196 protein-coding genes and 2 tRNA genes (2 of these 198 running past the window's edge) are annotated in these 230,686 nt (G+C 52.2%); 104 read left to right on the top strand and 94 right to left on the bottom strand.

Translation table 11 applies throughout. From position 1 onward, the window contains the following. A protein-coding gene (locus AB8516_RS04500; protein WP_108289753.1) for a sulfite exporter TauE/SafE family protein crosses the window boundary here: on the bottom strand, window positions 1-95 show its beginning. 652 nt of this gene lie to the left of the window's left edge; the window shows 95 of its 747 coding nt (coding positions 1-95); its start codon is at window positions 93-95; its stop codon lies off the left edge, out of view. An 83-nt stretch (window positions 96-178) separates the two neighbouring features. Between AB8516_RS04500 and AB8516_RS04505 the strand changes: the two genes are divergently transcribed. Continuing rightward, complete coding sequence (locus AB8516_RS04505) at window positions 179-1,180, top strand: DUF4124 domain-containing protein (protein ID WP_369158486.1); 1,002 nt, start codon at window positions 179-181, stop codon at window positions 1,178-1,180. A gap of 155 nt (window positions 1,181-1,335) precedes the next feature. Here the strand turns inward: AB8516_RS04505 and slmA are convergent, their stop codons facing one another. The 14 genes from slmA to rnr form a co-directional block, all read right to left on the bottom strand. Further along, window positions 1,336-1,941 carry a nucleoid occlusion factor SlmA gene (gene slmA, locus AB8516_RS04510; RefSeq protein WP_369158488.1) on the bottom strand — a complete coding sequence of 202 codons (606 nt, stop codon included), beginning with the start codon at window positions 1,939-1,941 and terminating at the stop codon, window positions 1,336-1,338. Continuing rightward, complete coding sequence (gene argB, locus AB8516_RS04515; protein WP_108289756.1) at window positions 1,941-2,837, bottom strand: acetylglutamate kinase; 897 nt, start codon at window positions 2,835-2,837, stop codon at window positions 1,941-1,943. The genes slmA and argB overlap by 1 nt, the downstream gene beginning before the upstream one ends. Window positions 2,838-2,911: 74 nt before the next feature. Continuing rightward, window positions 2,912-5,425 (bottom strand): phosphomannomutase/phosphoglucomutase, encoded by a 2,514-nt coding sequence (locus AB8516_RS04520; protein ID WP_369158490.1) that lies wholly within the window; start codon window positions 5,423-5,425, stop codon window positions 2,912-2,914. Window positions 5,426-5,706: 281 nt separating this feature from the next. After that, entirely contained in the window at window positions 5,707-6,909 is a 1,203-nt protein-coding gene (gene coaBC / locus AB8516_RS04525) for a bifunctional phosphopantothenoylcysteine decarboxylase/phosphopantothenate--cysteine ligase CoaBC (protein WP_369158492.1), read from the bottom strand. A gap of 56 nt (window positions 6,910-6,965) precedes the next feature. Continuing rightward, complete coding sequence (gene radA / locus AB8516_RS04530) at window positions 6,966-8,342, bottom strand: DNA repair protein RadA (protein ID WP_369158494.1); 1,377 nt, start codon at window positions 8,340-8,342, stop codon at window positions 6,966-6,968. Beyond that, window positions 8,342-9,436 carry an alanine racemase gene (gene alr, locus AB8516_RS04535; protein WP_369158496.1) on the bottom strand — a complete coding sequence of 365 codons (1,095 nt, stop codon included), beginning with the start codon at window positions 9,434-9,436 and terminating at the stop codon, window positions 8,342-8,344. Before alr ends, radA begins: the two co-directional genes overlap by 1 nt. Then, the gene (gene dnaB / locus AB8516_RS04540) at window positions 9,436-10,842 is read right to left on the bottom strand and encodes a replicative DNA helicase (RefSeq protein WP_108289794.1); all 1,407 of its coding nucleotides are present in this window, start codon (window positions 10,840-10,842) and stop codon (window positions 9,436-9,438) included. The genes alr and dnaB overlap by 1 nt, the downstream gene beginning before the upstream one ends. A 310-nt stretch (window positions 10,843-11,152) precedes the next feature. Next, complete coding sequence (rplI, locus tag AB8516_RS04545) at window positions 11,153-11,602, bottom strand: 50S ribosomal protein L9 (RefSeq protein ID WP_108289761.1); 450 nt, start codon at window positions 11,600-11,602, stop codon at window positions 11,153-11,155. A gap of 70 nt (window positions 11,603-11,672) precedes the next feature. After that, a complete protein-coding gene (locus AB8516_RS04550; protein ID WP_369158499.1) occupies window positions 11,673-12,584 on the bottom strand; it encodes a DUF2232 domain-containing protein in 912 nt (303 codons plus the stop codon). Between the two features lie 31 nt (window positions 12,585-12,615). Further along, a complete protein-coding gene (gene rpsR / locus AB8516_RS04555; protein ID WP_069123127.1) occupies window positions 12,616-12,840 on the bottom strand; it encodes a 30S ribosomal protein S18 in 225 nt (74 codons plus the stop codon). A 25-nt stretch (window positions 12,841-12,865) separates the two neighbouring features. After that, complete coding sequence (gene rpsF, locus AB8516_RS04560; protein ID WP_108289763.1) at window positions 12,866-13,303, bottom strand: 30S ribosomal protein S6; 438 nt, start codon at window positions 13,301-13,303, stop codon at window positions 12,866-12,868. A 213-nt stretch (window positions 13,304-13,516) separates the two neighbouring features. Beyond that, the gene (locus AB8516_RS04565) at window positions 13,517-14,266 is read right to left on the bottom strand and encodes a TIGR04219 family outer membrane beta-barrel protein (protein ID WP_108340360.1); all 750 of its coding nucleotides are present in this window, start codon (window positions 14,264-14,266) and stop codon (window positions 13,517-13,519) included. Between the two features lie 81 nt (window positions 14,267-14,347). Next, window positions 14,348-15,094 carry a 23S rRNA (guanosine(2251)-2'-O)-methyltransferase RlmB gene (rlmB, locus tag AB8516_RS04570; protein WP_369158502.1) on the bottom strand — a complete coding sequence of 249 codons (747 nt, stop codon included), beginning with the start codon at window positions 15,092-15,094 and terminating at the stop codon, window positions 14,348-14,350. Beyond that, complete coding sequence (rnr, locus tag AB8516_RS04575; RefSeq protein ID WP_369158504.1) at window positions 15,094-17,457, bottom strand: ribonuclease R; 2,364 nt, start codon at window positions 17,455-17,457, stop codon at window positions 15,094-15,096. The genes rlmB and rnr overlap by 1 nt, the downstream gene beginning before the upstream one ends. A 149-nt stretch (window positions 17,458-17,606) precedes the next feature. On the opposite strand from rnr, the gene AB8516_RS04580 reads away from it, so the two are divergent. Continuing rightward, window positions 17,607-19,589: a monovalent cation:proton antiporter-2 (CPA2) family protein gene (locus AB8516_RS04580; protein ID WP_108289767.1), complete on the top strand. Its 1,983-nt coding sequence runs from the start codon at window positions 17,607-17,609 to the stop codon at window positions 19,587-19,589. 9 nt (window positions 19,590-19,598) lie between these two features. Here the strand turns inward: AB8516_RS04580 and lysS are convergent, their stop codons facing one another. The 3 genes from lysS to AB8516_RS04595 all read right to left on the bottom strand — a co-directional run bounded on the left by lysS (window position 19,599) and on the right by AB8516_RS04595 (window position 23,297). Beyond that, window positions 19,599-21,092 (bottom strand): lysine--tRNA ligase, encoded by a 1,494-nt coding sequence (gene lysS / locus AB8516_RS04585; protein WP_369158506.1) that lies wholly within the window; start codon window positions 21,090-21,092, stop codon window positions 19,599-19,601. An 83-nt stretch (window positions 21,093-21,175) separates the two neighbouring features. After that, window positions 21,176-22,274, bottom strand: a protein-coding gene (gene prfB, locus AB8516_RS04590; protein WP_369158508.1) for a peptide chain release factor 2 whose coding sequence is annotated in 2 segments (ribosomal slippage) — window positions 21,176-22,198 and window positions 22,200-22,274 — 1,098 coding nt in all. Because the reading frame shifts where the segments join, the coding sequence is not laid out codon by codon here. A 156-nt stretch (window positions 22,275-22,430) separates the two neighbouring features. Then, the gene (locus AB8516_RS04595) at window positions 22,431-23,297 is read right to left on the bottom strand and encodes a hypothetical protein (RefSeq protein WP_369158510.1); all 867 of its coding nucleotides are present in this window, start codon (window positions 23,295-23,297) and stop codon (window positions 22,431-22,433) included. Window positions 23,298-23,580: 283 nt separating this feature from the next. Between AB8516_RS04595 and AB8516_RS04600 the strand changes: the two genes are divergently transcribed. The 8 genes from AB8516_RS04600 to AB8516_RS04635 all read left to right on the top strand — a co-directional run bounded on the left by AB8516_RS04600 (window position 23,581) and on the right by AB8516_RS04635 (window position 33,205). Further along, window positions 23,581-24,405 (top strand): glycosyltransferase family 2 protein, encoded by an 825-nt coding sequence (locus AB8516_RS04600; protein WP_369158512.1) that lies wholly within the window; start codon window positions 23,581-23,583, stop codon window positions 24,403-24,405. 5 nt (window positions 24,406-24,410) lie between these two features. Continuing rightward, complete coding sequence (locus tag AB8516_RS04605) at window positions 24,411-25,007, top strand: hypothetical protein (RefSeq protein ID WP_369158514.1); 597 nt, start codon at window positions 24,411-24,413, stop codon at window positions 25,005-25,007. A 143-nt stretch (window positions 25,008-25,150) separates the two neighbouring features. Continuing rightward, window positions 25,151-25,873, top strand: a complete 723-nt coding sequence (locus tag AB8516_RS04610; RefSeq protein WP_369158516.1) for an SDR family oxidoreductase — start codon at window positions 25,151-25,153, stop codon at window positions 25,871-25,873. Between the two features lie 2 nt (window positions 25,874-25,875). Continuing rightward, window positions 25,876-26,598 carry a tRNA (N6-threonylcarbamoyladenosine(37)-N6)-methyltransferase TrmO gene (gene tsaA, locus AB8516_RS04615; RefSeq protein WP_369158518.1) on the top strand — a complete coding sequence of 241 codons (723 nt, stop codon included), beginning with the start codon at window positions 25,876-25,878 and terminating at the stop codon, window positions 26,596-26,598. Window positions 26,599-26,813: 215 nt separating this feature from the next. Next, window positions 26,814-29,276: an EAL domain-containing protein gene (locus tag AB8516_RS04620; RefSeq protein WP_369158520.1), complete on the top strand. Its 2,463-nt coding sequence runs from the start codon at window positions 26,814-26,816 to the stop codon at window positions 29,274-29,276. A gap of 58 nt (window positions 29,277-29,334) precedes the next feature. Further along, window positions 29,335-29,715, top strand: coding sequence for a hypothetical protein (locus AB8516_RS04625; RefSeq protein WP_369158522.1), 381 nt, complete (start codon window positions 29,335-29,337; stop codon window positions 29,713-29,715). Further along, on the top strand, window positions 29,708-31,537 hold the full coding sequence (locus AB8516_RS04630) for an ABC transporter ATP-binding protein (RefSeq protein ID WP_369158524.1): 1,830 nt from the start codon (window positions 29,708-29,710) through the stop codon (window positions 31,535-31,537). Before AB8516_RS04625 ends, AB8516_RS04630 begins: the two co-directional genes overlap by 8 nt. Before the next feature lie 558 nt (window positions 31,538-32,095). Next, window positions 32,096-33,205 carry a lipid A-modifier LpxR family protein gene (locus AB8516_RS04635; RefSeq protein ID WP_369158526.1) on the top strand — a complete coding sequence of 370 codons (1,110 nt, stop codon included), beginning with the start codon at window positions 32,096-32,098 and terminating at the stop codon, window positions 33,203-33,205. 84 nt (window positions 33,206-33,289) lie between these two features. Here AB8516_RS04635 and AB8516_RS04640 read toward each other — a convergent pair whose 3' ends face one another. From AB8516_RS04640 to AB8516_RS04695, 12 genes are all read right to left on the bottom strand, one after another. Next, on the bottom strand, window positions 33,290-34,276 hold the full coding sequence (locus tag AB8516_RS04640; RefSeq protein ID WP_369158528.1) for an IS110 family transposase: 987 nt from the start codon (window positions 34,274-34,276) through the stop codon (window positions 33,290-33,292). A gap of 304 nt (window positions 34,277-34,580) precedes the next feature. After that, window positions 34,581-35,102 (bottom strand): RNA 2',3'-cyclic phosphodiesterase, encoded by a 522-nt coding sequence (gene thpR, locus AB8516_RS04645; RefSeq protein ID WP_369158530.1) that lies wholly within the window; start codon window positions 35,100-35,102, stop codon window positions 34,581-34,583. Window positions 35,103-35,252: 150 nt separating this feature from the next. Further along, on the bottom strand, window positions 35,253-35,768 hold the full coding sequence (gene pncC / locus AB8516_RS04650; protein ID WP_369158532.1) for a nicotinamide-nucleotide amidase: 516 nt from the start codon (window positions 35,766-35,768) through the stop codon (window positions 35,253-35,255). Beyond that, the gene (locus AB8516_RS04655; RefSeq protein WP_369158534.1) at window positions 35,769-36,044 is read right to left on the bottom strand and encodes an amphi-Trp domain-containing protein; all 276 of its coding nucleotides are present in this window, start codon (window positions 36,042-36,044) and stop codon (window positions 35,769-35,771) included. A 50-nt stretch (window positions 36,045-36,094) separates the two neighbouring features. Next, on the bottom strand, window positions 36,095-37,441 hold the full coding sequence (locus AB8516_RS04660; RefSeq protein ID WP_369158536.1) for a metallophosphoesterase: 1,347 nt from the start codon (window positions 37,439-37,441) through the stop codon (window positions 36,095-36,097). Then, entirely contained in the window at window positions 37,431-38,135 is a 705-nt protein-coding gene (locus AB8516_RS04665) for a histidine phosphatase family protein (protein ID WP_369158538.1), read from the bottom strand. Before AB8516_RS04665 ends, AB8516_RS04660 begins: the two co-directional genes overlap by 11 nt. Window positions 38,136-38,193: 58 nt before the next feature. Beyond that, window positions 38,194-39,159 carry a histidine phosphatase family protein gene (locus tag AB8516_RS04670; RefSeq protein WP_369158540.1) on the bottom strand — a complete coding sequence of 322 codons (966 nt, stop codon included), beginning with the start codon at window positions 39,157-39,159 and terminating at the stop codon, window positions 38,194-38,196. A gap of 45 nt (window positions 39,160-39,204) precedes the next feature. Further along, on the bottom strand, window positions 39,205-40,335 hold the full coding sequence (locus tag AB8516_RS04675) for an HprK-related kinase B (RefSeq protein ID WP_369158542.1): 1,131 nt from the start codon (window positions 40,333-40,335) through the stop codon (window positions 39,205-39,207). Further along, entirely contained in the window at window positions 40,332-41,222 is an 891-nt protein-coding gene (locus AB8516_RS04680) for a GAK system ATP-grasp enzyme (RefSeq protein WP_369158544.1), read from the bottom strand. Before AB8516_RS04680 ends, AB8516_RS04675 begins: the two co-directional genes overlap by 4 nt. After that, window positions 41,215-42,852 carry an aminoglycoside phosphotransferase family protein gene (locus tag AB8516_RS04685; protein WP_369158546.1) on the bottom strand — a complete coding sequence of 546 codons (1,638 nt, stop codon included), beginning with the start codon at window positions 42,850-42,852 and terminating at the stop codon, window positions 41,215-41,217. Before AB8516_RS04685 ends, AB8516_RS04680 begins: the two co-directional genes overlap by 8 nt. 1 nt (window position 42,853) lies before the next feature. After that, the gene (locus AB8516_RS04690; protein ID WP_369158548.1) at window positions 42,854-43,342 is read right to left on the bottom strand and encodes an NUDIX domain-containing protein; all 489 of its coding nucleotides are present in this window, start codon (window positions 43,340-43,342) and stop codon (window positions 42,854-42,856) included. Between the two features lie 165 nt (window positions 43,343-43,507). Then, the gene (locus tag AB8516_RS04695; RefSeq protein WP_369158550.1) at window positions 43,508-43,888 is read right to left on the bottom strand and encodes a diacylglycerol kinase; all 381 of its coding nucleotides are present in this window, start codon (window positions 43,886-43,888) and stop codon (window positions 43,508-43,510) included. A gap of 126 nt (window positions 43,889-44,014) precedes the next feature. On the opposite strand from AB8516_RS04695, the gene AB8516_RS04700 reads away from it, so the two are divergent. From AB8516_RS04700 to AB8516_RS04815, 24 genes are all read left to right on the top strand, one after another. Beyond that, entirely contained in the window at window positions 44,015-44,830 is an 816-nt protein-coding gene (locus AB8516_RS04700; protein WP_369158552.1) for a UDP-2,3-diacylglucosamine diphosphatase, read from the top strand. Further along, on the top strand, window positions 44,787-45,827 hold the full coding sequence (locus AB8516_RS04705) for a glycosyltransferase family 4 protein (RefSeq protein WP_369158554.1): 1,041 nt from the start codon (window positions 44,787-44,789) through the stop codon (window positions 45,825-45,827). Before AB8516_RS04700 ends, AB8516_RS04705 begins: the two co-directional genes overlap by 44 nt. 136 nt (window positions 45,828-45,963) lie before the next feature. Beyond that, on the top strand, window positions 45,964-46,662 hold the full coding sequence (locus tag AB8516_RS04710) for a UPF0149 family protein (RefSeq protein ID WP_369158556.1): 699 nt from the start codon (window positions 45,964-45,966) through the stop codon (window positions 46,660-46,662). Window positions 46,663-46,940: 278 nt separating this feature from the next. Then, entirely contained in the window at window positions 46,941-47,861 is a 921-nt protein-coding gene (locus tag AB8516_RS04715; protein ID WP_369158558.1) for a restriction endonuclease, read from the top strand. A 443-nt stretch (window positions 47,862-48,304) separates the two neighbouring features. Beyond that, complete coding sequence (locus AB8516_RS04720; RefSeq protein WP_369158560.1) at window positions 48,305-51,085, top strand: DEAD/DEAH box helicase family protein; 2,781 nt, start codon at window positions 48,305-48,307, stop codon at window positions 51,083-51,085. Beyond that, the gene (locus AB8516_RS04725) at window positions 51,082-52,542 is read left to right on the top strand and encodes a restriction endonuclease subunit S (protein WP_369158562.1); all 1,461 of its coding nucleotides are present in this window, start codon (window positions 51,082-51,084) and stop codon (window positions 52,540-52,542) included. Before AB8516_RS04720 ends, AB8516_RS04725 begins: the two co-directional genes overlap by 4 nt. Window positions 52,543-52,565: 23 nt before the next feature. Next, window positions 52,566-53,126: a hypothetical protein gene (locus AB8516_RS04730; protein ID WP_369158564.1), complete on the top strand. Its 561-nt coding sequence runs from the start codon at window positions 52,566-52,568 to the stop codon at window positions 53,124-53,126. A 53-nt stretch (window positions 53,127-53,179) separates the two neighbouring features. Beyond that, window positions 53,180-54,267, top strand: a protein-coding gene (locus tag AB8516_RS04735; RefSeq protein ID WP_369157530.1) for an IS3 family transposase whose coding sequence is annotated in 2 segments (ribosomal slippage) — window positions 53,180-53,441 and window positions 53,441-54,267 — 1,089 coding nt in all. Because the reading frame shifts where the segments join, the coding sequence is not laid out codon by codon here. 28 nt (window positions 54,268-54,295) lie between these two features. Then, on the top strand, window positions 54,296-54,835 hold the full coding sequence (locus AB8516_RS04740; RefSeq protein ID WP_369158566.1) for a hypothetical protein: 540 nt from the start codon (window positions 54,296-54,298) through the stop codon (window positions 54,833-54,835). Between the two features lie 226 nt (window positions 54,836-55,061). After that, entirely contained in the window at window positions 55,062-55,667 is a 606-nt protein-coding gene (locus tag AB8516_RS04745) for a hypothetical protein (protein ID WP_369158568.1), read from the top strand. A 37-nt stretch (window positions 55,668-55,704) separates the two neighbouring features. Continuing rightward, on the top strand, window positions 55,705-56,001 hold the full coding sequence (locus AB8516_RS04750; RefSeq protein ID WP_369158570.1) for a type I restriction-modification system subunit M N-terminal domain-containing protein: 297 nt from the start codon (window positions 55,705-55,707) through the stop codon (window positions 55,999-56,001). Window positions 56,002-56,349: 348 nt separating this feature from the next. Continuing rightward, window positions 56,350-57,144 carry a type IV toxin-antitoxin system AbiEi family antitoxin domain-containing protein gene (locus tag AB8516_RS04755; protein WP_369158572.1) on the top strand — a complete coding sequence of 265 codons (795 nt, stop codon included), beginning with the start codon at window positions 56,350-56,352 and terminating at the stop codon, window positions 57,142-57,144. Between the two features lie 4 nt (window positions 57,145-57,148). Beyond that, complete coding sequence (locus AB8516_RS04760; RefSeq protein ID WP_369158574.1) at window positions 57,149-58,573, top strand: nucleotidyl transferase AbiEii/AbiGii toxin family protein; 1,425 nt, start codon at window positions 57,149-57,151, stop codon at window positions 58,571-58,573. A gap of 7 nt (window positions 58,574-58,580) precedes the next feature. After that, on the top strand, window positions 58,581-60,056 hold the full coding sequence (locus AB8516_RS04765; protein WP_369158576.1) for an N-6 DNA methylase: 1,476 nt from the start codon (window positions 58,581-58,583) through the stop codon (window positions 60,054-60,056). A gap of 178 nt (window positions 60,057-60,234) precedes the next feature. Next, window positions 60,235-61,230: a restriction endonuclease gene (locus AB8516_RS04770; protein WP_369158578.1), complete on the top strand. Its 996-nt coding sequence runs from the start codon at window positions 60,235-60,237 to the stop codon at window positions 61,228-61,230. Window positions 61,231-61,327: 97 nt separating this feature from the next. After that, window positions 61,328-61,849: a hypothetical protein gene (locus AB8516_RS04775; protein ID WP_369158580.1), complete on the top strand. Its 522-nt coding sequence runs from the start codon at window positions 61,328-61,330 to the stop codon at window positions 61,847-61,849. After that, window positions 61,846-62,535: a hypothetical protein gene (locus AB8516_RS04780; protein ID WP_369158582.1), complete on the top strand. Its 690-nt coding sequence runs from the start codon at window positions 61,846-61,848 to the stop codon at window positions 62,533-62,535. The genes AB8516_RS04775 and AB8516_RS04780 overlap by 4 nt, the downstream gene beginning before the upstream one ends. A gap of 402 nt (window positions 62,536-62,937) precedes the next feature. After that, window positions 62,938-64,260 (top strand): reverse transcriptase family protein, encoded by a 1,323-nt coding sequence (locus AB8516_RS04785; RefSeq protein ID WP_369158584.1) that lies wholly within the window; start codon window positions 62,938-62,940, stop codon window positions 64,258-64,260. A gap of 129 nt (window positions 64,261-64,389) precedes the next feature. After that, window positions 64,390-65,019: a transcriptional regulator gene (locus AB8516_RS04790; RefSeq protein ID WP_369158586.1), complete on the top strand. Its 630-nt coding sequence runs from the start codon at window positions 64,390-64,392 to the stop codon at window positions 65,017-65,019. Continuing rightward, the gene (locus AB8516_RS04795) at window positions 64,964-65,371 is read left to right on the top strand and encodes a hypothetical protein (RefSeq protein ID WP_369158588.1); all 408 of its coding nucleotides are present in this window, start codon (window positions 64,964-64,966) and stop codon (window positions 65,369-65,371) included. Before AB8516_RS04790 ends, AB8516_RS04795 begins: the two co-directional genes overlap by 56 nt. Before the next feature lie 178 nt (window positions 65,372-65,549). Further along, a complete protein-coding gene (locus AB8516_RS04800) occupies window positions 65,550-65,831 on the top strand; it encodes a cupin domain-containing protein (RefSeq protein WP_369158590.1) in 282 nt (93 codons plus the stop codon). 15 nt (window positions 65,832-65,846) lie between these two features. Then, on the top strand, window positions 65,847-68,420 hold the full coding sequence (mutS, locus tag AB8516_RS04805; protein WP_369158592.1) for a DNA mismatch repair protein MutS: 2,574 nt from the start codon (window positions 65,847-65,849) through the stop codon (window positions 68,418-68,420). Window positions 68,421-68,666: 246 nt separating this feature from the next. Continuing rightward, a complete protein-coding gene (locus tag AB8516_RS04810; RefSeq protein ID WP_369158593.1) occupies window positions 68,667-68,876 on the top strand; it encodes a dodecin in 210 nt (69 codons plus the stop codon). Window positions 68,877-68,992: 116 nt separating this feature from the next. Then, window positions 68,993-69,427 (top strand): PilZ domain-containing protein, encoded by a 435-nt coding sequence (locus tag AB8516_RS04815; RefSeq protein WP_369158594.1) that lies wholly within the window; start codon window positions 68,993-68,995, stop codon window positions 69,425-69,427. Window positions 69,428-69,463: 36 nt separating this feature from the next. On the opposite strand, the gene AB8516_RS04820 is transcribed toward AB8516_RS04815, so the two are convergent. The 6 genes from AB8516_RS04820 to AB8516_RS04845 form a co-directional block, all read right to left on the bottom strand. Beyond that, window positions 69,464-70,159 (bottom strand): FHA domain-containing protein, encoded by a 696-nt coding sequence (locus AB8516_RS04820; protein ID WP_369158596.1) that lies wholly within the window; start codon window positions 70,157-70,159, stop codon window positions 69,464-69,466. A gap of 27 nt (window positions 70,160-70,186) precedes the next feature. Continuing rightward, window positions 70,187-70,939 (bottom strand): PP2C family serine/threonine-protein phosphatase, encoded by a 753-nt coding sequence (locus AB8516_RS04825; protein ID WP_369158598.1) that lies wholly within the window; start codon window positions 70,937-70,939, stop codon window positions 70,187-70,189. Between the two features lie 92 nt (window positions 70,940-71,031). After that, window positions 71,032-71,805 carry a DsbC family protein gene (locus AB8516_RS04830; RefSeq protein WP_369158600.1) on the bottom strand — a complete coding sequence of 258 codons (774 nt, stop codon included), beginning with the start codon at window positions 71,803-71,805 and terminating at the stop codon, window positions 71,032-71,034. 6 nt (window positions 71,806-71,811) lie between these two features. After that, window positions 71,812-72,294, bottom strand: a complete 483-nt coding sequence (locus AB8516_RS04835; protein WP_369158602.1) for a YajQ family cyclic di-GMP-binding protein — start codon at window positions 72,292-72,294, stop codon at window positions 71,812-71,814. 87 nt (window positions 72,295-72,381) lie between these two features. Beyond that, complete coding sequence (gene xerD, locus AB8516_RS04840; protein ID WP_369158604.1) at window positions 72,382-73,287, bottom strand: site-specific tyrosine recombinase XerD; 906 nt, start codon at window positions 73,285-73,287, stop codon at window positions 72,382-72,384. After that, window positions 73,284-73,763 (bottom strand): methylated-DNA--[protein]-cysteine S-methyltransferase, encoded by a 480-nt coding sequence (locus AB8516_RS04845; protein ID WP_369158606.1) that lies wholly within the window; start codon window positions 73,761-73,763, stop codon window positions 73,284-73,286. The genes xerD and AB8516_RS04845 overlap by 4 nt, the downstream gene beginning before the upstream one ends. 444 nt (window positions 73,764-74,207) lie before the next feature. On the opposite strand from AB8516_RS04845, the gene AB8516_RS04850 reads away from it, so the two are divergent. Together AB8516_RS04850 and AB8516_RS04855 are read left to right on the top strand one after the other, a co-directional pair. Beyond that, on the top strand, window positions 74,208-74,648 hold the full coding sequence (locus AB8516_RS04850) for a YcgN family cysteine cluster protein (protein ID WP_369158608.1): 441 nt from the start codon (window positions 74,208-74,210) through the stop codon (window positions 74,646-74,648). 226 nt (window positions 74,649-74,874) lie between these two features. Continuing rightward, the gene (locus AB8516_RS04855) at window positions 74,875-75,924 is read left to right on the top strand and encodes a DUF3549 family protein (protein ID WP_369158610.1); all 1,050 of its coding nucleotides are present in this window, start codon (window positions 74,875-74,877) and stop codon (window positions 75,922-75,924) included. A gap of 64 nt (window positions 75,925-75,988) precedes the next feature. On the opposite strand, the gene icd is transcribed toward AB8516_RS04855, so the two are convergent. Next, window positions 75,989-77,245: an NADP-dependent isocitrate dehydrogenase gene (gene icd, locus AB8516_RS04860; protein WP_369158612.1), complete on the bottom strand. Its 1,257-nt coding sequence runs from the start codon at window positions 77,243-77,245 to the stop codon at window positions 75,989-75,991. A 294-nt stretch (window positions 77,246-77,539) separates the two neighbouring features. Here icd and AB8516_RS04865 point away from each other — a divergent pair, with 294 nt between their 5' ends. Genes AB8516_RS04865 through AB8516_RS04875 form a run of 3 tightly spaced genes read left to right on the top strand, consistent with a single transcriptional unit; the run spans window position 77,540 to window position 82,008 of the window. Then, the gene (locus tag AB8516_RS04865) at window positions 77,540-78,535 is read left to right on the top strand and encodes an AAA family ATPase (protein ID WP_369158614.1); all 996 of its coding nucleotides are present in this window, start codon (window positions 77,540-77,542) and stop codon (window positions 78,533-78,535) included. A 6-nt stretch (window positions 78,536-78,541) separates the two neighbouring features. Continuing rightward, the gene (locus AB8516_RS04870; protein WP_369158616.1) at window positions 78,542-79,768 is read left to right on the top strand and encodes a DUF58 domain-containing protein; all 1,227 of its coding nucleotides are present in this window, start codon (window positions 78,542-78,544) and stop codon (window positions 79,766-79,768) included. Beyond that, window positions 79,765-82,008 (top strand): transglutaminaseTgpA domain-containing protein, encoded by a 2,244-nt coding sequence (locus tag AB8516_RS04875; RefSeq protein ID WP_369158618.1) that lies wholly within the window; start codon window positions 79,765-79,767, stop codon window positions 82,006-82,008. Before AB8516_RS04870 ends, AB8516_RS04875 begins: the two co-directional genes overlap by 4 nt. Window positions 82,009-82,061: 53 nt before the next feature. Here AB8516_RS04875 and AB8516_RS04880 read toward each other — a convergent pair whose 3' ends face one another. Beyond that, entirely contained in the window at window positions 82,062-85,037 is a 2,976-nt protein-coding gene (locus AB8516_RS04880) for an EAL domain-containing protein (protein ID WP_369158620.1), read from the bottom strand. A gap of 292 nt (window positions 85,038-85,329) precedes the next feature. Between AB8516_RS04880 and AB8516_RS04885 the strand changes: the two genes are divergently transcribed. Continuing rightward, a complete protein-coding gene (locus AB8516_RS04885) occupies window positions 85,330-86,457 on the top strand; it encodes an efflux RND transporter periplasmic adaptor subunit (RefSeq protein ID WP_369158622.1) in 1,128 nt (375 codons plus the stop codon). Between the two features lie 37 nt (window positions 86,458-86,494). After that, window positions 86,495-89,542, top strand: coding sequence for an efflux RND transporter permease subunit (locus AB8516_RS04890; protein WP_369158624.1), 3,048 nt, complete (start codon window positions 86,495-86,497; stop codon window positions 89,540-89,542). 17 nt (window positions 89,543-89,559) lie between these two features. Here the strand turns inward: AB8516_RS04890 and lepB are convergent, their stop codons facing one another. Further along, window positions 89,560-90,210, bottom strand: a complete 651-nt coding sequence (gene lepB, locus AB8516_RS04895) for a signal peptidase I (protein ID WP_369158626.1) — start codon at window positions 90,208-90,210, stop codon at window positions 89,560-89,562. 248 nt (window positions 90,211-90,458) lie between these two features. Here lepB and AB8516_RS04900 point away from each other — a divergent pair, with 248 nt between their 5' ends. After that, window positions 90,459-91,580 (top strand): toll/interleukin-1 receptor domain-containing protein, encoded by a 1,122-nt coding sequence (locus tag AB8516_RS04900; protein ID WP_369163227.1) that lies wholly within the window; start codon window positions 90,459-90,461, stop codon window positions 91,578-91,580. A gap of 364 nt (window positions 91,581-91,944) precedes the next feature. On the opposite strand, the gene AB8516_RS04905 is transcribed toward AB8516_RS04900, so the two are convergent. Further along, entirely contained in the window at window positions 91,945-92,073 is a 129-nt protein-coding gene (locus tag AB8516_RS04905) for a hypothetical protein (RefSeq protein WP_369158628.1), read from the bottom strand. A 354-nt stretch (window positions 92,074-92,427) separates the two neighbouring features. Here AB8516_RS04905 and AB8516_RS04910 point away from each other — a divergent pair, with 354 nt between their 5' ends. The 6 genes from AB8516_RS04910 to rsgA all read left to right on the top strand — a co-directional run bounded on the left by AB8516_RS04910 (window position 92,428) and on the right by rsgA (window position 98,972). Beyond that, a complete protein-coding gene (locus tag AB8516_RS04910) occupies window positions 92,428-93,102 on the top strand; it encodes a protein-L-isoaspartate(D-aspartate) O-methyltransferase (protein ID WP_369163228.1) in 675 nt (224 codons plus the stop codon). Window positions 93,103-93,197: 95 nt separating this feature from the next. Beyond that, window positions 93,198-95,639, top strand: coding sequence for a spermidine synthase (locus AB8516_RS04915; protein WP_369158630.1), 2,442 nt, complete (start codon window positions 93,198-93,200; stop codon window positions 95,637-95,639). Continuing rightward, window positions 95,636-96,505, top strand: coding sequence for an alpha/beta hydrolase (locus AB8516_RS04920; protein ID WP_369158632.1), 870 nt, complete (start codon window positions 95,636-95,638; stop codon window positions 96,503-96,505). Before AB8516_RS04915 ends, AB8516_RS04920 begins: the two co-directional genes overlap by 4 nt. A 43-nt stretch (window positions 96,506-96,548) precedes the next feature. After that, a complete protein-coding gene (locus tag AB8516_RS04925) occupies window positions 96,549-96,746 on the top strand; it encodes a hypothetical protein (protein WP_369158634.1) in 198 nt (65 codons plus the stop codon). 163 nt (window positions 96,747-96,909) lie between these two features. Then, entirely contained in the window at window positions 96,910-97,629 is a 720-nt protein-coding gene (locus tag AB8516_RS04930; RefSeq protein ID WP_369158636.1) for a hypothetical protein, read from the top strand. Window positions 97,630-97,877: 248 nt separating this feature from the next. Continuing rightward, window positions 97,878-98,972, top strand: a complete 1,095-nt coding sequence (rsgA, locus tag AB8516_RS04935) for a ribosome small subunit-dependent GTPase A (RefSeq protein WP_369158638.1) — start codon at window positions 97,878-97,880, stop codon at window positions 98,970-98,972. A 440-nt stretch (window positions 98,973-99,412) separates the two neighbouring features. Here the strand turns inward: rsgA and AB8516_RS04940 are convergent, their stop codons facing one another. From AB8516_RS04940 to AB8516_RS04955, 4 genes are all read right to left on the bottom strand, one after another. After that, a complete protein-coding gene (locus AB8516_RS04940; RefSeq protein WP_369158640.1) occupies window positions 99,413-99,856 on the bottom strand; it encodes a hypothetical protein in 444 nt (147 codons plus the stop codon). Continuing rightward, the gene (locus tag AB8516_RS04945; RefSeq protein WP_369163230.1) at window positions 99,834-100,205 is read right to left on the bottom strand and encodes an RHS repeat domain-containing protein; all 372 of its coding nucleotides are present in this window, start codon (window positions 100,203-100,205) and stop codon (window positions 99,834-99,836) included. The genes AB8516_RS04940 and AB8516_RS04945 overlap by 23 nt, the downstream gene beginning before the upstream one ends. A 132-nt stretch (window positions 100,206-100,337) precedes the next feature. Further along, window positions 100,338-100,652, bottom strand: a complete 315-nt coding sequence (locus AB8516_RS04950) for a hypothetical protein (RefSeq protein WP_369158642.1) — start codon at window positions 100,650-100,652, stop codon at window positions 100,338-100,340. Next, window positions 100,649-105,352 carry an RHS repeat-associated core domain-containing protein gene (locus AB8516_RS04955; RefSeq protein WP_369158644.1) on the bottom strand — a complete coding sequence of 1,568 codons (4,704 nt, stop codon included), beginning with the start codon at window positions 105,350-105,352 and terminating at the stop codon, window positions 100,649-100,651. The genes AB8516_RS04950 and AB8516_RS04955 overlap by 4 nt, the downstream gene beginning before the upstream one ends. A gap of 964 nt (window positions 105,353-106,316) precedes the next feature. Here AB8516_RS04955 and AB8516_RS04960 point away from each other — a divergent pair. From AB8516_RS04960 to AB8516_RS04970, 3 genes are all read left to right on the top strand, one after another. Beyond that, window positions 106,317-106,823: a cyclic nucleotide-binding/CBS domain-containing protein gene (locus tag AB8516_RS04960; RefSeq protein ID WP_369158646.1), complete on the top strand. Its 507-nt coding sequence runs from the start codon at window positions 106,317-106,319 to the stop codon at window positions 106,821-106,823. A 216-nt stretch (window positions 106,824-107,039) separates the two neighbouring features. After that, window positions 107,040-108,359 carry an efflux RND transporter periplasmic adaptor subunit gene (locus AB8516_RS04965; protein ID WP_369158648.1) on the top strand — a complete coding sequence of 440 codons (1,320 nt, stop codon included), beginning with the start codon at window positions 107,040-107,042 and terminating at the stop codon, window positions 108,357-108,359. After that, window positions 108,356-111,499, top strand: a complete 3,144-nt coding sequence (locus AB8516_RS04970) for an efflux RND transporter permease subunit (RefSeq protein ID WP_369158650.1) — start codon at window positions 108,356-108,358, stop codon at window positions 111,497-111,499. The genes AB8516_RS04965 and AB8516_RS04970 overlap by 4 nt, the downstream gene beginning before the upstream one ends. A 51-nt stretch (window positions 111,500-111,550) precedes the next feature. Here the strand turns inward: AB8516_RS04970 and AB8516_RS04975 are convergent, their stop codons facing one another. Further along, on the bottom strand, window positions 111,551-113,428 hold the full coding sequence (locus tag AB8516_RS04975) for an ATP-binding protein (RefSeq protein ID WP_369158652.1): 1,878 nt from the start codon (window positions 113,426-113,428) through the stop codon (window positions 111,551-111,553). A 319-nt stretch (window positions 113,429-113,747) separates the two neighbouring features. On the opposite strand from AB8516_RS04975, the gene AB8516_RS04980 reads away from it, so the two are divergent. The 7 genes from AB8516_RS04980 to AB8516_RS05010 all read left to right on the top strand — a co-directional run bounded on the left by AB8516_RS04980 (window position 113,748) and on the right by AB8516_RS05010 (window position 125,558). After that, the gene (locus AB8516_RS04980) at window positions 113,748-114,092 is read left to right on the top strand and encodes a hypothetical protein (protein WP_369158655.1); all 345 of its coding nucleotides are present in this window, start codon (window positions 113,748-113,750) and stop codon (window positions 114,090-114,092) included. Between the two features lie 260 nt (window positions 114,093-114,352). Next, the gene (locus AB8516_RS04985; RefSeq protein WP_369158657.1) at window positions 114,353-116,119 is read left to right on the top strand and encodes a SulP family inorganic anion transporter; all 1,767 of its coding nucleotides are present in this window, start codon (window positions 114,353-114,355) and stop codon (window positions 116,117-116,119) included. A gap of 59 nt (window positions 116,120-116,178) precedes the next feature. After that, window positions 116,179-117,639, top strand: a complete 1,461-nt coding sequence (locus tag AB8516_RS04990) for a NuoM family protein (RefSeq protein WP_369158659.1) — start codon at window positions 116,179-116,181, stop codon at window positions 117,637-117,639. 10 nt (window positions 117,640-117,649) lie between these two features. Further along, window positions 117,650-120,970 carry a DUF2309 domain-containing protein gene (locus tag AB8516_RS04995; RefSeq protein WP_369158661.1) on the top strand — a complete coding sequence of 1,107 codons (3,321 nt, stop codon included), beginning with the start codon at window positions 117,650-117,652 and terminating at the stop codon, window positions 120,968-120,970. Then, window positions 120,963-122,519 (top strand): proton-conducting transporter membrane subunit, encoded by a 1,557-nt coding sequence (locus tag AB8516_RS05000; protein WP_369158663.1) that lies wholly within the window; start codon window positions 120,963-120,965, stop codon window positions 122,517-122,519. Before AB8516_RS04995 ends, AB8516_RS05000 begins: the two co-directional genes overlap by 8 nt. Window positions 122,520-122,529: 10 nt before the next feature. Beyond that, a complete protein-coding gene (locus AB8516_RS05005; RefSeq protein WP_369158665.1) occupies window positions 122,530-124,044 on the top strand; it encodes a NuoM family protein in 1,515 nt (504 codons plus the stop codon). An 11-nt stretch (window positions 124,045-124,055) separates the two neighbouring features. Continuing rightward, the gene (locus AB8516_RS05010) at window positions 124,056-125,558 is read left to right on the top strand and encodes a NuoM family protein (protein ID WP_369158667.1); all 1,503 of its coding nucleotides are present in this window, start codon (window positions 124,056-124,058) and stop codon (window positions 125,556-125,558) included. A 129-nt stretch (window positions 125,559-125,687) separates the two neighbouring features. Here AB8516_RS05010 and AB8516_RS05015 read toward each other — a convergent pair whose 3' ends face one another. Both AB8516_RS05015 and AB8516_RS05020 read right to left on the bottom strand, forming a co-directional pair. Then, window positions 125,688-126,674 carry an IS110 family transposase gene (locus AB8516_RS05015; protein WP_369158528.1) on the bottom strand — a complete coding sequence of 329 codons (987 nt, stop codon included), beginning with the start codon at window positions 126,672-126,674 and terminating at the stop codon, window positions 125,688-125,690. A gap of 297 nt (window positions 126,675-126,971) precedes the next feature. After that, window positions 126,972-128,033 (bottom strand): hypothetical protein, encoded by a 1,062-nt coding sequence (locus tag AB8516_RS05020; RefSeq protein ID WP_369158669.1) that lies wholly within the window; start codon window positions 128,031-128,033, stop codon window positions 126,972-126,974. 243 nt (window positions 128,034-128,276) lie between these two features. Between AB8516_RS05020 and AB8516_RS05025 the strand changes: the two genes are divergently transcribed. From AB8516_RS05025 to ppnN, 4 genes are all read left to right on the top strand, one after another. Further along, the gene (locus tag AB8516_RS05025; protein WP_369158671.1) at window positions 128,277-128,507 is read left to right on the top strand and encodes a BolA/IbaG family iron-sulfur metabolism protein; all 231 of its coding nucleotides are present in this window, start codon (window positions 128,277-128,279) and stop codon (window positions 128,505-128,507) included. Window positions 128,508-128,822: 315 nt separating this feature from the next. Continuing rightward, a complete protein-coding gene (locus AB8516_RS05030; RefSeq protein ID WP_369158673.1) occupies window positions 128,823-129,806 on the top strand; it encodes a malate dehydrogenase in 984 nt (327 codons plus the stop codon). A gap of 310 nt (window positions 129,807-130,116) precedes the next feature. Beyond that, a complete protein-coding gene (locus AB8516_RS05035) occupies window positions 130,117-130,482 on the top strand; it encodes a hypothetical protein (protein WP_369158675.1) in 366 nt (121 codons plus the stop codon). Window positions 130,483-130,689: 207 nt separating this feature from the next. Further along, window positions 130,690-132,063, top strand: a complete 1,374-nt coding sequence (gene ppnN, locus AB8516_RS05040) for a nucleotide 5'-monophosphate nucleosidase PpnN (RefSeq protein WP_369158677.1) — start codon at window positions 130,690-130,692, stop codon at window positions 132,061-132,063. A gap of 113 nt (window positions 132,064-132,176) precedes the next feature. Here the strand turns inward: ppnN and AB8516_RS05045 are convergent, their stop codons facing one another. The 4 genes from AB8516_RS05045 to aceB form a co-directional block, all read right to left on the bottom strand. Next, window positions 132,177-133,235 (bottom strand): CNNM domain-containing protein, encoded by a 1,059-nt coding sequence (locus AB8516_RS05045; protein WP_369158679.1) that lies wholly within the window; start codon window positions 133,233-133,235, stop codon window positions 132,177-132,179. A 92-nt stretch (window positions 133,236-133,327) separates the two neighbouring features. Continuing rightward, window positions 133,328-133,822: a ribonuclease E activity regulator RraA gene (rraA, locus tag AB8516_RS05050; protein ID WP_369158681.1), complete on the bottom strand. Its 495-nt coding sequence runs from the start codon at window positions 133,820-133,822 to the stop codon at window positions 133,328-133,330. A gap of 445 nt (window positions 133,823-134,267) precedes the next feature. Then, window positions 134,268-135,590 carry an isocitrate lyase gene (gene aceA, locus AB8516_RS05055; RefSeq protein WP_369158683.1) on the bottom strand — a complete coding sequence of 441 codons (1,323 nt, stop codon included), beginning with the start codon at window positions 135,588-135,590 and terminating at the stop codon, window positions 134,268-134,270. A 52-nt stretch (window positions 135,591-135,642) separates the two neighbouring features. Beyond that, window positions 135,643-137,256 carry a malate synthase A gene (aceB, locus tag AB8516_RS05060; protein ID WP_369158685.1) on the bottom strand — a complete coding sequence of 538 codons (1,614 nt, stop codon included), beginning with the start codon at window positions 137,254-137,256 and terminating at the stop codon, window positions 135,643-135,645. A gap of 259 nt (window positions 137,257-137,515) precedes the next feature. Here aceB and aceK point away from each other — a divergent pair, with 259 nt between their 5' ends. Next, a complete protein-coding gene (gene aceK, locus AB8516_RS05065; RefSeq protein WP_369158687.1) occupies window positions 137,516-139,279 on the top strand; it encodes a bifunctional isocitrate dehydrogenase kinase/phosphatase in 1,764 nt (587 codons plus the stop codon). Window positions 139,280-139,369: 90 nt separating this feature from the next. Here aceK and AB8516_RS05070 read toward each other — a convergent pair whose 3' ends face one another. Both AB8516_RS05070 and AB8516_RS05075 read right to left on the bottom strand, forming a co-directional pair. Next, the gene (locus AB8516_RS05070; protein WP_369163231.1) at window positions 139,370-139,453 is read right to left on the bottom strand and encodes a hypothetical protein; all 84 of its coding nucleotides are present in this window, start codon (window positions 139,451-139,453) and stop codon (window positions 139,370-139,372) included. Then, window positions 139,450-140,769, bottom strand: coding sequence for a TIGR03013 family XrtA/PEP-CTERM system glycosyltransferase (locus tag AB8516_RS05075; RefSeq protein WP_369158689.1), 1,320 nt, complete (start codon window positions 140,767-140,769; stop codon window positions 139,450-139,452). Before AB8516_RS05075 ends, AB8516_RS05070 begins: the two co-directional genes overlap by 4 nt. A gap of 256 nt (window positions 140,770-141,025) precedes the next feature. Here AB8516_RS05075 and AB8516_RS05080 point away from each other — a divergent pair, with 256 nt between their 5' ends. Next, a complete protein-coding gene (locus AB8516_RS05080) occupies window positions 141,026-141,229 on the top strand; it encodes a 2-hydroxymuconate tautomerase family protein (protein WP_108293668.1) in 204 nt (67 codons plus the stop codon). Window positions 141,230-141,467: 238 nt separating this feature from the next. Here the strand turns inward: AB8516_RS05080 and AB8516_RS05085 are convergent, their stop codons facing one another. Continuing rightward, window positions 141,468-142,109 carry an adenylate kinase gene (locus tag AB8516_RS05085; protein WP_369158691.1) on the bottom strand — a complete coding sequence of 214 codons (642 nt, stop codon included), beginning with the start codon at window positions 142,107-142,109 and terminating at the stop codon, window positions 141,468-141,470. 180 nt (window positions 142,110-142,289) lie between these two features. Between AB8516_RS05085 and AB8516_RS05090 the strand changes: the two genes are divergently transcribed. From AB8516_RS05090 to AB8516_RS05155, 14 genes are all read left to right on the top strand, one after another. Continuing rightward, complete coding sequence (locus tag AB8516_RS05090; RefSeq protein WP_369158693.1) at window positions 142,290-142,958, top strand: transglycosylase SLT domain-containing protein; 669 nt, start codon at window positions 142,290-142,292, stop codon at window positions 142,956-142,958. A gap of 425 nt (window positions 142,959-143,383) precedes the next feature. Further along, window positions 143,384-144,262, top strand: a complete 879-nt coding sequence (locus AB8516_RS05095; protein WP_369158695.1) for an RnfABCDGE type electron transport complex subunit B — start codon at window positions 143,384-143,386, stop codon at window positions 144,260-144,262. Between the two features lie 94 nt (window positions 144,263-144,356). Beyond that, on the top strand, window positions 144,357-149,300 hold the full coding sequence (locus AB8516_RS05100; RefSeq protein ID WP_369158697.1) for a 2-oxoacid:acceptor oxidoreductase family protein: 4,944 nt from the start codon (window positions 144,357-144,359) through the stop codon (window positions 149,298-149,300). 92 nt (window positions 149,301-149,392) lie between these two features. Next, entirely contained in the window at window positions 149,393-150,733 is a 1,341-nt protein-coding gene (gene rsxC, locus AB8516_RS05105) for an electron transport complex subunit RsxC (protein ID WP_369158699.1), read from the top strand. Then, on the top strand, window positions 150,730-151,776 hold the full coding sequence (locus tag AB8516_RS05110) for an RnfABCDGE type electron transport complex subunit D (RefSeq protein WP_369158701.1): 1,047 nt from the start codon (window positions 150,730-150,732) through the stop codon (window positions 151,774-151,776). Before rsxC ends, AB8516_RS05110 begins: the two co-directional genes overlap by 4 nt. Continuing rightward, a complete protein-coding gene (locus AB8516_RS05115) occupies window positions 151,773-152,492 on the top strand; it encodes an FMN-binding protein (protein WP_369158703.1) in 720 nt (239 codons plus the stop codon). Before AB8516_RS05110 ends, AB8516_RS05115 begins: the two co-directional genes overlap by 4 nt. Window positions 152,493-152,509: 17 nt before the next feature. After that, entirely contained in the window at window positions 152,510-153,154 is a 645-nt protein-coding gene (rsxE, locus tag AB8516_RS05120) for an electron transport complex subunit RsxE (protein WP_369158705.1), read from the top strand. A 36-nt stretch (window positions 153,155-153,190) separates the two neighbouring features. Next, entirely contained in the window at window positions 153,191-153,772 is a 582-nt protein-coding gene (locus AB8516_RS05125) for an electron transport complex protein RnfA (RefSeq protein ID WP_108293686.1), read from the top strand. A 3-nt stretch (window positions 153,773-153,775) separates the two neighbouring features. Beyond that, a complete protein-coding gene (locus AB8516_RS05130) occupies window positions 153,776-153,985 on the top strand; it encodes a chemotaxis protein (RefSeq protein ID WP_369158707.1) in 210 nt (69 codons plus the stop codon). 34 nt (window positions 153,986-154,019) lie between these two features. Further along, window positions 154,020-156,386 carry a phosphoenolpyruvate synthase gene (gene ppsA, locus AB8516_RS05135; protein WP_369163233.1) on the top strand — a complete coding sequence of 789 codons (2,367 nt, stop codon included), beginning with the start codon at window positions 154,020-154,022 and terminating at the stop codon, window positions 156,384-156,386. An 84-nt stretch (window positions 156,387-156,470) separates the two neighbouring features. Further along, entirely contained in the window at window positions 156,471-157,295 is an 825-nt protein-coding gene (locus tag AB8516_RS05140) for a pyruvate, water dikinase regulatory protein (RefSeq protein WP_369158709.1), read from the top strand. A 160-nt stretch (window positions 157,296-157,455) separates the two neighbouring features. After that, window positions 157,456-158,901 carry an adenylate/guanylate cyclase domain-containing protein gene (locus tag AB8516_RS05145; RefSeq protein WP_369158711.1) on the top strand — a complete coding sequence of 482 codons (1,446 nt, stop codon included), beginning with the start codon at window positions 157,456-157,458 and terminating at the stop codon, window positions 158,899-158,901. Next, window positions 158,898-159,854, top strand: a complete 957-nt coding sequence (locus AB8516_RS05150; RefSeq protein WP_369158713.1) for a tetratricopeptide repeat protein — start codon at window positions 158,898-158,900, stop codon at window positions 159,852-159,854. Before AB8516_RS05145 ends, AB8516_RS05150 begins: the two co-directional genes overlap by 4 nt. 245 nt (window positions 159,855-160,099) lie before the next feature. Next, on the top strand, window positions 160,100-161,044 hold the full coding sequence (locus AB8516_RS05155; protein WP_369158715.1) for a DUF3943 domain-containing protein: 945 nt from the start codon (window positions 160,100-160,102) through the stop codon (window positions 161,042-161,044). A gap of 77 nt (window positions 161,045-161,121) precedes the next feature. Here AB8516_RS05155 and lptG read toward each other — a convergent pair whose 3' ends face one another. Continuing rightward, on the bottom strand, window positions 161,122-162,186 hold the full coding sequence (lptG, locus tag AB8516_RS05160; protein ID WP_369158717.1) for an LPS export ABC transporter permease LptG: 1,065 nt from the start codon (window positions 162,184-162,186) through the stop codon (window positions 161,122-161,124). Beyond that, entirely contained in the window at window positions 162,183-163,289 is a 1,107-nt protein-coding gene (lptF, locus tag AB8516_RS05165) for an LPS export ABC transporter permease LptF (protein WP_369158719.1), read from the bottom strand. The genes lptG and lptF overlap by 4 nt, the downstream gene beginning before the upstream one ends. Before the next feature lie 298 nt (window positions 163,290-163,587). Here lptF and AB8516_RS05170 point away from each other — a divergent pair, with 298 nt between their 5' ends. The 3 genes from AB8516_RS05170 to AB8516_RS05180 all read left to right on the top strand — a co-directional run bounded on the left by AB8516_RS05170 (window position 163,588) and on the right by AB8516_RS05180 (window position 166,003). Next, window positions 163,588-165,081 (top strand): leucyl aminopeptidase, encoded by a 1,494-nt coding sequence (locus AB8516_RS05170; protein WP_369158721.1) that lies wholly within the window; start codon window positions 163,588-163,590, stop codon window positions 165,079-165,081. A 76-nt stretch (window positions 165,082-165,157) separates the two neighbouring features. After that, window positions 165,158-165,586 carry a DNA polymerase III subunit chi gene (locus tag AB8516_RS05175; RefSeq protein ID WP_108293701.1) on the top strand — a complete coding sequence of 143 codons (429 nt, stop codon included), beginning with the start codon at window positions 165,158-165,160 and terminating at the stop codon, window positions 165,584-165,586. After that, on the top strand, window positions 165,587-166,003 hold the full coding sequence (locus AB8516_RS05180) for a hypothetical protein (RefSeq protein WP_369158723.1): 417 nt from the start codon (window positions 165,587-165,589) through the stop codon (window positions 166,001-166,003). It begins immediately after the preceding gene. Window positions 166,004-166,145: 142 nt separating this feature from the next. Here the strand turns inward: AB8516_RS05180 and AB8516_RS05185 are convergent, their stop codons facing one another. The 11 genes from AB8516_RS05185 to AB8516_RS05235 form a co-directional block, all read right to left on the bottom strand. Further along, complete coding sequence (locus AB8516_RS05185) at window positions 166,146-166,637, bottom strand: hypothetical protein (RefSeq protein WP_369158725.1); 492 nt, start codon at window positions 166,635-166,637, stop codon at window positions 166,146-166,148. 254 nt (window positions 166,638-166,891) lie between these two features. Further along, window positions 166,892-169,333, bottom strand: a complete 2,442-nt coding sequence (locus AB8516_RS05190) for an EAL domain-containing protein (RefSeq protein WP_369158727.1) — start codon at window positions 169,331-169,333, stop codon at window positions 166,892-166,894. A gap of 146 nt (window positions 169,334-169,479) precedes the next feature. Beyond that, entirely contained in the window at window positions 169,480-170,358 is an 879-nt protein-coding gene (gene phnD / locus AB8516_RS05195; RefSeq protein ID WP_369158729.1) for a phosphate/phosphite/phosphonate ABC transporter substrate-binding protein, read from the bottom strand. Window positions 170,359-170,493: 135 nt separating this feature from the next. Next, entirely contained in the window at window positions 170,494-170,772 is a 279-nt protein-coding gene (locus AB8516_RS05200) for a hypothetical protein (protein ID WP_369158731.1), read from the bottom strand. 626 nt (window positions 170,773-171,398) lie between these two features. Further along, window positions 171,399-171,491: transfer RNA gene (locus AB8516_RS05205), tRNA-Ser, on the bottom strand. 218 nt (window positions 171,492-171,709) lie between these two features. After that, entirely contained in the window at window positions 171,710-171,892 is a 183-nt protein-coding gene (gene csrA / locus AB8516_RS05210) for a carbon storage regulator CsrA (protein ID WP_069126133.1), read from the bottom strand. A gap of 201 nt (window positions 171,893-172,093) precedes the next feature. Next, window positions 172,094-173,323, bottom strand: a complete 1,230-nt coding sequence (locus AB8516_RS05215; RefSeq protein WP_369158734.1) for an aspartate kinase — start codon at window positions 173,321-173,323, stop codon at window positions 172,094-172,096. Between the two features lie 107 nt (window positions 173,324-173,430). Continuing rightward, window positions 173,431-176,064 carry an alanine--tRNA ligase gene (alaS, locus tag AB8516_RS05220; protein ID WP_369163234.1) on the bottom strand — a complete coding sequence of 878 codons (2,634 nt, stop codon included), beginning with the start codon at window positions 176,062-176,064 and terminating at the stop codon, window positions 173,431-173,433. Window positions 176,065-176,284: 220 nt separating this feature from the next. Beyond that, window positions 176,285-176,686, bottom strand: coding sequence for a regulatory protein RecX (locus tag AB8516_RS05225; RefSeq protein ID WP_369158736.1), 402 nt, complete (start codon window positions 176,684-176,686; stop codon window positions 176,285-176,287). A gap of 41 nt (window positions 176,687-176,727) precedes the next feature. Further along, window positions 176,728-177,756 (bottom strand): recombinase RecA, encoded by a 1,029-nt coding sequence (recA, locus tag AB8516_RS05230; protein WP_369158738.1) that lies wholly within the window; start codon window positions 177,754-177,756, stop codon window positions 176,728-176,730. 244 nt (window positions 177,757-178,000) lie between these two features. Further along, on the bottom strand, window positions 178,001-179,218 hold the full coding sequence (locus tag AB8516_RS05235) for an MFS transporter (RefSeq protein WP_369158740.1): 1,218 nt from the start codon (window positions 179,216-179,218) through the stop codon (window positions 178,001-178,003). 98 nt (window positions 179,219-179,316) lie between these two features. Here AB8516_RS05235 and AB8516_RS05240 point away from each other — a divergent pair, with 98 nt between their 5' ends. The 4 genes from AB8516_RS05240 (at window position 179,317) to AB8516_RS05255 (ending at window position 183,381) form a co-directional block, all read left to right on the top strand. Next, the gene (locus AB8516_RS05240; RefSeq protein ID WP_369158742.1) at window positions 179,317-180,219 is read left to right on the top strand and encodes a LysR family transcriptional regulator; all 903 of its coding nucleotides are present in this window, start codon (window positions 179,317-179,319) and stop codon (window positions 180,217-180,219) included. Window positions 180,220-180,478: 259 nt separating this feature from the next. Further along, a complete protein-coding gene (locus tag AB8516_RS05245) occupies window positions 180,479-181,639 on the top strand; it encodes an IS30 family transposase (protein WP_369158744.1) in 1,161 nt (386 codons plus the stop codon). Between the two features lie 20 nt (window positions 181,640-181,659). Continuing rightward, window positions 181,660-182,292: a riboflavin synthase subunit alpha gene (locus AB8516_RS05250; RefSeq protein ID WP_369158746.1), complete on the top strand. Its 633-nt coding sequence runs from the start codon at window positions 181,660-181,662 to the stop codon at window positions 182,290-182,292. Window positions 182,293-182,475: 183 nt separating this feature from the next. Beyond that, window positions 182,476-183,381, top strand: coding sequence for a hypothetical protein (locus AB8516_RS05255; RefSeq protein ID WP_369158748.1), 906 nt, complete (start codon window positions 182,476-182,478; stop codon window positions 183,379-183,381). Here AB8516_RS05255 and AB8516_RS05260 read toward each other — a convergent pair. From AB8516_RS05260 to AB8516_RS05270, 3 genes are all read right to left on the bottom strand, one after another. Beyond that, the gene (locus tag AB8516_RS05260; RefSeq protein ID WP_369158750.1) at window positions 183,367-184,224 is read right to left on the bottom strand and encodes a metallophosphoesterase; all 858 of its coding nucleotides are present in this window, start codon (window positions 184,222-184,224) and stop codon (window positions 183,367-183,369) included. The genes AB8516_RS05255 and AB8516_RS05260 overlap by 15 nt on opposite strands. A gap of 2 nt (window positions 184,225-184,226) precedes the next feature. Continuing rightward, a complete protein-coding gene (locus tag AB8516_RS05265) occupies window positions 184,227-185,618 on the bottom strand; it encodes a sodium:proline symporter (RefSeq protein ID WP_369158752.1) in 1,392 nt (463 codons plus the stop codon). Between the two features lie 233 nt (window positions 185,619-185,851). After that, a complete protein-coding gene (locus AB8516_RS05270; protein WP_369158754.1) occupies window positions 185,852-186,073 on the bottom strand; it encodes a hypothetical protein in 222 nt (73 codons plus the stop codon). 119 nt (window positions 186,074-186,192) lie between these two features. Between AB8516_RS05270 and AB8516_RS05275 the strand changes: the two genes are divergently transcribed. Beyond that, a complete protein-coding gene (locus AB8516_RS05275) occupies window positions 186,193-186,687 on the top strand; it encodes a SprT-like domain-containing protein (RefSeq protein WP_369158756.1) in 495 nt (164 codons plus the stop codon). 50 nt (window positions 186,688-186,737) lie between these two features. On the opposite strand, the gene AB8516_RS05280 is transcribed toward AB8516_RS05275, so the two are convergent. After that, the gene (locus tag AB8516_RS05280; protein WP_369158758.1) at window positions 186,738-187,010 is read right to left on the bottom strand and encodes a GIY-YIG nuclease family protein; all 273 of its coding nucleotides are present in this window, start codon (window positions 187,008-187,010) and stop codon (window positions 186,738-186,740) included. A 280-nt stretch (window positions 187,011-187,290) separates the two neighbouring features. Between AB8516_RS05280 and soxX the strand changes: the two genes are divergently transcribed. Genes soxX through AB8516_RS05300 form a run of 4 tightly spaced genes read left to right on the top strand, consistent with a single transcriptional unit; the run spans window position 187,291 to window position 189,639 of the window. Further along, window positions 187,291-187,662, top strand: coding sequence for a sulfur oxidation c-type cytochrome SoxX (gene soxX, locus AB8516_RS05285; RefSeq protein WP_069126175.1), 372 nt, complete (start codon window positions 187,291-187,293; stop codon window positions 187,660-187,662). Window positions 187,663-187,715: 53 nt separating this feature from the next. Next, entirely contained in the window at window positions 187,716-188,555 is an 840-nt protein-coding gene (gene soxA, locus AB8516_RS05290; RefSeq protein WP_369158760.1) for a sulfur oxidation c-type cytochrome SoxA, read from the top strand. Window positions 188,556-188,609: 54 nt separating this feature from the next. Next, window positions 188,610-188,942: a SoxXA-binding protein gene (locus AB8516_RS05295; RefSeq protein WP_069126184.1), complete on the top strand. Its 333-nt coding sequence runs from the start codon at window positions 188,610-188,612 to the stop codon at window positions 188,940-188,942. A gap of 25 nt (window positions 188,943-188,967) precedes the next feature. Beyond that, complete coding sequence (locus tag AB8516_RS05300; protein WP_369158762.1) at window positions 188,968-189,639, top strand: rhodanese-like domain-containing protein; 672 nt, start codon at window positions 188,968-188,970, stop codon at window positions 189,637-189,639. 301 nt (window positions 189,640-189,940) lie between these two features. Here the strand turns inward: AB8516_RS05300 and AB8516_RS05305 are convergent. The 9 genes from AB8516_RS05305 to thrS form a co-directional block, all read right to left on the bottom strand. Next, window positions 189,941-190,017 (bottom strand) — tRNA-Pro (locus AB8516_RS05305). A 53-nt stretch (window positions 190,018-190,070) separates the two neighbouring features. Further along, on the bottom strand, window positions 190,071-190,430 hold the full coding sequence (locus AB8516_RS05310) for a MerR family transcriptional regulator (protein WP_069126187.1): 360 nt from the start codon (window positions 190,428-190,430) through the stop codon (window positions 190,071-190,073). After that, window positions 190,408-190,710, bottom strand: a complete 303-nt coding sequence (ihfA, locus tag AB8516_RS05315; RefSeq protein ID WP_069126189.1) for an integration host factor subunit alpha — start codon at window positions 190,708-190,710, stop codon at window positions 190,408-190,410. Before ihfA ends, AB8516_RS05310 begins: the two co-directional genes overlap by 23 nt. An 11-nt stretch (window positions 190,711-190,721) precedes the next feature. Further along, complete coding sequence (gene pheT / locus AB8516_RS05320; protein WP_369158765.1) at window positions 190,722-193,100, bottom strand: phenylalanine--tRNA ligase subunit beta; 2,379 nt, start codon at window positions 193,098-193,100, stop codon at window positions 190,722-190,724. Window positions 193,101-193,115: 15 nt separating this feature from the next. Continuing rightward, window positions 193,116-194,144 carry a phenylalanine--tRNA ligase subunit alpha gene (pheS, locus tag AB8516_RS05325; RefSeq protein ID WP_369158767.1) on the bottom strand — a complete coding sequence of 343 codons (1,029 nt, stop codon included), beginning with the start codon at window positions 194,142-194,144 and terminating at the stop codon, window positions 193,116-193,118. A gap of 249 nt (window positions 194,145-194,393) precedes the next feature. Then, a complete protein-coding gene (gene rplT, locus AB8516_RS05330) occupies window positions 194,394-194,753 on the bottom strand; it encodes a 50S ribosomal protein L20 (RefSeq protein ID WP_069126198.1) in 360 nt (119 codons plus the stop codon). A gap of 22 nt (window positions 194,754-194,775) precedes the next feature. Further along, a complete protein-coding gene (gene rpmI, locus AB8516_RS05335; RefSeq protein ID WP_069126201.1) occupies window positions 194,776-194,973 on the bottom strand; it encodes a 50S ribosomal protein L35 in 198 nt (65 codons plus the stop codon). 45 nt (window positions 194,974-195,018) lie between these two features. Then, window positions 195,019-195,537: a translation initiation factor IF-3 gene (gene infC, locus AB8516_RS05340; RefSeq protein WP_369163236.1), complete on the bottom strand. Its 519-nt coding sequence runs from the start codon at window positions 195,535-195,537 to the stop codon at window positions 195,019-195,021. A 67-nt stretch (window positions 195,538-195,604) separates the two neighbouring features. After that, entirely contained in the window at window positions 195,605-197,521 is a 1,917-nt protein-coding gene (thrS, locus tag AB8516_RS05345) for a threonine--tRNA ligase (RefSeq protein WP_369158770.1), read from the bottom strand. Between the two features lie 846 nt (window positions 197,522-198,367). On the opposite strand from thrS, the gene AB8516_RS05350 reads away from it, so the two are divergent. Beyond that, complete coding sequence (locus tag AB8516_RS05350; protein ID WP_069126207.1) at window positions 198,368-198,991, top strand: class I SAM-dependent methyltransferase; 624 nt, start codon at window positions 198,368-198,370, stop codon at window positions 198,989-198,991. 1 nt (window position 198,992) lies between these two features. After that, window positions 198,993-199,850 (top strand): SDR family oxidoreductase, encoded by an 858-nt coding sequence (locus AB8516_RS05355; protein ID WP_369158772.1) that lies wholly within the window; start codon window positions 198,993-198,995, stop codon window positions 199,848-199,850. Window positions 199,851-199,884: 34 nt separating this feature from the next. Here the strand turns inward: AB8516_RS05355 and AB8516_RS05360 are convergent, their stop codons facing one another. Beyond that, window positions 199,885-200,832 carry an IS110 family transposase gene (locus AB8516_RS05360; protein ID WP_369158774.1) on the bottom strand — a complete coding sequence of 316 codons (948 nt, stop codon included), beginning with the start codon at window positions 200,830-200,832 and terminating at the stop codon, window positions 199,885-199,887. Between the two features lie 558 nt (window positions 200,833-201,390). Here AB8516_RS05360 and AB8516_RS05365 point away from each other — a divergent pair. Both AB8516_RS05365 and AB8516_RS05370 read left to right on the top strand, forming a co-directional pair. Continuing rightward, window positions 201,391-202,568 (top strand): IS3 family transposase gene (locus AB8516_RS05365; protein ID WP_369157505.1). Its coding sequence is split into 2 segments (ribosomal slippage): window positions 201,391-201,646 and window positions 201,646-202,568, totalling 1,179 coding nucleotides; the frame shifts between segments, so codons are not numbered across the junction. Window positions 202,569-202,780: 212 nt separating this feature from the next. Next, entirely contained in the window at window positions 202,781-203,383 is a 603-nt protein-coding gene (locus AB8516_RS05370) for a hypothetical protein (protein ID WP_369158776.1), read from the top strand. A 293-nt stretch (window positions 203,384-203,676) separates the two neighbouring features. Here the strand turns inward: AB8516_RS05370 and AB8516_RS05375 are convergent, their stop codons facing one another. Together AB8516_RS05375 and AB8516_RS05380 are read right to left on the bottom strand one after the other, a co-directional pair. Next, on the bottom strand, window positions 203,677-203,946 hold the full coding sequence (locus AB8516_RS05375; protein WP_069126215.1) for a helix-turn-helix domain-containing protein: 270 nt from the start codon (window positions 203,944-203,946) through the stop codon (window positions 203,677-203,679). Beyond that, window positions 203,939-204,136, bottom strand: coding sequence for a type II toxin-antitoxin system RelE/ParE family toxin (locus tag AB8516_RS05380; protein WP_369158778.1), 198 nt, complete (start codon window positions 204,134-204,136; stop codon window positions 203,939-203,941). The genes AB8516_RS05375 and AB8516_RS05380 overlap by 8 nt, the downstream gene beginning before the upstream one ends. A gap of 341 nt (window positions 204,137-204,477) precedes the next feature. Here AB8516_RS05380 and AB8516_RS05385 point away from each other — a divergent pair, with 341 nt between their 5' ends. Beyond that, window positions 204,478-205,464, top strand: coding sequence for an IS110 family transposase (locus tag AB8516_RS05385; RefSeq protein WP_369158780.1), 987 nt, complete (start codon window positions 204,478-204,480; stop codon window positions 205,462-205,464). Window positions 205,465-205,494: 30 nt separating this feature from the next. On the opposite strand, the gene AB8516_RS05390 is transcribed toward AB8516_RS05385, so the two are convergent. The 4 genes from AB8516_RS05390 to AB8516_RS05405 all read right to left on the bottom strand — a co-directional run bounded on the left by AB8516_RS05390 (window position 205,495) and on the right by AB8516_RS05405 (window position 208,755). Beyond that, window positions 205,495-206,277: a metal ABC transporter permease gene (locus AB8516_RS05390; protein WP_369158782.1), complete on the bottom strand. Its 783-nt coding sequence runs from the start codon at window positions 206,275-206,277 to the stop codon at window positions 205,495-205,497. Next, window positions 206,274-207,182, bottom strand: a complete 909-nt coding sequence (locus AB8516_RS05395) for a metal ABC transporter solute-binding protein, Zn/Mn family (protein WP_369158784.1) — start codon at window positions 207,180-207,182, stop codon at window positions 206,274-206,276. Before AB8516_RS05395 ends, AB8516_RS05390 begins: the two co-directional genes overlap by 4 nt. Window positions 207,183-207,192: 10 nt before the next feature. Beyond that, on the bottom strand, window positions 207,193-208,395 hold the full coding sequence (locus AB8516_RS05400; RefSeq protein ID WP_369158786.1) for a hypothetical protein: 1,203 nt from the start codon (window positions 208,393-208,395) through the stop codon (window positions 207,193-207,195). Between the two features lie 78 nt (window positions 208,396-208,473). Next, window positions 208,474-208,755, bottom strand: a complete 282-nt coding sequence (locus tag AB8516_RS05405) for a hypothetical protein (RefSeq protein ID WP_369158788.1) — start codon at window positions 208,753-208,755, stop codon at window positions 208,474-208,476. A gap of 177 nt (window positions 208,756-208,932) precedes the next feature. Between AB8516_RS05405 and AB8516_RS05410 the strand changes: the two genes are divergently transcribed. The 5 genes from AB8516_RS05410 to AB8516_RS05430 all read left to right on the top strand — a co-directional run bounded on the left by AB8516_RS05410 (window position 208,933) and on the right by AB8516_RS05430 (window position 213,877). Next, complete coding sequence (locus AB8516_RS05410; protein WP_369158790.1) at window positions 208,933-209,853, top strand: zinc ABC transporter substrate-binding protein; 921 nt, start codon at window positions 208,933-208,935, stop codon at window positions 209,851-209,853. Continuing rightward, a complete protein-coding gene (locus tag AB8516_RS05415) occupies window positions 209,850-210,353 on the top strand; it encodes a Fur family transcriptional regulator (RefSeq protein WP_369158792.1) in 504 nt (167 codons plus the stop codon). The genes AB8516_RS05410 and AB8516_RS05415 overlap by 4 nt, the downstream gene beginning before the upstream one ends. Beyond that, window positions 210,346-211,116 (top strand): zinc ABC transporter ATP-binding protein ZnuC, encoded by a 771-nt coding sequence (gene znuC, locus AB8516_RS05420; RefSeq protein ID WP_369158794.1) that lies wholly within the window; start codon window positions 210,346-210,348, stop codon window positions 211,114-211,116. Before AB8516_RS05415 ends, znuC begins: the two co-directional genes overlap by 8 nt. Continuing rightward, a complete protein-coding gene (gene znuB, locus AB8516_RS05425) occupies window positions 211,109-211,894 on the top strand; it encodes a zinc ABC transporter permease subunit ZnuB (RefSeq protein WP_369158796.1) in 786 nt (261 codons plus the stop codon). The genes znuC and znuB overlap by 8 nt, the downstream gene beginning before the upstream one ends. Window positions 211,895-212,086: 192 nt before the next feature. Further along, window positions 212,087-213,877: a diguanylate cyclase gene (locus AB8516_RS05430; RefSeq protein WP_369158798.1), complete on the top strand. Its 1,791-nt coding sequence runs from the start codon at window positions 212,087-212,089 to the stop codon at window positions 213,875-213,877. Window positions 213,878-214,496: 619 nt separating this feature from the next. Here AB8516_RS05430 and AB8516_RS05435 read toward each other — a convergent pair. Further along, window positions 214,497-215,663 (bottom strand): hypothetical protein, encoded by a 1,167-nt coding sequence (locus AB8516_RS05435; RefSeq protein WP_369158800.1) that lies wholly within the window; start codon window positions 215,661-215,663, stop codon window positions 214,497-214,499. 169 nt (window positions 215,664-215,832) lie between these two features. Between AB8516_RS05435 and AB8516_RS05440 the strand changes: the two genes are divergently transcribed. Beyond that, the gene (locus AB8516_RS05440) at window positions 215,833-217,131 is read left to right on the top strand and encodes a gluconokinase, GntK/IdnK-type (protein WP_369158802.1); all 1,299 of its coding nucleotides are present in this window, start codon (window positions 215,833-215,835) and stop codon (window positions 217,129-217,131) included. 9 nt (window positions 217,132-217,140) lie between these two features. Here the strand turns inward: AB8516_RS05440 and AB8516_RS05445 are convergent, their stop codons facing one another. The 3 genes from AB8516_RS05445 to AB8516_RS05455 are packed head-to-tail and all read right to left on the bottom strand — an operon-like array spanning window position 217,141 to window position 222,677. Next, window positions 217,141-219,849, bottom strand: a complete 2,709-nt coding sequence (locus AB8516_RS05445) for an MGH1-like glycoside hydrolase domain-containing protein (protein WP_369158804.1) — start codon at window positions 219,847-219,849, stop codon at window positions 217,141-217,143. Window positions 219,850-219,859: 10 nt separating this feature from the next. Further along, complete coding sequence (locus AB8516_RS05450) at window positions 219,860-221,869, bottom strand: amylo-alpha-1,6-glucosidase (protein WP_369158806.1); 2,010 nt, start codon at window positions 221,867-221,869, stop codon at window positions 219,860-219,862. Beyond that, window positions 221,862-222,677 carry an SDR family oxidoreductase gene (locus AB8516_RS05455; RefSeq protein WP_369158808.1) on the bottom strand — a complete coding sequence of 272 codons (816 nt, stop codon included), beginning with the start codon at window positions 222,675-222,677 and terminating at the stop codon, window positions 221,862-221,864. Before AB8516_RS05455 ends, AB8516_RS05450 begins: the two co-directional genes overlap by 8 nt. A 245-nt stretch (window positions 222,678-222,922) precedes the next feature. Here AB8516_RS05455 and AB8516_RS05460 point away from each other — a divergent pair, with 245 nt between their 5' ends. Together AB8516_RS05460 and AB8516_RS05465 are read left to right on the top strand one after the other, a co-directional pair. Further along, entirely contained in the window at window positions 222,923-223,801 is an 879-nt protein-coding gene (locus AB8516_RS05460) for a phosphate/phosphite/phosphonate ABC transporter substrate-binding protein (RefSeq protein WP_369158810.1), read from the top strand. Next, entirely contained in the window at window positions 223,791-226,295 is a 2,505-nt protein-coding gene (locus tag AB8516_RS05465; RefSeq protein WP_369158812.1) for an EAL domain-containing protein, read from the top strand. Before AB8516_RS05460 ends, AB8516_RS05465 begins: the two co-directional genes overlap by 11 nt. Before the next feature lie 4 nt (window positions 226,296-226,299). Here AB8516_RS05465 and AB8516_RS05470 read toward each other — a convergent pair whose 3' ends face one another. The 3 genes from AB8516_RS05470 to AB8516_RS05480 all read right to left on the bottom strand — a co-directional run bounded on the left by AB8516_RS05470 (window position 226,300) and on the right by AB8516_RS05480 (window position 228,372). Then, window positions 226,300-226,638: a nitrous oxide-stimulated promoter family protein gene (locus tag AB8516_RS05470; RefSeq protein ID WP_369158814.1), complete on the bottom strand. Its 339-nt coding sequence runs from the start codon at window positions 226,636-226,638 to the stop codon at window positions 226,300-226,302. 130 nt (window positions 226,639-226,768) lie between these two features. Then, window positions 226,769-227,776 carry an HD domain-containing phosphohydrolase gene (locus AB8516_RS05475; RefSeq protein ID WP_369158816.1) on the bottom strand — a complete coding sequence of 336 codons (1,008 nt, stop codon included), beginning with the start codon at window positions 227,774-227,776 and terminating at the stop codon, window positions 226,769-226,771. Window positions 227,777-227,787: 11 nt separating this feature from the next. After that, window positions 227,788-228,372: a response regulator gene (locus AB8516_RS05480; protein WP_369158818.1), complete on the bottom strand. Its 585-nt coding sequence runs from the start codon at window positions 228,370-228,372 to the stop codon at window positions 227,788-227,790. 458 nt (window positions 228,373-228,830) lie between these two features. Between AB8516_RS05480 and AB8516_RS05485 the strand changes: the two genes are divergently transcribed. Next, window positions 228,831-230,686, top strand: partial view of a PAS domain S-box protein gene (locus AB8516_RS05485; protein WP_369158820.1) — the 5' portion only. Its footprint extends 2,911 nt past the window's final position; the window shows 1,856 of its 4,767 coding nt (coding positions 1-1,856); it begins with the start codon at window positions 228,831-228,833; its stop codon lies off the right edge, out of view.

The following is a 230,686-nucleotide window of genomic DNA, read 5'->3' on the forward strand; positions in this document are numbered from 1 at the left end:
AGGGCCGGTAATTGAACCAGTCCGGCCCCACCTCCAGAGAAGGCTGAGAAGAGGTTAGCCAGAAGAGAAATCACGAAAAGGGTGAACTGTTCCACAAAGCAGCTATCTTATGATGTAAGCCACGAAGTATAATCTATCTCTGAGCCCTTTTGACTTAGAACCAGAGAATTTAGCCTGTATGCGTCCGAGAATCATAATCCTGATCGTCCTATTCATACTTTTTCTGCCGCTTACCACCATGGCCGGCAAGCTCTACAAGTGGGTCGATGATAAGGGTCAGACCCATTACACTCAGACCCTTCCCCCCACGGATGCCCATCGTGCACGCTCCCACCTGGACGAGCACGGGATTGTTGTCAAAGAGGTGGATGCCGCCAAGACTGAGGAGGAACTACGGCAGGAAGCGGAGCAGGAACGGCTGCGCCAGGAACAGCAGCGCCTGGTTGAGCAACAGCAGGCCCAGGATCGTGTCCTGTTGCGTACCTTCAGAAGCGAGGATGACATTATGATGACCCGCGATGGTCAGCTTCAAGCAGTGGATACATCGGTACGTGTCACCCAGGCGAACATAAGACGCCTCAAAACGACACTTGAGGAGATGCAGCAAGATGCGGCTAATAGAGAGTTACGTGGACGCAGCGTGCCAAAAAGAATGCTTCAGGATATCGAAACCAAACGACAAGCCCTCGAAGCCGCCTACAGTTCCATCATCGAGAGGGAGCATGACAAAAACCGTATTCGTCAATCCTTTGCCCGGGATCTGAAACGTTTCCGGGAGTTGAAAAAGCTGGAACAATCCGATGACCCGATTAAAGAGGCCAGGGATTCCTTCGACCATGCCTTGCAGAATGTCTATCACTGCCAAAGCGGGGATAATTGCGAAGGCCCCTGGCAAAGGGCTAAGGCCTATCTCAAGGCCCACTCCACCACCCCCATTAAAATTGAAGGTGACCATATCGTGATCACGGGTGAACCGATGGAGGACGATGATATCAGTATCTCGGTTTCACGTATCGATGATCGCAAGCGAGGCTACTTAGTGATTTTTATGGATCTTCAGTGCAAGATCATTTCGCTGCAAAAGAGACTCTGTGCAAACGGTGAGGCTATTAATCGTATAAAGCAGGGATTCCGCAGTGAGCTTGCGAAGGCAGGCGATCTATCCCAATCCCTGCCCTGAAATAGGGTAGGTGAGACAAACCAATGCCAATTTACAGGCGCCCTTCAATATGTTCGAATAGGTGATTCAACCGGGTAATGGATCAGTGTAGCGCCCAACACTGGAATCTAAACAACGCAATGTTAGTCTAAGTTACTATTGATCAGGAACAGCGGTCAAATGGATGAGTCAGGTGCGGAGAAGAGCGCAGTCGACAACAGTCGCCACTGCTCATCCCATTGCTGCAGTGGTGATATTCTAAACCGGCTGCGTAGATATTGATGCATCAGCCCTTCTACAAAACCAGTCATCAAGTTTGCCGCTACGGTACTGTTGGCAGATAACACGATCTCTCGACGCATCTCCGCTTCCCTGAGTATCTGCTTTAGCTGGGTCTCAACCCGATCAAAAAACTGCCCGACACGCACCATCAGGCGTTCTGTCTCGCCCACCAGAGCATCACCCAGCAACACCCGTGTAATGCCTGGATTTCGTTCTGAAAAGGCCAGTATCAGATAGAGCAGCTGGGCACAACGGGGTTCAACCTGGGATTGTTCCTTAAGAATCTGATTCACCCGGGCAAAGACACTCTCTTCAGCGAAGTCGATCAAGCCTTCAAACATCTTGGCTTTGCTGGCGAAATGGCGATAGAGCGCAGCTTCGGAGACACCTACCGCCTTGCCCAAGGATGCGGTGGTGATACGACTACCGGGATTCTGTTCCAGCTCACTTGCCAGCGCTTCAAGTATCAACTGACGACGGGATGGCTTATCCGCTGCCATTAGCGCCGCCTGATCAATGTACCTACCCCTTCATCCGTGAAAAGCTCCAGCAACACGGCATGGGGCACCCTGCCATCGATGATATGGGAAGTACCGACACCTGCTTTGACTGCCTCCAAGGCGGTGGAAATCTTCGGCAGCATACCTCCATGAATCGTACCGTCCTCTATCAACTCAGCGACACGTTCCGCCGAGAGACCGGTCAGCAGACCGCCATCTTTATCCAGCAGTCCCTTTGTATTTGTCAGCAGAATGAGTTTTTCAGCCTGCATCACCTCGGCCACCTTACCGGCAACCAGGTCAGCGTTGATATTGTATGAGTGACCGTCCTTTCCTATGCCGATCGGCGCAATCACCGGGATAAAGTCCCCATGCACCAGCATATCCACCACACTGACATCGATACTCTCGACCTCGCCAACGTGTCCGATATCGATAATTTCAGGAACCTCAAGCTCCGGGCCCTTGCGACTGACCACCATTTTTCTGGCGTGGATCAGATCACCGTCTTTTCCGGTGAGTCCAACAGCCGAACCACCGGCGCGATTAATCAAGCTGACGATATCCTTGTTGACCAATCCCCCTAGCACCATTTCAACCACATCCATGGTTTCACTGTCGGTCACCCGCATACCCTGGATGAATTCCGAATCCTTGCCCAGCCTTTGCAACAGATTACCGATTTGAGGACCGCCTCCATGCACCACGACAGGATTTATTCCAACCAGTTTCATCAATACCACATCCATGGCAAAACTGTTCTTCAAACCTTCATCAACCATCGCGTTGCCGCCATATTTAATCACCAGCGTTTTACCCCTAAAACGTTGGATATAGGGCAATGCGGAGGTCAATACATGGGCAACGTTCTGTGCCTGCTCAGGAGATAGACTCATGTTCTTACTATTGGACTGCTAACTATTTAAACTGGTCGGTTAACTCAAGGCCTGTTAACACTAATCCCGGCATCTCAGAACGGCGGTTGCAGATTTGGATCGATTTTCACAAGCATATCACGAAAGATCGACTGGACATGAGCCAAATCCTCTTCGCTGTTCGCTTCAAAGCGAAACAGGAGCGCAGGAACGGTGTTGGATGCTCGCACCAGTCCCCAACCCTGTTCAAATTCTGCCCGAAGACCATCGATCTTGACCATTCTGGCGCCTGGCAGATCCGGTAATTTTTCGATCGCCGCCATCACCTCTTTCGCCTGCCCCTCCTCCATCTCCAAGGCATACTCTGGGGTTGAAAGGCTCTCGGGCAGTTCTGCGAACACTTCCGCACTGGTCCTGTAATCGAGCGAGAGGATCTCAAGTAAGCGTGCACCGGCATAGATGCCGTCATCGAAACCATACCATCGCTCAGCAAACAGAATATGACCGCTGAATTCGCCCGCCAGCAGGGCATGTGTCTCTTTCATCTTCGCCTTCAACATGGAATGCCCGCTCTTCCACATCAGTGGGCGGCCGCCATTGGAGAGCACGATATTTGCGAGATGGCGTGAACATTTAACATCGTAGATGATATCGCCGCCAGGTTCACGGGTCAGTATGTCGATGGCCAAATACATTAACAATCGATCCGGCCAAATCAGTTTGCCGGAAGAGTCAACGATACCGATGCGGTCACCATCCCCATCAAAGGCGATTCCCAAGGCGGCTTGATGTTGCACCACAGCCTTTTGCAGATCCTGCATATTTTTCGGATCGCCAGGATCCGGATGATGATTGGGAAAATCGCCATCGGGAGTGCAGAAGAGCTCTACAACCTCACACCCCAGCTGCCGATAGAGTTCTGGCGCAACCACGGATGCAGCGCCATTGCCGCAATCGACCACGACCTTGAGCGGCTGCCCAAGCCGGGTATCGGAAATCACTCGATCAATATACTCATTGATGATCTCTTGAGAATCGAAGGAGCCATCCCCCTGCAGCAGTTGACCTGCATCGATGAGTCGTCGCAGATCCTGAATCTCATCCTGGGTAGGACTGTCACCACCGACAACCAGTTTAAGCCCGTTATACTGCAACGGATTGTGACTACCGGTTACCATGACACCGCACTCCATATCCAGCTCGTGCACGGCATAATAAAGCAGTGGTGTAGGCACAATACCGATATCGATCACATCGCGGCCGCTTGCCTGTAGGCCCTGTATCAACGCACTTTGCAGGCGTTCGCTGGAATTACGAGTATCGCGAGCCACGATTATTGACTGATAACCTTTCTCGAATATCTCACTGCCGATTCCCTGACCTAACAAAGCGACAATCTCTTCATTCAGGCTTTCACCTACAACGCCGCGAATGTCATAAGCCCTGTAGATCTCGGAGGGAATTTCAACATTGGTGCCGATCTCTATCGCTGTCTCTTCCTGCGGTTGCACCACTACCTTGTCGAGATTGATTCCCAAACCGCCATCACTGGTGGTTATGGCCCGCTTGGATCTACCTTTTTCCGCCTGAGCAGAGCGGTACTCCCTGATCTGATGCTCCATCACCTCCAGGGTCGATTGCAGATCGCCCAATTGCGCCGGTTGGGCTTTAGGCGGGCGACCTACGACCAGTGCCTCCACCAAGGAGAGGACCGACTGTTGGTCCCGCTTGAGGGCATTCATCATCTGTTGGCTGAGACGAAGCAGTAGAAGGGCTGTCACTAAGAACAGCAGCAGACCCGGCACCACCAACAGCAGGTTGTCCATCAAATCAAACTTGAAACCACTACCGCCCCAATAGGCAACCTGCCAGATCGATCCTTTGACAGGAATCACCCCATCCGGCTTAACCCCGTCAGCAGGCTTATCCCCCATTCCGATAATCGGAAGCGGGTCTTTGGCTGAAAGGGCTTGTTGAACCTCGATGCGGCCATGTAGATTATCAACGCCACTCAGCAGTTTTTTAAGCATATCTATTGAATAGGCGACGTGTATCACTCCGCCGGCTTGTCCGCCATTATCAGAAGCAATACTACTGGCAATTGCGATATGCTGATGTGGTGTACCGAACTGATGTAGCTCTGCGGGCAGTACAGCATCACTCTTCTCTGCCTTTCTCAGCAGCAGCAACGATGCGTAACCCATATTCGGCATTTCACTGGTGTCCGGCTCATTGAAACCTGTGGGTAACAGCCTTACCCGCAACGCTTCGGGTACTAGGCGATTAAGTCTGGCTTGCTCACTGGCCAATCCGACCTCATCGAAACCGATGAATAAGTCCGCCATGGCGGGTTGCCGGGCAAGGCCCTGAATCAATGCTGAATATTGTTGCAGGATTGTGGAGATGGAGCCGGCAAACATCTGGGCTACGGACTTGACCTGTTGCTTATGGCTTGCCTGTGTCGTGACCTGATTCTGATAGAAAAGATAGGACCAGGCCGCCACTGTCAGTATCAATAGTCCTAACACCCCCAGTAGCCAATAGCCACGGATGGTGCGACCACCACCCTGTTGTTTATCCGTCTCTCCGCTGCGTTTTAAAAACCCCATATCTATTCCTGGATCATGCTGGGTGCACTGAAAGCCATTCAGCAACAACCATGTTGGCTAAAATTATAAACTGCTTTACATAAGTTCTTCTTGTACCAGGACTGTTGCTCATAGAGTTCGAACCATTCGAAAGATCCCTATACCGACCAACTCGAAATACCATACTGGCGCGAGATCGATATCTATCCAGCATAATCCATAGACCCTAGTCTGCCGACCCCGAAATACCGCAACCAGGTAGTGATTTGTTGTATCCCTGGCGGCGACAGAATACTTACCCTTCAGCTGCGCGCACGATATTGAGCGGCAATCCTCTCGGCCAGCCGGTGAGCCAGTACCGATTTTGTCATCATCGGTAACTCTTCTCGACCATCCTGCCACAACAAAAGCAGTGCGTTCCGGTCGGATTCAAACCCCCCTTCACGGGTACCGACCCTGTTCGCAGCTATGATATCCAGCTGCTTGCGGCGACGTTTTTCATCTGCATACTGCTCGACCTGTTCGGTCTCGGCGGCAAACCCTACTGTGAACGGCGGGCTTTCTGTTGCAGCCACTTCAGCGAGTATATCGGGATTCCTGACAAGTTCCAGTGTTAGTTTCTCTTTGTTTTTCTTGATCTTATCAGCGGCGATTTGTATTGGACGGTAATCGGCGACTGCCGCAACTGCGATAAAAATATCACAATCCGCAACATGCTCCATGACTGAGGAATACATCTCAAGCGCTGTTTCCACATGGATAGTTGTAATTTTCGAAGGTATGGCAAGTGATGTAGGGCCGCTTACCAGTGTCACTTCCGCACCTAAATCCCGCATCGATTGCGCCAGTGCATACCCCATCTTACCCGAACTGCGATTGCCCACGAAGCGTACGGGATCGATAGCTTCCCGGGTCGCACCCGCAGTCATCAGTACTCTGACACCCTCCAGAATACCCGGACTGAAATAGCTCTCGACCATTTGGCACAGGGCCTCGGGTTCCAGCATTCTCCCCGGCCCGGTTTCACCACAGGCCTGCGCCCCATCATCGGGCCCCCAGCAGAGATAACCCCTTTTCATCAGTCTCTGCAGATTTTCCTGGGTTACTGGATTCAGCCACATCTGCCTGTTCATCGCAGGTGCCAGCGCAATTTGTACCTCGGTGGCCAGGCAGAGTGTAGCCAGGAGATCATCCGCCTGGCCCGTTGCAGCGCGGGCAATGAAATCCGCTGTCGCCGGTGCAATCAATACCAGGTCGGCCCAGCGGGCTAGAGAGATATGATCCATTGCCGCTTCCTGGGCTGGATCGAGAAGCTCGGTATAGACCGCATGACCTGAAAGTGCCTGAAAGGTCAACGGTGTGACGAATGCCCGGGCCGCCGGAGTCATGACCACGCGCACTTCAGCCCCGGCAGTTTGTAAGGCCCGCAGCAGCACCGCACTCTTATAACAGGCAATACCAGCGGTCACCCCTAATAGGATCTTTTTGTTTGATAAACCCGACATGGCGTCCCGATCACCTTAGCAAGGAGAGGTAAGAGTACCCCATGCAACTGAAAATGTTAACAAATCTCCAATACATCGGATAATTTATCCACGCCTGTCACCTGCAGTCCCTGTATCGGCTGCTTGGGTAGATTCAGGCGTGGAACGACAGCCCGTTTAAATCCATGCTTGGCTGCTTCTCGCAGACGTTCCTGGCCATTCGGTACCGGCCTGATCTCTCCCGTCAACCCCACTTCACCAAAAACAATCAAGCCCAGATCGATCGGCCGATCGCGAAAACTGGAGAGCGCCGCCATCAAGACGGCCAAGTCTGAAGCCGTCTCCGTTATACGCACCCCACCAACCACATTGACATAGACATCCTGATCAAACATCCCGATGCCGCAATGACGGTGTAGAACCGCAAGTAACATGGAGAGCCTGTTTTGTTCCAGGCCAAGGGTAACCCGGCGTGGATTTGCCAGGGGACTTTCATCCACCAATACCTGGACTTCCACCAGCAACGGGCGTGTTCCCTCGCGGGTGACCAGAATGATGCTTCCCGGCACCGTTTCGGCCTGACGGGAAAGAAAGATCGCGGAAGGATTGCTGACCTCTTTCAGTCCTTTATCCGTCATTGCAAAGACACCCAATTCATTGACGGCACCATAACGGTTTTTAATGGTGCGAATGAGGCGGAACTGGCTGCCGGCTTCACCTTCGAAATAGAGCACACTGTCCACCATATGCTCCAATACCCGGGGGCCGGCCAGGTTACCCTCCTTGGTCACATGCCCGACGAGAAATACCGCCGTGGCACGGCGTTTGGCGAAATGCACCAGTTGTGCTGCGGCCTCTCTCACTTGGGAAACAGAACCGGGGGCGGACTGCAACAGCTCTGTATACATGGTCTGGATTGAATCAACCACCAATACTTGTGGACGTTCCCGATCTGCAACGGCGATGATCCTCTCGACACAGGTTTCGGGTAACAGCTGCAGTTCGCCAGTGGGAAGCCCCAGGCGCTTGGCACGTAATGATAGCTGACGAGGTGACTCCTCACCCGAAACATAGAGAGTACGCAGGGAATCGGAAAGACGTGCCAGGGTTTGAATCAGCAGGGTCGATTTCCCGATACCCGGGTCACCACCGATCAGAACAACCGAACCCTCAACAAGCCCGCCTCCCAAAACACGATCCAGCTCGGGACTTCCGGTTGAGGAGCGTACCTCCCGCTCACTTTCCACATCAGTCAGGTTGATGATCTGTGGGGATGTCTCTCCCGCGTAGCCGCTATAGCGGCTGTTCGTGCCGGAGACCGGAGCAGCAAGACTCTCCTCCAAGGCGTTCCAGGCTTGACACTCAGAACACTGCCCGGCCCACTTGGGAAAGCTGGCGCCACACTCACGGCAGACATAGAGCGATTTCACCTGACGCTTACCACCTTGTGCCATCAACCCTCCTCATCCCTATTGACGTCCAGAAACTCGACACGCTTTTTGACACCACAGAGCAGTTCGTATGCAATGGTCCCTGCCGCTTTCGCAATCTCCTCCACCGGCAATTCCCTGCCCCACAGCACCGCTTTTTCACCCACCTTCACGCCGGGCAGACCCCGTGCGTCGACACTGATCATGTCCATGGATACCCGGCCTATCAGGGGCAGGCGTTTTCCCGACACCAATACGGGGGTACCGCTGGGGGCGTGGCGTGGATAGCCGTCACCGTATCCGATGGCGATTACTGCCACTCGCATCGCCTCGGGGCAAGTGAAGGTGCCGCCATAACCGATTCGCTCGCCTTTGCGGCAATCTTTAACGGCAATCACCCGACTCTGCAGAGTCATGACCGGCAACAGGCCTTCGGCGGCGGCACTGGAATCGATGAACGGGGATACACCATACAACATGATCCCCGGGCGCACCCAATCCGCGAGCGATGCCGGATGTCCCAGAAGACCAGCTGAGTTGGCGATGGAACAGGCATCGAAAGGGGTATGATCGATGGACTTGAACAAGACGCATTGGGCCTTGGTGGCAGAATCACGCCTGTCATCCGCATTAGCCAGATGGGTCATCAGGTTAAGCTCTGCGATCGCCGGATTTGCTCGCAGTGCCGCAACTGACCCGGAGAGTTCTTGATCCTCAAATCCCAACCTGTGCATGCCTGTATCAAACTTGATCCAAAGCTTCAACGATTGCGGCTTAAGGAGCGTCTTTGTCAGTAGATTTAATTGCGTTCCATGATGGAGCACGATCTCAAGTGACGCCTCAGCTGCCTTTTTGAAATCATCCTCGCAATAACAGCCACCCAGTACCAGAACAGGCTGGGTAATCCCCGCATCCCGCAGGCCTATAGCCTCATCAAGTCTTGCGACTGCCAACCCATCAGCCTCAACGAGCGTCTCGGCAATACGCAACATACCGTGACCATAACCATCCGCCTTGATCACAGCCCATATTTTGCGACCTTTTGCGGCCTCCTTTGCACGCTCTAGGTTATGACGAAGCGCCGCATGGTCGATAATGGCCTGCGGGGCATAGCCCATCAATAGCCCTCATCACCGTAAATCTCGTCGGTGTAGTTTTCGAATTTTGTATATTTACCAAGAAAAGTCAGACGGGTCGTACCAATCGGACCATTACGTTGCTTACCGATGATAATCTCCGCAATGCCCTTATCCGGACTGTCTTCGTTGTATACCTCATCGCGATAGATAAAGACGATCAGGTCGGCATCCTGCTCGATGGCGCCCGACTCACGCAGGTCAGACATGATGGGGCGCTTGTTGGTGCGCTGCTCCAGGCTCCGGTTAAGCTGGGAGAGGGCAATCACCGGAACATCCAGTTCTTTGGCCAGGGCCTTCAAGGAACGGGAGATGGCGGAGATCTCAGTAGTACGATTCTCCCCTTCGCCCGGAGCCTGCATCAATTGCAGATAATCAATCACGATCAGGCCCAGGTCTTTATTCTCACGCTTGAGTCGTCGCGCGCGGGCACGCACCTCGGTAGGTGACAGTGCCGGTGTATCATCGATGTAGAGACTGGTCTCAGCCAGCATACTGACTGCGGATGAGAGTCGGGGCCACTCATCATCATCCAGTTTACCGGTACGCACCCGAAGCTGATCGATACGCCCCAGAGAGGACATCATACGCATCGCCAATGCATCACCCGGCATTTCCATACTGAATACCGCCACACCCTTGCCTCCTTGAATGGCCACATTCTCAGCAATATTCATGGCGAAAGTGGTTTTACCCATTGATGGGCGGCCAGCCACAATAATCAGATCCGCATGCTGCAGACCGGAGGTCATCTGGTCGAAGTCGGTAAACCCGGTACTGATGCCCGTGATCGGTTCATCCTGCTGGAAGAGGGTCTCGATCCTGTCCACCGCCTTGGTCAGCAAAGCCTTGATCGGCGCGAATCCCCCCTTCCCCTTCATCGTCTGTTCGGCAATTTCGAAGACCTTACGCTCCGCGTTGTCGAGCAGTTCTTCGGCCTTCCTGCCTTGGGGATGAAAAGCGCTGTCCGAGATATCCGTGCCCACTGATATCAGTTGCCGCATCACCGAGTATTCACGGACTATGCCGGCGTAGGATTTGATGTTGGCTGCACTCGGTGTCTCTTCCGCCAGTCGCACCAGATAGGGCAAACCTCCGCCATCCTCCAGAACCTCCTTGCGTTCCAGGTGTTCTGCCAGGGTTACCACATCGAACGGCTGACTTTCTTCGGCCTGGGCTGCGATGGCGTTAAAGATCAGACGGTGTTCCTTGCGATAGAAATCACCCTCTACCACCAGGTCCGCGATCTTGTCCCAACTGGCATTATCCAGCATCAGACCGCCCAACACCGACTGCTCGGCCTGAATCGAGTGCGGCGGCACCTTGATGGCACGTGTATCGTGATCCGGGTAGGGCGGTATCTCTTCTGGATAGGCGGTTTCTGACATCAATTTTGGTCTGTTGAAGCGGTGGTGCGAAGTTGCCGAATCGACCTGTAAGGATACGGGATTGCGCTGGCCTAGGAAAGCTGGTTGACCATGGGAGGGAACCACGCTTCGGTGGTCAAATTCGAAAAAATGAGTGCATCGCCCGCAAATGGACGCGAATCACCGCAAATGAACGCAAACGAGGAGGTAAGATACGGTTTACCGCACCTCGCCTCCTCTTTTTGAATGCGCATTCGCAGTTCGGTAGATTATCGTATCAGCGGTGCGGCAAGCCGCACCCTTTTCTCTACCGAACCTGAAGCTCAACCGCTTATGCTTCTGGCACGATCGTCAGTTTGATAGTGGCATTCACGTCAGCATGCAGATGCAGGTTGACCTCATACTCACCCGCGACGCGGAATGCACCATTGGGTAGCAACACCTCTTTCTTGGCAAGTTCCACACCGTTGTCAGTGACGGCTTTTGAAATATCAGCGGTACCGACTGAACCAAACAGGCGTCCTTCATCACCTGCCTTGCAGATGATGGAGACTTCCATTCCGTCAATTTTCGCTTTACGCGCCTCGGCTGCCTGCAGCTTTTCCGCAGCCTCCTTCTCGAGTTCCGCACGACGCGCTTCGAAGATCTTCAGGTTCTCTTCTGTCGCCGGTACGGCTTTACCTGAAGGAATCAGAAAATTACGGCCAAAGCCGCTCTTTACATTAACCTTCTCACCCAGATCACCCAGGTTATCCACTTTTTGCAATAGAATTATTTCCATTGTAACCACCTTCATATAGGTCAATTCATAGGTTACCGAGCCCTATTTACAGCCTTCCAGTAACCCGCTCTTACCCGCTTTGACGCTGTCTGAAGCGAGCTCGAAAATCTATCCACACATCCATCAGACCGATGACGGTTAAAGCCATCATCATCTGTGGCATGAACACAATCAGCAACAGGTAGACCAATACCAACCAGAGCTGCGCCGACTTCATTCCCTTGAACACACCGTGGGCAACAGCCAATCCCTGTAAAAACGGCACGCCCAGAAAAACGGCTCCCATGCAGTTGAGGGTAACGGGTACATGCTCACCTGGCATCAACATGAACAGCAAAGCCAATACACCAACCGCTCCCACCATCCGGTGCACCCGCAGTTGATGGAACTCCTTGGCAAATCCACCCGGGTTGTACAACACTGCCTGCCACCAGCGAGCCAGATAGAGGCTGGATACCAACTGCAGCATATACACCACAGCAATCACACCGCACATCACTACTGATATCTGTTCAACCAGTTGCCGGCTTTGCGACTGATCCAACAACCCGGTATCCACAAAGCGCTGTCCCAGCGGTTGCAGATACTCCTGCCAGAATGCCGCAGGATCACTCAGTACGATGTACTGTATCAACACAACCAACAGGCCAAACCCAATAGCCACCTGTGTAGTGAATGCCAGTGACATGGTGTTTCGCAACACCATGCCGAGTACGGCAACCGGCAACCAAAATACCAGCAAAATTCCAACTGCCGGTAGTGGATTACCTATTATTACCCCCATCAACAGGGCTATGGCCAATGTCGACAGAAGTAAGGTTTTAATCCCGGCCGATATCCCCTGACGTAGGAAAACCAACCCTGCGCAGGCACTGCCCAGAATGCCGATAAACGGAAATATCAGAGACAGCATGGTCAGGCCCGTCGTAGCCATTGCAGACTGGGACGTCCCGCGCATCACAAAGGATGCCAATGCTTTCATGCTCCGTTACTCCGGAAGGTAAAAACCTCCTTTAATGCTGATCTGTGTATGGCAGAAGCGCCAAGTAGCGTGCCCGCTTGATAGCTGTGGCAAGCTGACGTTGATACTTTGCCTTGGTACCGGTGATGCGGCTTGGAACGATCTTGCCACTCTCACTGATATACGCCTTGAGCAGATTCAAATCCTTGTAATCGATCTCGTTGATACCCTCCGCAGTAAAGCGGCAGTATTTCTTACGTCGGAAAAAACGTGCCATGTATAGTACCTCTCAATCCACTCGATTAATCTTCGACCGAAGGTTCGGTTTCTTCTTCGGGCTCGTCGGAAGCTTCATCATCATCCGCTGTGACAGCATCATCATCGCGGTTACGTGAAGATGCGCCTTCTCTCTCTTCATCTTCCTGGGACTTGGCCAGTTGAGAGATTTCGCTGACAGCTTCGTCGCGACGAATAACCAGGTTACGAATCACGGCATCATTGAAGCGAAAGGCGCTCTCCAGTTCGGACAATGCCTCGGCATCACACTCGATGTTCATCAGAACATAGTGTGCCTTGTGGATCTTATTGATGGGATAGGCCAGCTGACGGCGGCCCCAATCTTCCAGGCGATGGATCGCACCACCCTTGGTTTCGATACCCGAACGATAACGCTCGATCATAGCGGGTACCTGTTCACTCTGGTCGGGATGGACCAGGAACACGACTTCATAGTGCCTCATTGTCTCTCCTTTCGGGTTAGGCAGCCTCCCGCAAATGCGGTAAGGCAAGGAGTGATGCCCGGTCCAGTCGCCATGCCGTCCTTACGAGACGTCACCAGCGGCAGTCGGGCACCGGGAAGCGGCGGATTCTACCGATTTGCGGGGAAATCTGCAACCTGTGGAGGCGGGACCTGCATCGATCCCCCCTATTCAGCCAATAATGTGGGAAACAGCTCAGAAATCTGCCTGTACCCCGAGGAAGGCACCATCGAAATCCCAATCCGTGTAGATGCCGTCCAGGTCATCAAGCTCCAGGGAGATGCGATGATAACCGCCCCTGAGGCTGATATCGACAGCCAGGCTTTCCACCAGTTTGAAGGCGACCCCTGCGGTATAGTCCTGCAGGGTGTGATCGCCCACACTCAATAGGTTAAGGTCACCGAAAAACGAAAGACGCGTGGCGGGCACACCCACCTGAACAGCACCATGAAACATCGGCACATAACCGTCGAAGGTCTCACTGGCCCGCTGACCATTGCTCTCAACCTCGATATCGCCATCCAGGTATTTGACATTCAATCCCAGGTCGAAAGAGATCGTATCGTTATCGAAAATCTCATAATAGAAGATAAAATCGGTGTTTTGCGCCTCGAAATCCACATTCACATCGAGCCCTGCCGGAAAATCGGTATCCGAAAAGCTGAAGTCGTCCGTCAGACGCTGATCACCCGAAGAGCTGAGGTCATTGGTTCTGATCTTTAAATTCGGCACCAGTGGCAACGGGTGCTCAAATGCGAGTGTCAGGATGGCGTTGCGTTCGCTGTCGAGGTCGAAAGATTGCAGATCACTGCTATCTGCGAAGGAACCTGACGATTCCATGTTCCAAAAATCCACATCGGCAGTCATACCCAGCACGGTGTCGGCATAGACGGGCGTAACCATCAAGCCGGCAAACAAAGACATGCAGGTTAGTTTTCTGATCACAACACTCTCCTCTATTTAGAGCCCGACAACACTGATGATAGGCCCTGGATATAGCCTCTCGGCTGTCAATCCCTCGTAAAACTAAAAGCTACCACGCTGACGAACCGCTTCATAGAGAGCGATACCGCTGGCTACTGAAACATTGAGGCTCTCCACATTTCCCGCCATTGGCAGCTTTACCAGCAGATCGCACTGTTCCCTCGTCAGCCTGCGCAATCCTTTGCCCTCTCCACCCATGACAATCGCCAAGGCGCCACACAGATCGGTTTCATACAGCGTTTGAGTCGCCTCACCCGCAGTGCCGATAAGCCATACGCCCTCCCCTTTCAACCACTTCAGGGTTCGAGCCAGATTGGAAACCTGAATGAAAGGCACCGTCTCCGCCGCCCCGCTCGCTACCTTTCTGACCGTCGGTGTCAATGACACCGATCGATCCCGGGGTGCGACAACCGCATCTACACCCGCGCCATCGGCACTTCTTAGACACGCCCCTAAATTGTGTGGGTCCTGAACACCATCGAGTATGAGCAGAAACGGTGGCTCCTCAAGCCTTTTCAACAGCGCCCTGAGATAGGGCTCATCCTGTGTCTGCCGTTGCCTGACGCGTAGCGCCACACCCTGATGATTTTCCATATGGACCCTCTGGTCCAACACCTTGCCCGGTATTCGGTGGCATGGGATACCCGCTGTTTCGGCAAGCCCTACGATCTCTTTAATACGACCATCCCGCCGCTTGCTGTCGACCAGCAGTTCTTCCGCCCCCTCCGCTTGTTGCAGGGCTGATTTAACCGCATGCAGACCCATTACCCATGCATGGTTATCCGACATCAGGTCTTCTTCGTGCCGGTTTTGGATCGCCTTTTCCGTGCCTTCTTCTTACCTGACTTTTTGTTTTTGCCAGCGGTTTTTTCTTTTTCAGTCCTATTGGGTTTATCAGACTCAGGTCTGCCGGCAGCGCTGTTTCGGCTACGGCGTGATTTTCTTTTTGCCTCCGTTGCCTGTTCCACTCCCTTGGCAGGCACGAAATCGATCTTACGATCGTCCAGGTTGACGCTGGCCACTATTATGCTCAACGGATCACCCAGGCGCAGTACCTTGCCGGTACGCTCCCCGGTCAGGCGATGCCCCACAGGATCGTAGTGATAGTAATCGTTATGGAGTGCTGAAATATGCACCAGGCCATCGACATAGATCTCGTCGAGTTCGACAAATACGCCAAATGAATTGACACTGGTGATAATCCCGTTGAAGGTCTCGCCAACCTTATCCTGCATATATTCACACTTCAGCCAATCAAGGGCATCCCGCGTTGCCTCATCGGCTTTCCTTTCGGTGCTTGAGCAGTGTTCACCCAGGGCTTGAAGCTCGGCCTTGGTATATTCGAAGTCATCTGCACTACCCTGATCTATTGCATGTTTGAGGGCACGATGGACAATCAGGTCGGGATAACGTCGTATCGGTGAGGTGAAGTGGGTATAGGCCTGATAAGAGAGACCGAAATGGCCCACATTGTCCGAACTGTAGAGTGCTTGAGAAAGAGAACGCAATAGAACAGTCTGGATCAGGTGTCTGTCGGCGCGTTCTTTGATCTGTTCCAGCAGTATCGCATAATCGGAGGCCTTGGGTTTCTTACCCCCGGGCAGACTCAGCCCCAGTTCACCCAGGAACTCCCTCAGATCGGTCAGTTTTTCATCCGCTGGTCCCTCGTGGATGCGATAGAGCGCGGGTTGCTTATTTCGCAGCAGGAAGCGTGCTGCCGCCACATTCGCAGCCAACATACACTCTTCGATCAGGCGGTGCGCATCGTTCCGTTCTACCGGTATGATCCGCTCAACTCGTTTCAGCTCATTGAATTCAATCCGGGTCTCGGTGGTATCGAAATCGATGGCGCCCCTTGTCGACCGCTGTTCCAGCAGCACCTGGTAGAGTTGATAGAGATGGTGCAGATGAGGCAACAGCTTGGCATGTTTTTTACACAATTCGGATTCGCCTTCGAGCATTGCCGCCACATCGTCATAGATCAATCTCGCATGGGATCGCATCACGGCGGGAAAGAACTTCGATCGCGTCACCATGCCGCTCTTGTCGATATAGAGTTCACAGGTCATGCAGAGCCGGTCGACCCGTGGGTTGATGGAGCAAAGGCCATTGGAGAGTTTTTCCGGCAGCATGGGTACCACCCGGTCCGGAAAGTAGACCGAGTTACCCCTGTTACGCGCCTCACTGTCCAGCGCGCTGCCCGGTTCGACATAGTGAGAAACATCGGCGATACAGACCAGCAGGCGCCAGCCTTTCGGTTTGGGTTCGCAGTAGACGGCATCATCGAAATCCCTGGCATCTGCACCATCGATGGTCACCAGCGGAAGATGGCGCAAATCGACCCTGCCCTTTTTGTCCGGTTCGACCACTTCAGATTTGACGGCCTTGATCTGATGCTCCACTTCATCCGGCCAGTCGACCGGTATACTGTGGGTGCGAATGGCGATATCGGTCTCCATTCCCGGTCCCAGATGATCCCCCAAAACCTCTGTGATACGGCCGATGGGAGGCGTGCGCTTGGTGGGTTGATCCAGAATCTCTGCAACCACCATCTGTCCCTGTCTGGCGACACCGATCTCGCTGCTCGGGATGATCACATCCTTACTGAGCCGCTTGGAATCGGGTACCACAAAGCCCACTCCAGTCTCCATGTAGAGACGGCCGGCGACATTTCGTGTATTACGCTCCAATACCTCTACCACCGCCCCTTCCAGACGGTTGCGGCGATCCATCCCGGTCACCCTCACCACGGCCCTGTCGTCATGAAATACGGAACGCATCTCTTTGAAGGAGAGGTAGAGATCGTCACCGCCGTCATCGGGCCTGAGAAAACCGAAACCATCCGCATGCCCGATAACCCGCCCGACAATCAAGTCGCGCTTATTGACCAGACAGTAGTTGTCATTACGGTTACAGACCAGCTGTCCGTCACGCTGCATGGCGCGCAGGCGTCGACGCAGTGCTTCGAATTGATCTTCCGAAACGAGTTCAAGACGATCCGCCAGAGAGAGCATGTCCATCGGGACACCCTCTCTTTCCAGGGTCTCCATAATGAACTCCCGGCTTGGGATGGGATTCTGGTATTTGCGTGCCTCGCGTGCATGGTGCGGATCCTTCACGCTGGATCGTCTGCTCTTTTTTCTGTTTGCCACGTTTTGTCTTATTTGTTTGCTGAAAAAAGGGATTTTAACATTTAACCGTTTAATACCCCATGACTTATCCCATCCTATCTCAATTGGGATTGGATTTATTTCATCGATATCATCAAACTTGATGCACTATCGGCCCGGCTTGACCCGAAATGAACATTCACACGTTGCAGATCATCCTCATATTACTCGCTGTTGCCGTTTTGACAGTGACTCTGTTCAAACGATTTCACCTGCCGCCCATACTCGGTTATCTGATCGTCGGCATCCTGGTCGGCCCGTTCGGCACAGGTGTGATCGCATCCAATGAGGAGACCCGCTTCCTGGCCGAATTCGGGGTCGTATTTCTGCTTTTCGCGATTGGGCTGGAATTCTCCCTGCCGCAGATGATCGCCATGAAAGGCGCCGTATTCGGTCTCGGCGGCAGCCAGGTCTTGATCACCGGTATTGTCGCCGGCGGCATTGCCTGGTTGTTGGGACTCGAGCTGGCTGCAGCATTCGTTGTCGGCGCCATTCTGGCGCTCTCCTCGACCGCCATCGTGATTAAACAGTTATCAGAGCAGGTTGAGCTGAATACGGCACATGGCCGTGTCGGGGTCAGTATTCTGCTATTCCAGGACCTGGCGGTAATCCCGTTACTGGTGGTGATTCCCATACTTGTCAGCGATGCGGAGCAGGGGCTGCTGATACCGCTCTCCTGGGCCTTGATCAAGGCCGCAGTGGTGTTTGCGGTTATCATGGCGATCGGTCACTGGGCACTGCGTCCGCTGTTTCATGAGATCGCACGCGCCCGATCGGCGGAGTTGTTCACGCTGACCGTACTGCTGGTATCCCTTGCCGCTGCCTGGTTGACCCATGAAGCGGGGCTCTCCCTGGCCTTGGGCGCCTTTCTGGCCGGTATGATGCTGGGGGAGACCGAGTATCGCCATCAGATCGAGGCCGATATCCGCCCTTTTCAGGATGTTCTGCTCGGGCTGTTCTTCATCACTGTGGGAATGCGTGTCGATCTCTTGTCACTGTTGCCCCATCTGCAGTGGGTATTTCTTATCGCCGCTGCCCTTATCGCGGTTAAAGCGGTGATCATTCTGCTGTTGGTGCGTCAGACCAAGCAATCTTCTGCAACCGCATTTCGTTCAGGACTGTTGTTGGCGCAAGGCGGTGAGTTTGGTTTTGTGTTGCTGGACCTCTCCCTGCAATCCTCCCTGATACCGGGTGAGGCAGGGCAACTGCTGTTTGCCGCGATAATAATCAGCATGGCGATCTCCCCTTTTCTGATTCGCTACAATGGCAAGTTGACAGAAATATTCTGTCAATTGCGTCCTTCGGACCGGGATTATGCAATCCCCCAGGACCTGGAGCATGAGGCAGGGGGAATGGAGCAGCATGTCATCATTTGCGGCTATGGTCGTATTGGCCAAAACCTGGGTCGACTCCTCGATCATGAAGGTTTTCCCTATGTTGCCCTCGATCTCGATCCCTCGGTGGTCAGGGAGGCCCACGAGGCGGGTGAACCGGTCCATTTCGGCGATGCCACTCGCCATGAGATTATGCATGCGGCCGGTATCGAGCGTGCCGGCGTGGTGGTGGTCACTTTCGAAGGCCACACTATTGCATTGCAGATCCTCCACCACATCCGCAAGGTGGCACCGCAAGTGCCCGTCCTGGTACGAACTAAAGACGACACGCATCTGGAGGAGCTGGAAGCGGCAGGCGCAGCGGAGGTCATGCCGGAGGCGGTTGAAGCCAGCCTAATGATGGGTGGACAGCTTCTGTTGCTGTTGAAGGTGCCGGGTTCCCGTATCCTCAAGATAATGCGCGAAATTCGCGAGAATCACTACAAACTGCTGCGCGATTTTTACCATGGTGAGGAGGCCATCGATCTCGATCACGAAGAGGGCTTTCAGGAACGCCTGCATACCGTCACCCTGCCCGATCGTGCATTTGCCGTCGGACATACCATTGAAGACCTGCATCTATGGGATTGGGATGTCAGTATCACCGCGGTGCGTCGGGGCGGCATCAGGGGCGAGGCGCCGACCCCCGAGACCCGCCTGCAAGCGGGAGATGTCCTGGTACTGGCCGGAACCGCACACCATCTGGAACATGCAGAGGGTCTGTTGTTGTATGGTCTTTAAAGGCCCCGCCTACTCCGGCCGCATGTGAGGAAACAGCAGCACGTCGCGAATTGAGGGCGAGTCGGTAAGCAGCATCACCAGACGATCAATCCCTATCCCCTCGCCTGCGGTAGGCGGCATGCCATGCTCCAGTGCACGCACATAGTCGGCATCGTAGTGCATCGCCTCATCATCCCCCGCCTCCTTTTCCTCCACCTGTTTGCGAAAACGTTCCGCCTGGTCTTCGGCGTCATTGAGTTCGGAGAAGCCATTCGCAATCTCACGTCCACCGACGAAAAATTCGAATCGATCGGTCACGAACGGATCATCGTCGTTGCGTCTCGCCAGGGGGGAAACCTCGGTGGGATAGGCAGTGATGAAAGTGGGATTCATCAGGCGATGCTCCACACTCTTCTCGAATATCTCGATCTGAATCTTACCCAGCCCATAGCTCGGCTTGAGGGGTATCTCCATGCGTTCGGCAATGGTCCGGGTCTGTGCATCGTCATCCAGCATCTCCGCGGTGATGTCGGGGTTGAAATGGCAGATGGACTCCTTGACGGTCATGCGCTGGAAGGGGCTGCCGAAATCGTAACGCTCACCCTGATAGGACACCTCCGTGCCGCCCAGGACCTCCTGACATAGACCCCGCAACATTGCCTCGGTGAGATCCATCAGGTCATTGTAGTCCGCATAGGCCTCATAAAATTCCAGCATGGTGAATTCGGGATTGTGGCGGGTGGAGAGTCCTTCGTTACGGAAATTACGGTTGATCTCATAGACCCTTTCAAAGCCACCTACCACAAGCCGCTTCAGATAGAGTTCCGGGGCGATGCGCAGAAACATGTCCATGTCGAGGGCATTATGGCGGGTAGCAAAGGGGCGTGCAGTGGCGCCGCCGGGTATCACCTGCATCATGGGTGTCTCCACTTCCAGGAAACCGCGCTGATCGAGGTAATTGCGAATAAACTGCACAATCCGAGTACGTAGCCGAAAGGTGTTGCGCGATGCCTCGTTCATGATCAGATCGACATAGCGTTGACGATAGCGAATCTCCTGGTCGGAGAGGCCGTGAAACTTCTCGGGAAGGGGCCGTAGCGCCTTGGTCAATAAGCGGAGGCTGTCGACTTTGACGGACAGTTCACCGGTTTTTGTCTTGAACAGCACACCTTCGGCTCCGATGATGTCTCCGATATCCCACTTCTTGAATTGAGTGTTATAGACACCCTCATCAAGTGCGTCCCGTTGCACAAAGAGCTGCATCCGTCCCGACATATCCTGCAGATGTGCAAAGCTCGCCTTGCCCATCACCCGCCGGCTCATCATGCGGCCGGCCAGTCTGACCCTGAGCCACAAAGACTCCAGCTCTTCACCAGACTTCTCCCCATATTCGGCATGCAACTCGCCGGCCATGCTGTTGCGGCGGAAATCGTTAGGGAATGCGTTCCCGTGATCGCGCATCTGTTGCAGCTTCTCGCGCCGCTGGGCGATGAGTTTGTTTTCGTCCTGGGTCTCGTCATTCATGGTCTGTTCAACTCAAAATATTCAATAATTTCAATCATTGCTTGAATCTGTCCTGTACCATCCGCATGGTATTGGCAAGCGGTTCAAACACCGCTTTTAAGACTCGCCTCGATAAACATGTCGATTCCGCCGTCGAGCACGGCCTGGGTGTTTCCGGTCTCAACTCCGGTTCGCAGATCCTTGATCCGTGAGGCATCGAGCACATAACTGCGAATCTGACTGCCCCAGCCTATGTCGGATTTGCTCTCCTCCAGCTCCTGTTGAGAGGCATTTCGCTTCTGCACCTCGTATTCGTACAACTTGGCCTTGAGTTGCTTCATGGCCGTTGCCTTGTTCTTGTGCTGCGAGCGATCGTTCTGGCACTGAACCACAATCCCGGTCGGATTGTGGGTGATTCTCACCGCCGATTCAGTGCGGTTGACGTGCTGTCCCCCCGCACCGCTGGCGCGGTAGACATCGATTCTCAGATCGGCGGGATTGATATCGACCTCGATGGAATCATCGATCTCCGGAGAGACGAAGACAGCGGCAAACGAGGTATGACGCCGGTTGCCGGAATCGAACGGCGATTTTCGCACCAGACGATGCACACCGATTTCAGTGCGTAACCAGCCGAAGGCATACTCTCCCTCATACCTCACCGTGGCGCTCTTGATACCGGCCACCTCGCCCGCGGACACCTCGATGAGCTCTGTCTTGAAACCACGATGTTCACCCCATCGCAGATACATACGCAGCAACATCTCTGCCCAGTCCTGCGCCTCGGTACCGCCTGAGCCGGCCTGGATATCGAGGAATGCGTTACAGTGGTCGGTCTCGCCGGAGAACATGCGCCTGAACTCCAGATCAGAGACCTTTTTGCCAAAATCCGCAAGCTCTTCCTGGATGGCGTCGACTGCAGCCTCGTCCTCCTCCTCGACCGCCATCTCCAACAACTCTCCTGCATCAGCCAGGCCATTGGTGAGCGCATCAAGCGTGAGTACCACCGTCTCAAGGGTGGCGCGTTCACGGCCCAGGGCCTGGGCCCTTTCCTGATCATTCCATACCGTGGGATCTTCCAGTTCGCGAAGGACTTCGGTCAGACGTTCCTGCTTGCCTTCATAGTCAAAGATACCCCCTCAGGGAGGTGGCCCGTCCCTTCAAATCAGCAATGGTTTGGCTAATCGGATTAATATCTTGCATGGCAATACCGGCTTGGGAAAAAGCGGGGATTCTACACTACCTACCTGTGCGCAGGAACCACCAGCCCAGTAATCGCCATCAAAAAGTAGGTTTAAAATGGCTCTATGAAGCCGATTGGATTAGTCTTAACAGGCCCTAGTGAATCGTGTCCTAACACTAGGAGAGCTTGCGCACCCGGGGTCCTTTCTGGTGATCTCGTTTGCCTAGATTCGAAATTCTGGATCTGACCTGGTCTTTGAAATGGCCCAGCTTTCCAGCGATACCCGTGGAAACGTCCGATTTTACTGGGGCCTTCTCAGGCTGATTCGGTTGCTCCGTCTGTCTGAGCCACATATTGAATGAATCAATAATCTCCTGATCCCACGAAGCCGGTGGCTTCACTACCCTGCTCTCACGATAGAGTCTCTCCAATGAGCGTTTCTTTGGACAGCCTGAATCTTCCATTGCCTCGCGGAGTTCCGACTCGGCTTCCCGCAATCCTTTCTCGACGTCCTTCCTGCTGACATCCAATGTCCTGGAAATGGCCGTTTCACTGATACCGATCTCATGTTTGAAGAGAAAGTAGCGCTTCTTCTCAACAGACAGCTGTTTGAAGTGCTCAATAAGGACCAGGCTCCAATTACCGTCTTCCTCGATATCGCGGGGTAGATAGTTACTCGGCATATCAGTGCTCTGAGAAATGCCTGGATTTTGCACCGACTTGCCGAGGTATGAATAGAAAGAACGCTTGAGATCTTTTGGGGTTTTGATGGTTAGCCCGGAAACCACCAGGTGGCGCCATGCCGAATAGTAGGCTGCCTTGCCATACTCGCCGGTGCCATATTGCCTGACTATAAAGCGATAGACACGTCCTCGGTATCGCTCATAGAACGAGGTAAAACCCTCCTTATCGTGCTGTAATATCTTCTCAAGCACAGCATCGGTATCAAATCTTCTCGATCTCACTTCAGCATAGGCTCCGAGGAGAAACCCTCCTCTCAGATAGGTTGCTGGAATGTGCAAAATCCCTTGCCAGGCACTCATTTTCAAGAATCCATCCATTAGGTTACAGTGCACAGTTTCGTCGGTAATTATAAAGCATACGGGTTTTTTTGCCTGTTTTTTGTCAAGCAGCTCAAACAATTTCACAAAAAAACACTTAAATTCCAGGTTATTAAGATAATTTCAAACCACAACCCCATATTTCGGTTATTGCTAATGTGCTATAAACATCCCTCTTGTCACCCGCAACAACCGTTACGATAGACCGGATACTGAATTTACCGCCTCAAACCCGTTTTCACATTACCAAGTCCAGCCTTGATATATGTCGGTCTCAGTTATCATTCCAACCTACAATCGCGCCCATACGCTGTCGAGGGCGATTGACTCGGTATTGTCGCAGACCCATCCGCCGCTGGAGATCATTGTCGTCGACGACGGCTCTAATGACGATACAGCGCGACTGATGACAGATCGATATGACCAGTGCGACTATCTCCACCAATCCAACCAGGGTGTCAGCAGTGCGCGAAATCTGGGAATAAAGAAGGCCCGTGGCGAGTGGATCGCCTTGCTCGACTCAGACGATCGCTGGTTACCGGATAAACTCCAACTACAGCTCGAGGCATTGACCGATTCACCGCACTACCGTCTTTGCCACAGCAACGAATTGTGGATACGCAAAGGCGTCAGGGTCAATCAAATGCATAAACACGCAAAAAGCGGGGGCATGATCTTCCAGCGCTGCCTGCCGCTGTGTGTCATCTCTCCCTCATCGGCCATATTGCACCGTACACTGTTTGACGAGTTCGGTCTGTTCGATACCGAACTGCCGGCCTGTGAGGATTATGATCTGTGGCTGAGGATCTGCGCCACAGAAGAGGTCCTGTTTATCGACAAACCCCTGATAGAGAAGTATGGCGGTCATGCCGACCAGTTGTCACAACGCCATTGGGGCATGGACAGATTTCGTGTCCATGCCTTAATCAAGTTGCTTGAAAATAATCGGCTTGAAAGGAATGACCGGATTGCCGCCGTGAATACATTGGTGCAAAAAAGCGGCATCCTGGCCCAGGGCGCAGAGAAGCGTGATCAACACGAACGTGCGGAATATTATCGGGCAATTCAGCGGCGATATACGATGGAATGAGGCAGATGCGAAAACGGGACAGCGAGTTTATCAACCTCGTCATAGCGCTTCCCGCCGAGGCGAGGCCATTAATTAACTTACTCAATTTACGACGTGATCAGGTAAACATGGAAATCCCTGTTTACCATGGTAACGGGATCCAGTTAGCCATAACCGGGCCGGGAGCGGCGGCATCCGCCCGGGGTGTGCGCTATATAGACTCGATCAAACCCTGTTCTACTGCAAAATGGATCAATTTGGGTATCTGCGGTCACGGATCTCTTGCTGTCGGCACACCGCTCTTGATCAACCGCGTTATCGATCAGCAAAGCGGTAAGGAGTGGCCATTAACAATTCGACACTTGATTACCAGGACGACCGGGGCATTGACATGCGTACCCGAGCCTAAATCCGAATATACGGATGATATGGCCTTCGACATGGAGTCATCCGGATTCATTCAGGCCGTGAATGATATCGGTATGATCGAATACGCCAAGATTTTCAAGATCGTTTCGGATAATCCCGCCAATGACTCACGAGGAATCAGTGCTAAATTCGTGCACACACTGGTACAACAACAGCTCGGTTTGATTCGCTCAATGATCGAATTGACTCAGTAACCTGTTTGTCGATCTCTTGCTGATGACGATTAGGAAGGTGTTTCCGGCTGCCATTTTTAAAAAATTGATTACCGTTTGCAACAGGCAATTGTTACCCTATCCGCTCCACACCAGATGACAAACAGTGACAAGTTGAAATGCCGATGGATAAAGAGTCTCATACGTCACCACGTAAATTACTGGTAACCGGTGCCAGTCACGGTATCGGCGCCGCGATAACACGGCGATTGTTGAATCGGGGCCATCAAGTGGTGGCCGTTGGACGTGACTTTGCAAACTGGTCCGACGAAGATGGACTCGAAAAGCGTATTGTGGACCTTGCTTCCCTCGATACCTTGCCAAAACACTTGGAGGAGATAACAGCTGACCACCCGGACATGAACGGTGCGATCTTGAATGCAGGATCCGGACGCTTCGGTAATATAGAGGAGTTCTCTTTTCAGCAGATCAGCGATCTGGTTGCAGTCAATTTGCTACAGCATCTTTATGCCGCCCGTGCCCTGGTACCCCTGCTTAAACAATCGGGTTACGGTGATCTGGTAGTCATCGGTTCGGAGGCGGCATTGACCGGCGGGCGCAAGGGTGCTGTCTACTCGGCCTGTAAATTTGCCCTTAGGGGGTTTACCCAGTCACTACGCAGCGAATGTAGCAGCAGGGGCGTCAGAGTCTGCCTTATCAATCCCGGTATGGTGGACACGGATTTTTACGATAAGCTCAATTTCAAGCCGGGTGAACTGGCGGAAAACGCTTTGCGCGCGGAAGATATAGCAGACACCGTGATGTTGGTATTGGGGTCCCATCCCGGCACGGTATTTGATGAAATCAACCTCAATCCACTGAAAAAGGTAATTCAGTTCAAAAACTAACTATGCATTTCGAGTTCCAGCCAATCGGCATCATCCACTCCTGTTTCAAAGAGAAATTCGGTATCCCCAGGCAGTCGCGTCTGATACCCGAAGCTGAGGCTCGGCTGGAGATCCTCCCTCCCTACAACCGGCCGGAGGCCTTTCGCGAATTGGCCGACTACTCTCATCTCTGGATTGTGTTCGTATTTCATGCATCGGCAACCGGCGAGTGGAAACCTACCGTTCGCCCTCCCCGGTTGGGCGGAAACCAACGGGTGGGGGTATTCGCCTCGCGCAGTCCCATACGCCCCAATCCCATCGGTCTCTCTGTGGTCGATCTGCTCGACCTCGAATTGTCACACAACTGTGTCAATCTGCTTTTGGGGGGTATCGACCTGTTGGACGGCACACCGGTGCTTGATATCAAACCCTATCTACCCTATGTAGATGCCATTCCGGACGCAAACAGCGGGTACGCCGCCGATGCCCCGGGAAAGGCGATCGAATTGAGCTACTCATCAGCGGCGGAAAGGGTTCTCAAGCATATGCCGCCTGCAGAGGCCCATAAACTGCGGCAGCTGATACTGCGTGTCCTGCAAAATGACCCGCGCCCCGCTTACCTGGATGAAAGCAGAAGGAGCCGTTTCGGTATGCGCCTGCACGATTTCAATATTCGTTGGGAAGTTAAGGGGGGGACTTTTCATGTCATCGAGCTGCAATCGATCGAGGAGATCTCCGCCGACTGACGAGCAGCCAGCAGGACCTCATTTCTCCCCGTACGCGGATCTTTGTTGTATCTGCCCTTTTCTTCAAAGAGTGCTTCCTGTCGGCCTAACAAACCGCTATCATTCCCTGATCGGACAAGTAGTTAGAAGCTGAAGCAAATGTCGTGCATTGACACGCTGTCCCAGCGTCTCGTGCAGATACGCCGAATTGGTAGAAAAATAAACCCAAATCCCTGATGAGTAACGACAAACCCGTCAAACATATCGCGAAACCCGACCTGGTACAGACGTTTCTGAATCAAGTCCCCGGTAGGGTCTCTGCGATTTTGGAGAATTGGCACCAGTTGGTCCATAGCGACTGGAAAGGCAACCATCTGGATACCCTTATCGAACGAATCACAACGCTGAACGAATCAGGAACAAAATTCGGCGTACCACAAATTGCACAGAGCGGGAGATCTTTGATTTCTCATCTTGGCGACTATCACGGCACCGGCCTGAAGCCCCAACACGACGATGTCGTTGCCCTGGACGGCCTGGTTCACGCCTTCAAGGACGCTGCTATTCAGGCCTGTAACCAGCAGGCGGAACTGCTCGCCAGTAAACCTGCGGAAACCGACAAGGATGAATCGGAATTCTCCACTGAACAGAAGGTATTTATTCTCGGTATCGATGAAGCACTGGCGGCGAATCTGACCCGACACCTGCAAGCCAACCAATTCGACGTCGAGTATCTCACCGGCACGGAAGAGATCGTACACTACTATGAGATCAATCCGGATGATACCAGCTTACTGATCAGCCATGTGGATTTGCTGGGCAAACTCTTCCCCGAATCGAAAAATGGTGGGCTGTGGAACAAGAATAATGCGCTCCCCGGCATGCCCGTAGCCTTCATCGCGGACAACCCGGACCTTAAGACCCGACTCTCCGCCATGCGCGTGGATGCCAGTGCCTATTGGGTGAAACCGGTCGATCCCTACCTGGCGGCAAAACGCATCCGCGAACTCTCTTCCACCCATTCGCACACCGCCTATCGTGTGCTGATCGTCGAGGATGACCCGGCACAGGCCGATTTTGCCGATGCCATTTTAAGCAAGGCCAATTTCGATTGCCGGTGCGTCACAGATCCGCTGCAGGTCATGGATGTCCTGCAGGATTTCAAACCGGACTTGATCCTGATGGATCTCTATATGCCGGAAGCCAGCGGCACTGAACTGACAACGGTAATCCGGGAAGACAATGAGTTCCTCGACGTACCGATCGTGTTTCTCTCAGGTGAGCAGGATCTTGACAAACAGCTGAGTGCACTCAGTTTCGGCGGCGAGGACTTTCTCTCCAAACCGATCGCGCCCAAACATCTCATTTCCACCGTCACCAACCGCATCCGACGCGCACGCCAACTCAGTCACCGTCTGCACGGCCATACCCGCGGTGAAAAAGAGACCGGCCTTCACTCACGCAACTATCTGCTTGAACGTCTTGACGCCCTATTGCAATCAGAGTCACCAATCGATGAAATCACGGGGATCTTCTTTCTGCAGATAGACAATCCGGAAGAACTCATCAAGTCGGTGGGTATCGGCGGCCTCGATGCGGTACTTGCGATGGTTGCCGATCATCTGAAACAGCACCTGCAGAGCCAGGATATACTGACCCGCTTTGGCGACAACAGCCTGAGCCTGCTTGCCTTGCGTCCATCACGGGATGATCTGCAGTCTCTGGGTGAAACGCTATGTCAGTCGATATCCAAGCAGATCATCGAGGTCGAGAATACCACTGTCGGTGTCACTCTCAGCATCGGCATCTACCCGGTCGAGAGGAATAATCATGATTCTCGCTCAATTATCGCCCATGCTCAGATCGCCAGTCGCCAGGCCCTTGAAGCAGGCGGCAATCAAATCAAATTCGTTGAAGCGGAGAAATCTCCCCAGGCACAGGCAGGTGAAAGTGCAGCGGTAGACATGGGTACATTGATCGAAAGCGCCATCGAGAAGGACTATTTCGATATCTATTTCCAGCCTATTGTGGCCTTGCAGGGCAGCACCCAGGCCCACTACCAGACCCTGCTTCGACTTCAGGAACCCGATGGCAAACTGCATCGTGCCGCAGAGTTCATCCCCGCGGCCGAGGAGCTGGGATTGATCAGCAAGGTGGATCAATGGACTGCGAGACGGGCAGTCCATGTCATCAATGAGCATAAGTTACAAGGGAATGAAATCCATCTGTTCGTCTCCCAATCCACCGATCTGCTGGAAAACATGGAACGTCTTACCTGGCTGCGCGAAAAATACCGCCAGGGTCAGATACAGAAAGGATCGCTGACCTTCGAGTTCAATATCAACGAAGTGGCCAAAAACCTCAAATCCGCGAAGATCTGTTTCGACATCCTGGGCAAGATCGGCATCTCTTCCCTGCTGACCCGCGCCACACTTACACCGGAAACCGAGCGAGTCATCGAACACCTGCCCATTCAATTTATAAAGCTCGATTTCAACCTGTTGCAGGAACCCGAACAGGGACTCAAGCAGCTCATCGAACTTGCCCATGAAAAAGGTATCAAAGTCATAGCTCCGCAAGTGGAGGATCCACGCAGCATCGCCATTTTGTGGAGCAGCGGTACCGATTACGTACAGGGGAATTTCGTACAGCGGCCGGAAAGCAACCTGATCTACGATTTTAACGAGTCTGTACTCTGAAGCATTCCTCCATCCGGGTTACTGTCATTGACTCGCCGGGGAATTAGGGAGCCGTATTATGATGCAACTGCAACGATACACCCTGCCACTGATACTGATGCTGGTTTCAACACCTGCCATATCGACTGATGAGGCCAGAGCTTATCCGAGACCTGTCGAACCCCTCTATGAGGAAGGGGACGAGCAACTCAGCTGCAGGCAGCTGGAACAGCGATTGTCACACCTGGAAAGTCGATCCTACAGTGCCAAACCGGGATTCTATGAGGACCCCTATACCGGGGCGTCCATCTGGATCGGTTCCCTTTGGGTGCCAGGCGCCCTGAGCTATCTGGGTTATTCCGCTATTGCTGAATATCAAGAGAACGATCGTCTTCATCACACACAGAGCCGAATCGAGGGTCTTCGGCGGATGAAGGCCAACCTTCGATGTCATGAATAGCGATGCCGCATACCCGTTGTCCAAATCCGGCTTGCGCGAGGGGGAGTATCGCTGGAACGAACTGATCCAGATGGTGCTGCATCACCGGCGTGAGCTGGTTGCCGCCAATGTGATTGCCGTTCTGGGTGCCATAGCTGCCGTACCCGTGCCCCTGTTGATTCCGTTGTTGGTGGACGAAGTGTTGCTCGACCAACCCGGAAAGGCGATTGCCGCCATGAATGCCCTGTTTCCACAGGCCTGGCATGGACCGGTGCTGTACATTCTCGCGATTCTGGTTCTCACCCTCATCCTGCGCCTTCTCGCGCTTATCTTCGGTGTGTGGCAGACCTGGCAGTTCACGAGGATCGCCAAGGATGTCATTTTTCATATCCGGCGGGATTTGCTGCTCAGACTTGAATGCATCTCCATGTCCGCCTACGAGACCATGGGCAGCGGCACCGTCGCATCCCATCTGGTTACCGATCTGGAAGCCGTGGACAGCTTCGTCAGTGTCACCACCAGCAAGTTCCTGGTGGCTGCGTTGAGTATCATCGGGACCGCGATCGTGTTGCTCTGGATCAACTGGGCCCTGGCCTTTTTCATTCTTTTTCTCAATCCCTTGGTGATCTATTTCACCACTATTTTCGGGCGCAAGGTCAAGCAGCTCAAAAAGAGGGAGAACTCAGCCTTCCAGCTGTTTCAGGAGTCTCTCGAGGAGACCCTGGATGCCATTCAGCAGATTCGCGCCAGCAACCGGGAGCGGCACTATATAAGACGCATCATCGACAAAGCCGACAATATCCGCCATCACTCCGCGGCGTTCACCTGGAAGAGCGATGCGGCCAATCGCCTCTCCTTCATGATCTTCCTCTTCGGTTTTGATATCTTCCGCACTGTCAGCATGTTCATGGTGCTCTGGTCCGATCTGACGATTGGGGAAATGTTAGGCGTCTACGCCTATCTCTGGTTCATGATGGGGCCGGTGCAGGAAGTGCTGAATATCCAGTATGCCTACAATGGCGCACAGGCAGCGCTCGGCCGCATTAACGAGATGTTTAGAGTCGACCTTGAGCCGACCTATCCGCACAACCACAATCCCTTTCTCGGCAAACCCACTGTCGGTCTCCGTCTTGAGGATATCCACTTTGCCTATGGCGATGGCTCGTCTGTATTGAACGGTGTCAACCTGGAAGTCAAAGCCGGTGAAAAGGTTGCTTTCGTCGGAGCCAGCGGTGGTGGAAAGACCACCCTGGTTCAAATCATACTGGGCCTCTATCCCGTTAAGGCCGGACGGGTTCTGTTTGACGAGATTTCCGTAGAGGAGGTCGGTATGGACGTAGTACGGGACCATGTCGCCACCGTTCTACAACACCCGGCCCTGCTCAATGACAGTGTCAGGATCAATCTCACCCTGGGGCGCGAGATTGCAGATGATAAATTGTGGCAGGCCCTGGAGATCGCACAGTTGCAGGATACCGTGCATGCCATGGAAAATGGTCTGGAGACACTGATCGGCCGTTTCGGTGTCCGCCTGTCCGGCGGTCAGCGGCAACGGCTTGCTATTGCACGCATGGTGTTGACCGACCCCAAGGTGGTGATTCTCGATGAAGCCACCTCCGCCCTCGATACCACAACGGAAGGCGACCTCCATGCTGCCCTGCAGAGCTTTCTCAAGGGACGAACGACGATAATCATTGCGCATAGACTGAGTGCTGTAAAACAGGCTGACCGGGTGCTTGTATTTGAAGATGGGCAGGTCGTTGAAGAGGGTCGTCATGAGGAATTGTTGGAAAACAACGGCCTCTATACCAGCCTGTACGGACGGCAGGAACAGCAGCGCTAGGTATATTTGAGCACTCGCCAATCAAGATTTACTGCCTAAGCCGCGCCGAACCAGGAATGCGGTGGATGAAACCCTTTGATTATCTTATACGTATCTTTGAATAACAGGTTTCTGTCGGTTTCACATGCTCATCCATCCCTGATGTAAATACAGAGTGCAGAGCGCAACAGGGAGACACATGCCAGAGATCACCCGTATGATACTGGCTGACAGATCTGTTCTCGTTCCCACGCTCTAGCATGAGAATACATACAGGAGGCAGATTAACAGAACACTGCATGGATTCCCACGTGGGATCGTGGGAACCAAAAAAACAGATGTAGGGTGCGGCTTGCCGCACCCTACTTGTCACATCATATTTTACTCGTTCCCATGCTCCAGCGTGGGAACATATACAGTAGGTAGGTTAGTAATATGCAATATGGTTCCCATGCCTGACCATTGAAAAAAAACCATCCACTCAAATAAACTCAACACTGAAACTTTTTTAACATCATTTTTTTGTAGTGGCTGAGTAAAGTGGATTACCAGGTAGTGGTAAGGAAAGATATAATCTCTATGTCATACAACCATCGACGCAACTCTTATTTTGGATTCATCCCGATTGGTTTACTCCGAGCATTAATCTTGTCATTGGTTCAGATAGGACACGCAGAGAGCGACTGGGATATGCGTACCAAAGATGAACCGTATGACACAGGCTGGCAGATCTATTTCGATAATGACATCTCCTTCAACGACGAAAAGGACCGAAACTATACGGGTGGCCTTGCACTCACTTTAACAGGTAAGCGTGCCGCCGATTACTGGTTCTCTCTCGACCCATGGCTGAATAGTCTGGATCGACTGAGCGGCTTCGGCAAACTCCAGGCAGGGGACAATGGCATCCACAGGCATGCCATCGAATACGGCCTAACCATTTTTACCCCGGATGATATTGCTGAATCAGATCCCATTGAGAACGATCACCCCTATGCCAACATGCTGTTCCTGTCCAACAGCCAGAGTCGTGTCTACCCCTCACGTGGTTTGCTTTTTCAGTCGACTCTGCTGCTGGGAGTCCTGGGCACGGATGTAGGTGAGGAAGTACAAAAAGCGATGCACAACCTGACCGACTCCGACCAACCTCGGGGATGGAGCAATCAGATCTCAGACGGCGGTGAGTTGACGGCCAAATACTCACTCTCCGTTCAGAAAATGCTGTTGAGTCGTCAGGGAAGCCTTTCATATGATGTCAGAGCCGGGCTTGAAGCCGGTATCGGTTATACGACGGACGTCAACGGCGCAATCAGTTTTCGGCTGGGAAAACTCAATACGCCCTGGTGGCGATTTACCCCTCATCAATCCGAATACATCAGCTTTGGACAAACATTCGGACAAACTACCGATCATGGGCACACTCGACCGGAATTCTTTCTCTGGGGTGGATTGAACCTGAAATACCGTTTTTATAACGCCATACTACAAGGCCAGTTTCGCGACAGTGTAGTGACATTCAACCGGGATGAATTGGAATCTGTGATTCTGAATGGATGGCTGGGTATCACCAAAACATTCAGCAACGGAATGGGTATCAGCTTTGTTATACGCAAGCAGAACAATGAGATCGAGAACAGCGGCAAGGATGACCCTTTCTGGAGCGGACTGATTATCAGCAAGACCTATTGATCTCTTCTATTCCCATTTTTCTCATTTCCACGGGGGACTTAAAAACAGATGTAGATACCATCTCTCCCTTACTCCCACAAGTAGCTATAAAGCGGCTTGTGGGGAGTAAACTTGCTGGTGCTTGAGTACCCCAAAGCACAGATGTACTAATTTGCGCATAACGGCTCCTAATGCGGACATTTTGCATTTTCCTCTCGCGAGCAACCGCTCGTATAAGGCCTTGGCCGTCGGGTTGTGTAGACTGGCCACGATAGCAGGCATGTAGAGTTTGGCCCTGATCCTCGCGCTGCCTGCTTTCGACAGTCGTGGTCGCTTGTTGATGCTGGATCCGGATTGATGCTCGATGGGCACCACTCCCAGATAGGCGGCCATTTGACTAGCATGCTCAAAATCCCGGGCACGGTAGACACTCATCATGATTCGACTGAGGGTCCGGCCAATGCCTGGGATACTTTCTAGCAGCTGCTGGTCGTTTTTCAGCTGGGGGTGGGTGTCGATATGCTCATCGATCATCGCTTCCAGACGCTTTTGTTCTTGCTCCAGGCCTTTGAGCACGGTCGAGATGGAGTGCCCAACCTCTGGATGACTGATCCCTGACAAAGCCTTCTCCAGGCGGTTGCGTTCACGCTGGATATCGCCTTGCAATGCCTCCAGCCGTGACAGTAACTCTTTGAGTTTACGTATCTCTGCCGGTTCCGGTCTCCACAGATGCAGGGGTTCTTTGGCGCCATACAAGGCTAACACCAGCGAGTCCTTTCTGTCGGTCTTGGTGTGCACCGCGATACCCTTGGCGTAATCTCTCACCTGGGCCGGGTTAAGCACCGCGACTTCACCACCTTGCTCATGCAGACCGTAGGCTAGACGCTCGTGGTAGATGCCAGTCGCCTCCATGACAAAGCGTAACCCACTCAGTGGCTGACCAGTCTGTTTTTGTGACCAATCGAGTAGGTGGTCATGGCCGGCTGGTGTATTAGGAAAGACCTTCGACTTGACCTTGCGTGGTTCGATACTGCGTAACCACAGACAATCCAGCTTATTTTTACTCACATCAATGCCAATTATCGCTTTCATTCTCTTCACTCACCTTGTTCATGCAGCCTCTCTCCGTAATGCCGGAGGGACTCCGATACCATTCAGTTTATAGAGAATCGGTGATAGCCTGTATCTACAAAACAGACTCGTGGTCTCAGGGTGCGGTGCAGGTCTTATCACCGTGTGATGAATTGCTAGCTAAACAATTCATCAGAAGAGATACAAGGGTGCGGCTTGCCGCACCATCTACCGGTTACCACGCTTGGGATGGTTCTGTTAATGGTTCGGTGCGGCAAGCCGCACCCTACTTGTACATCATATTGTTTACGTGGCATGCCCAGGCCTATTCCAGTGCCCAGCGCCGCAACACCTGATAACGTGTCCCGGATGAACCCGGGTTCGCCGAAGACGCCAAGACAAACTCGCTCACCTGCCAGACAATAGGCTCTGACAGCTGTTGCGGGGCAACCCGGCGCGCTTTCCTGTAAAGGGTGACATGGGGTTTATAACTGCGCTCCTCCGGTTCGTGTCCACAACCGGTCAGGCCATTGTTCAAATCCACAACCAGTTGGCTGAGCGCTGAGGGCGTCTCTCCCGGTGAGGCCCAGAATATCCTGGGTCTCGACCAATAGCCGGTATGATCAATCGACAACTCGATCGGCGCCCCCCTGATACCATCGGCGACATTTTCGATACAGCGCTTTTGGGATGGCACTATCTGACCGAGAAAGACCAGGGTCATATGCAGATCCTCTGCAATATGACGGCGCCCTTCTCCCGGCTCGGATGTATGCGCCAAGGCACTCAGGCGATACCGCACCTCCTCGTCCGGCCATAGGGCAAAGAAATAACGCTCCTCACTCATCAATCAGTCTGATTACCTCTCTCACTCCGCTATTGAATCCATGCTCCATTCAGTCTTGAAACGATAGCGATGCCGCTAGCTTTATTCTCGAGCTTTAAAGTGACGCTCCTATATAGCCGTGATTGATGGAACAGAGCCCCACCACATTGATCAATTGGAGGTGCGAGGCGCGCTCAGTATACCCTCAAGTTGTTGCAAAGCGCAGACCACCGCCTGCCAACGCACCTGGTTGCGATCACCATTGAAAAAGTGCCGCTGGGCCATTCCCTCGTTATCCTTGACCTGCCAGGCGAAGCAGACGGTTCCCACCGGCTTTTCCTTGCTGCCGCCACCGGGCCCGGCAATCCCGCTGATCGCCACTGCAACGTCGGCACCGCTTTCAGTCAATGCTCCTTGCGTCATCTCCAGGACGCAGGCTTCACTTACCGCACCGGATTGTTGCAGGGTTGTTGACGAGACGCCCAGCATTGTCTGTTTCGACTGATTGCTGTAGGTCACAAATCCGCGGTCGAACCAATCGCTGCTCCCAGGCAGATCGGTCAAAATCTTGGCAAGCCATCCACCGGTGCAGGACTCGGCAACAACCAGACGATAACCCTGTTGGCGCAGCCGGCCGGCACATACTCCTGTTAGCTCTTCAACGGCTTGAGCCGAGGTAATATCCATCTATTTCACTTTAACCTTTAAATTCTTGCTCTTTTTCGGCCTATCCGCTTCGACCTGCCAGGTAATGCGTAGATTGATGCGATGCCGTTCCTCATCCTGAGTGGCGGCGACTTTCAACTGCAGCAATCCATTTGGCTGCATAACCATCTCGCCATCCTCATCGCTGAGGGTCAGTTTACCTTTTGCGATCCCTTGAGAGATCGCCTTTAGAAGCGCCTGAATCGACTCTTTATCCTGCAACGATTCATGACGGAAGTTTTTTTTACCCTGTCTCATGATTGTTTTCCAACTCTACATCGATTAAGCATAGGCTGGTCAGAGATTGCCTATGTAAATGACTTATAGTCGAACACCTTGATATGCGGATAGTCGGTACTGATACCCATCACAAGCTGTTTCGGATGAAAGATGGTCACTGCGGCACCCTTTCCTTTGAGCCCTTCCTTAATGCGAGTATAGCGGTCGATAGTGGCGTCGCATTCAAAGTGGATCATCCCCTTACGCAGCATGATCCTTTGTCCGTAATGACGGTTGGCATGGCCATGCACTATGGTGTGGATGCCCGCATCGTGCATCAAGTCGCTCCCTTTGCGTGTCAACGGCATATCCACGTCCCGGTATTTTGTGCGAATCAGATTGGCCATCGGTCCATAGTAAAATTCAAAAATCTCATCTTCGACACTGTCCCTGAACTCCTTGTTGATGTACTTGATGCCTTTACGCTCAATCAGTTTCGCCATCCTGTCGTCTATACCTGCGTGGACAAAGAGAAAAGAGCCCTGGCGGTAGACCAGTTGCATCTGCTTGTAGAACCAAATGAATTCTCCCTTTGGCTTGAGAAACAGCTGTTGCCATTTCATCACAGCAGCATAGACATGGCGCAATGAGAGACCTACCGCCTCGCAGTCCGATTCAAAGTCGTCTATCTTCTCCTTGAGACGTTTCAGCTCCCTGGCCATACGTTTATCAGGCATGACCCAGCTCGCCATTTTCGGAAACTCCTTAAACCAGCGCTTCGGCGGGTAGAGTATGCGTCGGCAGGTGCGTGTAGGCGGCACACCCTTCAATGCATCCTTATCCTGAAGATACTCATCGACGATTTCACGCAACATGGGTATGACCTTGCTGCCCATGCGTATAAAGAAGTGGTCGTGGCGAGGATCGGGATCCATGCCCACCGACGCAATACCCAACTTGACGCGCAGATCGTGATTACCCGCCAGCAGCACTACCCTGGCTCCCAGCTGTTTCAGCTGTTGTATCGACCGCAACAGTTTTAGGTTGCTTGGCCCCTTGTCGAAACAGTCCCCGCCGATGACGAAAATGGCATCTTTGCCATGTGAGGTCAGCTTCAACGCATGCTGTTTACTCCCTGTCTTTTTCACCCCACCCGATGCCACCAGAGAGGCGATCAAGGCATCCGCGTCGGCATGCAGGTCGGAGAAGAAGTAGAGCTTGCGTTTTGGCCACTGCCATTTACCTCGTTTCACCACTTCTCTCAACAGCCCCGCCGCTGAACTGCGCTGCCCCCTCTCTTTGACAACCGAACGCTGTCTGCCCAAGAGCCACGGCTGACTGTTTGTAGGCAGTTCCACATCAAGCCATTTCCGACCCTTGTATACCGGCAGATACCGGGTGTGACGTTCGATACTGTTTTTGTTCTTAGTCGTCAAATGATTCTCCTTTCGAGCGGATCTTCCACTCTCCAGTCAGATGCTGCCATGATCCATCCGGCAGACGTTCGAGAAAAACCGGTCGGCAATGATACATACTCAGTGCCGCAATCTGATCAAATGACAATACACCGAGATGGTGGGCGGCATGACGAAAGGCAGCACCATGACCGACAAACAACTTCACGCTATCCGACTTCACTTGCGATTGCAGTTCTAAAAGCCGGCGCTCCATGTGCTCCGCCACCCGTTGGCCGGCATCCATGAGTGACTCCGCCCCCTGAAGCGGCAGTCGATAGTGGCTGTCGGACTTCCAACCAGCTGGCGGTTGCGAAAACCGGGGATCGTCCCGCAACACCGACTCAATCTGTTGCAACGACAGGTTGGCCGCTGAACCCAGGGAACGCTCGGCCAGTGCATCGTATGATTCGATCTGCAATCTATCCGGACTCGCAATCTGTAATCCCTTGCGAATCATTTCAGCGGTCTGCCAACCACGCAACAAGCGCGAACTGTCGATTACCGGATACAAGCGCCATTTGAACATTTCGAGGACACCCTGAATCAGGGTTACCGAGCGCTCTGCCTGCTCTGCCCCAACCCCGGTCAGGGGATAGGGTTGCAGTGCACTCGGGGTATCAGGCAGTTGGTGATACTCGCCATGACGCAATATGGCGGCTATCAATCTAGCCACGACTCAGCGCCATATAAGACAGAGGGTGTTCGTTGATCAAGACCATGCGTTTGACGACCTACCCATTCAATTGCTTGGCCAGGGCTTGTATCATCGGTTTCAATTCAGCCTGCTTGACCCTTTTCATCGCCTGTTTAGGCGCCAGCCACTCGCGTCCGCGATGATGCTCCTCCCACTCGTCTTCCGGCAATTCGCGGGTAACCTGCATCGGGTAGACACTCACCGTGCATTCTGCACCCCATTTTTCATAGGAATAGGCGCCTATGGGCTCTTCAGCAACCTCCCCCTCGACACCCGCCTCCTCCAAGGCCTCTTTTGCTGCCGAATCCTGCAGGCTCAATGCAGGCTCGCTAATCCCTTTCGGCAATACCCAATGCTTCCGCTTACTCGACATGACCACCAGGATTTCAACCTCACCCTCCTCTATCCGATAAGGAATCACCGAGGATTGTTTGTAGTAATAGGCCGGTCGATCCCGCATCTCAGTGCCATGTTCATCGGGAAAGGGAAACTTCTTGTCCATACTGCTCGGGCGAACGATGGACAGCAGTTCACCGTCCCCTGCCTTCAGATCAATCCAGTCATCCGGCATTTCAAGATGCGCCAAAGTTGCGGTGGGAATCAGTTTGCCGTCACTGGGCAAAGGGATGCGTTCACCGTGCAGATACTCTGTCAGCATCTCCAATCCCGGGTTGTGTCCCACCAACATGACCCGCTTGCTGTCAGGTGGCACATCCGAGAGTACCCGCAACAATTCACCCACATTGGCGGCATAGATGCGCCGATCCTGTACGATGGCATAGGCATCGCCACCCATCGCCTTCACCGTCTTCTGAGCAGTCACGATGGCACGCTCTGCGGGTGAACTGATGACATAATCGGGCTGTAACTGCTGCTGCAGCAACCACACCCCCATGCGTTGGGCGCCACGTTTGCCGCGATCCTTTAGCGGGCGCTTGAAATCTTCTAACTGTTGACTCCAATCGGATTTCCCGTGTCTGAGCAACATCAATTCTCTAGTCATTGTCTGTCTGCCTCATACAGTTCTTAGTTGCTGGGTGTCTGCTTGCTAGGGCCTGTCATCGCTCATCCATAACTTCAAACACAACTCTTTCAACCCGGCAAAATCTATTTTACCTGTCACCTCATAGATTGGGACACGCTTCAGCAGATCCAGATAAGGAGCGGGCTGAAGCGGTTCATCATCCCTTATAAACTCACCAAGGCTATCCTGAAAGAATGGCCCTGGAGACTTCATCACCGCATTCAGTAATTCACTGCGTTGCGCAATATCGACCTTTGTCATCTTAACCGGTGCACGCTCACCCCTGCTCCAGTTCAGGATCACCATCGCGTCAAAGGATACGGGTGTCGAGGTATCGATACGATCGCTGCCATACAGCCGTTCAACATCCACATCGAACTTCTCTTCAAGCTCCCATAGCTCCTGTTGCGGCAACTTCAGCAGCTGCTCCCTTCTCTGTTCATCGATCAGCGGTGAAAGCCGCGAACTGTTCACCACGGTGCCTGGATTGATACGGGGAAGCTTGGGGATACCCACCGCCTCCACCCCGACGCCCCGACGTCGCAGGAAGAGCCGGTCGTTGGTCAGATAGCGACTCTTCGGGTGTTCCATCAGATGCAACATCAGGGTCGACTTGCCACCCCCGGAAAATCCGGCCATGGCGATCGCATGATTGTTCAGGATCAAGCCGGCGGCGTGACAGATCAGCCACTCCCGCTGCTGCAACCAGTTCATTACCTGTGAATTGATGAAATTGATCAGCTGGTTGTCATTTTCCTCACAAGGTCCGACCGCGATGCGCCACTGCTCGCTCTGCAGAAACAGCATGCCGGTGCGCACCTTGAGCACCAGGCGGCCATCCGTCAGTTCCACATAGGCATCCTTGCGCCCGCTTTTACCCGCTTCGCGGCGCCAGTCGATAAACGGCAGACCGGTCTCGAGCTTGTCGCTCTCGATCGCAGTGACTTCGATGGTCGCCAGACCCCTGGTCTTGGGCAGATGATGAAAATAGCTTGCCAACCGATCCAGCAGCGACTGACTGTTGGAACGAATCACCAGGACACAATCACCTATGTTCAGCTGCAACGGCTCCCCGCACAGTTGCACTTTTTGCATAAGCAGCTTGGCCGCATCCCCGGCACTGCTGACACCAACCCACTCGGCAGGTATGTTCATACTTCGAGTTCCTCCAGCATATAGGCCACATAACGGGATGGCACATCGATGCCCATACCCTCTTTCGCCCCACGAAAACCACCGAATGCGGAGACCTCGAAGACCACCGGTCCCTGTTCGGTCTCCGCCACATCGACAGTGGTAAAATCGAGACCGAAGATTGCCTGCGCCTTGCGGGCAAGCGTCACCAACGCCTCGTCGGCCTGATAACCCTCGTAGTGACCGCCGCTCCTGATGGTGGTATTCCAGGTCCCCGATTTACCCACCCGGGCGTAGCTACCGAGATATTCCCCATCGAGAAACACCATTCCCAGATCCCTGCCCGGTAGCGCGAGCTTTTTCTGGATGTACATCACCGGATTGTCCACCCGAAAGGCCTCGATCTGTTGCAGCAGCTGTTGCGGATCCTGATCGGCATCGATCAACGTCATCCCTCTGGCCTTGGTGGAATAGAGCGGTTTGAAGACAGCCGATCCGAATGCAGTGACCGTATCGGCAGCTATGGCAATTCTCTCGGTGACGCGGGTTGGGGGCATGGGAATATCTGCATTGTAGAGCGACAGGGTGCAGCTGAGACGGTCGATCAGGCGGATGATACGCTCTACCTTGCTGAACACCCGCACCCCGGCACGCTGCAACTGGCGCAACATCTCCAGTCTGTCCAGGACATGGGGACTGTACTCTTCGCTGATCTTTTTCACCACGACCCCATCGAGACGGGTCAGATCATGCTCCCGATAGACGAGTCTGCCGCTGTCGAGTTCGGCACAAACCTCGGCCATGTCGATCACCAGGCGAAAGCCTGTGGCCGCCTCCACCGCGTCCGCCAGGGCCTCCGTGGACCATTTTCCAGGGATGCCGACCACCCCGATCTTCGGTTTAGCCAATGAATATCTCCTTTACGGGCACCACAAATGGGCGCTTGGATTTGGATTCGCTCTCGAGCAGTCTCTCCATCAGATAGGTGGCGCGCGAGAACATGCGCTCCGACAGGGATTTATCAAGAATAAAACGGGTTGAAGTGGCAAAGGAGCGGATCAGGCCCATCGCCAGCCGCAGCTCGAAGCTCTCATCCCCCTGTTTGCGGGCAAAGACCCTGGCGAAGCGATAGAAGGCGTGGCAGAGATCCATGATCCGCTGCCTGACCCGGGGATCGAACACCCGCAGTCGGTAGTTGGAGACCATGAAGACGCTGACATCCTGCAGATAGTCCATATAGCTGGAACGGTGCAGATCGATGAAATTGATACGTTTCTCCCGCGGGTCGAAGATGATGTTATCGACGTTGAAATCACCATGGATATAGACGGAAAACGGCGCCTTGACGTCAGACTCGAAGCGTTGCATCCGTTTCAGGAGATCATCGAATGCGGGAAACGCTGCGCCTCCGATATTGACCGCAGGCTGTCTGAATTCGGGATGGATGGCATACACATCCCCCATGCGCTTCGCCAGCTGTTTCATATACCCGGCGGAGACAGGTTTTTTGGTCTTGGTCTCAAGCCATACCTGTGTCAGGGTCTTGGTCAGATGATTCAGGGCCTGCTGAAGCAGCGCATCAGAACCGTCCAGCAGGATCTGTTCGAAGGTCTGCCCCGCCAGGTGCTCAATCAACAGGGCCGCGGAATCGCCCTGTTTCTGATAGGCGAGGATCTTCGGCGCCAGTCCGGGAAAGATATCGTGCCAATCATTGACCCGCTGCTTCTCCTCCTTCAGCTTACGCTTTCGGCCATCCTTGAAGATGGCGTGGTAACCGCTGCCCTTTTCATTGCTGCTGAGCGCGTTGATGGCGCTGCCCGATTTGGTCTCTGCGATCGGTTTGAACGCCAGTTCATCGATGTCGTTCACTGTCTTGAGCTCTGTCACCGAGGCATTGAATGCATGGTAGCGGTCGGTACTGAAATGCTGCCCCATCGACGCAGAGATGATCGCCTCGCTGACCCGCAACATGGCATTGCCCATCTGCTCGATAATATGCGCCAACATGATGAGCGAAATCCGATCCGCCGGATGCTTCTCCTTTTTCAGCAGCCGTGAGTATCGTTTGAGCTGTTTTTGGTAGGCATCGACCAGGTGTCGTTCCACCTTGCCGATCTTCAGGGCGCGGCGGGTATCCTTGGCCGACAACGCGGGTTCGATCAACTCCAGTCCATTGTTGACCCGGTCGATCATGGCTAGAAAATCCTTCACCTTCAGCATACCCCGATGTTGGACATGGGCGCTCTGCATCACCGCATCCCGGCAAAGCTCCACAATCCGCTCCAGCTGGCTGGCGATCACCTCCACCGATCTCAGTAACTGGTAATCCGCATCCTGCCCGCGGGATGAAGACATCTCTCGCAAACAGTGGTTATGGATGCTCAGCTTCAGGTTTTCCACATACCCCTGACGGTCCAGCAGCCGCATGGGGATGGTTGCCGTAGGCAGGGTCAGATAATCTTCCAGCAGGGAGAGGTGGGTGGTGGTCTCAGTCAGCAGAAAATGAAGATTTTCCTGGATGCTTTTGGCGAGGGGCATGTCAGTCGATGACTCCCAGATATGTCGGTGTCGTCGCTTGCGCAAGACCGGGCAGATGAGGTGCCAATCCCTTGGGGAAGATCTCATGGTTGAGGATATCGGCAAAGGGCACCCACACCACATCGACCTGATGTTTGTCGGGATGGTGACCCGATGCGGGTTGATAGCTTGCCGGCAGGGTACAACCGAACAGAAACTCAACCAGATGCCGCACCGAAGGGTAGGCCGTATCGCGCTGTTTGTAGAAATCGGCAATCGCGAGCAGGCTCTCGATCTCCACGGTGGCGCCGATCTCCTCCTCGCATTCACGCACCAGTGCCTGGACCAGGGTCTCGTGCACATCCTGACCTCCACCGGGAAGGGTGTACCAGGTACCGCGCTGTTGCGCCCATTTCTTCTGCATCAATACCGCATGATCACGTACGATCACAGCGCGCACGGCATTACGGATGTTCGGTTCCAGCCCTTTTTGTTGTGGTCGGTCGTTCATTGGGCAGTTGAGTAGCCACCTTTTTGCTCATTGTAATAATCATTGATTAGAAAAAGCATTGCCATCAATCATTATTAATGCAGTTATTTATCCGGCAGTTTACAATCCATAACAGAATCGGCATGCGAGTAGGCAGCCATTGCATACCCGAAACCGATAGGCTCGCTAAGTTGACAGCCTACCGGCTAATACCGATCCCCAACACAAAACAACCAGCAGCAGGGATATCAAAACCGCCGCAGATCCCTGATCCTTGGCCCGTCCCGACAACTTATGCTTTTCATCGCTGATCCTGTCGACAACGCTTTCAATGGCGCTGTTGATCAGCTCCACGATCAGCACGATCAACAGCGGCGCCACCAGCAATGCCCGCTCCACGCCGTCATTCCCCAACCAGAATCCCAAGGGTGCCAGCAGAATCAGCAGATAGACCTCCTGCCTGAACGCCTCCTCATGTTCAAAGGTCGCTGTTAGACCTTTCATAGACCAGCCCAGGGCATTTGCCAAACGCCTGATGCCTACATTCTGTTGTGGTTTCTCTGACATGACGGCATTTCTAACAGCTTATACAAAAAAAATCGACCGCGTCATAAACAAATCATATTCCCCACATCAAACTGCAACAGTCCACCCCTATGGTGCGCATGCAATGAAGCACATGAGAGCAAGTATATGACGACGCTACGTTATAAGAGTCTCTTCATATCCGATACCCACCTCGGCCTGCGCGCCTCCCGTACAGAATATCTCCTCGACTTCCTCAAACACACCGATAGCGACAACCTCTATCTGGTGGGGGATATTATCGATTTCTGGAAGATGCGATCCGGGTGGTACTGGCCAGCCATCAACAACGAAGTCATTCAGCAGATCATCGCCAAGGCGAAACGGGGCACCCGGGTGGTATATGTGCCGGGTAACCATGACGAGCTGCTGCGTGACTACCTCAACTTCCATGTCTCCGGCATCGAGATCCGGAAAGAGGTGATCCACACCACTGAGGATAACCGGCAATTCCTGATCCTCCACGGCGATGAGTTCGACGGTGTGGTGCTGAACAACAAATGGCTGGCCCATCTCGGCAGCGACGCCTACGACCTGCTGCTGTGGCTCAACCGCTGGTTCAACGTCGCCCGGCGGCGCCTCGGTTTCGGCTATTGGTCCCTCTCCGCCTACCTTAAAAACCAAGTCAAAGAAGCGATGAAGTATATCGGCAACTTCGAACAGGCCGTGATTCACACCGTACGCGAGCGCAATCTGGATGGTGTCATCTGCGGCCACATCCATCACGCGGTGATAAGCGACATAGAGGACCTCACCTACGCCAACTGCGGCGACTGGGTGGAGAGCTGCACTGCCCTGGCCGAAGAGCCCGACGGATCACTGAAGCTGATCCGCTGGGTCGATGAATCGATGAATCTTCTGGATGAAAAAGAGAAAACGTATGCGTATAGCGATAGTGACGGACGCGTGGTTTCCACAAATTAACGGCGTCGTTCGCACCCTTGATAAAACCATCAATCTGTTGAAGGAGTGGGGGCACGAAGTGCTCTGCATCAATCCGGAGCTGTTCCGCAGCGTGCCGATGCCGACCTACCCCGATATCCCGTTGGCCCTGTTTCCCTATGCCAGAGTGAAGGAACTGCTGGATGCGTTTCAACCCGACGCCATCCATCTTTCCACCGAAGGCCCCATCGGATGGGCCGGGCGGCGCTATTGCCTCAGGCACAACCACCCCTACACCACAACCTACCATACCCGTTTCCCCGAGTATGTGAGGCTGCGCGCCCCCATCCCCCTATCGCTCTCTTACGCCTTTGTCAGGGCCTTCCACAATAAGGCGACCCTGACCATGGTGGCGACCGGCTCAATGAAGAAGACCCTGGAATCACATGGCTTCAAAAACCTCGAATACTGGACGCGTGGGGTTGATATCGAACACTTCATACCCATCGATCAGCCGGTACTGGATTTGCCCCACCCCATTGCCCTATACCTGGGCCGGGTGGCGGTGGAAAAGAATATCACCGATTTCCTTGACCTGAAGATGCCGGGCTCCAAGGTGGTGATCGGCGACGGGCCCGCCCTGGAATCGCTGCAACAACGCTACCCTCAGGCCCATTTTCTCGGCTACCGGAAAAACGGCGATCTCGCCCGCCTCCTCGCCTCCGCCGATGTGATGGTCTTCCCCAGCCGCACCGATACCTTCGGTCTGGTGATGCTGGAGGCCATGGCCTGCGGCGTACCCGTCGCCACCTACCCGGTTGAGGGCCCGCTCGATGTGATCAAAAACGGTTCAAACGGCTGGATGGACGAAGACCTGTCGACCGCCGTCACCAGGGCCCTGGAGGTCGATCGCAGAAGCTGCCGACAATTTGCCGAAGGCTACTCCTGGGAGGCCTGCACCCGGCAGTTCCTCACACTGATCCAGTCCAACCTGTCTGACCTGGTTGCCGAACCCGCACCGGCTGAGAAGAGCCTCTGACCCAAAACGGTACGGCGAGCCGCACCGAGATATTTCACAAATATCGGCGCTAACCCATCAGGGAAAAGTTGAGCAGAACCACCCATGTTCTCTAGAATAACAACATGATCAATAAAATGACGCTTAGCTGAAGACCATGGAAGATCTTAACCACCCTTTAAACGAACAGGAGATCGAACGACTCGATCAATTCCTGCTGAACCGCGTCGACGACCAGTTCGTCGCTGAGGGGATGGACGAAGGTATCTTCGACATCTCCACCCTGGACGGCTTCCTCACCGCCATCGCCAGCGGGCCGGTAACCATCCCGCCATCCGTTTGGCTGCCTTCGATCTGGGGCGACTTTGAACCGGAATGGGAAAACGAGGAGGCCTTCAGCGAAATCCTCTCCCTCTTGATACGCCACCTGAACGGTATCGTGACCACCCTGATGGAGTACCCCGAGGATTTCGAACCCCTCTACCTGGAACGCATCGTCGAAAACAAAACCGTTCTCATCGTGGACGAATGGTGCGAAGGCTACCATCGCGGTACGGAACTCTCCCCCGACCATTGGCGCAGCGGCGGCAAAGAGATAGCCGCCCTGCTGAGCCCAATCCTCGCCTTCACCGCGGCGACCGACTGGAAGGGACACGACAAATCCTACGATGTGGTCGAATCCATCCAGCTGAAAATCGCCCCCAACGCCAGGCAGATCCACGCCTACTGGCTCTCCAGGCGCGACGAAATCCCACAGGATGAGCTCATAAAGAAACGCGAACAAACCCCAGTCGGCCGCAACGACCCCTGCCCCTGCGGCAGCGGCAAAAAATACAAAAAGTGCTGCCTGCACTAATCTGATCAAACCACCGTAGGGTGCGCCTCGGCGCACCGCTAAATCCCGGGTTAACCCCCTCCCCCAGCATCTCGTTCCCACACTCCAGCGTGGGAATGCATATAGCCGGTAAAACTATGGAGCTGTGTATTCGTTCCCACGCAGGAGCGTTGAAACGAGCAAAGAAAGTGGTAATAAAAAGGTGTTCATTATTGATTTACTGAACAGTTCCCATAAGATAGGCCATTGAAATTTCTGGAAGCAAGGGATAATCGATTAATTCCCTTTCAGCGTATGGAATGCCTATGCCCATCCCCGACTATCAATCGATAATGCGCCCCCTCCTGGCCTTAATATCAGACGGTCAGCCACACACAATCTCAGATTTGCACCAAAACCTCTGTAATCATTTCCAGCTGACGCCGGAAGAGATCAAACAGCGCACACCCAGCGGTGGCCAGACCACTATGCGTAACCGGGTAGGATGGGCGAGAACCTATCTCAACAAAGCAGGGTTATTGGAGATCCCTGCCCGCGCCCAGGTCAAAATCACCGATTCGGGGCTGCAAGCCCTAAAAAAGTGCCCAGACAGGATAGATCTCGCCTATCTGAAGCAATTCGAGACATTCAGGGCCTTCACGACACCCAAGAAAACAGATCAAGTTACCGAGGCACCCGACACCACAGCAGAGAATATCACCACCCCCGACGAACAGATCGAATCAGCCTACCAAACCCTCAACCAATCCCTGGGCGACGAACTCCTCACCACCCTGAAAGCGGGCAACTTCGAGTTCTTCGAGAGAGTCGTGGTCGATCTGATGCTCGCCATGGGCTACGGAGGATCGCGCCAGGATGCCGGCCAGGCCACCCAGTCCACCAACGATGACGGTATCGACGGTATCATCAAGGAAGACCGCCTCGGCCTGGATGTAATCTACTTGCAGGCCAAGAAATGGGAAAAGACCGTCCACCGGCCGGAGATCGACAAATTCATCGGCACCCTCACCCGCCAAAGAGCACGAAAGGGGGTATTCATCACCACATCGGACTTTTCAACCGGGGCGAAAGAGGCCGTGAACAGCCTGGATATGAAAGTGGTGCTCATCAATGGCCAGCAGTTGGCCGGGTTGATGATAGAGCACAACCTGGGTGTGACCCCTAAAGAGGTCTACGAAGTCAAGCAAATAGACAGTGACTACTTTAGCGAAGAGCGCTGAGGCAGTCAGGATTTAAGTTATGACCTCCAACGAAGAACAGCAATTACTCCCTGTTCCCACTCTCCCGAGCCCCTCGTCCCTAGTTCCCACACTCCCGAACCCCTCGTTCCCACGCTCCAGCGTGGGAATGCATACAGCAGGTAGAATAATGGAACTAAGGTATAGGTATGCGTTCCCAGGTGTGACCGTAAGAACGAGTAACGAATGAACCGTATAATCCACCCATGCCTCTAACCACTCCAGCAATTAGGAATTCCATTCCTCCCTGAACCGACAACACTCTTCACTATTCCATTGATATTCATGCATAAGTAATATAAACATAAACAAATCATTGAACCGACAGGCCAGAGACTTCACGGAAGACCTCATTGAGTAACAGAAAAAACAATCGGGAGTTACAAAGAACAGTCGGTAAACTCATTGGTCTGGTGGTGTAGATCATGACACCGCCCGAAGAAACCCTCCTCGAAACCCAAACCCGCGAAGCGATTGACCGCAAACTCACCGACGCGGGCTGGGTCATCCAGGACAAAAAGCGAATCAACCTCTATGAATCCCTGGGCGTGGCGGTACGGGAGATGGACACGGACACAGGTCCCGCCGACTACATGCTCTTCATCGACGGCAAGGCTTGCGGCATTATCGAGGCCAAGCGGGAAGGCACCGACCTCGGCGGCGTGGCCGAACAATCCGCCCGCTACGCTAGCTCCCAGACCAAATTCATCGAACGCTGGGTGGCGGAAGACCAGCCCCTACCCCTGTTATACGAGGCAACCAACCACGAGATACGCTTTCGGGACGAGCGTGATCCCCACCCCCGCTCACGCAACATCTTCCACTTCCATCGCCCCGAAACCCTGCTCGATAGACTGCAGGAAGAAGAGACCTTACGCGCAAGACTGCAACAACTGCCCAGTCTAAACACGGAAAACCTTCGTAACTGCCAGATCGACGCCATCACCGGCATCGAACACAGCCTCAAACAGGGCAAACCCCGCGCCCTGCTGCAAATGGCCACCGGCTCCGGTAAAACCTACACCGCCGTCACCCAGGTCTATCGCCTGGCCAAATTCGCCAAAATCAAGCGGGCCTTGTTCCTGGTCGACCGTGGCAACCTCGCCACCAATGCCAAGGATGAATTTGAACAATTCGTCATCCCCCACGATGGCCGCAAATTCACCCAACACTACAACGTCAACATCCTCGGCCGCGCCGGCATCCCTGACGCCACCAAGGTCACCATCTCCACCATCCAGCGCCTCTATTCCCAACTCACCAACCAGGAGCTGGATGACGAAGCCGACGAACACTCTGGTTTCGAAGTAGAAGCCAGCACCATCAATAAAGAACTAAGACCCGTCAGCTACAACCCCGACATCCCCATCGAAGAGTTCGATGTCATCATCATCGACGAATGCCACCGCTCCATCTACAACCTCTGGCGCCAGGTGCTCGAATACTTCGATGCCTTTCTGATTGGCCTCACAGCTACACCCACCAAAAAGACCATCGGCTTTTTTAATCAAAACCTCGTCTCCGAATACACCCACGAAGACGCCGTGGTCGACAAGGTCAATGTGGGCTACGACATCTACCGCATCAAAACCGAGCTGACCGAGCAGGGCAACAAAATCGACGCCGGCACCACCGTCGAAATCCGCGACCGCCTCACTAAACAAAAACGCCTCGAAGTGCTCGATAGCCAGGAAGAATGGCTCGCCCAACAACTCGACCGCAGCGTCCTGGCCCCCAACCAAATTCGCACCGTCATCCAGGCCTTCAAAGACTGCTGCCTGAAAGAATGCTTCCCCCATCGCAACTGGCAACAAGACAAGATGGAATGGGTCCCCAAAACCCTCATCTTCGCCAAGGACGACGACCACTGCGACCGCATCGTCGATGCCGTGCGCGAAGTCTTCGATGAAGGCAACGCCTTCTGCAAAAAGATCACCTACAAAGTCGGCAAAATAACCGCAGAAGAATCCATCAAAGCCTTCCGCACCGATCCGCAATATCGTATCGCCGTCACCGTCGACATGATCGCCACCGGCACCGACATCCGGCCCCTGGAATGCGTCATGTTCATGCGCGATGTCAAAAGCCAGGCCTACTACGAACAAATGAAAGGCCGCGGCACCCGCATCATCAGCCGCGACGAACTTCACAAAGTCACCCCCGATGCCTTCGGTAAAAGCCGCTTTGTCCTGGTCGATTGCGTCGGCGTTACCGAAACAGACAAAACCGAAACCAAATCACTGGAAACCAAACCCAGCATCTCCACCGCCAAACTCATGGAACAAGTCGCCAGAGGCGATCGCCACTCCGACACCCTGCGCGCCCTGGGTAACCGCATGATCCGGCTCGACCTCAAACTTAATGACCAACAACGCAAACGCATTAGTGAACTCGCCGGCAAACCCCTGGCCCTCATCGCCGGCGAACTCATTCATGCCACCAATGAAGAACCATTAATCGAAGCGGCCAAAATACACGCAAAAACCAAAGAGCCGAATGAAAAACAAATCCAGGAAGCCTTTAAACCCAAGGCTGATATTCTGATCAAACCCTTCCACAACCCGGACCTGCGCGTACTTTTGGAAGAATACCGCAAGGAAACCGACCAACTCATCGACGACAGCGCCGACGAACTCATCAGCGCCGGTTACGATGAAGAAAAAGCCGAAGTCCTCATCCAGAACTGGCAGCAATTTATTCAAGACCACAAAAACGAACTCGACGCCATCCAGCTCATCTACCAGCTGCCCTACCAAAAGCGCCACCTGAGTTACGAGCAAATCGAAAAACTGGCGGAAGAAATCCAGCAACCTCCGTATAATCTTGCACCCATCGAAGTATGGAAGGCCTACGAACAGTTGGAAAAGAACAAAGTCAAAGGCGTGCCGCCCAAAGAACTGTTAACCAATATCGTCAGCCTCATACGTTTTTCCACCGGCCTAAGCGATGTACTCGAACCCTTTACCGAGCTGGTCAACAACCGCTTTGATAACTGGCTAAAACAACAAGGCAAAGATTTCCAGCCAGAACAACTCGCCTGGCTCAACAAAATCAAAGACCAAATCGCCCAAAATGCCGAAATGACGGTAGAAGACTTTAACTACATCCCCTTTAACCAGGAGGGTGGATTATTAAAGGCGAGGGAGCTGTTTGGGAAAGAATTAGAACCACTAATCAGTGAATTGAACGGATATTTGATTGCATGAATGCAGTACTAGAAAAAGTAAATGAATTGCCAGATGGCTGGGAAATGCTAGCTATCGAAGATATTGCAGAAGTTAATCCACGGGTGAATAAGACAGAGATATCCGATGATTTAATTGTTTCATTTGTGCCAATGCCTGCCGTAGAGGCAGAGAGTGGCACCATTGATGTAAGCCAAGAAAGGCCATTTTCAGAAGTAAAAAAAGGTTTCACGCCATTTATAGAAGGTGATGTACTTTTCGCAAAGATCACACCTTGTATGGAAAACGGCAAAATGGCTGTAGTGCCAAAGGTAAAGAATGGTTATGGCTTTGGTTCAACAGAATTTCACGTGCTGCGTCCAAAAGAAGAAATTGAATCCAAATATATCTATTACTTTGTTTCTAGCAGAACTTTCAGAGGCGTTGCGCAACACAACATGTCTGGTGCAGTTGGTCAGAAGCGTGTGCCGACAAATTATATAAAACAGCACTTAATTCCTGTTGCACCACCCGAACAACAAAAACACATCGTCGCCAAAATCGAAGAACTCTTCTCCCATATTGATGCCGGCATCGAAGCCCTAAAAAAAGCCCAAGAGCTCCTCAAACAATACCGCCAATCCGTCCTCAAAGCCGCCGTCACCGGCGAGCTCACCAAAGAATGGCGCGAAGCAAACAAGGCTAAAATCGAACCCGCCTCCCAACTACTCGAACGCATCCTCAAAGAACGCCGAGAAAAATGGGAAGAACAGCAGCTCGAACAATTAAAAGCCAAAGGCAAAGTGCCGAAGGATGATAAGTGGAAAGAGAAGTATAAAGATCCAAACATGGGTCAAGATCGGTTTTTTGGTGAAAACCCAGAGGAATGGGAAGTTGCCTCAATTGATCATTTGGCACTAGATATTCGTTACGGTTCAAGTTCTAAAACTAGCCAAGATGAAAAGGGCGTGCCGGTTCTAAGGATGGGTAATATCATTGATGGTAATTTAGATTATTCAAATCTGAAATACTTACCAGTTGACCATGATGAGTTCCCTGACTTGCTACTACATGATGGTGATTTGCTATTCAATCGCACAAATAGTAAAGAATTAGTAGGTAAAACTGCAGTATTTCGAGATACAGGCAAACAAACATCATTAGCCTCATATCTTATAAGAGTAAGAGTGCTTAGTGAGATAGAACCAGATTTTGTGGCTTTCTTCATTAATTCTTCTTGCGGGAGGAATTGGGTTAAAAGCTGTGTAAGCCAAAATGTGGGACAAGCAAATGTAAATGGAACGAAATTAAAGGCTTTAGCATTGCCTTTGCCAAGCTCAAATGAGCAAAAAGTAATTGTTCGTCGTGTAGAAGAAAAAATGCAGTCATCAGATAAGCTTCTGACTGAGCTTGATCATCAACTGTTTAAAGTAGAGAAAAATAAACAGTCAATATTAGCTTCAGCATTCAGCGGCTCTCTGAATGGGGCAAATAGTTGAAAACTAAGTCAGGGTCTAATTGAATGAGGCGTATTGAAGCAACATTGCCTGCGTTAGGGAGCTATACAGTTCCATTTCATAATGAGTCTGAGGAAGTCTTAGACTTTTTGGGTAATGGTGAGCTTAGCAGGCTGGATCGTGTACAGCATTTAGGAATCGCTTCTAAAGTATTCACTGGCGTGAATCACTCTCGCTTAGAATATCTACTTCTTCAGTGCGCAATTATTAATTTATTGCCAAGGTTTCATAGAGGTAAGGAGCAATTTGCTTTAAGTGGGAAAGTATTTATTCCTGGACAAACGGCAAAAATATCATCTGGTGAAGAATTATTAAAATGCTGGACGCTGCTTGGCAATGCTGGCCATTCACAATATACATTTGGCGTAGAAAGGTCACTTTTAAATCACGCGAGAGATAACCCTGCTTTTAAGACTATTTTGGTTTCTGAACTACCATCAAAACTAAAGAGCTGGTCTTTGGCAATTATTGATAATTATGAAGATGCTAATTTTCACTATATATTGTCATTAATCAAAATTGCTCAACTTCCATCTGGCTCAAGGGGTAATCCCCCCGAAAAATAACGGGGTTCAAAAGTAGAATTTTCCAATTATGATTACGAAAAGGAGAATCTACAATGAAGAAGTCTCGCTACAGCGAATCCCAGATCATATCGATCCTGAAAGAGGCCGAGGCCGGTATTCCGGTCGCTGAGCTGTGCCGCAAGCACGGTATGAGTGATGCCACTTTTTACAATTGGCGCGCCAAGTATGGCGGCATGGACGTATCGATGATGAAGCGGATGAAGGAACTGGAGGCGGAGAACCGGCGCCTGAAGAAGATGTATGCAGAAGAACGGCTCAAGGCCGAGATCCGCAAGGAGGCCCTTGAGGGAAAGTACTAAGGCCATCTCAACGACGAGAGATGGCCAAGCACGCTTTGTCGAAGCACAGGCTGAGTATCCGCCTGACCTGCGAGATTTTTGGTATCAGCGAGACCTGCTACCGTTACCAGCCGAAGCTATCGGGTGACAATGCCCATATCACGGACTGGCTACTTCGCCTCACAACAGCCAATCGCACCTGGGGCTTTGGCCTGTGTTTTCTGTATCTGCGCAATGTGAAGGGCTACGGCTACAATCACAAGCGCGTTTATCGCATCTACCGTGAGCTGGAGTTGAATCTGAGGATCAAGCCGAAGCGACGATTGAAGCGAGACAAGCCTGATGAGTTATCAGTGCCCCGGCAGATCAACGAAGTCTGGTCGATGGATTTTATGCATGATCGGCTGATAGATGGTCGAAGCTTTCGGACCTTTAACGTGATCGATGATTACAACCGGGAAGGCTTGGGGATTGAAGTTGATCTTTCATTGCCGGCACTCAGAGTCATCCGTACCCTGGGTCGCATCATTGAGTGGCGCGGCAAACCCAAGGTTATTCGCTGTGATAATGGACCGGAATACTTGAGTAGCCAGCTCGTTGAATGGGCCAACAGGCATCGGATTCAGTTGCAGTATATTCAGCCGGGTAAGCCACAGCAGAACGCTTATGTGGAACGATTCAATCGGACAGTTCGACATGAGTGGCTGGATCAACATTTATTTGAATCGATTACCCATGCACAGGATACTGCCACCCGGTGGTTATGGCGCTACAATAATGATCGACCAAACATGGCACTAGGTGGAATCACCCCGGTACAGAAGCTGGCTCAGACCGCTTAACAGTGACTACTTTTGAGTCCCATTATTAATGGGGGGATTACCAAGGTTAAAGGGCAGATTATTTAGGTTGCTTGCTGTTTTACTTTTGCCGATTGGTGAATTGAAAATAAGTAGCTCCGCTGACAGATACAAAATATATCGGCTGCGAAGTTTATTCTCACGGGTTAGATTGCTTAGTATTGTTGCGCTTGATGCATATTATTCTCATCATCCAGTGAGGTATCAAATTTCAGGTGCATTGATGAATTTGGATTCCTTGCTTGAGGGTGTTGATGAGAAATCAGAGTTTTTTAGATTACTGGAGCAAACTGCATCTTGGCTTGCGGATGAAATATACCTGCATCCACGCTCTGCAGCAGCACAGAAATTATATGAAGTAGAATCTAGAACAAAGCTTAACGGCAGCTATGCACCACGCATAAGCTCAATAACTGATTTTAGAGTATTTCTTCCTAACTTTATGAGTAATGGTTTTGGACAGCCAAAAGTTGATAAATTGGGGGCATTTGGCACGATTAACATTTCCATACTGGCGCGTAGGATCTTTATTTGGAAAAGATGTATATGATTTTTCGCTAGCATTGGAAAAACAGCTTAGTAAGGAAAATGATACACATGTATCTGTGCTTTTAAACCCATACTCAAAAAGGGTGCACATTGATCTCTTGTATGACTATAAGTTATCAGGTAGCGATTCAATATCTAAGTTGTGCACAAGCACTACAAGATGGATTATTCGTTTAATAGAAGCTCAAATATTGCATAGGTTACGAAGGCTAAATTTGCCGCCGAGTATGGACGAAGAATCAAAAAAAGAAATTCTATCAAATTTTAGAAAAAGATTTCTCGTGGATATTATTAAGCCAGCACAACCAGCATTAAAAAGTATTTTTTCTGGTGTTGTCAAGTACATCTTACCAAATGAGCTAGTTGGAACCATATCAGAAGTTATACCCCGCAAAGGCGCAGATACTATTGGTCTAAAATTAGAGCTTGTGGATGGTAGTATTTATGACTCAATTACATCTAATATGGAAGAAATCATAAATAATAATCCACAAGAGTTAACTGCCGATAGAATTCATGAAATTAAGGTGTTACAAAAATATGTTAGAAAATCTAATGCACCATTTATTGCTGCATGCTATGAAAAATTCATTATCAGAGAAAAAGACGGTGGTGATAAAGATGATTGGGATGGTGTGGTATTAGAAATATATGATCATAAAGTGACAATTACAGTTATTGAAGCAAAAAATATCAGGCCAATCACTTCTCGCGAGACCCAAGCATTCAATCAACTAAATACTACAAAGAAGCTTGTTAACTCAAAACGAAGACTAAGTAGTAGACGAAAAAGGCTACCGGGTGAAGGTGCATTGATAACGTTTACATTATGAATATTTCAAATTGGTTATATAAAATCAAGTTCAAAGAATGAGTGCAACAGAAATAGTCAATAATGTTTGGAACTACACCCATGTCTTACGGGACGATGGCGTGGGATATAGGGATTATGTCGAGCAGATTACTTATCTAATCTTCCTCAAAATGGCTGATGAGTTTGAAAAGGCCGGTCAAATGACAAAAGTGCCCAAGAGATATAATTGGGCGAGACTGGTAAAGGAAGATGGTGGTGATCTGGAAAATCAATATCGCCATACCTTGGAAGCTTTGGACAAACTCGGTAACTCATTAGACACCATCTTCCGCAAGGCGCAAAAACAAAATTGATGCAGGCCGTCCATGACCTGCACCCTTCGGGCAGCCTTCGGCTATCCAAATTTGTTCCCAACAAATTTGTCAGGGCCCCGCCAAGCTGTAACGTTTGATCAAGATGATCGACAAGGAACAGTGGTCCACATTTCCGGAAGATGTAATAGGCGAAATTTACGTAAGCCTGAACGGACTTGCTGTGCGATCTTATTTAGCGGCCTGATACTATATGATAAGTGTAAATTTTCACCTAATAAGGGAATTTATTCGCACATAATATAGTAATTTCCAAGGCATTGATATATATTGTACGTAGATATTCATATAAACATCGAATTAATACGCCAGGAATATACTGTGCAACCGATGAACGGACTAGGAAAAACCGACCGCAAACGCCTGTCAGCGGTGCTCCGGGGCACGAAAGGCACGATCTCTGTCGCTGAGGCAGCCGAGATCCTGGACATGCCCGGCAGCGGTGCGGCCAAGTTGTTATCGCGTTGGGCTAAAAAGGGTTGGCTTGCCCGGGTGCGTCGGGGACTCTATGTGTCCATCCCGCTGGAGTCGCGGACTGTGGATGTACCATTGGAGGATGCCTGGATTATCGCGGATAAGCTATTTGGCCCTTGTTATATCGGCGGTTGGAGTGCGGCTGAATATTGGGATTTGACGGAGCAGGTATTTCGCACGCTGATCGTTTTGACGACGCAGCGCCCCAGAGATCGTAAACCGACGATCAAGGGAACGGCGTTCTGGTTGAGGACAGCGCCGGATAGCGCCATGTTTGGTTTGAAGGCGGTATGGCGAGGCCTGGAAAAAGTCAATGTGTCTGATGCCACTCGCACCATCCTCGATTTGCTAGGTGATCCACAGTTGGGCGGAGGGCTGCGCTCAACGGTGGATATGTTTAGGAATTACCTGAATTCGGAAAAGAAAGACCTGAAGTTATTGCTTGAATACGCAGAGCAGTTGGGTAATGGTGCGATTTTCAAACGCCTCGGTTTCCTGCTGGAACAATACACTGAAAACGAACAAGACGTCATCGATTCATGTCGTGAAAAATTGACGGCAGGTAATACAAAGCTGGATCCCACATTAAAGGCGGAGAGGTTAATAACACGCTGGCGCTTATGGGTGCCGGAGCGATGGACAAAGGAGTAACACATTGATCGACAGACAGGAAGTCATGGATTTCGCGCGTGAGTTTGGGCTTGCACCGCAAGTGATTGAGAAGGATTACACCTTGGGGTGGTTGCTCGCCGGCATTGCCGCACATCCTGAAATCGGACAGAGTTGGGCGTTTAAAGGGGGTACATGTCTTAAGAAATGCTACTTTGAGACCTATCGTTTTTCAGAAGACCTGGATTTTACTTTAATGAATCAGGAACATTTAACGGAAGATATTCTACTTGAAACTTTCCGTCAGGTGGCCGATTGGTTATATGACCAGGCCGGGATTGAAGTGCCTGCAGATACTATCCGTTTTGAGGTTTATGAAAACCCACGTGGTCATAATTCCGCACAAGGAAGAGTGGGGTATCGAGGTCCCATGCAAAGACGGGGCGATACGCCAAGAATAAAGCTGGATCTGACCGATGATGAAATTCTGGTTTTAGACCCGGTTATGCGTGAAGTGCATCACCCCTATTCAGATCGGCCGGATACAGGGATTCATGTTCTAAGTTATGATTTTGAAGAAGTTTTTGCAGAAAAGATTCGTGCCTTGGCAGAGCGGGAAAGACCAAGGGACTTATATGATGTTGTTCACTTATACAGGTGGGAAGGTATAAGCCCAGATCGCACTTTGATTCTGAGTACATTGGCGGAGAAATGTCAGTTTAAAGGAATTGATGTTCCCACAATGGAGATCCTTGCAAATCAGCCGGAAAGAGTGGATTTGGAGGCAGATTGGGACCATATGTTAGCTCATCAATTACCAGTGCTTCCTCCTTTTCAGCAATTCTGGAACGAACTATTCGATGTGTTTGATTGGCTGCATCAGACAAAGGAAAAACAAGTATTTGCAAAGGTGCAGGCCTATGGCGGTGGAGCCATCGATGAATCATGGAGTCCGCCTCCGATGGCGCAGGCATGGAACGTTGACGTACCGCTTGAAGTCGTCCGTTTTGCGGCAGCGAACAGACTTTGTGTTGACCTAGAGTACAGGGATGCGGAAGGTAGACAGGCAAGTCGGCTGATTGAACCTTATTCGTTAAGACGGACTCAGGATGGGAATATATTACTCTATGCAGTGCGCCATGAAGATGGGCAACCTCGTTCATATAGAGTAGATAGAATTCAAGGTGCAACAGCAACGAATATTTCATTCAGTCCAAAGTATACAATCGAATTAACTTCTTCTGGTCCATTGCACACGCCAGAAACAGAGCGAACATCTTCCCGTCGGATGAGCAGTTTTGGTGGGGTTCGCAGAGGAAGTAGCGCTGGTCCAACTTACGTGGTGGAATGCTCCTATTGTGGAAAGAATTTCAAAAGAAAAACAAGCGGTACCACCCTAAAAGCGCATAAAGATAGAAATGGATATCCTTGCCCGGGAAGGCGTGGCCATTTGGTAGATACAATTTACTAGGACAATTATGAGCGCATCAGAAATAGTAAACAAAGTCTGGAACTACGCCCACGTATTACGTGATGATGGCGTGGGCTATGGGGATTACGTGGAACAGATAACTTACCTTATCTTCCTCAAGATGGCCGATGAGCGGGAAAAGGCAGGCCAGGAGACTAAAGTACCCAAAAAGTATAACTGGTCGAAACTGGTTAAACTGGACGGGGATGACCTGGAAAACCAGTACCGTCATACGCTGGAGGCATTGGGTAAGCTGGGGAATACACTCGGTACCATCTTCCGCAAATCCCAAAACAAAATCCAGGACCCCGCCAAGCTGGAACGCTTGATCAAGATGATCGACAAGGAGCAGTGGTCTACCTTGCCAGCGGATGTGAAAGGCGACATCTACGAAGGTTTATTGGAACGCAATGCGCAGGATGTGAAAGGCGGAGCCGGGCAATACTTTACTCCGCGCCCGTTAATCCAGGCGATGGTGGAGGTGATGCAACCCAAACCCACCGACACCGTGGCTGATCCCGCCTGTGGTACTGGCGGCTTTTTATTGGCCGCCCACGATTACATGGCCCAACACGCCACCTCCAAAAAAGAACAACGTCATCTCAAAGAACACGCCTTACGCGGTAACGATATTGTTGATAGCGTGGTGCGCTTATGTGCCATGAACTTATACCTGCACGGTATCGGCGGCGATGAATGCCCGATTACCGCCAATGATGCTCTGGCCAAAGAAGTAGGGGATGACCGTGTCGATATGGTCCTGGCCAATCCGCCCTTTGGTAAAAAGAGCTCCATTACCGTTATCAACGAAAAGACCGGTAAAAATGAACAGGAAAAGTTGGTCTATGAGCGTGAGGACTTTTGGGCCGCCACCTCCAACAAACAACTCAACTTCGTACAACACATCGCCAATATGCTCAAGATCGACGGAAAAGCCGCTGTGGTGGTACCGGACAACGTCCTCTTCGAAGGCGGCGCCGGCGAAACCGTACGCAAGAACCTGCTCGAACGCACCGACCTCCACACCCTGCTGCGCCTGCCCACCGGCATCTTCTACGCCCAAGGAGTGAAGGCCAACGTCATCTTCTTCGACGCCAAACCCGCCTCCAAAACCGCTTGGACCAAAAAACTCTGGGTCTACGACTACCGCACAAATGTGCATAAGACTTTGAAGCAGAACAAGTTGTCCTTCGACGATTTCGCCGAGTTCATCGAATGCTACAAAGCCGAAGACCGCAGCAGACGCCGTGAATCAAAGAAAAAAGAGCGTTGGAAGTCCTTTACCTATGATGAACTCATCGCACGGGACAAGACCAATCTGGATATATTCTGGATGAAGGATGAGTCGCTGGAGGATACCGAAAACCTCCCTCCCCCGGATGTACTGGCACAGGAGATCGTCGAACAGCTCGAAGCGGCGCTGGAGGAGTTTCGCAATGTGGAGGAGATATTGGCTAACGGTAATGGCAATGGCGCTGGTTGATGTTGGGCCATGAGCGCTTCTTGTCTCCTTTCACCGGTATGCATTCCCACGCTGGAGCGTGGGAACGAGAAAAAAATACCCCACAAAGAGGCAAAAAAAAAAGAATGATAATGATGCTCTCAACTTTCGTTCCCAAGTTCTCGTGCGGGGACGATAGCTATCCTGAGGAGATTTCTTAATGATATCAACTCCCATGTGGAAAATTGCAGCCGGACGCGGCGGTGGTGATTTTGACCTATTTCATGAAGGTGCCATTATTGCCATGGGATTGGATGAAACCGGGGATCTATCAGCCACGCGCTCTAGAAAGGAGATCGTCACCAAGGTACAAAATGCTTATCCGAACTGGCCGCCCGGTCGAATCTCGGCCTGGGGCGGCATGCTTTATCGATTTCAGCACGAAATAGGCGTTGAGGATTTTGTCATCACCTACGACCCTGGCCGTCGAATATATCTTGTAGGAACGATTACCTCCAATTGCATCTATGATCCCAATCGTGTACCCGGCTCGCCCTATGTTCGAGAAGTCAATTGGTTAAAAGAAGTGGAGAGAGATAACCTTGCCACCTCAGTAAAAAACAGCCTGGGTGCTATTTCCACGCTTTTTCGTGTACCTGATCAACATATTGATGAGATTCTAGCCAGAGGTACAGGCGACCGAACACCGGACCAATCCGACTTGCTTGTTGATGAAGATCAAAGCCTTAACTTGGGCAAGGTTGAGGAAGAGTCGATAGAGCGTGTCAAGGACCAGGTCGCCTCACTCGGTTGGGATGAGCTGCAGGAGTTGGTGGCAGGCTTATTGCGGGGTATGGGTTATAAAACCAGGGTTTCACCCCTGGGACCCGATCGCGGTAAGGACATTATCGCTTCCCCAGATGGCTTCGGCTTTGAGAGCCCGAGAATTGTGGTCGAGGTGAAGCATCGCGGCCAATCTATGGGATCCCATGAGATTCGCAGCTTTCTCGGTGGTCGACACGTCGCGGATAAAGGTCTATACGTCAGTACCGGCGGCTTTACCAAAGATGCCTATTACGAAGCCGAACGGGCCAATATACCACTGACATTGATGAGTCTTGATGAACTTGTAAAAGCTCTGCTTGAATACTACGACCAGTTAGATATCGAAACACAGCAACTTGTACCACTTAAGAAGGTTTATTGGCCAGTTTAAAACTGCTGACAAGGCTATATAGCAGCTGTAATACCTTGACAAAGACCCATTACCCGATCTAAAGTGTTTCTTGTTTCGAAACAGGAATTTCCGTATCGTGCTCAAACCCCAAGATACATTACTAGCACTCAAATACTGGTCACTTAAACAAAACTATCAGGAGAGTAGTGTCCGTAACATCGCAGATGCGATCGGGATCAGTGCGAGTGAAGTCAGCAAAGGGACCAAACGTTTGATGGCTTCTCATCTGGTCGTTGAACGATCCGGTTCTATTCATGTTGAGTCGGGTGGGCTCTTGGAATGGCTTTGCTTTGGCATCCGCTATGCATATCCACAAGAGAGTATCGGTTATGGAAGAGGGATGAGCACCTCATGGAACTGTCCTTTGCTTGTAAGCGAAATGGTTCCACTAAACCCACCACTGGTCTGGCCAGTGCCGGGGGGAAATTCCGAAGGTGCGCTGATAAGACCCTTTCATGATTCGGTACCATTTGCAGCCAGTCGCGATGAAAATTTATATAAGGCTTTATCTTTATTGGAATCAATTAGAGGGGGCAAACCCAGAGAGTTGGCAATTGCCAGAGATCTATTAAATAAATTAATCAGAGGAAAGTCATGAAGAGCAAGGAAGCTAATTTATTTCAGTTAATCACCGTAGCACAGGCATTAGGCGATTTATTGCCTCATGTCACTTTTGTTGGTGGAAGCACAACACTTCTACTGGTCGATGAATCTGCACATTTTGGCATTCGAAAAACGGATGACATAGATGTCATTGTCGATGTTGCCACATTGGTTGAGTATCAGAGATTCTCACAAAAACTACGTAAACTGGGGTTCCGCGAGGACAAAGAAGGTCCTATATGTCGATGGCTACTCGATTCAGGTGTTGGAAAGGTCAAACTTGATGTGATGCCCGTTGATGAAAAGATATTGGGATTTTCCAACCGCTGGTACAAGGATGCAATCAATAAAGCAGCTGAAACTTCTCTACCTGACGGCACCGAAATTCGGGTTGTCAGCCCTGCATATTTCATTGCCACCAAATTCGAGGCATTCACCGGGCGTGGACAAGGCGACTTCTTCAGCCACGACCTGGAGGACATTGTTTTTGTAATGGAAAACCGAAATGGGCTGTTGTTGGAACTCATGGACAGCCCGGATGAGCTGAAAAGCTATTTTGCTGAACAGGCCAGGTTGTTGCTCAATGATGATTTTCTGAATGTGCTGCCTGGATTGCTCAACAACTCGGATTCTGCACAAGCAATCGAAAACAGCTTAAATATCATGAGTTCTTGGGCATGAAATTGCGTAATTTCCGATACAATATATGCTGGAAGACCAGGCCGACCAGGCACGTGTTGGTCTGGTGATAGATAGGATTGAAGCGATCGTTAAAGGATAACGGTGCGGCGAGCCGCACCCTGCACTCGTCTCAATGGTGTGGCTTGACTTCAGCATCCATTGTTTCCACCATGTCCCTGCGGCCGGCGCTCCGAGCGGTTCCGCGACTATGGCATGCCAAGGTCGCCGAACACTCCGGGGCTACCCCGGGGTAGTGTTATAGCCAACATTTCCGTTGCTGGTACCACGTTGCGCTTCACGCAAGATGGTACCAGCCATACGAGCAGGGTCGGAGGCCGGTCGCACTTGGTTACACGGTATACTCGGAGGCTTTCGATCCGAGCCTTCTGATTGGGGAATGGATTGTCCTGTTTCAACAACAATCTACGTTTGCTGACGCTTTCCATTCTTGGCGGTGTCTGGGACAAGCACGCCCTATGCGATCGCCTGCAGCGCACCCTTGAAGGCGGTCCACCCGATCCCGGGCGCTTGGCCGCACGCTTGATTTTCCATTTCGATGAGGGGCAGCCTCCTTCTTATAAACAACTCGTCAACTTTCTTCATGCCGACGATGAACTGCACCAGCGGTTTGAGAGACAGGACCGGAAAGAGCAGCCGGTTATTCTGCTCGATTCACCTGTCATGGGCAGACCGCCTGACAAACTGCTCACCTTTCCCCCGCCGTCACTGTCGACCGTCAAGGATCTTCAGCAGTGGCTCGGCCTGTTCGATCATGAGTTGGCCTGGTTCGCCGACCGCGAGCGGCGACAGTGCAAAGTCACGGAATCCAGATTGCACCATTACCGCTATCGGTGGATCGAAAAGCGTTCAGGCCCGCCTCGCCTGATCGAGATTCCCAAGACCCGCCTCAAGATGCTTCAACACCAGATATTAAGGGAAATCCTCAACCGGGTACCGCCCCATCCCTGCGCACAGGGATTTGTTCGCGGCCGCTCTATCAAGCACTTTGTCGAACCCCATCTCGGCAAAGAGGTTGTCCTGCGGTTGGACCTAAAGGACTTCTTTCACACGGTTCCAGTTTCCCGCATCGGTGCGCTGTTTCACCGTCTCGGTTACCCCTGGAGCGTCGCCCGTCTGCTTCAGGGATTATCCACCCATGCCAGCTCTCCATCGCTTGCCGGCAATACCTTTCATAGGCTTCCATGGGCGATGCAGAAACGGCTCAGGGACAAACACCTCCCCCAGGGCGCCCCCACCTCACCCACTCTCGCCAATCTTGCTGCATTTCGATTCGACTGCCGTCTACAGGGTGTCGCCAACCGTTTCTCCCTCAACTACACCCGTTACGCGGATGACCTCGCCTTTTCCGGCAATAGGGAACTGTTGAGACTGGCGCCGTTCCTGAAAGGACTGATCGGCGCCATCGCCATTGAAGAGGGATTCGAGATCAACCATCGCAAGACGCGAGTTCAGACCCAGGCACAATCCCAACGCCTGGGGGGTATGGTGATCAACCAAAGGCCCAACCTGCCCCGGGAGGAGTTCGATCGGTTGAAGGCGATACTCCACAACTGTGTGCGTTGGGGACCCGAGAGTCAGAACCGTGAGGGTGTTGACGATTTTAAGGCCCACCTGAGCGGACGGGTTGCCTATGCTGTTTGGCTTAATCCTGAAAAAGGTAAGCGATTGAGACAGTTATGGAAACGCATCCAATGGTTAGAGTAAATGAGAACTGAGTTGTGATGCTGGGGTTTGCATACCCACGCGAAGCATGGGAACGAGAGTGCTCCCCAGCTTGATACGACTCAATTTAGGTCCTATAGTACCCATTATAGGTCTTTTATAGGAATTCAGATGCAACCCTCCTCAATCGGCGACGCCTTATTCACCAAAACCCAGCAAAGGGTTCTCAGCCTGCTATACGGCACACCTGACAAGAGTTTCTACGCCAATGAAATAGTCCGCTGGGCTGATATGGGACGCGGGACCGTGCGCCGTGAATTGGAGCGGATGACAGCTGCGGGCTTGCTTGTTTCATCGCGAACGGGCAATCAGCTTCACTATCAAGCCAATGCCGATAATCCGATCTATCCAGACCTGCTGAATATCGTCAGAAAAACCTTTGGTGTAGCGGATGTGATTCGGCAGGCATTGAGGTCACAGGAGGCTCATATCGATGTGGCATTCGTGTATGGATCAATCGCCAAACTGGAAGACTCGCAAACCAGCGATCTGGATCTGATGTTGGTGGGTGACCTGACCTATAGCGATATCGTCGAGCTACTGTTACCGGTGGAGTCTTCACTACAACGAACAATCAATCCGACGATCTATACCCTCTCTGAGTTCAATTCGAGGTTGCAGCAGGGAAGCAGCTTTTTGGAACGGGTTATGAAACAACCCAAACTGATGATTAAAGGAGTAATCAATGACTTTGGAGAACCTCTACAAAAGCAAGGCACTGCAAAAGGAACCACCAGATAAGCGTGAGTTTGATGGATTATTGCAAACGGCCATCGATCGTCTCAACGATGCGGAGAATACCGACCTTTCCTATGCCAGCCGATTCGATTTGGCCTATAACGCCGCCCATGCATTGGCGCTGGCCGCATTAAGATCCGCTGGTTATCGCTCGGATAAGCGTTATCTGGTTTTTCAGTGTCTTGCCCATACTTGCAATCTCAGAAAAAGCCGGATCAGGACCTTCTCTCTTTGCCATGACAGACGCAATCGCGCCGAATACGGGGGCTATCTTGAGCAAGACGAGGCTTTGTTGCTTGAGTTGATCGCCAATACACAATCCCTGTTGAAATCAGTCAGGTCGATAAATTTATAGCAGGACGGTGCGGCAAGCCGCACCCCACGCTATATTGTGAACCCCGTAGGGTGCGCCTTGGCGCACCGCTAAATCCCGGGTTAACCTCCTCCCCCCATTCGCGGTAAACTCTGCCGTCTGATCCACGGCCGCACTACGGGTGGCGGTTTCTCATTAAAGCAAGCACGAAACGGATAACATGACTGAACTGAAAATTCTCTGCGAACACCGCCCCTCCGCCATGAAGCTGGAGATCCAGGGGGTCTACGACTGGCCGATCTGGGAGAAGGAGGTCTCGAAGTTCGATTGGGAGTATAGCCAGACCGAGATCTGCTACATCCTGCGCGGCAAGTTCATCGTCACCCCGGAGGGTGGGGAGCCCCAGGAGTTCGGCCGTGGTGATCTGATCACCTTCCCCGCGGGCATGAAGTGCACCTGGGAGATCACCAAAGACGTGGAAAAACACTACACCTTTGAATAGTTGTCGTCCTGCCTGATGACCAAAGCCGCAAAATCCCAGCAGCACACCCCTATGATGCAGCAGTACCTGCGCATCAAGGGGGAGCATCCCGATATGCTGGTCTTCTACCGCATGGGGGATTTCTATGAACTCTTTTTTGCCGATGCGGAGAAGGCGGCGCGGCTGCTCGATATCACCCTGACCAAGCGGGGTCAGTCGGCGGGCAAGCCGATCCCCATGGCCGGTGTTCCCTACCATGCTGCCGAAGGCTACCTGGCGCGCCTGGTCAAACAGGGGGAGTCGGTGGCGATCTGCGAGCAGATCGGCGATCCGGCCACCAGCAAGGGACCGGTGGAACGCAAGGTGGTGCGCATCGTCACCCCGGGCACCCTCACCGACGAGGCGCTGTTGGAAGAGCGGCGGGAAAACCTTTTGCTGGCGATCAACGAAGGGGATGATTACGGCCTAGCGGCCCTGGACCTGGCCAGTGGCCGCTTTACCATTCAGCAACTCAGCGGCCTGGAGTCCCTGAGCGGTGAACTGGAGCGACTCAGCCCGGCGGAGATCCTGCTGGATGAGGATTCCTCCCTGCCTGAGACCCTCGCACTACGCAATGGCGTAACCAGGCGCCCCGCCTGGCACTACGATCTCGACTCCGCGCAGAGGCTGTTGTGCAAGCAGTTCGGCACCCGTGACCTGGGCGGATTCGGCTGTCAGGAGCAGCCCCTGGCCGTGGCCGCCGCCGGCTGCCTGTTGCAGTATGTGGAGGAGACCCAGTTCGGCGCCCTGCCCCACATTCGCGGCATGCGGGTGGAGCATCGGGATCAGAGCGTGATCATCGATGCGGCGACCCGACGCAATCTGGAACTGGTCCACTCCCTCTCCAATCAGCCGCAACATACCCTGGCGGGGATCATGGACCGCACCGTCACCGCCATGGGCAGCCGCATGCTGCGGCGCTGGATCAGCCAGCCCCTGAGACACAGGGAGGCGGTGGCTGAGCGCCATGCCACCATCGAGGCCCTGCTCGCCTCCCGCCTCTACCATGAACTGCGGGAGATTCTGCAGGGGATCGGCGATATCGAACGCATTCTCGCCCGGGTGGCCTTGAAGAGCGCCCGTCCGCGGGATCTGTCCACCCTGCGGGAGGCCCTCGGCGCCCTGCCCCAGCTCCAACCCCTGCTGGCGCAACTCGACAGCCCCCTGTCGCCCGCGCTGGCACGACAGATCGGTGAACATCCCGCAACCCAGCAACTGCTGCGGGGCGCCATCATAGATCAACCGCCGATGCTGATCCGCGACGGCGGGGTCATCGCCGAGGGGTATGACGCGGAACTGGATGAACTGCGTGCCCTCTCCCAGAACGCCGACCAGTTTCTACTCGACCTGGAGAGTCGCGAGCGCGAGCGCACCGGCATAGCCACCCTCAAGGTGAGCTACAACCGGGTCCACGGCTACTACATCGAGATCAGCCGTGGCCAGTCCGACAGGGCGCCTGAAGACTATATCCGCCGCCAGACCCTGAAGGGGGCGGAGCGCTTCATCACACCGGAGCTGAAGAAGTTCGAGGATCAGGTGCTGAGCGCCCGTGAACGCGCCCTGGCACGGGAGAAGTATCTCTATGATCAGCTGCTCGATCGGCTCTGCGGGGAGCTGACGCCTCTGCAACAGTGTGCCGAGGGACTGGCCCAGCTGGATGTAATCTGCAACCTGGCGGAGCGGGCTCAGCAACTCAACCTGGTCTCTCCGCAAATGGTGGAGGAACCTGGCCTGCAGATTACCGACGGTCGTCACTCGGTGGTGGAACAGGTCAGCAGCGACCCCTTTGTCGCCAACAGCGTTACCTTCGACGACCAGCAGCGGATGCTGATCATCACCGGCCCCAACATGGGCGGCAAGTCGACCTTCATGCGCCAGATCGCCCTCATCGTGCTGCTCGCCTACAGCGGCAGCTTCGTGCCCGCCGCCGCGGCGCGGATCGGGCCCATCGACCGCATCTTCTCCCGCATCGGCGCCTCCGACGATCTGGCAGGGGGACGCTCCACCTTCATGGTGGAGATGGAGGAGACCGCCAACATCCTGCACAACGCCACCGCCCAGAGCCTGGTGCTGATGGATGAGATCGGCCGCGGCACCTCCACCTTCGACGGGCTCTCCCTGGCCTGGTCCTGTGCGGTTGAACTGGCCACCTGTCTGCGCGCCTATACCCTCTTCGCCACCCACTACTTCGAACTCACCACCCTGCCGGAGGAGTATCCCGGCATCGGCAATCTGCACCTGGATGCGGTGGAGCACGGCGATACCATCGTCTTTCTGCATGCGGTGCGGGAGGGACCGGCCAACCAGAGCTATGGCCTACAGGTGGCCACCCTGGCCGGGGTGCCTAAGCCGGTCATTCTCAGGGCGCGCCAGCGCCTGCTGGAGTTGGAAGCCAGCGCCCAGCGCCATGCGGAACAGCAGCAGAGTCAGCTACCCCTGTTCGACACAGAAACGCCCTGTACGGAAGCGTCCGCAGTTGAACAGCAGTTGCGTGAAATCGATCCCGACGAACTGACTCCGAGAGAGGCGCTGGAGGCCTTGTACCGGTTAAAGCAGAAACTTGAAGAATAATTTTGAATTGTTGTGCTCCCCTCTTCCTGAGGTAGAGGGTATATGTTGATAGTGAGTTGTATAGGTAAGCCGCGAATACTCGCGAATGATTGTTATGTCCGCAAATGAACGCGAATATATTTATTTGCTGTACAACAGAGTGTGACTGAGAATGGCGGGTAACCAGCTATTTTATTAAACCGATTGCGCACACAGCACACACAACAATTCAAAACTCAACTTTAAAAAAAACCGGAGGTTTTTTATATGCCCGATCACGTCTACAAGAAGATCCAGCTGGTGGGTTCATCCCAGACCAGCAGTGACGATGCCATCCGTAATGCCATTGCGCGCGCGGGAGAGACCATCGACAACATGAACTGGTTCGAGGTTGTGGAAACCCGCGGTCATATCGATAACGGCCAGGTGGCCCATTGGCAGGTCACCATCAATATCGGTTTTCGGCTCAATGATTGAACTCAATCTCCTGAGCACTCGGTAAAACCCTGATCAATATTGGGATTATTCCCCATACAAAGCAAACGAGTGTCCGCCTACATTAAATGTGACTGAATCATGACAGGGGCATGACAATGGACGCTCGCAGAAGCCCTAGAACGAAAACATCGCTTCAAGTGATGCTGGCATCGAAGGCCGGGGGTGTCGAGCAGGTAAGCATTGTCAGGGATCTCAGCGAAACGGGCTTCTATGCTACATCCCTGGCCACAGCCAAGGTAAATGATGGTTACCGGGTCTCCATCAAGAGACCGGGGCAGCATGAAAGTCAGGAGTTGTCGGCAAAAGTCATCCGAGTCGACAACCCGGGTTGTGGACTCGCCTTCGATCAGCTAACGCCTCACGAGAGTCAGTTCCTGACCGATTTGATCCATCCGAAATGGGATGGCAAGGATCTGCTGGAAGGTGTGATCATGCACGGCATACTTGAAGACACCGCCAGTTTTGCAGCCTGCATGCGACTGACATCACTATTGGACAGCAACTACAAGCACGGCAACCGTGCTGTATAGATATCGCCAGGAATGCGGCACACTCGGCTTGATATCTTAATTAAGAAACTCCAGGGATAGATCACCCAGGTCGATGCGGTCGCCGTCGTGCAGTTCCACGCCACCCGCTTTGATGGGCTCACCATTGATCATTGGCGGATTATCGCCGCCAACTTTGAGCAGAAAGAATCCCGATTGACGCTGATTTATCAGCACCAGATCACCACCGGGGTTGCCCACACTGAAAAAGGCCCTATCGACCACTTTCACCTTGCCCTTATTTTCACCGTCAAGGAAACGCACCCTGGGCCTATCCTTAACAGGCGTCTCAATATCCGGTTGTGTACTCGATTCCGCATCGGCCGGTTGAACTCCTGCAACCTCGGGTGATGATGGCTGAACAAGTTTGGGCGCTCGCGGACGCAATACCACTGTCCTATCGGGATCATCCATATCTTGGGGTGGCGCCTGGGTGATAAAGCGAAGATGGTATTTGCCGACCTCGATCAGGTCACCGTGTTTCAGGAAACGCTTTGTAACGGTGTTGCCATTGACCCGAGTGCCGTTGGTGCTCTGTTCATCCTCAATGGAATATCCACTGAAGACTTTTATTAGCGTGGCATGGTGGCGGCTGACTGAACGATCCTTAAGACAGACTTCGCAGCTCTCGTCACGTCCGATCAACATGCGTTTGCCGACAAGTGGAAACTCTTGCGGTGACTCATCATCACCCATAACAACGAGTTTTTCCATATAGCTCTCTACCCAGGTACCTTAAATTTAATTACTATCATTCGCCATGGCGCGAACCAGAATAACAGAGATGTTATCCACGCCCCCCATCCTGCAGGCAAATTCGACAAGCTCATCGGCCTGCTGCATAAGATCGAGATTAATATTTTCTAGGATACTTTGGATTTCATCATCCGTCACCATACCTGTGAGACCATCGGAGCAAAAGAGATAGAGATCACCATTATCGATCTCCGTCTCGCTCAGGTCGATATCCACTATCTCTTCTGAGCCTACTGCCCGTGACAATACGTTGGTTGGCACACCTGCCATGAGTGCCTGCTCAAAACTGGCGAAATCCCCAAGGTTGACCATCTCCTGGATGATTGTATGGTCCGTGGTCATCTGCTCAAACAGACCGTCCCGCAGGCGATAGAGCCTGGAATCCCCTACATGGGCGTATAGCAGGCTATGCTCGGTGAATAGCCCGACCACCAGGGTCGTTCCCATGCCCTGATACTCCGGCACCTGCTGCGAGAGCTCTTGTATTGCATGATTCACATCCTGGATGGCATTCAGCAGTCGCTCCCGCCCTGTTTCCGCATAACCGGCTTCACTGGAACCGGCCAACTGACTCGTCAGCATCTCGACCGACAGGCTGCTGGCGACCTCACCGGCGTTGGCGCCGCCCATACCGTCAGCGAGTATCATAAACCCGGCATCAGGATCACCACCGATGGCATCCTCATTATGCTCCCGTACCACCCCTTTATCGGTACGCATTGCCACATCAAATTTCAAGCTAACTCCTGAAGTGAACAGTACAGATCCTTAGATTAACTTACATTGCACATTGATTCCCGAAACGAACCGGGAAACAACAGCTTTCATTATCACTTCTGAGACTGATTCTTCTCCAACTCCTGTAAAATAGCACTCAGGCGTTGTGCGGGAATATAGCCGGGCAGCAAATCTCCGCTTTTCAGGAATATGGCCGGTGTTCCGTTCACCCCCAGGCTCTTACCGAGGGCCCAGTGCTGTTCGACCGGATTGTCGCACACTTTTTTAGCCAGCTTCTCACCCGCCTTGGAACGGGTCATGGCATCGTTACGATCGTCGGAACACAATACGGTTATCGCCTTATCGAAGGATTCACTGCCAATGCCGGCCCTGGGAAACATCAGGTAGCGCACACTGATACCCAGGTCATTATAGTCTTTTATTTCACTATGCAGCTTCTGGCAATAGCCACAATCTATATCGGTGAATATGGTGACGGTGTGCTTGGTCTTTTCCGGCGCGAAAACCACCATATTGGCTTCACCCACCGCCTCGATCGCTTCAGCTTTGGCATGGGAAACCTTCGGTGTGGTCAAATCCTCCCGGGTTTCGATATCGTACATGTTTCCACTCAAAAGATACCTGCCGTCAGCGGATACGTAATAGAGTTGCGGACCCACCATGACCTCATACAGGCCGTTGATCTTCGAGGGGGCGACACTGGAGATATTACCCCGCTTGAGTATTTTGTTGACCCCTTCGCGTACCTTCTGGATCTCAGCGTTTTGCTTGGTAGGCTCTCCCATGACGGGTCCGACAGTGAACAGGGTGGCTATCGGCAGTAACATTAAACCCCTGCGCAGGGCAGCTTGATATGTTCGTTTCATAGATGATTAGTCCCGAAAATTTTGAAATTGCAGAGGAAGACCGTAGTCGACATCCCGAATAAGCGCGATAGCCTGCTGCAGATCGTCCCGCTTTTTCCCTGTCACACGGATCTGCTCACCCTGGATCTGGGCCTGCACTTTCAGTTTGCCGCCCTTGATCTGTTTGACCATCTTTTTTGCCAAATCGCTCTCGATACCTTGTCTGACAACCACACGCTGTCTCGCATTATGCAGGCTTGTCTCGGCATCTTTAATATCCATCGCAGCGATATCAACCTTACGTTTGACCAGTTTCTGGCGCAGAATATCCATCATCTGATTGAGTTGGAACTCCTGCTCCGCACGTAATAGGATCTCGTTCTCATTCTGCTCGAAAGCGGCATCGACACCTTTGAAATCGAATCGTGTCCCGATCTCCCGGTTGGCCTGATCGACTGCATTTCTGACCTCCTGAAGATCCACTTCAGAGACGATATCGAACGATGGCATATAGGCTCCTGCTCACATAAACACTGGGATGGGACTTTACCATAACCTGGCCCCACTCACATGCGTTGCTATCTGTAACTTGACCACTCAACCCCGGGGATGGTGAGTGGCGTGCAGTTGTTTCAGCCGCTCCCGTGCCACATGGGTGTAGATTTGAGTGGTGGACAAGTCACTGTGTCCCAACAGCAGTTGTACTACGCGCAGATCAGCGCCGTGGTTCAACAGATGGGTGGCAAAGGCGTGCCGCAGGGTATGGGGCGAGATGGAATGAGTGATACCCGCGATTGCCGCATGCTTTTTGATCCGGTACCAGAAAGCCTGCCTGGTCATACCCTGGCCACGCCGGGTCGGAAACAGATGGGAACAGACCCTCTCGCCCAGGAGCTCAATCCGGGCACCGGAATAGAAGCGTTCAAGCCAGCCCTGAGCTTCATCACCCATCGGCACCAGCCGCTCCTTGCCGCCTTTCCCCAGGATACGCATCACCCCCTGGGACAGATTCACCTGCTCCGGTCGCAGATCAACCAATTCCGAAACCCGCAATCCCGCTGCATAGAGCACTTCCAGCATGGTTCGGTCCCGCATACCCTCCGCATCGTCTATATCAGGGGCATTCAGCAGCGCCTCAACCTCTCCTTCGGAGAGTGATTTCGGTAACGGTCTGCCGAGCTTGGGGGAATCGATACGAACACTGGGATCGGCACTCAACCAGCCTTCCCGCAAACTGAATTGATAGAACTGTCGAACACAGGAGAGCAGGCGCGCAGTGGAGCGTGGCTTCCTGCCCTGTTTTACCAAGTGCGCCAAATAGGATTGCAGGTCGGCCCGTTTGGCCTGGAGCAATCCATAACCCCTGTTGTTGTGCAACCAGTCAGCGACTTTGCCTAAATCGGACTGGTAGGCTGAAAGTGTGTTGCGGCTTAGCCCTCGCTCCATCCATAGGGCATCGGAAAACGATTCGATGAGCGCAGCATCCTCACTGCCCCCTTTCACAGGGCACCTTCATGTTTCAACAACCAGCGCTTGATTTCCAGCTTCTCACCACCCCGCTCACCGGCAAACCCTCCCAGGCCCGCCTTACCGACAACCCGGTGGCATGGCACAATCAATGGACAGGGATTGTCGCGACAGGCATTGCCCACGGCCCTGGCGCCACTGCCGATCTGTCGCGCCAGCTCTCCATAGGTCAGGGTTGAACCGGAGGGTATCTCCTGCAGCGCCTGCCAGACACGACACTGAAATGGCGTACCTTCGAGTAGGAGTCCCAGATCGAACGCTCTCTTTGGGTCGTCCAGATAGGCCTGAATGGCATCGATCACGGCATTCAGTCCGGATACATTATTACGGTACTCGTGCTGTGGTCGAGGCAGGTATTCGAGCGCTTTCAGTCTACCCTTTGAGAGGATGATGCCAACCGGTGCAAACGGGAAATTCACCACTGCCTGATAGGATTGGGTCGTTCCGCTCATGATGTTTGCTCCACGCATACGATAGACTGAATATTCAATAACCATAACTGCTGTGACGAAGTCTCGAGGCGTATGCTCAACTCTACCCTTGATTATGTCCACAGAACTTGTGGATAACTTTGTGAGTAAACTGAAGGTACCGAGCTGCAGCCCTTGATCCTGTTACCCTCTTTTTAAATTGTGTAATTTCTGTACAATTCATTAATTACATTATATTTCAATAGATTACTGATTATTTCGAACGTAACGTCACAGGAGTTCCCCTTAAGCTATCAATCTCTTATTCAGAGTGATCCGGATTGTGCATAAAAGCCATTGACAGTTGCCTGCATACATGATCTTAAGAAAGCCTGTCACTCGGATATGCCAGGTACCCGCACTTTGCAGAATCGCAGCACCTGAACACCATGCTACTTGCCTCACTTATAGTGATATTATCCCATAATGGTCCTTACCGAATCCCCATTCTGGATTACCACGCCACTTGAAGCGATGTCCCGCGAAATGTGGGAGTCTCTCTGCGATGGCTGCGGGAAATGCTGCCTGCAGAAACTGGAGGACGAGGAGACAAGGGAGATTTTCAACACCAATATCGTATGTGATCTGCTCGATCTCGAAAACTGCCGCTGCACTCACTATGCCCAGCGTTCTAAATTGGTGCCCAATTGCGTCACCCTGACACCGGAAGACCTGAATGACCCCTACTGGTTACCCCAGACGTGCGCCTACCGCCTGTTGGCGGAGGGAAAACAGCTTCCCGACTGGCATCCATTGATAACCGGAGATCCCGAGAGCGTGGAACATGCAGGCCACTCCATCCGCGGCAAAGTCATCAAGGAATCGGCAGCTGACGACTGGGAGCATCACCTGGTCGATTGGATATAGTGATTGCCGCAAATGAACGCAAATAACCTCCAAGTATGCGCAAATAGAATTTAGTTGATGTGGCCGATGATGACTGAGTTAAGAAGATACAATCCATCTATAAGTCCCTGTTTTCAATATTTGCGTCAACTTTGCGGTTGTTTGCGTTCATTTGCGGCTAACTGACTGTTCTTTAAGCAGATGTACTACCCCTTTAGAACCTGCAGATTAATCTAGGCATGTATTTATGAACACCATCGCCACTCTGACTGAATTCATTGAATCCGGCGGACTCTCCCTGGATTTTTCAGATATGGGTCGGCGGGTCAGTAGCCTTCCCAGGGAGCAATTCGTTGCATTCGAAAATGCTGAGATCCCCTACCCGTTACCGCTGCAACAACAGGCGTGGTTTGCCCTGACCCTGGCCGATCCGGCTCAGCGACAGATTGATCCCATGATCTGGTTTATCCGCTTTCCGCTGGATGAACAGGGTAAGCTGTCATTGTCCGCCAGGGATGACTTCATGCATCACCTGGTAGAGAGCTTGGGGAGCAAACCCGATACGGACGGCATGGAGACTGCGCTACAGGACAACCCGTATGCCTTTCAGCCCAAGCAGGAACGTCTGGCCATATTTCATGCACGCCTGACCCGCAATCTGAATAAACCGGTGTCACGCTTCTACGACCATGCCAAAGCCTATTTCGACGGTGATTTGGGGTGGGAACAGTGGTCATTCATCGGCTATCAGGGAATTGCCGATCTCGCCGCCCGTTTCGATCAGCAAGGCAATACCCAGCGTATCGCCAAATCGATTCCATCCCTGCCACCCTCCCCCCTGGAGGCGTTGTGCCACTGCCTCGAAAACGAGGTCATACCACAGACTATCGCTAACGCACTGGCTCAAAGGGGCCTGTCAAACCTACAACAGGATATGCCTAATCCACAGGTGCTCTCAGCTGTTGTGCGCGGTCTTTCTCAGAGCAGCAAGACAGCCATTCGTGATGATTACATTCACCGGCTGCTCGACCATTCCATCTCCCACCGCAGTGATCTGCTGGCGGCAATTGCAGGACGTGCCTGGGAGGCATTGGAAGACAGCGCGATGCGCCATCGTTTTCTTGAGCAGCTGGCGGACAATGAGGAGGGCCAGGGATTCTTCAATGGTATCTTAAGCGACCTGCTCTATTTGCCCGCTACCCGGCAGGCTATGCAGGCAAGCCTGCGCGATCCTCTCCGTACTGAGAGACTGAGTCAGGTGATCGGTACTTTTTTCAGTCAGATCAGAGGAGAGTAGAGAACGGCGGTGAATGCGATGGTCGTCCGGTTACCGCATCCTTGCGATAACCGGGATCAGTTCACTACATCATACCGATCATGGCATCGCCGAACGCTGAACAACTCAGCTCCTGAGGATTGTCCATCAACCTTGCAAAGTCGTAGGTAACGGTCTTTGCCGAAATCGTCTTGCCCAGGCTGTTGATGATCAAATCCGCTGCCTCGAACCAACCCATGTGGCGCAACATCATCTCGGCCGAGAGGATCAGCGAACCGGGATTGACCTTGTCCTGCCCGGCATATTTCGGCGCGGTGCCGTGGGTCGCCTCGAACATGGCCACGTCATCCGAGAGGTTGGCGCCCGGTGCGATACCGATACCGCCCACCTGGGCCGCCAGGGCATCGGAGATATAGTCACCATTCAGGTTCAAGGTGGCGATCACACTGTATTCCGCGGGCCGCAACAGGATCTGCTGCAGGAAAGCATCGGCGATCACATCCTTGACGATGATCTCCTCGCCGCTCTTGGGATTCTTGAAGCTGCACCAGGGACCGCCATCCAACTCAACCGCACCGAACTCATCCTTGGCTAACTCGTAGCCCCAGTTTTTGAAGGCGCCTTCGGTGAATTTCATGATATTGCCCTTGTGCACCAGGGTCACCGAGTCGCGATCGTTATCGATGGCGTATTGGATCGCCTTGCGCACCAGGCGCCTGGTGCCGTCGCTGGAGACGGGTTTTACCCCGATACCGGACGTGGCCGGAAAGCGGATTTTACTGACGCCCATGCTCTCCTGCAGAAAATCGATGACCTGCTTTGCCTCATCGCTGCCGGACTCCCACTCTATACCGGCATAGATGTCTTCCGAGTTCTCGCGAAAAATCACCATGTTGGTCTTTTCGGGCTCTTTCAGCGGGCTGGGAGTGCCATCGAAATAGCGTACCGGCCTCAGGCATACGTAGAGATCGAGCTGCTGGCGCAGTGCCACATTGAGGGATCGGATACCACCACCCACCGGTGTGGTCAAAGGACCCTTGATGGAGACGACAAAATCCTTCACCGCATCCAGGGTCTCCTGAGGCAACCAGGTATCGCTGTCGTAGACATGGGTCGCTTTCTCACCGGCATAGACCTCCATCCAGGCGATTTTCCTGTTACCGCCGTAGGCCTTCTCCACTGCGGCATCGATCACTTTTTTCATCACCGGAGTGATATCCACGCCTATGCCGTCACCCTCTATATAGGGAATGATGGGGTTGTCGGGTACATTCAGCACCCCATTCGGGCCAACGGTAATCTTTTCCCCAGCAGAAGGGATCTCAATCTTGTCATATGCCATGGATATTTCCTGTGTCTAGAAAAAACAGTCCAGTTATCGTAAAGCCGAAAACCAGGTCACTCGATTGTATGCTCAGGGCCGGTTAACACTGATCCGATCCGCCCTGGTAAAAGTTGCAATTGTAGCTGTGTTTCGGTGAATGTTTACAGACCTATCGCCTTTAACACAGATAATTCGGCTCAAGAAGTCATGATAATGCACGCTATAACGGGTTAATAAATACCTAATTCTGTAGAATATTTATGGTATTGACCATTCCGATTGAGTCCCCTCACATTGTTACAGGGAGGTTTGATGTCTGATTCCAACCGTAAAACAGCGGGTAAACTGCTCCGATCACTATTGGTGGAATGGGAAAAAGCCATAATCGGCAAACCGGACACCCTACGTCTGGTGATGATCAGCCTGCTATGCCGTGGACACCTGTTGCTGGAGGATCTGCCCGGACTGGGTAAAACCACCCTGGCCAAGGCCCTGGCAAAGAGTCTGGACCTGACCTTCAAGCGGATTCAATGCACCCCGGATCTGCTGCCGGCGGATATCACCGGTATCACTATTTTCGATCAGAAGGCGCAGGGATTCCGCTTCCTGCCCGGACCGGTGTTCACCAATATCCTGTTGGCGGATGAGATCAATCGCACCTCGCCACGCACACAATCCGCCCTGCTCGAGGCGATGGCGGAGAGGACGGTCACCGTGGACCGCAAGACCCGTAAACTGCCCGCCACTTTCATGGTCATCGCGACCCAGAATCCGATCGAATTCAGTGGCACTTTTCCCCTGCCTGAGGCACAACTGGATCGTTTTTTCATGCGCGTCTCCCTGGGCTATCCCAAACTGCAGGACGAGACCCGCATCATGCAGATGAACCGAGGCGAGGATCCTCTCGACCGGATCGAAGCAAAGATCGACGATGAGACACTGCAAAAACTGCAGCATGCAGTGACCAAGGTCCAGATCGATCAGAAGATCGTCGATTATATTGCTGCACTGATCCACGCCACCCGGAGACATAAAAAGATCCGTCTCGGCGTCAGTCCTCGCGGCTCCATTTCCCTGATGAAGGCGGCGCAGGCGAGTGCATTGCTGAATGATGAAAGCTTTGTCACACCACTGCGGGTTCAGGAACTGGTGGCGCCTGTACTGGCCCATCGCATGTTGTTGAGAAGCAATAACGATAATGATAGGAATCTCCTGCAAGAGATCATCGATGCCACACCGGTTCCCGCCATGCCGGAGATTAAGGGTGACAACCATACAACGGAGACTGTTCTCGAACTCGCGGAGTAATTGGGGATGAAGGAGCAGGCTCTGCTGTCCAACAGGCTGTCGCCTGAAATCACTGCCTGGCTGCAACGTTGGTTCAACCTGCATGTTGTAATCTGGCTGCTCTCCCTGGCCTGTTTTTTTGCCGCCTGGAACCGGGGACTGGCACTGCTGTACGGTCTCTCTTCACTCTGCTTGTCCCTGTTGCTGATCTCGCATTTGCTGCCCAGGCTGCAAATGCGTGGCGTCCAGGTAACGCGCGCCCTGATTGGTGAACTGACCGCGGGCAGCGAAGGCGAGTTGGCCTACCTGGTCACGACAAAGGGTCGACGTTATCACCTTCAGTTGAGCGACGACCTTCCTTTTAGTGAAACCGAACAGAACCTTTTCATTTCCCGCTGCGATACATCGATTCGCAAGCAGGCAACGATCTACTGCGAACGTCGCGGCAAGTTTCAACTGCGACAGCTCACACTCTCCTCCTCCTACCCATTCGGTGTGGTAAGACACAGTCGGCATCTGACAACCGATAGGCTTGATGTCCTGGTGCTGCCCCGGGTATACAACCTGCAGCGCATCCCTCTCCCTGTTATCGCGGATGCCAACAGCGACGGCGATCTGCGGATACCTCAACAGGGTGGCCAGGACGAGTTTGCGGCGGTGCGCGAATACACCCAGGGCGACACGCTTCGCCACATCCACTGGCGTGCCTCGGCCCGACAACAGCAACTGGTCGTCAAAGAGTATGAACGCAGTGACCGGCCGGTACTCCTGGTGACACTGGACAGCAGGCCGGTCTTTAATCAGGGTGAGGGTTCGAGATCCACCTTTGAATATGCGATATCGATCGCCGCATCGATGATTCGTTTTGCCAGCCGCGAGGGTATGCAGAGTATCCTGGTGTTTGAAAACGGCGACTGGCACGACTATGTCGTCCCGGCCTATAGCGCTGACCTCTACGATCTCTATGCCTTACTGGCAACCCTCGAAAGCAACGGCACCCAAAGCTGCAGCGATTTGATCGAGCAGGCCGTTATCAGGTTCCCTCAGGCCAACCTGATTGCCGGATTTCGTCTCCAGGATGACAACCTGCTACCGATGCTCACGCCCTATCTGACCCATATCGATATCGAGATGGATGCAGAGAGTTTTCTGTTTCCCATGCGGAACAGCCCAACCACCGATCACCATCGGGAGGGCAACCGCTTGATCTATCCTGTGAATGCCCTGTCCCCGTTACAGGAGCTTTTCCAGTGAAGCTCGAATCGGTCAAGGTCGTCTATTGGTACAGCCTGGTATCCGCAGTCGCAGCGGGAGCGGTCCTGTTTGCCTACCTGGGTGTAATGCCCGCACTTCTCGGTGCGATTATGACAGTCGCCGTCACCCATTTCATACTGGTGCTGGTGGGCCGTAGCGATGAGCAGTCCAATCCCTATCTGAAGATCTCGGAACAGATCGCCGCCATGGGCATTATTCTCTTCCTGCCCCTGATGATCGTCTATGGCCCCCTCCCGGCGCTTTTGGTCTTCATAGGATTCGCCCATCTTGCACTGCTGTTTCAGACCCATGACTATCGCCGACTCTATATGGGGCTGGCGGTGGGTTTCACTGCGCTGATCGCCGGTGCGGTCGAATCGAAATCGGGCCATTATCTACTTTTTTTTCTCGCCTATTCAGTGACCATCAGCATCACCCTGGGCTATGCCTATATTGAACCGCTGAGTCGCAACCGTTCCCAATGGAATCCGCTCGACCAGTTGCGCGCCGCTTTTCTGCTGATTGGCCTGGCCCTGATTATCTATCTGATCGTGCCCCGGTTTCCGGCGGGTAACCTGGGCGCCATTCCCGGATCCGACCACTTCTATGAAAATTCCGAGTGGGAACAGGAAGCGGAGCAGACAGATGGGAAAAGAGACGGTAATAATCCTGCTGACTCGATGCTCCAGGAATTGGCAGAGAGGTTTGGTACAGAGAGTTCACACAGAAATTCCGACCGTTCATCCGACAGTGATTCCTCATCGTCACCCTTCCGTTATCGCGGTTTCGACTACGAAATGGAGATCGATAATCCCGATGATCAGGGCGACCGCTTCAGCAATGACATCGTGGCGCATGTCCGGGCGGATCGCCCCCTCTACCTGCGTGCGCGTATCTTTGACCGTTTCGATGGCCTGCGCTGGTACAGTTCCGCACAGCGCTTAAGCAAACTTCAACTCTCCCGTGGGGAGATCGAATTACAACCTGCATCGGATAGGACGTCACAAAACGTGACTGAAAACTATGAGGTCTTTATCGAGCGGGACCTGGGTGACTATATCCCGGCGGCCGCAGTACCCGTCAAGGTCAACTTCCCCGCAACAGTCATCGCCCTGGATGCATTCGGTCAGCTCCACTCCCCAGGGGCGTTGCAGAGCGGTACGGCCTATTCCGTTACATCACTGCGTACGGTCCACAAAGGCCGCACTTTCGCCGAAACCGATTACGTTGAACTGCCCAATTTCAGGCAGTTGCCGGAGGACATCGATCCCCGCATTTCCCAGTTGGCCAACCAGGTCGCTGAACCATACGACAGCCAGTTTGCAAAGGCCATAGCCCTGGAACAGCATCTGCGTAAAAACTATGCCTACGACTTCGATTCGATATTCAAATCACAACAACACACCCCTTTAAGTCAGTTCCTGTTTGAAACCAAGAAAGGGCATTGCGAATACTTTGCCAGCGCCCTGGCCATCATGTTGCGCACCCAGGGCATACCCTCACGCCTGGTCACCGGCTTCTCCGCAACGAATCAAAACCCGATGACCGGTTATTACGACATCTATGCCTTGGATGGTCATGCCTGGGTGGAAGCCTATGTTGATAATGTGGGTTGGTTGGAATTGGAACCCACTGCCTACTACGACGGCCCTTCGGTTGAGAATGAAACCCTCTCCGCTGAACAGATCAACGACTATGTGGAGCGTCAGTTAAGGCTGCAGGAAGCGATGGGCGAGACCGATTACACCCTTGAAACGGTGCTGAGTGCAAGCTGGCAGGCAGCCTATCTTCTGGTTACCTGGGTGGGCGCTTACCTGAAACTCTTCTTTATCAATACCTGGCCCTTGCTTAGTGGGTTCGGTGCAATCCTGTTGTGCCTGTGGATAGCATGGCCATACATCCATCCCAGATGGCGGGCATTCCAAATCAAACACAGGCTCAGTGCGGTTCAGGCGGCCACACCTGATGAGGTTATCACCCATCACCTGCAGGCGATTGATGACCTGTTGCACAATGCCGGATATCGCAGGCCTGCGGGATTGACCATAGAGAAAATGCTCGACAGACTGGCCGCACTGGATATCCCTATGCACGCAAAAAATATCTCGCGCGAGTTCAATCATATCCACTATTCGGATAAGCCGGTCAAAGTGACTCTATCTCACTATCGCAGTATTTTTGAAACGCTTTACTCGCTTGGTCATACGGAACTGAAACAGCGTGTTCACAATTTACAATAACCACTACTTAAGAGTACCGTTGATAGGGCCTGTTAACACTAATCCAATTGATCCTAAGTTGAATCCTGCAGTAATTCACAAAATTTCGCTGCAGGGACAGGTCTGGAAAAGAAGTAGCCCTGATAATAGTCACATCCCAGATGCCGCAGTTTGGCCAGCTGCAATGCAGTCTCAACCCCCTCTGCCGTCACATGCATATTCAAATTGCGCGCCATCGCGTGAATGGTCGATACAATCTCCTCACTCTCCTCCTCGTTCTGCATTTTATTGATGAAGCTGCGATCGATCTTCAACTTGTCAATGGGAAAGCGGGTCAAATAGGCCAGGGATGAATAGCCGGTACCGAAATCATCGATTGCCATCGTCACTCCCATTTCACTGAGCTGTCCGATTTTCTTAATCGATTGTTCCGTATCATGCATCAACACGGTCTCGGTGAGTTCAAGTTCCAGCCTCTCACCCGAAATGTTGAATTTACTCAGATTGTCAGCGATTTCTCTGATCAATCCAACATTGCGGAACTGATGGGGCGAGAGGTTCACTGCCACCTTGAAGGGGAGCGTATCCGGCACTAGCCAGGATAGAAGGTCTTCACAAACCTGGCGCAGTATGACTGACGCAATCTGATCGATCTGTCCCGATTCCTCCGCAATCGGAATAAATTTTACGGGCATGATTAGTTCACCACCGTTCCTGTTCCACCTGGCCAATGCCTCCGCACCCACTATTTTTCCATCACTGACACGGACAATGGGTTGATAATAGGGAATGATCTCATTGGATTGCAGCGCGTTGTGCAATTCGGATTCCATGCGCAACCGCAGCCTGGCTTTCTGAGTCAGTTTGGGCGTATAGAACTTAAAGCTGTTTCGTCCGGACTCCTTTGCCAGATACATCGCGGCATCGGCATTCTTGATCAGGTCTGTGGCTGTCTTACCATTTTGCGGATAGATACTGATGCCGACGCTGCCACCCACGGAGAAATCGTGACCCTCAATGTGAACAGGCTCCTTAATCTCGTCCAAAACCGACTGCGCAATATCGGCAATTACCGCCTCCGTCACTACATCCTCGATGAGAATGACAAACTCATCGCCACCGATGCGTGCAATGGTATCCCCTCCGCGCAGCCTCTTTGTAAAACGTTCCGCGAGCAGTCGCAGCAACTTATCCCCGGCAGGATGCCCGAGGCTGTCATTCACGACCTTGAAATTATCCAGATCGAGAAATAGCAGCGCGACCTCACTGCCATTGCGACGCGCCCGTTGCAACGCATGATCTATCCTGGAAAAGAGCAGGATCCGGTTCGGCAGTCCCGTCAGCGGGTCATAGTGCGCCAAGTGTTCGAGTTGCTGCTCCGATTGCTTCAAGGCGGAGATATCCGAGAACACCGCAACATAGTGTGTCGTCACACCGTCGTCATCCTGGATGGCACTGATATTCAGCCACTCCGGATAGACCTCTCCGCTCTTGCGGCGATTCCAGATCTCTCCCTGCCAGTTTCCCGAAGTAGTCAGCTGGTCCCACATCTTGCGATAAAAACTTTCATCATGCCTGCCGGACTTCAGCACACTCGGATTGTGCCCCAGTACCTCGTTTTCCTGATAGCCGGTTATTTCACAGAAGGCGCGATTGACTGCGATTATATGAGGACCGGTGTCGGTTATCGTCACAGCCTCCTGGGTGCTTTCGAACACGGCGGCGGCCTGTTTCAGTTTTTCATCAATGCGTTTTTTCTCTATCAGTCTCCATAGATCGCTTACCAGCATGGTAACTTGCTGCACATCAAGATCGCTGTAAGGCTCTATCTTGTTGCCGACGCCGATCACCAATCTCACTTTGTCGTCATCGATGACCGGTACGGAGAGATGGCGCAGCAGATGAATATGCCCCTCAGGATAACCCTTACGGTTGTCCATAGCTTGATAATCATTGTGAATTTGCGGCTTACGCTTACGTACGCAATCCGCCCAGACGCCGGCCTTACTCAATGGGTAGTGAGAATCAAACGCGGCGTTGCAATGCAACAGTGTCTGTTTCGACCAGGTCACCAGTTCAATCGTCTCCTGGTCATCATTGACGAAATGGAGATAGCCCATACTGCTTTGCGTCAGCTGGGACGCCTGCTCCAAAGCAGTCTGGATAATCTCTTTTTCACTCACGCTCGGCGCCCGTTTGGTAAGTTCGAGCGAGGCCTCGAGTCGTCGCTGAATCAAGGCACTGGCGGCTTCCGCCTGCTTGCGGCGATTGATATCGATATGCACGCCGAGAATGCGGACAACAGTATTCTCGCTATCCGTCACGGCAGAGCCTCTTGCCATCATCCATATATAGGCGCCATTCTTGTGCCTTAGCCGGAACTCCTCCCTCCAGATGGGTTCAGGTGAAGCCAGATATTGTTCAAGATGCTCCATAACCCGCGACTGATCGTCGGGATGCAGTCGATCCTTCCAGGTGTCTAACTGGTTCTCCAATTCATGATCCTGGTATCCCAGCTGCATTTTCCAGCGGGGGGACAGATAGAGTCTGTTGTGCTCAAGATCCCAATCCCAAACCCCATCCAGGCTCGATTCCGTCAAGAGCCTGTAACGCTCCTCGCTGGCCTTCAGGGCAGATTCGGCTTCAACCTCATTGGTCACATCTTCATAAACCGCGGTGACATAGCCACAGGGCAGTCTGTAGACATGATTCAAGCGCCAGCCACGAATGCGCTCGTCGTGATACTCGGTGGGACCGAAGGACTCACTGACGCCACTCTTCATGACCCGCCGCATGACATCCAGTAGGCCGAACTCCTCCACCCCCGGAAACACCTCAGTCAAACAACGACCGAGGAGCTCTTCGCGTTTCACCCTATCCGTTTTTTCTACCGCGGGATTGATGTCAACAAAGATGAAGTCCCTGCCATCCTCGATGGGTTGGTAGACCGCCACACCGAAATCGAGCTGTTGAAACAACTCATGGGGATACTCATCGCACTGATAATGCCGTAGCTCATGAGACTGATCGGCATGCTTGTTTCGAGTCACATTGCTGGTCCTGGCAAGGATTTTATTTCTTATGGTGTAAGAACAGCTGATCTTCCCGCCCTATTTGATAACTATGAGAGCCTGCTCTTTGCACACGCCTGCTCGATGACATCGGCATGATATATCAACAGTGTAAACCATAACTGCAGCATTATTAGGTTAGGACCTGTTAACAGTAATGCCAGGTACCCCTTTGGAATGTGCTGTAATTGAACACACAGCTGAAGTTATACTTGCCCTTACGATTGCCTGAACAACTGTTTTGGCGACAGATAGTATGGGGGAATTCAACATGCATGGTTGTACATTTCGCTCTCTTGGTCTGGTCTTGATCGCTGCGGCAATCGGCGGATGCGAGAAGCCCCCACCACCCGATATCAAGAACGTGATACGCCCGGTAAAGAGTTTTGTCGTTGAGCAGGCAGGCTCTTCCGATGTGCGATCATTTCCGGCACGGATCGATGCCGGTAGAAAGGCGGAACTGGCTTTCAGGGTTGCCGGCAAGGTCACACAACTCTCAGTTAAAGAGGGTGACCGTGTGGAAGCGGGCCAGTTGATCGCTTCCCTCGATATCACCGACTACAGGATCGTCTACAACAACCGCAAGGCGAATTTCGATAAGGCGAAAAAAGACTACGCCCGCGCCAAGGAGCTGGTTACAAAGGGGCACATTTCAAAGATGGACTATGACCGCCTCGAAGCCGATTTCAAAAGTGCGCAATCGGCTTTGGAATCGGCCCAGCAGGAGCTCAATTACACCAAACTGACCGCCCCATTCAACGGAGTTATCGCCAGGCGCCATATCGAAAACTTTGAAGAGGTGCAGGCCAAGCAGGTGGTGCTGGACCTGCAGGATATCACACTACTCGAAGTGAAATTCGATGTCCCGGAAAGTCAGCTTCGCGAACTGCAACCGGACAGGGAGTCACCGCAGGCGAAGCGTAATCAGATCCCTGTCAGTGTCAGCTTTCCCGATCTGCCGGGCAAAAGCTATCCCCTCACCTTTCGTGAAGTCAGCACCAAGGCCGACGCCAAAACCCAGACCTTCCAGGTGACCTATACCATGGCGCGGGCCGACGACGTCACCATACTGCCAGGCATGACCGCCAACGCGACTGTCGACCTGAGCGGATTCCTCAACAAGAGCCAACGGCATCTGGTACCGGCCACTGCGATAGCGGGCGATAGCAACCTCGACCCCAAGGCCTGGGTCATCGACGAGCAGAACATGACCGTCAAATCCCGCAAGGTGACGATCGGCCGCCTGTTGGGAAGCCGCATTGAGGTCCTCGAGGGCCTCAAGGCGGGTGAACGAATCGTCAGTGCCGGCACCCCCTTTCTGCTTGAGGATATGAAAGTCAGGCTCCTGCCCGACCGGGAGCAGGCGGAACCCCGTACACGGCGCCAGAACAGTCAGTGATAACTGATCAGGGCACAAGAACAATAAGGGACATGGGATGAATATCGGCGAATACTCCGTTCGTACACCTGTTATTTCATGGCTGTTGGTCATCATCATGCTTGGCGGTGGGCTGTGGGCATTCGAGCGAATCGGCAAACTGGAAGACCCAGCCTTCACCATCAAGATGGCGAAGATCATCACTTACTATCCCGGGGCTTCTGCCAAACAGGTTCAGGATGAAGTGACCTACCATGTTGAGGATGCCATTCAGCGCATGGAACAGGTCAAGCAGATAAAGATGTCGATCTCCAGGCCTGGGGTTTCCGATATTCAGATTGAATTCAAGGACAAGTACCGAGCAGAGGATTTCCCCAACATATTTGACGAATTGCGGCGCAAGGTCGCAGACATGAAGGGCCGACTGCCGCCAGGGGCCCAGAACCCAATCGTCATCGACGATTTTGGCGATGTCTTCGGTGTCTACCTGGCACTGACGGGAGAAGGCTACAGCTGGCGTGACCTGTGGGATTTTGCTGATGCCTTCAAGCGCCAGCTGGTACTGGTACCCGGCATCCGTAAAATCAGCATCGGCGGTGCACAAAAAGAAGTTGTCTACGTGGACGTCTCGCGTGCACAAATGGGTGAACTGGGGATTTCACCGAGCCAGATATCGCAGATCCTCGAATCACAAAATGTGGTCGTCACCGCAGGCAATGCCAGTGTCGGTAACGAGTATCTGCGTATCGAACCAACCGGTGAATTCGATTCGGTGAAGGCGATCGGGGATGTAATGATCGGATCCGAGGACAAGAAGCTGGTCTATCTCAAGGATATTGCCGAAATAACCCGGGCCTACGAAGAGATCCCCAGCCAGATGTACTACGTCAACGGCAAGCCGGCATTGACCCTGGGCATCTCCATGCAGGCGGGCGAGAATGTGGTTGCGGTGGGAGAGAGACTGCGCCAACGCGTGATGGAACTCATACCCACCATGCCTATCGGAATACAGCTGGTCGAGATCTACAACCAACCCGCTGAGGTGGATAAGTCGGTGGGCGGCTTTCTTGTCAGTGTCGGCCAGGCAGTTGCCATCGTGATCCTTGTACTGCTGCTGTTTATGGGATTGCGCGTGGGCCTGATCATCGGCTCTGTGCTGCTGATTACAGTGGCCGGCACACTCTTCATCATGTATCTGGATGGGATAGAACTGCAGCGCATCTCACTGGGCGCGCTGGTGATAGCCCTTGGCATGCTGGTGGACAACGCCATCGTGGTGGCCGAGGGGATGCTGGTCCGTATCCAGGCCGGCATGCAGGCGACGGATGCGGCGCGGGAGACCGTCGGTAAGACCATCTGGGCCCTGCTCGGAGGAACCATCATCGGCATCCTTGCCTTCTCAGCCATCGGCCTGTCGCCGGACAGTACGGGTGAGTTCGCGAATTCCCTGTTCTGGGTGATACTCTACTCACTGCTGCTCTCCTGGGTTACCGCCATCACCACCACGCCCCTGCTCTGCGCACTCCTGCTTAAACCGGGACAACCCGGCGGCGAGCATGCAACAGATCCCTACAGCGGCCCGATCTTCACAATCTTCAGGGGGATTGTAGACCGGGCCATCCGTTTGCGTTGGATCACTGTCGGCATGGTGATTGCACTCTTTTTCCTCGCTGTATTCGGTTTCGGCAGCGTCAAGCAGGCCTTTTTTCCAGAATCCAACACCCCGCTCTTTTTTGTAGATATCTGGGAAATCGAAGGGACGGATATCAGAAAGACCAGGGAGGACACGCTCCGTGTGGAAGCGTTCATCCGTGAGCAGGAAGGGGTGGTACAGACAACCGCGGCAATCGGTGGCCCCCATCAACGCTACACCCTGGTCTATGATCCACGGGAGATATCGCCGGCCTACGCCCAGATAATCGTCAAAACAGATACCCTGGAGCAGATTCCTGAAATCTGGAAAAAAGTCGAACGCTATATGCGGGAACAGCTCCCCTGGACCGATCCGATCATCAAATCGATGCGTATCGGACCCGGCAGGGACAGCAAGATCGAAGTGCGCTTCCATGGCCCAGATCCGGCAGTATTGCGTGGACTGTCACAGCAGGCTCAGGGCATCATGCACGACGACCCCAGATCGAAGGATGTACGGGATGACTGGCGGCAGCCGGTCAAGCTGATACGCCCGATCTTCAACGAACAGGTGGGCAGGCAGTTAGGCATAACCCGGGAACACCTGGCCACTGCCCTGCAGTATGCCTATGACGGCACCCCCGTCGGTCGCTACCGCGACGGCATACGCATCCTGCCCATATTGATGCGCGCGCCGGAAGCGGAACGTGAGGATCCCGGCAACCTGCAGGACATCACCATCTGGAGCCCGGCCCTGAACCAGTCGGTTGCCGCCGCTCAGGTGGTCAGCGGTTACGAAACCCTTTTCGAAAACACGATCCTACGCTCCCGTGACCGCATCCAGACCATCACCGCCTCATGCAATTCGATAGAGGAGTTGGCCACACCCCTGTTCAATCAATTGAAACCGCAGATCGAGGCAATGCAACTGCCGCCGGGCTACAGCCTGTCATGGGGTGGTGAATACGAGGATTCGAGCAAGGCCCAGGGTGGGCTGATGCGTGCACTGCCGATAGGATTTCTGCTGATGATACTGGTCACCATCCTGTTGTTCGGCAAGGTGCGGCAACCCCTGTTGATCTGGCTTACGGTGCCCTTGGCGGTGGTCGGCATTACCGCCGGGCTGCTGTTGTTCAATGGCGCCTTCGACTTCATGTCCCTGCTTGGGGCGCTCTCATTGATCGGCCTGCTGATCAAGAACGCCATTGTCCTGATCGACGAAATCGATCAGCAGAACTCACAGGGGAAAGCACACTACAGTGCGATTCTCGATTCAACCGTCAGCCGCCTGCGGCCGGTCGTGCTTGCCGCTGCCACCACCATACTGGGACTGATTCCCCTGTTACAGGATGTCTTCTTCGTCAACATGTCGCTGACCATCATGGTGGGACTGGGATTCGCCACTCTGCTGACACTGCTGTTCGTGCCAACCCTGTATGCGATTCTTTTCGGTATCAAGCCATCGTCGGGATAAGGCGGGTTGGCTATAGCTCACAAGCGGTGCATAAATCGATGTGGACGCGGCAAGTAGTGGTTTTCATGATTCAGTGAGAGCAGTACATGGCGTGTTCTGCCGACAATCTCTTGTCTCGGCACAAACCCGATCACCCTCGAATCCGCACTGTTGTCCCGGTTGTCGCCCAACACCAGATAGTGACCGTCAGGCACCTTGACAGGTGGAAAACCGGACAGCCCGCTCGCTTGATCCAGCCACCTTACCCAGTGCTCAACACCATCAAGATTCTCGATTCTGTCCTGCCAGGGCGCAGCTGTTTCAGCATCACTGTAACCAATCTGCTGACCATTGATCCAGAGACGGTTGTCATGCATGGCAATCCAATCACCGGGCAAGCCTATTACACGTTTGACCATACGCTTATCGGCAGCCTCCGAATCGAAAATGACGATCTCCCCTCTCGCAGGATCAGTGTGTTTGAGCAATGAAATATGGGTAAAAGGCAGACGCAGATCGTAGGCCATTTTGTTGACCAGGATACGGTCCCCCTCGAGTATGGTAGGTTTCATGGATCCGCTCGGGACCACATTCCAATCTGCAATAACGCTTCTAAACGCCAGCAGCAAAACAACAAAGATAATGAAAGACCTGTTCCCTTTCCAGAGAGAGACGAGACGTTGCCTCATGAATAACTCCTTTTGACTATCCCACTTCTACGACCGCAACGCATTGCCTTGAGTTCATACCGGCCTTATCGCAACCCGCGCTTCCCCTACAATGCCAGGGTTAATAAGTTGTGCAATATTCACAATAATATTATTCATAATCTCATATAAAATATAGTTATCGCTTATGGAAAATCGGCTGCATGAAAAGAGCCCGAAGATAAGCACAGGAAGGTGTACCGGGGAGAACGGCCATCGCTAACATCTTCATCTCTTACCGGCGCGAAGACAGTGCGGATGTTACCGGCAGGATACACGACCGCCTTGTCGAGCATTTTGGAGAATCGGCAGTCTTTATGGATGTCGACGATATCCCCCTGGGCGTCGATTTCACCCGGTACATTGACGAAAAGGTCGGCCAGTGCGAAGTCTTGCTGGCCGTCATCGGACGCGATTGGCTCAATGCCACCGATGAAGAAGGCGACAGACGCCTAGAGCAATCCGGTGATTATGTTCGAATTGAACTCGAGTCCGCACTGAAACGGAAAATACCCGTCGTTCCCCTGCTTGTTCGGCGTGCCTCGATGCCAGAGGCGGATGAGTTACCCGAGAGCATCCGCGATTTCGCCAAAAGAAACGGCATGCAGGTCAGGGCCGATCCGGATTTTCGTACCGACTGCGATCGTTTGATCGAGGGCCTGGAAAGGGACAGAACAGGAAAAAGGCCAATCATCTCAACTCGCAATAAGAGAGTAGCGAAAAAACCGAGAGGCAAGCACAAGGCACTCATAATCGGCGTTCTTGGGATTGCAGTCGTCAGCACACTCATCGGTCTCTTCACATGGTACGCAAGCCGCCCGGGCCCGGCGCCAAATATTGTTGAATTTCAAGCCGACCCAAACAGGGTCGAACAGGGATCGACTACAACATTGAGGTGGATGACGAAGAATACCAAGAGGGTGAGTATTCAGCCCAATATTGGCACTGTTGCCGTCTCCGGTTCCAAGGTTATCAGGCCGAGGGAAAACACAACATACACCCTGGTCGCAACAGGCTTGGATAATAGGCATGCAAAGCAAAGGCTTTCCATTCAAGTCAATTCTCAACCTGTGGCCACTATTCCGCTATCGAGACTCTCAGTAGCGGAAAACACAATCGAGTTGGGAAAGTCCACAACCCTCAGCTGGCGAACCAGAGACGCAACTGATATTGAAATCAAGCCAGGTATCGGTTCTGTTGAAGCAAACGGATCCATCGAAATTTCGCCCAGGCGTAATACAACCTACACCCTCACAGCAAAAAGTCCCGCGGGAACAGCTACATCAAATATCCTGGTCAGGGTCGAAAGAACAGTACCCCGCACCATCATCACTCGGCCAGCGATAAGATAGCGTCGGTAGCCGGGTGATAGCAGGTTGTATGAACAAACTGCAAATCCCCGCGAACGGTTTTAGTCCGCAAATGAACGCCAATTAACGCAAATATGACGTTTTAAACAGCCTGTACAGGAACCATGGACAGCATCCGCAGCCTGTAAAGCCTGTCAAATAAAAAGCCGTTGGATAAGGGTCTTGTTGTGCCCAGCTGTAGCACACACAATCAAGGAAGCACTGAATTCATCAAAAAATAACTTATGTGGATTCTCCGAAGAATTTGTTGGTAGATTTCACTGATCCTGTCATTCCGGCGCAGGCCGGAATCCAGATGCTCCGGTCGATTGTCGAGCGTCTCTCTTTCAGCAAAGAATACTGCTCGTCAAATCAGCTCCGGATTCAAATCCCGCCAACGTGGGTTCAGCGCTTCAATCATCTCTAACTTCCACGCCCGCTTCCGATGCTTGATGGCTTTTCCCCGCACAATAGCGGATGCCATCGTCTCATGCATCTCATACCACCTCCCCGGCATTCTCCCTGGATTCCGGACCGCGCCGGAATGACGTGATCATAGGATATTAGCTTGTCTGTTACTTAGGCAGCGTCATGTAATCAGAACTGACTGATAAAAAAATTACTGCTGATTCCAATATTATGCCAGTCTTTCAGAATGTTAGTGACATTTATCATTTAAAGCCACCCACAAGTTTTTCTGAAGATCCTCTTATATTTGCGTTCATTTGCGGACTCTTCTTCTCTCCAAGAACTATATTTGTAAGTAGGAAAGGAGGAGATCGGCATGTCTATCATACGACTTGTCAGTGGGGCTACGTTAATTACCCTTGCCAGCTTCTGGGCATGGTCCATGGGCGCTGCCGACACTTACAGTGCGGCCAGGGAGCAGATGATAAGGCTGATCGAGCAGGATGTGCGGGAAACCAGTATCTATCTGGAAAAATCAGCGCTTGATGAGCGGATCCTGAAATCGCTGGGCGAGGTGCCGCGCCACCAGTTCGTACCTGCCGACGTCCGCAGCCGTGCCTACGATAACCGTCCGCTCCCCATCGGTTACGGCCAGACGATCTCTCAACCCTATATCGTGGCTATCATGACCGACCTGATTGCTCCCAGGGCAGAACATAAGGCGCTCGAAATCGGTACCGGCTCCGGTTACCAGGCTGCAGTGCTTTCTCGCCTGGTCGAAAAGGTCTACACCATGGAGATCGTGGAGCCCCTGGGTAAACAGGCAACAGAGCGGCTGAAGCGCCTCGGCTTTGACAACATAGAGGTCTCCATCGCCGACGGTTACTATGGGTGGAAAGAGCATGCCCCTTTCGACATCATCATCGTCACCGCTGCCGCCAGCCACATTCCCCCTCCTCTGATCGAGCAGTTGAAGCCGGGGGGCAAGATGATCATTCCGGTAGGCAGCCGTTTCATGACCCAGCAGCTGTTGCTGGTGGATAAAAACGCGGAAAAAGAGATTACGGTACGTCAGATTTTACCCGTTAGGTTTGTTCCGCTTACGGGAGAGCATTAAATAATTTTGAATTATATATGTGCGCTGCGCGCGCATCTTGTTTTAGATAAAAAAGCGGGCGAAGCCCGCACATTAATTCAACATTCAAAATTGCTATGATTCGTCCACCCTACCTATCGATCGCCATTCTCTCAGCATCGGCGCTGGGATATGAGATTCTGCTGATGCGGCTCTTCTCGATCATTCAATGGCACCACTTCGCCTACATGATCATCGCACTGGCACTGCTGGGTTACGGCATCAGCGGCAGCCTGCTCTCGACCATTCAACCCACAATCGCCCGCCACTACCGATGGTTCTTCCCGCTCTCCCTGCTGCTATTCGCCCTTAGCGCCCTGGGAGCATTCCTGATAGCACAGTCGCTCAGTTTCAACAGCGAGGAACTGTTCTGGGATTTTCGCCAGGCCCTCAACCTGGTGATCATCTGCCTGCTGCTTGCACTGCCGTTCATTTTCACCGCCAGTGCAATCTGCATGACCTTCATGGTCTACAGCGAGAGACAGGTCTCCGCCATCTATGCCATTGATCTGCTGGGGGCAGGCATAGGCGCATTGGGCATAGTGCTCATCATGTTCCTGCTGAAGCCGGAACAGATACTCGTCACAATCACCCTTGCCGGCCTGGCCGCCACAGCCATTGCGATATGGGAACTCAATCTCCCCTCCAAAGCCCGGCTCTCTCTTCCGCTCATACTCACCATGGTGCTGCTGCTTATTGCCGCACCCCGGATCACGCTCAACATCTCCCCCTACAAGGGCCTGATGCAGACACTGCAGATCAAAGGCACGCGCATTGTGGATCGATACTCCAGTCCCCTGGGCCACCTCACCCTTGTCGCAAGCGATGAGATGCCGCTGCGCCACGCACCGGGTCTGAGCCTGCTCAATCCGCGGGAACCGCCGCAACAGCTGGGACTCTTTACCGACGCGGACAACATGTCCGCCATCACCCGCTTCAGCGGCGACCTCGAATCCCTAGGCTACCTCGACCGAACAACCTCGGCTCTCCCCTACCATCTGCGGAAACCGGATGAATTGCTGGTGATCGGCAGTGGCACCGGCTCCGACCTGCTGCTGGCGCGCCACCACCAGGTGGAATCGGTGGATGCCCTGGAACTCAACCCGCAGCTGGTTGAGCTGCTAAGGCACGACTATCAAGGGTTCGCCGGTGAGATCTACGACAATCCCTACACCAGGCTGCATATCGCCGAGGCGCGGGATTTCCTCGGCCAAAGCGATAAAAAGTACGACCTGATCCAGCTCGCCTTGGTTGATGCGGCCAGTGCCTCGTCGTCAGGCCTCTATGCCCTGAACGAAAGTTATCTCTATACCCGGGAGGCGCTGGCCCTCTACCTTTCACACCTGGCCTCGGATGGCTATCTCGCCATCACCCGTTGGATCAAAATCCCTCCTAGGGACACCCTCAAACTCTTCCTCACCGCACATCAGGCGATGGAGTCCCTGGGGCTGGATGAACCGGATAAACGCCTGCTGCTGATTCGAAACTGGCAGACCGCAACGCTGCTGGTAAAGAACGGGGCCTTTACTTCAGAGGAACTGGACCGTGCTGGGGTCTTTTGTCAGGCCAGGCTCTTCGATCAAGCCTACAGCCATCGCCTCAGCGAGGATCAGGCGAATCGTTACAACCGCCTGCGCGAACCCTATTTCTATCGGGCAAGCAAACAGATCGTCTCGGGTGATAAGGATCAACTCCTGGCGAGTTATAAATTCGATCTCCAGCCCGCTTCAGACGACCGACCCTATTTCCACCACTTCTTCAAGTGGGAGAGCTTTTTCGAGGCATTGAAGCTAAGACACCAAGGTGGTATGCCGCTGATCGAGTGGGGCTACATCATCCTTATCCTTACCCTGGTGATCACCGCACTGCTGAGCGCCCTGCTGATACTGCTGCCCTTGAGCATCATCTCGCGCAGCAGAGGAACTGCGGACGATGGGATCAGCCGCTGGCGTGTCTTCTACTACTTTTTCGGCATCGGTTTGGCATTCCTCTTTATCGAGATCGCTTTCATTCAGAAATTCATACGTTTTCTGCACCATCCCATCTATGCCATCTCGATCTCCCTCGCAGGATTCCTGCTGTTTGCAGGCTTAGGCAGTTATGTCAGCGAACGCCTGGCGCAAAACCGTTCACACTATCGTATAGCAACCCTGTCGGTCCTGGTCATCGCATTCGTAAGCATCGGCTATCTGTTTCTGTTGGAGCCGTTGTTCGAACTGCTGGGTCATCTCACCATGGTGTACAAGTTCGTGATCTCCACACTGCTTATTGCACCTTTGGCGTTCTTCATGGGGATGCCTTTTCCGTTGGCCATCTCCTCACTGAAACAGCAATCCTCCAATCTCATCCCCTGGGCATGGGGTATCAACGGTTATGCCTCGGTGATCAGTGCAGGATCAGCGACGCTGATCGCCATTGATCTTGGGTTTACTGCGGTTATCCTTGTCGCAACCCTGCTCTATCTTTCGATATTGGTGGCTTTTCCAACTTTAGCCGATGAAACCAAAATCCATAATTGACTATCGACTACTTTCTCCCTGATATGAAATTACAAGTAATTCTATTTTTCTCTCTCATCCATCTTGTTAGTACTGCTGAAGCAGAGGACAGAGAAAAAACAGTATGTGGATCTATACAAGAACCCTTTCTTTTTTGGCTTTGGAGTTCCGCTGCACCGGGACCTGATAAAAACAGAGCATTGGTATCTCCACTGATTGAGCAAACACAATATACTACCTCTGATAACAAAATTCTTAGAGGATATAAATACAACTCACACTATAGAGAAAATAAAAGAATCCCACCGAAAGGATACGTTCTGATGGCACTGGGAAACGCCATGATCGCAGATCAGATTATCACGTCTCTGAAATATCTGGCATCAAATGGATACGACGTATACATATTCGACTATAGAGGTTATGGCAACTCAGAAGGAAAAAGAAGAATAAACGCAATCATAGAAGACTATAAAGAAATAATAACTTTTCTAAATTCCAAATACGACAAACGCCTCCTTTACGGCATCTCTCTCGGCGGTGCTGTCATTATGAACGCAATCGGTTCAGGTGCAGAGTATGACTCCGCAATCATTGATTCAAGTCCGAGCAAATTTTCAGGTTATGGCTGTCCTGAAACTATTGATCCAGTAAATAATCTTCCGCATGATGCCAGTAAGATCTTTGTAATAACCGGAAAAAAGGATCAAATACTGGATTCTGATATGACTTCACTATTGAGAATCGAAGCTCAACAACGAGGGGCCAGAGTATTGGATGGAGACGATTTTTCTCATCCTTATATGGATCGAGACCCGGTAGCACATTCAGCAAGAACGAAGTTAGTACTCGACTTTTTCACCAAAGCACCAGACAGATTCGAGTGAATGAATTATGCTTAGCTTCAACCTGCAATAAAGGAGAATGGACATGCCAGAGCAGAGTTGTGAAAACTGTAAAATAAGAAAGAAATATGACGATAATCCAAAATCCATAGCGGGCAGGCTTTGGCGTTGGCATATTAATTTTTGCCCGGGATGGAAAAAATACTACTTTTCGGTTTCAGATAAGGAAAGGGCTGAACTGGAGAGTAAGTACAATTTCACTAAATATAAGGAAGTTCACTAAGGCCTGTTAAAACCAATCCGGTGGGCTTGTTGGGCCTGAAGGGCTGGGGTACCGGTTTTACCGCATCCCTTCTCTTAGGTGTAATGGTTGATACCGTAAAAGGGATACCTATTGAATCACCTTAATTTACCCGAGCACATGACAATGGAAGCGAAGCGTCGTTATGAGTGATGAACTCTACGAAAGGTGGTTAAAGGAGTACCGGACCCGCAGGGAAGGTTTACGGCAAGCAGTGATGAAAGCTGGTCAGCAGATGCTTAAAATCGACGCGTCGACGGGGCTGGAAGGGAACTGGTGCACCGCAGAGGCACGTCGTTATGCCCAGACGCTCCGCGCGGAGTTCGAGCATCCGTTTTGCCTCGTCCTCTGGTCCCGACAGTTTGACGAGAAGTTTTTTCTGAAGATCACTGAAGACCAGGAAGTCGATCTGGAAAAAGCACTCGCGCTTCTCACCTGGAAGGCGGAGAATTTCATGCCCAGAATCGGCAGGTTGACCGCCCGGCTGGATCAGGCCGGATACTACACCATGCTGCTCTGGCCCGGGTGCCGCCCTGATCCACCGCCAGAACCTCTGTGTATCGAAGTGCCCGAACATGAGATGCCGCCCGATGGCGTGTCTCCGGCTCGGGAGATGAACATGTGGTTCTACGTCTTCACCGCCGTGATCGACCTTGCCCAGGCCATCATCGTCGAGACAAATTACAGTCAGGTGCTGTTCGAGGAGTTGAGTACCCTCCGCAAGCGCGGACTCGGTGGACGAATCCTGTTCTTTGACATCAACGACGAATTGTACCGCGACCAGGATGACCGCCGCTGGTCCCTGGTGTCCGTCGGGGAAGCTGTCGAACTCGCCGCTGCACAGCCGATACGTGAGAAAGATTAAATGAACAATATTACCGTATCCTCGAAAGTGTTATACTTGAACGATACTTGGAAAAATCCAGAAAAAGGCGTTTAGATGATTGTTATCCACTATTTACAGGCCAGCATTAAGGGTTAGTCGCGCATTCGAAACAGTTCCTGACACGAACTCCCACGCTCAGCTCCCCTCTCATTGCCCGGCCTGTATGCCGGGATTCATAAGAATCCCAATAGTTTCAGCATGCCAACATCGGCACGTGCTGTTTCGTCATGCATTATTTTGGGATAACAACAATGCAAATTCACAACCTTACTGAGTTGGGCTGGAGTCATCATTTTCAGTCTCAGCTCGATCTGGAATCACTTGAATCACAGCTTCCATTTCGTGTTGTTACCGTACAACGCAACCTCATAGAGTGTGTTGGTTTGGATCGCGAGAATCAACAAAAGAACCTCCAATTATCCACCTATTATTGGCGAGACGAACCGCCTGAAGGACACCCTGCAATTGGGGACTGGTTGCTGGTCGACCTGAACTTTCAACCGCTTCAGATACTTGAGCGTAAATCGCTTATCAAGCGTAGAAGCGCGGGAAGGGAGTCATCAGTTCAACTCATAGCATCAAATATAGATACCGTATTCATCGTCACCTCATGCAACGATGAATTCAGCATCAACAGGATAGAGCGCTATTTAGCAATCGCTGCCGAGTCCAATATCCACTGTGTAGTGGTGTTGACAAAAATCGATTTGTGTTCAGATACTGCACCCTATTTCGGGGCCATATCGCATGACCACCCGAACCTGCAAGTCGAGATGGTGAATGCCACAGACACCCCGAGTCTCAGTGTATTGAAAAAATGGATTGAGGCTGGACAGACAGTTGCATTGCTCGGTTCATCTGGCGTTGGCAAATCAACCATCATCAATAGTCTGAAAGGGAATCAAGACCAGACTACAGCTGCTGTTCGCGAAAGCGACAGTAAAGGACGTCATACCACGACATCCAGAAGTCTGCATTGCTTACCTGGAGGCGGGCTACTACTCGACAACCCGGGTATGAGGGAATTACAGATGATCGATACTGAAGAAGGCATTAAAACCGCTTTTTCAGATATCGATATTATGGCGAAAAAGTGCCGATTCAAGAATTGCCGCCATACGACAGAACCCGGTTGCGCCGTTGTCGAACAGATTAAAGCAGGCAGGCTTGAGCAACGTCGTCTCGATAACTACCATAAATTACTGTCAGAACAGACACGCAACAACGAGTCTCTTGCAGAACGGCGTTACAATGACAGGGCACTGGGTCGTTTTTATAAGAACGCGCTAAAAAGCTCTAGGAGATTTAAATCAAGAGAATGAGTGCTTAGCTAACAAATACCTGCACAGGAAATCTAAAAAAGCGCCGCTTCGGTGTAATTCCACCAGCACACGGGGTGACTTACACATAGTTAGTCTCCATCCAATGCTCCCGCGTGGGAATCAAGGAATCTATCTAACGCATCTGTTCGTACCTAAGGTAATCAGTGGTTCAGGGAGTGAATCGTCGTTAATAGTCTACTTGTCATGCATCCTCCACTGAACCAGCCGGGCCAGGCTGTAGTATCGATGGCGCGGAAATTGCGTAAACAGTTTCGTCAGCTATAGGCAGAAGTCGTTATCAGTCACTATAACAACAGGGCCGCATTAATGCATGTAATCTAAGCACGATGATCTCGGAATCAATCGCTTCCCTTGAGGATAAACGATGGATGGATGTCCCTGTTCTCCCCTCCACTCCATGAAGATATTTCAGAGTTTTGTTAATTGTTGCTAGATGCGCCCTTAAGGAACGGTCTGAATGAAAAATATAAATATATCAAACCCACTGCAGTCATTATGTAAACACGTATCATTGATGCACCATGATATTCAGCCTTAATCCAGTATCCATATGCGTATATAATAGATGCCACTATACCCATAACAGCAAGTATTAAATAAACTTTTGTTACACTCCTTGTATCATAGTGTTTAAAATCTATTAAACTTATCGCTATACCACTCACTATAAATAACATTCCCCCAATATTATGCATAAATGAAAGTGTATTTGAAAACCAAACAACACCGACTAGTATAATGATTGTATGAATAAAAAGCAGAATTCTGAACATAAGATCAAACGTATTTATGGACTGCATGGACATCCCTCTTTTTTTCTTAGCTTCATCATATGCACTATCACCAATACCAAATGTTGCCATTCCATATATGAAATTTTTTTGTCATTAGATCAATATCACATATTTCTTTGCAGGTATAGCTAGCACATCTCTTTGCGCAATTTGCATAACAGTCATCATGCTCTCTACACGCAGCTGGAGTAAGATCTGGAATCCACGTTGCAGCATCAGTACCTTCTGCGCCACAGAGCGGCCCAAAAGGACCTCTTTTAGAAAAAGGCAGATAAGGTATAAACCCTGAAGGATCGCTCCATAATAATGGATTCATCTTTGCATATGCATATATGTTCATTCCACCTAATAGTCCAATAGGATCTGACTGCAAGTACCTCCCCGTACCCGGATCATAATCCCTAAAGTAGTTGTAGATCGTAGTGAATTGGTGAGGGGTTCATGGGCTTGCAGACAAATCCGAGGTACGATGCTGTTAGACACCGGAAAAGCGCCCAGCGCGGCTCCCGTTAATAAGCGGCCTGTCCACAATTGTTTCGAGCAGAGATATTTATTTGTTAATTATAAACTTAAACGCTTTGTAAGTAATATAAGCGGAGAGCACTGCACCACCCAAGGTAACTAACACATGCACTTGCTGATCAGATAAGGATGCCGGAAAAAGGTGCAAGAACAACATCAACAAAAAAGATACAGGCATACATAATAATACACCCGTATAGTAAAGCACCTGAATAAACCCATTGTCTATATATCCAGACTTCCACTCATAGCCCGAAATAGTATAGAAAAAATATAAAGAAAGAATGAATGCTGTTACAACAAGCAATAATACAATGAGTGTAATTATTTTTTTAATGCTCATGGAGAAACGCCCAACCCGTGACCTGAACCAACTGACGGATTAAGCGAATTATACATCGCATCATTTGGAAACGGAGACGGAATTGACCACGGTGTAACCCCGCATTCATTCAAGCAATTATGTGTAAATATATAGCAGCTATATGTGGGTAGAAAATACCATTCCTTATTTCTTCTAACATCATCACGGCATTTTTGCATACATTGATCCTGTGATTGCGTGCTCGGATAATCAATACATTCTGACACAAAATAGTGATCATCTGGAAGTATGTTACCGGGACTAAGAACTGGGTTCGTCGATGGATAGAGACCATATGTATAGCCCCCATCCCATGGCAAGCCGAAACCGACATGCCCCAACCCATTCGCTCCTTCTGGATATAAACAGACTTTTACAAGACCAAAAGGATCGACAAAGCTCAAAGGATTTCCTCCAACATACGCATAGGTATTCAGCCCACCCGCTAGGCCAATCGGGTCACTCTGGATGTACCGCCCGGTGCTGGGATCGTAGTCTCGATAGTAGTTGTAATAGTTCCCTGTTTCTTCATCGAAGTACTGACCCGGAAACCCCAATAGCATCTCAATTTGTGCTGTGGTGACTGCTCGTTCCCCAAATGGTTTCCGTACAGCATCCCACACCAAGTTCTGATCACTATCCGTGGCTTTTACCACTGCACCCAGATGATCGGTATGAAGATAAACTACGCCCTGCTCTATCGGATTACCACTTAACAGGACCGAGGAAGTTGGGCCTCTGCGTCTGAGCGCCATGGTGTCCCAGCCATTGGTGGTGACATCCTGGGCAAATAGGTGGCCTTCGATTTGCAGGATATCGAGGGTCTCGGTGGTATGGCCAAGTTCGCTGTTACGGGAGGCCTCTTCCTGAATTTTTAATTCCTGATCACCTTGGGCTGTCCAGGTGTGGTTGAGTGACAGTTGGCTCAGCTGGTAATTGAAGCTGGCGCCAAAGAGGTCTGCTGTGCCCCCTTGGTTGGGGCTGTAAATGGCGAGATAACCGATGGTCTCTGTGCTATGGCCATCGTTGAGGCTCTCCTGTTCCTGCATAAAGGCCTGGAAGCCTGTGGTGCTGACGTTTCTAGCCCGTACGCTGGTAGTTTCTACGTCGTTTTGGCTCTGTTGGGTGAGAAACAGGTAGGGTGTGCCTTCAAAGATTTCATTGAAGCTGATACTGTGCCATTGCCGGGTACCTGAGAGGGTGAAGTGACCCACTTCCCAGATACTGCCGTCGGCTTGGGGATAGCGCCCCGGAGGTAAGGCGAGCAGAGATATATCTTCCGGGTAATGGCCGCCGTCGAGGTAGTCCCACTCTTTAACCTGGACGCTGGCTTGTGTTGCGGTAATGTTGTTGAGGGCCGCTACGGCTCCCTGGCCGCCGTTGTAGGTGAGTGGACTGGCGATGATCACCGGGGTGGTGGTGTGTTGCCCTAAATCGACAGTTTGTGCAGTATGGTTGAGGTTGATACTCTGCAACAAGGTGACGGGAGCGCTCTGTTGCTTGCGGATGAGGGCGATGGGTTGCCCGTCGAGGTAGATATATTCGCGGATCGGTTGACCGGCTTGATTGTATTCACCCAGCAATTGGCCTGCCTGACCATATCGAAAATGCGTGGTGATTCCATCCACGGTTTTACGTACACGTTCTCCCTTGCCATTGTATCCATAACTCGCCTCTGTTTCTTGATCGTTGAACGCTGTCATACGATTCGTGTCGTCATAGTGATAGTGACCACGCCTATATTGAATCGCATTGCCTGCTTCATCATAGATGGGTAGCATCGTGGTGGTACTTATGACTGTACGTCCTGTCATTGTTATTGTACTTAGACGGTTGCCGATAGCATCATAACGATAACCAGTCGTGTAACTGGAACCCTCTGTAGCTCTTGTCAATCTGTTTAGTGAATCGTAACTGAACTGCTGTTCCCTGTCGTTGTCAAGCAGATCTTGCCAAGTCTCTATGTTGCCAACTAGGTCATGTCCATAGCGGTTCTCTAACAATCCAGGAATCAGTTGCTCTGTCATACGGTAATCTTGATCATAACTTCGATTTAGGATCAGGCCGTTGCCATACTGTAAGGACTGTATCGACCCGAAGGGAAGATAATGTAAATGAGTCACTAGGGATTGGGTGGTGCCGTCTGATTTTTGTAATGTTATACCATCGAGCTTGCCATAACTGTAACTAAACAGCAGCGTATTGCCAGATGGATAGGTTTGGCTATGCAGGTTGCCTAGGGCATCGTAAGCATAGGTAAACGTTGTGATAATACCATCCCTACTGGTACGGGTTTTCCGAATCATCTCCCCAAAGGTATTGTATATGAAGTCTGTTTCGCCCTCGCCATCACTCATACCAGTGAGTTGTCCGATACCATTGCTGCCCTGATCATAGGTGAAGTTCACATCCTTACTACTATCCCGATAGTGAATTGCGGTGAGGCGGTACAATTCGTCATAGGTATAGGAGGTTTCAATCCCTCTGGCATCATGCTTGCTGAGACGATTGCCTACCTCGTCATAGGTATAACGGGCGGTGCCAGTATCAGGGCTAGATAATAGAATCAGATTGCCAAGACCGTCATACTCATAGTGAGTGGTTCGTCCGAGAGGATCAGTAACACTGTTGAGTCTGTCCTCAACATCATAGTTGTATTGGGTAATACCATTGAGTGCATCGGTTGTCTGAATTAGACGATCAAGCGCGTCGTAACTATGGATCGTAGCATTACGACTGGGATCAAAAGTTTGACTCAGATTGCCATTGGCATCATAGCTGTATTCGGTATTGTTCTGTTGACTATCGAGTTGTTGGCGTAGTCGACTCAATTGATCATAAATCCACTGTTGGGTGCGCATCAATGTACCATGTGGATCTCTGATCTGTGCAGTCAATCGATTACCCATGGCATCCAGTGTATAGTCGACGCGATTTCCTAACTGATCTTCAATAGCGATAAGGTGATGAGCGACGTCATAGAAGTAGGTGGTTCTAATCCCAGCGGGTTCGGTTGTCTGGACAAGGTTGCCAACCGCGTCATAGTCATAGTCTGTCGTGCGTATAGAAGCGTCATTACTGAGTCTTTGTTGTATGAGACGCCCCCGGTTATCGTAGCTCAGGCTGGTGACTAGGCCGTTTGGATCTTCTATGACCATGGGGCGGCCTGATGGATCATGCCGAGTAATACGAGTTGTATGCCCTAAGGCATTGCCGATCGCAATGAGGTTGCCGAGCGAGTCATAGTGATAGTGTATGATATCGCCATTGCCTGGTAATGGGCCATCGATAGCGGCCAGTAAACCCGCTCCACTTTCACCATGAGGGGCATAGGAGTAGGTATAGGTTGATGATATGTTTGTTGCACTATCGGATATGGTTCTGGTGAGCAATCGACCAGTGCTGTCATAGGTAAAGGTACTGGAAGAGTCTTGCTTATTTATCTGCGTCGGCAGATTGAACTCTGAATGCCACTCGGTTGTGGTAGTTCGTTCCTCCTGCTCTGCGACTGCTTCAATGCGAGTCTGTACGAGTCCTCTATTGTTATAGCTGAGACGGGTTTGATTACCTACCCAATCGATGTATCCAGTCAATCTTCCGTTTTCATCATATGTCCTCTCTCGCATATCGCTATTTTTACAGGTCTTACATGGATCTCCTTGGATGGTTTGCACTTTCCTCACACCATGTAAAGTAACAAAATGATATGTACGTTCGGCACCGAGCATGTCGCTGACTGTTGTGCTACCGTCACTATTGTAGGTAAGCTCTACTTTATCCGTCTCACCTGCATGCTCAGAGCTTATTACTCTGCCATTGCTGTCATATGCCCAAGTGGCGTAGCGAGTACCATTTTCGTCGGTGATGCCAGTGAGATTGTGAGGATAATTGGCATCTTCATAGTGGTATGTTACAGCACGCCCATCCGGGTAGGTGACGGATGCTAAATTACCAACCTCGTCATAATCGTAATGCAGTTCACCATCAGGGGTGATAACCGAGATGATCTGGTTGCTCGTATTATAAGTGATGTTGAGTTCTCGGCCGAATGGCCCGGTAACGCGTGCCAGTCTTTCTTCTGCGTCATAGGTAAAGTTGGCAGTCTGGCCTTGAAGGCTCATGGTATTTAGTAGTCGACCGGATGTATCATAATTTTCGATTTCACCACTGCGATGAATAAGCCTAAATCCGGTACCACCCGCTTCAAGTCTCAGCAACGTATCGGGATCGCCGATCCAGTCACCATCTCGATTTATCCAAGTCTCACTACGACCATTTGCCTGCTCGATTGACACCCTATTCTGCGTTGTTTCATCGAATACAAGCCTCCTGGTAATAGTGCTGGTCCAACCAAATCCAAACACGCCGTCTTTGGGGCTAAGGCTGTTATAGTGCCGTACAATTTCCAGCTGTCCATTATAGGATCGATAGTCTATTTCTTTTTGATATTTATTACCTGATGCTGGACTACACGGATTGCCTTCACCGTCACAACTCTCTCCTTTTTGTTTTTCTTCTTGTGGTTCATCAACCGGGTCTTCTTCAGGTGGAAATATACATGGCGGCCTATCGCCAGGGTAGGCAAACTGGTTAGGATATTCTCCTAAAATGCAAAAACACTCTTCAACTGATTTCTCTTCCGGACAAGTCGTTTCACAGAATTCGTCGATATATGCCATGCCGCTATTGGCAGTGCAAATGGGACCACTAAGGCCATCACGTGCTGTAGCTGCAATTACTTTACATCCAGTTAATATATCTATAGGGCGTGCGCCTGCTTCCAGCGGTCTTGCTCCAGTCTCAATATATCTGTCATAACATACTCGTGGTATGGCCCCATTGACTGATTGAGCGATTAGCAAAAGAAGTGTGAAAACTAGAAGGCAATGGACACATGTTGACCGTCTCATATTGTCCTTGGCGAAAGAAAACGGTATTGATAGTTTGCAGTACGTCCCTGTAATCATCTTGTTATCACCTAACTAGGATAATTGAACGCTACTGACGGATCCAAAACGATCTATCGGGCGTCAGTTCTATATTGTGGAAGTACTGGGGGAGATGGCATAGACAGAATAGAGAGAGCGAATCTAACTTACGCTATCAAGGACACAACCTGACACCCAGTCTTCCATGACAATGGGTTTTTTAAAAAATAGAGTAATTCTATATTATTAACCTAAGCTTCCTTGCTGATTGTAGCGGTAATGCTATAACACGATGGCATATATCATCAAGTTAAGATTATAAGTCTGTTTAATTGTTCTTGCTGAGGTTTGGAAACTTTCTTCTATGTGGTCATCAGGCGCATAGCACCAAGATTCGGCGTTAGATGATACCCCAACTTTCGGCAAGCTACCTTGAGTATGTAACTCATACCGACCAGCCCCGAGAAACGGCTTTCGAATCGCCGGGTCATATTGAGCCAATACTTGTTATCGATCTGTAATCGTTAAAGAACGGTCATCGCAACGACATGCAAACATAACCCGGAATGCCACACCAATGAACAGCTGCAATAGCTGAAGAGTGGCCATGAGTCTGCTCTATTTGTAACCACAATTGCACCAATGGCGTGGAAATTGCTGATCTTTGGCAGTCAATATCAAACACCAGCCACACTTCAATAACAGGGATATATCCATGGCATGCAACCTAAGCAAGTTCATCACTGAGTCCGTCGCTTCCCTAGACAGCAGCACCAACATACAAACCGCGGCAGCCTATATGGCGGAACACGGACTCGGTTCACTTGTGGTTACCGAAAATGGTGAGGTTATCGGACTTTTCACCGAGCGTGACCTGTTGACGCGCGTTGTTGGTGCGGGCAAGGATCCGGATGCACTAAATTTGGGCGAAGTCTGTACCCGCAACCTGATCTCCGTCTCCTCCGACAGTTCCTGCGCCTATGCCATCAAGCTGATGCGTCGCAATCGCTGCCGCCGTCTTCTGGTCTACCGCCATGACAATCTCCAGGGTTTGGTCAATATGTCGGAAGTCGCCCACGCCCTGGCTGATCACAACTCTTCCAAGAACATCCTTGTCAACCTGGTGGGGGGTATCACACTGGTTGTCGTGCTGGTGGTGATCGGCATGTTGATTTCCCATATCCCGGACATGATGCAGCTCGCTGACCGCACCCTGAAGTAAGGCCCATCTCTCGACTGAATGCCCAATTGCTTCCGCTCTTTGAGAGTGAGATCATTAGGCTGTTGCCCTGCCCGGAATAGACTGGTTTTCCCCGCTGGGTCGATGCGTTACTGAAATAATTGCTTGCCCAGGTTTCAGTATCACAATACCTCGGTTCTATAGATTGCGTGCCCGGCATCGTGTCTACTGACCCGATCACCATGGTACGCACTCACTATGCTTGACAACCACCCCCATTGGCGCAAATTGCTGATCCTGCCCCCCATCGCACTGGGTATCCTGATACTGATGGTGATGGCCGGCAACAGACAACCACCACTGAAGGTGGAGCGTGGCGAACCCACCAAACTGGTACGCACCGTGGAGGCCCGCCAGCTCGAACTGGTTCCGGTGGCGGAAGGGTATGGCACCGTACAGCCCGCACGGGTCTGGAACGCGGTGGCGCAGGTGGCAGGCCGCATCGTTGATATTCATCCACGACTCAGAGACGGCGAAATCATCAGTGGGGGCAGTCTGCTGGTGCAGATCGATCCCGCCGATTATCAGCTCAACCTGGCCCAGGCCGAGGCGGAACTGGCCGAATTGGAGGTGGAGGCATCGAATGCCAAGGCCTCGCTGTCGATCGAAGAGCGTAGTCTGGGCATTGCGCAACGGGAGTTTCAACGGGTCAGCAAACTGGCAAAAAAAGGTACCGCATCCCAGAGCGCCGTGGATGATACCGAACGCAACCTGCTCGCCAGTCGGAATGCGGTACAGAATGTCAAAAACACCCTGGCGTTGATACCCACCAAGCGCAAGGTCCTGGCGGCCAAGCGGACCCAGGCCGAGCGGGATCTGCAGAATACCCGCCTGCTCGCACCATTCAACCTGCGGGTTGCCAACATGAGTATCGAGGTCGACCAATATGTCGGCAAGGGGGAGACCCTGCTTGCCGGGGATGCGGTGGATCGGGTCGAGATCATCGCGCGATTTCCGATGGCATCCCTGCGTCGACTCTTTATCGGTCGCGAGCGGCGGGACATCACCACCGATATCCTGGAGGGTAATCTGGCGGACTTCGTCGCACTGAAGCCACGGGTCAGGCTCGATCTGGGTACGACAATCGCCGAGTGGGAGGCTGAGTTCGTACGATTCAGTGACAACGTGGATCCGGAGACCCGCACCATGGGTGTTGTGGTCGCCGTCGACAGACCCTTTGAGAAGATCGAACCGGGTATCCGCCCGCCCCTCTCGAAGGGGATGTTCGTGCAGGTTATGTTGCAGGGAAAACCGCAACCCGAACGTATCGTGATACCCCGTTCCGCAATCAGGGATGGCGTCGTCTACCTGGCCGATGAGGAGAATCGCCTGCGCCGTCAGCCGGTGGATCTGCTGTTCAGTCAGGGAGAGATCAGCATCGTCGCATCCGGCGTAACCGCCGGCCAGAAGATCATCGTTTCCGACCTGGTGCCTGCCGTCAGTGGTATGCGGCTCGACACAAAGACGGACACAGAGATCGAAGAGGCGCTCTCTGCCGCCGCGAAGGGTGAACAATGATCGACTGGTTCGCCCGGCATCCCACTGCCGCCAACCTGCTGATGGCATCGATCATGATTCTCGGCCTGACCGCCCTGCCCGGTCTGCAGCGGGAAACCCTGCCGGAGATCCAGAACGACAAAGTCGAGGTCCGGGTCGTCTACAAAGGGGCAACCGCGGATGAGGTGGAGGATGCCATCTGCCGCCGCCTTGAGGATGCCCTGGAGGGGATCAGCAGCCTGGATGAGATGACCTGTGAATCACGCGAGGGCCTGGGCGTGGCCACCGCGGTGATGCTGGAAGGGGCGCAGATGACCCGCTTCCTCGATGATGTGAATGCGGAGATCGATGCCATCGATGACTTCCCTGCCGAGACCGAGCTGCCGGTGATCGAGGAGTTGGGTCGAACCGACGCGGTGATCTCCATAGCGGTAACCGGTCCGGACGACCCGGTGGCCTTGAAGGCCTATGCGGAACACCTCAAGTCCAAACTGCTGACACAAGAGAAGATCGCCGAGGTCACTATCAACGGCTTTTCGGATCACCATATACGAATTGAAATTCCTGCCTGGCGACTTCGGCAATATGGCCTGTCTGCGCAGGATGTGGCCAACGCCATCGGCCGGCACAGCATCAGCACCCCAGCCGGACGCCTGGAAGGAGACAGGGAAGAGATCCTGCTGCGCTTCGACGATCAACGCAAGCAGGTGGACGATTTCTACGACCTGGTGGTGATCTCCGGCAGCAGCGGTGCCACTATCCGGCTCGGCGATATCGCGCGCATCACCGATCGCTTCGATCGTGACGAGGAGAAGATCAGCTTCAATGGCCAGCGTGCGGCCATTCTCAATATTGCCAAGACCCGTTCACAGGACATTCTAAACGTCCTCGCCAGGGTGGAGACGTTCGTGGCGAGGGAAAACCTGACCGCCCCGGAAGGTCTCCAACTTACGCTGACCCAGGACCGTGCCTCGGTGGTTCAGGATCGGCTCGATATGCTGGTGCGCAACGGTGCCCAGGGTCTTGTGGCGGTGTTTTTCGTACTCTGGCTGTTCTTCAGCTTGCGTTACAGTTTCTGGGTAACCATGGGTCTGCCGGTCTCCTTTCTCGGCGCCCTCTTCATCCTGCCGGTCATCGGCGTCACCATCAATATGATCTCCATGGTAGGACTGCTGATCGGCATTGGTCTGTTGATGGATGATGCGATCGTCATCGCTGAGAATATCGCCTCGCGTATGGCCAAGGGTGATAAACCGCTGCAAGCCGCAATCACCGGTGTGCGCCAGGTATTGCCCGGCATCGCCTCCTCGTTTGCCACCACACTGCTGGTGTTCGGCTCCCTTGCCTTCATCACCGGGGATATCGGTCAAATCCTGCGCATCATGCCGATGGTCTTGATCATGGTCATCAGCGTCAGTCTGCTGGAGGCCTTCCTGATTCTGCCGCACCATTTAAGCCACTCCCTGGCGCACATGAATCGCAAGCGGGTCTCCCGCTTCAGGGAACGGTTTGAAACCGGCTTTGACCACCTTCGAGAAGCTTACTTCGGTCCCTTGCTGGACCGCGCCATCGAGTATCGCTATTTAACCCTCGGTATCGTGCTGATGCTGCTTATCCTCGCCGTGGCCATGCCGGTGGGCGGAAAACTGAAGTTCGTCGGATTCCCCGATCTTGACGGCGATGTCATCGAGGCCCGGGTCCTGTTGCCCCAGGGGACACCCCTGGCACACACTGAATCCATCGTGCACGAGATAAGTACTGCACTGCAGCGCACCAACCAGGCCTTCCTGCAACAGCAGCCGGAGCAGCAGCCGCTGGTGGAGAACATCACTGTCATCTATGGTCAGAACCCGGATGCCTATGAAACCGGCCCCCATGTCGCCCGCGTGGTTGCCGACCTGCTCAGCGCCGAGATCAGAAATGCAAAACTGGATGACGTGATCAACCGCTGGCGCCAGGAGACGGGCGCGCTCACCGACGTGATTTCGGTCAAATTCACCGAACCCACCTTCGGCCCGGGCGGGCGCCCCATCGACCTGCGCCTGATGGGGTATGACCTGGCGCGTCTGAAACAGGCTTCCAACGAGCTGCAGGACTGGCTCAACGCCCACCAGGGGGTGAATGATCTGAGTGATGATCTGCGTCCCGGAAAACGGGAATACCGGCTCCATTTAAAGCCGGGAGCGGGTGTTTTGGGACTCAATGCGCAACAGGTTGCGGAACAGGTCCGGGCCTCCTATCAGGGTATCAAGATCGACGAGTTTCCCGTCGGCCCCGAGACCTACGAAGTCAATCTCAGGCTGATCGCGGATGATCGTACAGACGCGGAAGATCTCTACAATCTCAGCATCACCGGCCCCGGCGGCTCCCTCATCCCCCTCTCCGTGGTTGCCGATATCGAGGAGGTCAGAGGCTGGGCCCGTATCAACCGGGTCAACCGGCAACGGACCGTCACCCTGCAGGGCGACGTGGACCGCAGCAAGGCCAATGCGCAGGAGCTGTTGGCATTGGCCAAGCGCAGCTTCATTCCCGAACTCCTGGAGCGCTACCCCGATATCCAGTTCGATATCCAGGGAGAGAGCAAGGAGTCGGCGAAGACAGGCCAGTCTATCGTGCGCAATGTCCTGCTCGGCCTGGTCGGTGTCTATATGTTGCTGGCACTGCAATTCAAGGGCTATCTCGCTCCCATCACAGTGATGATAGTGATCCCGTCGGCCCTGATTGGCGTGATTTTCGGTCACATGGCCCTGGGGCTCGATCTGACCATGCCCAGTATCGTCGGTATGGCCTCCCTGTTTGGCGTGGTCGTCAATGATTCGATCCTGCTGGTGGTCTTTATCCGTGACCACCGCGCCGCGGGGATACCCGTGGCCGTGGCCGCCAAACAGGCAGGTCGGGCACGGTTCAGACCAATCCTGCTAACCTCGATCAGTACCATCGCAGGATTGACCCCCCTGTTGCTGGAAAAGAGTCTGCAGGCACAGATCCTGATCCCGCTCGCCGCCAGTATCGCTTTCGGCCTGACGGCAGCCACCCTGGTTGCGCTGTTTCTGGTCCCCGCCGTCTACTGTATTCTGGATGATTTTAATCTGCTCGGTGAACTACACAATGAAAGTGATGAGGAGATCTCCGGAAAGAACGAGGAGTTGACGGGCGCCTAGTACCCGGATGGGCACAGGTTTCAAATTCCGTATCAGCGTATCGAGTTGCGCTCAGTCAATCTCATGCTGCCTGGCGTAGCTTAGCCACGTCAGCAATTTTTCCCGTAGCACCTCTTTGGTATAAGGCTTGCTCAAATAGTCATCCATACCGGCCGCGAGACAACGTTCCCGGTCACCCTCCAGGGCGTTTGCGGTCAAGGCTATGATCGGCAATCTTCTCTTGTCATGCCGTTTTTCCCGATCGCGCCATATGCGGGTTGCCTCGTAACCATCCATCTCGGGCATCTGGCAATCCATCAGCACTAGATCGTAGTGGGATTCAGCAAGCATTTTAAGGGCAATAGCGCCATCTTTAGCCAACGCGCCAACCACATCCAACTCCTCAAGCATGGCTTCGCACAACTCCTGATTTATCGGATTATCCTCCACCAGGAGTATCCGCACTCCATCCGGCATGTCGTCGAGTGCAATACCTCTATCACTGTCGACCAGGCGTCGCTCGGCCTCACTCTGCCGGCCATTGTCCGCCATACATGCCGTATCACGCGGTTCATCGGCCGTTGGCAAGCGCAAACGAAAGCCAACCGTTGTCCCTGCTCCCGGTTGGCTTTTCATCTCCAAAGACGAGCCCATTAATTCAACGATGCGTTGTGAGATGATAAGACCAAGCCCGGTACCGCCATACTTTCGTGTCGTGGAACTATCGGCTTGAGTGAATGCGCGAAACAGTCTCTCCATGGCTTCAGGGGCTATCCCGATGCCGCTGTCCTTCACTGAAAAACGGTGCGACTCATCCTCATAGGTCATATGGATCTCCACGCCGCCGTGTTCAGTAAACTTAATGGCATTGCCCACCAAATTGGTTAAAACCTGCCTTAGCCTGACCGGATCACCATATACGAATCGAGGCGCTTCGGGCGAGACGTTGCAACTCAAGCCAATGGACAGACGTTCCGCCTGCACAGAAAAAAGATCAACGATCTCATCCAGTAACTGGTGCAGATCGACAACTTCCGACTCGAGGCCTAACTGACCGGCATCGATTTTTGAGAAATCCAGTATGTCGTTGATCAAAATCAGCAGTGATCTTGCAGAACTGCGCGCTGTTTTGAGGTATCGTCGCCTCTTCTCATCCAAACCGCTGTCTGATACCAATTCAAGCATACCCAGGATACCATTCATGGGGGTACGTATCTCATGGCTCATATTCGCGAGAAACTCCGATTTAGCCCGTGCCGCGGACTCTGCTTCATCCCTTGCCCGTTCCAATTCCTGCGACCTGACTTCCGCCAAATGAGTGTTAAGCAAAGCTCTCCAATACTCACGATGCCAGTAATTCAGTTGCGCCAGCATATAGGCGAGAAATGCCAATGAAGCAAATACCAGGGCATAGCCCTGCATATTCATGAGCGATGCATTCGCCATACTTATAGGCAACAGCATCGCAACCAACGAGATCCTTCCCACACCCCGGCGCACGCAAAAACTGGCCATGACGCCGGTCGCTATCCCCGCGGTGAAGAAAAGGGTCAGATATGCCGGCCAATCCGTCTCATAGATCATCACCAGGACAGCAACGAAACAGCCCCAAACAACAGCATTGACCACCACGCTGCCGGCCAAAATCTTGAAAGGCACGGCTTCTGAACCGTCATTCCCACGTGTAACCAGATTACCGGAAACAAGCCGGGTCACGCCTGTAAGCAATAAAAGGCCGGTGAACAACCAAAACAACACAGTATGCTCGGAGGCAAGGTCGGTCGTATATCCAACCACAAGGATAGCGATGATGTAGACGACACCCCCCGGCATCGATCGCCTTGCCATCTCCCGATTCGCATGACACTCCATCTGCCGCATGCGTGCCTCGCCGATTTCGTCAATCCTAGGGCGTGAAAGATATGGCAACTCGTTAGAGAGGACGGACATGTATTTGACTCAGAATCCCAATCGGCACCGGATGACTGTCACTGTTCAATGAACCCGGAATCAGACCGGCATGATGCAGCGTACATGCTATGTCATCGGCAGTTTCCTGAATTCATTAACTAAAAAAGGAATCTCCGGCTAATTTTATTGCCGCGAATGATTGAAAATGGGAGAAACAAGAAACTGAAATACCTGTATCGGTGATGGGTGTTGATTCAAACTGCTGCAGATAGGCTTTTATGGGTATATATTTAGGGGTAGGAAGGAAATAAAGTTCAACAATCGATTCAGCTCACTGAATCTCAGGAGGTAGTAACAGATGCGTTTCAGTGAATATCGGATTCACTGTGAAATGTGTAATCTGCTCTCCTCTAAGAACGGAGATAGTGGATTTACTATTCAAGTCCCCATCGATGCTTCAACGCAAAAAGAGCATCTTATAGCGACAATATTCTGCCAAATCACCGATCAATCACACCAATTGACTCTGCGCACTCTCAATGACTCATCCGGGCAGGTGGTTACCCTTTCCAAGCGTGAAAAAAACAAACTTGCATCGGTTCTGAAGAGAGTGGAGGAAGACTGTTTATGCGGCAATGCAAAAATATGCCCACAACGCATTGTTAAGCTTGTCGCCGAATTGCACGGCACAACAAAAGTGTAATTCCACTTTCAATTTCAATGGATATCCATTAGTATTAGCATGTTTTAATATAGACCGGCAAGCGGTCTTGGGTGGGGCCTGAATCGATGATCCAGGTAAAAAAATCATAGCTTACTAAGAAGTTCGATCATACGTCCGTAGACACGTTAAAACGAGGTCTCGGCGGCGTCCAAGCAGCTGCATTGCCGCAATCCAATTCGTCGCAGATAAGTCGTTAAGAGCAACCGGTAAGCACCTAACTCCATTAGGTGAAAACGATCATGTGGGAGCATATACAGAGTCTGATGGCAGGCTGGAAAGGGGCATTCATCCCGTTTCTGAGCTGGATCGGAGAGATTAAGGACAAAGAGACGGTTAGAGCCGATATTGTCGCAGGTATTACCGTCGCCCTGGTGCTGGTGCCTCAATCGATGGCCTACGCCCAACTTGCCGGTCTTCCGGTCTACTACGGTCTCTACGCCTCGTTTCTCCCGCCCATGGTCGCCGCCTTTTTCGGCTCGTCGCGGCAATTGGCCACCGGCCCGGTAGCCGTGGTGTCGCTGATGACGGCGGCGGCCCTTGAACCCCTTGCCACCTCTCCCGACACCTATCTGGCCTATGCAGTGCTGTTGGCCTTCATGGTCGGTATATTTCAGATGTTTCTCGGCCTGTTCAAGCTCGGCGTACTGGTGGACTTCCTCTCTCACCCGGTTGTTGTCGGCTTTACAAACGCCGGCGCCCTGATTATCGCAACCTCCCAACTGGGCAAGGTGTTTGGCGTCTCCGTGGAACGAGAGGCCCATCACTACGAGACTGTATGGAACACCATCTTGGCGGCCATGGAGAATACCCACGGCTCAACCTTGGGGATGGCGATTCTGGCATTTGCCATTATGTGGGGCATCCGCCGCTACGCCCCCAACTTTCCCGGTGTCCTGATCGCGGTTGTCGTTACCACTCTGATAGCCTGGCTCGCCGGATTCAATGAAGCCGGCGGTAGAGTGGTTGGCGACATACCCAAAGGCCTGCCTGCATTGTCGCTGCCGGTTTTTGACGTTAAGACAGTCTGGCAACTGATTCCCGCGGCTATCACCATCTCTCTGATCGGCTTTATGGAGGCTATCTCGATTGCCAAGGCGATGGCCGCACGTACACGCCAGCGCCTGAACGCCAATCAGGAGCTCATCGGACAAGGGCTCTCCAATGTGGTGGCCAGCGTGTTCTCCGGTTATCCGGTTTCAGGCTCGTTTTCCCGTTCCGCAGTGAATATCAATGCCGGCGCCATCACCGGGTTCTCCTCGATCGTCACCGGCCTGGTGGTGATGATCACCTTGATCTTCCTGACTCCGCTGCTCTATCACCTGCCGCAGGCCACCCTGGCAGCCGTGATCATCATGGCGGTCATCAATCTGATCAAGATCGATCCGATCATCCACGCCTGGAAGGCGCAGCCCCATGACGCGATCGTTGCAGTCATCACCTTTGTCCTGACCCTGATATTCGCACCCCATCTCGACAAGGGCATCATCATCGGCGTACTCCTCTCGCTCGGGCTGTTCCTATGGCGCACCATGCGGCCCCGCTTCGCCCAGCTCTCCCGATACAAAGACGGCACCATGCGCGATATCCGGGTACGTCATCTGCCGACCAGCCCGGTGATCTCCGTAGTACGTTTCGACGGCTCACTCTATTTCGCCAGCGCGGGCTATTTCGAAACCAAGATGCTTGGTGTGGTTGCCGCCAATCCGGAGTTGAAATACATCATTCTGGATGGTGAAGCCATCAATCAGATCGACGCCACCGGAGAGGAAGTCCTGCACCACTTGTGGGAACGGCTTCAGGCACAGGGAATCCACCTCGTCATCGCGCGCATGAAGAAACAGTTCATGGACACGATTCGACGTACAGGGTTGAAGGATAAGATGGGTGACGACACCTTCTACTCTCGCATCGGTCTGGCACTGAACTATGTTTGGAACCAGTTGGGTGACTCCTACGACAGAGAGAATTGCCCTCTGCGTTCTCCAATCGGCGCCGGCAAGGAGTGACATCATGACGCAGTTTCAAGATACCCTGACGCGCTAACACGTCAGGTATCTATAGTCACATGCCCGATCTGAGTTATCTGCTCCTGACACCGTTCGTCGGAGCGCTCGCCATCACTTTCCTGCCCCGAGATGCTCGTTGGGCCATTCGCGCAACCGCCCTGTTTGCGTCGGCGGTAACGTTCGCACTCTCTTGGGCCTATATCGGCGACTTCGATTACAACCAGGCGGGCTTGCAGTTTTTTCATCAGACAGAGTGGAACACCCGCCTCGGCACCTCGTTCGCCCTGGGTCTGGACGGCTTCTCCTATCCCATGGTGCTGCTGGCTACCCTATTGAGCCTGGTGGCGCTTCTCGCCTCTACAGCCATTAGCGAGAGAATCAAGGGCTACTATATTCTGGTGCTCTTGCTGGAGTCGGCGATGCTCGGTGTCTTCATGGCACAGGACTGGTCGCTGTTTTACGTATTTTGGGAATTGACCCTGATCCCGCTGTTCTTCCTCATCGACCGCTGGGGGGGTAAAAACCGCCACGGAGCGGCACTGAATTTCGTCCTCTACACCATGGGCGGTTCGGTATTCATGCTGATAAGCCTGCTTGTGTTGTTCGATTCCGTACCGGGCCACAGCTTCTCCATGTCAGCAATGGCTGAGAGCGGGCGTACCCTGCCTCAGCACACCCAGATATTGATTTTTCTCGGTTTCCTGGTCGGTTTCGGGGTAAAGATGCCAATCTTCCCCCTCCACGGCTGGCTCCCACTGGCCCATGTCGAGGCACCGAGCCCAATCTCTATACTACTATCTGGCATCTTGTTGAAAATGGGTTCATACGGACTGATTCGCGCTGCGGGTATGCTGCCGGATGCGGTGCTCGCACTCCAGGATATTCTTGCCGCACTCGCCTTTATCAGCCTTATCTACGGTGGTTTATTGGCCTGGAGGCACAGTGATCTGAAAGCGATGATCGCCTACTCATCCGTGAGCCATATGGGGGTCGTTCTACTCGGGATTGCAGCACTCAACCTGGCCGGTCTGCACGGTGCCTTGATGCAGATGGTCGCCCACGGTCTGGTGGCGGGTTCGCTGTTCCTCTTGATCGGCTTGCTCTACGAACGGACCCGCACGCGTGAAGTGACCGACTACAGCTCTCTTGTGAGGGTGATGCCAAGGTTTGCATTTTTCACCACCCTTGCCTTTATTGCCGCTGTCTCACTCCCCGGTACGGCTGGATTCATTGCAGAGCTCAACGCCTTGATTGGCGGATTCGCCCGCTGGGGATGGGTCGCCGCCCTATTGACCATCGGTGTGCTTCTCAGCGCCGCCTATGCAGTGCGCACCATCAGTCAGCTATTTACCGGACCGGTTCGCCCCGGCATGCAGAATGTGGAGGATCTACGTCCCTCCGAGCTGCTGGCGGCTGGTACCTTGGCGGCCGGCACCCTGCTGCTTGGATTCATGCCCGGTCCAGTGCTCAACCTGGTGAATGCCTCCGCTGTGCAACTTTCAAGCCTGTTCTCATTGTAGGGGTGCCTATATGAATGAGGGCCACAACAAGCACAGCGATATCCGGGAGCAGATCAGAGAGGCGATCGATCACCTGCAGCACATACTTCCCAGTCAGGCACCGATTCGGGATTTCGTTCACCACAATACCCTGCATGGCTTTCAGCACCTGCCCTTCCAAGAAGCCCTTGCCACCGCCCGCCGCATAACCGGCGCCCGTGGTTTCCTGCCGCTGGAAAAGTATCGTGACTACTATTGCCAGGGTCGGATATCCCTCGAAGACCTGATCAGTTGTGTCGAGCAAGAGAGAGATCTGGAACCGGAAACACGCTTGGCCGATACGGCCCGCGGATCACTCAGTCGGGGCGACATCATCGTTGCAGTGATGAGCATGCCCTATCAGCCTGTATCCGGCTGCCAACTCAACTGGCAGATAGAGGAGAATCGTGTCCTTGAACGTCTCCGGTCCGATCTTCCCAAAACATGCCGAAATCGTCTGCTGAGCAATGCCCAAGAGAGCGGATTGACAACGGAATCGGCTGCGGTGAGCGACCTGTGGGATGCCTGCCTCCAGGTTCTCCACCTGGAGCATGAATCCACTCACCCGGAGGAGCTGCTCGATTTGGCCCCGGAGCAGGCCGAAACACTGCTGCATGACATGCTCGATGTGGCAAATAGCGGGGGGGACAGCCCCAATACAACCACCCAACTGATGCAGCAGACGGCCACAGATCGCTTCGACATGCTGCTCGAACGTTTGGGCCGTGACATGACTATGAGGGATCTTTTATTGGCCACAACCGGTCATGACCTGCTGGATGATTTACGTCCGCAGTTGATCAGAGACCTCTCGAGTTTTCTCGATCAGGGAGTGGCGAGCTGGCGCCCCCTCTCCCCATCCAAAGGTTTTTATCACTACTGGTGCGAACGGGTGGAACTGGACCTCGACTGGCATTTGCGAAACATCGAGGGATGGCAGCAACATCTTGAATTGCTTCAAAGTGATCCGCTGGAAACCATTATCAGCGAGCTGCATCGACTGGGATTGGCGAGGGACCATTGGACGGGTTACCTGGAGCGATTGGCATTGGAGCTGCCCGGTTGGTCCGGGATGGTACTCTGGCGGCACTTTCACCCAGGTTATGAATCACTCTCCGCCCGTATCGATATGCTCGATTATCTGGCAGTACGGCTGGTCCTGGAGAGAATCTACGCCCACAATCTCTGCGCACGCCTGTTCAATATCGAATCCAGTATCGATATGTTGCGTTGGTATTTTCACCATCAGGCCGATGAATTCACTGTCCGTGAAGCGCTCTTCAACAGCCGATTACCGGAATATCTGGCCAGCCGTGCCCAGCGTGCTGTCCATGCGCCAGCTGACACGGATGGGGATGAGAACGCGGCACGCTGGCAACACCTTGCCCAGTTGATCTGGACCTGGCGTCAAAGCAGCGGCAGTTACGAGAACAACACTCAACCGACACTTTGCCAGGGTGCCTGGCCCCTGTTCCAGCTGATGCAGCAACTCGGCTGGTGCGGTGACGAAGTACGCTGCCTCACATACGAACATATCGAGGCAATATTCGATACGGTTGATGCACTCGATGAAGACCGTATGGGTTTCATCTGGCTCCGTGCCTACGAAAAACAGTATCGGGACCAGATCCTCAACGCACTGGCAAAAAACCGTGGACGGGGTGCCTGGCCGGAGCGGGAAGAGAGGCCTGCCGCTCAAGTGATCTTCTGCATGGATGACCGTGAAGAGGGAACTCGCCGGCATCTTGAGGAGCTCTATCCGGAGGTGGAGACCCTGGGTACAGCGGCACACTTCAGCGTGCCGCATAACTGGCGGGGCCTGGATGACAGCTGTGCCGGACCCCAGGCACCGGTCATCCCCACGCCTGTGATCCCGGTTCATGAGGTCAGAGAGACGCCGGCAGTGCAAAACCTGGAGGCCGGCAGATTGCATCAACGTCGCCATCAGCTGCTGAAAAAAGGCCAACAACTGCTATTGCAAAACACACGCCGCGGAGCACTGCTGCCCGGATTGTTGACGGCAATTGCAGCCCCCGCAACCCTGGCTGTTTTGATCGGCAAGATTCTGGCGCCCAGACCCTTTGGGCGGTTGCTGAGCTATCTTCGACAGGGCATTGAAAAACCGGTAACAACCCGTATTGAGTACAGCGCCCCGAACGACAGCCCGGAGGCGACCATTGAATCACCCCGTCCGGGCTTCACTGATACTGAACAGGCGGATCGGGTACAGGCCATGTTGAAGAGCATGGGACTGCTCAATGGTTTCGCCCCATTGGTCACCATTATCGGCCATGGTTCACGTAACCAGAATAATCCACATACCTCGGCATACAATTGCGGCGCTTGTTCCGGACGCTTCAGCGGCCCGAATGCACGCCTCGTCGCCGGGATGGCCAACCGACCCGAGGTAAGAGCGATTCTGGCCGAACGCGGGATTGTCATCCCGCAGGACACCTGGTTCATCGGTGCCGAACACGATACCTGCGGTGAGATCATCGATTGGTACGACCTCGACCAAATCCCCGACGCGCTGCAGCCGTCACAACAGAAACTGGCAAAGGCCTGCGAACAGGCCTGCTATCTGCATGCCCAGGAACGATGCAGACGTCTTGCCTCCGCACCCAGGCAGCCGAATCCCCAGCAGGCCTTTAACCATGTCCTCGGCCGTTCCCTCGACTTTTCCCAGGTCAGGCCTGAACTTGGTCATGCCACCAACGCCTGTGCATTCATCGGCCGGCGATCCATCAGTCGGGGGGCGTTTTTCGACCGGCGCGCCTTCCTCATCTCCTACGACGCATCACATGATCCAACCGGTGAGGTGCTGGAACGACACCTGCTGATCAACGGTGCGGTAGGTGCCGGAATCAATCTCGAATATTACTTCTCAACAGTGGATAACGAGCACTATGGCTGCGGTTCCAAGGTCACGCACAACGTGACCGGCTTCCTTGGGATAATGGAAGGCGCCAGCTCCGATCTGCGCACCGGACTGCCGCGACAAATGATCGAGATACATGAAGCGATGCGCCTCCTGGCGGTGGTTGAAGCCAGTACCAAAATACTGACAGAGATCTACCAGCGTCAACCACCTTTACAGGAGCTGGTGGGGAATGGCTGGGTAGTGCTGGTGGCGATGGATCCCGACAATGGTGAATTCCACTTGTTCGATCCCGAATCGGGTTGGGTTGCATGGCAACCCGATGAAAAGGCGATCACAGCTGTGCCTCGCTCGGCTGACTGGTATACAGGATCAACAGGACCATTGCGGCCCGCATTGATCAAGACCCCTGAGGAGGTGGCTGTAGATGCTTAAGCAATACGCATGGCTCATCCCTCTCCTTCCTTGGCTGGCCTCCGGATGGATCGGTATCGGCTACATCCTGAACTTCAATCGCGGTGAGTCTGGCGAAAGGCAGACCTCACTGGTTGCCCTGGGCGCCGGCACCGGCTCCTTGCTGTTGTCGCTGGCCCTGGCACTTGAAGCAGTGGTCCACGGAGCGCCAGGACAGCTGGTTTTAGGTACCTGGTTCGATACCGGCGAGATTCACCTGCCGATCAGTTTAAGCCTGGATACGACCGGTCTTTCACTATTGACAGTGGTGACACTGATCATATTCCTGACGTTGAAGTTTTCCGTCAACTACATGCATCGCGAATCTGGATACCAGCGCATCTTCATGCTGTTCTGCCTGTTTGCCGGCGGCATGGAGCTCATCGTTTTGGCAGGGAATGCCCTGCTCGCCTTCGTAGGCTGGGAGATCGTTGGCGTTACTTCCTATCTACTCATCGGATATGCGATCGATCGACAGACAGCGACCAAGAACGCGGTTCGGGTTTTTGTAACCAACCGTGTCGGTGACACCGGTTTCATCATCGGTATCGCTCTCTCAATCTTCTGGCTCGGGGGGGTAGAATGGTCACAGATCAATAGTGAGGCTGAAAACATCGAGACCCTCGCGGCCGGTGTGATCGCAAGCGGTTTCGTGATAGCCGCATTGGTCAAATCGGCTCAACTGCCGTTTGCTCCTTGGATATCCCATGCATTGGAAGGCCCAACACCCTCATCCGCCATCTTCTACAGCTCCTTGATGGTGCATGCGGGCGTCATTCTGCTGATTCGCCTGGCGCCGCTACTCGAACAAGCCCCTGCGATCATGATCACCATTGCCATCCTTGGATTGCTGACTGTGATCTATGGCTGGCTTGCCGGACTGACTCAATCCGATATAAAAAGCTCCCTCATGTTCGCCACCACATCCCAGGTCGGTTTGATGTTCTTCTGGTGCGGTATGGGGTGGTTTACCCTGGCCGCCTGGCATCTGAGCCTGCATGCCGTATGGCGCTTGTTTCAATTCCTCGCATCACCGGCATTGGTCAATCAGATCGATCACGCCACGCCACCGCCACCGACCTGGCTGGCACGCTGGCGCTGGCTACATAATGCGGCCCTGCAACGCTTCTGGCTCGACGCATTGTCCGATGCACTCCTGGTGCGCCCTACAGTATCCCTGGCGAAGGATGTGCAGTTCTTTGATGAGCAGATCGTGACGCGTGTCATCGGACTGCCCGTCTATACCAGGAGTGTCTCTTCGCTCACCCAATGGGAAGAGTTACAGAAAAGAAGCTCCACCGATCAAATGGGTGCTGTGGGCCAGGGTACCGGACTGGCCGGTAAATTCATGACATGGCTCGCCAATATTCTGTACTGGTTTGAATCCCGTCTGGTACTGAGAGGTGGTGGCGAAGGCTTGTTGAAAAACTTTCATCGCGTGGGTGGAGTACTCGAACGGGTCGATCAGTTATTGTCCAAGCCGCGCTATCTGATCGTTTTAGTGGTGGCCACTTTTGTGGTGATACTGTGAGGGCCCGCACGTGACGATAGATAGCATCCATTGGTCAACACAGATCACCTATCCGATTCTGACAGTTTTACAACTGCTGCCATTGGCTACTGTGTTGCTGCTGTGGTTGATGCGTCACCACAGGTGGCTTGTCCCGGCAGGCATTATCGCTGCACTCCTGGAGTTCTTTGTGAGTGTCGATCTGTGGCGCCACTACGACACCGATATAGCGGGTTTTCAGTTCGCAGAACAAATCCAGATCATTCCCCAACTAACCTATCATAGCGGTATCGATGGCATATCGGTCATCTTCATTCTGCTGACGGGGCTGCTGACTCTGCTGGTAACCCTGTATGGCGTGGTACGCGATTTGAAGCCCTTCGACCGCCTCTTCATGGCTGTTTTCGCGGTACAGGCCTGCTTGATGGGGCTCTTCGTCACCCTCAATCTACTCTGGTTCGTGCTGTTGTCTGCAGTACAAATCGGCTTCATTGGTTATCTTTTGTGGCGTTGGGGCAACTCACCGGATAAGGAGCTGGCGCTAAGACGGTTTTATCAGTTCATGTCTGTGAGTGTCCTGCTGTTGATTGCAGGCACCCTATTGATGGGCTGGAACTATTCAGACAGTCATAATGGCGTCTGGAGCTTCAACCTGCTCCAACTTGCACAAACGCCGGTCTCAGAGACCTTCCGGTCAGTTGCCTTCTTTCTACTCTTTTACGGACTGGCGATACGCACACCGTTGTTCCCACTACATGGCTGGCTGCCGCTGATTGCGGAACACGGTAACGTGGCTGTTGCGCCCACACTGCTGCTTGGTCTCAAGATCGGCATCTATGGCCTGTTGCGATTTGTCCTGCCGTTATTGCCGACCGCTGTCATTGAGTGGCACAACTATGTGGCCCTGTTCGCACTCATTGGTATTTTCTACGCCGCATTTCTGGCAATGATGCAGAATAATCTGCGTCGCTTACTTGCCTATGCCGTGATCTCACACACGGGTATTCTGATATTGGGCATCTTCAGCCTGGAGCATGCCGCGTTTATGGGCAGTGTTATCCTCTCCGCCACTTTTGGCCTCGCCCTCGCCGCATTGGTATTTACCACCGGTCTGTTATTTCGTCGTACCCACACGACCCTGCTGCACAACCTGGGCGGTCTGTTCGATTCCCTGCCCTTTCTCGGTATCACCTTTCTGATCGGCGGTCTTGCCATCATCGGTATGCCGGGTACACCGGGTTTCGATGCCGTACACCTTATTCTTGAATCTGCCATTCACAAATTCGGCGCTTTAGTGACCATCGCATCCGCATTGGGCAATGTAGTCGCGGCAGGCTTTCTGTTGTGGGCTTTTCAACGCGCTTTCCTGGCGCCCCGTCCCAGTGGCAGACAGCCGTTTCAGGTTATTCCCATTTCAAAGCCGGAAGTGTTCGTGGTGAGCGCTCTGATACTCATCCTACTGAGTGCCGGTTTCTTTATAGAACCCTGGCTGACCCTGATTGATAAACCGCTCGCTGCATTGAGCGCCATATATACCGCTCATTGAGACTGCTGCAAATGGGATCACTCCAAGCAATGACCGATCTACCGCTACTCTCAACACTGCTGCTACTGCCACTTGCGGGCGCTGGTGCGATCTGGTTCTTTCCAGTCTCCTGGGCCCGTATGGTCACCCTCGCTACACTACTCTGCGCCCTGTTCCCGGCGATCGCCATCGTGGTACTGCTGGAGAGCGATAATCCCGGCTTTCAGTTCGTTGAACACTACCCCTGGATACCCGCGCTGGATGCCAACTTCAGATTTGGCGTCGATGGTTTGTCGGCAGCGTTTCTGCCTTTAACGATACTGTTGTTCATTGCTGCAACCCTTGCATCCTGGACCCATATCCGGGGCCTGCAAAGAGTCTACTTCAACCTGTTGCTGCTGTTCGCGACCGCCACCCTTGGTGTCTTCATGAGCATCGATGTGCTGGCCTTTTTTCTGTTTTGGGAATTGACCCTTGCACCCCTCTATTTCCTGATCAGCCTGTGGGGAATCGGCCCCCATCGGCGCTATGCGGCGACTAAATATACCCTGTTCATGCTGGCCGGGGGCATACCATTGCTGTTGGCGATTGCGGTTCTGGCCTTCAATCATGCCGAGATCGCCGGCGCCATACCACCGGAAGGACTCACGTTTGATTACCAGACCCTGCTCGATACCCCTCTTCCAGCCGGACTTGAGGTCATCGTATTCCTGTTTCTGCTGGTGGGCTTTGCCGTCAAGACCCCTCTCTTTCCGCTCCATACCTGGCTGCCAATTGTCGCCCTCGAAGGTCCCGCACCGGTTGCCGCGCTGCTGGTGGGTATCAAACTGGGCGCCTATGGCATTATTCGCTTTGCTATCCCGCTGGCCCCGACCGCCGCACAGGAACTGCATTGGCTACTGGCCGGACTGGGTGTCGTCGGCCTGCTGTATGGTGCATTGGCAGCCATCAATCAGACAAATCTCAGACGCATGCTGGCCTACTCCTCCATGAGCCATGTGGGGCTGGTGATTTTGGGTATCGCCTCATTTAACCTACAGGGTCTGCAGGGTGCTGTTTTCCAGTTGCTCAACTTTGTCGTCATTGCGGGAGGTCTGTTCCTGCTTACCGGTTATCTGCACCATCGTTTGGGGTCCACCGATTTGATCCATCTTGGGGGTGTGGCACAGACAATGCCATTGCTTGCAGCCTTCTTCATGTTTCTGGGTCTGGCCTCATTGGGTATTCCCGGAACCAGTGGATTTCCGGCAGAACTGCTGATCCTCATCAGTGCCCTTGAAACCCACACAGGTGCCGGACTCGCAGCCCTGTTCGGGCTCATCATCGGCACCGGCTATCTGTTGAACAGCTATCGCCAAAGCTTCTTCGGACCGATCACTGACGGCCAGGTAAGCGCTGGTCAGGACCTACGCCCTAAGGAGCTGGCCATCATGATGCTGTTTTCACTTCTGGTGCTGGTTTTCGGGCTGTTTCCCGGAGGTGTCCTGGACTTGATGGAATCGACGGCCGGCTTATGGCTGATGCGATTGCAATAGGTCCGCAAATGAACGCGAATAAACGCAAATATTTATGATCCAGGCTATGCCGCATAGGCTGTATGATCGGCAAAAAGAGCTATTTTTTTTCCTGCGTAGATACCATCTCTCCTTTACTCCCACAAGTAGCTATAAAGCGGCTTGTGGGGAGTAAACTTGCTGGTGCTTGAGTACCCCAAAGCACAGATGTACTAATTTGCGCATAACGGCTCCTAATGCGGACATTTTGCATTTTCCTCTCGCGAGCAACCGCTCGTATAAGGCCTTGGCCGTTGGGTTGTGTAGACTGGCCACGATAGCAGGCATGTAGAGTTTGGCCCTGATCCTCGCGCTGCCTGCTTTCGACAGTCGTGGTCGCTTGTTGATGCTGGATCCGGATTGATGCTCGATGGGCACCACTCCCAGATAGGCGGCCATTTGACTAGCATGCTCAAAATCCCGGGCACGGTAGACACTCATCATGATTCGACTGAGGGTCCGGCCAATGCCTGGGATACTTTCTAGCAGCTGCTGGTCGTTTTTCAGCTGGGGGTGGGTGTCGATATGCTCATCGATCATCGCTTCCAGACGCTTTTGTTCTTGCTCCAGGCCTTTGAGCACGGTCGAGATGGAGTGCCCAACCTCTGGATGACTGATCCCTGACAAAGCCTTCTCCAGGCGGTTGCGTTCACGCTGGATATCGCCTTGCAATGCCTCCAGCCGTGACAGTAACTCTTTGAGTTTACGTATCTCTGCCGGTTCCGGTCTCCACAGATGCAGGGGTTCTTTGGCGCCATACAAGGCTAACACCAGCGAGTCCTTTCTGTCGGTCTTGGTGTGCACCGCGATACCCTTGGCGTAATCTCTCACCTGGGCCGGGTTAAGCACCGCGACTTCACCACCTTGCTCATGCAGACCGTAGGCTAGACGCTCGTGGTAGATGCCAGTCGCCTCCATGACAAAGCGTAACCCACTCAGTGGCTGACCAGTCTGTTTTTGTGACCAATCGAGTAGGTGGTCATGGCCGGCTGGTGTATTAGGAAAGACCTTCGACTTGACCTTGCGTGGTTCGATACTGCGTAACCACAGACAATCCAGCTTATTTTTACTCACATCAATGCCAATTATCGCTTTCATTCTCTTCACTCACCTTGTTCATGCAGCCTCTCTCCGTAATGCCGGAGGGACTCCGATACCATTCAGTTTATAGAGAATCGGTGATAGCCTGTATCTACAAAACAGACTCGTGGTCTCAGGGTGCGGTGCAGGTCTTATCACCGTGTGATGAATTGCTAGCTAAACAATTCATCAGAAGAGATACAAGGGTGCGGCTTGCCGCACCATTAAACTATCTGAATTCATTCACCATCTTGGCGAATCAGATAGATTATTTGTTTTATTAGCGTTCATTTGCGTTCATTTGCGGACTGAATCTCACCCCTGCGAAAGCATCTCCAGATGCCGGGAATGCCAATTCAATACAGCGGTCTTGACCTTCATCTTCTTGGCCAGTTCAGGGTGGGAAACACGGATCCGCTCAGCGGCAAAATTACTCAGAAACTTCGACTTCACCTCGGCCCGTGCCCTGTCCACGCCGACATCCTGGAAAGGTACGGAAGCAAGCAGCAAAAAGCCGTCATCAGGTATGCGTCCAGCCTCCATGTTGCTCTCGATAATTCCCGCTGCCTTATCGATGGGATCCGAAAGGTTGGGGCTATAGGGACCGATGATCAGTGCAAGATTCGGCGTATGCAGAAAATCGAAGCCGCGACCGATACAGATCATCCATTCACGATGCACAATATCCAGCTCACGCTGCAGCTGTCGCGCCTCTTCCACGTGATCAAGATTACCCGCCACCAGCGGCAACAGATCCTGCCGCATCTGCGCCGACATATCGGGAAATAGCGCCTCCAGTCGGGGCAGTAGTGTATCTTTGTCGCTCAGCTTCAGATCCGCCATATTGAGCTGCTCACCTGTCGATCCATGCAGGATCAGGGCATCATCGTCTGTTTCAAATCCGCACACGATAGGATATACGGTGGCATGATCATCACCGAACACCTCTTCCACTTGCCGCTTGATCTGATAGGTATGGGATCTTGCTGCCTCGGTATCATAGTTGAAGCCGGCGCAGCCGCGTTGAGGATCGCCTTTCGAAAAGTGATATGTAATCAAGGTCATCACCCGCCTGCCATCCGAGACCACGTTTTGAACGTAGCTCGCCAAGACTTCTCCGAGGTGCGGCCAACCGAGATCGAATATGCCGCCAAGATTTCGGAATGGCTGAATAATTCCCTGGGGTGTATTGGTCGCAATGGGTATGTTGATACGGCCATCCATACACTTCAGCACGGCGATCGCGGTGGGATGCTCCGAGAGATATCGTGTGCGGGCAAGCCAGCTACCGGGTTTACTGTATTTCTCTGAATGGGTACTTGCATGGTTGATCAACCATTCAATACGTTCCTGAATGGGTTTATTATGGATATCCATGGTCTTTCCTGCTGATAACGGGTAGTGAGAACTTGCCCCAAGTTTATTGTGCTGTCAATCTTCATCATGCAATGGATGACGAGGACCGGATATCACTCAACAAACCGGCCCAGTATCCCGTGGAAATCGCTCGGTCAGATACAAGTCGAAAAATATCCACAAAAAGATACGATTAAATTATCCGCCTCTTAGTGAAATGATGCGCTTCCAACTCCCTCTATTACATCAAGGTATACATTGTCAATGAACCAACAAGACCTGATCAATCGAATAAAAGACCTCTACCCGGATGCCGAGGTCACTGTTTCCGGTGAAAGCTGCAACTTTGAGGTGAATGTCACCACACCGGCATTCGACAACATGAAGAGTCTGCAAAGACAACGCTCCATCATGACCCTCTTCAATGAAGAGATTGGAAGCGGTGAGCTGCACGCATTAACGGTTCGTGCAAAAACCCCGGATGAGCTTCAGTAAACATAATCGATGAATTTGTATAAACTCTATATACCGGCTTTTAGTTATTGATTTTTTAAAGAATTTATACCTGAATTACGACCCTTGCAACAGGGATTTGAAAGGGGCATGCGCCTGAGGCTTATGAGATAGATTGTGGATCGGGCCGCGAATAGCCGCTTTGTCTTATAAGACCGCGGATCACAGGATGACGCTAAGCCGAAAACTTGGAAATATCTAATACTTTCTATTGAAGTATATGGGCTGTCCAATGATACATATACAACTATACTTATCTCGCCATCCAACAAACTTATAAGAGAGAGGATTACCTGAATGAAACCCGCAGTAAAAGTCACAATCACCGGTGCCGCAGGACACATCGGCTATGCACTGGTTTTTCGAATTGCATCCGGCGCCATGTTTGGCCCTGATCAACCTGTGATTCTCAGACTGCTTGAGATACCGCAATCCATGTCGTCATTGAGTGGCGTAGGCATGGAACTGGAGGATTGCGCCTTCCCGCTGCTGCACGATATCGTCATGACAGACAATCCCGAGATCGGATTCAGGGGAACGGATTACGCCATCCTGATTGGGGCGAAGCCACGCAGCAAGGGCATGGAGCGCAAGGACCTGATTACTGAAAACGCCAAGATCTTCTCTCATCAAGGCAAGGCAATCAATGACCACGCTTCACGAGATGTAAAAGTCCTGGTGGTGGGTAACCCGGCGAACACCAACGCACTGATCGCCGCTTCCAATGCCCCTGATCTGGACAAGCGCCAATTCACCGCAATGACCCGCCTGGACCACAACCGCGCCATCGGTCAGCTGGCCGGCAAGACCAATTCCCTGGTTGCGGATATCAAACGAGTGACGGTCTGGGGTAACCATTCGATGACCCAATTCCCCCACATCGACAATTGTGAGATCGCCGGCAAGCCCGTCTACGACCTGGTATCGCAGGATTGGGCCATAGACCACTTCATTCCCAGAGTTCAACGCCGCGGTGCCGAGATTATCGAAGCACGGGGGCTCTCCTCCGCTGCGTCAGCGGCCGATGCCATTGTCGATCATATGCATGACTGGGCGCTCGGCACCCCTGAGGGCGACTGGGTCAGCATGGCCATCCCTTCCGACGGTAGCTACGGTATCGAGGAAGGCTTAGTCTATTCCTATCCTGTCACCTGCAAGGACGGAAACTACGAAATCGTACAGGGACTGGATCTGGACGAATTCAGCGTATCCCGCCTCAAGGCATCCCAGAAGGAGCTACTTGAAGAACGGGCGATCATCCAGGACCTGCTGCCCGGTTGACCTGAATGCAACCGCGCTTCTGCCCCATTGACCCGGCATATTGCAGGGCCTGTTAACAGGCCCGAGACGATGGAGCAGAAGCAATTTTCCTCTCCCATTCGCTTCGTTTCCCGACATTGCTGTCCTGGCAATCTGTAAGTGATGTAAATAATTCACATCAAATACGTGAATTTATCATTACCCGTCATTTTCGACTCATATAGCATCGATCATGCAGTATGGATCACTGTCTGTTCAACAGATGGTAATGCAATAAGAAGGCTCTGAACCAAATTATTGCATCAATCTATCTATTTCGAGGGAAACGACCATGAAACGACAAATATCTTCTGTTTTTTCCAGTCTACTTGCATTTGTGATCAGTATGGAGGCATCGGCCGTTATCGAAGCAGATGCATTTGATACCTTATCGACCGTACATCCAAAACGATCGCTGATTGTCGACAACCATATGACAAGTGTACCGCTTCGGCTTGCGGGCAAAACAAAGACCGTGACAAAAGTTAAAGAAAAGACCAAGACGCGAACAGTCGATGAGGATGGAAACATTACAAAAACCAAGGTAAAGACAAAAACCAAGACCACTACCACTTCATCCTCAGACAACAGTGATGACAATTCAAATCAAAGTGGCAGCTCGGGTGGATATATCGGTGCAAGTTACGAAGGAGAGTAGAAGTCATTGCAGGGTGTGGCCTCGCCACACCCTTTCTGTGTGTCAATACCCTGACAGCGACGGCTAAATTTGTACAAGTGAAAACTGTTGGCCACAAACCTCTGAGTATCCTATATTCACATTTAACAAGGTTCCAGATAATATTCAATGATTAGCGTTCACAGGCCTTAACAAAAACCATTAACCTATCTGCGTAACAGTAGCCATTTGAACTCCACACCATCCAGACTCAGCGCATCAGTACGTCCCGAAGGCAGCCTAGAGGTGCTGTCGCAGCTGGAGGTCAATGCCCTTCTCGACACCAGCGCACGCGGTCTCTACGGCCTGTTTCGCCGTTGTGCGCTGGCGGTGCTCAACTGCGGCAGTGAAACCGATAATGCCCGTGAGATTTTTGAGGCCTATCGCGATTTCGGCATTCATTTGATGCAGACAAACAGGGGCATTCAACTGCGTCTGGAGAATGCTCCAGGCAGCGCTTTCGTCGACGGCAGGATGATTCGCGGTATTCAGGAACATCTATTCGCCGTACTGCGGGACATCATCTATGTCCATAATGAAATCAAATACGACTCGGTCTACGATCTGACCGATTCAAGCCATATCACTTCTGCCGTTTTTCACATCCTGCGCAATGCACGGGTTTTACACACCGGCATGGACCCGAATCTGGTGGTCTGTTGGGGCGGACACTCAATCGGCAGAAGTGAATATGACTACACCAAGGAGGTAGGTTATCAATTGGGCCTGCGGGGGCTCAATGTCTGCACCGGTTGTGGACCGGGCGCCATGAAAGGTCCCATGAAAGGGGCAGCCATCGGGCATGCCAAGCAGCGTATCAGGAGCGGCCGCTATCTCGGTATTACTGAACCTGGAATCATCGCTTCCGAACCACCCAACCCGATCGTCAACGACCTTGTTATCATGCCCGACATTGAAAAGCGACTGGAAGCATTCGTACGCGTCGGACACGGTATCGTTATCTTTCCCGGCGGAGCCGGCACCATGGAAGAGTTACTCTATCTGCTGGGCATCCTCATGCATCCGCACAACAGTGATCATGTCTTTCCTCTGATATTGACCGGTCCCACTGAGAGCGAAGGATACTTTACAGAGATGGATCGATTTGTGCGTGCAACATTGGGTTCTGATGCACAGAGATTCTACTCCGTCATCATTGACGACCCTGCGGCTGTGGCAAGTACATTAGGCAGTGCCATGGATCATGTAAGAGCCTACCGTTATGAGGGTAACGACGCCTTCTATTTCAACTGGCGACTGTATATAGAAACAGCCCTGCAACAACCCTTTTCACCCACACATAAAGCGATGTCTGAACTTGATTTGACTGCCGGTCAGGATGGACATGAAATGGCTGCCAATCTACGGCGTGCATTTTCCGGCATCGTTGCCGGGAATGTGAAGGAAGATGGGATACGGGCCGTTGAGACGCATGGCCCCTTTATCATCCATGGAGACGAGGAAATCGTCGCCGCCATGGATCGGCTGTTGATCGCTTTTGCCGAACAGAACAGAATGAAACTGCAGGGGGACTACTCACCCTGTTATGAACTGAAATCATAAACACCCGCTCACCTGTGGCCATCAATAACACGGCACCCTCAATCGCCTCTGTTCAATATAGTCAGATAGTGATACTTTTTTGCCAGCCCTGAAATTGGCCTGTTTGGGCCTGGTCACTCATCCTCTTCCTCGACTTCCAGCCCCATCCTGTTTGCACGCTTTTTCCATAGCCGTCTGGCCAGCTTTCGCATATCGTCTATACGATCACCCTCATCGACGATTTCGATTCCGAGAATGGTTTCGAGGATATCCTCCAGGGTCAGTATCCCCACCATGCTGCCGTATTGATCCACTACCAGCATAATATGGCCGCGTTTTTCGATAAACAGCTCGAAGGCAACCTGCAGCGAGCTTGTATCCGGCAGTGCCGGTATATCTCGGCGATATACATCCAAGCTTTTCTCAGAATTCCCCCTGGCGTGCGAAAGCAGTAGATCGCTGCGTAATACGAAGCCGGTAACATGGTCGCGATCACCACTGTAGACCGGTATACGTGAAAAACGGCTGCTATTGTGCTTCTCGAAATACTCCTGGACCTGGAGCGTCTCATCCAGAGAAAACACCACCGTGCGGGGTGTCATGACATCGGTAACGAGGGTTTCCTTGAGCAGAAAGAGATTTTTCAGTATCAACGATTCATGCAGGTCGAGTTTTCCCTCTTCCACACCGGCTTTCGCCATGGCGGTAAACTCCTCTTTGCGGAAATGACCGTGGGAGTGTTTGCGGGAAAGTAACCGTGTCAATAACGCCGACATCACAACAAAGGGATAGAGCACCCAGATCAGGAACCTGAGCGTATAGGCTGTGGCTGGAGCGAGTTGACGCCAGTAACTGGCTCCCAGTGTCTTGGGAATGATCTCTGAAAATACCAGTATCATGAACGTGAGCACGGCTGAAGCAACACCCACATAGCCACTGCCGAATACTACCGCCGCCTGGGCTCCGGCTCCTGCAGCGCCGATGGTATGCGCTGTGGTATTTAAAGTGAGAATCGCTGCCAATGGATCATTTATATCCTTCTTCATCTCCCGCAGAATGGGCGCGGCCCGACTGCCTTGCTGGTCCAGGACTGAGATATAGGGATGGGTGATACTGAGAATAACAGCCTCTGCAATCGAGCAGAGAAACGAAAAGCCTAAGGCTATGAGTACATAGACAATGAGTAACAGCATTGTTAAACCATGAGTCAGCTTGTATCAAACATTGTTTATACAGATATTTTCGATCCTTTTCACTATCAGGTCCCGTTAACGCCGCGGTCTCTTCAAGCTGCTGGATCCGCCAGCACCACAATCCCATCCTCATCGGCATAGAGCCACTCACCGGATCTGAAATTGACACCGCTGAAGTTGACTTCGACGCCCGTCTCCCCCACTCCCTTCTTAACGCTCTTACGAGGGTTTGTGGCCAATGCCATCACCCCGAGCGACATCTCGCCAATCTCAGCGGCATCGCGAATACATCCATTCACCAGGACACCGGCCCAGCCGTTGTCTACAGCCTTCTTTGCTAAGATATCACCCAGCATAGCGCAGCGCAGAGACCCGCCACCATCAATCACCAGCACCCTGCCCTGCCCCGGTTGATCCAATTCTTCACGCACTATCGAGTTGTCTTCAAAACACTTCAATGTCGCTATGGGGCCATGAAACATCCTACTACCTCCATAGTGACGAAAACCGGGATAACAAATCTGTAGCTTCTCTTCGTGGACATCGTACAGATCGGCTGTCTTCAAACTACCAGCTGCCTGGTTCATGATGCTCTCCTCACACTTCGTTTAGTCACTATTACCCAAATCATGGGAACACTAAAAAAACAATACAGGCCGCAAATGAACGCCAATCACCGCGAATTAACGCGAAAGGTTTTATTAGTTTGCATGAAACGACTCACGAAATACTCATGCTTGCAGCCACGCCATGTACAACGATACGATCTCAATTCAACCTTACAAAGGGTCAGAAACCTTTCATCCTACATATAATGACATATCCAATTCGCGTCTGTTTGCTGTAATTAGCATTCATTTGCGGCCAATCTACTAGGGCCTGTCAACAGGCCCTAAGCAGTCTACGTTAATAAAAAAAAGCCGCGCCAGAAGCGCGGCCGAAGGGCAGAAAAAACGGTAATACACACGCAGCAGCACAGCCTCGGAGGGGTTTGAGTACTGATGCGAAATCAGCTGCGTGTGAAAAGTGAGCCTACATACCAGCGGCGCTGTCGAACTGCTCCTCTTCCGTGGATCCAGTCAATGCTGTAACTGATGACGCACCCCCCTGGATAACCGTGGTTACATCGTCAAAATATCCCGCGCCTACCTCTTGTTGATGTGAGACGAAGGTATAACCTTTATCACGTGCTGCAAATTCGGGTTCCTGAACCTTCTCAACATAGTGTTTCATGCCCTCACCACGGGCATATTCATAGGCGAGATCGAACATGTTGAACCACATGTTGTGAATACCGGCCAAGGTGATGAACTGATACTTGTAACCCATGCCTGATAGTTCATCCTGGAACTTGGCAATGGTCTTGTCGTCCAGATTCTTTTTCCAGTTGAACGACGGCGAACAGTTATATGCCAGCAGCTTGTTGGGATTTTCCGCCAATACGGCCTGTGCGAATTCACGGGCAAAACCGAGGTCCGGCGTACCTGTCTCACACCACACCAGATCCGCATAAGGCGCATAGGCCACTCCACGTGAAATGGCCTGTTCCAAGCCGTTCTTGACACGGTAGAAACCCTCGTCAGTCCGCTCACCGGTGAGGAAGGGTTGATCATTGGCGTCCACATCGGAGGTCAACAGGTTGGCTGCCTCGGAATCGGTACGCGCCAGCACCAGAGTGGGCACGCCCATGACATCAGCCGCCAGACGGGCGGCAATCAGCTTTTGTACCGCTTCCTGGGTCGGCACCAGTACCTTGCCACCCATATGACCGCACTTTTTAACCGCCGCGAGTTGATCTTCGAAATGCACACCGGCCGCACCTGCGGCAATCATGTTCTTCATTAATTCGAAGGCGTTGAGCACACCGCCGAAGCCTGCCTCGGCATCGGCAACGATTGGCAGGAAGTAGTCGATGTAGCCTTCATCTTCCGGTCCGATATCCCGTGACCACTGAATCTCATCGGCGCGTTTGAAGGCACTATTGATACGGCGCACCATGGTGGGTACCGAATCGTAGGCGTAGAGGGATTGATCCGGATACATGGTCTCGGAGGTATTGCCGTCTGCCGCAACCTGCCAGCCGGAGAGATAGATCGCCTCGATGCCTGCCTTGGCCTGCTGCATCGCCTGCCCGCCGGTGATAGCGCCCATGCAGTTCACATATCCCTTCTTGGCATGGCCATGAACCAGTTTCCAGAGTTTTTCTGCGCCTTGCTTGGCGTAGGTGTGTTCGGGTTGTACCGAACCGCGAAGACGTACTACGTCTTCTGCGCTGTAACCGCGTTTCACATCGGTCCAGCGGGGATTTTCCGCCCAATCCTTTTGCAAGGCTTCGATCTGTTCTCTACGTGTCATCTGTCGTTTCTCCAGTGGTATATTTGGTTCAGTTTTTTGCTTTCGCCCCAACTCAGTCGAGTTGCTCATAGGCAGGCAGAGTTAGAAACTCCTCGAATTCATCAGCCGCGACGATTTGCCGCAACAGGGTTGCCGCCAGTTCGTATTGGCCAGCTTCATAAGCCAGTTCACCCGTTTCTTTCCGAATCAGCTCCAGCTCGTCGCTGACCGCATGGTCGAAAAGCTGATAGGTGACATCCCGGCCATCATCGAGCACCCCTTTGGGATAGCGAATCCATTGCCAGATCTGAGAGCGGGCAATCTCCGCGGTTGCCGCATCCTCCATCAGATGGTGAATCGGCACGGCGCCACGCCCACCCAACCAGGCGGCCATGTAGCGCAGCGCGGCACTGATATTGTTGCGCAATCCCGCTTCTGTTATTTCACCGTCCGGCACCTGTAACAGGTCACTGCCGGCGACAACCAAACCATCATCCATATGGTCGAGTTGATTGGGGCCGGGCATATGTTTATCGAAAACTTCCATCGCTATCGGTACCAATCCGGGATGGGCAACCCATGTGCCGTCATGACCATCACCTGCTTCCCGTTCCTTATCCAGGCGAACCTTCTGTTTGGCTTCAGCATCCGCCTCCGCATCGTCACGGATCGGAATCTGCGCCGCCATGCCTCCCATGGCATGGGCGCCTCGGCGATGACAGGTATTGATCAATAGCTTTGAATAGGTTCGCAGAAAGGGAACGGACATGGTGACCTGGCTTCGATCGGGCAGCACGCATTCGGGATGTGCGTGAAAACGCTTGATGAAGCTGAAGATGTAGTCCCAGCGTCCGCAGTTGAGACCGCAGATATAGTCACGCAGTTCGTAGAGGATTTCATCCATCTCGAAGACAGCCGTGATGGTCTCGATCAACACGGTACAGCGGATCGTCCCAAGCTCCAGATCCAATTGCCTTTCCGACCACATGAAGATGTCCCGCCACAGTTGGGCCTCCATGTGGTTTTCCATTTTCGGCAGATAAAAATAGGGCCCGGTACCCTGATCAAGCAGGGCTTTTGCGTTATGAAACAGGTAGAGACCGAAATCAAACAAAGCTGCGGAGAGACGACGCCCGTCCACCAGTACATGTTTCTCTTCCAGGTGCCATCCCCTGGGGCGAACGATCAGCGTCGCCAACTCATCTTTGAGGCTGTAGGCTTTGCCTTCCGGACTGGTGTAGGACAGGGTTCGATTGACTGCCTCCCTCAGGTTGATTTGACCCTCGACAGTGGCTTCCCAGGTCGGCGAGTGTGCGTCTTCCAAATCCGCCATGAAACATTTGGCGCCTGAGTTCAAAGCATTTATCAGCATTTTGCGATCAACCGGGCCGGTAATCTCCACCCGCCGGTCCTGAAGATCCGCCGGTGCCGGCCGAACCTGCCACTCCGACTGCCTTATGTCGCTGGTTTGCTCTGGAAAATCGGGTAGCTCACCTCCATTCAGGCGCACCTGCCTCTCCTCCCTGAGCTTCAGCAGTTCTCGCCGCCTGCCGCCGAAATGGCGTTCAAGCTCAGCAACGAAATGCAGGGCTTCCGATGTGAGGACAGTTTCGAATCCCGTACCCATGGGACCGGTTACTCTTACCTCATGTGGCTGCTGCCTGAGACCCGTCGGCGTGCTGGACATAATCTTTGTTCTCCTCATCTTCACTCTTGCCATGCACCTTAAGCGGGCATGGAATTAGTTATCTTTTGGTCGTGTCCCGAATCTGAGGCTCACGATCATTTTGTGCACTGCGTTAAAGCATAGTGAAAAGGTCAAGATTATTTTCAAAAAAATATCAATAGTTAGCTTTGATAAAAAAAATAGTGCGGTGCAAAAAAATCAGCTAAACCTTAGTAAATATCTCAAGTTTTAGAGCCATACACCGAATAAGCGCACCAAAATGATGCAAATCCATCCACGTCAGATTGCACAATCGATACTTACAGGGTTTGAGCGACACTTCTCCTTTTTCCAGGAGATCAGCAGCGCCGCCCGCCATCGCTTCGAGTATGCGGACTGGGATGCGGTAAGGGAGGCCTCTGCAAAACGCATCAGTTTCTACGATTTGCGGGTGCAGGAGGCGATTGAGAGACTACACGCAAATTTCGGCATCAGCGATCTGGATGAGAAATTGTGGCAGCAGGTCAAACAGACCTACGCCGACATGCTGAAGACCCATAGTCGGCCGGAGCTCGCTGAGACGTTCTACAATTCAGTATTCTGCCGTCTGTTCGACCGCAAGTATTACGATAACGACAAAATCTTCATAGAATCCCAGGTCGATCGTGATCAGTTATCGGTACGTTATCGCGTCTATATGTCTTTCCATGTCGCTGAAGGGGGACTGACCGGAACGATCTGGGATATTCTCTCGGCCTTCTATTTCTCACTCCCTTACGAAGATATCAAGCGGGACTGCGAACGGGTGGCTCAATCCCTGCTCGATCAGGCCGGATTCGATGAGCTCCCGGTAGATTTGCGCTTCGATCTGCTGGAATCCCCATTTTATCGAAATAAAGCCGCCTACATCATAGGACGCATGGTATACGGCGATCAGGTTCGACCCTTCATCCTGCCGCTGATCAATAACGAAAACGGTGGTCTGTATGTGGACACCCTGCTCATCCGGGGCCGCCATGTAGAGGCTGTGTTTAGCTTTGCCCGGGCCTACTTCATGGCTAAGACACCGGTACCAACGGCAACGGTCGAGTTTCTGCAGAGCATCATGCCCTACAAGACCCTGGCTGAACTCTATAACAGTATCGGTTTTCACAAACAGGCCAAGAATGAGTTCTACAGAGACCTGCTGAATCATCTTGCCGAAAGTAATGATCTATTTGTAACCGCTGCCGGAACACCCGGATTGGTCATGCAGGTATTTACACTTCCCTCTTTTCCCTATGTATTCAAGGTGATTCGAGACCGTTTCCCTCCCCAAAAAGAGGTCACCCACAAGCTAGTGAAAGAGCGTTACCTACAGGTCAAGAAACACGATCGTATCGGCCGCATGGCCGATACGCTGGATTTCATGGATGTCGCCCTGCCCATCGAACGCATAGAAGCCGAATTATTGCAGGAACTGCAGGAGACAGTGGGCTCTCAACTGGAATACGATGGCGACATGCTGGTCATCAGGCACCTCTATATCGAACGCCGGATGGTGCCTCTCAATCTCTATCTGCATAACTCGGATGAGACCCAGACCAGAGAGATACTTGATGATTGGGGACTGGCCTTAAAACAGCTGATGGGCGTGAATATCTTTCCCGGAGACCTGCTGTTCAAGAACTTTGGTGTCAACTGCCAGGGTAAGGTTGTTTTCTACGATTATGACGAGATTTGTTATCTCAGTGAAGTCAACTTCCGCAAGATCCCCCCGCCCAGGAGCTCCCTGGACCTCTACCGTGATGAGCCCTGGTATAGCATCAATCCCAACGATGTCTTTCCGGAAGAGTTCATTACCTTCGTAACCACAGATGCGAAAACACGCAAGTTACTGATGGATCTGCATCCCGAACTTTTCGATTACAGATATTGGCAGATGGCTCAACGGAATCTTGCGGCAGGGATTCAGGCGGATGTATTTCCCTATTCCCAAAAACTGCGCTTTGCACGTCCTGAAACAGTACCGGGAGAATCGATAGACCTTGCCAACACGGCATAGGGAGGTTCAGAAAACATCGAAGATAGCTGTCTTGATTGTCCCCCAACAAGGGTGCAGGCGATAGCGCCTCAATCTGAATGAGCTGTAATATTATTGCGCACCTTTGCCGAGCAGCACCACTTCAATGGTCTGTAACAGAATGATGAAATCGAGCATCGTACTGGCATTCTTCACGTAGTAGAGGTCATACTCCAGCTTGCGCTTCGCATCCTCTTCCGAAGCGCCATAGGGTAGAGCAACTGAGCCCATCCTGTCAATCCAGGCTTGACCCAGTGGCGCTGCAGATAGTAGGGAATGTCATTCGAAAGCTGCAGTACAAACTCCGGCCGTTCCGGGCGAGGGCCCACCAAACTCATATCCCCATTCAATATATTGAAAATCTGCGGTAATTCGTCAAGGCGGGTCTTTCTGAGGAAACCACCCAGTTTAGTGATCCGGGTGTCGTTTTTACTTGCCCACCTTGCGACCCCATCAGCCTCCGCATCAGTACGCATACTGCGGAATTTGTAAACCTTGAACAGCTTACCGTTTTTTCCCACACGTACCTGGCTATACAGGATGGGATCCCTGCCACCCGACTCAATCAAGCTGGCAAGCGTAACCAGAACCATTACTGGAGCAGACACAATGAAAATCACGATGCCCACGATCATATCGAAAGACTTCTTTATGGTACGGTTTAAGGCTCTTTGACGATATCCATCGGTGTACAGCATCCAGCTGGGATAGAGCAGATCGATGTTGATGATCGAAAGTTCCTTCTCAAAAAAGGTCAGCAGATCGAGGATCTGAATCCCCTTTATCTTGCACTCCAGCAGCTCATGGTTTGGCAGTTTCTTACGTCTGTCGTCCACAGCAACCACGATTTCATCAACTGCCAGACGATTTGAGATCTCGAGCAGTGTCTGATCCTTTACAACTTGCCGCTCCTCATCGATCAATTCGATTCGGTCACCCAGATTGACATAACCGACAACGACGATGCCTACGGTATCCTTAGCCTTGACCGACTCTTCGATCCTGTCCGCATTGATCCCGACACCCAGTACCAAAACACGACGCTTCAACGTCTTATCCGAGGTGACCCTGACAAACAGGGTCCTGGCAACGAGAATTCCCAGTATCGATATGATTAGACCGTGGGTGAGTAGCGAGCGCTCGGAGATGGGGAACAGCTGCAGGGTAAAGAACAATGAAGCCATTGCCAAACCACCGACCAGAAATCCAAGTATCAGCCTGAGCAAAAACCCCGATGAGGAGGCCATTGAACCCTTTTGGTAAAGACCCAATGCCGTGAGGGACGAAAACATGATCACAGCGAAGAAGGCCGGCAGGTTTTTCAGCATCTCATCGTCGACGGGAATTGGGCTGGTACTGTATTTGTGGCGCAGATATATCGCACCTAACATCGATAAAAAAAAGATAAGGGTCTCTATGACACCAAGCAGGACAACCGCCTTAGAAATGTAGATGCCAAAAAGCTTGATCATGACTGCGCTATATCTGTCCTTCTACCGGGTATTTTGCTGAAATCTGCCAATCCAGATCCTTAACAATATAAATAGTTATCCAACCTACCCGTAACTAGCGTCCGGATTCTAACAAATTTTAAATAAAATAACCGGATGGATTGTGTTTCTTGGATTCGACTGAACTATACGAAATCTGATGAACCCGTCTTCGATTGAGAGACGACTATATAATTGACGTTATAGCAATCACCTGTGCTTCGAAGGAGGAATCCACGTGCCATATGTCAATATCAAGATCACAAGGGAAGAGGTTACCAAGGAACAGAAACAACAACTTATCACCGGCGCGACCCGGCTATTGGCGGACATTCTGGGAAAAAACCCGGCCACCACCTTTGTCATCATCGAGGAGGTCGATACGGATAATTGGGGCATAGCCGGTGAACAGGTCACTGAACGTCGCAAAAAAGGGCTCTAGTGCGAATAGCACTTAACTTATGACGAATTTCAGAATTTTCGTCATTCCGGCGCAGGCCGGAATCCAGGAATACCATCTCCATTAAGCATTCTGGATCCCGGCCTGCGCCGGGATGACGGTGGTTCTTGGCTTAAGTAAGCGCCATTCGGCTCTAGTACCTGTCTTAAGGCAGATTAACAAAACCCGCTCTGAAGAGCGGGTTAATTGTATTTCACAGAAAACCTGGCGATTGATCGGATCAGCCGCTTAGTCTCTCCTGGATTGCATTGACAACCACTTCACTTGAGGTGGCGCTGACGGTCAGCAACATATTTTCGTTTTTGTAGAAATCGACAAGTGGTGCGGTCTTCTCTTTGTAAACGTCGAGTCGATTGGAGATCGCCTCCTCCGTCTCGTCATCGCGCTGCACCACACTACCGCCACATTTGTCACATACACCCTCAACCTTGGTGGGCATGCTCTTGACGTTATAGATGGCTCCGCAGTCGACGCAGGTACGGCGGGTGGTTAGACGATCGAGGATCACCTCACGGGAGACATCGATCTCCACCGCACAATCGAGATCGACAGCGATTTTCTTCAGCAACTCCTTGAGTGCCTCAGCCTGGGGGATAGTGCGGGGAAACCCGTCGAGGAGAAAACCCTTTTCACAATCCGGCTCCTGAAGACGTTGCTCCATGATCCCCATGATCAGATCATCAGGCACCAGATCGCCAGCCTTCATATAGGCCTCTGCCTGCTTGCCCAACTCGCTGCCTGCCTGAACGGCTCCTCGCAGAATATCGCCGGTGGAGATTTGTACCGAGCCATCCAGCTGAGTCAGCTGTTTGGCCACAGTCCCTTTACCTGCACCGGGTGCACCCAACAGAATAAGTTTCATTGATCGCTCCTGTTTTATTCCTTTAGAGTTATTGAGATGCCAAGTGCGGGACCAACCTTGGGTTGAATCAATCGCCCCGGCTTAGTGTCAAAACCGGCGCTATTATACTTATTTCGGGCTTCAGGTCGCTGCCCGATGATTTATTAACCCATAGATTAATTTGTTGGAACAGACCCATATATGCATAACCTGAGTGGAATCCGCTCCGAACCGGTCTCACACCAATCCAAGTCTTCGGGTCTCGCCCTGGTGCGGGCCGCGATACTGCCCTGCCTGATGGCTGTTTATGGCTGCTCCAGCTCGCCGCCCCGCAATATGGCCGATGCCTGCGATATCTTCGAGGAAAAAGACGATTGGTATGAGGCATCCGAGGAGGCCTTCGAAAAGTGGGGTGTGCCGATCCATGTACAATTGGCCATTATTCACCAGGAGTCCCGCTTCGAGCACGATGCAAAACCCCCTAGAGAGAAGCTGTTCTGGTTCATTCCGTGGTTTCGCAAATCGTCTGCCTATGGCTATGCCCAAGTTCAGGATACGACCTGGGAGTGGTACCAGCGGGAAACGGGAAACAGTTGGGCAGATCGGGACGATTATGAGGATGCAGTCGACTTTATCGGCTGGTATGGGAGTGTCTCACATCGTAAACTGGGTATCTCAAAGTGGGACACCTACCGGCAATATCTCGCCTACCACGAGGGCCATGGCGGCTACAAACGGGCCAGTTACAATAAAAAACCCTGGTTGCTGAAGGTGGCCCGCAAAGTGGAAAGTAACGCCAAACGGTACCGCTCCCAAATCGCCACATGCAGAGAGAGATTGGAGCGGGGATGGAGCCTGTGGCCATTCTGATACAGATCCTAGACTTGTAACAAAGGCAATCTCCAGTTACCTGCCTAATCAACCATGATCAAAAAAAACCAATAAGCTTTTATCAGGTTAAGCCGCTATATAAACTACTGGCACACATCAGATACCTGAAATAAGGCAATCGGTTTTTTTACTCGTAGCAACCCATGTTTCCAGACGGGGTGGAAACATTCCCGGATAAGCCAACATGGTTGAAATTCAAGCCTTTAGATATAGAGTTGACTAAGTAGCAGCAATAGACAATTAGTTGGATTTAAATAGTGAATATTGATGTTTTAAATGGTGGATGACGTTTAAAAAAACTAATACTTTCTATTGAAGCCATTCCATGGACCAATACTAAAGCCAACACTACACTATTTAAGGTTTCTTTTGGCTTACCTTTCTACGACATTCGAGTAAAGGCTATGGATACTGACATCGCGCTCAACGTTACAACCGCAATCCTCTTCATGGGGGTGCTTGGTCTGTTGCTCTCTTCCATGCTGGCCTTTGCCAATAAAAAACTCTGGGTCTTTGAAGACCCACGGATTGACGAAATCGAGAGTATGTTGCCCGCCACGAATTGCGGTGCCTGCGGCAATGCCGGGTGCCGTCCATTTGCGGAGGCCCTGATTTCAGGTGAAGTCGCTCCCGCTCAATGCACAGTCAGCAGTGCCGAAGCGATCGATGAGATAGCGGATTACCTGGGCGTTGACAGTGGTGATGTGGTTAAGCGGGTGGCACGCCTCGCCTGTGCAGGCGGGTCGCACGTGGCGCGCATGCGCGCCCACTACGATGGACTTGAGAGTTGTCGCGCGGCATCTGTCGTTTCCGGTGGGCCCAAGAGCTGTACCTGGGGCTGCATCGGCCTGGCGGATTGTGCCGATGTGTGTGACTTAGACGCCATCATCATGGATAGCCACGGTCTGCCGGTGGTAGACGCGGATAAGTGCACGGCCTGCGAGGATTGCGTGGAGATCTGCCCTAAGGGTCTTTTCTCCATTCAACCTGTGGATCGCAGACTCTGGGTGGCCTGTAAAAATCTGGAGCATGGCGATACCGCGGAGAACGAATGCGAGGTTGCCTGCACGGCCTGTGAACGTTGTGTGAAGGATTCCCCGGAAGGACTGATTACGATTCAAAACAACCTGGCAGTGGTCGATTACGGTAACAACGGTCTCGCCTCACCCGTGGCCACAGAAAGGTGTCCAACGGGGGCTATTGTATGGCTCGACGATGACAAAGGACCCGTCAAAGGTATCCATGCCAAGCGTATCGTGAGAAGTGAAGCCCTTCCCCTTTGAGCGAAGGCTGTTGTATCGATTTCGGCACAGAGTACTCACACCAAGTGCTAAAAGCTGAGATTAATAATCCTTAACTAGACAAGAGATGTGTTCAATGTTTGGTAAAAAAGACGAGAAGACCTTCAAGTATCCCGGCATCCGCATGGCGATGGACGGCAATGGCGCGGTGATCATGTGTGAGCGGGAGGCTTCGGACGCGGCGGGTGCATACCCGATCACACCCTCCACCCAGATGGGTGAGTATTGGGCAGAAGAGACGGCCAAAGGTCATGTCAATATCTCCGACCGCTCATTGATCTTCATTGAACCTGAGTCTGAACACGCTGCGGCGGCGGTAACCGCGGGTATGTCGATGACCGGCCTGCGCGCAACCAATTTCTCGTCTGCCCAGGGCATTGCATTCATGCACGAATCCCTCTATGCCGCGGTGGGAAAGCGTCTGCCTTATGTGTTGAACATCGGTTGTCGCGCCATCACCAAGGCCTCGTTGAATGTGCACTGTGGCCATGACGATTTTCACTGTATCGACGATACCGGTTTTTTTCAGGTATTCGCCAACAATGCCCAGGGTGCGGCTGATCTCAACCTGATCGGACGCAAGATTGCCGAACTCTCACTGACCCCGGCGGCGGTAGCCCAGGATGGCTTTCTCACCACCCACCTGATTGAACCCCTGATGGTGCCTGAGCGGGAGCTGATCAATGAATTCCTGGGACGCCCGGATGACGAAATAGAGTGCCCTACGCCGGCGCAAAAGCTGCTTTACGGTGAAACCCGACGCCGGGTTCCCATGATTTGGGATGTGGACAATCCGATGCTCTCCGGTTCGGTGCAGAATCAGGATGCCTATATGCAGACCACTGCAGCTCAGCGTCCCTACTTTTTCCAACATATTCCGCAGATAACCGACCAGGTGATGGAGGAGTATTACCAGCTCACCGGTCGTCGCTACCAACGCATCGGCTGTTACAATACCGACAAGGCCGACTATGTCATCGTCGGCATGGGATCGATGATCGTGCAGGCCCATGGGGTTGCCGACTATCTGCAGAAGACCCGCAAGCTTAAGGTGGGTGTCGTCGACATCACCATGTTCCGCCCGTTCCCCGGTGACCTGCTGGGTTCTTTGCTGAAGGGCAAAAAGGGTGTCTGTGTGCTCGAACGCACCGACCAGCCGCTGGCGGAAGACCTGCCGTTGATGCGTGAAGTACGTTCGGTGATTTCCAAATGTATCGAAAACGGGCAGGCCGCTGCGGGCAAGCAGCAACTGCCCTACCCCGGCTACGACAGCTATTCCAGTTTCAGCGATGCGCCACACCTCTACTCCGGCGCCTATGGTCTCGGGTCGAGAGACCTGCAGCCCGAGGCCCTGATCGGCGCGGTTGAAAACATGCTGCCGGATGGCGGGCATCGCAAGTTCTTCTATCTGGGCATCGACTTCGTCCGCGATGCGGACAATCCCAAACAGGAGATCCATATCGAGCGATTGCTCGAGGCCTATCCGGACATCGGTAAAATGGCCCTTCGCGGTTCCGAGAATCCCAATCTGATGCCAGAGGGATCGATTACTGTGCGCATGCACTCAGTCGGTGGCTGGGGCGCAATCACCACCGGTAAGAATCTGGTCATGACCCTGTATGATCTGCTGGGTTACGAGATCAAGGCCAATCCGAAATATGGCTCCGAGAAAAAAGGGCAACCGACCACCTACTACCTGTCTGCGGCACCGACACCGATTCCTCTTAACTGCGAATACCACTATGTGGATGTGGTGTTGAGTCCCGATCCGAATGTCTTCGGCCACTCCAACCCCCTCGCCGGGTTGAAAAAGGGCGGCACCTTGATCATCCAGTCCAATCTGGGAAGCGCCGACGAAGTCTGGCAATCTTTCCCCCGCTGGATGCAACAGGAGATCGTCGACAACGAGATCCATGTCTTCTATGTGGATGGATTCAAAATCGCCCGTGAAGAGGCAACCGATGCCGATCTGCAGCTGCGTATGCAGGGTAATGCCTTCCAGGGCGCCTTCTTCGCAGGCTCGCCATTGATGGAGATGGCCGGTCTGGATGAAAAGAAGCTGTTCGCAGCCATCGAAGACCAACTGCAGCATAAATTCGGCAGCAAAGGCCGTCGGGTGGTGGAAGATAACCTGCGTGTGGTACGGCGCGGTTTCGATGAGATTCACGAAATCACCAACAAGGTCGTCGGCTCCGCCGCACAGATGCCGGTCAAGAAAGAGCTCGGTATGCCGGTCATGCTCAAGCAGCTTCCCCAGGCGGACGGCGGCATCTCCGATGTACATCGTTTCTGGGAACAGACCGGCAGCTTCTATGCAACCGGCAAAGGCAACGAGAACCTGGCGGATCCCTATCAGGCACTGTCACTGATCCCCGCCGCCACCGGTGTCTTCCGTGACATGACCCAGATCCGTTTCGACTATCCCAAATGGGTTGCAGAAAACTGCACCGCCTGCGGCGATTGCTATGTGGTCTGTCCGGATAGCGCAATTCCGGGCCTGGTCAACACCCTGGGCGATATCTTCAATACCGCCATCAACCGCATCGAAACGACAGGCCGCCCGACCCAATACCTCAGACGTGAAAGCCGCAACGTGGAGAAACGACTTCGTGAACTCCTGAACGAAGGCGGTGATGCCGTGAATGTCAGACAGTGCCTTGATCAGGCTGTTCTCGAGTCCATCGCGGCGGCCGAGATCGAAGAGGAATCCCGGCCCAGCCTGGAAGAGGAGTTCGCACTGTTCCTGCAGGCACTGGGTGAGTTCGACTTCTCCGTTACCAAACCTTATTGGAACACCATGGAGAAGAAGAACAAAAACAGCGGTGGACTCTTCTCAATTACGGTCAATCCCTACACCTGTAAAGGGTGTATGGAGTGTGTCGAAATCTGTGAGGACGATGCCCTGGTCGCCACCCATCAGGATGAAGCGGCCATCCAGCGCATGCGCGACGACTGGAATATCTGGCTCGATCTGCCGACCAGCCATCCGTCGTTCAACCGTATCGACGACCTGGACGAAAAGATTGGCGCCCTGCACACCCTGCTGATGGACAAGACCAACTACAACTCCATGTCATGCGGTGACGGTGCATGCCTTGGTTGTGGCGAAAAGACCATCATCCATCTATTCACCAGTACCGTGACCGCCTTGATGCAACCCCGGGTAAAACAGCACCTGGAGAAGATCGACAGATTGATCGCGGAATTGGAACAGCATGTGCGCCTGAAACTCGCAGCGGGTGTCGATCTAAGCGATTCGAGTGCCATTGCCGAAGCCGTATCCAGCAACCAGGAGGGCGACCTCACCCTTTCCAACCTGAGCGACAATCTCGACAGCGGCCATGAGAAGACTGTGATCGACCGCGAATGGCTGCAGTGGGCGACACAGTTGTTGGATCAGTTGCGCGAGTTGAAGTGGCATTACATTGAAGGTGTCACCAAAAACGGCCGCGCCGAAATGGGCATAGTCAATGCGACTGGATGTACCTCCGTATGGGGATCGACCTACCCCTATAATCCTTACCCATTCCCCTGGGCCAGCCACCTTTTCCAAGATAGTCCGTCGGTTGCGCTGGGATTGTTCGAGGGGCATATGCGCAAGATGGCAAACGGATTCGCTGCGATCCGCAAGGCTGAACTGGAATTGGCAGGTAAATACAACCCGTCCGAACATGGGGAGTATTTCAAACAGTTCAATTGGAATGATTTCAGTGATGAGGAGTGGCTGCTCTGCCCACCGGTAGTCTCAGTGGGCGGTGATGGTGCGATGTACGATATCGGTTTCCAGAATCTCTCGAGGGCTCTCGCCTCCGGTATGCCGATAAAGGTTCTTGTACTGGATACCCAGGTCTACTCCAATACCGGCGGTCAGGCCTGTACCTCCGGCTACATCGGCCAGGTTGCCGACATGAGCCCATACGGCAAGGCATGGAAAGGTAAGGAGGAGATCCGCAAAGAGGTATCATTGATCGGTATAGCCCACCGTACCACGTATGTGTTACAGGGCACGATCAACAATACGACACACTTGATCGAAGGCTATATCGACGGTCTCAACAGCCGCCGGCCGGCACTGTTCAATATCTACGCTGTATGTCCGCCCGAGCATGGAATCGGTGACGATGTCGCTGCCCAGCAATCGAAAATGGCCGTCGAGGGACGTGCCTATCCGTTGATTAAATACGATCCGGATGCGGGTATAACCATAGAAGAGTGCATCGATCTGGAAGGCAATCCGGCAATGGATGACGACTGGCCGATGTACAGCATCGATTATCAGGATGAGAAGGGCGAGGCATGCAAGCTGGAGGTCCCGATGACCTTTGCCGACTTTGCCGTTACCGAGGGACGCTTCCGCAAGCAGTTCCGCATGGCGCCTCCGGAAACCTGGAATGACAATATGGTGCCGATGCATGAATTTATCGATCTTGACGATGATGACCGCGACGGTAAGTTCCCCTATATCTGGGGCGTCGACGCCAAGAATCGCCTGATGAGAATCATCTGTGCGGAAGAGATTGCCCGCTCCTGTGATGAGCGCCGCCAGTTTTGGCGTCAGCTTAAGGGTATCGCCGGTGAACTCGATAAAGTCGATGTGAATGCCCTGGTGGATCAGGCCAAAATCGATATGGCGAACCGCCTCAGTTCCACCCTGCTCTCAATGGCGGCCACCGGCAACGCCGAGGCATTGGCAGGCACTATATCAGCCAACGGCACTCCAGGTAACGGCGCAGCAGCCGCGGCTTCCGGCTCAGGTGAAATCCTGGGTGATTACGAACCGGTATGGATCGAAACGCCGGAATGCACGGCCTGTGACGAGTGTGTCGAGATAAGCCCAGGTATTTTCGCCTATAACGACGACAAAAAGGCTGTCATAGTCGATCCAAAGGCGGGTCACTTCAAGGACATAGTCAAGGCGGCTGAAAAGTGTACTGCCGGATGCATCCATCCCGGCACACCCTGGAATCCATCGGAAAAAGACTTGGACAAGCTGGTCAAGCGCGCAGCAAAATACCAATAAGCACGCTGACATTTGCGAAAATGGTAAACAGAAAACGCTTCTTTAAAAATAGGCGGATCATTAGATCCGCCTGCTGACCGAGTCTGAATGATATGGGACTTCTCAACCTGCTGTTTGGGCTGAAAAGCTTTACCCACGGCATCCATCCACCCTATCACAAGGATACGGCGGACAAGCCGATCCGGCGTCTTGCTTTCCCCGCGCAACTGGTACTGCCGCTGGACCAGCATATTGGAAAACCAGCGATCCCGCTGGTCAAAAAGGGACAGGAAGTGGTACGTGGCGAGCCGATCGCCAAAGCCGATGGAAACTTCTCCGTACCCCTGCACGCACCGGCCACTGGAAGGGTACGGGATATCGAACTGCTGCCGACTCCCAAAGGTCCGAAGTCCAATGGGATAGTGTTGGATGTCTACCAGGGCTCAACCCAGGAGGTATTGTGGGGACACCCCCGTGATATGAGTGACCTCAATCAGCAGGAGATCATTCGGGCGATCCAGGATAGCGGCATGGTGGGGCTCGGCGGGGCAGCCTTTCCTTCGCATATGAAACTGACGATCCCAAAGGATAAGCAGGTCGATACCCTTATCATCAACGGCTGTGAATGCGAGCCCTATCTAACCTGTGATCATCGTATTATGCTGGAATACCCGAAAGAGCTGATTCGGGGTATACGCTATGCGATGCGGGCATCCGGCACCCGCCAGGCCATCATCGGCATTGAAGACAACAAAATGGATGCCGCCGAGGTGTTGCGTGCCAGCCTCTCCAAAGGCAGTTCTATCCGGGTCGAGGTGGTTGAAACCAAGTACCCGCAGGGTTCTGAGAAGATGCTGATCAAGTCGCTGCTTGATCGGGAAGTGCCTACCGGTGGATTACCGGCCGATGTCGGTGTCGTTGTCAACAATGTAGGCACCCTGGCATTTCTTGGCATGTTACTGCCACAGGGGCAGGGACTTATCGAACGGGTGATCACCGTCGCCGGGCCCGGTGTCCTCAAACCGGGTAACTACATGGTGCCTCTGGGGACACCGATACGCCATATTCTGGAACAGGCGGGTTATGAGGGTTCACGCACCGAGTTCATTCTCGGCGGTCCGATGATGGGTCCCGCAGTATCCGCCATGGATACCCCCATCACCAAAGGCACCTCCGGTCTGTTGGTATTGAACGAGCCTTCGATTGAAGATGAGAGCCAAAGAATCTGGCCCTGTATCCGTTGTGCACGCTGTGTCAGTGCCTGTCCTATGCATCTCAATCCCTCTATGCTTGGACAGTTGGCGGCAAAACGCAAATATGATGAGATGGCCCTGGACTACCATCTCAATGATTGTTTCGAGTGCGGTTGTTGTTCCTATGTCTGCCCCTCAAACATTCCGCTTGTACAATATTTCCGCATCGCCAAAGCAATCAACAGAGAGCAGGCCGCATGAGTAAAAAGCCCACCATCGAACTGCGTACCTCGCCCCATGCCCATGCGGGAGATGATGTGGTGCGGATAATGCGCAACGTAGTCTATGCCCTGCTGCCGATCTGCATCTTCATGATCTGGCAGTTCGGCATCAGCGCCCTGGCTCTGCTAGTGGTGGTGACCGCTACATGTCTGTTGAGCGAACGTCTGTTCAATCGCCTGAATGACGAACCCAACAGCCTGGGAGACTGGTCCGCAACCATCACCGGCCTGTTGCTGGCGTTGACCCTTCCCCCCGGTTTCCCCCTTTGGATGGGTGTCGTGGCGGGCTTCATCGCCATCGCCTTGGGAAAGGCCCTGTTCGGCGGTCTCGGTATGAATGCCATGAACCCGGCACTGATCGGCCGCGCTTTTGTCCAGGCAGCCTTTCCGGTGGCAATCACCACCTGGACGCCGGCGTTCTTCGAAGGACGTTTCTCCCAGTTTATTCCGACCACACTGACCCCTCCATTCCTGCAACCCCCCGCTCTCGGTGATTGGGTGGCTGAGGTGAAGGTTGACGCCTTCAGCGGTGCCACACCCCTGGCGTTGCAGAAATTCGAAGGCGTACAAACCGATATCATGGAGATGCTGCTGGGAACCACCGCCGGATCGGCCGGTGAGACTTCGGCGCTCTTGATCCTGGCCTGCGGAATCTACCTGGCTGCAAGAAAAATGCTCGACTGGCGCATACCGGTGCTGGTAATGCTCGGTGCAGCACTCACTGCCGGCATCTTCTTCCTCATCGATCCCGGCCGCTATCCGGATCCCCTGTTCGTACTCTGTTCAGGTGGATTGATGCTGGGCGCATGGTTTATGGCGAGCGATATGGTCGGTTCGCCAGTCACCCCGCTTGGCGTCATTATCTATGGATTGATGATTGGCATAATCACGGTGATTATCCGCCTTTTCGGCGGTCTGACCGAAGGCGTCATGTACGCCATTCTCCTGGGAAATGCGGCCACACCGCTGATCGATCAGATAACCCAGCCCCGCGTATTCGGTGAGCAGAAGGCAAGCAAATGAGTACTCCCGAAGCAGAAGTCATGCAGCCATCGACTCCCGCCGGTCCCATGATCCGGACGCTGATGGGTATTGCCATGCTGTCCGGGTTTCTGGTCGTTCTCACCTATCAGCTAACCAAACCGATCATCGCAGAAAATCAGCGCCGGGCTATCGAGGCGGCTGTTTTCACTGTCATCCCGGGGGCTGTTGCACGCCGGGATTTTGTCATCAGTGACGGTGAGCTGAACCCGGTAACCGCAGACAAACCCAGCAATGGTATTCTGGTCTACGCCGGATATGACAGTGAAGGCGGTCTGAAGGGCGTTGCGGCAAAGGCCGCAGCACAGGGTTATGCGGATTTGATCCATATCCTGTATGGCTACGACCCCGCCTGCGAATGTATTCGCGGCGTGAAAGTCCTGAAATTGGCCGAGACACCCGGCTTGGGCGATAAGATTATCACCGATGCCAATTTTGTCGCCAACTTCGAGGCTTTGGATGCCAGGCTAAGCGGTGATGGGCAGGCGCTGGCAAACGAGATCGTCACAGTCAAGCATGGCAGTAAACAGAATCCCTGGGAGATCGATGCCATCTCCGGCGCCACCATTTCATCGAAAGCGGTGGGAAAGGCGCTCAATCAGTCAGCCAAACGTCTGCTGCCTGATCTTGTGCCCCAACTGGACAGGCTGCTACAGGAAGACAACACCGTGGATCTGACTGAGGTCACCGATGAATAAACCGGAAGCGAATTGAGATGGCTAAAGACAACAATACCATCACCTGGGAGACATTCTCTGAAGGCCTGTGGCGGGACAACCCGGTGTTCGTCATGCTGCTCGGTATGTGCCCTGTTCTGGCGGTCACCAACTCGGCGATCAACGCCTTGGCAATGGGTCTCGCCACAACTTTTGTACTTCTCGCCTCCGGCACCCTGATCTCGCTGCTGCGTCACAGCATACCGAAACAGGTCCGGATCGCCACCTATATCGTCATCATCGCCACCTTTGTCACTATCGTCGATTACACCATCCAGGCGATATCCCTCGACCTCTACAATGCCTTGGGTGCCTTTATTCAGCTGATTGTGGTGAATTGCATGATCCTCGGTCGAGCGGAGGCCTACGCTTCTAGGAACCGACCGTTAAAGGCTGTCACAAATGGACTTGGGATGGGCATCGGCTTCACATTCGCTCTTCTCTGTCTGGGCGTGGTACGCGAGGTCCTCGGCGCCGGCAGCCTGTTCGGAATCGATCTGTTCGGGCCTCGCTTCGAACCCTGGGTGGTGATGGTACTGCCGGCTGGCGGTTTTCTTGTGCTCGGGGCCTGGCTGCTGTTGTTTGAGTGGTTAAATCAACGGAAAGAGCGGGCAGAGCTGGAAACAGCGGCGGAAACGCAGTGATTAACATTAAATTCATAATTCGGAATGAAATGAACCATGGGCACTGAATCACTCAGCTTTATTTTTCTAAACGCAGTACTGGCCAACAACTTCGTGCTGGCGCTGTTTCTCGGTCTTTGCCCGTTTCTTGGAGTTTCAGGCAAACTCAACACCGCCCTGCCCATGGGATTGGCCACCATGTTCGTGATGCTGGTCAGTTCCGTCTGCGCCTATCTGATCAACATTGTCCTGGTGACATTCGAGATCGAATTTCTGCGTTTAATCGCCTATATTGCCGTAATCGCCAGTGCGGTACAGCTGGTGGAGATGACCCTGAAGAAATTCACTCCGGGCCTGTTCCGTTCCCTGGGTATCTTTCTGCCGTTGATCACGACCAATTGCGCCATCCTCGGCCTGGCGCTGTTTCAGACATTCAAAGAGTATGACTTCCTGCAATCATTGATCTATGCCTTGGGAGCCGGGACAGGCTTCATTCTGGCGATCGTGTTAATGGCCGGTCTGCGGGAAAAGCTGGAGCTTTCGACCATGCCCAGCATTACCCAGGGTGCCGCGGTCAGTCTGATGCTCGGTGGGTTGCTGTCGCTCTCGTTTATGGGGTTTGCAGGACTCGGGGGTTGAACAATGATTGATTATCTCATTGCCATGACAATCATTCCTATTCTGCTGCTCGGTTGGTTGATCGTACAATCCATCGCGCGGCGTTTCGCCAAGCTGCATCCTGAATTCGGCCCCCCCAGGGAAGAGGGGTCGGGCTGCGGAAAGAGCTGTTTATGTAGCGGCAACAGCTGCCAACGTCAAGGGGATCACCTCAGAGGTTACAAACATGAATGATTCATCCAATCAATCCAACAGCAGAGGACAAGTGGTGAATGGGCAAATCGTCTGGTTCGAACATCTGAAAATGCAGGATGTGGATCAGGTCGGAGGAAAGAACGCGTCCTTGGGTGAGATGATCAGCGGCCTCGCCGATGCGGGTGTCAGCGTTCCGGGCGGTTTTGCTACAACAGCTCATGCATTTCGAGAATTTCTGCGTCACAATCACCTTGCGGAACGGATTGATCCATTATTGAAAGCCCTCGATGTGGAGGATGTAACCGCTTTGGCCGAGGCAGGCAAGACGATTCGCCAATGGGTGGTTGAATCCCCCTTCCCTGAAGTCCTGGAGGCCGCGGTAACCGAGGCCTACAAACAGCTCACTGGCGACACGGATACTCCCCCGTCTGTCGCTGTCCGTTCCTCGGCAACCGCCGAAGACCTGCCGGATGCCTCATTCGCCGGCCAGCAGGAGACCTTCCTCAATGTGCAGGGATTGGATGCCGTGATGATCGCCATCAAGGAGGTCTTCGCCTCCCTCTACAACGATCGGGCGATCTCCTATCGGGTACATCAGGGTTTTGCCCATGAAGATGTGGCTCTCTCCGCAGGTATTCAGCGCATGGTGCGTTCCGATATCGGCTCGTCCGGGGTTATGTTTACCCTGGACACCGAGTCCGGCTTCAAGGATGCCGTCTTTATCACCAGTTCCTACGGCTTGGGTGAGACGGTGGTACAGGGCTCGGTGAATCCGGATGAGTTCTACGTCCACAAGGGCAACGTGGAAGCGGGACGCCCGGCCATCCTGCGACGCAATCTGGGCGGTAAGGCGATCAAAATGATATACGGTCAGGCGGATGAAGAGCGGGTGGTCACCGTCGATGTACCGGAACAGCAACGTCGGCAGTTCTCTCTCACAGACGAACAGGTGGAAAGTCTGGCGCAGATGGCGATCACCATCGAAAAACACTATCAGCGTCCAATGGACATCGAGTGGGGCCTGGATGGCAGTGACGGTCAACTCTATATCCTGCAGGCAAGACCGGAGACGGTGGAGAGCCGGGTCAACGCCTCCACGGTGGAACGATTCAAGTTGGAAGAGAAAGGCAAGGTCCTGGCCCAGGGCCGCGCCATCGGTCAACGCATCGGTGTCGGCGTGGCGAAGATCATCCATGATGCCAGTGAAATGGCCAAGGTCGAGCCCGGTGATGTATTGATCACCGACATGACCGACCCTGATTGGGAGCCGGTAATGAAACGGGCCTCCGCCATCGTCACCAACCGGGGCGGCCGAACCTGTCATGCTGCGATTATCGCCCGCGAACTGGGTATCCCAGCGGTAGTGGGTTGCAACAATGCTACCGAAACCCTGCAAGAGGGCCTGGATGTCACGGTATCCTGCGCCGAGGGCGATGACGGTTTTATCTATCAAGGTTTGCTGAAATTCTCAATCAGCCGCGGCGACGTCACCTCCCTTCCCGAACCGCCCGCCAAGATCATGATGAATGTGGCCAATCCGAGTCGAGCCTTCGCCTTCAGCCGTATTCCCAATGCCGGTATCGGTCTGGCGCGCCTGGAGTTCATCATCAACACCACCATCGGTGTACATCCCCGGGCACTGATGGAGTTTGACAATCTGCCCAGCGATATCAAAGCCAAAGTTCAGAAACAGGTCGACGGTTATCCGGCCCCGGTCGATTTCTATGTGGAGAAACTGGTTGAAGGTATCTCCACCCTGGCTGCCGCCTTCAACGGTAAACCGGTCATCGTGCGCATGTCCGATTTCAAATCGAACGAATACGCAAACCTGATCGGAGGCAAACTCTATGAACCCCAAGAGGAGAATCCGATGATCGGTTTTCGCGGAGCCTCCCGCTATATTTCAGAGAGTTTCAGACCCTGCTTCGAGCTGGAATGCCGTGCCCTGAAACGGGTACGGGAAGAGATGGGATTCGAGAATGTGGAGATCATGATCCCCTTTGTACGCACCCTGGAGGAGGCAGCCGCTGTCATCAGACTGTTGGAGGAGAACGGCCTTAAGCGGGGTGAAAACGGTTTACGGGTCATCATGATGTGCGAACTGCCCTCAAACGCCGTTCAGGCCGAAGAGTTTCTGAAATTTTTCGACGGCTTCTCCATCGGTTCAAACGATATGACCCAGTTGACCCTTGGATTGGACCGGGATTCCGGCTTGGTCGCCAAGAGCTTTGACGAGCGGGACCCCGCGGTTAAGCGGATGCTCGATATGGCCATTCAGGCCTGCAATACGGCAGGAAAATATGTCGGCATCTGCGGACAGGGCCCGTCCGACTACCCTGATCTTGCCGAATGGCTGGTTGAGCGAGGTATCCAAAGCGTCTCCCTGAATCCGGATACGGTAATCGATACCTGGCGTCTGCTGGCCGGCCTGGAAAGCTGATCGAACAGCCCGGGTGCCGCTTTTGGCGGTACCCGACTCATCCGATCAAATCGCCTACAGCAATAAAATCCTGCAGCCCAGCGTATGAAGCGTACCATCTTCTTTCTTGCCGACCATACCGGCATCACAGTCGAAGCCATGGGACGATCGCTGCTGAGTCAATTCGACGGATTTACCTACGAAACTGTGCATTGGCCTTTTATCGATAGTCTCGACAAGGCCAGGCGGGTGGCGGAGCGAATCAATCAGACGACTATCGAGTCCGAACAGAAGCCGATTGTCTTCACCACCCTGGTGGATCCCCAGATCCGTGACTATTTCAAGCAGTTGGATGTTCCGGTAATGGACTTTTTCGAGACATTCACTGCCCGTCTGGAGGAGGAGTTGCAACTACCCTCCTCCCATGCCTTGGGTCGTTTTCATACGACTGACAACAACCGTGCCTACGATCAGCGCATCCATGCGGTAAATTTCGCCCTGAGCAATGATGACGGGGCAGTCACCAGGAACTACACAACCGCCGATCTGATCCTGATTGGGGTATCCCGTGTCGGCAAGACCCCCACCTGTCTTTTTCTCGGGTTGCAGCACAGTGTTCTGGCGGCAAACTACCCCCTCACGGAAGATGATCTTGAGAATGATCTGTTGCCAAATGTGTTGAATTCTTACCGGGACAAGCTCTATGGGCTGACCATCGATCCACACCAATTGCAACGCATTCGGCAGGAGCGGCGGCCAGACCGCCGCTACTCATCGCTGGAACAGTGTAAAATGGAGATAAAGCTTGCTGAGGATCTCTATAAGCACTATACAATCCCCTATTTGGATACCACATCCATGTCCATCGAGGAGATCTCCGCCAGGCTTTTACAACATATCAACCGGGCCGCCAAGGTTACAAACGAGTAACACCCGGTCTTGCCCAGATCCTGGCATGGCAGGAACAATCCCGTGTAAGCTTTACGATAACTGTAGCGGTCGCTCACACTGATCCGTCAAGCAGGAATATACTATTTAACTTAGAATACACAACAACATTCATATCCAACTGATTTGTAAGACTATATCTGTGATTAACTGGTTTGTAAGACTGTTTAGGAAGGCACCTGTTCCCATCGCCATCAAATGGACGATCTACATCGGGACACTGATCACGATGGTTATGGGTGTTCTCGGCTGGTTTCTCATCACCCAACAAACCAGCTTCCATATGCGCGAAGTCAAGGGCTTCGGAGAGGTCCTGGTTGAACAACTTGCCCACTCCGCCAGCGAACCTTTGCTGGCGGATGACCAATTCAATCTGCAGGGACTCGTAAGCCGACAGACACAAAATGATAAGGTGGTCGGCGCAGCGATCGTGCCGAGTGAAAAACCATGGATCACATCCGGCAATGTGCCCCACCAGCTCCCCGGCTCCGAAGAGCTGTTACCGATGATCTGGTCCTGGCGCGATGAAGGGAATATCCGGCATCCGGCAATCACTTTTTTCAGCACCATCAAATTTCGCGATGTCATCGCCGGCCATGCGATGATCACATTGGATCGGCAGTTCCTTGATCGGAATCAGCAGCGCACCATAGGTATCATCGGTTATGCCACATTTGGATTGATACTGATTGCAGCCATACTCTCCTATGTCCTGAGCAAGCGCTTGAGCAGGCCTATCACCCTGCTCGCCCAGGCAGGACAGCAACCTGAGGCGGGTCTGCTGGTCAGCCCGATGGAGACCGACCGCCATGACGAGATCGGTCAGGTGTATGCCCATTTTGACCGTATGAGCGCGGGACTTCTGGAAAAGCGCCAGGTCGAAGATGCCCTGTCACGTTATGTATCACCCGTGGTTGCCGAGAAAATCCTCTCAAACCTGTCGCAACCGCGCCTCGCCAATCAGGAGATGGAAGGCAGTATCCTGTTCTGTGACATAGTAGGTTTCACCCGGCTCTCGGAGGATCTTCCCGCCGATGAGGTGGCTTCCCTGCTGAACCTCTATCTGGGCGCCATTGCCGACTCCGCTCACCGCTGTCGCGGTGTTGTGGATAAATTTATCGGCGACAGCGCCATGATCCTGTTTGGTGTTCCCGAAGCGGATAAGGAGCACGGCCAGCAGGCAATCCGGTGTGCCTGGCTGATTCAAGCCATGGTGCGTCATATCAATAAAAAGCGTCGTAAGGCAGGCAAGGAACCGATCATGCTTCGGATCGGCATAAACAGCGGTACAATGCTGGCCGGTAATATCGGAATACCCGACCGACTGGAATATACTGTGGTAGGCGATACGGTTAATCTCGCCTCCCGCCTATGCGGTGCAGCACCTGTTGACGGGATCATGATGAGTCAAGTGACGGCGGCATTTCCAGGCGTATCCGATATGGTTGAACTGCACAAACAGCCCACGCTGAAGATACGTGGCAAAAAAAATCTCGTCACACCCTATATTGCGGGAACACCGTCGCGGGAATTCGGTCAATGGTTGATGCGTACCATGGCCTACATATTGAAAAAACAGGTTAGATGAAACAACCTTTCAAACTTTTCGCAGCCTATCTTTTGTTATCGATGCTTGCGGGCTGCCAATTGATAGAAAGCAAAAAAACCACGCCCGCTCCCGTTGAAGAGAATGCACTGGACAAGAGCCGGCAGCTGGCGGCCAAGGGGCGTTATGGCGAGGCTATCAGCCTTCTTGACCGTGCCAGTACCAACAGGAATCTGAGCACAGCGTATTCGAAAGAGCTCGAAAGTTTCAGAACCCAGCAAAAGACACTGGAAGAGGAACTGAACGATCAATTGCTCATCAGCAATACTTCAGCATTGAAGAATCAGCTGCCGATTCTTACCAAACTGAGCCAGGCCAGTCCCGATAAACCGCACTACGCCACGCTTTTGCAAGAGACCCGGGAAACCCTGCTCAGCATGCAAAAGTCTCTGTCAGAGTGCGCATGGCGCCATTTTAAGCGAAACAATGCCCTCTCCAAGGATTGCCTGACACTCGCCCTGTCGCTGAAACAGGACAAGGCCGACCAAAATCTCATGGAGCATCTGCTCAAGGAGCAGATCCAGTACAAAAAAGAGGTTGCAAAAAAAGAGCAGACCAATCGAGAGCAGAAGTGGAAAAAACGTATCGATAAAAACCTGACAGAGGCCCAGCGACTTGTTGAGAGCGGGCAACTCAAGGAAGCCAGGCGTGCGCTCAAGCGCGTGTTGAAGGAATCACCCAAGAACGAGACAGCGAAAAAATTACTCGCCGACGTCAACCGAACATTAAAGAAATATATAGAAAATCTGTTACTGGCAGGTGACCGGCTCTACCGGGACGGCGAGATAGAGAGTGCCAAGGCGACCTGGCGGGCAGCCCTGACACTGGATCCTACGGATCTGCGGGCACGGGAGAAGATACAGCGCGCCCAACGCGTGCTCGACAATCTCGAAAATCTGCGTAAAACCAACGAAGATGACATAAAGAAACCATAACTATCTGTTTTCTTTTCATTTAACACTGCCTACCCTAATGTTTTTTTGTCTCTGCAACACTATCCATACCCATACCTTGAATGTCATGATCGCTCACCGATGCTAGAAATCACACGAAAATGGTGGTTCCTGATTGATGATCCGCTATAATCGCGGCCGGCGATCACTGTCTCACTCACTATCCGAAGTTGAAGAATCAGACTCATCTGTCGCCATAGCCCACACCAGGCTACCGATATCTGCCTATGACCAAAGAAACGAAACATATCGACACTCAGATAAGGCATCCGATGGGATGGCTCCTGAGTTGTCTCATGCTGCTACCGCTGATGAGTCATGCACAATCCAGTGATTGGCTACCTGTCAGCCCGGTTTCGTTCTATGAGTTGGCATCGGTACAAGCAACCTTGCCGCAACAGTTCCCTGAACGTTACCCTGGCATATTCGAGCTACAGGAATCCTCAGCCCCCTTCACACAGCAGGATAGGCCCTACGGCTTTGGCAGGGAGCTCAATGACGACAGTCCTGTGGACTATCCCGGTTTGAGGCGTGATGCCGCCTATTTTTTCGGTTACCAATTTTTTATTGTGGGACTGCTGTACGTCATGCCGGAAGATATTTCCGCATGGACTGAAGAGCAAAAAGAGGAATATACCTTCGAAAAGTGGTGGGACAACGTCTCTCAGCCCCGTTGGGATCCCGACGAGTGGTATATCAACTACATACTGCATCCCTATTGGGGTATGACCTATTATACCCGTGGCAGGGAGCGGGGATTGTCGGAAACAGGAGCTTTCTGGTTTTCCTTTACCCTGTCTTCAATCTATGAGTTCGGACTTGAGGCACTGTTTGAACCCGTTTCCGTGCAGGATGTCATTTTTACCCCAACCATGGGCGCCTTGCTGGGTTGGTATTTTGAGGAGACCCGTCGCGAGATCAAACAACAATCAACATTCAGCACCTGGGACAAAACCATTCTTATCGCCACCGATCCCCTTGGTACCTTGAATACCATGGTGGATAGTCTGTTTGGCGTCGGGGTTGAGAGCGAGTTGGCGTTGCGCACCTTTTACCAGAGTCCAAATCTCATTGAGTCTTTGCAACCGAACTGGAGAGATCCCCACAGGGCTCACACAGATCCTATGGTAAAAGACTATCTCGGCATCCAACTTACCTTGCGCTGGCACTGAAGGACGTGATCCGCGGCGTTCAGCTGCGTCTCTCATATCCCATCTTCAAATTCCGAACCTGTTGTCGGGCTGTCAGCTCAATGTACACGCCGCAGCATCCAAACCGCCAATACTAGAAATAGCAGCAGAGGAAAGAATGCGGCAAACACCCCATTCAGAGAATAGACCACCGCCATGTAGGAGAAGGCCCTGTTCAAAAGATAAAAGACAATACCCAGCATGGCACCGACAAATATGCGTTGTCCCACCCCAACGCTGCGCAGAGAACCGAACACGAAGGGGATACTTAAAAACAACATCACCATAGTCACCAACGGGGTGGTCAGCTTGCCCCAGAACGCCACTTCATAATTGATCGATGCCTGACCGTTCTTCTGCAGATAATCGATATATCGCCACAGATCCCAGGCAGCCAGCATGTGTGGTTTCACTGTCAGCACATCGAGTGCGGAAGGATCCAACTCTGCATGCCAGGATTGACGGGATTTCGCAGTTACCGATATACCGGCTTCAGTGAAATCCGTCTGTTTCACATCCTCTATAATCCAACCATCTGACTGATAGCTGGCCCGATCCGCATGTATCGCCCGGAGAAGGCGGGAATCCTCACCATATTCATAGATCGATATATCCGCCAATTGGGAATCCGGGAGAATCTGTCTGATATTGATGAATGTGTTGCCGTCACGGGACCAAAATCCGTAGCGGGTCTTTAGGCTGATCTGTCCGGACAAAGCCTCATTCTTCATACGTTGTGCCTGTTGTTCCGCTTCGGGGGCCAGATATTCGCCAATCATCACTACAACCGCCAACACCAAAAGCCCTGTCTTCAACACCGATAATACAATCCTGGCAATCGAGATACCGGCCGCCCGCATGGCCAGGAGTTCCGAATTACCCGCCAGCAATCCCAATCCGATCAGGCTCCCGAGCAGGGTCGCCAACGGAAAGAGTTCGTAACAGTATCGTGGCATGCCCAACAGCACATAGGTGTATGCCATCGATGTGGTATATCCCCGTTCCACCTCTTCCAGTTCGGCGACTAATTCAAAAAATCCTATCAGCACCAGCAGTAGCGCCAGTACACCGACGATCCCGACCAATACTGTTCTGCCGATATATCTGTCAAAGAGAGTGATCATGCCCCGCCTCTCAATAATTTCCGCTGCATCCTGCGATAGTGGTGAGAATCGGGAATCAGCAGCGATAGCCCGATCAGCGCCAGCATTAAATGCACCCACCAGATTCCCAGCCACTCCGCTGTCGTGCCATCGATCATCCAATTCTCCGCCACCCCCTGCAGGCTCAGGTAGAGTGTGTAGAGGATAAAGGCCAACACCAAGCGGCCAAAAGGACCTTGGCGGGGCATGGAACGGCTGAGAGGCAGGCTGAGCAGTGCAAACACCAATAGACCGAGTACTTGTGCGAATCTGACCTGGAATTCAGCTCGATCCCTGATCGACTTGGAGTTCAATAGCGCTTCATTCGAAAGGGATTTGCGGTTGATCTTGGCGACCACTCCTTCGGCCCCCTTGATACGCAAGCCATAACGTTCAAATTCGCTGATCCGATAGTCCGCCTCCCCAGGTGAACCTTCATATCTGACACCATCCTCCAATACCAGGTAGCGTTCAGCCGACTCCTCATCGACATATTGATATCCCTGCCTTGCCGTCACCAGGCTGAGAACACCCGCTTTGCGCTGTTGCACGAAGACATTACGCATCCGCCTTTTCTCACTTGCGATCGACTCCACATAGAGCACAAGGTCGCCCCGACTGTATTCATTGAAGCGCCCAGCACTTATTCCGGCCAATTCAGTGGCCTGTCCACGCTGCATGCTGATCAGCTCCGCACTGAGGCGGCTCGCCCAGGGTTGAACATAGAGCGACAACCAGCCCGTCAACAACGCGATCGGTGTCACCACGAAAATCAGGGAGCGGTAGAGTCGAAAGTCTCCGATGCCACAGGCGGCCAGGGCAACCACCTCGCTATCACGGTACATTCTGCCGATCACATACAGTACGGCAAAGAAAAAGGCTGGTGGAATCAGGCGTGGAATATAGACCACCATCTGCAAACCGAGCAACTGGAAAAGCAGATTGCTATTGAGATCTCCGGAAGCCACCTCTTTCAGTAATTTGATGAAACTGTTACCAAGCAATATCAAGGCGAGTACCAGCAGAATCGCAAACAGCGCCTTGAGCAAGTCTCTCAGCAGGTAGCGGTCAATCAGTGTGATCAAATATCATATCCTGGTCAGCGTTAACTCTATCGATCAGGGACGAAGCTTATGTTTAATGATAAGTGCCTGTCCAGAACTGCATAAGGGGATGCTCTCTATGTGTCCTGTTCATTCTACTTAGATTACACCACACAAGGTGTTAACAGGCCCTAATTAGCTTATGATTGGGTAGACTTGAGTCAATCGTTGCCGAGTCGTGATCCTGACTTTTTATAACCCATAGTGTATATAAAACATTACATCGGCTGTCTATCCTACTTATTGATCTGCAACATAAAACTGAAAGGCCATCCACTCCATGGAATACAGCATTAAAACCGGAGATCCCGCCAAGCTTAACACTGCCTGCCTGGTAGTCGGCATCTTCTCCAAGCGTCAACTCTCACCTTTGGCACAGCAGTTGGATAAGTCCAGCAAGGGTGCACTGCAACGTATCCTCAAACGCGGTGATATGAATGGAGAGAGCGGACAGCAGTTATTACTCTATGACCTTCCCGGTATCCAGGCAGAGCGAATCCTCTTAATCGGGCTGGGTAAACAACGCGATTTCGGCAGAAAACAGTACGCCAAATGTGTCAATGCCGCAGTCAAGAGTCTGAACCAGAAACATGCAATAGAGGCAGTCTGGGGTCTCAGTGAACTTGTAAATGAGGATTTTTCGCTGCCTCAGGCAGTCAGAGAGACCGTGATCAGCGCCGGGTCCGGCCTCTATCAATTCAACGAAACCAAGAGTGAAGTCAAAAAAAACCAACGCCCGCTTAAGCGCCTCGCACTCTTCCTGCACGATCGGCGCCACTTAAAAGCAGCGCAGAAGGCGCTCTATCAGGCAGTAGCCATCGCCGATGGCATGGAATTGACCAAAGACCTGGCCAACCTGCCGGGCAATATATGCACTCCTGGCTACCTCGCCGATCAGGCACGAAAACTGGGGCGCAACGACAGCCGCCTGAAAGTGAGGATACTGGATGAAAAGCAGATGGCCAAGTTGGGCATGGGCGCCCTGCTCTCCGTGTCCCGTGGCAGTCGACAGCCGGCAAAAATGATCATCATGGAGTATTCGGGGGGAAAACCCGCTGCAAAACCCGTTGTACTGGTTGGAAAGGGACTAACCTTCGATGCAGGCGGTATATCCCTCAAACCCTCAGCGGCGATGGATGAAATGAAGTATGACATGTGCGGTGGCGCCACGGTCATTGGCGTCGTCAAGGCAGCTATCGCCATGGATTTACCGATTAATCTGGTTGGTGTCGTGCCTGCCTCGGAAAACCTTCCCGATGGAGATGCCAATAAGCCGGGCGATATCGTGACCAGTATGTCCGGTCAAACCATTGAGATACTCAATACCGACGCCGAAGGTCGCCTCATACTCTGCGATGCCCTCACCTATTGCGAACGCTTCAACCCCGCTGCAGTAATTGACATCGCCACACTTACCGGTGCATGCATCGTGGCCCTGGGCAACCAGGCCTCCGGATTAATGTCCAATAATGAATCCCTGGCAAACGAACTGTTGAGCGCCGGCAGCGATACTGGTGACCGGGCCTGGCAATTACCCTTGTGGGATGATTACCAGGAGCAACTTGACAGTAATTTCGCCGACATGGCGAATATCGGCGGCAAAGGTGCGGGTACAATCACAGCTGCCTGCTTCCTTTCCCGCTACACAAAAAAGTTCAAGTGGGCTCATCTGGATATTGCAGGTACCGCCTGGCGTAGTGGTACAAATAAAGGCGCCACCGGCAGGCCTGTGGGACTACTCACCCAATTTCTCATAAAGCGTTGTGGCCTGTGATGTTTAACCATAAATAAATTATGGCTTATTATCCAAATACATCGATCGCACTCAGCCGTTGCCAGCCGGAGATACCATGACGCAAGTCGACTTTTATGTACTCGATGAACGTGCCATGGGAAATCGCTTTACCCTGGCCTGCCGCCTGAGTGAAAAGATCTATCATCAAGGACGTAGGATCTTTATTCATACCGAGTCAGAAGAAGAGTCAAGACATATGAATAGATTGTTATGGACCTTTCGTCAGGGCAGTTTCGTACCCCATGGAATGGCTAAAGAGTGTAATCCTTTGACCACACCTGTGATTATCAGCCATGATAAGGAGAGTGGTGAAGAAAAGGATGTTCTGATCAATCTTGCGAGTGTTGTACCCAGTTTTTTCAGCAGATTTGATCGTGTTGCAGAGATCGTTGACAAGGAGCCACAGGTCGTAACTGCCGGGCGGGAACGTTTTCGCTTCTACCGTGACAGGGGCTATCCACTCAACAAGCACGACATAAAATAGATGAGCACAGACGACAAAACACACGACCCGGATTCAGACATTCCGCTACTGGAAGATGTGGTTTCAATGGATGAAATTGAATCGGAGTATATCGAATTCAGCGATGAAGAAGCCGATATAGAGGATAGTGATATTCCTGAGTATGACGAAGAACTGCTATCCATGCGGGACGATATCGCCAAGCAACTCGGGGATGACCTGAGGTTAATCGTTTCCGAAGCGGTGAATAGTGCAATCGATGAAGCCACTGACCGTATTAGCCAGATACTACACGATGAACTCGACAATACTATAACCCATAGAATTCGCAATCTCATTGAACAACGGTTGGAAAAAGAATTCGGACCTCGTCACCAGCATGCAAAAGATGAGCCCGTTCAGGATCCGATTGATCTCTATCAAGATGATAATCTTTAACTGTCTATATCTGTCCAGCCAATAGTAAGCATCATGCGTCTCACAAAACTTGATCATCTGGCGCATATCGTCAGAGATATAGAAAATGCGGTTTCCTTCTATAAATCAGTTCGTATGACAACCCAAGACTAAATATAGATATCTATGAATCATTCAAGTGTTGCAGGAGGCGTTTTTTCCTACTGACATATAGCCATGCACCCAAATAGACACAACATAGCGTCAATAAACTCAAGAGTATATTTTCACCAACCGAATAGTAAGACAAGCCCATGGCCAATCCGAAAGCAATTACAATGATTGCAAATACCGCTACAATTTTGTACTCGGAATGATTAACCAGTTTTGCACATAAATACCCGGCAAAAGTAGTTATCAGACAACCGGATACCAAGGCTACCAACGAGAACTTGGACGTCAATTCCATGGTGGAAAGCTTTGAAGTTATAACTTCAATGGAATCACCATTTGATGCGAGTATCATGCCGTAAACGATTGATATCACAATTCCGACAAAAATAGTGGCCGTAACATCGACGACAGTTGCGATAAAGACAGCTTTTACTGCAGATCCTTTTTTCTCTATTTGGTTGGTTAAATCCGATTTCGGTGTCCTATAGACATCTTCATCCATCGATACTGTTCCTATATCCGTGGTAGCCCATGTAATATTAATTACACAGCCCTTCAAACAAGTATGTTTCCTGTTTGTATATAACCAATAATCCACTAATTATGATTGTCGCATCCCGGTTGATCGCGATATCCTAACAGCCAGAGAGCATCCCCGTTAAAAATGTATCTGAGATCATTGTTTATTGATGCAATAAATCCGTCTCAGTACTCCTTAATATCCTCAAGACAGCCTTAGTGCTTGAATTCTATGAATCAGGTTTTTGCCGACAGCCAAATCACGTTACTGTCGTCAGTTTCTGAGATAAAATCATCGAACGGTTTAGGGTTAGCTATACCGTACCCCTGACCAAGATCTATACCCACCCGGCGCAATTCCTCAATAATCGCGTCATTTTCAACGAATTCGGCTATGGTCGTCAACCTCATTGTGTCCGCAACCGTTTTTATTGCCTCTACCATTCCCCTGTCAAGAGAGTCTGTATTCATATCTTTTATGAACATGCCGTCGATTTTCAAGAAATCAATGGGTAAGTTCTTTAAATAACCGAAAGAGGAGAGTCCGGAACCAAAATCGTCCAATGCGAAACGACACCCCAACTCACGCAGTTCACGTATCATTCTCAAAGCGCTCGAAAGATTTTGAATAGCTGCGGTCTCGGTAACCTCAAAAGTGATTTTTTCTGGCCTAATCCCATACTTTTGCAATAGCTTCTTTACCAATGGTGTAATTCGACTATGACTAAGTGTGCCACCGGATAAATTGATAAAGCAGTCTGGGTAGTTACTGCTACAATTTGCCAACAGTCGCATGACTTCCTCAATAACCCAATGATCGACACGCTCTATCAAATCATATCTTTCGGCAGCCGGCAGAAAAGCACCGGGTGGTATCAGTTCTCCATCGACGGTCCGCATCCTTATAAGAACCTCTACAGCAACAATCAGTTGTTCATCACTGTCAAATTTTACAATTGGCTGAGCATAGAGAACCAGGCGCCCTTCATCCATTGCACTGTTAATGCGTGAAACCCATTGCATCTCTCCCAATCTGCGTTTAGTTGTCACGCTGTCTTTTTCATAGACTATTATACGGTTGCGGCCTGAATCCTTCGCTGAATAGCAAGCGGCATCCGCTGCACTCATCAACTTGGCGATATTCTCGCTATACATATTTATAGGAGAGATGCCGATACTGAGACTGATCCTGAAAGTTTGATTTTCCCAGTAAAAATGGTGCTGTTGAACGTCCTCCCTCAAGGAATCGATTCGCTCTATGGCCTGCACTAGCGGACAGTCGATCAATATTGCACTGAATTCATCGCCTCCCACCCGCGCCAGCACATCACTCCCTCTGAAATGTTTGCGCATGAGGCGCCCCAGCTGTCGCAAAAGCTCGTCTCCTGCAACGTGTCCACAGGTATCGTTAACCACCTTGAATTGATCCAAATCCATGAAGCACAGGATATGCTCGCGACCCCGATGTCGCGCCGAGTCCAAAGCGTTCTCCAGATGGGTCTCAAATGCACTGCGATTCATCAAATCGGTGAGACTGTCATGATTTGCCTGACGATGCAGTTCTTCCTGCAGTCGGTATTCACGTGTAATATCACGCAATACGATAACCACACCATCAGTCTCTATATCCTGGCTAAAGATCCGAGCCGCAGTAACCTGAACCTGCAGCGTTTCTCTCTCATCTGTTAACAGCGAGACCTGTTCGTTGACAATCTGATTTGGTTTGCTGGTGCGACATTGTGCTAACAGGCTGTCAATATCCCATTCCTCGCCATCATCCACCAGCCTTACCATGTCAGAAAAATGCCGGCCAATTGCCTGTTCAGCATCTGTGTTGAACAGCTTCATCGCCTTATTGTTCAGATAGCTGATCAATCCGTCCATATTGACAGTAATCACACTGTCACCAATCGACGCCAAGGTTATATGAGCCTGATTGCGCTCCTTGCGTAATTCCTTCTCTGCCTTCCGCTGAGCGGTTATATCCTGGATATAGACGTAGACCTCATCAGCAACATCGATCATCTGATAATGCGCAAGCATATGTAATTCACCAATCTCTTTTTCTCCATATATCTGACGCTCTCCGTTAGCGAGACGATCGATGAACATTTTGTGGCTGTCCGGCAGTATGCTGATTGGATCTGTGATGTTAAGTCTGACAAGTAATCTTCTGAGTGCTGGATTTTTAAAAGTTAATTTCCCATTTAGATCGAATGCGATAATAGGATTTGGGTTTTCACGAGGATAGGCAGCCAGTTGTATATTTCGGGATTCTGTATCCTTTAACTCTTCAACCATCAAAGAGAGCAGGTTTGCCTTGTGACGGCGAGTCAGGAAAAGATAGATTAGAAGTGCAAACAGACCGGTCAGTGAAAAAACCGCCACTGCGACCCTTAACCCCTGTTTCAGGGTATGCTTGTATGCGCCTTCGAGACTGATGGCCAGTGTCAATTTTGCAAGGCCACGGTATGAGTATGGTACATCCTGTTCAAGAATATACCGTCGTACAGATGATTGAACAGGACCATAGCCCGCTATGATGAATCCGTTTCGTGATACCAACTTTATCTCATCGACTTCGCTATACTTGGCAGCCCATTGATTGATGATTTTGGATAAGGATTCATAATTGCCTTTCTGGAGTTCTGCCTCTGCAATCGAAGCAATGATCTCCATTTGACCCTTTGCCAGTTCTTCAGTGAACTGCACATGCTGGTGATGCTCATTCCTTAACACAATCCCTGATGCCAGTGCCAGAACCAGGAAAAATATAATGCTCACCAGCACTACCCACACCAGGGTTGGCGCATGCTGATCCTTGCTCACTTGACCACTCCCCTGGCTCGTAATTCAGCAATTACATCCCTGAGTTTTTGATAATCATCCTCTTCAACACTAACCAGGGCTGTCGCAGTTTTTTTGATGGGATAGAGTACCTGATTGGTTTCAGGACTGTCGGTGGATAGGCTGAGCAATTGCTGCCGCAGCAACCTAACCTTATCGGGATTTGTATCGGCTGGAGCAATGAAGAGATGTTCCGATATCTCAGGTGTAGTAGCGATAGCGACAATCCCTTTGTGATGATATTTATCAAACACCGCCTCTTTTACAGCGCCCGCATCGGCATCACCAGCAAGCACAGCTAGCGCAACATTGTCATGGCTACTGTAAAAATTATAACTTGCGAAATCTTCGACATCGATACCCGCTTCAAATATCACCTGTCTAGGTACAAGATGACTCATCGTGGAGGATGAACTGCCGAATGCGAAATGGCGTCCTTTGAGGTCCATAAGGGTACGTATATCGCTCCCCTCTCTGGTAAAAATCTTTCCGGTAAATGTGGATTTCCCGTCGATCTCCAATCTAGCCAACAGATATGGAACAAAATCCATATCCTTTAATTGAACGAGAAGCGCCGGACCGATGTATGCCAGATCCAACTGCCCCTGAATAATTGCATTTATGTGGGATTCATAGGACTCCCCGATTCGCACCTCGACAGGTTGCCCTATGCGTTGGCTCAAAAACTCCGCTAATGGCGTGAACATCTCACGGATTTCATCATGGGAACGATAGGGATGGATGCCGAGAATCAGTGAATCTGTACTATGAGCTGTGGTGGAAATACAGACAAAGAAGATGGCGGCTATTCGAACTAGCCGCCCTATCTCCAGTCTGCTCCTTAGTACCTTTTGCATGCGCTCCCGATCCCGGGTTCAGGTTTTTATAGTTACCTTAATCCATAACCCCAATCCTACTATTTATAAGGGGTTTATTAAGCATATCCTAGTCCAATCCTGTTAATCCACCTTAATGAAAGCAGTGACCAAACCTCAATTGGGTCCCAGGTGAAGCAGCTTCTGTTCTTTTCTGCTCCGTTTGATGATTTTTCTGCAGATTTTCTTGTCCAAAAGCGCCATGATCTCCAGATCTATTACATCTGCTCTGCTGCAATCACCGTCGCGACGAAGATTTGCTGCCAAGCGCTCAAGTTCCCGGATGCTGCCTTTGACCCGTTTGCGATTACGATGAGTGATCGCCGCACCCATTTTGATCTGCCTGACAAGATCATCGGCTGTATGTATATAAGGATTTCCGTTCTCATTCAGCATATCGGCCACCGATTTAGGTTGTTTTCACAATCTTGTTGTCTTCGATACTACTGCACCAGGTAAAAACGTATCTCTAAATTAACTATAACCCTTTAATTTTAAACAGAAAGTGATATATGACACTGGAAGACAGTGGAAAATGCACACCTGGCTGAGCTTAGGGGGTATGGCCATTTAGCCATTTGTAGGTAGATATTTATGTGTCCTGCGACGCTTCGCGTCTGGTCGAACGAAGGGTTCTAATCAAAGCCTCCCTATCCGCCAATTAAAAGGGGGCTGAGGGTCTCCTGAGCTTGGGTGCCGGCTGGTGGGAGGGATTGATTCGCCTTCGGCTCACCCCTTCGGGGCACCTTCGCTACGCTCGGTGTCCTGCGGCGCTGCGCGCCTGGTCGAACGAAGGGTTCTAATCAAAGCCTCCCTATCCGCCAATTAAAAGGGGGCTGAGGGTCTCCTGAGCTTGGGTGCCGGCTGGTGGGAGGGATTGATTCGCCTTCGGCTCACCCCTTCGGGGCACCTTCGCTACGCTCGGTGTCCTGCGGCGCTGCGCGCCTGGTCGAACGAAGGGTTCTAATCAAAGCCTCTCTCTCCGCCAATTAAAAGGGGGCCCTGTTGGGCCCCCTTTTAATTGGCGGAGAGAGAGGGATTCGAACCCTCGATGGAGCTATTAACCCCATACTCCCTTAGCAGGGGAGCGCCTTCAGCCGCTCGGCCATCTCTCCGGGTGTAGTTGATTTTGGATGCAGTCAAACCCGTATGGGTGACTTTTACATCTTTTCAGGATTGAGGCGGTCTCAAGGTTTGGGACCTGGTTCCCCTGATCCTTCAAGGTGCTGAGATTGTACAGATTTCTTCTTCCACAAACAAAAAAACTTTACCTTCCATGGCAAAGTTATTTATTGGGATTAAGGCTTGTCGTTTTTATTCAGACCAGACGCCTCTAGGACGACTCTTCCGACTGCTCTCTTTTTATACGTTCGTAGATCTCTTCCCGGTGTACGGTCACATCACGCGGCGCATTGACACCAATACGTACTTGATTTCCTTTAACACCTAATACAGTAACCGTAACCTCATCTCCAATCATCAGGGTTTCGCCGACACGGCGAGTAAGTATTAACATGTCCAGTCTCCATGTTGTTCCTTGAGTTTTTGGCAGGCTTCGATTCTGTAACGATTCAATCTCAGCACCGCCATTGCCAACCAAGCCTCCGTATAATACGGGACTGGTAGCTCTATTTTAGCAACTGGACTATGGGTAAAAAAGGGAAAATACGACTCAAAATACCTGTTTATAGGGCCTAAATGCTCTTAATCCCGATTTTTAGGATTGTACTTCTTTCTCCAGCTCAAATGCCTCGTGCAGCGCCCGAACACCCAGTTCGAGATATTTTTCATCGACCACCACAGAAATCTTGATTTCAGATGTGGATATCATACGGATGTTGATACCTTCGTCAGCAAGTGCCTCAAACATCTTGCTGGCGATCCCCGCATGGGAACGCATACCGACACCGACCAGGGAGATCTTGACGATCTTGTCATCTGCCAACACTTCGCGTGCACCCATTTCATCGGCTGTCTGCTGAAGAATCTCCCTGGCACGTTTAAAGTCGACCCGATTCACGGTGAAAGTGAAATCCGTGCGCCCGGTATCGTGAGAGATGTTCTGAATTATCATGTCGACTTCGATATTCTGGCTCGATATTGGGCCAATTATCTTATATGCCACACCCGGTTGATCCGGAACCCCCAGAATGGTCAGCTTCGCTTCGTCGCGATTGAATGCAATACCGGAAATCTTCGCCTGTTCCATGTTCTCTTCCTCAAAGGTAATCAGTGTGCCATCGCCCTCTTCGAAGCTGGACAGGACACGTAGGGGAACATTGTATTTGCCTGCAAATTCGACGGCGCGTATCTGCAGCACCTTGGAACCGAGGCTGGCCATCTCCAGCATCTCTTCGAAGGTGATGCGCTCCAGCCGCCTGGCCTTGGGTTCAACTCTGGGATCGGTTGTGTAGACACCATCCACATCGGTATAGATCTGACACTCGTCAGCCTTAAGGGCGGCGGCCATGGCAACTGCCGTCGTATCCGATCCGCCTCGGCCAAGTGTGGTTATGCTGCCGTGTTCATCGACACCCTGAAAGCCGGCGACCACAACCACCCGGCCCGCCTCAAGATCCGCACGAACACGGGCGGCATCGATATCGCGTATGCGTGCCTTGCTGTATGCGCTGTCAGTGAGAATGTGCACCTGTCCACCAGTATAGGAACGGGCAGGACATCCAACCTTGTGCAAGGCCATGGAAAGCAGCGCGATCGTGACCTGCTCGCCTGTGGAGACCAATACATCCATCTCCCTGGGATCAGGTGCGTTATCGATCTCTCCGGCGAGTGAGATCAGCCGGTTGGTCTCACCCGACATTGCGGAGACAACCACCACAACTTGATCACCTCTGTCTATGCATCCCCTGACCTTGTTCGCAACGGCCATGATTCGCTCAATCGAGCCGACAGAGGTGCCGCCATACTTCTGCACAATCATTGCCATGACAGTTTTAAACCCCAAATATCCAAGCGCCTAAAAAAGCTGCACATTAAACACCAAACCGGCCCACAACGGAACCATATATTGAATCCGATTTAACGTTGAGACTTTTATTCCAGGCCCAGTTGTTTCCTGACCCAGGGTTCGACAATTTCCAGGGCCTGTGGAAGTGCAGCGGGATTACTGCCTCCCGCCTGCGCCATATCAGGCCTTCCACCACCCTTGCCGTCAACCTTTTCTGCAGCCAGCTTCACCAGATCCCCCGCCTTCATCTGCGCGGTAAGATCCTTGGTCACACCTGCCACCAATGAAACCTTGCCCCCTGCTGTCGCAGCCAACAGAATAACCGCAGTGCCAAGCTTGTTTTTCAGCTGATCCATGGTCTCGCGCAGTGATTTGGCATCGGCACCATCCAGGTTGGCCGCAAGCACCTTCACCTCACCCACTGAAACAGCGCCTGCTGCCAGATCAGTGCCTGCGGCACTGGCGAGTTTCCCCTTCAGCTGCTCCAATTCCTTCTCCAGTTTACGGTTGCGAACCAGGATCTGCTCCAGCTTATCCTCGATCTCATCGCGCCCTGATTTGATCATTTCGGCGATCCGCTGCACCCGCTCTTCGTCCGCCTCCATCCATTCAACAGCTCGTTGACCGGTTATCGCTTCGATTCGGCGTACACCGGCGGCAATGCCACTCTCTGCGGTAATCTTGAAAAGCCCGATATCCCCCACCGCATTGACGTGGGTTCCACCGCAAAGCTCGGTGGAAAAATCACCCATGCTCAACACCCGTACCTGATCCGCATACTTCTCGCCGAAGAGCGCCATGGCGCCGGATGCCTTTGCCTGATCCAGGGACATGAGTTGAGTTGCAACCAGGTGATTGTGGCGTATCTGAAGATTCACCAGTTGCTCGATCGTCTGCAATTGTTCACGAGTAATGGGTTCGAAATGGGAAAAATCGAAACGAAGCCTGTCCGCATCGACCAGCGAACCCTTCTGAGTGACATGCTCGCCCAGTTCCCGGCGCAGCGCTGCGTGTAACAGATGGGTTGCCGAGTGATTGAGCGCAGTGGCCTGGCGGGTATAGGCATTGACCTGTGCAGTCACCTTGTCGCCAACAGTGAGGGTGCCTTCCTCAAGCTTGCCGATGTGAGCAAAGAGCTCACCACCCTGTTTTTGTGTATCGTCCACTTCGAACAGCAGGCCATCTCCTTCGAGGACACCTTGATCTCCCACCTGACCACCGGATTCGGCATAGAATGACGTATTATCCAGAAACACCATGCCGGACTCCCCCTGCTGCAGAGAACTGACCGACTCGCCATCACGCAGGAGAGCCACGACCCTCCCCTGATCCTCAAGGTGATCATAACCGGAAAACCGGGTCTCCTCTTCCAACCCCAGGTCGACATCCGCCACTACGCCGAATTGACTCGCGGCCTGGGCTCGTTCTCGTTGTGCCGACATAGCCTCGTCGAAACCTGACTGATCGATGGTCAGTTCGCGCTCACGGGCGATATCGGCAGTCAGATCCCTGGGAAACCCATAGGTATCGTAAAGCTTGAATACAAGTTCGCCGGGTATAACCTTGCCATCAAGCTCATCAATGGTCTCTTCGAGAATCTTCATCCCCTGTTCCAGGGTCTGGGCAAACCGCTCCTCCTCCAGGCGCAGTACCTTTTCTACCTGGCCACGTTGCGACAGCAACTCGGGATAGGCCTCTCCCATCTCATCACACAAACAACCTACAAGCTTGTGGAAAAACGGCTCCTTCACGCCCAGCATATAGCCGTGACGAATGGCACGGCGAATTATCCGCCGCAATACATATCCACGGCCTTCATTGGACGGCAGGACACCATCGGTGATGAGAAAGGCGCAGGAGCGTATATGGTCGGCGATGACCCGTAGGGACTTCTCTTCCAGGTTACTGCAACCGGTCAACTCTGCAGCGGCCTGAATGAGGTGGGCGAACAGATCGATTTCATAATTGCTGTGTACGTTCTGCAAGACGGCAGCCAGACGCTCCAGTCCCATACCCGTATCCACAGACGGCTTGGGTAGTGGTGTCAACACGCCATCGGCATCACGATTGTATTGCATGAATACCAGGTTCCAGATCTCGATATAGCGATCACCTTCCTCTTCCGCAGTGCCGGGCGGACCGCCCCATATACCCTCTCCGTGGTCGAAAAAGATCTCCGAACAGGGGCCGCAAGGTCCGCTATCACCCATTGACCAGAAATTGTCGCTCTCATAGCGCTTACCCCCCGGCTTGTCACCGATTCTGGTGAAACGGGCGGGATCGATTCCGATCTCGTCGAGCCAGATTTTTGCTGCTTCGTCATCCTCTTCATAGACGGTCACCCACAGCTTTTCCGACGGCAGGCCGGTGGTTTCAGTGAGAAACTCCCAGGCATAGTTGATGGCGTCGCGTTTGAAGTAGTCTCCGAAACTGAAATTTCCCAGCATTTCGAAGAAGGTATGGTGGCGAGCGGTATAACCGACATTCTCTAGGTCATTATGCTTTCCGCCTGCGCGTACACAACGTTGAGAACTCGCTGCTCTTTGGTAGTTGCGCTTTTCCCGACCGAGAAACAGATCCTTGAACTGCACCATGCCCGCATTGGTAAAGAGCAGGGTGGGATCATTCTGTGGTACCAAGGGGCTGCTGGCGACCACCTCATGTTCGCGATCGGCAAAATAGTCCAGAAAAGCTTTACGTATGTCGGCGCTGGTTTTCATCATGAAGGAAAAAAATTAACCGGGAAATAAACCCTAAAAGATAACAGGAACGGAGATAAAAAGCCCGTACAGGTTACATTAAAAGTTACATACTCCAGCTATCACCGCCTCGCCGGGAGCGGTAGTGGGTGGAAAAGCCACGCATGCGGAATGTCAGTCACCAATATGGGACGGCGATGAGGGGGTATTGGATACCCCCTCAGCTGGGGCAAGCCGGTAATCAATCGAAAAGGAATTGACGGATCAGCTCGCCAGGGAAGCCCCGATGTTGAAGAAATCTCGCCTTTCTGACCAGCGTCTTTCGATCCGTGCAGGGTTCGGTGCCGAACTTGGCATCGTGTACCCGTTGCAACAAGGATGGCCATAGCTCGGCATATCCCTCGAGATAGGTTTCAATCAGCGCCTCATCGATACCACGCTCACGCAATTCAGCCCTGATGCGCACAGGTCCGCTGCCTCTCTCTGTCCTGCTGGCGATATAGCTTTCGGTATAACGGTCATCACTCTGCAGACCGGACTCGCTCAAACGCTGCAGGATTGTATCGATTTTGTGCTCCTCGAAATCACGGGATTGCAGTTTGAACCGCAACTCCTGCAACGAGTGTTCACGCTGAGTCAGCAAGCGGATCGCCGCCGCCTCTATCTCCGTATAGCCCGCCTCGTTCAGACTTCGGCCTCGGCAAGTTCTTCTTCACTGTCTTGCGATGGCAGCAACTCCTCCCGGATACGGGATTCGATCGCCTCTGAGATGTCGGGATTCTCTTTAAGAAAGTTACGCACATTCTCCTTGCCCTGGCCGATACGGTCGCCATTATAGCTATACCAGGCACCGGATTTATCGATGATGCCCCGTTGAACACCCAGTTCGATGATCTCACCCTCATGGGAGATCCCCTCACCATAGATGATCTCAAACTGTACCTGTTTGAAGGGAGGCGCGACCTTGTTTTTCACCACCTTGACCCGGGTATCATTGCCCACCACTTCATCGCCTTTCTTGATCGCGCCTGTGCGGCGGATATCGAGACGTACTGAGGAGTAGAATTTCAGCGCATTACCGCCGGTGGTCGTTTCCGGATTGCCGAACATCACACCAATCTTCATGCGAATCTGATTGATGAAGATCACCAGGCAATTGGTGCGTTTGATATTGGCGGTCAGTTTCCGCAGCGCCTGGGACATCAACCGGGCCTGCAAACCGACATGGGAATCCCCCATATCGCCTTCGATCTCCGCCTTGGGGGTCAGGGCAGCCACGGAATCGATGACAACCAGATCCACCGCACCGGAGCGCACCAGCATATCGGTGATCTCCAGGGCCTGCTCACCGGTATCCGGCTGTGACACCAGCAACTCATCCACATTGACGCCCAATTTCTCAGCGTACTGCGGATCGAGTGCATGCTCCGCATCTATGAAAGCGGCGGTACCCCCCATCTTCTGCGCTTCGGCCACCACCTGCAGGGTCAATGTGGTCTTGCCTGACGATTCCGGTCCGTAGATCTCCACAACACGACCTTTGGGCAGCCCACCGATACCCAGCGCAATATCCAGGCTCAGGGAACCGGTCGAGATCGCATCGATGTTACGGACTGCACTGGTGTCACCCATCCGCATCACAGATCCCTTGCCGAACTGTTTTTCAATCTGCCCCAGAGCGGCACTCAGCGCTTTTGCACGGTTTTCATCCATTCGGTCAATCCTCATCTGTTGAAATTAAGCGATGCGCCGGACATCCGAGTCCGGCGATCTGTCATGATCGGATGAAATTATCACACAGCCAAAGGCTCACGTCATGAGTCGATGCACAGGGTTTTTAGTCCTTCAGAGGCTCAAGAGAAATCTTAGGTACAACGGATATTTTCAATAATTTCTAATTGTTACATTAATCACTTAAAGACACGTTTAGATTACGCCAAACTTCTGCATTCAGTATTCAGTCCGGCATGGTCTCGACGACGGAAGAATAGCCGTCAAACAGCGGCTTGCGTCTGCCCAACCAGAGGGTGATGCTGAAGGTGATACTCAGTACAAACAACGACCCGATCACCACCCCCTCCCACTCAGCCCAGCGCCAAAACGGTTCCAGATAAAATCCCCCCAGGGTGGCTCCGGCATAATAGAACATTAAATAGAGTGAGGTTGCGCTGGCACGTGCCCATTGAGCATGGCCGGTAACCCAGCCGGCCGCCAGGGAGTGGGTAAAGAAAAAGCCAAGGGCATTGATAAAAAAACCGGCGATGATGACAATCAGATTGGGTATCAGGGTCAATAATGTACCGGCCACAAAAATCACGATACCCACGCCCATTGCTCCGGTTTGAGATCGGTTTTTCACCAGGCGGCCGGATATTGAAGCCGCCAAGGTGCCTGTAAGATAGGTCAGGAAAAACAGGCCCAGCCAGTCAGAGGATAGACCATAGGGCTCATCCGCCAGAACAAACGTGATATAGCTGTATTGGTTGACAAAGATAAAGAAATTCAACCCTCCGATGAAGCAGGCGGCAAGAATCATCGGATTGCGCAGATGCAGCATGAGGTCGCTTATAACCTGGTGGAAGCGAAACGGCCTCGCTACAAAACGCTGCGATGCCGGCATCATGCGAAACACCACAAGCAGACAAATCAGATCGAAGGCGCCGAGGAAGAGAAAACTGCTCCGCCACCCCCACTCCGCCGCAACCAGGCCACTGATCAGTCGGCCTGCAACGCCTCCCAGGGTGTTTGCACCGATATAGATTCCGACGGCCAGCAACAAGGCCTTTGATTCAAACTCCTCACCCATATAGGCAAGCGCGGCGGCAGGTAACCCGGCAATCAAAGCCCCCTGAATGCATCGCAATATCAACAAACTGGTGTAATCGGCGGCGAATGCGGTTGCGAACGTCACCAGACACAGCAACAGCAGAGTGGCAAGAATGACCACTCTGCGGCCTATGGCATCGGAAAGAGGTCCGAAGAAGAGCAGGCAGACCCCCATCGACAGGGTCGCCACAGAGAGGCTCAGGGACGCCTCGAGGGAGTTTATGTCGAAGGCATCACTTAAAACCGGCAATAACGGCTGAGTGATATAGAGATTGCTGAAAACCATCACCGAACCGATACAGAGTGCCAGTGTGGCATACCAGAATTTCGGTGAATTGGATTGAATCATGTTCGCTTGAAACGGTTATGACTGGAGTATATTGAGCCTAACCCCGATTTAACTATAATAAAAATATATAATTTATATAGTTTTCATTCGATTTGCATATGGACATTAAGCAACTGACCTATTTCAAGGCCGTATGCCAGTATGGCGGATTTAGCGCAGCAGCCCGTCGACTGCACATCGCTCAGCCCGCCATCAGCATCGCTATGCGCAAACTCGAGGCAGAGCTGAATCTTACCCTGCTGCATCGTAGCGATCGCCGGATCACCCCGACGGTAGAGGGTGAGGTGTTGCTGGGCCATGCCGTCCGCATCATCGAAATGACAGAGACCGCTGAACTGGAGATGCGCGAACTCAGGGGGCTGGCAAAGGGAGAGATGCGCATCGGGATCCCCAGCATGCTGGGTTCCTACTATTTCCCCCCGATACTCATGGGGTTCAAGCATCGCTATCCGGCGTTGAGTCTCTCTGTCTACGAACAGGGCACCCGCCGTCTTCAGGATATGATCAGGACAGGCGAACTCGACCTTGGCGTGGTGGTTGCGGATCCACCCCCGGAGGATCTGGAAACCCGCCTGCTGACCCGTGAAGAGATGGTTGTCTGCGTACCCAGAGAACATCCGCTCGCGACACGCAACAGTATATGCATGGAGGAGTTCTTCAGCCATGAACTGGTGGTCTTCAAGACAGGCTATTTCCTGCGCGAGTTTATCGATCGCTACAGCCGGAAACGTAGTCTGCCACCGAAAATAGCCTTTGAAACCAATCTGATTCCCCTCACCAAGGCGATCGTGCGCCAAGGCTTTGGCATTACCACCTTTTTACGCATGGTGGTCGAGCAGGATACACAGAACGATCTGGTGGCGGTTCCATTCGACGAACCGGTATTTCTCGATCTCTCGTTGGCGTGGAAAAAAGGGGGGTATCTGTCAAGGGCGAACCAGGCATTTATCGACTTTATTCTAAGCCAAACCAAAGACATGAAACACCACTTGCCGCAATGATCGTCTCAGGCAGTCTGATGCAATCACATCTGTCTGGCGATATGGTAGTTTAGATTCTACTTCGCCCTAAGCCGCTTTGACCTGCACAATCCGGGATAGAGGGTTGGTATACTTATAGCTTATCCTGGGTACACCGGTATTCTTAGCGGGCGACACGCCCTCTTCATGCCGTTAGATAATATTTTCTTAATCGTGGGTAGGGTAGATTCAATTGGTCAATGCAACACTTCATGTTTCAATGATGAATTTGGAGTGAATAATGGCACAACGAGGGCGACCAGGGTTATCCCATGACCTAAAACAAGAAGTATGGAGAAGATGGAGATCAGGTGAGTCTCTCAGCGACATTGCGAGAGCGGTAAATAGCCAGCCTGGTTCGATTTTTGGGATATTAAGACTTCATGGCGGTATTTCACCAGCTAAACGTTGTCGAGCAGAGAATTCATTGACACTATCTGAGCGTGAAGAGATATCGAGAGGGCTAAGTGCCGGGAAGTCAATGCGTGCCATCGCTACGGACTTAAGGCGCTCGCCATCGACTATTAGTCGAGAAATTGCTAGAAATGGAGGTGCTCAGAGATACCGAGCGATCCAGGCCGACGAGAAAGCTTGGGACAGGGCTAGACGCCCTAAATTATGCTTACTGGCATTAAATGGTCGTCTTCGAAGAACGGTTACCGAAAAACTTGCTTTGGACTGGTCACCAGAGCAAATTAGTGGATGGCTTAAGAAGACATTTTCAGATGATGAAAATATGTACGTTTCACACGAAACAATTTACCGTAGCATCTATATCCAGGCACGAGGTGTACTAAAGAAGGAACTACAGAAGCATCTGAGAACTCAGCGAATTTTCCGTCAGTCCCGTTACAATAATCTTAGAGGTATTCCCAGGGGGAAGATTGTTGATGCCGTTTCAATTAGTGAACGCCCACCTGAAATAGAAGATCGTGCGATTCCAGGGCATTGGGAAGGTGATTTGATTGCAGGTAGTGCAAATACGCACATAGCGACCTTGGTTGAGCGAAAATCTCGCTTTGCTATGCTAATCAAGGTGACTGGAAAAGATACAAATACTGTTGTTTCCGCAATCAGCAGACACATTAAAAGACTACCAGTTGAGCTACGTCAATCAGTCACTTGGGATCGTGGGTCCGAGATGGCCAATCACAAGGACTTTACCGTAGCGACTGATGCAAAGGTGTACTTTTGTGATCCAAGTAGTCCTTGGCAGCGCGGGACTAACGAAAATACCAATCGATTGTTGCGTCAATATTTCCCTAAAAAGACGGATCTATCAGTTTATACACAAAGGGAGCTTAGCCAAGTAGCCAAGAAGCTAAATCAACGACCGAGAAAGGTATTGGATTTTCAAACACCAGCAGATACATTACAGCAGTGTGTTGCGCGGACCGATTGAATTTACAAGTAACTAAATTTATGTTTACAGGTATTGTTCAAGGGACCGCAGAGGTTGTCGACATCAAAAGCAAAGAGGCATTCCGTACCTATCGGATACGCCTGCCTTCGACCGCGCTGCAGGGTCTAAAGCCGGGAGCCTCGGTGGCGCACAATGGCTGTTGCCTGACAGTGACCCGCATCGAGGATGACCTGGTAGATTTCGACCTGATGCAGGAGACGCTGCGCGTCACCAACCTCGGGACGGTTGATATCGGGGATCGGGTCAATTTTGAACGGGCCGCGCGTTTTGGCGATGAGATCGGCGGACACGCCATGTCCGGACATATCCTATGCACAGCGGAAGTCGTCAATATTGAGCGCAGTGAAAACAATTACCGTGTACGGTTCAAACTGCCGCCCCAATGGCGTCACTACATCTTTACCAAGGGTTATATCGGCATCGATGGCATCAGCCTGACAATCGGTCGGGTAGAAGGCGATCAATTCGATGTCAATCTGATTCCGGAAACCCTGCAACGCACCAACATCGGCACACGCAAGATCGGTGATCATGTGAATATCGAAATTGATCCCCAGACACAGGCGATTGTCGATACTGTGACCAACTTACTACCGGATCTTTTACAACGACTCAACCTGCCAAACCATTGACTTGCGGTTTTTTTGGCGCTTCCCCGGAACAGGTGTGTTAAATCCGGAATTAATGCAGGCCGCAAATGAAGGCCAATCACCGCAAAATTGACGCAAATCCGCCGAAGTCATCGGCGACCGGCCGGTGATCAGTATCGATACGTTAAAAACGGGAACATAACAGACGAAGGCCGCTAAACACTGATGACACAGTTACTGGAATCCGGGAGCTTGTGGAAGAAGATTCGCACACGCACAGAGTCAGCCATCGCCAAAGGTGCGCTTCACTCCATTCCGACAGATTTCCATGTCGTGCAACAGGGTGGACTCGAGTTTATGGTGCGCGTTGCGCATAACCTGAATCGCAAAGCACGGGATAAAGTAAAACAAACCGCCATTCCTTCAAGTGTCCCTTCCAATCCTTTCCTGCCACCGGAACCTGAGATGACGGTTGCGGATATTACAGCGACCCATCTCTCGGTACTGAATAAATTCAACGTTGTCGAGAACCATCTACTGATTGTGACCCGTGATTTTCAGCATCAGGAGCAATTGCTGACCCTTGATGACTTCGAAGCGCTTTGGATCTGCCTGAGGGAGTACCCTTCACTCGGTTTCTATAATGGGGGTGCCGCAGCCGGCGCCAGCCAACGACATAAACACCTGCAGCTGGTTCCGCTGCCGCTCTATCAGGGGCAATCCGGCACCCCGTTTGACGCTCTCTATAACAATGCCCCACAGGGGGAGGCATTGCATAGCCTGAAGCAACTCCCATTCCTGCATTGCTGGTCCCCATTGCCGGGTGAACTCGCCGACAACCCCTCGGCGGCGGCCAAACAGACACTGTCCCGTTATCGTCAGATGTTGAAACAGGTTGGAATCACTATTGTGAAAAATGCAGATGGTGACTATCAATCCGACCCATACAACCTGCTGCTGACACGAGACTGGATGCTTTTGGTGCCCCGCTCGCAAGAGCACTATCATGGCATATCGATTAATGCACTGGGGTATGTGGGATCACTGTTTGTAAAGGAACACGGTGAACTGGAAACGGTAAAACGTAAGGGCCCGATGAACCTGCTGGAGGCAGTATCAATTGCCGCTTGAGATAGTCAGCGGTGATAGCGACAAGGCACTGCCCCGCAGTCTCCTCTCCTCTGTCGGCAGACTATCCATACTCGGCCAGAGGCCTGTGATCAAGGCCTTTGCATAGCCATCGGACCTGCCCGATTCCTGCATGGATGCGTATGCCGCTTCGGCATCGTAGCCAAGGCGTTTCCATACACACTGTACACCCTTCGATTCCGGGATCAATACAAGATACCAACCATCTCGTGTTCCATCATTGGCCGGCATACCGATCACACCGCTATTCAACCAGTATCGACCACCCAACTCCTCCCCGAACGGAATCCCCGCATGCCCCCCTATCACCACATCCGCATCGCATAATGCCAGCTCTCCCTGTTTCTCCTCCTGTGGCGTGGAAGCATAGATAAAGCGATTACTGGCGCTCAGACCACCATGCACCAGATAGAAGGATCTTCCTGCCATTGTGAAACATATGTGTGCAGGCAGGCTTCCCATCCACTGCTTGGTCTCGCTGGAGAGCTGCTCGGAGCAAAAGGGGTACCATGCCTCCGCCAGTAGCGCACACGCAGTGCCAGTCTCAAAGCCGCAACCGCAATCCGCACTCCCCTCGGCAAGGGACTCTTCACAGTTCCCCCGTAACACCCTGACGCCTGACGACCTGATAAGATCAACCGTCTCCGCCGGTTGTGCACAATAGGCAACCAGGTCACCATTGCAGATGACGTTGGAACTGGCGATGCCAGATACATCTGTCTGTTCCAATAACGCCTGGGTTGCCTGCAGATTGCCGTACGGCCCGCCAAAAATGGTGACGGATTCGGAGATTTCACCGAGATTCAGCAAACCCGATACCGACATGCTCAATACTCGGTGGCATTGGCCGGATAGTCGGCCAGCGTATCTGCCTGTCTGTTGCCCAACCAGAACATCAGACAGCCCAGGGTCAATACCGTCAGGGAGATAAACAGCAGCTTGGTGTATTTATGCCACTCCCCCAACCACTGGCTGTAACCTGTCGATTCGGTGAAATAGAGGGCAGCCCCGCTAATCGCCAGGGTAAAACTACCCAGATAACTCCACAGGGGTATGCGATCACGATCACCCCACAATGAAAAGAAGATCACCGGCGCAAGATACATGGAGGCGGTGCCGCTAACCGCCACCGCACTGAACAGATCCTTGTTTCCGGTAAATACCAAAAGCAATCCCGCCAGCATGAAGAGCGCCATTACCAAGCGGCCGTTGTTCAAGCTGGGCCTAAGGAGCCGCATATCAACCACCACCAACTTGGCTGAACTCGACAGGGTGCTATCGAGGGTCGACATGGCTGAAATCACCAAGGTCGCGTTAAACAGCAACATGGGCAGGTCGCCCAGCAGCCGAGTCAGCACCTCGGTCATCGCTTCACCGCTCGCTGCCTGGGCACCCGCCAATACACCCAGACTGCCAAACAGCAGAATACAAATGATACTGATCCAGGCAGCATGCAGAAAACTCCTTCGAGTTGTCTGGCGATCGGCAAGAAACCCCCGGTCCATCATCACCGGATCATGCATGGGATAACTCCAGATCTGGAGCAAGGCAACCAGCATCAATACCGGACCCGGTTGATCGAACTGGAACGGTATGAACAGAATGTTCTGCAAGGTGAGGTGTCCTCCGCCCATCACCAGGGTGATCAGAATACCCAGAATCAAAATGAAGATCAGCATCTGGAACAGATCGGTCCTGAGTGACGCATGCAGACCGCCCAGCATGGAATAGAGCAATGTCACGGCTGCCAGGCCGATTACCGCCAGCGCATAGGAGCCACTCCCGGCGGCGCCGAAGAGTATGCCAATCACCAGCAAGTTGGCGAATACCTCACTGCTCAGACGGATCCCGATCACCAGGTTGTAGCAGCGAGTCCCCCAATCCCCGAAACGGTCGTATAAAAATCCCTGAATACTGGTATAACCCTTACGAAAGCGCAGATCGTCGATAATCAGGCCGCCGGTGAGAAACGACAGATAATAAAAGACGTAGGCAAGGGTACCCCACAGCCCATAGTAAAAACCCAGTATCGCGGCATTCATCAAGGATCGCGCGAAGATCCATGTTGTCACTTGGGAAAAGGTCAAGGTCAACAGGCCCGGTACCCCGCCAGCCGGTGAAAGACCCTGAAAAAAAGTACCGCCATTATCAGCTTTCGGAGTGATGATGATAGATACCGTTGCCACAACGGCAATCAATACAGGCAGTACGTATTCCATTTAAGCTCCCGTTGAAATCGTCTCGAATCAGTAATTCCGGCTTGGAAGTGTATTCAGTTATTTATGAATAAAACAGAGACTGATCTTATGTCTACGTCCATAGGATTAATATGGATTCAAAGCAGTCGTTGATACTTGATCCTAAAATCCGTTTCCTGTTAAAGCCGTTTTTATTGGCGAGTTTTCAGGCGCGATAGTGGCAACATGCAATCATGCAATCATGCAATCAGGCCCTAGTGTTCTGATGTCAGATCACCACTCCCAGCTTCCACTACGGCACGCTTCGATCTCCTTGCCTGTTGCGTTGTCTTAATTGCCATAACACCCAGCGGCCCGACAATGTTGGCAGAGAGACTGGGAAAGGCGCTGATGACAGAGACCAGCAATGAAGCCTGATAGGGAATTGCCTGGCGTGTTGGCGCGTCTGCGGCTCTCAAGCTGAAGAAGCCATACATCTTATGTGATAGGCTCTGCCTCTGAATCCAGGGGCATTCACCCCTCTTCAGTCATTAACCTTTCCCCTGTTGGATACGCTGATTCCTGTATCTTTTGGGGTAATTTGGAATACGCCTCAATGCAGAGCGATCAACTGCAATCTCTTGTGAGAAAGAAAACCGGAGAACTGCTGCGGACCGGCTGCCGACATTTCGACCTCGGCATCGAGTATCCCGAGGTCCGGTTTGACCTGATTGGCAAGACCGCCGGCATGGTGCTGTTTCCGGCAAAGAGCCGCAGCATCATTCGTTACAACTTGCCACTGCTCACGAGATACCGGGAGGCGTTCATCGAAGCCACTGTACCCCACGAGGTCTCACACCTGATCGCCCACGCATTGCATGGGCCACGAATCAAACCCCATGGCACAGAGTGGAAAAAGATCATGAAGCTGTTCCACGCTTCACCGAAACGCTGTCATAATTTCGATACGGAACAGGCGGGGGGAAAGAAGCTACGCTATTTCGATTACCGTTGCGACTGCCGGGACCATCGCTTGAGCGCCATTCGTCACAACAGGCTCATACAAGGCACCATCTACCTCTGTAGACATTGTGGTTCTCAGTTAAGATGAACTCAAATCTGACTTACCACAGGATTGATGTCAGATCGACACCTCTCCTTTCAAAATGTTGCCGCTTCGATTATTTTTCTTTTCTGCGCCCGACTCATTCGCTTAATCTGGCATTCGCGGCGCAGTGCATCGCCATGACATCTCATCCCCTCCACAAAGACAAGTTCAACCGGGGTGCGTCCTCGGGTATATTTAGCACCAGTGCCGCTGTTGTGCTGCGCCACGCGTTTCTCAAGATCCTTGGCGATGCCCGTATAGAGGGATCGATCAGAGCATTGCAGTATGTAGACATACCAGGATTGAGGGTCATTCCTCTGCGTCATCGGATGAAATTGGGCCCGTTAGGAGTGGTAATTGCATTCATATTATACAAAAAACCTGTTTTTCCACAGGTGATACCGGGGTAAACCACAACCTTTTTCACCATTTTCTGGACTTTACACGGCATTGTTATAAAGATAACAATGCTCAATGCCTAAAAAACGTCCTAAAGAGGCACAGGCAATCAAGCGACTTGTTGTACCATACTTACACGAGATATCAGGCATTACCGCCTAAATAACAACAGGTTAGAACCACATTCACCCCCATCTGGAGGATACGATGATTGGTAATACCAAAAAGTGGATAGGAATGGCCGGCGCGATCAGCGTCCTAGCCGGTCAGTTTCTGGTCTCCCCTGCAATCTTCGCCGAAGGAGGCAATGCTGTCGCGGAGGGAAAGAAGATTTCATTTGACAGAAAAAAAGGGAATTGCCTCGCATGCCATAATATTATTGGCGCGCCTTCACCGGGTAACATCGCACCCGCACTGGTCGCAATGAAATCCCGCTTTCCGAAAAAGGAAGATCTGCGCATGCAGATTTGGGATGCAACCATCAAGAATCCCGAATCAGCCATGCCCCCTTTCGGCAAACACGGAATCCTCTCCGAAGCTGATTTCGAAAAAGTCGTCGAGTACATCTGGACACTCTGAGTGTTTCCGCGATTTTTACTCCAGACAGCAACTCCTTTGAGGATTGAAAGATCATGAAACAACTATTTCGTCAATTAACCGCGATGGTTATAAGCTGTTGCTTTATCGCTGCAGCACAGGCAACAACCCCTGAGGAGGACCTTAAGGCCTTCCAGAAATTTTATGAAAAACGTTTTCCCAATGTAGAGACTGCCGACTACATCAATGGCGCCTATGCTATCGATCCGGTGGGCCGGGAAAACTGGGAGGCCATCGAAGAATTTCCACCCTATGAGCCATTCATCGATGAAGGCCAGGCCATATGGGAAAAACCTTTTGCCAACGGCAAGACTTTCAAGGACTGCTTTCCGGATGGTCCTGCCCTTGGCGGCAAGTACCCGCGCTGGGACAAGGAAAAAAGCATGGTCATGACCCTGCCTTTGGCACTCAACAACTGTCTCGAGGCTAACGGTGAGAAGCCCATGAAATATAAGAAGGGGCCAATCAATGATCTCCTCTCCTATATCGCATTTGAATCGCGTGGTCAGATCACCAATGTGGAGATTCCCACTGATGATCCCGGCGCCCTTGCGGCCTATGAGGCAGGTAAGAAGTTCTACTATACCCGTCGCGGTCAGCTCAATTTCGCCTGCGCTCACTGCCATCTGCAGAACGCCGGCATGATTCTGCGAACAGAGATCCTCAGCCCCGCGCTCGGGCACACCACTCACTTCCCCGTCTATCGTTCCAAATGGGGTACCGTAGGCACACTGCATCGTCGTTTCACTGGCTGTAACAAGCAGGTCCGTGCAAAGCCTTTCAAAGCCCATGGTGAAGAGTATCGCAATCTCGAATACTTCCTTACCTACATGAGCAACGGACTGCCGTTAAACGGACCTGGCGCCAGAAAATAGCAACCGCAATCAGCTAACTGCTAAAAAAAGATTTACGCGATCGGAGTAAAAACGATGCACAAAAAATCAGTTCTCTTTTCAAGTTTGCTGGTCTGGATATTAGGTTCAGGCCTTGCAACCACATCGATGGCGGATGAAGCCTCTGCCGAAAAAGTAAAACAATTGATTGAAGCCGCGGATGAAGCCAGAAAACAGGCCGCCAGTGTTAACGGTGAATGGCGTGACACGGGTAAAATGATCAAGAAGGCAAAGGAATTGTTGAAGAAAGGTGATTTTGTGGCAGCCGCCAAGCTTGCCAACAAGGCCGCCAAACAGGGACACTTGGGTTATGAACAGGCAATGTCCCAGAAAGATCTGAAAATGCCCTCTTACCTACACTACGAATAATGGCTAACGCCTGGAGGAAGACATAATGAAGTTTGTCAAAGCACTCATGCTTACCGCACTTGTCAGTGGCGTTGCATTCTCGTCCCAACTACTTGCGGCCGATGGCAATCAGATCACTCCCGGTCTGCAATCCGTTGAAGTGACACATAGCGGCGAAAAGGTGATCATCACACGAGCGTCCGACAAAGGGGCGAAAATCCCGGGTACATTCGCCAAGGTTTCCCGTCACTGCCCTCCTTTCTGTATCCAACCCGCGACCGTTGCCGCCGGTGTGGAAACAGTTGGCGAACTGGAGGTTCTCGGTTACCTGAAGAGAATCGGTGACGGTGACCGTAAGGTTCTGGTCATCGATTCGCGTACTCCCGACTGGATTATCCGCGGTACTATTCCCGGGTCGGTCAACATCCCCTGGAATAAGATCAACGTGGATCTTCAAGGCACCTTTGAAGTCGCTGCAGAAGCGGAAGGCGTACATGACATATTGGTCAATCAACTTGGGGTTCAAGAGATCAACGGCAGTCTAGACTTCCGCAACGCCAAGACCCTGGTGATGTTCTGTAACGGCAGCTGGTGCCCGCAGTCGTCCACCAATATCAAAACCCTGATCAAGCTGGGATACCCTACCTATAAACTAAAGTGGTATCGCGGCGGTATGCAGGATTGGGTCAGCCTGGGACTTACAACCGTCAATAAATAGACCTGTTGTTTTGTCAATCTAGGTAATAAGGCTGCCGCAAGGCAGCCTTTTTTTATGCAAGCCGCAAATGGACGCGAATCACCGCAATTTATCGCTAATGGTATGAGGATGTGAATGGTTGCTGCTCAATACTCTGCGAAATTTCGTCGAAATCAATTTGTGTATATTTGCGGTGATTCGCGTTCATTCGCAGTTAAGAAACAATGGCGTCCTGATAGTGGATTGATGTTGATCGCTCACCCCAAACCGGGAGCGGAAGAGCAAAAAAAAGGGCTACCTGAGACAGGTAACCCTAATTATTTGGTCCGGGCGGGGTGATTCGAACACCCGACCCCTACAACCCCATTGTAGTGCGCTACCAGACTGCGCTACGCCCGGAAAGAGCGGCAATACTAGGCAGTTAATCGGCCTATGTCAATCTGAGATGGGCTTTATCTTTTAAGGATTTGCAGAACTTCTTCGAGTTCACTACGTAACTGCTTGACGATCTGCTGGCTCTGCTGCAGATCCTCCTTCGCTGTATCACCGGAGAGCTGCTGTCGCGCACCACCGATGGTAAACCCCTGCTCATACAGGAGACTGCGAATCTGCCTGATCATAAGCACATCATGGCGTTGATAGTAACGTCTGTTGCCGCGCCGCTTGACAGGTTTCAGTTGTGGGAACTCCTGTTCCCAGTAACGCAGTACATGGGGTTTCACCTGACAGAGGTCACTGACCTCACCAATGGTAAAATACCTTTTACCCGGAATTGCGGGTAGATCTAGATTACTGCTGCTCGGATCCAGCATAGGCTTCCACTCGTGCCTTTAATTTTTGACCGGGTCTGAAAGTAACCACTCTACGTGCGGAGATGGGGATCTCCTTTCCGGTTTTGGGATTACGCCCGGGTCGTTGTTTTTTCTCACGCAGATCGAAGTTTCCGAATCCGGAAAGTTTGACCTGTCCCCCTCTTTCAAGAGATTGTCGGATCTCCTCGAAGAACATCTCCACCATCTCTTTGGCCTCACGTTTGTTCAGACCAAGCTCATCGAAGAGCCTGGCGGCCATGTCTGCTTTTGTTAATGCCATCTCCGTCTACCCTACTCTCTAAGATTTGCACCTAAATCATCGCCCAGACGGCTTAACACCGTAGCGACCACATCATCAACTTCTTTATCAGTAAGGGTGTGTGATTTTTCCTGTAAAATCAATCCCAATGCGAGACTTTTTCGTCCCGAATCTATGTTTTCCCCAGTATAGACATCAAATAACAGTATGTCTGTAATTATTTTGCCGGATACGTCACGAATGAGATTCCTAATTGACTCGAAAGTGACAGATTTGTCGACAACAATGGCGATATCCCGTCTGATCGAGGGATATTTGGAGAGACTTTCAAAGGCCGGGAGCCTTCCTTGCGCCAGATTATCCAGTTTGATCTCGAATACAAAGGTTGCGCCATTGAGATCGAGCTGTTTCTCGATCTCAGGATGTAACATCCCAATCATGCCCACTTTTTCACCCAATATGGCAATTTCAGCGGTCTGGCCTGGGTGAAGCGCCGCATGTTCGGCTGCTGAAAAACTGATCCCATCCTGCTGTCCGGTGAGTGAAACAAGCGCCTCGATATCCGCTTTGACGTCATAGAAATCGCTACGCCGGCTCTCGCCTCCCCACTGCTCCGGGATAGCGTCTCCCGAGACCAGGCCACCCAACACGCGTTCCTGCCTTATTTCGCCATCCTGCCGGTAGAAACAGAGCCCGGTTTCAAAGATTCGCACCCGCTGCTGCTGCCGTGACTGGTTATAACGCGCCGTTTGCAACAAACCAGGCCAGGTTGACGTGCGCATCACCGACATCTCGGCAGAGATCGGATTGGCCAGACGGATGCCGCTCTTTTGCGGATCGACCAGGGCTTCAATCTCGGGGCTGACAAAGCTGTAGGTAATCACCTCCTGGTAGTCGCGACCGACCAACAGCAGCTTTGCCCGGTGCAGATCGAAATCGACTTCGGGCCGGTCATGCATCTCCATTGCGGAGAGTCCGCGATTGGTCGGGATGCGCGCATAACCGTAGATACGCCCAATCTCTTCAATCAGGTCCTCCTCGATGGCGATATCGAAACGGCAGCTGGGGGCCTTCACCCGCCATCCCTGATCCGTCTTCTCTAGTCCCATTTCAAGACGGGCAAGGATGTCGCTCACTTCGTTGGCTGCTATCTCGACTCCCAGAACCTTATTGACCCGCTGGGCTCTCAGCTCGATAAGTGGGCGCTGCTCGATCTGCTCCTCGTTCGCCACTTCCACCACCGGTCCAGGTTTGCCACCGGCAATTTCGAGCAGCAGTTCGGTCGCACGCTCCATGGCCTTGGCCTGAAGTTGCGGATCGACACCGCGCTCAAAGCGATGGGATGAATCCGTATGCAGGCCATAGCTTCGGGCCTTGCCGCTGACGGCTATAGGGGCGAAGAAAGCACTTTCCAACAGGATATGACGGGTCGTATCACACACTGCAGAGTCATCCCCCCCCATAATCCCTGCCAACGCCACCGGCTGTTGCGCATCAGCGATCACCAGCGTCTGCTCATCCAGTTCGATCTCCTGACCACCGATCAGAACCAGTTTTTCACCCTGTTCCGCCATGCGGACGCGGATTTTCCCGTCTATCCGTTCCAGGTCAAATCCGTGCATCGGCTGGCCCAGTTCAAGCAGCACATAGTTGGTGACATCCACCACGGGCCCCAGGCTCCGGATATCGCTGCGGCGCAGTCGTTCCTGCATCCACAGGGGGGTCTCAGCATTGACATCCACATCACGCACAACACGGCAGAGATACCGGGGACAGGCGGCATCCGCTTCCAGATCGACTGCGACCCGATCATCGATAGCCGGTGTAACCACCTGCATGACGGGGGGCGTCACCGGGCATCGATTGATCACACCAACCTCCCTGGCAATCCCTGCCATACCGAGACAATCACCCCGGTCAGGCGTCAGATCGACATCGATGGCGCTATCCTCAAGCTGCAGAAAGCGCCTGAAATCCTCGCCGACAGGCGCATCGGCGGGTAACGGCATAATCCCATCGGAACTATCGGCCAGACCCAACTCACTGGCGGAACAGATCATACCGAACGACGCCACACCGCGTAGTTTCGCTTTCTTGATCTTGAAATCGCCAGGCAACAGTGCCCCGACGGTCGCGACAGGCACGCGCATGCCCGCTGCCACATTTTTTGCGCCACAGACAATTTGCAGCGGCTCGCCCTCTCCCACATTCACCGCGCAAACACTGAGCTTGTCCGCATCGGGATGTTGATCGCGACTGAGCACCTCACCGACAACCACACCGTTGAATTCGGCGGCCACAGGTTCAACAGAATCGACCTCCAGTCCCGCCATACTTAATTGATCGGCTAACTCCTGAGTGCTTACCGAAGGATCGACCCACTCGCGCAACCATGCTTCACTGAATTTCATGACGCTCTATTCACCCTATGCAAACTGTTTCAGAAAGCGCAGATCGTTTTCAAAGAACAACCGCAGATCGTTGACGCCGTAACGCAACATGGTCATCCGCTCGACGCCCATGCCGAAGGCGTAACCGGTATAGGTTTCACTGTCGATACCAACATGCCTGAACACTTCAGGATGAATCATGCCGCAGCCCAATACCTCTATCCATCCGGTTTGGCCACACACCCGGCACCCATCACCGCCACACATCACACACTCGATATCGACCTCCGCGGACGGCTCTGTAAAGGGGAAATAGGAGGGACGAAAACGTAATTTCAGCTCGCGCTCGAAAAAGCTGCTGAAGAAATCGTAGAGTACGCCTTTAAGATCCGCGAAAGAGACATCCCGGTCAACCAGAAAGCCCTCCACCTGATGAAACATCGGTGTATGGGTAAGGTCCGAATCACAACGGTAGACCCGTCCCGGAGCGATGATTTTCAGCGGTGGCTCACCCTTCTCCATGGTGCGAATCTGCACCGGAGAGGTATGGGTGCGCAACAACAGGTGGGCATCGAAATAGAAGGTGTCATGCATCGCACGCGCTGGATGGTGCGCCGGGATATTCAAGGCTTCGAAGTTGTGGTAGTCATCCTCTATCTCAGGTCCCTCCACCGTTTCGAAACCCGCATGCTCGAATAACCGCTCCATACGCTCCAATGTGCGCGAAACCGGGTGCAGGCCACCCCGTTGCACGCCACGGCCGGGCAGTGTGACATCGATCTTCTCATCGGCAAGCCGTTTACTGAGCGCCTCGCTCTCCAACTCGATCTTGCGGGACTCGATGGCCTGCTGCAGCGCCTGCTTGGCCTTGTTGATCGCCTGTCCCGCCTGTGGCCGCTGCTCGGGGGGCAGTGCGCCGAGTTTTTTCAGCTGCGATGTCAACTGACCGTTCTTACCCAGGTAGCTGACACGTACCTCATCCAGCAGAGAAAGGCTGTCAGCACCCGCAATCGCAGTCTCAGCCGCCTCGACAAGCGTATCTATATCCAGCGTGGAATCATCCATCTAATAACCTCAAACGAATAATTGTTTTAAGTTTTGAGTTATGAGTTTTTAGTTTCTGCACTCGCTACACTCGCAATGCTATTTTGGTAACTTAAAACCAAAAACTCATAACCCACAAACTATCAAGGTGACCTCGCACTAAACACTCATCCATTCATGTTAGCGATAAAAAAAGGGAAAAGCCCCAAGGCCTTTCCCTTTTCTGTGTTCACAATCAGGCCGGATTCAACCCGGCCTCACGACATGCACTTAGCTGGAAAGAGCGGCCTTGGCCTGTTCTGCCAGCACACTAAATGCCGTTTTGTCGTTAACAGCCAGATCGGCAAGCATCTTACGGTCGACCTCGATATTGGCCATGTGCAAACCGTTGATCATGCGGCTGTAGGAGAGACCGTTTTCACGCGCGCCGGCATTGATGCGGGCAATCCAGAGTGCGCGAAACTGGCGCTTTTTCTGGCGACGGTCACGGTAAGCATATTGGCCTGCCTTGATGACCGCCTGTTTGGCGACACGGTAAACCTTGCTCCGGGCTCCATAATAGCCTTTCGCCTCATCAAGCACCTTTTTATGGCGGGTGCGTGCTTGTACACCACGTTTTACTCTTGACATTGTTCAGATCCGATTCGTTAACTTAGGCGTATGGCAGCATGCGACGGGCGATAGCCACATCGGATTTTGCGATGGCATTGGGGGCACGCAACTGGCGTTTCCGCTTGGTGCTCTTCTTGGTCAGGATATGACGCCGATGGGAGCAGTTGCGTTTGAATGAACCGGATGAGGTGCGTTTAAACCGCTTGGCCGCACCCCGATTTGTCTTAATCTTAGGCATTGTCTTTAAACTCCGCTATTTGTGACGCTCATCGGCGTCAGAAAGTTACTTTTTCTTAGGACCCAGCACCATCACCATCTGGCGGCCCTCCATGATGGGTTTCTGTTCGATTTGGCCGTAATCGGACAAATCCCGTTCAACCCGTTCAAGAAGTTCCAAACCCAACTCGCGGTGAGCATGCTCACGACCGCGGAAACGCATGGTTACCTTGGTCTTGTCCCCATCTTCAAGGAAACGTATCAGGTTGCGCAGTTTTACCTGATAATCCCCTTCGCCTGTCCCTGGCCTGAATTTGATCTCTTTGATGTGTACCTGTTTCTGCTTCTTTTTGGCGGCCTGCTTCTGCTTCTTCAGTTCAAAAAGAAACTTGCCATAGTCCATGACGCGGCAAACGGGGGGCTCCCCATTCGGCACGATCTCCACCAAATCCAGTGCAGCCTCTTGAGCGGCTTGTTGAGCCTGTTCTATAGAGACAACACCTACCTGTTCACCATCAGCTCCTATGAGTCTTACCTCAACAGCTGTTATGTCATCATTAAGACGGTGCTTTTTTACAGCAGCGATAACCGGTTCCTCCAAAAAGTCCAAACCCGAAAAGTAGAAAAGCACCGGATTGACCGGTGCTTTACACTCAGCTCACACGTTGTGTAACTTCAGATTTCATACGATCGATAAAAGCTTCGATTGGCATAGCGCCAAGATCTTCACCCCCTCGCGTACGAACAGCTACCGTACCCTCTTCCATCTCCCGATCACCGATGACCAGCAGATAGGGCACGCGCATCAACGTGTGCTCGCGGATTTTAAAGCCAATTTTCTCATTTCTCAAGTCCGATTCGACTCGAAAACCGTTATCATGCAAGGATTTGTGGCATTTTTTCACATATTCGCCCTGCCGATCGGTGATATTCATCAAAACCGCCTGCACCGGCGCGAGCCAGAGCGGCAGCGCGCCGGCATAGTGTTCGATCAGGATTCCGATGAAACGCTCCAGCGATCCGAGGATCGCCCGATGCAGCATCACAGGCACCTTTTTACTGTTGTCTTCAGCGATATAACTGGCCCCAAGACGCTCAGGCATGGAGAAATCGAGCTGGATAGTACCCAACTGCCAGATCCGGCCGAGGCAGTCACGCAGGGAGAACTCGATCTTCGGCCCATAGAAGGCGCCCTCCCCCGGATGCAGCTCCCAATCCAGCCCCTGTTGGTTCAACGCCTCTTCAAGTGCTTTCTCAGCTTTATCCCATACTTCATCTGATCCAACACGTTTTTCAGGGCGGGTAGACAGTATCACCAAAACCTCATCGAAACCGAAATCCTTGTAGACATCCAGCAGCAGATCATTGAAGGCCTGCACTTCACCGAGTATCTGTTCTTCGCTACAGAAGATATGCGCGTCATCCTGTACGAAGTTACGCACCCGCATCAGGCCATGCAGGGTACCCGAAGGCTCGTTGCGATGGCAGGAACCGAACTCCGCCAGCCGAAGGGGCAGATCCCGGTAGCTCTTCAGACCGTGGTTGTAGATCTGAATATGCGCCGGACAGTTCATCGGTTTGATGGCGTAGGTCCGGTCATCGGTCTCGGTAGTGAAGATATCGTCGCGAAACTTCTCCCAATGGCCCGATTTCTCCCACAGGGTACGGTCGATCACCTGGGGTGTATGCACCTCCTGGTAACCGTGATCATTCAACTTATCGCGGATATATTGCTGAATCACGAGGTAGATGCGCCAGCCTTTGTCGTGCCAGAAAGCCATGCCGGGGGCCTCTTCCTGGGTGTGGAAGAGATCCTGGGCCTTGCCAATCTTGCGGTGATCCCGCTTCTCCGCCTCTTCCAGGCGGTGCAGATAGGTCTTCAGCTCCTTTTTGTCGCGCCAGGCGGTGCCGTAGATGCGCTGTAACATCTCGTTGTTGGAATCGCCCCGCCAATAGGCGCCCGCCACCTTCATCAGTTTGAATCCCTTGCCCAACATTCCTGTACTGGGCAGATGGGGTCCACGGCAGACATCGAACCAGTCACCCTGGCGGTAGACCGAAACCTCCTCGCCTTCCGGGATGAACTCCTTGATGATCTCCACCTTATATTTCTCACCGATGGAATCGAATGTCCGCATCGCCTCTTCCCTGTCCCACACCTCCCGCTGCAGCGGCAGATTGCGCTTGACGATCTCGTGCATGCGCTGTTCGATCTTCTTCAGATCGTCCGGGGTGAAGGCCTCATCGCGGGCAAAATCATAATAGAATCCATCCTCAATGGCAGGACCGATGGTAACCTGGGTACCGGGATAGAGTTCCTGTACCGCCTGCGCCATGGCATGGGCGGCGTCGTGCCGGATCAGTTCCAGCGCCTCATCGTCACGACTGGTGACGATGGCAACTTCGCAATCCTTCTCGACAAGAAAAGAGGTATCGACCAGGCGTCCGTCGACCCGACCGGCCAGGGCGGCCTTGGCGAGTCCGGGACCGATATCCGCGGCGATCTCATAGACTGTCAGCGCTTGATCGAATTCACGTTGGGAACCATCGGGGAGCGAGATAACGGGCATATTACTTCCTCATCAGTGGTGGCCCATACGAGAGGCCACTTGAAAATTAAAAAAGCCGGCGCCTTGGGGCCGGCCCTATGATGTCAGACAATCCAAATGGACGGATTGTGCAGTTCGGCACTGCCCATCACCAGGCCATTCGATTCATATCCATGTTAGTTATTATGAAATCAAAGGCTTATCGGGCAATGCCTATTGCAGGCGAAGTCTAATACAGTCCCACGCGGCAAGTCAAAGCCAGGATACCGGCGGAGAGGACCCCGTCATACTGTCACCATTCCCAACGATTGACAGCCTACCCATCCTGCAAACCGCTTCACTCTTTAATATATGCCCTACGTAGGATATAGCCCACCACACCAAACACCCTGTAAAAGCAGAAACTACTTCCTAATCACCAACACATCAAGAAAACAGTTAAATTTCTGATTCATCCTCGATACCATGTCATCGATGCGCTCTTTCTCCTTTTATTCTCCCAGACTAAAAGCATCAACCTACTAGTCAACAACCAATTTACGAAAAATCCGGAGATAGCAGGCAAGTTGCCCGATCCCTACAAGCAGGATGCTTTGGTCATATATATAAAGCCTTGACAGAGGACTGGCAACCGCATGGGAAAAAGAGTAATTATAAGAACCAACAGGGAGGTTTCTTCGAATCCAACACCTCCCCTTACTGCAACTTGCAGGCAAATTGCAGGATTATTTTCGTGCAGTTTTTATTGGCTGGTTATAAGGCATGTTGCCTGTTGAATACAGAAATAGGTGGGATAGGAGGTAAGTTGCCTTCTACTTTAATGTTATGCACATTACCTTAAGCGGAGGCTAGTAGTAGATAGAAAACATGACTGAGGATTACTGGGGCAGATTTTCCGAAACCTACGACCGGAATCAGGAGTACGTTGTAGGGAGGGAACTCCTCGACGAGATCACCGGCGAGTTGAATCAACTTGCGGAACTGGGTGAAGTAGTGGAGTTCGGTTGCGGTACAGGATACTTCACGGTAGCAATTACCGAGAAGAGTACGAGCGTCCTGGCCACGGACCTCTCGGACAATCTTCTGGAGGCAGCAAAGACTCGTTTGCGGGACCATCCGGAAGTCACAGTTCAGAAAGAGGATTGCCTGGAAACATCGCTTATGCCTGAGTCATGCAACAGCGTCTTCATGGCCAATCTGGTTCACGTGCTCGCGACCCCTGCCAAGGCGCTTGAGGAAAGCAGTCGGATTCTTAGGAGCGGGGGACGGATTGTGATTGTGACATTCACAGGTCACGGTATGAGTCTGTGGCAGAAGATCAAGATGGGCGTGAGGTTCGCCAAGACCTGGGGGAAACCCCCTCCAAACATTCGTTCTTTCTCCCCGGAGGACGTTGAATCTATGCTTCAGGAGACAGGCTTCGTCGTCGAGCAGTCGAAGCTCATTGGCAATCGAACAAAGGCTCTTTTCGTCGTGGGCAGAAAGGGCTGATATGAAAAGAATTTTATTGGCAGGATCAACGGGGTACTTGGGAGTCTATATTGCAAAGGAACTTCAACAACGATCCTGCTTTTTTAAGGCTATTGCTCGAAACCCAGAAAAACTTGAGCAAAATGATATTAAAGCCAATGAAATGCTTAAGGCTAAACTGACTGATCCAGATTCCATCAAAGAGTGCTGTAAAGGTATCGATATTGTTATTTCAACTGTTGGTATCACAAAACAAAAAGATGGTCTCACCTATATGGATGTAGATTATCAAGCCAATATGAATTTGCTGAAAGAGGCCAAAAAAAGTGGAGTTAAGAAATTTATTTATATTTCAGTCCTAAATGGTGAAAAGCTACGAAATTTAAAAATCTGCGACGCAAAAGAGCTGTTTGTAGAGCAGTTGAAACAGTCAGGGATGAATTATTGTATTGTTCGTCCAAATGGATTTTTCTCTGATATGTCAGAATTTTTTAAAATGGCAAAAAAAGGAAGAATATATCTTTTCGGAAAAGGAAAGTTTAAAGCGAATCCTATACATGGAGAAGATTTGGCATCTTTTTGCGTAGATGCTATCGATAAACCTGATACAGAAGTTGAAATAGGTGGCCCCGAAACTCTCACTCAAAATGAGATTGCATCGATAGCCTTTGAGGTTTTGGGTAATAAACCGAAAATAACTCATATTCCAGATTGGATAAGGATTGCTATCCTCAAACTGGTCAGGTCACTTACTGGAAGCAAGGTTTATGGACCAGTTGAATTTTTCATGACAGTCATGGCAATGGATATGCTTGCCCCTGAATATGGTAAGCACAATTTAAAAGAATATTTTACTAAGTTGAATAGCGCAAATGCATAACAAGCGACTGTGGCGTCAACCCTGCGATTAAACATCAGTAAGCCCAAGCAACTTGATCCCTTACCATGGCATTCAACATGGTAACAAACTTACGCATACATGCCGTCAAAGCAACCTTCTTATGCTTGCCTTGATCAACGAGTTGTCGGTAAAAAGCCCGTATGACTGGATTGCATTGAGTGGCGCTCAATGTGGCCATATAAAGTGTTGTGCGAACGCCAGCTCTACCGCCTTTGATGCGCCGCTTACCACGTGACATTCCGCTATCTCGGTTTATCGGTGCAACACCGACCAGGGCAGCAACCTGTTTGTTGTTCAGTGAGCCTAACTCGGGGAGATCAGCCAATAGTGTATAGGCCAGTGTATCGCCGACACCCGGTGCCGACAGTAAGATGGATTTACGCTCTGCCCACTCAGCCTGTCTCTCGACTAACTGGTTGAGTTTTTTCTCGATCGAGCAGATTTCCGCATCGAGACATCGCAAGATACGGCGGCAGGAGGTCTCAAAGGCCTTACCCATGATTTGTAGACGATTGAGTTCCTGGGTGCGCATCTCCATCACTTGTCTCCGGCGAGTTAATAAGTCTTTGATCGTACGAAGATTGCGGCTGACTTTGGGCGTAGGTTCCGGCTGAATGATGGCCGCATATTCGGCGATGACGCGGGCATCGATCTTGTCGGTTTTGGCCAATTGTTCTACCACACCAGCATAGCGACGAATCGACATGGGTTTGACGATACAAACCGGCAGGGACTTTTGGTAGGCAGCCGCTGCTAAAGCTAGCTGATATCGCCCTGTAGCCTCCATGACGAGTCGTTTAACCCGATAGTGGGCGAGGCGTTTGAGTATCCTACTGACACCCTCTGGGGTATTCTTATCCTGCCAGTGGATATCTTTCTCATAAATGTGAACGTCCAGCATCCATTTCCCCACATCGACCCCCACATTGACGGTGGATTTTCTCTTTTTAAGGTTTGTCATCTTTGCTCTACCTTGCTAAATTCGGGCTTGAAGCCCATTCGACTGTTCGAGATAAATCGGGTCGGTTCAGTGCCCCCGCTTGTTAACGGTCTGTGAGACCCTGGCATCATCGGGCTACTGAACCGGTAACTTGCTGCTACAAGTTACGGGCTTCACTTTACTCCTCTCTTAGGGATCTGGTCATATGAAGGGAATTAAACCATACAAGCAAATTAAGCGCACACTGCGTTCACTGGACGCGCTACGCGCGCCGCTTATTCAAAACGTTCGGCAGCACATATGTCAGGAGAGCAGAGAAATTGACAACATCTCGCCGAATATGGTGGCGTAATTGTGCCCTGCAGGCTGATTCGGAAATCATCTCCATCGATGGAATGGAGGACCGTCTTGCACCCATTGGCGCGAACGTATCGAAGATTCGAGAACTCATTTCCAGTCTCGAACTGTGCCATCACAAGGCCGATCGATGGGTCTACAACATTGTGTGTAGTGGTATAGTTATTTTGGCCACCTGATTATGGGTGATATTATCACCCCAGATGATAAATAGGTGATCAAATGACAAAAACACGCAGGAGATTCAGCCCGGAATTCAAACTTGAAGCGGCCCAACTGGTTGTCGACCAGCAGTACTCAATCAGAGCGGCCTGCGAAGCGATGGGGGTCAGTAAATCTTCATTGGAAAATTGGGTACGTCAGCTGCGGCAGGAGCGACTAGGCAAAACACCCAAAGCATCAGCAATGACACCCGATCAACGCCGCATACAAGAGCTCGAAAAACGGCTACGACAGGTGGAGACGGAGAAAGAAATCCTAAAAAAGGCTACCGCTCTCTTGATGTCGGACTCGTTGAACAATTCACGCTAATTCAGCGTTTACATCGAGAGAGCTATCCAGTGAAGCAGCTATGTTGCGTGTTCGGTGTACACCGTAGCAGCTATCGGGCATGGCGGGATCGCCCGAAGCGGTTGTCAGAAACAGAGTGGCGGCTACGCGAGCATGTGAAGTCTGCCTATGAATTAAGCAATGGCTCAGCCGGCGCCAGGACGATTGCGAGCATGGTGACAGCACAGGGTTGCCCGTTAAGCCGTTATCGTGCGACACGCCGTATGCAGGCGCTGGGCCTGGTGAGTAGCCAGCAACCCAAACACCGCTACAAGAGAGCCGAGCAGCCGCATACCAATATACCAAACCGGCTGGATCGACAGTTTGATGTGGTTGCACCCAATAAAGTCTGGGCGGGCGATATTACCTATATTTGGACTGGGCGACGTTGGGCATATCTGGCCATTGTGTTGGATTTATTTGCGCGACAGCCGGTGGGATGGGCATTATCGTTGAACCCAGATAGCGCGTTGACTAAAAAAGCTCTGACAATGGCCTATGAGTCTCGTGGTGAACCAAAAGGCGTGATGTTTCATTCTGATCAAGGTTGCCAATACACTAGTCTACCGTTTCGTCAGCAGCTATGGCGTTATCAAATGGTACAGAGCATGAGTCGACGTGGTAACTGCTGGGACAACAGTCCCGTGGAACGATTTATCAGAAGCTTGAAAACCGAATGGATGCCTGAGATCGGCTATCGCACTTTTGAGGAAGCGAAGCACCATATCACGGAGTATATTATTGGATACTATAGCCAGTTTAGGCCACATACTCACAATGATGGATTGGCACCCAGGGTAGTTGAGCAACAGTACTGGAATGCACAGAAAACCGTGGCCAAAAATACTTGACCACTACAGTGGAGGCGATCGGTACAGGAGAGACAGCAAAAGGGTTAGGTTCCCGATTACGCGGTCAACAGCACACCAGTGAAACGGTGTGGCAAAATGTCTGTGCCGCCCTTTCAGTGTGGTGTGCAGGATCCCCGAGTACAAAGGTTGATTTGCCCATTGGCGCCATCCCGGCGGCTCAACTCCTTGCTTGCCTTGGGGAGCGTTCTCCGTTGAAAGAGTGGCAAGTACAAAGGGTGATTGAGAAAATCCGCAGTCTGATCCATTGGCCGCAGTCTTGTGAAGATCCAGCAGTACAGTACACGTGGATCCTCATGAGCGTTGGCGAGTATGAATTCTCTTACCTTAACCAGTGCCCGGAACAGTATAAGGAACACGAAGATTACTGGCGGATGACAGTTCACACCATGATTCATGACACTGAAAATGGTGACGAGGCCGACCTTTCATTGGCCCTCGCCATCGACATGCTTTGGCCATGTCACTGGCGGTTTGTGGAGAATCTCCGAATTGTTCTTAACGCGATTGGCGGGAAGCTCAATCCAGAGAAGCCATTTGCAGCCTGTGGCAGGAACATAACCTTGTTACCGATTCGCCGCCGGATGGAGATTATTTCCAATACCCTAAAGGTCTTTTATAGTGCCGCGGATTCGGACCGTGAAGTGGATAGAGACTTACTGGCGCTGCTTGGTAAACCTACGGCAGTAAAGAAATGGCTTGCCGCCTCTCTGGACAAGACGATAAGGCTTCAACTGAACCCGCCGGCCGATCTTAGAGCGATTTCTGCCTTGTCCGGGCCTGAGTGGATAAAATAAAAAAAATCGGGTCAGAGAACAATATTCGCTAATATTAAACAAACTCTCCGATCCTATTTTCTCTTAATCTATAGCCTATCCCTGACCTCTTACACATTAAATACCCTATCTCATGTAAGACAAATCGATTGAAAAAGTCCTTGAATAGCCTAATAGAGAATCTTTTTTTATGTCGACATCAGTGGATACACAGACGCACTTCAATGCGATGGCATATTTCATATTCCGTGCCCGTGTTTCGATCGCCAACCCGCGAGACAAATTGTGTTGATGTGCACCAATTTGCACAGGGCTTAGGCAACCTTTAGTTTTACATCACTGCCAATCGCAGCCAGCATATTTACAAGCGCATCAAGGCTAAATTTCGACAGTTTTCCGCGGAACAAATCAGAAACACGGGGTTGAGTAATCCCAAGACGTTCAGCCGCTTCCTTCTGAGTCCACCCTTTAGCCTCAACTTTGCGTCTGATTTCATGAATCATGTCAGCGCGCAGACGCATATTCAGAGCTTCTGCCGGGGTATCGGCTATTGCATCAAATGCACTTTCATATTTCTTAGCCATGATTATCTTTAAGCTTCTTTAATCGTTTTTTTGCGAGATCAATATCTGCTTTACGAGTCTTTTGCGTTTTTTTCTGGAAAGCATGTAGTACGTGAATCGCATCTTCCAGTTTGGCGATATAAATTACTCGATAAGCACCTGTAGTTTCTTTTACTCGAATCTCCTTAACACCTTTGCCAATGGAAGCCATTGGCTTCCTTTCCATGATCGAAAGTATATCAGATTTTATATAATATACAAATTTTTATATATTCACCGTCCTACCTGGAATGGTGTGTCTTTGGCCCTGAGTTTGGTAGTCTTTCCATTTCTCCCATTCCTTTTACGGTGCGGCAAGCCGCACCCTTGTATCTCTTCTGATGAATTGTTTAGCTAGCAATTCATCACACGGTGATAAGACCTGCACCGCACCCTGAGACCACGAGTCTGTTTTGTAGATACAGGCTATCACCGATTCTCTATAAACTGAATGGTATCGGAGTCCCTCCGGCATTACGGAGAGAGGCTGCATGAACAAGGTGAGTGAAGAGAATGAAAGCGATAATTGGCATTGATGTGAGTAAAAATAAGCTGGATTGTCTGTGGTTACGCAGTATCGAACCACGCAAGGTCAAGTCGAAGGTCTTTCCTAATACACCAGCCGGCCATGACCACCTACTCGATTGGTCACAAAAACAGACTGGTCAGCCACTGAGTGGGTTACGCTTTGTCATGGAGGCGACTGGCATCTACCACGAGCGTCTAGCCTACGGTCTGCATGAGCAAGGTGGTGAAGTCGCGGTGCTTAACCCGGCCCAGGTGAGAGATTACGCCAAGGGTATCGCGGTGCACACCAAGACCGACAGAAAGGACTCGCTGGTGTTAGCCTTGTATGGCGCCAAAGAACCCCTGCATCTGTGGAGACCGGAACCGGCAGAGATACGTAAACTCAAAGAGTTACTGTCACGGCTGGAGGCATTGCAAGGCGATATCCAGCGTGAACGCAACCGCCTGGAGAAGGCCTTGTCAGGGATCAGTCATCTAGAGGTTGGGCACTCCATCTCGACCGTGCTCAAAGGCCTGGAGCAAGAACAAAAGCGTCTGGAAGCGATGATCGATGAGCATATCGACACCCACCCCCAGCTGAAAAACGACCAGCAGCTGCTAGAAAGTATCCCAGGCATTGGCCGGACCCTCAGTCGAATCATGATGAGTGTCTACTGTGCCCGGGATTTTGAGCATGCTAGTCAAATGGCCGCCTATCTGGGAGTGGTGCCCATCGAGCATCAATCCGGATCCAGCATCAACAAGCGACCACGACTGTCGAAAGCAGGCAGCGCGAGGATCAGGGCCAAACTCTACATGCCTGCTATCGTGGCCAGTCTACACAACCCGACGGCCAAGGCCTTATACGAGCGGTTGCTCGCGAGAGGAAAATGCAAAATGTCCGCATTAGGAGCCGTTATGCGCAAATTAGTACATCTGTGCTTTGGGGTACTCAAGCACCAGCAAGATTACTCCCCACAAGCCGCTTTATAGCTACTTGTGGGAGTAAGGGAGAGATGGTATCTACTGTGTCTGACTCAATTTGTGGTTTGAGGGCTTGTGTCGCATCAGCCAACTGCCGATGAGCGACACCATCGCCAGGGTGTAGACGATCATCGCCCCGGCCGGCATATCGAGTAGCGCGGCCATAACCAAACCCAAAGCGTAACCCGCTGCCGCGACAGCGTAACCGATCAGATCGGCGCCCGATTCCCGCTGCCTTACTGCCAGTGCGGGAAGAATGAGTGTGGCGAAAACCAGAAAAACACCCACCAGTTGCACTGAGGCGGTGATCGCGACCGCGAACAACAGGTAGAAAAGCAGCAAGGAGCGATGTCGTAAGGGAGAGAACCAAATTACGAGTAATACACTATAGAGCAGCGCCACTGGAATGATCTGCTGGTAATTCACCCAAAGTATCTGGCCGACCAAAAGCTCCCTCAAGTGTTCCCCGCCATGGGGATTGGCCGCCAACAGCAGCACGCTGCCGCTGGAGGCGAGGATGAAGAGGCAACCGATCAACGCCTCCTGAATCTCGGGCCAGCGACGCTCGGTGAGGTTGAGCAGCAAGGCCGCACATACTGCAGCCCCGACGGCGACAAGCTGCACCTGCCACCCGCCGGGCTCCCAATGCAGCGTGTGGGCCACCACGATCCCCATACCAGCCGTCTGCGCCACCGCCAGATCGAGAAAGATGATCCCCCGTTTCAGCACCTGTCGTCCCAGGGGAACGTGGGTGGAAGCCACCAGCAGGCCGGCCAGGAAGGCCGGCCCCAGGATATCGATATCGAGCCCGTCCCAGCTCATGGCACAGTCTCAAGCAGACGCTGCAAGGTCTCGTCGAACAGGGTGAACAGATCGACCACGTTCTCGGCGCCGCCCACGGTATAGGGGAGTTCGACAGCCGGTATGCCGGTGAGCTGTGATAAACGCCGGGCTGCCTTCGGGCTTTGGTAATGGGTGTGAATAATGGCGAGTGGCGGCTCGGCCAGCAGCGCTTTTTTCAGTTTCGCAAGATGGCCCGAAGATGCCGGTAAGCCGGGTTTCGGTTCCAGCGATCCCGCTCTTACGATACCCAGCCAGTCGAAGAGATATTCCCAATCCTGATGGTGAACCACCAGGCGCTTGCCCCGCAGAGGCTGTGCGCGTTCTTGCCACCGCATCGTCGCCTCATCCCAGCGCAGGATAAAACTCGCCAGCCGTTCACGATAGTGCTCGGCATTCGATGAATCGAGACTTGCCAGGCGTTCACCCAAGGCCGTTGCGATCGTCTTCAACCTGCGCGGATCCAGGTGGACATGGGGATTGCCGGATGCATGGACATCGCCCATCGAACGGTCGATCCTGTCGGGAATCCCCAGGCGCTCGACCTGATCCGCCGCTGCGAAATAACCCGCCTGACCCGGCATGACCTTGCGATTGCCGGCCTGGCGCTGCAGCATCGGCAACCAACCGATCTCCAATTCCGCACCGCTGCAGACCAGCAGGTCGGCACGCCGTACCTTGGCGATCAAACTGGGTCTCGCTTCGATACGATGGGGATCCTGATGGGCGGTGGTTGCGGAAACCACCGCCACCCGGTCGCCACCCAAAGCCCGGGTAAGGGACGCCCATTCCGGTTCACAGGCGAAAACGCTCAGGGCCGCCGCGGATGACTCCGCGATGCCCATGACCAATATCAAAAGCAGAAAGCGACGATAGTAGTGCATCATGTCAGGACTCCTAAAAACGGTGCGCCCCATGGGGTCCGAGGCTCATCACAAACTGCAGCATCAGGATGTCGTCGGAGTCCTCATAGGAGTCGTCCCTGGCGTACTGCAACCTGAGCCTGCTGAACTCGCTGTGGGAGTAGTCGCCCATCAGGGTTATGCGTTCGGGTTTGTGGCCCTCATTGTCAAGTCCCGCTTCAGCCAGGACCTCCTCGTCAGACCCCTTGTTGTCCGATTCGAGCCGATCGTAACGCAAGCCCACGCGCCAACGGGGCATGAACTGGTAGATCCCCTGCAGATACCACCCTTCCTGTTCCCCATCGTAGGTGGTCGATTCCGGTGAATCCGATCCATCGTCCATGATGACATCGCCATCCTCGTCACGCATGAAATACTCGCCTTGAAGTTTGAAATTGCGTTGACTGGCATTCCCCAAGGGGGCCCATTTCCAAACAAAATCGATGCCTGTGACCTCGCTGTCTCCGCTGTAGGTGGGCACCTCTTCCGCTTCGCCCTCGTGGTGGTGACCACCGGACGTCCGGTCTTCCACCTCGGCCCGCCAATGGGAGAGGCCAAGTTGCCAGGCATGACTCTCCCCGATGTCACCGCCGATCTTGGCGAAGAGAGTGCCGGCCCCCTTGCCATCATTGCTCGCACCGCCCGCGGGGAAACGTTCACCACGCAGCAACTCGCCACCGAGTTGCAGATAGATATCGGTCGGGGCCACCCAACTGACTTGAATACCATCATCGATAAGCTGTTCACCAAACAGACCCCGGTAGATCAGCGGTGCGTCCACAAAATCCCAGGCATGTCCATGCTGTTGATTCAGATAGCCGATCGCTGAAAAGAAGCGGCCGGCCTTGATATTCACGCCGTTGCCCAGGGCCGCTGTCTCAATGAACGCCTCTTCCAGTTCCACCTCTGTGTCACCTTCATGATCGGCAATCGCAGCGGTTAATTTGCCGTAGAACAGATCATCCACATTGGCGCTGATGGCAAGCTCGTTATGGCCAAGGTGGAATCCCTCTTCCCCGCGGCCAGCTTCACCACCCAGCATAAAACCGGGCAGCTCATAGTCGGATTCATTATCGAAAGCACCGAAACGCCCATCCAGGATCAGGCTGATTTCGGGATTGAATGGATTCTCTTCCGCTATCGCGGTGGAAGCGATTGCCAGCGATAGCGCTGACACGATTGAAATTCGTAAAGGCATGACGGTTCTCCAACACACACTGGTGTGTGCTGCTTATGCACACACATAGAAAACATGAGTATATTTTGAGTTTCTTGATCAGAAGTAGAGTGGTGGAGCCCTGCTGTGATAGGGATTTGCCTTCAGCCCTATATGATCCGAGCCGGTCAGGCTTGGCGTAAGGATATAGGTGGGATTCTGGATACTGTACCCCTCTGAACCGGTCGCCGCATGCTCCTGAGCATACCCGACCAGGCAGAGTTCACAGATCTCATCATGATTCAGGTCGTGCTGGTGGTATAAATGGTCCAACCACCCGGCCTGAGCTATCAGGAAACTGAGCGCAAATACGCCTCGCAGGAGGCGAGTCAAATCACCCACGGATTTCCCATACCTGATCGTGACTATTGGCATTCATGGGTCGGCATAAGCGCCTGTCTTGATGTCTATTCATGTTGTTATAATATAACATAACATTATTGACAACTCCCCGATGCATAATAAGCAACCTGCTATCGAAATAATATGACGCCCTTGAGACATTACTTTAGTCTAATTATGGTGCTCTGCAGCCTGGTGGGTAATGCCCATGGAGCACTGAACGTAGTGGTCAGTCTGAAACCGGTGCATTCACTGTTAGCAAGCCTGATGCAAGATGTGGCGGAGCCGCGGCTTCTGCTGGACGATAGTCAGTCACCACACGACATGAGTCTCAAGCCCTCCCAGATCAGGATGCTTAACGAGGCGGATTTGATCGTCTGGGTCGGGACCTCACTGGAGCCTGCCCTCTCCCACCTTTTACAGCGGCAATCCTTCGAGGCGCCAATTCTCAGTTTACTCGAAACCCCCGATCTTCATCTATTGCCGATTCGAAACCGGCGCGAGTGGCGTTCTCATGGGCATTCGCACGACCTCAACGACAGTCACCCGGATCAAGCCGTGATTTCAGCCATGCTTGACAATCACATCTGGCTGTCACCGGATAATGCGGCAGCGATGGTTCGCCACCTGACCCAAAAGCTGATCGAACTGGATGAAGTCCATAGTGCAATATTCCGGAAAAACAGCCGCAATCTGTTGAACCGGCTGCATACTTTCGACAATGCACTTCGCAGTCAACTGAAACCGGTCGCGAACACGCCCTACGTCGTCTTCCACGATGCCTATCAATATTTCGAAGCGCACTATGGCATGCATACCGTTGGTACGGTAAACATAACCCCGGATCAATTGTCCGGTGCACGGCATATTCATCGGTTGAGACAGACAATCGAACAGAGAGGAGCCCGCTGTCTCTTCACCGAACCTCAGTTCGAGCCCAAGCTTGCACATACCCTGGTGGAGGGCCTTGCAGTGAAGATCGGAGAATTGGATCCACTGGGCGAACAGCTGCCTCCAGGGCCCGATTGCTACTTCTCATTGATGCGGGGGCTTGCAGACAATCTGCTCAACTGCCTGTCCGGAGAGTTACCTAAATGAGCTTATCGAAGCAACATCAACAGTTCCCCACAGCCGATCACGATCACCAGCACTGTGTGGAGCGTGCCCTGCATGAGGCGGAAAACTATTGTCGCAAGAGAGGGGTCCGTCTGACCAAACTGCGCCACAGGGTCCTGGAGCTGATCTGGGCCAATCATCGTCCGGTGGGCGCCTATGATCTCTTGCAACATTTGACTTTGGACGGACACAAGGCGGCACCTCCCACGGTCTACCGCTCGCTCGACTTCCTCCTCGAACACGGACTCATTCACCGTATCAACTCGTTGAATGCCTTTGTCGGCTGCGACCATCCGGGGCCTGACCATAGCGCGCAGTTTTTTATCTGTCACAGATGCGGTCAGGCTGCCGAACTGGACGATACCAAGATCGAATCCGCCATAGCCGATCATGCCAAAAGAATCGGCTTCAGCATCGAGCGAAGGAGCATTGAGATCACGGGTATCTGTGTACATTGCAAGGGTGAGCATCGCAATGCATAGCGATGGACCTCCACTGGTGGCTGCCAAAGAGATCAGTGTCAACCTGCAAGGCAGACAACTTCTTGAAAATGTCAGTCTCAAAGTTGACCCGGGAGAAATCGTCACCCTGATCGGACCCAACGGCGCAGGCAAAACAACCCTGGTCCGGATCATACTCGGCCTGCTCAAGGCTGATACGGGAGAGGTAACCCTGCGCCCGGATCTGCGTATCGGGTATATGCCGCAGCAATTGGCCCTGTCCGAGAATATGCCTTTGACGGTCAGCCGTTTTTTATCCCTGGGGACCGAGCGGCGTGACATTGAAATCAAGGGGATCGTCAATGAACTGTCCATTGCACAGTTGATGCAACAACCGATGCAAAGACTCTCCGGTGGTGAACGCCAGCGGGTTCTGCTGGCCAGGGCACTCATGCGTCGACCCGACCTGCTGGTCCTCGATGAACCGGTACAGGGGGTGGACATCACAGGCCAGGCCAGCCTCTATGCCCTGATCACCGATATCCGGAATCGATTCGGTTGCGGCGTATTGATGATTTCCCATGACCTCCATCTGGTCATGGCCACCACGGACCAGGTACTCTGCCTTAACCAGCATGTCTGCTGCTCCGGTCATCCGGAGAGCGTCAGCCAGCACCCCGCCTATCTGGAGCTGTTCGGCTCACCGGCCAGTGCCAAGCTGGCGGTCTATACCCATCACCACGACCACACCCACGATATCCATGGGGATGTCGAAGGAACCGGCGAGGAGCATACGCATGGATGATTTCCTGACTCGTGCGCTGATCGCCGGTCTGGGTGTCGCCCTGGTGACAGGGCCATTGGGTGTATTCGTTGTCTGGCGGCGCATGGCCTATTTCGGGGACACCCTGGCCCACTCCGCCTTGCTGGGGGTTGCCCTTGGCTTTCTGTTGGGTATCAGTCTCAACCTCTCCGTCATTTTACTGGGTATTCTTCTGGCGCTGCTACTGGTGGGCATGAGCGACAATCGTCAGCTGTCCCAGGATACACAACTCGGCATCCTGGCCCATAGCGCACTCTCCCTGGGCCTGGTGGTAATGGCCTTTCAAACATCAGTCAGGGTCGACCTGATGGGATATCTGTTCGGCGATATCCTGGCGGTGACGGCCGGTGATCTGCTCTGGGTCTGGGGCGGTGGGCTGCTGGTATTGTTAGTCCTGATCCTGATCTGGCGTCCCCTGCTCTCCCTGACAGTGCACGAAGAGCTGGCCCAGGTGGAAGGGGTGCCCGTGGAACGGATGCGCTTGATCTTCATGCTGCTGATCGCCCTGGTGATCGCGGTCTCCATGAAAATCGTCGGTGTACTGCTGATCACCTCCATGATGATCATCCCGGCAGCGGCGGCAAGACGTTTCAGCCGCACCCCGGAGCAGATGGCTTTGGTCGCAGCGGCGGTCGGGGCACTCGCCGTGGTCCTGGGACTTGCCGGCTCCTGGCAATGGGATACGCCGGCCGGCCCTTCGGTTGTCGTGGCGGCGGCCATGTTGTTCGGATTGACCCAGCTTGTACGACAGTCGGCATGATCGCATCCATGAAACTAGTCCAGTGATGAGTGCTCGACAATCTTACATATCTGATGCATCCTGCCATTAACCATATTAGGGTGTAAGTGTTTTACACAATTCAGCCAGGATGGCGAATTGGGCCGCTTGGAGAACCTTATATTCATAGCTATGTCTTTTAGATTAGCAAGAAACAGTCTCCGCTATCTCAGGATGAGTACTGCGCACTTTGCCTTTGCATTTACCGTCTGGCTGCTGCCCCTATTCTGCCAGGCTGACCCGCCTCCAATACGCTCGGCGAGTGAACTCGACTACCCCCCCTTCTCCATCGTGCGCGAAGACAACATTGCCGGCGGCTTCTCTGTGGAACTGATGCGGGCCGCCCTCCAGGCCATGGGTCGCGAAGTCACCTTCGAGATCGGGCCTTGGGCGGAAATCAAACAAAATCTTGAGGCGGGCCACCTGGAGGCACTGCCACTCGTGGGCCGCACCCCGGAACGGGAAGCGTTCTTCGATTTCACCGTACCCTACATCAGTCTTTATGGCGCGGTTTTCGTACGTGATGACGAAAATCGCATCAAGGTGCCGGAAAACCTGGATGGACTTCATGTCGGCGTCCTGCAGGGTGACAATGCGGAAGAGTATCTACGACGGGAAGGATTTACCGATCGGATTGTGGCGACAAGATCTTATGAAGAGGCATTCATGCAATTGGCGGAAGGGGAAATCGATGCTGTCGTGGCACAACGGCTGGTCGGTCTCACGCTGATCGACACGCTTGGGTTGGATAACATAACAACGGCCATTGCACCTCTGCCGGGCCTTAGACAGGATTTCTGTTTTGCGGTCACCGAGGGAGACAAGGCGCTGCTCGCGCTACTCAACGAGGGACTATCGGTCGTCATCGCCGACGGAACCTATGAGCGACTACGCGAAAAATGGCTCGGTATTCTGGACAGGGAGAATGACCATCAGCTGTTCTACTTCCAGATTGCCACCGGATTGATGGTGTCACTCTCCCTCATGCTATTGGCCCTGTTTGTTTATCAACACTGGAGGGAACATCGCAATCTAAAAATCAATGAAGCGAAATTCCACGCATTGTTCGAGAACATGGCCCAGGGCGCTTTCTATCAGCGAGCTGACGGAACCCTGCTCGATATCAATCGTGCCGGACTCGAACTGTTCGGCATCACCCGTGAACAATTTCTGGGAAGGACCTCGATGGATCCACAATGGAAGGTGGTCCGGGAAGACGGCTCGGAGATACCGGGCAAGCAGCATCCCTCGATGCAGGCCTTACGCACGGGCAAACCTGTGAAAGGCGCTATTCTTGGCGTCTTCAATCCTCAAAGAAAAAACTACGTCTGGTTGAATGTCACCGCCATCCCGCAGTTCCTACCGGGAGAAGACAGTCCGTTCCAGACATTCGTGACGATGCACGACATCTCAGTAAGAAAAGAGACCGAGGAGAGGCTCAAACAGCAGGCGACACACGACCCCCTAACCGGCCTTTATAATCGTAAAGAGCTGGAAACCCGGTTAACCCGGGAGATTGCGCGATGCAATCGGTATAACCACATGCTATCGGTCTTTATGCTGGACATTGACCATTTTAAGCGTGTCAATGATCAATATGGCCACCAGATCGGAGATACGGTACTTACGAATTTATCATCGTTATTAGAACGCAGTATTCGTAAAACGGACTTTTCAGCTCGATATGGTGGCGAGGAGTTTGTCATTGTCCTTTCCGAGACGCCACTTGACCAAGCCAAAGACCTGGCAGAACGACTTCGCAAGCAAGTCGCCGATCATTCTATTCATCTGGAGAACAACGAAGATATCAATTTAACCATCAGTATCGGCGTCGCCACCTATCCGGACCATGCCGAATCCTTGAAGGAATTGCTCAAAGCAGCCGATATGGCTATGTATACCGCGAAAAAAGCCGGGCGCAATCAGGTGAAAACAGCTGACAATGCGAGTGCTGCGCAAGGATAACCTCAACCACTTCGGTTGCGATTGATGCCAAGATTCAAAAGTAAACCTGATTAATGGTATGGACCCATCTCATTAATCAGGAAACTTAATGACACACAATCCGGATCACCCAAACCTGATCAGGACTGCTTTAAAAATAGTAACCCAGATTGATATTGAATCGATGCTCGGTTCCCCGCTATCGCTTCCCATAGTGCCTCCGATAAAGGGTTGATTCTCAGCGCTGATAAGATCGATACAGGTATAGATACCGCCGGCTGCTATGCTTCACTCCAAGCAGCCTTTTCGGATTGGGCATCGTCCTGTTTTCCACATGGCTCCTCTTCAACAGCGTCTCCAGTTCCTGGATCCGCTGTTTCATCAACTGAATCTCATGTGTGGGAGATTCGGCATATGTATCTCCTTAGTTTAATTAATTCTGCTTATTGGCCGGTGCTTTCACGACATAGTCTTAAGCTTTGACCGGTTGTTTATGGTTTATGAACCTGATATGACAGAGAACATTCTGATCGCATAAAGAAGAGTGATCAGCGGCGCAATTACTGCGTCTCCCGAAGCCGTTGAAGAAGCTGTCACACCGCAGGGTGACGACCAAACACCTAATGCCTGATTCTATGAGTTATGTGGCTGACCAGTAGTCGGTCTCTATCCCATCTCCCAGATCGGCTTCAATAAGACGCCGTCTCACTTCGAGGAGCTTTTCGAGCAGCGCCGGTTCGGCTGCACCGTAGGCGTCCGCGTCCGGCATCCGCTTCACCACCACGCCCAGCAGCTCCGTAATGGCGTTGCCGATGGAGTTCTGACTGATGGTAACGATCAGCTTGCCTTCCTCATTGCGATAGATAAGCTGTTTGAACGCCGGCTGCCAGCGGATGGAGTTGGCGTACTTGGCGTCGACGATGCATTGATCCCTGACCCGCTTCGCCGTGGCGAGAAAATCGTTATTGAACAGCAGGACGCTCTCAACCTGCTCCGGATAGTAGATATCCTTCGGCATGGGTGCGTTGCGGGTGGAGACCTGACTGAAAAATGTCCGATAGAAATCGATGAAACCCTCGAGAACGGCATCGTACTCTTGCCAGAAACGGATGTCTTTCAGGGCTTCCACCCCGCCCCTTATCTCCCAGCAGGGCAGCCCCTGAGGATAGCCGGTCAGCTTGATATTAGAATCCTCCGAACTGATGGGCTTAAGCACCCTGAGATCAAGGGCGCGGTCGAAAAACTCCCGATAGACATCACGCATGTAGGACTGGAAGAGGCTGTGCTGCCCACCGTCGGTCAGGTTGGGGTTGGCGGAATCGGCCAACACCGCATCACGCAGCCGCTGCATGGGGAAGACGATAAAATGGTTATGCAGCATGCGGATACTCGGCACACCCGGCGAAGTCAAAGGCCAGGTGGCATCCAGGCTGGCCTCGCCGGCCAACAGCAAATGTTCCGTGGGATCGGGATAGGTCTCCAGCATGTAACCGATGATGATCTGGTTCATGCGGTTCCACACATGCCGCACGTTTTCCGGCACCTGGGTTCGCCGCACCGGTCTGCCGAGGGGATCGAGTATCACCTGGGATGTATTGTAGATGATGGAGGTATCGAACTCGTTGCTGTGGCCCAGGGCCTTGCGGTAGAGCAGCAGATTCTCCGGATTCATCAACAGACCGTTGTTGTGCACCAGGTCATTGAGGTTTTCCGTGCTGTTGAAAAACTCATTGGGTTTCATCCCTTCCGGCACATCCAGGGGAATGGGACGAAACGGTGTGGTGATCTCGCGGGGTCCGTACTCCATCAATTAAAGCCTCCAAGAAATTTAATGTCAGATTTGCATCTTATCATCCCATACATTTTGACCTGGACTCCCATCAATCGCTGGCCGCTTACCGCCATAAATTTTATGATGTAGCTGGCTCAACTAATCCAGCAAACACCCGCATCTATTTACAGACAGGTAAAATCCCTTGATTCTGATCGTCATGGGAGTCTCCGGCTCCGGCAAAACAACCATCGGCAGGCTGCTGGCGAAGCGCCTGGGTTGGCCTTATATCGAAGGGGACGACTACCACCCGGCAGGGAACAAAGAAAAGATGTCAGCGGATATTCCCCTTGATGACAAGGATCGTCAACCCTGGCTGAATGCGTTGGAGAAGCTGATAACAGACCATCTCGAATCTGGTGACAACATGGTCCTCGCCAGTTCGGCGTTAAAAAGCCGATATCGAAATCAACTCCGGGTGGACCATGAACAGGTTCGGCCGATCTATCTCAGCGGCTCCTACGAGCTGATCCTGGAGCGGCTTAAGCAGCGTACCGGCCACTTCATGAAACCGGACATGTTACAGAGCCAGTTCGAAGCCCTGGAGAGACCCGCCGACACCCTGGCGATCGACATTCGCCAACCACCCGATAGCATCGTCGATACGATCATCGACCAACTCTCACTGCCTGCCACTCAGCTGCTTCTGGATGGTCTGATGTTCCCCGAAGCCCCTCGTTGGAGGGACGGCTGGCTCTGGTTCACCGACCAGCATGCCGGGCGCATTGTACGGGTCACGCCCCAAGGGAAAGCCGAGACCGTCGCCACACTGGATGATCTGCCTGGCGGACTCGGCTGGCTGCCGGACGGGCGTCTGCTGGTGGTATCGATGACCAAACGGCAGGTGCTTGTTCTCGAAGAGGGTGTTTTACAAACTTATGCCGATCTCTCCCGCCTCGCCTCATTCCATTGCAACGACATGCTGACGGATGCCCGGGGCCGCTGCTATGTGGGCAACTTCGGCTACGATCTGCACGGCGGTGCCGAGCAAAGCCCGGCCGAGCTGATCCTTGTAAATGGGCAAGGCAAGTGTTCGGTTGTGGCTGACGAGATGATCTTTCCCAACGGCTGCGCCCTTTCCCCCGATGGAGCCACCTTGTTAGTAGCCGAGACATTTGCCTCGCGTATTACTGCATTCGATGTGCAAACCGACGGCCGGTTATCGAACCGGCGGGTATGGGCCGAGCTCGGCGATGCCTATCCTGACGGCATCTGCCTGGATAAGGATGGTCTGCTGTGGATTGCCGCACCTAATCAATCGCTTTTGCTTCTGGTACGCGAGGGTGGAGAGATCGTGCGCACGATAAAGCCGTTAGGGGCGCCTTATGCCTGTATGCTGGGAGGCAGCAATGGCGATCGTCTTTTCATCACCAGCTCAGAAACCGATGATCCGGAGTCTGCCAAACATCAAAAGAGTGGAAGAATTGAGGTGTTGAGAGTTTAGCCGGCACAGCTATCTCGCCAATGACTCATCCTCGTGTCCGAGAAAGACCGGAATATCCTTACGGTAGCGCCGCATCACCAGGTTGGCCAGCAATCCCGTCCAGCCGGTCTGGTGGGCTGCGCCCAGCCCCTGTCCGGTTTCCGCGTGAAAATATTCGTAGAACAGGTTGAGATGACGCCAGCTCTCTTCGGTCTGGAAGGGACTGTCGCGGCGCAGCGCCGGGATCTTGCCCTGCGGGTCCCGCCGGTAGAGATCAACCAGCCGCTCCGAGATCAGCGTTGCGATCTCCCGCAGGGTAAGTTGCTGGCCGGGCAGAGAGGGCACCGGATATTTGAATTCGTCGCCCAGGAAACGGTGAAACTTCTCCAACGCCTGCACCAGGGCATAGTTGGTGGGCAGCCATACCGGGCCGCGCCAGTTGGAGTTGCCGCCGAACAGCCCGCTCTCCGATTCGCCAGGCAGATAACGGATACCGGTGTGACCGATACCGGGCAGATGGCCCATATCCTGATAGGTTTCATGCAGCTTGCTGAGACTGCGCACGCCATAGGGCGACAGGAACTCATCCTCGCTCAACAGGCGGTTCAATATGCGGGGCAGCATGTTGTGATCGACCAACGCCAGAAGGTGTTCGCCGCGGTCGTTCTCCCAATCGGGGCAGGCGCAGACATAGCTGCCCTGAAACAGACCTTTCTTGTGTGTCTTCAGCATCTCCTGAAAGCGCGGGACGTTCGCCAGCAGGCGCCGGTCGACAACCTCGGTGGCGAACAGTGGAATCAGACCGACCCAGGAGTAGACATCGATGCGGTGGTGGTGGCCTTCGGGGGTGATCAGAAGATCCTTGAAGAATCCCGTTTCCACGTCCCACAAGGTCGGACCGCCGTCGTCACCGCCGCTGATCGCCTTGGCAATGGACAGGAACTGTTCATAACACTGGATGGCGATCGCTTCGTAATCCCTGTCCTCGATCGCCAGCTCCAGGGCGATCATGGTCATGTTGAGAGCGAACATGGCCATCCAGCCGGTGGCATCCGCCTGTTTGAGGGCATAGCCCGGCGGCAGGGGCTTCGAGCGGTCGAAGACCGAGATATTGTCGAGACCGAGGAATCCTCCCTCGAACAGATTGTGCCCATGCTTGTCCTTGCGGTTGATCCACCAGGCGTAGTTCAACAGCAGTTTGTGGAACACCCGCTGCAGAAAGTTTCTGTCCCCTTTTCCCCGCTGCACCCGCTCGGCGCGATAGACCTTGAGTGTGCCCCAGGCATGGACCGGCGGATTGACATCCCCGAAGGCCCATTCGTAGGCGGGTATCTGTCCGTTCGGGTGAAGATAGTGTTCCCCCAATACGACCTCGATCTGCTGTTTGGCGAACTCCACATCCATCAGCGCGAGCGCCACGCAGTGAAAGGCGAGATCCCAGGCGGCGAACCATGGATACTCCCAGGCATCCGGCATCGACAGGACATCCGCCGCGCGCAGATGCCGCCAGTGATGATTGCGTCCCTGTCTCCGCTCCCGGGGCGGTTCCAGCTGATCCCCCTCCAGCCATCGTTGCACATTGAAATGGAAGAACTGTTTGCTCCAGATCATCCCGGCCAGGGCCTGGCGCATGATCCGGTGATCCTCCACACCGCCATCCGGCAGCAGCTGGTCGTAGAAGATATCCGCCTCGGAGCGCCGTTGCGCGAACAGCTTCTCCCGTTCATGAAAAGGTCGCTGCAAAGGCTGTGCACTGAGTATTAAATCGATCTTCTTCGACTCGCCGCCGGCCACGTTGAGATGGTATCTGGCGGCGAACTTGGTTCCCCTGGCTTCGGGATTGACCGCCTCGGTCTCACCCGCCACCACGTAGCGGTGAAAGGCATCCTTCACATAGGTCGTGGGCGATTCCAATCCCCATAGGTGTGCGGTATTGGTCTCGTTTTCCGTAAACAGCAGTTCAGCATCCTGCTCACCGTAGAGCCAATAATCACCCAAGGTTTTGTGATGGCATTTTACGCTCCACGCGGCCTCGTCAGATGTTGGCGTATCACGATGCAATTCCGGCTTTTCAGCGTCTTCATCCCCCCATGACCAGGTATTGCGAAACCAGAGTTGAGGCAACAGATCGATTTCGGCATCTCTGTCTGAGCGGTTATGCAGGGTGATGCGAATCGCAATCCGCTCAGCCGTGGCCTTGGCATAACAGACGTCCACATCCCAGAACTCCTGGTTATTGAATACCCCGCTATCCAACAAATTGAATGAGGGCTCGAGCCGACTGCGCTGCCTGTTCTCCTCTACCAAGCGGTCATAGGGATAGGCCGCCTGAGGGTATTTATAGAGATAGCGAAGCCAGCTGTGGCTCGGCAAGGCATCGGTATAGAAATAGTACTCTTTGACATCCTCGCCCCGGTTACCCTGATTACCGGTGAGGCCGAAGGCTCGCTCCTTGAGGAAGGGATCCTTACCGTTCCACAAGGCCAAGGCGAAACAGAGTCGTTGCTGCTCATCACAGATACCACCCAGTCCATCCTCGTTCCAGCGGTAGGCGCGGGATTGTGACTGGTGGTGATCGAAATACTCCCAGGCAGTGCCTTGGCTGCTGTAATCCTCTCGTACGGTGCCCCAGGCACGTTCCGAGAGATAGGGTCCCCAGAGTCGCCAGTCAGCTTCTCCGAGACGCTGCTGCTCCAATCGTTTGCGTTCCTCATTGAGCTGTTGTTGATCCGAAGCCATGACCACTCCTTCAAACCCGCTTCGCCTGCTCCAGGCGCCACCAGGCGTCCAACGTGCATGCGACAGACCAGGCCTGGGCCGGCGCACCGGTCGCCCTATGCGGTGGATCGCCATCGAAGATCTCACTGATCGAACCCAGCCCCGCATCCAGCAGGTGATCGGCCAGCGGTTCAAGACGCTGTTGAGCCGCCTCCGCATCGCCCTTCACGCGATATTCCGCCAGGGCGTAGTGACCCAGCAACCATGCCCAAACCGTACCCTGGTGGTAAGCGCCGTCCCGGTCCGCGACACCTCCCCGATAGTGTCCACGGTAGGATTTGTCACGGGGACTCAAGGAGCGCAGACCATAAGAGCACAGCAACTCGTTACCACACACCTCGACGACACTTCGGCAGGCTGCCTCGTCAAGCGGTGTATGTGAAAGACTGACTGCCAGGATCTGGTTGGGACGGATCGATGCATCATCACCTGCCGGTCCGTCCAGTAGATCGTATAGCCCTTGTCCGTCTTCACGCAGAAAACGTTTGAAACTGTCGCCTACCGCAATGGCAATATCTCGATAGGGTTGATCAGGCCTGCCCAGGCGCGTTGCCAAATCGGCCATGACAGTGAGCGCGTTGTACCAGAGCGCATTGATCTCCACCGGCTTGCCGATGCGCGGTGTGACCACCCATTCGCCGACCATCGCATCCATCCAGGTCAACTGCACGCCGGGCTCTCCTGCACGCAGCAGGTGATCGTCGGGATCCATACCGATCCCGTATCTTGTACCTTTAAGGTGCCAACCGATCATCTCCTCCAGTATCGTGAAACACTGCTTCAGGAGCTTGTCGTCCTGGGTCGCATCAATGTAGGCCCGCCAAGCCTCGAAATACCAGAGGGCGGCATCGACCGTATTGTATTCGGCCTGCTCACCGGCGCCAACGAACCGGTTGGGCAGTTGTCCCTGATCGACGAGTTCCGCGTAACCCAGCAGAATCGAGCGTGCGATATCCGTTCTTCCCGTCGCAACGGTCAGACCAGGCAATGAGATCATGGTGTCTCTGCCCCAGTCACCGAACCAAGGATAACCGGCAATGATCGAATGACCGGTATGATTGGAGGGCAATGTCCTTTCGATTAAAAAATCATCCGCCGATAACAGCAGCCGGCGTATCCAGTCAGGGGCCGTACTATCAATGCTTCCTTTGCTACCTTTTATCAGTTTCGCATCCCGTTCGATAAACCGTTTCATCGATGATTCGATATCAAAGTCGATTCTATTCTCAAGCGAAACAGCGAACCCGGCCCACTCGCCTTGCTGCAATCGAAAGATCACCCGGCCGACCGACAGATTGTTGTCCAATGAAGCGAGTCCACGCTGCTCTTCTCTGCTCAGCAGAAAGCCTTCGTACCAGTGTTGCCAGGGTTCAAAGGCGGCCTCTGTGGTATGAATCGAGAGACGATCCCCTTCGGGCCATTCGATGCACATGCCGCAATCCGATTCAGTGACCGAAGCGGTGGTATCCCTGATATGCATATTGCCGTGGTGATCACGCCGGTTGGCCAGCATGTTGACGTTCAACTCGGCCTTCCCATTCCAGCCGGAGAGCCGATAAGCCACATAGGTGGTTGCCTGCCCGTGCTCCATCCAGATGCGCATCTCAAGGTTCATTTGACCGAAGGCAAAACGCCACACCGGCATCCTGCCCAGCAGTCGAAAACTCTCCAGATATCGATAACCATGGGGCTCGATCACATCGCCATACCAACGATTGGTGAACAGCGGCCACTCCCTGCCGTCGAGTCGCAGGGTGGCATCCCCCTTAGCCATCATAAGATGGTGATCGAGAGCACCGGTCAGGGGAGCGATCAGCAACCCATGGTATCGGCGTGTCAGGCTGGATGCGACGGTACCCGCCGCATAGGCGCCGGAGCCATTGGTCAACAACCACTCGCGGCATTCCGCCTGCTTGAGATCCCCGCAGACAGCACGACCGAAGCGAATCGGCATCGGCATCGGCATCGGCAACTCAACCACCTTCTCTGAACCCCGGATAGAGGGTCATTCCACCATCCACAAACAGTGTTGTTCCCGTAACGTAGTCTGACTCATCCGACGCAAGCCAGACCACGGCTTTGGCAATATCGGCGGGATCGCCGATACGTTCATAGGGGATCAGTTTCAGCAATGAGGCCTCCGCATCCGGCGTCTCCCACGCATTTCGGTTGATCGGCGTACGGATAGCGCCCGGTGCGATACCGTTGACACGAATCTTCTGATGCGCCAACTCTTGAGCAACACTCTGCATAAACATCATCACACCCCCCTTCGATGCCGCGTAATTAACGTGTCCGGCCCAAGGAATCACTTCATGAACAGAGGACATGCAGATCACCTTGCCGGCGGCACATGACAACTCTGTTACAACCCCCCTTCTGACAAACTCTTTGGTCGCTTCCCTGGTGCAGAGAAACTGTCCCGTGAGATTCACATCCATCACCTTATTCCACTGCGCCAGTGTCATATCGACAAAAGGCGCATCCCGTTGAATTCCGGCGTTGTTGACCAGGATATCGATACTCCCCCACGCATCGATCACCTGGTTGAACATTGCCTGCACATCACCCTCATTACTGACATCACCGTATAACGCCATTGCATCGCCGCCGGACTTCTCAATCTCATTAACCAGTTTTATGGCATCCGATTCATTGGCGACATAGTTAATGACCACCTTGGCGCCCGCCATGGCGAGCCCTCGCGCAACGGCCGCACCAATGCCTGAATTGGCGCCTGTGACTAAGGCCCGCTGACCGGCCAGCAAGTCTGATTGTTTACCGCTCATTCTCCCCTCACCTGATTATCTGTTTTAGCTGAATGTCCGTAATGATCCGAATGGGAGATCCGGACTGCACAATTTTAGAATTAGTCTTTGTCCAAATAATGACATAGTGCCTGATATTTACAGTACCAGATGCTATATATAAATATTACGAATGTTTTAAGATAGCGTTGTTGCTGCCGCTAACAATACTTAAATCATGGTTTTACATATTTACCATTGATTATCAATCAGTTAAAGAATAAATCATGGGTTATCGCTATATAGTAAGCCAAATCAGCCGCAGTGCCCTCAAAGTCTATATCCTATTATTGCTGCTCGCTGCTAATCTCTTTACCAGCGTCATGGCTGATCCCCTCCTTGTCGGGATTTTTCCCCGACGTGATGCTGTAGTCACGGCCAACCTGTTTCGTCCGCTGACGCGTTATCTGCAGGAGCAACTGCAACGTCCGGTTAATCTGGAACTGTCTCCGAATTACGATATCTTTCTCGAACGCTTGCAAAAGCGCCACTATGACCTGGTGCATATGAATCAACTCGAATACATCAATGCCCATGAAAAACTCGGTTACGATGCACTGGTTCAAAACGAAGAGTTCGGAGAAAAGACGATCCGCGGAGCAATCTATGTACGCCGTGACTCCGGAATCAGGCAGCTTGAACAGCTACGGGACAAGAAAATACTCTTCGGTGGCGGCCCCAGGGCAATGATGAGTTATATCGTGCCTACCTATCTTCTCCGCCAGGCCGGATTGGAGGCGGGCGACTACCAGGAGACCTATGCCATCAACCCACCTAACGCTGTATTATCCACTTATCTCAAACGCACTGACGCGGGTGGGGCCGGAGAGGTGGTTCAACGGCTGCCGATGGTAACCAAGAAGATCAATGTGAATGAACTGGCTGTAATTGCCGTCAGCGAGCCGCTTCCGCATCTTCCCTGGGCAGTAAAAGAAGAGATGGATGACGATCTGAAAACAAAAATAAAAAATCTATTGCTTGGCCTAAAAGCATCACCTCGGGGAGAGGAGATCCTTCGACAAGCGCGCTTGAGCGCCTTCAATCCGGTAGATGACAAGGACTATGATTCTCACCGTGCTATCATCGATGCTATTCATGACCCCTGACGATGAACACATAACCAAACCACGCATCCCTCCAGTTTATAAAAGGAGTCTGCGTTTCAAATTCATTATCTGGATAACCATCACTCTTGTTATTACACTGGGTGGAGCTGCGCTATATGTCTACAAAACCCAGCATGACCTGCTTGAAAACAGCCTGCGCAGCAAGGGCAATGCAATTGGAGAGTTCATAGCATTGATCAGCCCCGGCGCCATCTACAGCTATGATGTCTCCGGACTGGATCGCCTGGTCCATAAGATATCCAACGATGTCGATGTCGTATTTGCTCAGATACGAGCATTGGAAGGTCATCCGATAACCACTTTTATCCCTGATGGCGTACAACCCGAACAAATTGAGAAATGGATAAGAAATCAATACAGGCCAACGGAGGGTGCATTTGATCAACCTGCCGTTCCCATCATTCTGGAGTATGCCATCAAGGACAATGATCAGGTATTGGGCTGGGTATTGATAGGACTGGATACAACACGTATTAATCGGGTTACTCGTGATGCCGTTATCGATCTGATTCTGATTTACAGTTTAATCGTGATATTTCTGGGAAGTGTCTTATTCATCATCTTTCGAATGCAGGTTCTGCACCCGGTGGATATTTTAAGCCAGGGAGCATCCCGGATTGCTGAGGGCAACCTGGAAAAGGATGTCCCCATCATCTCTAAAGATGAACTTGGCCGTCTTGCTAAAAGCTTCAATGAGATGATGGACGAGATTAAAATCGACAGAGAAACATTGCTGAGCATAAATACCCAGCTAGCAAAAGAGATTGAGCAGAGACAAAAAGCCTCGGAAGACCTGAAAAAACTCTCCATGGCAGTGGAGCAAAGTCCCGCGTCAGTCGTTATCACCAATCTTGAGGGAATTATTGAATATGTCAACCCGAAGTTCTCTGAAGTAAGCGGTTACCCGGCACATGATGTCATTGGCAAACATACACGCATGCTGGAGGGCGATGTAAACGACAGCGGGATGCTGGACAAAATGTGGAGCACGATAAAAAGGGGTGAAATCTGGAAAGGAGAGTCCTGTAATAAACGAAAAAACGGTTCTGTGTATTGGGAATCAGTCGTCATTGCTCCAATCCGCGACAGCAATGGAGATATGACCCACTACCTTTCGGTAAAAGAGGATATCACGGATCGAAAGGCCTTTGAGGAGAAATTACTTGAACAGGCGACACACGATCAGCTAACAGAGTTACCAAATCGGTTTCTCGCCTTTGACCGTCTTCAGCAACTGCTGCAACACGCCAAGCGTAATAATCAACATGTTGCTGTCATATATATCGATCTTGACAATTTCAAGAATATCAATGACTCGATGGGACATCCTGTAGGGGATCTGTTATTGATAAAGGTGGCCAAACGTATAAAGGAACAGTTGAGATCGGAAGACACCCTGGCACGCTTGGGCGGAGATGAGTTTTTGGCCTTGATACCTGATGTCATTAATCTTTCCACCGATTTGGATCGTGTAGTCAGTAAACTTATTGCGGCTACAGAGTACCCTTTTCACTTGAATAATAGGGAGGTGAGTATTACGTCCAGTCTGGGTATTGCCATCTATCCGGATGACGGCGATGATGTCAGCACCCTGATGAGTAATGCCGATATCGCCTTGTATGAGGCCAAACACGCAGGACGCAACACGTTCCGTTTCTTTACCCATGACCTTAATAAAAAGGTTTCAGAGAGAATAGAACTTGAGACGCAATTGAGCCATGCGCTGGAAGCAGGTGAACTCTACCCGGTCTACCAACCCATTGTTGATATTAAAGACAACTCATTGGTCGGCGCCGAGGTGCTTCTGCGGTTGGAAAACCCCGTATTGGGATCGGTTCCGCCCTCGGATTTCATACCCGTAGCAGAACAGTCGGGTATGATCAAACAGATTACGAACTGGCTGTTTCAAATCGTTCTGGACCATGCCGAGTCCTGGGATCAACGACCCAAGCGGTTCTGGTTATCGGTAAATGTACCACCAAACTACTTCTGTGATGCATCTTTCATTAAGTTCATGTCGCGTATTGCTCAACAGGCTAATGATATCGATCTGAAATTATGCGTGGAGATAACCGAAAACCTTATGTTACAGAGCGACGAAGAGGTGTTTGAGATCTTCCATCATTTGAAAAAGCTCGGCGTCGAATCAGCAATGGATGACTTTGGAACCGGTTACTCCTCATTGGCGTATATAAAACGCTTTCCACTTAATCATCTGAAGATTGACCGCTCATTCATCAATGGATTGCCGGCGGATGTGGACAATAGAGTATTGACGGAAACGATAGTACTGATGGGGAAAAAATTCGGTATGTCGATCATTGCCGAAGGTGTCGAAACCCTTGATCAGGCAAGATTTCTGAACTCACTCAACGTTAATTTCGCACAGGGCTACCATTTCTCCAGACCCATGCCGCATCAAGACTTCGCAGACTATATTGCCAACGCTCAGCAGGAAAAAGTTGTAGGCTGATCTGTTATTTCCCGGGTTTGGAAAGTTCCGGAACCTCGCGCGTTTTGTCCAACATATGATATAGACTCAGAATCGGGTGGCGAAACAGCATTCTTGGCCCGGCGTAGCGCATCACATCCTGAACTCTTAGGCGCATATCCTTGGAATAGCAGTGCACAGTACAATAATTGCATGCCGGTTTCTTTTCCTGGAAGGGACAGGTATCCAAGCGTCTGTGAGCATAATCCAAGAGCTGATCGCAGGTTTCACATAACGCGTTATCGGTATCATGATGATCACGACAATAAATTGCCATCATTGCAGATATAGTCTGTTTTTCACGTTTGATTCTATGCTTACCCATGCCCAAGGCGCCTCAGTCTAAAGCTCCCAACTTGATAGAGTATATCCAGCATCAGTAGATAACGGTGAGCGGTTCATATTATTCATGCTGAAAATGGTTGAGATGAGGATTGCTATCAACAGGCTGTGGCTCAATCCGCGTCGAATCTGCCCGGGTCACGCATGAGCAAATCGATGAAAACCCTGCCTATCTCAGGGTCTCGCCAACCCTTGTTGATTTCATCCTCGATTACTTCGATAACATATTCGACTGTTTGCGCCTTACTGTAGACACGATCGTGTCTCAATGCATCATAGATATCAGCATACTGAAATACCCGTGCAATCAATGGGATTCGATCCCCGGAGAGGCCGTCAGGATAACCGCTGCCGTCCCAACGCTCATGGTGGTGTCGTATGATCGGTACTGCATCCCGCACGCTGTTCAGCCGGTTGCACAAATCTGCACCAATCACAGCATGTCTGCGCATTACCCGCCACTCTTCAGGCGTCAGTTCACCGGGTTTCAGCAACACGGTATCGGGTATCCCGATTTTGCCTATATCATGCAGAATGGCCCCTTTTCGCAGCGCCTCCCGATCCGTAACTGCGAGATTCAGGTCTTCCCCAAGGATCCGGCAGGTCCGTATCAGACGGTTACAGTGCTCTCCCGTTGTAGGGTCTCGCGCCTCAACCATCTTTGCCAGTGTAAACAACACCGATGCCGCATTATCCAACTGATCGATCAGATGCTTCATCTCCATGGCTGCCCTGGCGCGCGACTTGAGTTCAAGGGGATCATAGGGCTTTTTGATGAAATCATTGGCGCCATTCGACAGGCTATGCCGCAGACTCTCGGGATTGCCGAAAGCGGTCACCATTATCACCGGCAGCAGATGGTTGCCGAGATCCCGGCGAATCCTGTAACAGACCTCGTCGCCATCGATATCCGGCAACCGCTTGTCCAGCAGTACCAGGTCGAAGTCCTCCTGTTCGACCAGAGTCAGTGCCTTATATCCCGAATCAGTGGTCATAACCTGGCACGGAAGACTCTGAAGTGTCTCCACATGCATCGTGAGATGCAGCTCGTTATCATCAACGACAAGGATACGATAAGGCCTGTCAGGCTGACTGATCATGGAGAAGCCGGAGTCGTTCATTGAGGAAGTGATTAATCGCCCAAGTCTTCCAATCCCAGTGCCTGCTTGAACAAATTCAGGGGCAAGGGCTTCAAAAAACAGACTTCAGCACCGAGATTCACAATCTGTTTTTGAAGTTTTTTTGAACAATTTCGACACATAGCAATCACTCTGATGAATTTTGTCCGGTGGTCATGCTTTATGAAGCCGCATATTTGAGTACTATCGATACCCGGAACATTAAGGTCCAAGAGTATTACATCGGGATGAAATTGAGTCACCAGGCACCCCGCCGTGAAACCATCGTGCGCAACCGCAACCTTTGATACACCGTCAGATCTGCTCAGTGACTTTTGAAGCGTCATGCAGGATTCGATATCACTGTCGATAATCAGCAATCTGATTGACATTAAAAGTGACGACTTTACATCGAGACCTTTAATCCGGGCCAATCGGATCACCTCACTGACAGGAAAGCGTCGATGTCCCCCTCTGGTTGTCTCTGCACGGAGTATTCCCTTGCGCGTCCAACCTCGCAACGAGGCTGGTGTGACCTTGAGTATCTCCGCTGTTTCACCCGGCGAAAGATAGTGTCTCTTCCAGGGCTTACGATACATCGTCTTATATCCAATTGCTATCGATTTTAATAATAATCGATAATTTCGAAAAGAATCCCCCGTTCCACTATTACACTGACCCAAGTCATTAGAATGGATCTAAAATGTCATTCCATGTCAATCATTCGTCAATCGTATTTCATGTCCGTAATTAACCTGTCCCGGTCACTAATACTTTCAGATGACATTGGGTAACTGGCTTTGTCTCGATGCAAACACTGTCATTCCGTAGTTTTCTCCGAATACCGAGGGACAATAAGCAACAGTTATTCATCAACCCACTATGATATAGGTCAATATTTATTTTGTTGGAGGCCATAAACACACCATTTTACGGGCTCAAACCCCGGTGAATCCTTCAAATTTTGATCCCAATAGCTACCATGAAGAATAGGTATGCGACGTTTCATCAATCGTCAGGATATATTCTATATCAACAGCATGATTTCACTCTTCACATGAATAGACGCCCCACACAGCATGCACTCACTATCGTGTTTATCTACGCTGTACTTTCGGCAGTGTGGATTTTGTTATCCGACCAGTTGATCGAAATAGTAACCAGCTCACCGAACCAGATGGCGCTTGCCAGCACACTCAAAGGCTGGCTATTCATCATATTGACCTCCATGCTGCTCTATTGGTTGATTCAACGCCTGCAGCGTGACGCTAATAGCCAACATGAGAACCTGGCAATCGGAATACGTTCTATCTGGCTGCCGACACTGCTCTTGGCACTCTTTATACTTCCCCTCACCGCATTCCTTGTCTATTCAACATTCCAAGAAAAAAAATCCTCTGAAATCAGACATCTACAAGCCATTTCAGAACTAAAGATCGAGCTTGTATATGATTGGTTGAAGGCGCAGTTACAGGATTCAAATTTCATTCGTATCAACCAAGCCATATACACAGAATTTCAGAACTGGCATCGGAACAATGATAACGACGCCTTGCAACGTCTTAGTTTGCAGTTGAAAGCAATAGAAAAGATCGGCCATTTTGAGGGGGTAAATTTATTGGACAGCTCGGGCACAAGCCTCTGGAAGAGTGCAGGTGTCCACACCGACATCGATGCCGCAACGATCAGCGCGATTCTGCACCTGTCACAATCCGGTAATGTGGAACGATTTGGACCTTACAAGGATAGTCAAGGGCAGCAGCATCTGGATTTCATCGTGCCCTATTTGAATCAACATCAGGAACTTGAATTCATTCTGCTCATGCATATAGATCCCAACGACTACCTCTTTACCGTGGTCAGTGAATGGCCGGTACCCAATAGTAGTGGTGAGGTAGTGCTATTCCGCCAGGATGGAACAGAGGTTGTCTATCTCAATAAACTGAAACATGCCCCTGAATCGTCGATGCGGCTCCGCTGGCCACTTGCCGATGAGCAATTACTGGCGGTTCAAATGGCCCGGAGTGATCCGGGTATGGCACATGTTGTCGAGGGTAATGATTACAGAAATGAGCCCGTATTAGGTGTGGGACGTAGAATACCCACAACGGATTGGTTCCTGTTGGCGAAGATGGACTGGTCCGAAGTCTATAATGAGGCATTGCAGGATGCTGTCTGGATAGGTTTTAGCGGTTTATTAGCCCTGTTCCTGGGTATTTTCGGACTCTATCTGCTACGCCAGCGCCAGCAGCTTGAACTGGCCAATGGTGTACGTCAGGCGCAGGCAGATCGATTGCAAGCATTGAACCTGATTTCCTCAATTGCAAACTGTTCATTGGATGCAATTTATGCCAAAGATCAAGAGGGTCGCTACACGCTCTTTAACAAGCAAGCGGAATACTTTATCGGCAGATCTCGGAATGAGGTGCTGGGTCACGACGACACATTGCTCTTTCCATACGATCAGGCAAAGGAGATCATGGAAAACGACAGACTGCTGATCAGTGAAGATAAAGTTATCTCTTTTCACCAAACATTGGATACCGATGAAGGTGCTGCCACCTTTTTAACCACAAAGGGTCCACTAAGGGATGAAAACGGCAAAATAATCGGTGTATTCGGTATCTCGCGGGATATAACAGCCTTACATCTGATCGAAGTGAATCTGCGCGAAAAAGAGTCGCGATTGCACGCCTTGTTTCAAGCCCTTCCCGACCTGATCTGGTTGAAGGATCCGAATGGTGTCTACCTTTCGTGCAATCAAACATTTGAGCGCTTTTTTGGTGCCGTTGAATCAGAAATCTTGGGAAAGACTGACTACGATTTCGTAAATCAGGAACTGGCCGACTTTTTCCGCACCAAAGATCAAGCTGCAATAGATGCAGGAGAGCCGGTATCAAACAAAGAGTGGAT

Source organism: Candidatus Thiodiazotropha sp. LNASS1 (genome assembly GCF_964212655.1).
Classification (GTDB): Bacteria; Pseudomonadota; Gammaproteobacteria; order Chromatiales; family Chromatiaceae; genus Thiodiazotropha.

Coding starts and splice junctions, on each gene's coding strand:
- AB8516_RS04520 (WP_369158490.1), bottom strand. CDS start 5,425: ATGGGGTTTTTAAAACGCAGCGGAGAGACGGATAAACAACAGGGTGGT.
- AB8516_RS04800 (WP_369158590.1), top strand. CDS start 65,550: ATGACTGAACTGAAAATTCTCTGCGAACACCGCCCCTCCGCCATGAAG.
- AB8516_RS04925 (WP_369158634.1), top strand. CDS start 96,549: ATGCCAGAGCAGAGTTGTGAAAACTGTAAAATAAGAAAGAAATATGAC.
- AB8516_RS05475 (WP_369158816.1), bottom strand. CDS start 227,776: ATGAACGACTCCGGCTTCTCCATGATCAGTCAGCCTGACAGGCCTTAT.
- soxX (WP_069126175.1), top strand. CDS start 187,291: ATGATTGGTAATACCAAAAAGTGGATAGGAATGGCCGGCGCGATCAGC.
- rpsR (WP_069123127.1), bottom strand. CDS start 12,840: ATGGCACGTTTTTTCCGACGTAAGAAATACTGCCGCTTTACTGCGGAG.
- phnD (WP_369158729.1), bottom strand. CDS start 170,358: ATGCAAAAGGTACTAAGGAGCAGACTGGAGATAGGGCGGCTAGTTCGA.
- AB8516_RS05020 (WP_369158669.1), bottom strand. CDS start 128,033: ATGGATATCCATAATAAACCCATTCAGGAACGTATTGAATGGTTGATC.
- AB8516_RS05215 (WP_369158734.1), bottom strand. CDS start 173,323: ATGGCAATGATTGTGCAGAAGTATGGCGGCACCTCTGTCGGCTCGATT.
- AB8516_RS05430 (WP_369158798.1), top strand. CDS start 212,087: ATGAGTACTGCGCACTTTGCCTTTGCATTTACCGTCTGGCTGCTGCCC.
- AB8516_RS05155 (WP_369158715.1), top strand. CDS start 160,100: ATGACCAAAGAAACGAAACATATCGACACTCAGATAAGGCATCCGATG.
- AB8516_RS04910 (WP_369163228.1), top strand. CDS start 92,428: ATGGGCGCTGCCGACACTTACAGTGCGGCCAGGGAGCAGATGATAAGG.
- AB8516_RS04625 (WP_369158522.1), top strand. CDS start 29,335: ATGATGCAACTGCAACGATACACCCTGCCACTGATACTGATGCTGGTT.
- radA (WP_369158494.1), bottom strand. CDS start 8,342: ATGGCACAAGGTGGTAAGCGTCAGGTGAAATCGCTCTATGTCTGCCGT.
- rplT (WP_069126198.1), bottom strand. CDS start 194,753: ATGTCAAGAGTAAAACGTGGTGTACAAGCACGCACCCGCCATAAAAAG.
- aceK (WP_369158687.1), top strand. CDS start 137,516: ATGATGCAAATCCATCCACGTCAGATTGCACAATCGATACTTACAGGG.
- AB8516_RS04985 (WP_369158657.1), top strand. CDS start 114,353: ATGTGGGAGCATATACAGAGTCTGATGGCAGGCTGGAAAGGGGCATTC.
- AB8516_RS04790 (WP_369158586.1), top strand. CDS start 64,390: ATGCAACCCTCCTCAATCGGCGACGCCTTATTCACCAAAACCCAGCAA.
- AB8516_RS04610 (WP_369158516.1), top strand. CDS start 25,151: ATGGATAAAGAGTCTCATACGTCACCACGTAAATTACTGGTAACCGGT.
- rplI (WP_108289761.1), bottom strand. CDS start 11,602: ATGGAAATAATTCTATTGCAAAAAGTGGATAACCTGGGTGATCTGGGT.
- argB (WP_108289756.1), bottom strand. CDS start 2,837: ATGAGTCTATCTCCTGAGCAGGCACAGAACGTTGCCCATGTATTGACC.
- AB8516_RS05085 (WP_369158691.1), bottom strand. CDS start 142,109: ATGAAACTTATTCTGTTGGGTGCACCCGGTGCAGGTAAAGGGACTGTG.
- AB8516_RS05030 (WP_369158673.1), top strand. CDS start 128,823: ATGAAACCCGCAGTAAAAGTCACAATCACCGGTGCCGCAGGACACATC.
- AB8516_RS05385 (WP_369158780.1), top strand. CDS start 204,478: ATGAAAGCGATAATTGGCATTGATGTGAGTAAAAATAAGCTGGATTGT.
- aceB (WP_369158685.1), bottom strand. CDS start 137,256: ATGTCCAGCACGCCGACGGGTCTCAGGCAGCAGCCACATGAGGTAAGA.
- slmA (WP_369158488.1), bottom strand. CDS start 1,941: ATGGCAGCGGATAAGCCATCCCGTCGTCAGTTGATACTTGAAGCGCTG.
- AB8516_RS05140 (WP_369158709.1), top strand. CDS start 156,471: ATGAAGCGTACCATCTTCTTTCTTGCCGACCATACCGGCATCACAGTC.
- recA (WP_369158738.1), bottom strand. CDS start 177,756: ATGGATGAAAACCGTGCAAAAGCGCTGAGTGCCGCTCTGGGGCAGATT.
- znuB (WP_369158796.1), top strand. CDS start 211,109: ATGGATGATTTCCTGACTCGTGCGCTGATCGCCGGTCTGGGTGTCGCC.
- AB8516_RS04815 (WP_369158594.1), top strand. CDS start 68,993: ATGGACGCTCGCAGAAGCCCTAGAACGAAAACATCGCTTCAAGTGATG.
- AB8516_RS05190 (WP_369158727.1), bottom strand. CDS start 169,333: ATGGAGATCATTGCTTCGATTGCAGAGGCAGAACTCCAGAAAGGCAAT.
- rsgA (WP_369158638.1), top strand. CDS start 97,878: ATGCATTATTTTGGGATAACAACAATGCAAATTCACAACCTTACTGAG.
- mutS (WP_369158592.1), top strand. CDS start 65,847: ATGACCAAAGCCGCAAAATCCCAGCAGCACACCCCTATGATGCAGCAG.
- AB8516_RS05410 (WP_369158790.1), top strand. CDS start 208,933: ATGGTGCTCTGCAGCCTGGTGGGTAATGCCCATGGAGCACTGAACGTA.
- AB8516_RS05355 (WP_369158772.1), top strand. CDS start 198,993: ATGAAAAGAATTTTATTGGCAGGATCAACGGGGTACTTGGGAGTCTAT.
- AB8516_RS04810 (WP_369158593.1), top strand. CDS start 68,667: ATGCCCGATCACGTCTACAAGAAGATCCAGCTGGTGGGTTCATCCCAG.
- AB8516_RS05470 (WP_369158814.1), bottom strand. CDS start 226,638: ATGGGTAAGCATAGAATCAAACGTGAAAAACAGACTATATCTGCAATG.
- AB8516_RS04640 (WP_369158528.1), bottom strand. CDS start 34,276: ATGAAAGCGATAATTGGCATTGATGTGAGTAAAAATAAGCTGGATTGT.
- AB8516_RS05445 (WP_369158804.1), bottom strand. CDS start 219,849: ATGGCTTCGGATCAACAACAGCTCAATGAGGAACGCAAACGATTGGAG.
- AB8516_RS04930 (WP_369158636.1), top strand. CDS start 96,910: ATGAGTGATGAACTCTACGAAAGGTGGTTAAAGGAGTACCGGACCCGC.
- csrA (WP_069126133.1), bottom strand. CDS start 171,892: ATGTTAATACTTACTCGCCGTGTCGGCGAAACCCTGATGATTGGAGAT.
- AB8516_RS04740 (WP_369158566.1), top strand. CDS start 54,296: ATGGGGGGATTACCAAGGTTAAAGGGCAGATTATTTAGGTTGCTTGCT.
- AB8516_RS04695 (WP_369158550.1), bottom strand. CDS start 43,888: ATGTCAGAGAAACCACAACAGAATGTAGGCATCAGGCGTTTGGCAAAT.
- AB8516_RS05170 (WP_369158721.1), top strand. CDS start 163,588: ATGGAATACAGCATTAAAACCGGAGATCCCGCCAAGCTTAACACTGCC.
- icd (WP_369158612.1), bottom strand. CDS start 77,245: ATGGCATATGACAAGATTGAGATCCCTTCTGCTGGGGAAAAGATTACC.
- AB8516_RS05015 (WP_369158528.1), bottom strand. CDS start 126,674: ATGAAAGCGATAATTGGCATTGATGTGAGTAAAAATAAGCTGGATTGT.
- AB8516_RS04995 (WP_369158661.1), top strand. CDS start 117,650: ATGAATGAGGGCCACAACAAGCACAGCGATATCCGGGAGCAGATCAGA.
- AB8516_RS05435 (WP_369158800.1), bottom strand. CDS start 215,663: ATGGAGTACGGACCCCGCGAGATCACCACACCGTTTCGTCCCATTCCC.
- AB8516_RS05265 (WP_369158752.1), bottom strand. CDS start 185,618: ATGGAATACGTACTGCCTGTATTGATTGCCGTTGTGGCAACGGTATCT.
- AB8516_RS04725 (WP_369158562.1), top strand. CDS start 51,082: ATGAATGCAGTACTAGAAAAAGTAAATGAATTGCCAGATGGCTGGGAA.
- AB8516_RS04950 (WP_369158642.1), bottom strand. CDS start 100,652: ATGAGCATTAAAAAAATAATTACACTCATTGTATTATTGCTTGTTGTA.
- AB8516_RS04855 (WP_369158610.1), top strand. CDS start 74,875: ATGAACACCATCGCCACTCTGACTGAATTCATTGAATCCGGCGGACTC.
- AB8516_RS04845 (WP_369158606.1), bottom strand. CDS start 73,763: ATGAGCGGAACGACCCAATCCTATCAGGCAGTGGTGAATTTCCCGTTT.
- thrS (WP_369158770.1), bottom strand. CDS start 197,521: ATGCCCGTTATCTCGCTCCCCGATGGTTCCCAACGTGAATTCGATCAA.
- AB8516_RS04550 (WP_369158499.1), bottom strand. CDS start 12,584: ATGAAAGCATTGGCATCCTTTGTGATGCGCGGGACGTCCCAGTCTGCA.
- AB8516_RS05250 (WP_369158746.1), top strand. CDS start 181,660: ATGTTTACAGGTATTGTTCAAGGGACCGCAGAGGTTGTCGACATCAAA.
- AB8516_RS05035 (WP_369158675.1), top strand. CDS start 130,117: ATGAAACGACAAATATCTTCTGTTTTTTCCAGTCTACTTGCATTTGTG.
- alaS (WP_369163234.1), bottom strand. CDS start 176,064: ATGAAAACCAGCGCCGACATACGTAAAGCTTTTCTGGACTATTTTGCC.
- AB8516_RS04620 (WP_369158520.1), top strand. CDS start 26,814: ATGAGTAACGACAAACCCGTCAAACATATCGCGAAACCCGACCTGGTA.
- lepB (WP_369158626.1), bottom strand. CDS start 90,210: ATGAGGCAACGTCTCGTCTCTCTCTGGAAAGGGAACAGGTCTTTCATT.
- AB8516_RS04830 (WP_369158600.1), bottom strand. CDS start 71,805: ATGAAACGAACATATCAAGCTGCCCTGCGCAGGGGTTTAATGTTACTG.
- AB8516_RS04720 (WP_369158560.1), top strand. CDS start 48,305: ATGACACCGCCCGAAGAAACCCTCCTCGAAACCCAAACCCGCGAAGCG.
- rsxE (WP_369158705.1), top strand. CDS start 152,510: ATGGCTAAAGACAACAATACCATCACCTGGGAGACATTCTCTGAAGGC.
- AB8516_RS05350 (WP_069126207.1), top strand. CDS start 198,368: ATGACTGAGGATTACTGGGGCAGATTTTCCGAAACCTACGACCGGAAT.
- lptG (WP_369158717.1), bottom strand. CDS start 162,186: ATGATCACTCTCTTTGACAGATATATCGGCAGAACAGTATTGGTCGGG.
- AB8516_RS05260 (WP_369158750.1), bottom strand. CDS start 184,224: ATGTCGGTATCGGGTTTGCTGAATCTCGGTGAAATCTCCGAATCCGTC.
- AB8516_RS05025 (WP_369158671.1), top strand. CDS start 128,277: ATGAACCAACAAGACCTGATCAATCGAATAAAAGACCTCTACCCGGAT.
- AB8516_RS05180 (WP_369158723.1), top strand. CDS start 165,587: ATGAGCACAGACGACAAAACACACGACCCGGATTCAGACATTCCGCTA.
- pheT (WP_369158765.1), bottom strand. CDS start 193,100: ATGAAATTCAGTGAAGCATGGTTGCGCGAGTGGGTCGATCCTTCGGTA.
- AB8516_RS04980 (WP_369158655.1), top strand. CDS start 113,748: ATGCGTTTCAGTGAATATCGGATTCACTGTGAAATGTGTAATCTGCTC.
- AB8516_RS05245 (WP_369158744.1), top strand. CDS start 180,479: ATGGCACAACGAGGGCGACCAGGGTTATCCCATGACCTAAAACAAGAA.
- AB8516_RS05375 (WP_069126215.1), bottom strand. CDS start 203,946: ATGGCTAAGAAATATGAAAGTGCATTTGATGCAATAGCCGATACCCCG.
- pheS (WP_369158767.1), bottom strand. CDS start 194,144: ATGGATGATTCCACGCTGGATATAGATACGCTTGTCGAGGCGGCTGAG.
- AB8516_RS05115 (WP_369158703.1), top strand. CDS start 151,773: ATGAGTACTCCCGAAGCAGAAGTCATGCAGCCATCGACTCCCGCCGGT.
- rpmI (WP_069126201.1), bottom strand. CDS start 194,973: ATGCCTAAGATTAAGACAAATCGGGGTGCGGCCAAGCGGTTTAAACGC.
- AB8516_RS04960 (WP_369158646.1), top strand. CDS start 106,317: ATGGCATGCAACCTAAGCAAGTTCATCACTGAGTCCGTCGCTTCCCTA.
- thpR (WP_369158530.1), bottom strand. CDS start 35,102: ATGAGTGAGGAGCGTTATTTCTTTGCCCTATGGCCGGACGAGGAGGTG.
- AB8516_RS04765 (WP_369158576.1), top strand. CDS start 58,581: ATGAGCGCATCAGAAATAGTAAACAAAGTCTGGAACTACGCCCACGTA.
- AB8516_RS04755 (WP_369158572.1), top strand. CDS start 56,350: ATGAACGGACTAGGAAAAACCGACCGCAAACGCCTGTCAGCGGTGCTC.
- AB8516_RS04915 (WP_369158630.1), top strand. CDS start 93,198: ATGATTCGTCCACCCTACCTATCGATCGCCATTCTCTCAGCATCGGCG.
- AB8516_RS05185 (WP_369158725.1), bottom strand. CDS start 166,637: ATGGATGAAGATGTCTATAGGACACCGAAATCGGATTTAACCAACCAA.
- AB8516_RS04595 (WP_369158510.1), bottom strand. CDS start 23,297: ATGAGTGCCTGGCAAGGGATTTTGCACATTCCAGCAACCTATCTGAGA.
- AB8516_RS04890 (WP_369158624.1), top strand. CDS start 86,495: ATGAATATCGGCGAATACTCCGTTCGTACACCTGTTATTTCATGGCTG.
- AB8516_RS05240 (WP_369158742.1), top strand. CDS start 179,317: ATGGACATTAAGCAACTGACCTATTTCAAGGCCGTATGCCAGTATGGC.
- AB8516_RS04965 (WP_369158648.1), top strand. CDS start 107,040: ATGCTTGACAACCACCCCCATTGGCGCAAATTGCTGATCCTGCCCCCC.
- AB8516_RS04675 (WP_369158542.1), bottom strand. CDS start 40,335: ATGAACATACCTGCCGAGTGGGTTGGTGTCAGCAGTGCCGGGGATGCG.
- AB8516_RS04630 (WP_369158524.1), top strand. CDS start 29,708: ATGAATAGCGATGCCGCATACCCGTTGTCCAAATCCGGCTTGCGCGAG.
- AB8516_RS05100 (WP_369158697.1), top strand. CDS start 144,357: ATGTTTGGTAAAAAAGACGAGAAGACCTTCAAGTATCCCGGCATCCGC.
- dnaB (WP_108289794.1), bottom strand. CDS start 10,842: ATGTCAGAAACCGCCTATCCAGAAGAGATACCGCCCTACCCGGATCAC.
- AB8516_RS04745 (WP_369158568.1), top strand. CDS start 55,062: ATGGACGAAGAATCAAAAAAAGAAATTCTATCAAATTTTAGAAAAAGA.
- AB8516_RS05270 (WP_369158754.1), bottom strand. CDS start 186,073: ATGTATGGCTTCTTCAGCTTGAGAGCCGCAGACGCGCCAACACGCCAG.
- AB8516_RS05255 (WP_369158748.1), top strand. CDS start 182,476: ATGACACAGTTACTGGAATCCGGGAGCTTGTGGAAGAAGATTCGCACA.
- AB8516_RS05460 (WP_369158810.1), top strand. CDS start 222,923: ATGGGTTATCGCTATATAGTAAGCCAAATCAGCCGCAGTGCCCTCAAA.
- AB8516_RS04705 (WP_369158554.1), top strand. CDS start 44,787: ATGCGTATAGCGATAGTGACGGACGCGTGGTTTCCACAAATTAACGGC.
- AB8516_RS04820 (WP_369158596.1), bottom strand. CDS start 70,159: ATGGAAAAACTCGTTGTTATGGGTGATGATGAGTCACCGCAAGAGTTT.
- AB8516_RS05150 (WP_369158713.1), top strand. CDS start 158,898: ATGAAACAACCTTTCAAACTTTTCGCAGCCTATCTTTTGTTATCGATG.
- AB8516_RS04505 (WP_369158486.1), top strand. CDS start 179: ATGCGTCCGAGAATCATAATCCTGATCGTCCTATTCATACTTTTTCTG.
- AB8516_RS04690 (WP_369158548.1), bottom strand. CDS start 43,342: ATGAACGACCGACCACAACAAAAAGGGCTGGAACCGAACATCCGTAAT.
- AB8516_RS05010 (WP_369158667.1), top strand. CDS start 124,056: ATGGGATCACTCCAAGCAATGACCGATCTACCGCTACTCTCAACACTG.
- AB8516_RS05280 (WP_369158758.1), bottom strand. CDS start 187,010: ATGACGCAGAGGAATGACCCTCAATCCTGGTATGTCTACATACTGCAA.
- AB8516_RS05090 (WP_369158693.1), top strand. CDS start 142,290: ATGCATAACCTGAGTGGAATCCGCTCCGAACCGGTCTCACACCAATCC.
- AB8516_RS04670 (WP_369158540.1), bottom strand. CDS start 39,159: ATGACTAGAGAATTGATGTTGCTCAGACACGGGAAATCCGATTGGAGT.
- AB8516_RS05235 (WP_369158740.1), bottom strand. CDS start 179,218: ATGATTCAATCCAATTCACCGAAATTCTGGTATGCCACACTGGCACTC.
- AB8516_RS04605 (WP_369158514.1), top strand. CDS start 24,411: ATGCGAAAACGGGACAGCGAGTTTATCAACCTCGTCATAGCGCTTCCC.
- alr (WP_369158496.1), bottom strand. CDS start 9,436: ATGGGCTATGCCCCGCAGGCCATTATCGACCATGCGGCGCTTCGTCAT.
- rpsF (WP_108289763.1), bottom strand. CDS start 13,303: ATGAGGCACTATGAAGTCGTGTTCCTGGTCCATCCCGACCAGAGTGAA.
- AB8516_RS05000 (WP_369158663.1), top strand. CDS start 120,963: ATGCTTAAGCAATACGCATGGCTCATCCCTCTCCTTCCTTGGCTGGCC.
- AB8516_RS04940 (WP_369158640.1), bottom strand. CDS start 99,856: ATGGCAACATTTGGTATTGGTGATAGTGCATATGATGAAGCTAAGAAA.
- AB8516_RS05130 (WP_369158707.1), top strand. CDS start 153,776: ATGATTGATTATCTCATTGCCATGACAATCATTCCTATTCTGCTGCTC.
- AB8516_RS05095 (WP_369158695.1), top strand. CDS start 143,384: ATGGATACTGACATCGCGCTCAACGTTACAACCGCAATCCTCTTCATG.
- AB8516_RS05045 (WP_369158679.1), bottom strand. CDS start 133,235: ATGCTGTTACTCATTGTCTATGTACTCATAGCCTTAGGCTTTTCGTTT.
- AB8516_RS04600 (WP_369158512.1), top strand. CDS start 23,581: ATGTCGGTCTCAGTTATCATTCCAACCTACAATCGCGCCCATACGCTG.
- AB8516_RS05415 (WP_369158792.1), top strand. CDS start 209,850: ATGAGCTTATCGAAGCAACATCAACAGTTCCCCACAGCCGATCACGAT.
- AB8516_RS04715 (WP_369158558.1), top strand. CDS start 46,941: ATGCCTATGCCCATCCCCGACTATCAATCGATAATGCGCCCCCTCCTG.
- AB8516_RS04955 (WP_369158644.1), bottom strand. CDS start 105,352: ATGGCATATATCGACGAATTCTGTGAAACGACTTGTCCGGAAGAGAAA.
- AB8516_RS05110 (WP_369158701.1), top strand. CDS start 150,730: ATGAGTAAAAAGCCCACCATCGAACTGCGTACCTCGCCCCATGCCCAT.
- tsaA (WP_369158518.1), top strand. CDS start 25,876: ATGCATTTCGAGTTCCAGCCAATCGGCATCATCCACTCCTGTTTCAAA.
- AB8516_RS05310 (WP_069126187.1), bottom strand. CDS start 190,430: ATGCTGGATCCGAGCAGCAGTAATCTAGATCTACCCGCAATTCCGGGT.
- AB8516_RS04780 (WP_369158582.1), top strand. CDS start 61,846: ATGAAGAGCAAGGAAGCTAATTTATTTCAGTTAATCACCGTAGCACAG.
- pncC (WP_369158532.1), bottom strand. CDS start 35,768: ATGGATATTACCTCGGCTCAAGCCGTTGAAGAGCTAACAGGAGTATGT.
- rraA (WP_369158681.1), bottom strand. CDS start 133,822: ATGAACCAGGCAGCTGGTAGTTTGAAGACAGCCGATCTGTACGATGTC.
- lysS (WP_369158506.1), bottom strand. CDS start 21,092: ATGAATGACGAGACCCAGGACGAAAACAAACTCATCGCCCAGCGGCGC.
- AB8516_RS05200 (WP_369158731.1), bottom strand. CDS start 170,772: ATGCTGAATGAGAACGGAAATCCTTATATACATACAGCCGATGATCTT.
- AB8516_RS04730 (WP_369158564.1), top strand. CDS start 52,566: ATGAGGCGTATTGAAGCAACATTGCCTGCGTTAGGGAGCTATACAGTT.
- AB8516_RS04685 (WP_369158546.1), bottom strand. CDS start 42,852: ATGCCCCTCGCCAAAAGCATCCAGGAAAATCTTCATTTTCTGCTGACT.
- soxA (WP_369158760.1), top strand. CDS start 187,716: ATGAAACAACTATTTCGTCAATTAACCGCGATGGTTATAAGCTGTTGC.
- AB8516_RS04975 (WP_369158652.1), bottom strand. CDS start 113,428: ATGTCCGTCCTCTCTAACGAGTTGCCATATCTTTCACGCCCTAGGATT.
- AB8516_RS05465 (WP_369158812.1), top strand. CDS start 223,791: ATGACCCCTGACGATGAACACATAACCAAACCACGCATCCCTCCAGTT.
- AB8516_RS04885 (WP_369158622.1), top strand. CDS start 85,330: ATGCATGGTTGTACATTTCGCTCTCTTGGTCTGGTCTTGATCGCTGCG.
- AB8516_RS05125 (WP_108293686.1), top strand. CDS start 153,191: ATGGGCACTGAATCACTCAGCTTTATTTTTCTAAACGCAGTACTGGCC.
- AB8516_RS05075 (WP_369158689.1), bottom strand. CDS start 140,769: ATGATCAAGCTTTTTGGCATCTACATTTCTAAGGCGGTTGTCCTGCTT.
- ihfA (WP_069126189.1), bottom strand. CDS start 190,710: ATGGCATTAACAAAAGCAGACATGGCCGCCAGGCTCTTCGATGAGCTT.
- AB8516_RS04870 (WP_369158616.1), top strand. CDS start 78,542: ATGAAGGAGCAGGCTCTGCTGTCCAACAGGCTGTCGCCTGAAATCACT.
- AB8516_RS05300 (WP_369158762.1), top strand. CDS start 188,968: ATGAAGTTTGTCAAAGCACTCATGCTTACCGCACTTGTCAGTGGCGTT.
- AB8516_RS04990 (WP_369158659.1), top strand. CDS start 116,179: ATGCCCGATCTGAGTTATCTGCTCCTGACACCGTTCGTCGGAGCGCTC.
- AB8516_RS04750 (WP_369158570.1), top strand. CDS start 55,705: ATGAGTGCAACAGAAATAGTCAATAATGTTTGGAACTACACCCATGTC.
- AB8516_RS04710 (WP_369158556.1), top strand. CDS start 45,964: ATGGAAGATCTTAACCACCCTTTAAACGAACAGGAGATCGAACGACTC.
- AB8516_RS05400 (WP_369158786.1), bottom strand. CDS start 208,395: ATGCCTTTACGAATTTCAATCGTGTCAGCGCTATCGCTGGCAATCGCT.
- znuC (WP_369158794.1), top strand. CDS start 210,346: ATGCATAGCGATGGACCTCCACTGGTGGCTGCCAAAGAGATCAGTGTC.
- AB8516_RS04795 (WP_369158588.1), top strand. CDS start 64,964: ATGACTTTGGAGAACCTCTACAAAAGCAAGGCACTGCAAAAGGAACCA.
- AB8516_RS05480 (WP_369158818.1), bottom strand. CDS start 228,372: ATGTATCGTAAGCCCTGGAAGAGACACTATCTTTCGCCGGGTGAAACA.
- rlmB (WP_369158502.1), bottom strand. CDS start 15,094: ATGTCGGATAACCATGCATGGGTAATGGGTCTGCATGCGGTTAAATCA.
- AB8516_RS05455 (WP_369158808.1), bottom strand. CDS start 222,677: ATGAGCGGTAAACAATCAGACTTGCTGGCCGGTCAGCGGGCCTTAGTC.
- AB8516_RS04700 (WP_369158552.1), top strand. CDS start 44,015: ATGACGACGCTACGTTATAAGAGTCTCTTCATATCCGATACCCACCTC.
- AB8516_RS05275 (WP_369158756.1), top strand. CDS start 186,193: ATGCAGAGCGATCAACTGCAATCTCTTGTGAGAAAGAAAACCGGAGAA.
- AB8516_RS04905 (WP_369158628.1), bottom strand. CDS start 92,073: ATGCATGAGACGATGGCATCCGCTATTGTGCGGGGAAAAGCCATCAAG.
- AB8516_RS05360 (WP_369158774.1), bottom strand. CDS start 200,832: ATGACAAACCTTAAAAAGAGAAAATCCACCGTCAATGTGGGGGTCGAT.
- AB8516_RS04835 (WP_369158602.1), bottom strand. CDS start 72,294: ATGCCATCGTTCGATATCGTCTCTGAAGTGGATCTTCAGGAGGTCAGA.
- AB8516_RS05395 (WP_369158784.1), bottom strand. CDS start 207,182: ATGATGCACTACTATCGTCGCTTTCTGCTTTTGATATTGGTCATGGGC.
- coaBC (WP_369158492.1), bottom strand. CDS start 6,909: ATGTCGGGTTTATCAAACAAAAAGATCCTATTAGGGGTGACCGCTGGT.
- AB8516_RS05390 (WP_369158782.1), bottom strand. CDS start 206,277: ATGAGCTGGGACGGGCTCGATATCGATATCCTGGGGCCGGCCTTCCTG.
- AB8516_RS04770 (WP_369158578.1), top strand. CDS start 60,235: ATGATATCAACTCCCATGTGGAAAATTGCAGCCGGACGCGGCGGTGGT.
- aceA (WP_369158683.1), bottom strand. CDS start 135,590: ATGACACGTAGAGAACAGATCGAAGCCTTGCAAAAGGATTGGGCGGAA.
- AB8516_RS05295 (WP_069126184.1), top strand. CDS start 188,610: ATGCACAAAAAATCAGTTCTCTTTTCAAGTTTGCTGGTCTGGATATTA.
- rsxC (WP_369158699.1), top strand. CDS start 149,393: ATGGGACTTCTCAACCTGCTGTTTGGGCTGAAAAGCTTTACCCACGGC.
- AB8516_RS05175 (WP_108293701.1), top strand. CDS start 165,158: ATGACGCAAGTCGACTTTTATGTACTCGATGAACGTGCCATGGGAAAT.
- AB8516_RS04635 (WP_369158526.1), top strand. CDS start 32,096: ATGTCATACAACCATCGACGCAACTCTTATTTTGGATTCATCCCGATT.
- AB8516_RS04655 (WP_369158534.1), bottom strand. CDS start 36,044: ATGAGACAGGGTAAAAAAAACTTCCGTCATGAATCGTTGCAGGATAAA.
- AB8516_RS05380 (WP_369158778.1), bottom strand. CDS start 204,136: ATGGCTTCCATTGGCAAAGGTGTTAAGGAGATTCGAGTAAAAGAAACT.
- AB8516_RS04850 (WP_369158608.1), top strand. CDS start 74,208: ATGGTCCTTACCGAATCCCCATTCTGGATTACCACGCCACTTGAAGCG.
- AB8516_RS04865 (WP_369158614.1), top strand. CDS start 77,540: ATGTCTGATTCCAACCGTAAAACAGCGGGTAAACTGCTCCGATCACTA.
- AB8516_RS04970 (WP_369158650.1), top strand. CDS start 108,356: ATGATCGACTGGTTCGCCCGGCATCCCACTGCCGCCAACCTGCTGATG.
- AB8516_RS04580 (WP_108289767.1), top strand. CDS start 17,607: ATGAACATTCACACGTTGCAGATCATCCTCATATTACTCGCTGTTGCC.